220 protein-coding genes and 3 pseudogenes (2 of these 223 cut by a window edge) are annotated in these 228,656 nt (G+C 61.0%); 105 read left to right on the forward strand and 118 right to left on the reverse strand.

The window, feature by feature from the left end:
• Positions 1-588 carry the 3' portion of a FecCD family ABC transporter permease gene (locus CIT25_RS20195; protein ID WP_095486280.1) on the forward strand. It extends 480 nt beyond the left edge of the window, so 588 of the gene's 1,068 nt are visible here — the last part of the coding sequence; the start codon falls outside the window, past its left edge; the stop codon is at positions 586-588.
• On the forward strand, positions 582-1,367 hold the full coding sequence (locus CIT25_RS20200) for an ABC transporter ATP-binding protein (RefSeq protein ID WP_095486281.1): 786 nt from the start codon (positions 582-584) through the stop codon (positions 1,365-1,367). The genes CIT25_RS20195 and CIT25_RS20200 overlap by 7 nt, the downstream gene beginning before the upstream one ends.
• A 47-nt stretch (positions 1,368-1,414) precedes the next feature.
• Here the strand turns inward: CIT25_RS20200 and CIT25_RS20205 are convergent, their stop codons facing one another.
• The 10 genes from CIT25_RS20205 to CIT25_RS20250 all read right to left on the reverse strand — a co-directional run bounded on the left by CIT25_RS20205 (position 1,415) and on the right by CIT25_RS20250 (position 10,135).
• Positions 1,415-2,359 carry a lipid kinase gene (locus CIT25_RS20205; RefSeq protein ID WP_095486282.1) on the reverse strand — a complete coding sequence of 315 codons (945 nt, stop codon included), beginning with the start codon at positions 2,357-2,359 and terminating at the stop codon, positions 1,415-1,417.
• Positions 2,360-2,610: 251 nt separating this feature from the next.
• Entirely contained in the window at positions 2,611-3,534 is a 924-nt protein-coding gene (locus CIT25_RS20210; RefSeq protein WP_245329937.1) for a branched-chain amino acid ABC transporter permease, read from the reverse strand.
• 59 nt (positions 3,535-3,593) lie between these two features.
• Positions 3,594-4,481, reverse strand: coding sequence for a branched-chain amino acid ABC transporter permease (locus tag CIT25_RS20215; protein WP_095486284.1), 888 nt, complete (start codon positions 4,479-4,481; stop codon positions 3,594-3,596).
• A gap of 69 nt (positions 4,482-4,550) precedes the next feature.
• The gene (locus CIT25_RS20220; RefSeq protein WP_095486285.1) at positions 4,551-5,747 is read right to left on the reverse strand and encodes an ABC transporter substrate-binding protein; all 1,197 of its coding nucleotides are present in this window, start codon (positions 5,745-5,747) and stop codon (positions 4,551-4,553) included.
• A 47-nt stretch (positions 5,748-5,794) separates the two neighbouring features.
• Positions 5,795-6,541, reverse strand: a complete 747-nt coding sequence (locus CIT25_RS20225; RefSeq protein WP_095486286.1) for an ABC transporter ATP-binding protein — start codon at positions 6,539-6,541, stop codon at positions 5,795-5,797.
• Positions 6,534-7,289: an ABC transporter ATP-binding protein gene (locus CIT25_RS20230; RefSeq protein WP_095486287.1), complete on the reverse strand. Its 756-nt coding sequence runs from the start codon at positions 7,287-7,289 to the stop codon at positions 6,534-6,536. Before CIT25_RS20230 ends, CIT25_RS20225 begins: the two co-directional genes overlap by 8 nt.
• Positions 7,290-7,988: 699 nt before the next feature.
• Complete coding sequence (locus CIT25_RS36895) at positions 7,989-8,162, reverse strand: hypothetical protein (protein WP_164547015.1); 174 nt, start codon at positions 8,160-8,162, stop codon at positions 7,989-7,991.
• Positions 8,163-8,194: 32 nt separating this feature from the next.
• Positions 8,195-9,322 carry a WD40 repeat domain-containing protein gene (locus tag CIT25_RS20240; protein ID WP_095486289.1) on the reverse strand — a complete coding sequence of 376 codons (1,128 nt, stop codon included), beginning with the start codon at positions 9,320-9,322 and terminating at the stop codon, positions 8,195-8,197.
• A gap of 14 nt (positions 9,323-9,336) precedes the next feature.
• The gene (locus CIT25_RS20245) at positions 9,337-9,621 is read right to left on the reverse strand and encodes a hypothetical protein (RefSeq protein WP_126103117.1); all 285 of its coding nucleotides are present in this window, start codon (positions 9,619-9,621) and stop codon (positions 9,337-9,339) included.
• Between the two features lie 61 nt (positions 9,622-9,682).
• Positions 9,683-10,135: a hypothetical protein gene (locus CIT25_RS20250; protein ID WP_095486585.1), complete on the reverse strand. Its 453-nt coding sequence runs from the start codon at positions 10,133-10,135 to the stop codon at positions 9,683-9,685.
• Positions 10,136-10,700: 565 nt separating this feature from the next.
• Here CIT25_RS20250 and CIT25_RS20255 point away from each other — a divergent pair.
• From CIT25_RS20255 to CIT25_RS20295, 9 genes are all read left to right on the forward strand, one after another.
• On the forward strand, positions 10,701-12,374 hold the full coding sequence (locus CIT25_RS20255; RefSeq protein WP_206072969.1) for an aromatic/alkene/methane monooxygenase hydroxylase/oxygenase subunit alpha: 1,674 nt from the start codon (positions 10,701-10,703) through the stop codon (positions 12,372-12,374).
• A gap of 51 nt (positions 12,375-12,425) precedes the next feature.
• Complete coding sequence (locus CIT25_RS20260) at positions 12,426-13,487, forward strand: NADH:ubiquinone reductase (Na(+)-transporting) subunit F (protein WP_095486291.1); 1,062 nt, start codon at positions 12,426-12,428, stop codon at positions 13,485-13,487.
• A 49-nt stretch (positions 13,488-13,536) separates the two neighbouring features.
• On the forward strand, positions 13,537-14,595 hold the full coding sequence (locus tag CIT25_RS20265; RefSeq protein ID WP_095486292.1) for an aromatic/alkene monooxygenase hydroxylase subunit beta: 1,059 nt from the start codon (positions 13,537-13,539) through the stop codon (positions 14,593-14,595).
• 17 nt (positions 14,596-14,612) lie between these two features.
• On the forward strand, positions 14,613-14,984 hold the full coding sequence (locus tag CIT25_RS20270; protein ID WP_095486293.1) for an MmoB/DmpM family protein: 372 nt from the start codon (positions 14,613-14,615) through the stop codon (positions 14,982-14,984).
• A 76-nt stretch (positions 14,985-15,060) separates the two neighbouring features.
• Complete coding sequence (locus CIT25_RS20275) at positions 15,061-16,083, forward strand: amidohydrolase family protein (protein ID WP_095486294.1); 1,023 nt, start codon at positions 15,061-15,063, stop codon at positions 16,081-16,083.
• 5 nt (positions 16,084-16,088) lie between these two features.
• Entirely contained in the window at positions 16,089-16,886 is a 798-nt protein-coding gene (locus tag CIT25_RS20280; RefSeq protein WP_095486295.1) for an iron-sulfur cluster assembly protein, read from the forward strand.
• 76 nt (positions 16,887-16,962) lie between these two features.
• Complete coding sequence (gene groEL, locus CIT25_RS20285; RefSeq protein WP_095486296.1) at positions 16,963-18,594, forward strand: molecular chaperone GroEL; 1,632 nt, start codon at positions 16,963-16,965, stop codon at positions 18,592-18,594.
• Positions 18,595-18,632: 38 nt separating this feature from the next.
• Entirely contained in the window at positions 18,633-19,676 is a 1,044-nt protein-coding gene (locus CIT25_RS20290; protein WP_095486297.1) for an NAD(P)-dependent alcohol dehydrogenase, read from the forward strand.
• 231 nt (positions 19,677-19,907) lie between these two features.
• Entirely contained in the window at positions 19,908-20,411 is a 504-nt protein-coding gene (locus tag CIT25_RS20295; protein ID WP_095486298.1) for a DUF1097 domain-containing protein, read from the forward strand.
• An 88-nt stretch (positions 20,412-20,499) separates the two neighbouring features.
• Here the strand turns inward: CIT25_RS20295 and CIT25_RS20300 are convergent, their stop codons facing one another.
• Together CIT25_RS20300 and CIT25_RS20305 are read right to left on the reverse strand one after the other, a co-directional pair.
• Entirely contained in the window at positions 20,500-22,581 is a 2,082-nt protein-coding gene (locus CIT25_RS20300; protein WP_095486299.1) for a sigma-54-dependent Fis family transcriptional regulator, read from the reverse strand.
• Between the two features lie 83 nt (positions 22,582-22,664).
• Positions 22,665-23,138: a hypothetical protein gene (locus CIT25_RS20305; RefSeq protein WP_095486300.1), complete on the reverse strand. Its 474-nt coding sequence runs from the start codon at positions 23,136-23,138 to the stop codon at positions 22,665-22,667.
• A 329-nt stretch (positions 23,139-23,467) separates the two neighbouring features.
• Here CIT25_RS20305 and CIT25_RS20310 point away from each other — a divergent pair, with 329 nt between their 5' ends.
• A complete protein-coding gene (locus tag CIT25_RS20310) occupies positions 23,468-23,662 on the forward strand; it encodes a hypothetical protein (RefSeq protein WP_095486301.1) in 195 nt (64 codons plus the stop codon).
• Positions 23,663-23,742: 80 nt separating this feature from the next.
• Here CIT25_RS20310 and hutC read toward each other — a convergent pair whose 3' ends face one another.
• From hutC to CIT25_RS36375, 9 genes are all read right to left on the reverse strand, one after another.
• Positions 23,743-24,477 (reverse strand): histidine utilization transcriptional repressor HutC, encoded by a 735-nt coding sequence (gene hutC, locus CIT25_RS20315; protein ID WP_095486302.1) that lies wholly within the window; start codon positions 24,475-24,477, stop codon positions 23,743-23,745.
• Entirely contained in the window at positions 24,474-25,478 is a 1,005-nt protein-coding gene (locus tag CIT25_RS20320) for a zinc-dependent alcohol dehydrogenase (RefSeq protein WP_095486303.1), read from the reverse strand. The genes hutC and CIT25_RS20320 overlap by 4 nt, the downstream gene beginning before the upstream one ends.
• A 6-nt stretch (positions 25,479-25,484) precedes the next feature.
• Entirely contained in the window at positions 25,485-26,807 is a 1,323-nt protein-coding gene (gene hisD, locus CIT25_RS20325) for a histidinol dehydrogenase (RefSeq protein ID WP_095486587.1), read from the reverse strand.
• A 35-nt stretch (positions 26,808-26,842) separates the two neighbouring features.
• Entirely contained in the window at positions 26,843-27,643 is an 801-nt protein-coding gene (locus tag CIT25_RS20330; protein WP_095486304.1) for an ABC transporter permease, read from the reverse strand.
• A complete protein-coding gene (locus tag CIT25_RS20335; RefSeq protein WP_095486305.1) occupies positions 27,640-28,584 on the reverse strand; it encodes an ABC transporter permease in 945 nt (314 codons plus the stop codon). Before CIT25_RS20335 ends, CIT25_RS20330 begins: the two co-directional genes overlap by 4 nt.
• 66 nt (positions 28,585-28,650) lie before the next feature.
• Entirely contained in the window at positions 28,651-29,757 is a 1,107-nt protein-coding gene (locus CIT25_RS20340; protein ID WP_245329918.1) for an ABC transporter substrate-binding protein, read from the reverse strand.
• Positions 29,758-29,792: 35 nt separating this feature from the next.
• Positions 29,793-30,938 carry an ABC transporter ATP-binding protein gene (locus tag CIT25_RS20345; protein WP_245329919.1) on the reverse strand — a complete coding sequence of 382 codons (1,146 nt, stop codon included), beginning with the start codon at positions 30,936-30,938 and terminating at the stop codon, positions 29,793-29,795.
• Positions 30,939-31,054: 116 nt separating this feature from the next.
• Positions 31,055-31,828 carry an SDR family NAD(P)-dependent oxidoreductase gene (locus tag CIT25_RS20350; protein WP_095486308.1) on the reverse strand — a complete coding sequence of 258 codons (774 nt, stop codon included), beginning with the start codon at positions 31,826-31,828 and terminating at the stop codon, positions 31,055-31,057.
• Between the two features lie 306 nt (positions 31,829-32,134).
• A complete protein-coding gene (locus tag CIT25_RS36375; protein ID WP_126103104.1) occupies positions 32,135-32,374 on the reverse strand; it encodes a hypothetical protein in 240 nt (79 codons plus the stop codon).
• 332 nt (positions 32,375-32,706) lie between these two features.
• Between CIT25_RS36375 and CIT25_RS38125 the strand changes: the two genes are divergently transcribed.
• Positions 32,707-32,838 (forward strand): hypothetical protein, encoded by a 132-nt coding sequence (locus CIT25_RS38125; RefSeq protein WP_280953378.1) that lies wholly within the window; start codon positions 32,707-32,709, stop codon positions 32,836-32,838.
• Between the two features lie 153 nt (positions 32,839-32,991).
• A complete protein-coding gene (locus CIT25_RS20360; RefSeq protein ID WP_245329938.1) occupies positions 32,992-33,510 on the forward strand; it encodes a transglutaminase-like cysteine peptidase in 519 nt (172 codons plus the stop codon).
• A gap of 209 nt (positions 33,511-33,719) precedes the next feature.
• Here the strand turns inward: CIT25_RS20360 and CIT25_RS20365 are convergent, their stop codons facing one another.
• Positions 33,720-34,796: an AraC family transcriptional regulator gene (locus CIT25_RS20365; RefSeq protein WP_164897492.1), complete on the reverse strand. Its 1,077-nt coding sequence runs from the start codon at positions 34,794-34,796 to the stop codon at positions 33,720-33,722.
• 159 nt (positions 34,797-34,955) lie between these two features.
• Between CIT25_RS20365 and CIT25_RS20370 the strand changes: the two genes are divergently transcribed.
• The 7 genes from CIT25_RS20370 to CIT25_RS38525 all read left to right on the forward strand — a co-directional run bounded on the left by CIT25_RS20370 (position 34,956) and on the right by CIT25_RS38525 (position 44,250).
• Entirely contained in the window at positions 34,956-37,322 is a 2,367-nt protein-coding gene (locus tag CIT25_RS20370) for a beta-glucosidase family protein (protein WP_095486588.1), read from the forward strand.
• Between the two features lie 86 nt (positions 37,323-37,408).
• Positions 37,409-38,644 carry an ABC transporter substrate-binding protein gene (locus CIT25_RS20375; protein ID WP_158302611.1) on the forward strand — a complete coding sequence of 412 codons (1,236 nt, stop codon included), beginning with the start codon at positions 37,409-37,411 and terminating at the stop codon, positions 38,642-38,644.
• A gap of 98 nt (positions 38,645-38,742) precedes the next feature.
• Positions 38,743-39,618, forward strand: coding sequence for a carbohydrate ABC transporter permease (locus CIT25_RS20380; RefSeq protein WP_095486313.1), 876 nt, complete (start codon positions 38,743-38,745; stop codon positions 39,616-39,618).
• On the forward strand, positions 39,615-40,499 hold the full coding sequence (locus CIT25_RS20385) for a carbohydrate ABC transporter permease (RefSeq protein WP_095486314.1): 885 nt from the start codon (positions 39,615-39,617) through the stop codon (positions 40,497-40,499). Before CIT25_RS20380 ends, CIT25_RS20385 begins: the two co-directional genes overlap by 4 nt.
• Positions 40,500-40,501: 2 nt before the next feature.
• The gene (locus CIT25_RS20390; RefSeq protein WP_095486315.1) at positions 40,502-41,572 is read left to right on the forward strand and encodes an ABC transporter ATP-binding protein; all 1,071 of its coding nucleotides are present in this window, start codon (positions 40,502-40,504) and stop codon (positions 41,570-41,572) included.
• Positions 41,573-41,653: 81 nt separating this feature from the next.
• Complete coding sequence (locus tag CIT25_RS20395) at positions 41,654-44,011, forward strand: beta-glucosidase family protein (RefSeq protein ID WP_095486316.1); 2,358 nt, start codon at positions 41,654-41,656, stop codon at positions 44,009-44,011.
• Between the two features lie 119 nt (positions 44,012-44,130).
• Positions 44,131-44,250, forward strand: coding sequence for an FAD-linked oxidase C-terminal domain-containing protein (locus tag CIT25_RS38525; protein ID WP_127204030.1), 120 nt, complete (start codon positions 44,131-44,133; stop codon positions 44,248-44,250).
• 472 nt (positions 44,251-44,722) lie between these two features.
• Here CIT25_RS38525 and CIT25_RS20400 read toward each other — a convergent pair whose 3' ends face one another.
• The 6 genes from CIT25_RS20400 to CIT25_RS20425 form a co-directional block, all read right to left on the reverse strand.
• Entirely contained in the window at positions 44,723-46,324 is a 1,602-nt protein-coding gene (locus CIT25_RS20400) for a GMC family oxidoreductase (RefSeq protein ID WP_095486317.1), read from the reverse strand.
• A gap of 60 nt (positions 46,325-46,384) precedes the next feature.
• A complete protein-coding gene (locus CIT25_RS20405; RefSeq protein WP_095486318.1) occupies positions 46,385-47,422 on the reverse strand; it encodes an extracellular solute-binding protein in 1,038 nt (345 codons plus the stop codon).
• Between the two features lie 103 nt (positions 47,423-47,525).
• Entirely contained in the window at positions 47,526-48,314 is a 789-nt protein-coding gene (locus CIT25_RS20410) for an ABC transporter permease (protein ID WP_095486319.1), read from the reverse strand.
• The gene (locus tag CIT25_RS20415) at positions 48,311-49,210 is read right to left on the reverse strand and encodes an ABC transporter permease (protein WP_095486320.1); all 900 of its coding nucleotides are present in this window, start codon (positions 49,208-49,210) and stop codon (positions 48,311-48,313) included. The genes CIT25_RS20410 and CIT25_RS20415 overlap by 4 nt, the downstream gene beginning before the upstream one ends.
• Entirely contained in the window at positions 49,207-50,301 is a 1,095-nt protein-coding gene (locus CIT25_RS20420; RefSeq protein ID WP_095486321.1) for an ABC transporter ATP-binding protein, read from the reverse strand. Before CIT25_RS20420 ends, CIT25_RS20415 begins: the two co-directional genes overlap by 4 nt.
• Before the next feature lie 92 nt (positions 50,302-50,393).
• A complete protein-coding gene (locus CIT25_RS20425) occupies positions 50,394-51,524 on the reverse strand; it encodes a branched-chain amino acid ABC transporter substrate-binding protein (RefSeq protein WP_095486322.1) in 1,131 nt (376 codons plus the stop codon).
• 191 nt (positions 51,525-51,715) lie between these two features.
• Here CIT25_RS20425 and CIT25_RS20430 point away from each other — a divergent pair, with 191 nt between their 5' ends.
• The 9 genes from CIT25_RS20430 (at position 51,716) to CIT25_RS20470 (ending at position 60,464) form a co-directional block, all read left to right on the forward strand.
• The gene (locus CIT25_RS20430; protein ID WP_095486589.1) at positions 51,716-52,633 is read left to right on the forward strand and encodes a branched-chain amino acid ABC transporter permease; all 918 of its coding nucleotides are present in this window, start codon (positions 51,716-51,718) and stop codon (positions 52,631-52,633) included.
• A 1-nt stretch (position 52,634) separates the two neighbouring features.
• A complete protein-coding gene (locus CIT25_RS20435; RefSeq protein WP_095486323.1) occupies positions 52,635-53,810 on the forward strand; it encodes a branched-chain amino acid ABC transporter permease in 1,176 nt (391 codons plus the stop codon).
• Positions 53,807-54,592, forward strand: a complete 786-nt coding sequence (locus CIT25_RS20440) for an ABC transporter ATP-binding protein (RefSeq protein ID WP_245329921.1) — start codon at positions 53,807-53,809, stop codon at positions 54,590-54,592. The genes CIT25_RS20435 and CIT25_RS20440 overlap by 4 nt, the downstream gene beginning before the upstream one ends.
• Positions 54,585-55,286, forward strand: coding sequence for an ABC transporter ATP-binding protein (locus tag CIT25_RS20445; RefSeq protein ID WP_095486324.1), 702 nt, complete (start codon positions 54,585-54,587; stop codon positions 55,284-55,286). The genes CIT25_RS20440 and CIT25_RS20445 overlap by 8 nt, the downstream gene beginning before the upstream one ends.
• A 207-nt stretch (positions 55,287-55,493) precedes the next feature.
• Positions 55,494-56,768, forward strand: a complete 1,275-nt coding sequence (locus CIT25_RS20450; RefSeq protein WP_095486325.1) for a flavin-containing monooxygenase — start codon at positions 55,494-55,496, stop codon at positions 56,766-56,768.
• 56 nt (positions 56,769-56,824) lie between these two features.
• Positions 56,825-57,265 (forward strand): RidA family protein, encoded by a 441-nt coding sequence (locus CIT25_RS20455; RefSeq protein WP_095486326.1) that lies wholly within the window; start codon positions 56,825-56,827, stop codon positions 57,263-57,265.
• Between the two features lie 5 nt (positions 57,266-57,270).
• Complete coding sequence (locus CIT25_RS20460; RefSeq protein ID WP_095486327.1) at positions 57,271-57,945, forward strand: DUF1028 domain-containing protein; 675 nt, start codon at positions 57,271-57,273, stop codon at positions 57,943-57,945.
• A gap of 27 nt (positions 57,946-57,972) precedes the next feature.
• The gene (locus tag CIT25_RS20465) at positions 57,973-59,463 is read left to right on the forward strand and encodes an aldehyde dehydrogenase (protein WP_095486328.1); all 1,491 of its coding nucleotides are present in this window, start codon (positions 57,973-57,975) and stop codon (positions 59,461-59,463) included.
• Between the two features lie 50 nt (positions 59,464-59,513).
• Positions 59,514-60,464, forward strand: coding sequence for a LysR family transcriptional regulator (locus CIT25_RS20470; RefSeq protein ID WP_095486329.1), 951 nt, complete (start codon positions 59,514-59,516; stop codon positions 60,462-60,464).
• A 35-nt stretch (positions 60,465-60,499) separates the two neighbouring features.
• On the opposite strand, the gene argE is transcribed toward CIT25_RS20470, so the two are convergent.
• Positions 60,500-61,663 carry an acetylornithine deacetylase gene (argE, locus tag CIT25_RS20475; RefSeq protein ID WP_095486330.1) on the reverse strand — a complete coding sequence of 388 codons (1,164 nt, stop codon included), beginning with the start codon at positions 61,661-61,663 and terminating at the stop codon, positions 60,500-60,502.
• 242 nt (positions 61,664-61,905) lie between these two features.
• Here argE and CIT25_RS20480 point away from each other — a divergent pair, with 242 nt between their 5' ends.
• Positions 61,906-63,975 carry an oxidoreductase gene (locus CIT25_RS20480; protein ID WP_095486331.1) on the forward strand — a complete coding sequence of 690 codons (2,070 nt, stop codon included), beginning with the start codon at positions 61,906-61,908 and terminating at the stop codon, positions 63,973-63,975.
• 157 nt (positions 63,976-64,132) lie between these two features.
• On the opposite strand, the gene cyoD is transcribed toward CIT25_RS20480, so the two are convergent.
• From cyoD to cyoA, 4 genes are read right to left on the reverse strand one after another with little or no spacing between them, the layout of a single operon-like run.
• Positions 64,133-64,534: a cytochrome o ubiquinol oxidase subunit IV gene (gene cyoD / locus CIT25_RS20485; protein WP_095486332.1), complete on the reverse strand. Its 402-nt coding sequence runs from the start codon at positions 64,532-64,534 to the stop codon at positions 64,133-64,135.
• Positions 64,531-65,214 carry a cytochrome o ubiquinol oxidase subunit III gene (cyoC, locus tag CIT25_RS20490; protein WP_095486333.1) on the reverse strand — a complete coding sequence of 228 codons (684 nt, stop codon included), beginning with the start codon at positions 65,212-65,214 and terminating at the stop codon, positions 64,531-64,533. The genes cyoD and cyoC overlap by 4 nt, the downstream gene beginning before the upstream one ends.
• The gene (gene cyoB / locus CIT25_RS20495) at positions 65,211-67,205 is read right to left on the reverse strand and encodes a cytochrome o ubiquinol oxidase subunit I (RefSeq protein ID WP_095486334.1); all 1,995 of its coding nucleotides are present in this window, start codon (positions 67,203-67,205) and stop codon (positions 65,211-65,213) included. The genes cyoC and cyoB overlap by 4 nt, the downstream gene beginning before the upstream one ends.
• A gap of 3 nt (positions 67,206-67,208) precedes the next feature.
• Positions 67,209-68,159: a ubiquinol oxidase subunit II gene (gene cyoA / locus CIT25_RS20500; protein ID WP_095486335.1), complete on the reverse strand. Its 951-nt coding sequence runs from the start codon at positions 68,157-68,159 to the stop codon at positions 67,209-67,211.
• A gap of 385 nt (positions 68,160-68,544) precedes the next feature.
• On the opposite strand from cyoA, the gene CIT25_RS20505 reads away from it, so the two are divergent.
• From CIT25_RS20505 to CIT25_RS20520, 4 genes are read left to right on the forward strand one after another with little or no spacing between them, the layout of a single operon-like run.
• Positions 68,545-69,117 carry an aminotriazole resistance protein gene (locus tag CIT25_RS20505; protein ID WP_095486336.1) on the forward strand — a complete coding sequence of 191 codons (573 nt, stop codon included), beginning with the start codon at positions 68,545-68,547 and terminating at the stop codon, positions 69,115-69,117.
• A 20-nt stretch (positions 69,118-69,137) separates the two neighbouring features.
• Positions 69,138-70,655: an ABC transporter ATP-binding protein gene (locus CIT25_RS20510; protein ID WP_095486337.1), complete on the forward strand. Its 1,518-nt coding sequence runs from the start codon at positions 69,138-69,140 to the stop codon at positions 70,653-70,655.
• Positions 70,652-71,326 carry an energy-coupling factor transporter transmembrane component T family protein gene (locus CIT25_RS20515; RefSeq protein ID WP_095486338.1) on the forward strand — a complete coding sequence of 225 codons (675 nt, stop codon included), beginning with the start codon at positions 70,652-70,654 and terminating at the stop codon, positions 71,324-71,326. The genes CIT25_RS20510 and CIT25_RS20515 overlap by 4 nt, the downstream gene beginning before the upstream one ends.
• Positions 71,323-71,961 (forward strand): phosphoribosyltransferase family protein, encoded by a 639-nt coding sequence (locus CIT25_RS20520; RefSeq protein ID WP_095486339.1) that lies wholly within the window; start codon positions 71,323-71,325, stop codon positions 71,959-71,961. Before CIT25_RS20515 ends, CIT25_RS20520 begins: the two co-directional genes overlap by 4 nt.
• A gap of 275 nt (positions 71,962-72,236) precedes the next feature.
• Here the strand turns inward: CIT25_RS20520 and CIT25_RS20530 are convergent, their stop codons facing one another.
• A complete protein-coding gene (locus CIT25_RS20530) occupies positions 72,237-73,346 on the reverse strand; it encodes a calcium:cation antiporter (protein ID WP_095486340.1) in 1,110 nt (369 codons plus the stop codon).
• A gap of 396 nt (positions 73,347-73,742) precedes the next feature.
• Between CIT25_RS20530 and CIT25_RS20535 the strand changes: the two genes are divergently transcribed.
• Positions 73,743-74,399, forward strand: coding sequence for a TerC family protein (locus CIT25_RS20535; RefSeq protein WP_095486341.1), 657 nt, complete (start codon positions 73,743-73,745; stop codon positions 74,397-74,399).
• Between the two features lie 151 nt (positions 74,400-74,550).
• Here the strand turns inward: CIT25_RS20535 and CIT25_RS20540 are convergent, their stop codons facing one another.
• A complete protein-coding gene (locus tag CIT25_RS20540; RefSeq protein ID WP_095486342.1) occupies positions 74,551-75,681 on the reverse strand; it encodes a site-2 protease family protein in 1,131 nt (376 codons plus the stop codon).
• A 97-nt stretch (positions 75,682-75,778) separates the two neighbouring features.
• A pseudogene (locus tag CIT25_RS20545) lies at positions 75,779-76,215 on the reverse strand (CBS domain-containing protein).
• Positions 76,216-76,550: 335 nt separating this feature from the next.
• Here CIT25_RS20545 and CIT25_RS20550 point away from each other — a divergent pair.
• Positions 76,551-76,961, forward strand: a complete 411-nt coding sequence (locus CIT25_RS20550; protein ID WP_095486343.1) for a DUF427 domain-containing protein — start codon at positions 76,551-76,553, stop codon at positions 76,959-76,961.
• 58 nt (positions 76,962-77,019) lie between these two features.
• On the opposite strand, the gene CIT25_RS20555 is transcribed toward CIT25_RS20550, so the two are convergent.
• Positions 77,020-77,436, reverse strand: coding sequence for an HD domain-containing protein (locus CIT25_RS20555; protein ID WP_095486344.1), 417 nt, complete (start codon positions 77,434-77,436; stop codon positions 77,020-77,022).
• A 274-nt stretch (positions 77,437-77,710) separates the two neighbouring features.
• On the reverse strand, positions 77,711-77,950 hold the full coding sequence (locus tag CIT25_RS20560; protein WP_095486345.1) for a hypothetical protein: 240 nt from the start codon (positions 77,948-77,950) through the stop codon (positions 77,711-77,713).
• Between the two features lie 249 nt (positions 77,951-78,199).
• Between CIT25_RS20560 and CIT25_RS37175 the strand changes: the two genes are divergently transcribed.
• Positions 78,200-78,541 carry a hypothetical protein gene (locus CIT25_RS37175; RefSeq protein ID WP_206072970.1) on the forward strand — a complete coding sequence of 114 codons (342 nt, stop codon included), beginning with the start codon at positions 78,200-78,202 and terminating at the stop codon, positions 78,539-78,541.
• Positions 78,542-78,601: 60 nt separating this feature from the next.
• Here CIT25_RS37175 and CIT25_RS20570 read toward each other — a convergent pair whose 3' ends face one another.
• Entirely contained in the window at positions 78,602-80,008 is a 1,407-nt protein-coding gene (locus tag CIT25_RS20570) for a PAS domain S-box protein (RefSeq protein WP_245329922.1), read from the reverse strand.
• A gap of 172 nt (positions 80,009-80,180) precedes the next feature.
• Positions 80,181-80,345: a DUF3309 family protein gene (locus CIT25_RS20575; protein ID WP_095486346.1), complete on the reverse strand. Its 165-nt coding sequence runs from the start codon at positions 80,343-80,345 to the stop codon at positions 80,181-80,183.
• A gap of 416 nt (positions 80,346-80,761) precedes the next feature.
• On the opposite strand from CIT25_RS20575, the gene CIT25_RS20580 reads away from it, so the two are divergent.
• Positions 80,762-81,223 (forward strand): DUF2267 domain-containing protein, encoded by a 462-nt coding sequence (locus CIT25_RS20580; protein ID WP_095486592.1) that lies wholly within the window; start codon positions 80,762-80,764, stop codon positions 81,221-81,223.
• A 102-nt stretch (positions 81,224-81,325) separates the two neighbouring features.
• Here the strand turns inward: CIT25_RS20580 and CIT25_RS20585 are convergent, their stop codons facing one another.
• Positions 81,326-81,547 carry a hypothetical protein gene (locus tag CIT25_RS20585; protein WP_095486347.1) on the reverse strand — a complete coding sequence of 74 codons (222 nt, stop codon included), beginning with the start codon at positions 81,545-81,547 and terminating at the stop codon, positions 81,326-81,328.
• 9 nt (positions 81,548-81,556) lie between these two features.
• Entirely contained in the window at positions 81,557-81,739 is a 183-nt protein-coding gene (locus tag CIT25_RS37590; RefSeq protein WP_095486348.1) for a hypothetical protein, read from the reverse strand.
• Between the two features lie 166 nt (positions 81,740-81,905).
• On the opposite strand from CIT25_RS37590, the gene CIT25_RS20595 reads away from it, so the two are divergent.
• Genes CIT25_RS20595 through CIT25_RS20605 form a run of 3 tightly spaced genes read left to right on the forward strand, consistent with a single transcriptional unit; the run spans position 81,906 to position 83,132 of the window.
• Complete coding sequence (locus tag CIT25_RS20595; RefSeq protein ID WP_095486349.1) at positions 81,906-82,337, forward strand: hypothetical protein; 432 nt, start codon at positions 81,906-81,908, stop codon at positions 82,335-82,337.
• 28 nt (positions 82,338-82,365) lie between these two features.
• Positions 82,366-82,671, forward strand: coding sequence for a hypothetical protein (locus CIT25_RS20600; RefSeq protein WP_095486350.1), 306 nt, complete (start codon positions 82,366-82,368; stop codon positions 82,669-82,671).
• Complete coding sequence (locus CIT25_RS20605; protein WP_095486593.1) at positions 82,671-83,132, forward strand: YbhB/YbcL family Raf kinase inhibitor-like protein; 462 nt, start codon at positions 82,671-82,673, stop codon at positions 83,130-83,132. The genes CIT25_RS20600 and CIT25_RS20605 overlap by 1 nt, the downstream gene beginning before the upstream one ends.
• A gap of 106 nt (positions 83,133-83,238) precedes the next feature.
• Here the strand turns inward: CIT25_RS20605 and CIT25_RS20610 are convergent, their stop codons facing one another.
• A complete protein-coding gene (locus tag CIT25_RS20610) occupies positions 83,239-84,165 on the reverse strand; it encodes an NADP-dependent oxidoreductase (protein WP_245329923.1) in 927 nt (308 codons plus the stop codon).
• Between the two features lie 357 nt (positions 84,166-84,522).
• Here CIT25_RS20610 and CIT25_RS20615 point away from each other — a divergent pair, with 357 nt between their 5' ends.
• The 3 genes from CIT25_RS20615 to CIT25_RS20625 all read left to right on the forward strand — a co-directional run bounded on the left by CIT25_RS20615 (position 84,523) and on the right by CIT25_RS20625 (position 86,797).
• The gene (locus tag CIT25_RS20615; RefSeq protein WP_095486351.1) at positions 84,523-84,729 is read left to right on the forward strand and encodes a sugar phosphorylase; all 207 of its coding nucleotides are present in this window, start codon (positions 84,523-84,525) and stop codon (positions 84,727-84,729) included.
• A 63-nt stretch (positions 84,730-84,792) separates the two neighbouring features.
• Complete coding sequence (locus CIT25_RS20620; RefSeq protein ID WP_095486352.1) at positions 84,793-86,199, forward strand: Do family serine endopeptidase; 1,407 nt, start codon at positions 84,793-84,795, stop codon at positions 86,197-86,199.
• A gap of 160 nt (positions 86,200-86,359) precedes the next feature.
• A complete protein-coding gene (locus CIT25_RS20625) occupies positions 86,360-86,797 on the forward strand; it encodes a DUF2267 domain-containing protein (RefSeq protein ID WP_095486353.1) in 438 nt (145 codons plus the stop codon).
• Between the two features lie 46 nt (positions 86,798-86,843).
• On the opposite strand, the gene CIT25_RS20630 is transcribed toward CIT25_RS20625, so the two are convergent.
• Positions 86,844-88,334 carry an FAD-dependent oxidoreductase gene (locus tag CIT25_RS20630; RefSeq protein ID WP_095486595.1) on the reverse strand — a complete coding sequence of 497 codons (1,491 nt, stop codon included), beginning with the start codon at positions 88,332-88,334 and terminating at the stop codon, positions 86,844-86,846.
• Between the two features lie 83 nt (positions 88,335-88,417).
• Entirely contained in the window at positions 88,418-89,329 is a 912-nt protein-coding gene (locus tag CIT25_RS20635; RefSeq protein WP_095486354.1) for a hypothetical protein, read from the reverse strand.
• A gap of 214 nt (positions 89,330-89,543) precedes the next feature.
• Here CIT25_RS20635 and CIT25_RS20640 point away from each other — a divergent pair, with 214 nt between their 5' ends.
• Positions 89,544-90,425, forward strand: coding sequence for a hypothetical protein (locus CIT25_RS20640; protein WP_158302612.1), 882 nt, complete (start codon positions 89,544-89,546; stop codon positions 90,423-90,425).
• A gap of 222 nt (positions 90,426-90,647) precedes the next feature.
• Here the strand turns inward: CIT25_RS20640 and CIT25_RS20645 are convergent, their stop codons facing one another.
• The gene (locus CIT25_RS20645) at positions 90,648-91,706 is read right to left on the reverse strand and encodes a LacI family DNA-binding transcriptional regulator (RefSeq protein WP_095486356.1); all 1,059 of its coding nucleotides are present in this window, start codon (positions 91,704-91,706) and stop codon (positions 90,648-90,650) included.
• Between the two features lie 210 nt (positions 91,707-91,916).
• Between CIT25_RS20645 and CIT25_RS20650 the strand changes: the two genes are divergently transcribed.
• The 7 genes from CIT25_RS20650 (at position 91,917) to CIT25_RS20680 (ending at position 99,496) form a co-directional block, all read left to right on the forward strand.
• Entirely contained in the window at positions 91,917-92,906 is a 990-nt protein-coding gene (locus tag CIT25_RS20650) for an autoinducer 2 ABC transporter substrate-binding protein (protein ID WP_095486357.1), read from the forward strand.
• An 87-nt stretch (positions 92,907-92,993) separates the two neighbouring features.
• Positions 92,994-94,508, forward strand: coding sequence for a sugar ABC transporter ATP-binding protein (locus CIT25_RS20655; protein ID WP_095486358.1), 1,515 nt, complete (start codon positions 92,994-92,996; stop codon positions 94,506-94,508).
• Entirely contained in the window at positions 94,501-95,502 is a 1,002-nt protein-coding gene (locus CIT25_RS20660; RefSeq protein WP_095486359.1) for an ABC transporter permease, read from the forward strand. Before CIT25_RS20655 ends, CIT25_RS20660 begins: the two co-directional genes overlap by 8 nt.
• A complete protein-coding gene (locus CIT25_RS20665) occupies positions 95,499-96,494 on the forward strand; it encodes an ABC transporter permease (RefSeq protein WP_095486360.1) in 996 nt (331 codons plus the stop codon). The genes CIT25_RS20660 and CIT25_RS20665 overlap by 4 nt, the downstream gene beginning before the upstream one ends.
• Positions 96,495-96,499: 5 nt before the next feature.
• Complete coding sequence (locus tag CIT25_RS20670) at positions 96,500-97,348, forward strand: sugar phosphate isomerase/epimerase family protein (RefSeq protein WP_095486361.1); 849 nt, start codon at positions 96,500-96,502, stop codon at positions 97,346-97,348.
• A 4-nt stretch (positions 97,349-97,352) separates the two neighbouring features.
• Complete coding sequence (locus CIT25_RS20675; RefSeq protein WP_095486362.1) at positions 97,353-98,807, forward strand: FGGY family carbohydrate kinase; 1,455 nt, start codon at positions 97,353-97,355, stop codon at positions 98,805-98,807.
• Entirely contained in the window at positions 98,804-99,496 is a 693-nt protein-coding gene (locus CIT25_RS20680) for a class II aldolase/adducin family protein (RefSeq protein WP_095486363.1), read from the forward strand. The genes CIT25_RS20675 and CIT25_RS20680 overlap by 4 nt, the downstream gene beginning before the upstream one ends.
• 149 nt (positions 99,497-99,645) lie before the next feature.
• Here CIT25_RS20680 and CIT25_RS20685 read toward each other — a convergent pair whose 3' ends face one another.
• Positions 99,646-100,119, reverse strand: coding sequence for a phosphatidylglycerophosphatase A family protein (locus CIT25_RS20685; protein ID WP_095486364.1), 474 nt, complete (start codon positions 100,117-100,119; stop codon positions 99,646-99,648).
• Positions 100,120-100,474: 355 nt separating this feature from the next.
• On the opposite strand from CIT25_RS20685, the gene CIT25_RS20690 reads away from it, so the two are divergent.
• A complete protein-coding gene (locus tag CIT25_RS20690; protein ID WP_095486365.1) occupies positions 100,475-101,101 on the forward strand; it encodes a CDP-alcohol phosphatidyltransferase family protein in 627 nt (208 codons plus the stop codon).
• A 246-nt stretch (positions 101,102-101,347) separates the two neighbouring features.
• Here the strand turns inward: CIT25_RS20690 and CIT25_RS20695 are convergent, their stop codons facing one another.
• Positions 101,348-102,022, reverse strand: coding sequence for a protein-L-isoaspartate(D-aspartate) O-methyltransferase (locus tag CIT25_RS20695; protein WP_095486366.1), 675 nt, complete (start codon positions 102,020-102,022; stop codon positions 101,348-101,350).
• Positions 102,023-102,403: 381 nt separating this feature from the next.
• Positions 102,404-103,417 (reverse strand): alpha/beta fold hydrolase, encoded by a 1,014-nt coding sequence (locus tag CIT25_RS20700; protein WP_095486367.1) that lies wholly within the window; start codon positions 103,415-103,417, stop codon positions 102,404-102,406.
• A 216-nt stretch (positions 103,418-103,633) separates the two neighbouring features.
• Between CIT25_RS20700 and CIT25_RS20705 the strand changes: the two genes are divergently transcribed.
• The 7 genes from CIT25_RS20705 to CIT25_RS20735 all read left to right on the forward strand — a co-directional run bounded on the left by CIT25_RS20705 (position 103,634) and on the right by CIT25_RS20735 (position 113,458).
• Entirely contained in the window at positions 103,634-103,927 is a 294-nt protein-coding gene (locus CIT25_RS20705) for a hypothetical protein (RefSeq protein ID WP_095486368.1), read from the forward strand.
• Between the two features lie 265 nt (positions 103,928-104,192).
• The gene (locus CIT25_RS20710; protein WP_095486596.1) at positions 104,193-105,536 is read left to right on the forward strand and encodes an SGNH/GDSL hydrolase family protein; all 1,344 of its coding nucleotides are present in this window, start codon (positions 104,193-104,195) and stop codon (positions 105,534-105,536) included.
• Positions 105,537-105,885: 349 nt separating this feature from the next.
• Positions 105,886-107,277 carry an endo-1,3-1,4-beta-glycanase EglC gene (gene eglC, locus CIT25_RS20715; protein ID WP_095486369.1) on the forward strand — a complete coding sequence of 464 codons (1,392 nt, stop codon included), beginning with the start codon at positions 105,886-105,888 and terminating at the stop codon, positions 107,275-107,277.
• A gap of 105 nt (positions 107,278-107,382) precedes the next feature.
• Complete coding sequence (locus CIT25_RS20720) at positions 107,383-109,128, forward strand: type I secretion system permease/ATPase (protein WP_095486597.1); 1,746 nt, start codon at positions 107,383-107,385, stop codon at positions 109,126-109,128.
• Positions 109,128-110,438: an HlyD family type I secretion periplasmic adaptor subunit gene (locus CIT25_RS20725; protein ID WP_095486370.1), complete on the forward strand. Its 1,311-nt coding sequence runs from the start codon at positions 109,128-109,130 to the stop codon at positions 110,436-110,438. Before CIT25_RS20720 ends, CIT25_RS20725 begins: the two co-directional genes overlap by 1 nt.
• An 86-nt stretch (positions 110,439-110,524) precedes the next feature.
• Positions 110,525-110,821 carry a hypothetical protein gene (locus tag CIT25_RS20730; RefSeq protein WP_206072971.1) on the forward strand — a complete coding sequence of 99 codons (297 nt, stop codon included), beginning with the start codon at positions 110,525-110,527 and terminating at the stop codon, positions 110,819-110,821.
• 90 nt (positions 110,822-110,911) lie between these two features.
• Positions 110,912-113,458 (forward strand): NAD-dependent epimerase/dehydratase family protein, encoded by a 2,547-nt coding sequence (locus tag CIT25_RS20735; protein ID WP_095486371.1) that lies wholly within the window; start codon positions 110,912-110,914, stop codon positions 113,456-113,458.
• 64 nt (positions 113,459-113,522) lie between these two features.
• Here CIT25_RS20735 and CIT25_RS20740 read toward each other — a convergent pair whose 3' ends face one another.
• Entirely contained in the window at positions 113,523-113,846 is a 324-nt protein-coding gene (locus CIT25_RS20740) for a hypothetical protein (protein ID WP_095486598.1), read from the reverse strand.
• Positions 113,847-114,113: 267 nt separating this feature from the next.
• On the opposite strand from CIT25_RS20740, the gene CIT25_RS36380 reads away from it, so the two are divergent.
• Positions 114,114-114,425 carry a hypothetical protein gene (locus CIT25_RS36380; protein ID WP_158302613.1) on the forward strand — a complete coding sequence of 104 codons (312 nt, stop codon included), beginning with the start codon at positions 114,114-114,116 and terminating at the stop codon, positions 114,423-114,425.
• 10 nt (positions 114,426-114,435) lie between these two features.
• On the opposite strand, the gene CIT25_RS20750 is transcribed toward CIT25_RS36380, so the two are convergent.
• Positions 114,436-114,690, reverse strand: a complete 255-nt coding sequence (locus CIT25_RS20750; protein WP_095486599.1) for a DUF982 domain-containing protein — start codon at positions 114,688-114,690, stop codon at positions 114,436-114,438.
• Between the two features lie 764 nt (positions 114,691-115,454).
• Here CIT25_RS20750 and CIT25_RS20760 point away from each other — a divergent pair.
• A complete protein-coding gene (locus CIT25_RS20760; protein WP_095486600.1) occupies positions 115,455-115,979 on the forward strand; it encodes a metallophosphoesterase family protein in 525 nt (174 codons plus the stop codon).
• Positions 115,980-116,007: 28 nt separating this feature from the next.
• On the opposite strand, the gene CIT25_RS20765 is transcribed toward CIT25_RS20760, so the two are convergent.
• Entirely contained in the window at positions 116,008-117,036 is a 1,029-nt protein-coding gene (locus tag CIT25_RS20765; protein ID WP_206072972.1) for a ribonuclease Z, read from the reverse strand.
• A gap of 265 nt (positions 117,037-117,301) precedes the next feature.
• Here CIT25_RS20765 and CIT25_RS20770 point away from each other — a divergent pair, with 265 nt between their 5' ends.
• The 6 genes from CIT25_RS20770 to CIT25_RS20795 all read left to right on the forward strand — a co-directional run bounded on the left by CIT25_RS20770 (position 117,302) and on the right by CIT25_RS20795 (position 121,243).
• Positions 117,302-118,456 (forward strand): DUF3182 family protein, encoded by a 1,155-nt coding sequence (locus tag CIT25_RS20770; protein ID WP_095486375.1) that lies wholly within the window; start codon positions 117,302-117,304, stop codon positions 118,454-118,456.
• A gap of 99 nt (positions 118,457-118,555) precedes the next feature.
• Positions 118,556-118,927, forward strand: a complete 372-nt coding sequence (locus CIT25_RS20775; RefSeq protein WP_158302615.1) for a SpoIIAA family protein — start codon at positions 118,556-118,558, stop codon at positions 118,925-118,927.
• Between the two features lie 40 nt (positions 118,928-118,967).
• On the forward strand, positions 118,968-119,189 hold the full coding sequence (locus CIT25_RS20780; RefSeq protein ID WP_095486377.1) for a hypothetical protein: 222 nt from the start codon (positions 118,968-118,970) through the stop codon (positions 119,187-119,189).
• A gap of 315 nt (positions 119,190-119,504) precedes the next feature.
• Positions 119,505-119,723: a hypothetical protein gene (locus CIT25_RS20785; protein WP_095486378.1), complete on the forward strand. Its 219-nt coding sequence runs from the start codon at positions 119,505-119,507 to the stop codon at positions 119,721-119,723.
• A gap of 195 nt (positions 119,724-119,918) precedes the next feature.
• A complete protein-coding gene (locus CIT25_RS20790) occupies positions 119,919-120,446 on the forward strand; it encodes a YciE/YciF ferroxidase family protein (protein WP_095486379.1) in 528 nt (175 codons plus the stop codon).
• Positions 120,447-120,652: 206 nt separating this feature from the next.
• Positions 120,653-121,243, forward strand: coding sequence for a LysE family translocator (locus tag CIT25_RS20795; protein WP_095486601.1), 591 nt, complete (start codon positions 120,653-120,655; stop codon positions 121,241-121,243).
• 84 nt (positions 121,244-121,327) lie between these two features.
• On the opposite strand, the gene CIT25_RS20800 is transcribed toward CIT25_RS20795, so the two are convergent.
• The gene (locus CIT25_RS20800; RefSeq protein WP_095486380.1) at positions 121,328-121,642 is read right to left on the reverse strand and encodes a hypothetical protein; all 315 of its coding nucleotides are present in this window, start codon (positions 121,640-121,642) and stop codon (positions 121,328-121,330) included.
• Between the two features lie 327 nt (positions 121,643-121,969).
• On the opposite strand from CIT25_RS20800, the gene CIT25_RS20805 reads away from it, so the two are divergent.
• The 3 genes from CIT25_RS20805 (at position 121,970) to CIT25_RS20815 (ending at position 124,848) form a co-directional block, all read left to right on the forward strand.
• Positions 121,970-123,268 carry an Nramp family divalent metal transporter gene (locus CIT25_RS20805; protein WP_095486381.1) on the forward strand — a complete coding sequence of 433 codons (1,299 nt, stop codon included), beginning with the start codon at positions 121,970-121,972 and terminating at the stop codon, positions 123,266-123,268.
• 159 nt (positions 123,269-123,427) lie between these two features.
• Positions 123,428-124,036 (forward strand): gamma carbonic anhydrase family protein, encoded by a 609-nt coding sequence (locus CIT25_RS20810; protein ID WP_095486382.1) that lies wholly within the window; start codon positions 123,428-123,430, stop codon positions 124,034-124,036.
• 314 nt (positions 124,037-124,350) lie between these two features.
• Positions 124,351-124,848 carry a hypothetical protein gene (locus CIT25_RS20815; protein ID WP_095486383.1) on the forward strand — a complete coding sequence of 166 codons (498 nt, stop codon included), beginning with the start codon at positions 124,351-124,353 and terminating at the stop codon, positions 124,846-124,848.
• Positions 124,849-124,938: 90 nt separating this feature from the next.
• Here CIT25_RS20815 and katE read toward each other — a convergent pair whose 3' ends face one another.
• Positions 124,939-127,050 carry a catalase gene (katE, locus tag CIT25_RS20820; protein WP_095486384.1) on the reverse strand — a complete coding sequence of 704 codons (2,112 nt, stop codon included), beginning with the start codon at positions 127,048-127,050 and terminating at the stop codon, positions 124,939-124,941.
• A 352-nt stretch (positions 127,051-127,402) separates the two neighbouring features.
• On the opposite strand from katE, the gene CIT25_RS20825 reads away from it, so the two are divergent.
• Complete coding sequence (locus CIT25_RS20825) at positions 127,403-127,966, forward strand: sigma-70 family RNA polymerase sigma factor (protein WP_095486602.1); 564 nt, start codon at positions 127,403-127,405, stop codon at positions 127,964-127,966.
• A 681-nt stretch (positions 127,967-128,647) separates the two neighbouring features.
• Here CIT25_RS20825 and CIT25_RS20835 read toward each other — a convergent pair.
• The 19 genes from CIT25_RS20835 to CIT25_RS20925 form a co-directional block, all read right to left on the reverse strand.
• Complete coding sequence (locus CIT25_RS20835; RefSeq protein WP_095486604.1) at positions 128,648-129,604, reverse strand: class I SAM-dependent methyltransferase; 957 nt, start codon at positions 129,602-129,604, stop codon at positions 128,648-128,650.
• Positions 129,601-130,590, reverse strand: a complete 990-nt coding sequence (locus tag CIT25_RS20840) for a GNAT family N-acetyltransferase (protein ID WP_095486385.1) — start codon at positions 130,588-130,590, stop codon at positions 129,601-129,603. Before CIT25_RS20840 ends, CIT25_RS20835 begins: the two co-directional genes overlap by 4 nt.
• Positions 130,591-130,598: 8 nt before the next feature.
• Complete coding sequence (locus CIT25_RS20845) at positions 130,599-131,663, reverse strand: glycosyltransferase (protein WP_095486386.1); 1,065 nt, start codon at positions 131,661-131,663, stop codon at positions 130,599-130,601.
• Positions 131,660-132,511, reverse strand: a complete 852-nt coding sequence (locus CIT25_RS20850; RefSeq protein WP_158302616.1) for a PIG-L deacetylase family protein — start codon at positions 132,509-132,511, stop codon at positions 131,660-131,662. The genes CIT25_RS20845 and CIT25_RS20850 overlap by 4 nt, the downstream gene beginning before the upstream one ends.
• A gap of 7 nt (positions 132,512-132,518) precedes the next feature.
• Positions 132,519-133,451, reverse strand: a complete 933-nt coding sequence (locus CIT25_RS20855) for a glycoside hydrolase 5 family protein (RefSeq protein ID WP_095486388.1) — start codon at positions 133,449-133,451, stop codon at positions 132,519-132,521.
• A complete protein-coding gene (locus CIT25_RS20860; protein ID WP_095486389.1) occupies positions 133,444-134,205 on the reverse strand; it encodes a TIGR04290 family methyltransferase in 762 nt (253 codons plus the stop codon). The genes CIT25_RS20855 and CIT25_RS20860 overlap by 8 nt, the downstream gene beginning before the upstream one ends.
• Positions 134,206-134,207: 2 nt before the next feature.
• Complete coding sequence (locus tag CIT25_RS20865) at positions 134,208-135,014, reverse strand: sugar phosphate nucleotidyltransferase (RefSeq protein WP_095486390.1); 807 nt, start codon at positions 135,012-135,014, stop codon at positions 134,208-134,210.
• Positions 135,014-136,111, reverse strand: a complete 1,098-nt coding sequence (locus tag CIT25_RS20870; RefSeq protein ID WP_095486391.1) for a CgeB family protein — start codon at positions 136,109-136,111, stop codon at positions 135,014-135,016. The genes CIT25_RS20865 and CIT25_RS20870 overlap by 1 nt, the downstream gene beginning before the upstream one ends.
• A gap of 13 nt (positions 136,112-136,124) precedes the next feature.
• Positions 136,125-136,721 carry a histidine phosphatase family protein gene (locus CIT25_RS20875; RefSeq protein ID WP_095486392.1) on the reverse strand — a complete coding sequence of 199 codons (597 nt, stop codon included), beginning with the start codon at positions 136,719-136,721 and terminating at the stop codon, positions 136,125-136,127.
• Positions 136,718-137,821, reverse strand: coding sequence for an inositol-3-phosphate synthase (locus CIT25_RS20880; protein WP_095486605.1), 1,104 nt, complete (start codon positions 137,819-137,821; stop codon positions 136,718-136,720). Before CIT25_RS20880 ends, CIT25_RS20875 begins: the two co-directional genes overlap by 4 nt.
• A gap of 160 nt (positions 137,822-137,981) precedes the next feature.
• Positions 137,982-138,200 carry a hypothetical protein gene (locus CIT25_RS20885; protein ID WP_164759012.1) on the reverse strand — a complete coding sequence of 73 codons (219 nt, stop codon included), beginning with the start codon at positions 138,198-138,200 and terminating at the stop codon, positions 137,982-137,984.
• Positions 138,201-138,300: 100 nt separating this feature from the next.
• Complete coding sequence (locus CIT25_RS20890) at positions 138,301-139,347, reverse strand: UDP-glucuronic acid decarboxylase family protein (RefSeq protein WP_095486606.1); 1,047 nt, start codon at positions 139,345-139,347, stop codon at positions 138,301-138,303.
• A gap of 23 nt (positions 139,348-139,370) precedes the next feature.
• Positions 139,371-140,480 (reverse strand): CgeB family protein, encoded by a 1,110-nt coding sequence (locus tag CIT25_RS20895; RefSeq protein ID WP_095486393.1) that lies wholly within the window; start codon positions 140,478-140,480, stop codon positions 139,371-139,373.
• Positions 140,477-141,571, reverse strand: coding sequence for a CgeB family protein (locus tag CIT25_RS20900; protein ID WP_095486394.1), 1,095 nt, complete (start codon positions 141,569-141,571; stop codon positions 140,477-140,479). The genes CIT25_RS20895 and CIT25_RS20900 overlap by 4 nt, the downstream gene beginning before the upstream one ends.
• Positions 141,568-142,698: a CgeB family protein gene (locus CIT25_RS20905; protein ID WP_095486608.1), complete on the reverse strand. Its 1,131-nt coding sequence runs from the start codon at positions 142,696-142,698 to the stop codon at positions 141,568-141,570. Before CIT25_RS20905 ends, CIT25_RS20900 begins: the two co-directional genes overlap by 4 nt.
• Positions 142,699-142,700: 2 nt before the next feature.
• Entirely contained in the window at positions 142,701-143,762 is a 1,062-nt protein-coding gene (locus CIT25_RS20910) for a glycosyltransferase family 4 protein (RefSeq protein ID WP_164759013.1), read from the reverse strand.
• Positions 143,763-143,785: 23 nt separating this feature from the next.
• Positions 143,786-145,078 (reverse strand): TIGR04295 family B12-binding domain-containing radical SAM protein, encoded by a 1,293-nt coding sequence (locus CIT25_RS20915; protein ID WP_095486396.1) that lies wholly within the window; start codon positions 145,076-145,078, stop codon positions 143,786-143,788.
• On the reverse strand, positions 145,075-146,142 hold the full coding sequence (locus CIT25_RS20920; protein WP_095486397.1) for an NAD-dependent epimerase/dehydratase family protein: 1,068 nt from the start codon (positions 146,140-146,142) through the stop codon (positions 145,075-145,077). The genes CIT25_RS20915 and CIT25_RS20920 overlap by 4 nt, the downstream gene beginning before the upstream one ends.
• Positions 146,139-147,245, reverse strand: coding sequence for an NAD-dependent epimerase/dehydratase family protein (locus CIT25_RS20925; protein WP_095486398.1), 1,107 nt, complete (start codon positions 147,243-147,245; stop codon positions 146,139-146,141). The genes CIT25_RS20920 and CIT25_RS20925 overlap by 4 nt, the downstream gene beginning before the upstream one ends.
• A gap of 277 nt (positions 147,246-147,522) precedes the next feature.
• Between CIT25_RS20925 and CIT25_RS20930 the strand changes: the two genes are divergently transcribed.
• Entirely contained in the window at positions 147,523-147,795 is a 273-nt protein-coding gene (locus CIT25_RS20930) for a hypothetical protein (protein WP_095486399.1), read from the forward strand.
• A 190-nt stretch (positions 147,796-147,985) separates the two neighbouring features.
• Here CIT25_RS20930 and CIT25_RS20935 read toward each other — a convergent pair whose 3' ends face one another.
• Both CIT25_RS20935 and CIT25_RS36905 read right to left on the reverse strand, forming a co-directional pair.
• Positions 147,986-148,582 carry a response regulator gene (locus tag CIT25_RS20935; RefSeq protein WP_164759014.1) on the reverse strand — a complete coding sequence of 199 codons (597 nt, stop codon included), beginning with the start codon at positions 148,580-148,582 and terminating at the stop codon, positions 147,986-147,988.
• Position 148,583: 1 nt separating this feature from the next.
• A complete protein-coding gene (locus tag CIT25_RS36905) occupies positions 148,584-148,781 on the reverse strand; it encodes a hypothetical protein (RefSeq protein WP_126103023.1) in 198 nt (65 codons plus the stop codon).
• Positions 148,782-148,942: 161 nt separating this feature from the next.
• Between CIT25_RS36905 and CIT25_RS20940 the strand changes: the two genes are divergently transcribed.
• Together CIT25_RS20940 and CIT25_RS20945 are read left to right on the forward strand one after the other, a co-directional pair.
• A complete protein-coding gene (locus CIT25_RS20940) occupies positions 148,943-152,044 on the forward strand; it encodes a CheR family methyltransferase (RefSeq protein ID WP_206072973.1) in 3,102 nt (1,033 codons plus the stop codon).
• Entirely contained in the window at positions 152,041-152,400 is a 360-nt protein-coding gene (locus tag CIT25_RS20945) for a response regulator (RefSeq protein WP_095486401.1), read from the forward strand. Before CIT25_RS20940 ends, CIT25_RS20945 begins: the two co-directional genes overlap by 4 nt.
• 18 nt (positions 152,401-152,418) lie before the next feature.
• Here the strand turns inward: CIT25_RS20945 and CIT25_RS20950 are convergent, their stop codons facing one another.
• Together CIT25_RS20950 and CIT25_RS20955 are read right to left on the reverse strand one after the other, a co-directional pair.
• Complete coding sequence (locus CIT25_RS20950) at positions 152,419-152,814, reverse strand: GFA family protein (protein WP_095486402.1); 396 nt, start codon at positions 152,812-152,814, stop codon at positions 152,419-152,421.
• Between the two features lie 5 nt (positions 152,815-152,819).
• Entirely contained in the window at positions 152,820-153,053 is a 234-nt protein-coding gene (locus CIT25_RS20955) for a hypothetical protein (protein ID WP_095486403.1), read from the reverse strand.
• A gap of 450 nt (positions 153,054-153,503) precedes the next feature.
• Between CIT25_RS20955 and CIT25_RS20960 the strand changes: the two genes are divergently transcribed.
• Both CIT25_RS20960 and CIT25_RS20970 read left to right on the forward strand, forming a co-directional pair.
• Positions 153,504-153,722: a hypothetical protein gene (locus CIT25_RS20960; protein ID WP_095486404.1), complete on the forward strand. Its 219-nt coding sequence runs from the start codon at positions 153,504-153,506 to the stop codon at positions 153,720-153,722.
• 1,020 nt (positions 153,723-154,742) lie between these two features.
• Positions 154,743-157,262 (forward strand): caspase family protein, encoded by a 2,520-nt coding sequence (locus CIT25_RS20970; RefSeq protein WP_245329924.1) that lies wholly within the window; start codon positions 154,743-154,745, stop codon positions 157,260-157,262.
• A 508-nt stretch (positions 157,263-157,770) separates the two neighbouring features.
• Here the strand turns inward: CIT25_RS20970 and CIT25_RS20980 are convergent.
• Positions 157,771-158,343, reverse strand: a complete 573-nt coding sequence (locus CIT25_RS20980) for a DUF6931 family protein (RefSeq protein WP_095486610.1) — start codon at positions 158,341-158,343, stop codon at positions 157,771-157,773.
• Positions 158,344-158,536: 193 nt separating this feature from the next.
• Between CIT25_RS20980 and CIT25_RS20985 the strand changes: the two genes are divergently transcribed.
• Positions 158,537-159,067, forward strand: a complete 531-nt coding sequence (locus tag CIT25_RS20985) for an OmpA family protein (RefSeq protein WP_095486408.1) — start codon at positions 158,537-158,539, stop codon at positions 159,065-159,067.
• Between the two features lie 55 nt (positions 159,068-159,122).
• Here the strand turns inward: CIT25_RS20985 and CIT25_RS20990 are convergent, their stop codons facing one another.
• From CIT25_RS20990 to CIT25_RS38270, 10 genes and pseudogenes are all read right to left on the reverse strand, one after another.
• Positions 159,123-160,793, reverse strand: a complete 1,671-nt coding sequence (locus CIT25_RS20990) for a caspase family protein (RefSeq protein WP_245329925.1) — start codon at positions 160,791-160,793, stop codon at positions 159,123-159,125.
• Positions 160,794-160,989: 196 nt separating this feature from the next.
• Positions 160,990-163,323, reverse strand: a complete 2,334-nt coding sequence (locus CIT25_RS20995; protein WP_095486410.1) for a M23 family metallopeptidase — start codon at positions 163,321-163,323, stop codon at positions 160,990-160,992.
• Positions 163,320-163,826, reverse strand: a complete 507-nt coding sequence (locus CIT25_RS21000) for a DUF1036 domain-containing protein (protein ID WP_206072974.1) — start codon at positions 163,824-163,826, stop codon at positions 163,320-163,322. Before CIT25_RS21000 ends, CIT25_RS20995 begins: the two co-directional genes overlap by 4 nt.
• A gap of 11 nt (positions 163,827-163,837) precedes the next feature.
• Positions 163,838-166,384 (reverse strand): serine/threonine-protein kinase, encoded by a 2,547-nt coding sequence (locus CIT25_RS21005; protein ID WP_095486411.1) that lies wholly within the window; start codon positions 166,382-166,384, stop codon positions 163,838-163,840.
• Between the two features lie 5 nt (positions 166,385-166,389).
• A complete protein-coding gene (locus CIT25_RS21010) occupies positions 166,390-167,157 on the reverse strand; it encodes a PP2C family protein-serine/threonine phosphatase (protein WP_095486412.1) in 768 nt (255 codons plus the stop codon).
• On the reverse strand, positions 167,154-167,315 hold the full coding sequence (locus tag CIT25_RS36385; RefSeq protein ID WP_158302617.1) for a hypothetical protein: 162 nt from the start codon (positions 167,313-167,315) through the stop codon (positions 167,154-167,156). The genes CIT25_RS21010 and CIT25_RS36385 overlap by 4 nt, the downstream gene beginning before the upstream one ends.
• Before the next feature lies 1 nt (position 167,316).
• Positions 167,317-170,874: a type VI secretion system membrane subunit TssM gene (gene tssM, locus CIT25_RS21015; RefSeq protein WP_095486413.1), complete on the reverse strand. Its 3,558-nt coding sequence runs from the start codon at positions 170,872-170,874 to the stop codon at positions 167,317-167,319.
• Positions 170,875-170,896: 22 nt separating this feature from the next.
• Positions 170,897-172,411, reverse strand: coding sequence for a type VI secretion system protein TssL, long form (gene tssL, locus CIT25_RS21020; RefSeq protein ID WP_095486414.1), 1,515 nt, complete (start codon positions 172,409-172,411; stop codon positions 170,897-170,899).
• A gap of 412 nt (positions 172,412-172,823) precedes the next feature.
• A complete protein-coding gene (gene tagH / locus CIT25_RS21025; protein WP_342587108.1) occupies positions 172,824-173,600 on the reverse strand; it encodes a type VI secretion system-associated FHA domain protein TagH in 777 nt (258 codons plus the stop codon).
• Positions 173,601-173,870, reverse strand: a pseudogene (locus tag CIT25_RS38270) (FHA domain-containing protein); the annotation flags it as partial.
• A gap of 202 nt (positions 173,871-174,072) precedes the next feature.
• On the opposite strand from CIT25_RS38270, the gene CIT25_RS21030 reads away from it, so the two are divergent.
• From CIT25_RS21030 to CIT25_RS21040, 3 genes are read left to right on the forward strand one after another with little or no spacing between them, the layout of a single operon-like run.
• Complete coding sequence (locus CIT25_RS21030) at positions 174,073-176,400, forward strand: type VI secretion system tip protein TssI/VgrG (protein ID WP_095486416.1); 2,328 nt, start codon at positions 174,073-174,075, stop codon at positions 176,398-176,400.
• A 7-nt stretch (positions 176,401-176,407) separates the two neighbouring features.
• On the forward strand, positions 176,408-176,833 hold the full coding sequence (locus CIT25_RS21035) for a DUF6484 domain-containing protein (protein ID WP_095486612.1): 426 nt from the start codon (positions 176,408-176,410) through the stop codon (positions 176,831-176,833).
• Between the two features lie 10 nt (positions 176,834-176,843).
• On the forward strand, positions 176,844-178,007 hold the full coding sequence (locus CIT25_RS21040) for a hypothetical protein (RefSeq protein ID WP_095486417.1): 1,164 nt from the start codon (positions 176,844-176,846) through the stop codon (positions 178,005-178,007).
• Positions 178,008-178,025: 18 nt separating this feature from the next.
• Here the strand turns inward: CIT25_RS21040 and CIT25_RS21045 are convergent, their stop codons facing one another.
• Genes CIT25_RS21045 through tssA form a run of 18 tightly spaced genes read right to left on the reverse strand, consistent with a single transcriptional unit; the run spans position 178,026 to position 198,031 of the window.
• Positions 178,026-179,069, reverse strand: coding sequence for a hypothetical protein (locus tag CIT25_RS21045; protein ID WP_095486418.1), 1,044 nt, complete (start codon positions 179,067-179,069; stop codon positions 178,026-178,028).
• The gene (locus tag CIT25_RS21050; RefSeq protein ID WP_095486419.1) at positions 179,066-180,154 is read right to left on the reverse strand and encodes a DUF2169 family type VI secretion system accessory protein; all 1,089 of its coding nucleotides are present in this window, start codon (positions 180,152-180,154) and stop codon (positions 179,066-179,068) included. The genes CIT25_RS21045 and CIT25_RS21050 overlap by 4 nt, the downstream gene beginning before the upstream one ends.
• 3 nt (positions 180,155-180,157) lie before the next feature.
• Positions 180,158-180,646, reverse strand: a complete 489-nt coding sequence (locus tag CIT25_RS21055) for a hypothetical protein (RefSeq protein WP_095486420.1) — start codon at positions 180,644-180,646, stop codon at positions 180,158-180,160.
• Entirely contained in the window at positions 180,646-181,059 is a 414-nt protein-coding gene (locus CIT25_RS21060) for a hypothetical protein (RefSeq protein ID WP_095486421.1), read from the reverse strand. The genes CIT25_RS21055 and CIT25_RS21060 overlap by 1 nt, the downstream gene beginning before the upstream one ends.
• A gap of 7 nt (positions 181,060-181,066) precedes the next feature.
• A complete protein-coding gene (locus tag CIT25_RS21065) occupies positions 181,067-181,969 on the reverse strand; it encodes a DUF4150 domain-containing protein (protein ID WP_095486422.1) in 903 nt (300 codons plus the stop codon).
• A gap of 3 nt (positions 181,970-181,972) precedes the next feature.
• Positions 181,973-182,512 (reverse strand): type VI secretion system-associated protein TagF, encoded by a 540-nt coding sequence (tagF, locus tag CIT25_RS21070; protein ID WP_095486423.1) that lies wholly within the window; start codon positions 182,510-182,512, stop codon positions 181,973-181,975.
• Entirely contained in the window at positions 182,494-186,030 is a 3,537-nt protein-coding gene (gene tssM, locus CIT25_RS21075) for a type VI secretion system membrane subunit TssM (protein WP_095486424.1), read from the reverse strand. The genes tagF and tssM (CIT25_RS21075) overlap by 19 nt, the downstream gene beginning before the upstream one ends.
• A 1-nt stretch (position 186,031) precedes the next feature.
• Positions 186,032-187,354 (reverse strand): type IVB secretion system protein IcmH/DotU, encoded by a 1,323-nt coding sequence (icmH, locus tag CIT25_RS21080; protein WP_095486425.1) that lies wholly within the window; start codon positions 187,352-187,354, stop codon positions 186,032-186,034.
• A gap of 4 nt (positions 187,355-187,358) precedes the next feature.
• Positions 187,359-188,693, reverse strand: a complete 1,335-nt coding sequence (gene tssK, locus CIT25_RS21085) for a type VI secretion system baseplate subunit TssK (RefSeq protein WP_095486426.1) — start codon at positions 188,691-188,693, stop codon at positions 187,359-187,361.
• A gap of 39 nt (positions 188,694-188,732) precedes the next feature.
• Positions 188,733-189,185 (reverse strand): type VI secretion system lipoprotein TssJ, encoded by a 453-nt coding sequence (tssJ, locus tag CIT25_RS21090; RefSeq protein ID WP_095486427.1) that lies wholly within the window; start codon positions 189,183-189,185, stop codon positions 188,733-188,735.
• A gap of 3 nt (positions 189,186-189,188) precedes the next feature.
• On the reverse strand, positions 189,189-190,646 hold the full coding sequence (gene tagH / locus CIT25_RS21095) for a type VI secretion system-associated FHA domain protein TagH (RefSeq protein ID WP_095486613.1): 1,458 nt from the start codon (positions 190,644-190,646) through the stop codon (positions 189,189-189,191).
• Positions 190,643-191,710 (reverse strand): type VI secretion system baseplate subunit TssG, encoded by a 1,068-nt coding sequence (tssG, locus tag CIT25_RS21100; protein ID WP_095486428.1) that lies wholly within the window; start codon positions 191,708-191,710, stop codon positions 190,643-190,645. The genes tagH (CIT25_RS21095) and tssG overlap by 4 nt, the downstream gene beginning before the upstream one ends.
• Positions 191,674-193,548 (reverse strand): type VI secretion system baseplate subunit TssF, encoded by a 1,875-nt coding sequence (gene tssF / locus CIT25_RS21105; protein WP_095486429.1) that lies wholly within the window; start codon positions 193,546-193,548, stop codon positions 191,674-191,676. The genes tssG and tssF overlap by 37 nt, the downstream gene beginning before the upstream one ends.
• Before the next feature lies 1 nt (position 193,549).
• A complete protein-coding gene (tssE, locus tag CIT25_RS21110; protein ID WP_095486430.1) occupies positions 193,550-194,305 on the reverse strand; it encodes a type VI secretion system baseplate subunit TssE in 756 nt (251 codons plus the stop codon).
• Positions 194,292-194,753: an Hcp family type VI secretion system effector gene (locus tag CIT25_RS21115; protein ID WP_095486431.1), complete on the reverse strand. Its 462-nt coding sequence runs from the start codon at positions 194,751-194,753 to the stop codon at positions 194,292-194,294. Before CIT25_RS21115 ends, tssE begins: the two co-directional genes overlap by 14 nt.
• Before the next feature lie 47 nt (positions 194,754-194,800).
• Positions 194,801-196,306, reverse strand: a complete 1,506-nt coding sequence (tssC, locus tag CIT25_RS21120; RefSeq protein WP_095486432.1) for a type VI secretion system contractile sheath large subunit — start codon at positions 196,304-196,306, stop codon at positions 194,801-194,803.
• A gap of 3 nt (positions 196,307-196,309) precedes the next feature.
• Entirely contained in the window at positions 196,310-196,849 is a 540-nt protein-coding gene (gene tssB, locus CIT25_RS21125) for a type VI secretion system contractile sheath small subunit (RefSeq protein ID WP_095486433.1), read from the reverse strand.
• A gap of 6 nt (positions 196,850-196,855) precedes the next feature.
• Positions 196,856-198,031, reverse strand: coding sequence for a type VI secretion system protein TssA (tssA, locus tag CIT25_RS21130; RefSeq protein ID WP_095486614.1), 1,176 nt, complete (start codon positions 198,029-198,031; stop codon positions 196,856-196,858).
• A 332-nt stretch (positions 198,032-198,363) separates the two neighbouring features.
• Here tssA and tssH point away from each other — a divergent pair, with 332 nt between their 5' ends.
• Positions 198,364-201,114 (forward strand): type VI secretion system ATPase TssH, encoded by a 2,751-nt coding sequence (gene tssH / locus CIT25_RS21135; RefSeq protein WP_095486615.1) that lies wholly within the window; start codon positions 198,364-198,366, stop codon positions 201,112-201,114.
• A 125-nt stretch (positions 201,115-201,239) separates the two neighbouring features.
• Entirely contained in the window at positions 201,240-201,458 is a 219-nt protein-coding gene (locus CIT25_RS21140) for a hypothetical protein (RefSeq protein WP_095486434.1), read from the forward strand.
• 220 nt (positions 201,459-201,678) lie between these two features.
• Here CIT25_RS21140 and CIT25_RS21145 read toward each other — a convergent pair whose 3' ends face one another.
• Complete coding sequence (locus CIT25_RS21145; RefSeq protein WP_245329926.1) at positions 201,679-201,906, reverse strand: DUF2934 domain-containing protein; 228 nt, start codon at positions 201,904-201,906, stop codon at positions 201,679-201,681.
• Between the two features lie 104 nt (positions 201,907-202,010).
• Between CIT25_RS21145 and CIT25_RS21150 the strand changes: the two genes are divergently transcribed.
• The 3 genes from CIT25_RS21150 (at position 202,011) to CIT25_RS21160 (ending at position 204,784) form a co-directional block, all read left to right on the forward strand.
• Positions 202,011-203,297, forward strand: coding sequence for an SDR family oxidoreductase (locus CIT25_RS21150; RefSeq protein WP_095486436.1), 1,287 nt, complete (start codon positions 202,011-202,013; stop codon positions 203,295-203,297).
• A complete protein-coding gene (locus CIT25_RS21155; protein WP_095486437.1) occupies positions 203,297-203,770 on the forward strand; it encodes a DUF2269 family protein in 474 nt (157 codons plus the stop codon). The genes CIT25_RS21150 and CIT25_RS21155 overlap by 1 nt, the downstream gene beginning before the upstream one ends.
• A 120-nt stretch (positions 203,771-203,890) precedes the next feature.
• Positions 203,891-204,784: an NAD(P)/FAD-dependent oxidoreductase gene (locus CIT25_RS21160; protein WP_245329927.1), complete on the forward strand. Its 894-nt coding sequence runs from the start codon at positions 203,891-203,893 to the stop codon at positions 204,782-204,784.
• Between the two features lie 58 nt (positions 204,785-204,842).
• Here the strand turns inward: CIT25_RS21160 and CIT25_RS21165 are convergent, their stop codons facing one another.
• Complete coding sequence (locus CIT25_RS21165) at positions 204,843-205,454, reverse strand: TetR/AcrR family transcriptional regulator (protein ID WP_095486439.1); 612 nt, start codon at positions 205,452-205,454, stop codon at positions 204,843-204,845.
• A gap of 97 nt (positions 205,455-205,551) precedes the next feature.
• Here CIT25_RS21165 and CIT25_RS21170 point away from each other — a divergent pair, with 97 nt between their 5' ends.
• Together CIT25_RS21170 and CIT25_RS21175 are read left to right on the forward strand one after the other, a co-directional pair.
• Positions 205,552-206,979, forward strand: a complete 1,428-nt coding sequence (locus CIT25_RS21170) for a coniferyl aldehyde dehydrogenase (RefSeq protein ID WP_095486440.1) — start codon at positions 205,552-205,554, stop codon at positions 206,977-206,979.
• Positions 206,980-206,984: 5 nt separating this feature from the next.
• On the forward strand, positions 206,985-207,482 hold the full coding sequence (locus CIT25_RS21175) for a GFA family protein (protein ID WP_245329940.1): 498 nt from the start codon (positions 206,985-206,987) through the stop codon (positions 207,480-207,482).
• Positions 207,483-207,567: 85 nt separating this feature from the next.
• On the opposite strand, the gene CIT25_RS21180 is transcribed toward CIT25_RS21175, so the two are convergent.
• Entirely contained in the window at positions 207,568-207,891 is a 324-nt protein-coding gene (locus CIT25_RS21180) for a hypothetical protein (protein ID WP_095486442.1), read from the reverse strand.
• 170 nt (positions 207,892-208,061) lie between these two features.
• Here CIT25_RS21180 and CIT25_RS21185 point away from each other — a divergent pair, with 170 nt between their 5' ends.
• The 3 genes from CIT25_RS21185 to CIT25_RS21195 all read left to right on the forward strand — a co-directional run bounded on the left by CIT25_RS21185 (position 208,062) and on the right by CIT25_RS21195 (position 209,775).
• Positions 208,062-208,883 (forward strand): SIR2 family NAD-dependent protein deacylase, encoded by an 822-nt coding sequence (locus CIT25_RS21185; RefSeq protein ID WP_095486443.1) that lies wholly within the window; start codon positions 208,062-208,064, stop codon positions 208,881-208,883.
• A 162-nt stretch (positions 208,884-209,045) separates the two neighbouring features.
• Positions 209,046-209,294, forward strand: coding sequence for a hypothetical protein (locus tag CIT25_RS21190; protein WP_095486616.1), 249 nt, complete (start codon positions 209,046-209,048; stop codon positions 209,292-209,294).
• 166 nt (positions 209,295-209,460) lie between these two features.
• Complete coding sequence (locus tag CIT25_RS21195; protein WP_095486444.1) at positions 209,461-209,775, forward strand: hypothetical protein; 315 nt, start codon at positions 209,461-209,463, stop codon at positions 209,773-209,775.
• A 19-nt stretch (positions 209,776-209,794) separates the two neighbouring features.
• Here CIT25_RS21195 and CIT25_RS21200 read toward each other — a convergent pair whose 3' ends face one another.
• The gene (locus CIT25_RS21200; RefSeq protein ID WP_095486445.1) at positions 209,795-211,540 is read right to left on the reverse strand and encodes a thiamine pyrophosphate-dependent enzyme; all 1,746 of its coding nucleotides are present in this window, start codon (positions 211,538-211,540) and stop codon (positions 209,795-209,797) included.
• A gap of 523 nt (positions 211,541-212,063) precedes the next feature.
• On the opposite strand from CIT25_RS21200, the gene CIT25_RS36910 reads away from it, so the two are divergent.
• The 3 genes from CIT25_RS36910 to CIT25_RS21215 all read left to right on the forward strand — a co-directional run bounded on the left by CIT25_RS36910 (position 212,064) and on the right by CIT25_RS21215 (position 212,992).
• Positions 212,064-212,225 (forward strand): hypothetical protein, encoded by a 162-nt coding sequence (locus tag CIT25_RS36910; RefSeq protein WP_095486446.1) that lies wholly within the window; start codon positions 212,064-212,066, stop codon positions 212,223-212,225.
• Between the two features lie 242 nt (positions 212,226-212,467).
• On the forward strand, positions 212,468-212,713 hold the full coding sequence (locus tag CIT25_RS21210) for a hypothetical protein (protein WP_095486447.1): 246 nt from the start codon (positions 212,468-212,470) through the stop codon (positions 212,711-212,713).
• Positions 212,714-212,776: 63 nt separating this feature from the next.
• Positions 212,777-212,992 (forward strand): hypothetical protein, encoded by a 216-nt coding sequence (locus tag CIT25_RS21215; protein WP_095486448.1) that lies wholly within the window; start codon positions 212,777-212,779, stop codon positions 212,990-212,992.
• A gap of 72 nt (positions 212,993-213,064) precedes the next feature.
• On the opposite strand, the gene CIT25_RS21220 is transcribed toward CIT25_RS21215, so the two are convergent.
• The 4 genes and pseudogenes from CIT25_RS21220 to CIT25_RS38715 form a co-directional block, all read right to left on the reverse strand.
• On the reverse strand, positions 213,065-213,820 hold the full coding sequence (locus CIT25_RS21220; protein ID WP_095486449.1) for a hypothetical protein: 756 nt from the start codon (positions 213,818-213,820) through the stop codon (positions 213,065-213,067).
• 105 nt (positions 213,821-213,925) lie between these two features.
• Positions 213,926-214,615: a phosphoribosyltransferase gene (locus CIT25_RS21225; RefSeq protein WP_095486450.1), complete on the reverse strand. Its 690-nt coding sequence runs from the start codon at positions 214,613-214,615 to the stop codon at positions 213,926-213,928.
• A 207-nt stretch (positions 214,616-214,822) separates the two neighbouring features.
• Positions 214,823-215,677, reverse strand: coding sequence for a branched-chain amino acid ABC transporter substrate-binding protein (locus CIT25_RS37600; RefSeq protein WP_095486451.1), 855 nt, complete (start codon positions 215,675-215,677; stop codon positions 214,823-214,825).
• Positions 215,678-215,696: 19 nt separating this feature from the next.
• Positions 215,697-215,924, reverse strand: a pseudogene (locus CIT25_RS38715) (ABC transporter substrate-binding protein); the annotation flags it as partial.
• Positions 215,925-216,113: 189 nt separating this feature from the next.
• Here CIT25_RS38715 and ku (CIT25_RS21240) point away from each other — a divergent pair.
• Positions 216,114-216,911 carry a non-homologous end joining protein Ku gene (gene ku, locus CIT25_RS21240; RefSeq protein WP_095486452.1) on the forward strand — a complete coding sequence of 266 codons (798 nt, stop codon included), beginning with the start codon at positions 216,114-216,116 and terminating at the stop codon, positions 216,909-216,911.
• A gap of 42 nt (positions 216,912-216,953) precedes the next feature.
• Entirely contained in the window at positions 216,954-217,967 is a 1,014-nt protein-coding gene (locus tag CIT25_RS21245) for an ATP-dependent DNA ligase (RefSeq protein ID WP_095486453.1), read from the forward strand.
• A gap of 33 nt (positions 217,968-218,000) precedes the next feature.
• Here CIT25_RS21245 and ligD read toward each other — a convergent pair whose 3' ends face one another.
• Both ligD and ku (CIT25_RS21255) read right to left on the reverse strand, forming a co-directional pair.
• Positions 218,001-220,547, reverse strand: a complete 2,547-nt coding sequence (ligD, locus tag CIT25_RS21250) for a DNA ligase D (protein ID WP_095486454.1) — start codon at positions 220,545-220,547, stop codon at positions 218,001-218,003.
• Positions 220,548-220,550: 3 nt separating this feature from the next.
• Positions 220,551-221,420 (reverse strand): non-homologous end joining protein Ku, encoded by an 870-nt coding sequence (ku, locus tag CIT25_RS21255; protein WP_095486455.1) that lies wholly within the window; start codon positions 221,418-221,420, stop codon positions 220,551-220,553.
• Positions 221,421-221,593: 173 nt separating this feature from the next.
• Here ku (CIT25_RS21255) and CIT25_RS21260 point away from each other — a divergent pair, with 173 nt between their 5' ends.
• Positions 221,594-221,821 carry a hypothetical protein gene (locus CIT25_RS21260; RefSeq protein ID WP_095486617.1) on the forward strand — a complete coding sequence of 76 codons (228 nt, stop codon included), beginning with the start codon at positions 221,594-221,596 and terminating at the stop codon, positions 221,819-221,821.
• 74 nt (positions 221,822-221,895) lie between these two features.
• Here CIT25_RS21260 and CIT25_RS21265 read toward each other — a convergent pair whose 3' ends face one another.
• Complete coding sequence (locus tag CIT25_RS21265) at positions 221,896-222,111, reverse strand: KTSC domain-containing protein (protein WP_095486456.1); 216 nt, start codon at positions 222,109-222,111, stop codon at positions 221,896-221,898.
• A 140-nt stretch (positions 222,112-222,251) separates the two neighbouring features.
• On the opposite strand from CIT25_RS21265, the gene CIT25_RS21270 reads away from it, so the two are divergent.
• The 4 genes from CIT25_RS21270 to CIT25_RS21285 all read left to right on the forward strand — a co-directional run bounded on the left by CIT25_RS21270 (position 222,252) and on the right by CIT25_RS21285 (position 225,559).
• Positions 222,252-222,899, forward strand: coding sequence for an alpha-ketoglutarate-dependent dioxygenase AlkB (locus CIT25_RS21270; protein WP_095486457.1), 648 nt, complete (start codon positions 222,252-222,254; stop codon positions 222,897-222,899).
• The gene (locus tag CIT25_RS21275; protein WP_095486458.1) at positions 222,896-223,333 is read left to right on the forward strand and encodes a GFA family protein; all 438 of its coding nucleotides are present in this window, start codon (positions 222,896-222,898) and stop codon (positions 223,331-223,333) included. The genes CIT25_RS21270 and CIT25_RS21275 overlap by 4 nt, the downstream gene beginning before the upstream one ends.
• Positions 223,334-223,361: 28 nt before the next feature.
• Positions 223,362-224,129: an MgtC/SapB family protein gene (locus tag CIT25_RS21280; RefSeq protein ID WP_425351749.1), complete on the forward strand. Its 768-nt coding sequence runs from the start codon at positions 223,362-223,364 to the stop codon at positions 224,127-224,129.
• A 155-nt stretch (positions 224,130-224,284) separates the two neighbouring features.
• Complete coding sequence (locus CIT25_RS21285; RefSeq protein WP_095486460.1) at positions 224,285-225,559, forward strand: DUF763 domain-containing protein; 1,275 nt, start codon at positions 224,285-224,287, stop codon at positions 225,557-225,559.
• A gap of 48 nt (positions 225,560-225,607) precedes the next feature.
• Here CIT25_RS21285 and CIT25_RS21290 read toward each other — a convergent pair whose 3' ends face one another.
• The gene (locus tag CIT25_RS21290) at positions 225,608-226,051 is read right to left on the reverse strand and encodes a PPC domain-containing DNA-binding protein (RefSeq protein ID WP_095486461.1); all 444 of its coding nucleotides are present in this window, start codon (positions 226,049-226,051) and stop codon (positions 225,608-225,610) included.
• Positions 226,052-226,268: 217 nt separating this feature from the next.
• Between CIT25_RS21290 and CIT25_RS21295 the strand changes: the two genes are divergently transcribed.
• The 3 genes in view from CIT25_RS21295 to CIT25_RS21305 are tightly spaced (at most 1 nt apart) and all read left to right on the forward strand, a layout consistent with a single transcriptional unit that may run on beyond the window.
• On the forward strand, positions 226,269-226,901 hold the full coding sequence (locus tag CIT25_RS21295; RefSeq protein WP_095486462.1) for a (2Fe-2S)-binding protein: 633 nt from the start codon (positions 226,269-226,271) through the stop codon (positions 226,899-226,901).
• A 1-nt stretch (position 226,902) separates the two neighbouring features.
• Positions 226,903-227,931, forward strand: a complete 1,029-nt coding sequence (locus CIT25_RS21300) for an FAD binding domain-containing protein (RefSeq protein ID WP_095486463.1) — start codon at positions 226,903-226,905, stop codon at positions 227,929-227,931.
• On the forward strand, positions 227,928-228,656 hold the 5' end (the start) of the coding sequence (locus CIT25_RS21305) for a xanthine dehydrogenase family protein molybdopterin-binding subunit (RefSeq protein WP_095486464.1). It continues 1,551 nt past the right edge of the window; the window shows 729 of its 2,280 coding nt (coding positions 1-729); its start codon is at positions 227,928-227,930; its stop codon lies beyond the right edge, outside the window. Before CIT25_RS21300 ends, CIT25_RS21305 begins: the two co-directional genes overlap by 4 nt.

Raw genomic sequence — 228,656 nt, forward strand, 5'->3', positions numbered from 1 at the left:
CTCAAGCGCGGCGTGACGGTTGAAACCATCGTGCTTCTCGGCATCGCGCTCGTCTTCACCTTCAATGCGCTGCTGTCGCTCGTCCAGTATCTTTCCTCAGAGCAGGCGCTCGCCGCGGTCGTGTTCTGGACGATGGGAAGTCTCACCAAGGCCACCTGGCCCAAGCTCATCATCACCAGCCTCATCCTTCTCGCAACGCTTCCGATATTCGCGCGCCGCGCCTGGGCGCTGACGGCGCTGCGGCTAGGCGAAGACAAGGCCGCGAGTTTCGGGATCAAGGTCGCGCGCCTGAGGCTCGAAACCATGATGATGGTGAGCCTGCTCGCCGCCATTCCCGTCGCCTTTGTCGGCACGATCGGCTTCATCGGGTTGGTCGGCCCGCACATCGCCCGCATGCTGATTGGAGAAGATCAGCGCTTCTTCCTGCCCGCTTCCGCGCTTGCTGGCGCCCTCATCCTTTCGGCGAGCTCGGTTGCCAGCAAGTCGCTCATCCCAGGCACGATCTTTCCGATCGGCATCGTCACCTCGCTTGTCGGCATTCCCTTCTTCATCTCGCTGATCCTCTCGAATGTGAGGCGCTCATGGTAACGATCAGGCTCGATGGTCTCGGAGCGTTTCACGGCGCGCGGCTCGTCCTTTCGGACGTTTCAACTCCCACTTTTCGGGGTGGCGAGGTGGTTGCCGTCATCGGGCCCAACGCAGCGGGCAAGTCGACGCTTTTCAAGCGCATCGCAGGACTTTTGAAGGGCCCGGGCCGCGTCTGCCTCGATGGAGCGGCCAAGGGACCGGACGGCATCTGCTACATGCCTCAGGATACGGCAGCCAACGCGGTGCTGACCGTCTATGAATCGATCCTGCTCGCCCGCAAGCAGGGCTCGGCCTGGTCGGTCGGTGACGGCGACCTCGCGCTCATAGACGGTATCCTGGCCGCGCTCAGCATCTCGGATATTGCCTTTCGCAATGTCGGAGAACTGAGCGGCGGGCAAAGGCAGGTGGTAAGCATCGCACAGACCCTCGCCCGCGAACCTGAAATCCTGCTGATGGACGAGCCGACGTCCGCCCTTGACTTGCACCGGCAGGTCGAGGTGCTGAGCTTCATGCGCGGGCTTGCACGCAAGCACGGGATTGCAGTGCTGATCGCAATTCACGACCTCAATCAGGCCCTGCGCTTCGCCGACAAATGCATCGTCATCGCCGACGGCCGGATGTTCGCCTGCGGTACGCCGGAAGAGGTCGTTACGCCGGCGCTCCTTCGTGACGTTTATCGCGTCGAGGCGCGGGTCGAGCGATGCTCGCGGGGCATCGGTCATGTCATGGTGGATGGCGTTGCGGATGAAACGGCAGCGGCTGCGTCGATAGCAGCTTAGCCATCAAACTTTAGGGTTGAAGTCGAATCGCCGAAGCGGAAGACTGATCACCCGCTATTTGCGCTGACCGCATCACGAAGCATTTTGGTGCGGGGCTGCAGGCGCGCGACGGCCGGCGCGAAGACCGAAATCGCCTTCGGGTGGACCTTGAAATGCGCCGGCGTCGAGGTGACGATCTCACCGTCAGTGTTCACCGGCATCGGCCTTTTCGTCTCGATGTCGAACTCGACGCATCTGGCCGTGCGAACCTCGCTCCAGGCGCCGTGTGTGCCTGAGCGGAACGAGCGCAGCATAAGCGCCATTTTCCAGAGATTCGTCATTTCCAGGCTGTACAGGTCGAGATGGCCGTCATCGATCTCCGCCGTCTCCTCGACGACGTTGCCGCCGCCATAGTGCCGGCCGTTGCCGACCGCTATCTGGTAGGTCTCGACTTCGGTCGTTACGCCCTTTTCGGTAATCCTTGCTTCGAAGTGGCCAGCCTTGGTCAACACTTTCATGGCAGCCAAGGCATAGCCAAACCTGCCGAAACGCTTCTTCAGCGCCGGGTCGAGACCCTGGGCAAGGTCGGTGCTGATGCCGATGCTCGCAACGTTGAAGAAAGCGTGACCATTGACGGTCCCGACATCGATCAGACGCCTTCCGCCCTGTACAATCACGTCGGCAGCCTTCAGCAGATCCAACGGTATTTCGAGGGTGCGCGCCAGATCGTTCGCCGTCCCCATCGGAATGATGCCCATCGGCAGCCCGCTTTCCATGGCCGCGACCGCCGCCGAGGACACCGAGCCATCGCCGCCGCACACGATCACAAGGTCGGCCCTATGGCGAAGGCGCACGATGTCGCGTGCTATCTCGGGCAGCGCCTCAAACGTCTCGACGGTGACGCGAAGCCCACCGGCCTGCAGCCGCTCGACGACCGGTGCCATAGATTCCTGCCCGCGTCGCGCCTTTGAATTGACGAGCAGAAGCGCGCGTCTGGTCGTGATTTCGTTCATGCGGCGTAGATAGGGTGCTTGCCTGCGGATTACGACGCCAACAGGCGCGCCTGGGAAGACCCAGAGTTGAATTTTCGTAACAGCCCGAATTGCTGGTTGTCACATCCGATCAGGAATCGGCACAGTTGAGGACGCTGTGTGCACGTATCCACCGCGGCCAACTTGGCCGAACCTGACGCTCGAACATCCCTCGTAGGTCGACTTCTCAATCTCGACCGTCGATCAATCGAAATTTAGGTTTCATGACCTGTTCAGAGCGGTTTCCCGATCCATTTTGCCAGGATGCCAACGACGCCCTCCCGGAACAACAGCACTGCGACAACGAAGATGGTGCCCTGGGCGATCGTGACCCAGTCGCCAAATGTCGCGAGGTAATTCTGCATCGTGACGATAACTGCCGCGCCGACGATAGGTCCGAACACCGTGCCCATGCCACCCAAGAGCGTCATCAGCACGACCTCGCCGGACATGGTCCAGTAGACGTCGGTAAGTGACGCCAATTGGAACACGATCGCCTTGGTTGCGCCGGCAACGCCGGCGAGCGCGGCTGACAACACGAATACGGTGAGCTTGTAGCGGTTGACCCGATAGCCCAGCGATATCGCGCGGGGCTCGTTCTCGCGGATCGCCTTCAACACCTGCCCAAACGGCGAATGGATGATCCGGTAGATCAGCAATATGCCGGCGAAAAAGATGGCGAGCACGAAAAAATAGAGCAATTCGTTTGAGCGCAGGTCGATCAGTCCAAACAAATAGCCGCGCGGGACGGCCTGGATGCCGTCCTCGCCGCCGGTAAACGCTGCCTGCAGCGAGAAGAAATAGACCATCTGCGCAAAAGCCAGCGTCACCATGGCGAAATAGATGCCGTGGCGGCGAATGGCGAGGGAGCCGATGGCGAGACCGAGCACGGCTGCCACCAGTGTGCCCGCGATAATGGCAAGTTCGGGCGTCAAACCCCACACCTTTGCCGCATGGGCCGAGACGTAGCTCGCCATGCCGAAATAGGCAGCGTGGCCGAAGGATAGGAGCCCGCCATAGCCGAGCAACAGGTTGAAGGCGCAGGCAAACAGCGCGAAGCACAGCACCTTCATGACAAAGATTGGATAGAGCAGAAAAGGCGCGGCGATGAGGAAGACGAAAAGCGCGGCGAAGATCGCAAGGTGATGGCGTGGCATGCCGGCGGCGCCAACGGACGTGACGGCCGTCATGGCAATCGGGTTGGTGTCGGTTACCATCACGCGCTCCGCCCAAACAGGCCGGCGGGCTTGACCAGCAGCACCAGCGCCATGATGACAAAAATCACCACGGCCGAGCCTTCCGGATAGAACACGCGGGTCAGACCTTCGATCAGCCCAAGCCCGAAACCGGTGAGGATCGAGCCCAGGATCGAGCCCATGCCGCCGATGACGACGACGGCGAAGACGACGATGATCAGGTCTGCGCCCATGTTCGGATTGACTGCGTATATCGGTGCGGCGAGCACGCCGGCGAAACCGGCGAGCGCGACGCCGAAACCATATGTGAGCGTGACCAGCAGCGGCACGTTGATGCCGAACGCACCGACCATGGTCGGGTTCTCGGTCGCTGCCCTGAGATAGGCGCCAAGTCGGGTCTTTTCGATGATGAACCAGGTCGCGAGGCACACGATGAGTGAGGCCACAATCACCCAGGCGCGCGAATTGGGCAGGTACATGAAGCCGAGATTGTGCCCCCCCGTTAGAAGCGGCGGCGGCGGGTAGGGCAGGCCAGATACGCCGAAAAACTGGCGGAAGAAGCCGACGATGATCAGCGCCAGGCCGAAGGTGAGCAGCAGCCCGTAGAGATGGTCGAGGTGATAGAGCCGTCGGATCAACACGCGCTCGAGCACGATGCCGGTGAGGCCGACGATCGGCGGAACGATGAACACAGCCCACCAGTAACTGACGCCGAGATAGTTGAGCAGCATCCAGGCGCCGAAGGCGCCCAGCATGTACTGCGCACCATGCGTGAAATTGATGATGTTCAAGAGACCGAAGATGACCGCCAGCCCGAGGCTCAAAACCGCATAGAAGGACCCATTGATCAGCCCGAGCAGCAATTGGCCGAACAGGACCTGTGGCGGAATTCCAAGGAGTTCGAACATGGTCGCTCCAGTTGACTTGTCGACGAGAGGACGCGCCGAGCGGTTCGGCGCGTCGTTGGCGAGGCCCGCTTATTTGACGAGCGGACAGCCGCCGTCGGCGAGCGGGCGGAACGCCTTGTCGGCCGGAATGGTGGCCACGGTCTCGAAATAATCCCATGCCCCCTTCGATTGGTCCGGCTTCTTGACGCGGAACAGGTACATCTCGTGCAGCTTGCGCCCGTCCGCGCGGATCGTACCCTTGCCAAACAGCGGATCGTCCGTCGGCATTTCCTTCATCTTGGCCATCACCTTGGCCGCATCCTTGTCGCCAACGGCCTCGACGGCCTTAAGGTAATGCAGCACCGAAGCGTAGACTCCGGCCTCGATCATCGAAGGCTTCTGTCCGCTGTTCCGCTCCTGGAAGCGGGCAGAGAATTCACGCGTCTGATCGTTCTTGTCCCAGTAGAATGCGCCGGTAAGCACGAGGCCTTGCGCCACTTCGAGGCTAAGCGCATGCACGTCATTGATAAACATCAAAAGGGCGGCGAGCGACTGGCCGCCCTGCGTGATGCCGAATTCCGACGCCTGCTTGACCGCGTTGATGGTGTCGCCGCCGGCATTGGCGAGGCCGACGACCTTGGCACCCGACCCTTGCGCCTGCAGCAGGAAGGACGAGAAATCCTGGCCGGGGAAAGGATGACGCACGGCGCCGAGAACCTTGCCGCCCGATGCTTCCACGACCGCCGACGTATCGCGCTCGAGCGCATGGCCGAAGGCATAGTCGGCTGTGACGAAGAACCATGTATCGCCACCCTGCGCGACCATCGCCGAACCCGTGCCGTTGGCAAGCGCCCAGGTGTCGTAGGTCCAGTGGACGGTGTTGGGCGAACAGGCCTTGCCGGTGAGGTCGGACGAGGCCGGACCCGAGGCGAGGAAGATCTTGTTCTTCTCCTTGGTGATCTCGTTGACGGCGAGCGCCACCGACGAGGTTGGCACGTCGGCGATCACGTCGACATTTTCGGTGTCGTACCACTGGCGGGCGATGTTCGAGCCGACGTCCGGCTTGTTCTGGTGGTCCGCGGAGACGATCGATACGTTGATGCCCTTGTCGGTCGCCTTGAAGTCTTCCGCCGCCATCTGGGCCGCGATGACCGAGCCTTCGCCGGCGATGTCTGCATAGATGCCGGAACGGTCATTCAGAACGCCGATCTTGACATCCGTGGCGTAGGCTGCGCCGGCCGACAAAAGGCTCGCCAGTGAAGCCAGAATGAACCCTGTTGCTTTCATCACTACTCTCCTCCGATTGCGGCGCGACGCGCCCGTTGATGGCTGTCTCAGACACCGAGATAGGCGTGCAGCTTGTCAATGTTGGCGTCGAGTTCGCGGTTGGGAATCATGTCGATCACGCGCCCCTGCTCCACCACGTAATGACGGTCCGCGACCAATGCGGCGAAATGAAAATTCTGTTCGACGAGCACGATCGTGAATCCCTCGTCCTTGAGCCGGGCAATGGTGCGGCCGATCTGCTGCACGATGACGGGCGCAAGCCCCTCGGTCGGCTCGTCGAGCAGCAAGAGCTTCGCGCCCGTCCGCAAGATCCGGCCGATGGCCAGCATCTGCTGCTCGCCGCCCGAAAGCTTGGTGCCTTGGCTCGAAAGCCGCTCCTTCAGGTGCGGGAAGAGCTCGAAAATCTGCTCGACGGTGAGCCCGCCGGGGCGCACCTGCGGCGGCAGCATTAGATTCTCCTCGACCGAGAGGCTTGAGAAGATCGCGCGCTCCTCTGGGCAGTAGGCGATGCCCATCCGTGCGATCAACCGCGACGGCAGCTTGATCGTCTCCCGGCCGTCGTAGGTGACCGATCCCGAGCGCCTGGACAGGATGCCCATGACCGCCTTCAGCGTCGTCGTCTTGCCGGCGCCGTTGCGGCCGAGCAGCGTCACCACTTCACCTTCGCCAACCTCGAAACTCAGGCCGTGAAGCACATGGCTCTCGCCGTACCAGCCCTGCAGGCCATCGACACGCAGGAGGGGTCTCTCCGAGGGGGCAGCAGCCGGCCTGCTCGTAAGTCCAACTTCAGACATGTCCGGCCCCGATATAGGCTTCGATAACACGCGGATCTTTGGAAACCGCGGCATAGTCGCCTTCGGCGAGGACTTTGCCGCGCGCGAGCACGGTGATGCGGTTCGACAGCGAGGCTACGACCGACAGATTGTGCTCAACCATCAAAATAGTGCGGTTCTTGGAGATGCGCCGGATCAGCGCCGAGATCCGCTCGATGTCTTCTTGCGCCATGCCGGCCATAGGCTCATCGAGCAGCAGCATTTCAGGGTTCAGCGCCAGCGTCGTCGCGATCTCAAGCGCGCGCTTGCGGCCGTAGGACAGATCGCTAGCGCGGATATCGGAAAACTCGGTCAGGCCGACATCGGCGAGAAGAGCCGCGGCCTCGCTATTGAATGTGGACAGCAGTTTCTCGGAACGCCAGAAATCGAAACTGTCGCCGCGCCGGCGCTGCAGCGCGATGCGGACATTCTCCAGTGCCGTCATGTGCGGAAACACCGCCGATATCTGGAAGGAGCGCACAAGGCCCAAGCGCGCGATGTCGGCTGGTTGCATCCTGGTGATGTCCCGGCCCTGGTAGCGGATTGCGCCGCGCGTCGGCTGGAGGAATTTGGTCAGCAAGTTGAAGAGGGTCGTCTTGCCTGCGCCGTTGGGGCCGATCAGCGCGTGGATCGATCCTCGCTCGACCGTCAGGTCGACATTATTGACAGCGACGAAACCCTTAAATTCCTTAGTCAATCCCACTGCTTCGAGGATCGCTCCGGAATTCATGCGCGGGAGCCTTCGCCGTTCATCGACGTGAAACGTGGAACCGCGCTGCGAGGCTGTCCGCCCCCAGGGTGACTTCCATGGTTTCCTCCCGTGGCACTCCCACCCGCAACAAACGACCTAATGCACATCGCGTCAAGGCTGCAATTTTTCAGATGCTCGAACTTCGTGAAACGCTCAGTCACTGTCCTTGGCACAGGATCGCCTGGAGAAGCTGGCGAGCGGTTGGTATCACATCCGATCGGGAGGCAAATTGACCGCAGTCAACCTCGATATCCCGATCTCATCTGCGACGCGCTAGTGCGGGGTCAAGTCCAATGACGCCATTGAGAGCCTTCTGGTTCGGATCGTTCGCCTGCACCGCCGCAGCATCAATGTCGAAACGTAGCAAATCCAGCTCAGTCGCTGGCGATCGTGCGATGTGGGCCTTGGAAAGCACGGCTGCGGTCACGCGCCTATCAGCATCAAGACCATTACCGATCGTTGCGACATTGGCCGCAGGAAAGGCTTGACGTTATCAAATCCAAGTGCGCTACTTGATCCGTAGCTAAGGTATAAATTCCATTGATATGGAATGTAGCGCGCGGGCATGGCGTGTTGGGAGTCAGCGAGTGTCTCGCAATCAAGACGACCGCAAGCCATGGCCTCGCCTGAAGCTCCTTCGAAGCTACGGCTTACGAGCGAAACTGGTTGGTCAGGAGCCTAGTTGGTCTTCAACTGGCCGACTCGGTTTTCGGCAATCCAGCGGGCGGCAAGCACCAATGCTCCCATACTGAAATCCTTGCCATGCTTGGCCACCATTTCTTCCGACAGTTTGGCGAGCCGGTCGAAAAATTCGTCCTTGCTCTCGTCCTCGGGGGTGGGTTCGGTTTGCATTTGGTGCTCCTGTTGCATGCGGCCTGCCTTTGCTATTTGAACATCGACGCGGGAAAGGTGACGATCGCGGCGGTGCCGTCGACGGTGCCCACCGCCAGGTGCTGTCCGTCACTGGACCAGGCAAGCGCGGTCACCGCGCTGCCCAGGGGTCTGACGAGGAGTTCGTCCCGCGCGCCGATCTGGGCGATGGTGATCCGACCGTTGGCATAGCCGGCCGCAATCAGTTTTTTCTCCGGGTGCGCAGCCACTGTCTCGACCGGAACCAGCCCGGCGCGACCAGTCTCCAGCGCGCCGGAGATTTCGCCGTCAAGTGGCGGCGCGGTCATCGACCAGCCGGCGATCCGGAAGGCGCCCGATGCAAACAGCGCATTCTCCGGCAGGCTCCAGCACACCGTCCGGACCGGGGATGGAAATCCCGCGATAATGCCAGTGCGGCCATCGGCTATGCACACCAGGGCAAAGCCTCCGGCTTCGAGCCCACAGGCCAGCCAGGTGCCGTCGCCACTCCAGCGGATCGATATCGGACGCGCTGAAAAGGCGATATCGCGTATCAGGGTGGTGTCGCCATCGACCATCCAGATCGACAATCCGTCGTCCAGGCTATGGGCGAGGCGCCTTCCGCCTGGCGAAAAGGCAAGCGCATCCGTGGACGGTGTCGTACCGTGTCGCAGTCGCACCGCATCGCCTTGGCCTCGTGCCAGGAAGACATCCTGCCCGTTGCTGACGGCTGTGATGGCTGTGCGGGGGCTGTGGTCGACGGCGACGACCGGCCCGTCGATCTTGACCAGCGTCTCCATCACATTGCCGTCCGCGGCCAGATGCACCGCTTCGCCAGCCGCCGTTCCAACGAGGAAGCCGGAGGAAAGGTAGTTGGCGAGCGGAACGTCGCCATCTCCCAACACAGCAGTGGCTATCAATGGCAACGGAAATTTTTCCCTTGGGCGGATCGTCGTCTGGCCGAGATCGCCGCTCACCCTGATCCGCGACTGCGGCGGTTCCTGGTCGGCGACCGCGGCTATGGCGACCGTTCCATCGACGCAGGCGAAGGCGACAGTCGAGTCATCGGCGCTAAAGCGCAGATCGGCGATCGCCGACGGACGACGCCAGCTTCTCGCCAGCAGGTCGAACAAGGTCAGGTTCTGTATCGCGTGCTGGTTCATGGCGATTCCCTTCGTCAGTTTCCATCCGTCGCCGCGAGGCTGCGATCGACGTCCTCGACGTCACCTTCCGCGGCGACGATGCTGTCCTCACATGCCGCGCATTCGTGCATGACTGCCGCGGCTTTCTCCTGCGCTTCATGCAAGTCCCGCACCAGTTGCGCGCTGACGCCGTTCCTGCCGATTTCGAGTTCCAGGCGCAGCACTTCCATCTCGATACCGGCGCGTTTCTGATTGAGCCGCAGCGCCTCGGCAGTGAGCGCGGAGACGTTGGCGACGAGATCGAGCCGGCGGGCGAGCAACGCGTCACGCCTGGTAGTTTGGCCCATCGGGTCCTCCTGTCATTTTTCGCCCAGCCATCGGTCAGGCTGGCTTTTCGAAAGCCGACAGCAATTTGGACAATGTTCCGGCCTGCGAATGGAACTGTCTTTCAGCCGTTTCGATGTGGCTCTTGAGCTGATCCCAGATGTCGACCCGGATCATCGAAGTCGTATCGCCGGTGAGGCGCTCGATCTCGTCGACGCGGAACTGGCGTGACAGCGAAACGCCGGAAAACACGAATTCCCGCAACAGAATCGCGTGGTTCTCGATGAACAGATGGATCATCGGATGCGTTTCCGTGGTGACGCCGCCGGCGGCAAGCTCGGCCCGGATGAAGTCCTGGAAGTGGCTCTGGAGGCGATGTTGGCTCTCGCCCATGAAGCGCATCACAAAGACCAGATCGCGGGGCATCAGCCTGACAAGTTCGCCGGTGACGCCATCGGCTTGGCTGGACATTGGCTCGGGCGGTCTTCGGCTGTCTTTATCGTTCGGCACGGTCTCTCTCCAGCGCGAGGCCCGTCCATGGGCCGTCGCCTTCAAATAGTAGAGAAAGACGAAGAATTGAATAGATGATATTTGTTTTCGAACTTGCTGCATCTGCGAACTAGACGTATTGCAATTGCGAATAGATATTAGATATTACAGGCGTACGTTACAAATGTAAAAGAACGTTACATTTGGCTATCTGCCCGTATGCCGAAAGAGCAGCGATTTTGTTTTGAGCCCTTGCCATGGGTGCTATTTTCAAATTGGCACGGCGCTTGCTTTGTACATTTCCACAAGAAGCCCATCGCGCTTTGACGCGGTGCCAAAAGAACGAAGGAACGGAGGAAGCAGGGACAAGTCACGTCCGCTTCGATACGCCCATCGCACATGCGGTTGGCGCCGCGGGCCCTGCCAGCCGCCTAACACCTTTGCCGCGATCCACTTGAACGGCCGGACCATGAGTCGCGCCTGATGCGCAACCCTTTGTCGTGCCGCTCGCATTCTCACTGGCGGTGCTGTGCCGCCGCTTCATGCCGGGGTCAAGGGACCTGCGGCTCAAACCTGGTGGAGGCTTATGACCATGACGTCTCTGACGCTCAACAAGATTACCTCGCAACGCGGAATCTCCGTGGGCGAGGCAACCAAGAAGATTGCCGATCTCGGCTGGAACCCTTCCTACGTCCAGGAAGCGATGACGTTTCCGACGGACTACAAGATCAACAAGACGCCGCGCGACCCGATGAAACAGGTTCTGCGATCCTACTTCCCGATGCAGGAAGAGAAGGACAATCGTGTCTACGGTGCGCTCGACGCGGCGTTGCGCGGCGACATGTTCCGCAATGTGGAACCGCGCTGGGTCGAGTGGATGAAACTCTTCCTTGCGATCATTCCGTTCCCGGAAATTTCTGCTGCCCGCTCGATGGCGATGGTCGCCCGTATCGCGCCGGGCGAGGAGCTCAGAACCGGCTTCACCATGCAGATGATCGACGAGTTCCGCCACTCGACGATCCAGATGAACCTGAAGAAATGGTACATGGAAAACTACATCGATCCGGCCGGCTTCGACATCACCGAGGAAGCCTTCGGAAAATGCTACGCCACGACCATCGGCCGGCAGTTCGCGGAAGGCTTCATCACCGGCGACACCATGACCGCCGCCTGCATGTACCTGACCGTGGTCGCCGAGACCGCCTTCACCAACACGCTGTTTGTCGCCATGCCTTCGGAAGCCGCCCGTAACGGCGACTATGCGCTGCCGACCGTTTTTTTGTCGGTCCAGTCCGATGAGAGCCGGCATATCGGCAATGGCCATTCGCTGCTGATGGCGGCGCTCAAGGAGCCGGAAAACCACCTGCTGCTCGAGCGCGACCTGCGCTACGCCTTCTGGCAAAACCACGCGATCGTCGATGCAGCCATCGGCACCTTCATCGAATACGGCACCACCAACCGCGACAAGAACAAGGAGTCCTACGCGGAAATGTGGCACCGCTGGATCTATGAGGACTACTACCGCACCTACATGCTGCCGCTCGAGAAATACGGCATCAAGGTCCATCACGACGACGTCCAGGCGGCCTGGGAACGCATCACCAAGAAGAACTACGTCCACAAGGTCGGACAGTTCTTCGCGGTCGGCTGGCCGGTCAATTTCTGGCGTATCGAAGCCCAGACCGACAAGGACTTCGAGTGGTTCGAGCATAAGTATCCGGGCTGGTATGCCGAGTTCGGCGATTTCTGGAAATGGTACGCCAAGCTTAGCCACAAGGGCGAGAAGGTGCTGCTCTTCAACAGCGACGTGGGCTACGTCTATCCACACCGCTGCTGGTCCTGCCTTGTTCCCTGCCTGATCCGCGAAGACATGGTGGTCGGCGAGATCGACGGCCAGTTGCACACCTTCGCCCACGAACTCGACAAGTGGACCGCGACCGTGGCCTTCGCCGACGAGTATGAGGGCCGTCCGACACCCGCGATGGGCCGCTTCAGCGGCAAGCGCGAATGGGAGACGCTCTATGACGGCTGGGATTTGGCCGATGCCATCAAGGACCTGAACTTCGTCCGCTCCGATGGCAAGACGCTCGTACCGCAGCCGCATATGCGCTTCGACGACAAGGAGATGTGGACGTTGGACGACGTGCGCGGCAACACGCTGGGATCGCCGTTGAACGCGCTCCGCGGCATGACGCCGGAAGGACGCGCGCAGCACCTGGCAGACTACGCCAAGGGCTTCACCATCAATCCCTGCAACTGATCAGGCCAAGGGGGCGGGTTCGTCCCGCCCTCTCTTTCATTGGAGGTCCGTATGTCGGAAACCCACACGGTCAGGCTCAGCCCAGTCGGCGTCGAATTCGACGTCGAGCATGGCGAGACGGTGCTCAACGCCGCTTTCCGCCAGGGCATCGCCCTGCCGCACGGCTGCAAGGAAGGGCAATGCTCGGCCTGCAAGAGCGTGTTGCTCGATGGCGAAGTCGACATGCTCAAATACTCGACCTTCGCACTGAACGACATGGAGAAGGAGAGCGGCCACGTCCTTTTGTGCCGCTGCATCGCCTACTCCGATCTGGAAGTCGAGCTTCTCAACTACGACGAGGAGATTTTGGCGAAAGCGATCGCCGTGAAGACGTTCAAGGGCCGGATTGCTCTGATCGAGCACCTGACCCACGACATTCGCGGCATCGAGATCGAACTCGGCTCGCCGATAAAGTTCTGGGCGGGGCAATATGTCGACATCACGGTTACCACGGAAAAGGGGGAGACGATTACGCGCTCGTTCTCCATGGCAAATACGCCGGACCAAACCCAAAAACTCTGCTTCATCATCAAAAAATACCCCGAGGGAAAGTTCTCCGGAGAACTCGATTCCGGAGGAATCAAGCTCGGAGCCGAAGTCACCGTCGTCGGACCCTACGGAACCTGTTTCCGACGCGACGAACGGCAAGGACCCCTGATCCTGGTCGGCGCCGGATCGGGCATGTCGCCGATCTGGTCGATCCTCAACGACCATCTGAAGAGCGGCGAGAAACGCCCTGTCTATTTCTTCTACGGTGCCAGGACGCGCAACGACCTGTTCTATCTCGACAGGATCGCCGAGCTGATCGGTCAGCATTCGGATGTCACTTTCATTCCCGTGCTGTCGCACGCGACAGACGACGCCGAATGGGAAGGCGAACGCGGTTTCGTGCACCAGAGTGTCGACGCCAAGCTCAAGCAATTGGCGGTCGACGGACAGGGCGATGTCCATGCCTGTGGCCCGCCACCGATGATCGATGCGCTTCAGCCGGTTCTGTTCATGAACGGGTTCGAGACGGAGCGGATCTTCTTCGACAAGTTCACCACATCGGCAGGTGCAACACCGGCCCACTGAGGGGCGGCAACGCAACTGCAACCACAACTGCAACAAGGGAGTGAAGACTATGCCAGCTACCTCGAGTTCAGTCGGGTCCGGAGCCGCCGGCGCGGCGATCTTTGCCGACTCCGACAGCCGGAAGTACCGGTATTTCGACCCGAAGGGCCAGCGCGCCACCCACTATGAGGACATGACAGTCGACGTGCAGCCTGACCCGGAGCGTTACCTGATCCAGGACTGGATCATCTCTTTTGCCGACGGCAAGGGCGCTTATGTCAAGCAGAACACCGCCGCTCAGAGCTCCAACTGGCATGCCTTCCGCGCCCCCGATCAGGAGTGGGAACGCACGCACTACCAACGCCAGTCGAAAATCGAGACGATGGTACAGAGCGTCATCAACAACGCCCGCAAGTCGGGGGCGCCTAAGACATTCGACAAGGCCTGGATCAAGATTCTGCAGACGCAGCTCGGCGCCTGGAAGCACGCCGAATTCGGGCTCGGCACCTCGTTGATGCAGGCGCAGCGCTACGGCTACACCCAGATGATCAACAACGCCACGCTGACCAACTCGTCTTACAAGCTGCGGCTTGCCCAGGACATCACGCTCTACCTTGCCGAGATCGGCATGGACCTTCCCGGCTGGGACGACGAACTCGGCAAGACGGCCTGGCTCGAGGACAACAACTGGCAAGGCACCCGCGAAGCGGTCGAGACCATCATGGGCGCGACCGACTATCTCGAACAGTACTTCGCCATCAACATCGTCTTCGAACCGCTGGTCGGGGAAGCATTCCGCTCAGGCTTCCTGATGCAGATCGCCGCCGCAAACCACGACTTCATCACGCCTGCGGTGATCTCGGCAGCCGAGGCCGACTACGAGCGCAATCTCGCCAACACGATCGACCTCATGCACATGCTCGCCAACGACGAGAAGCATGGCGCGGCGAACAAGAAGCTCTTCCAGGGCTGGGTCAAGAAGCACGGCGCGCTCGCCGACAAGGCAGCCATCGGCCTGCAGCCGATCTGGTCGATGCCGCATTCAAAGCCGGTCGCTTTCTCGGATGTCCGTGCCAAGTCCGAGGAACGGATTGATCAGATACTCGGCGAACTTGGCCTCAAGCGCTGACACAGGGAGAAACTGTCATGTCAACTGCAGCACGCGACGCATCGCAATCCAACATTTTCAGGTCGATGAAGGACATCACCTTCGAACAGACGATTTCGCACCAGTGCGGCGTCACCATGAACGACTCGGTGGAAGCCAGGGCCATCGCTGAATTCATGGGCCTGAAGCCGAACGTAACGGTCACCTACCAACCGGCGATGATCCGCATCGATGGCACCGGCAAGCTGATCTTCAAGATGGACGAGATCAGCGAATATCTCGGCCGCGAGATGACGGCGGAAACCTTCGAGGTCAACAGCTCGACCCACTACGGACGGATGGTGCGCATCGACGACAACACCGTGATCCTGTTCGGCAACATGGATGAGATGTTCGAATACATCGAATAGACGCTCCAGAAAATCAGGCGCGCCGCCTGGCTGCGGCGCGCCGAACCGATCAATCGCACATCTTGTGGAGGTAGAAATGTTTAGAACACCAGAAGGCAAGGATATTTTCATTGTCGATGGCCATACCCATTTCTGGGACGGCAGCCCGGAGAACCAGAAAAATATCCACGGCAAGCAGTTCATCGAGTGCTTCTATGCCTATCACACCGGGCTGAGCCCCAAGGACCAGCTGTGGGAGAAGAGCAAGTTCGAGAAGTACAGCGCCGACGATCTCTATCGCGACCTGTTCATCGACGGCCCCGATGATGTGGCGATCGTCCAGTCGACCTATCTCAAGGACTTCTACAAGAACGGCTTCAACACGATCGAGCGCAACGCCGAGGTGGCCAAGCTCTATCCCGAACGGTTCATCGTCAACGGCGCCTTCGATCCGCGCGATGGTGAGAAGGCGCTTGAGTACATCCACTTCCTCAAGGAGACCTACGACGTCAAGGGCGTGAAGATGTACACGGCCGAATGGAACGGGGCTTCCAAGGGCTGGAAGCTCACGGATCCCGATGCCTACAAATGCTTCGAACTCTGCGACAAACTCGGCATCAGGAATATCCATGTCCACAAAGGGCCGACAATCCTGCCGCTCAGCAAGGATGCGTTCGACGTGCATGACGTCGACCATGCGGCGACTGACTTCCAGGGCCTCAACTGGATCATCGAGCATTGCGGCCTGCCGCGCCTCGACGATTTCTGCTGGATCGCAACGCAAGAAACCAACGTCTATGGTGGGCTTGCGGTAGCGCTGCCCTTCATCCATTCGCGCCCGCGCTATTTCGGCGAGGTCATCGCCGAACTGCTTTTCTGGATCGGCCCGGAAAAAATCCTTTTCGGTTCCGACTACGCGATCTGGACGCCGCGCTGGCTGGTCGAGAAGTTCTGGGCCTATCAGATCCCAGAGGACATCGCCGCCGAACGCGGTGTGCAACTGACCGACGAGATCAAGGAGAAGATCCTGGGCCTCAATGCGGCGCGTCTCTACAACATCGACATCGAAGCCAAGAAGACGGCGCTCGCCAGTTCGCCCTTCAGCATCGCGGCGGAGTAGGGGCCATGGCAACTGCCAGCGTTTCCGGCAACCGCGAGAAGGAACTCTGGCGGCGCCTTGGTGAGGTCAACGACCCGGAGCTCGACGAACCGATTACCGAGATGGGCTTCGTCGAGCGGGCCGAAATGACGAGCGATGGCAGTGTGGAGATCGACCTCCGCCTGCCGACCTACTGGTGCTCGCCCAACTTCGCGTTCCTCATGCTGGACGGCGTCCGCAAGGCGCTCGACCAGCTCTCCTGGGCGCCGGCCTATCGCGTCAAGCTGCACGATCACATGTTCGCGGAAGAGGTCAATCGCGGCATGGAAGCCGGCAAGACATTCGGCGATGTCTTCGCCGTACTTGCCGAGGATCAGGATCTTGGCGGCTTGCGTGAGACCTTCAGGATGAAGGCGTTCAAGCGGCGCCAGGAGGCGGTCCTGCGCGGCCTGCGGCAGCACGGCCTGACCGATCGAGAGATCCTCGGCATGGACCTGCCGGCATATGACGTCGCACGGTTCGAACCGGGCGAGGCGGCCAAACAGAAGCCGAGATACAGGGCGGCTCTGCTTGAGCGTTTTCCCGACCGCCAGGCGGATGATCCTGTCTTCGTGACTTGGGAAGGCCAGAAAATACCACCTGCGGCGCTCGGTGCCCATCTCGCCGAACTGCGCGGCGTGCGCATCAACATGGAGTTCAACGGCGCGCTGTGCCGTGGGCTCAAGCAGACCAGATACAAGGAACTGGATGTGGTCGACGGCGAACCGACGCTGGTCGATTTCATCATGGATCGCGTGCCGGCACGAACCGCGCCGACCGCCTGAAGCAGAGCTGAAACAACGGCCTCCCTCGCACGAGGCCCCTAACCAACAACCCGCCCGTAAGGCGGAAGGAGAAACCATGCCCAAAATAATGCTTCACAATTCCGAAGCGCGCCGTGCACTTGCCCGTGGTGTCTTTCGGCTGGCCGCTGCCGTCGAGCCGACACTCGGCCCCAAAGGCATGAACGCCATGATCGACCGGCCGATCGGCACGCCGATGGTGACCCGTGACGGCGTCAGCATTGCCTCCGAGATCGAATTGCACGACCGTTTCGAAAACATGGGCGCGCAGGTCGTGCGCGAAGTGTCGATGCAGACCAATGAGGTCGCCGGCGACGGCACCACGACTGCCATCGTGCTCGCCAATGCGCTCATCCAGGGCGGTGTGGAGGCGAATGAACGAGGCGCGAAACCCGTCGATCTCTGCAAGGGCATCGATCTTGCCGTGGCAGCGGTGGTGGCGGCGCTCAAGGCTTCGGCCAAGCCCGCCAAGGGCAACGGCATTCTCGCTTCGGTCGCCAACATTGCGGCGACCGATACCAAGCTTGGCGCGCTGGTGGCGGAAGCCCATCAGCGGGTAGGGGCCGAAGGCGTCATCACCACTGACTTCAGCGTGACGACCGAGACCACGCTGGATGTGGTCGAGGGCATGTCCTTCGAACGCGGCTATCTTTCGCACCACATGGTCACCGATCAAGAGAAGATGGAGGCTGTTCTCGAACGACCCTACATCCTGATGACCGATCTCAAGATCAAGGAGCCTGAGGCGCTGGATGCGGCTCGTCGCATTGCCGACGAGGCCGGTCGGCCGCTGCTGATCGTGTCCGAGGAAATGTCGCCGGAAGTTGTGGTAACTCTGCTCGGCAAGCACGGACCGGGAAAATACCTCGTGGTCCATCCGCCGGAATATGGCCATTGGCGCAAGGCGATGATGGAGGATCTGGCGATCATCACCGGCGGCAAGGTGATCGCGCGCGACCTCGGCGGCCGGCTGGAGGACATCACCGCCGACGATCTTGGAACGGCTGACCGGGTGAAGACCAGTTCATCCTATACCTCGATCATCCGCGGGGGCGGCGACCATGCGGCAGTCGCATCGCGCCGCGCCCAGGTGCAGCGGCAGTATGAAGCCTCGCCGCCGAACATCGACCAGGACAAGTTGCGCGAACGCCTGGCCAAGCTCTCTGGTGGCACCGCGATCCTTTATGCCGGCGGTGTAACGCCGGTCGAGCAGAAGCGAACCATACAGCTCATCGAGGATTCGCTGAATGCGGTGCGCGCCGCATGCGAAGAGGGCGTGGTTGCCGGTGGCGGCTCGGCGCTTGCCCAGATCGCACCGCTGCTCGACAAGGTGGCGGCCGGCGTCGACGGCGATGTCGCCGAAGGCGTGCGACTAGTGCGGTCGGTGCTGTCGCGGCCGCTGTGGCGTATCGCCGCCAATGCCGGCGCCGATCCCGAGGCAGTCGTGGCGGAAGTCACGCGCATCAACGGCGGCTACGGCTACAACGCTTCTGTCGGCAGCTACCAGAACATGTTCGAGGCAGGGATCATCGATCCGGTCCGCGTCACCTACACAGCACTCGCCAACGCAGCTTCGGTGGCGACGCTGATCCTGACCACCGAAACGCTGATTGGTCATCTCGCCGAGGACGAGGACCCGACGGCCGGACCGGCGCGCGGCGGCGGCTCTGAGAAGCTCGGCCGCGCCTGAAGCAATCCGAACAATCTCGACGTTGAAAGGACACAGGCATGAAAGCCGCCAGACTGTACGAATACGATCCGCAGATGAACGTCCAGCTCAAGATCGAGGAGGTCAAGGCACCGACCATCACTGCTCCCGACGAGGTGATCGTGCGGGTGGGTGCCGCCGGCCTGTGCCGCACCGACCTTCACATCATCGAAGGTGTGTGGAAGCCGACCATGGACCCCGAAGGCACGCTGTTGCCCTACATCATGGGCCACGAGAATGCCGGCTGGGTCGAGGAGGTCGGCAGCGGCGTCAGATCGGTCAAGCGCGGCGACGCGGTGATCTGTCACCCGTTTCGCTCGTGCGGCATCTGCCTCAATTGCCGCCATGGCGAGGACATGTACTGCGACAATGGCCAGTTTCCCGGCCTTGGCATGAATGGCGGCTTCGCCGAATATTTCATCACCAGCGAGCGTTCGCTGATCAAGCTGAACGCCAACGTCACGCCGATCGAGGTGGCGCCGCTGGCCGATGCCGGCATCACTGCCTACCGCGCCGCCAAACGCGCCGCGAAGTTGCTCAGGCCAGGGAGTTACTGCGTCCTGCTCGGCATAGGCGGGCTTGGCCATATCGCGCTGCAATCGCTGCACGCGATTTCGGGTTGCCGCATCATCGCAGTCGATCGCGAGCCGGCGGCCCAGGTGCTGGCCAAGGACCTCGGCGCCGACTTTGTCCTCGATGGCGGGCCGAATGTCGTCGAGGAGGTCAGCCAGATCACCGGCGGCGGCGCCCATGTGGTCATCGACTTCGTCGGCGAACTCGGTGTCGAGAACATCTGCTGGAAGATGGTGCGCAAGGGCGGCCAATTGTTCGTCGTCGGCTATGGCGGCACGGTCAACGTGCCGACCGCGCATCTGGTCATCGAGGAGATCAACATCGGCGGCAGCCTCGTCGGCAACTTCACCGAGCTTGTCGAACTGATGGAGTTGAACGCCGATGGCAAGGTGAAGATGCATTACACTGAATACAACCTCGCAAGCATTAACACCGCGCTCGACGATTTCAAGAACCGCCGGTTCACCGGCCGCGGCGTCATCGTGCCGTGAAGCGTCTGGGTCGGGCCTGCACGGAGCAGGCCCGGCGTTTTGGTCCGCGTGCCGACATCGCCGTTTCCGAGTCGGTGTCGCCGAAGAGGCCGGTCTGGCTGCTTGCCAGCGTCGGCACCGTTTTTCCTGAGCGCCGCGGCTGATGCCCTGGCTTTTCCGTATCGGGACGTAAGCGAAGCGTGGTCCTGAAACGAGTTCTTTCTTCGCGGTTTGAAAAAATGGGAGGACAATATGGATCTTATTACAGGATTGGCCGTCGTCATCGGCATTATGGGCGGCATTGCAACGTGGGCAGCGATCACGATAGGCAACCCCTATCTGCTGATCTGGGCGGTATTTGTGGGCTGGGGAAGTTTCTATCACTGTGGCGGCAAGGAAGCCGGGTTCAAGAATTCGGCGCTTGCAAACCTTTGGGGAGCGATCTGCGCCGCAGGCGCGTTGATAGCACTGACGTCGATAGGTGTTACGGCTCTCACGGCCGGCATTTGCGTCGTCGTCTCAATCGTAATCCTGATTCTCGCTGCCAAGCTGCCATTGCTGAGTGCCATTCCATCAGCGGTCTATGGGCTACGCAACGACCGCGGCACTTTTTCTGCTTGGCGCTGCCGCCTATGGCGAGGGTCCAAGCGGCATCAGCAAGGTCGCGGCGGCTGTGGTGATTTCGCTGATCATTGGCAACAGTCTCGGCTACGTTTCCGAGAAACTGACAGCTGCTGTCGTGAAAAGCTGATCTAACCCCCGCTACCGCTTCAGTGATTAACTTTTCCCAATCCCGTGGCGCGAATGCCGCGGGCTTCTTTCGTGCCGGTGACAGGCTCTGATCCTAGATGAAACCGCGCCGGATGCCGTATTGGTCGAGCTTGCGGTAGAGCGTTGGCCGGGAGATGCCGAGCCGCTTCGCGACCCGGCTGAGGTTGCCGCCTTCCGCCGCCAAGGCGTTCTTCATTGCCTGGCGTTCGGCCTCGACGAGCGTGCCTCCCGATTCATGCGCGGGTACACGGCTGTCCGACCCGGCTTCCGATCCAGAGCCGGACGCGGTGATCTCCTCGGGAAGGTTGTGAAGCCCGACGTCGCGGCCGCGCGTCAAGACATGCAGCCGCCCGACGAGGTTTTTCAGTTCGCGTACATTACCCGGCCAACCATAGGCGAGCAGGGCATCGAGTGCTTCGCGCGAGAATTCCAGCGGGTCGTCACCCGCTGCGGTGGCGATCTGCCGGTTGAAATGTTCGATCAGTAGCAGCACATCTTCGCCGCGCTCGCGCAGCGGTGGAACGATGATCGAGACCGCGCCAATTCGATAGTAGAGATCGCGGCGGAAGCGGCCTGCGGCAATTTCCTGCTTGAGATCGCGATTGGTTGAGGCGACCAGGCGCACATCAACCGGGCGACCCCGGCTGTCGCCAATACGGTGGACCACGCGCTCTTCCAGGACACGCAGCAGAAACGGCTGGATCTCGAGTGGCAATTCGCCGATCTCGTCGAGACTGAGGACGCCGCCATTGGCGAGCTCGAAAACGCCCGGTTTGCCTTCGCGCGAGGCGCCGGTAAAGGCGCCGGCGACATGGCCGAACAATTCGCTGCCGAACAGGTCCCTGGTGATCGCTCCGCAATTCATCGCAATGAACGGATCGTTTGCCGCGCGCCGGCTGCCGGCATGGACAAGTCGCGCAAACAGCTCTTTCCCGACGCCTGTTTCGCCTTCGACCAACAGCGATGTCACGCTGCCCGACCGGGCGACGCGGCAGGCGACGTCGATGGCGGCCTGCAGCGCTTCGCTTTCGCCGACGATCATGGCGACAGCATCCTGAAGATGCTTGTTCACTTCCTGGTGGACCACCGCGGTGCTGGAGACGGACGGCACGGAGGGGAACACAAGCGCCGCGCCGCGGAGGTCGCCATCGAGCTTGAGCGGCGTGATGTGGCAGGATCGCAGGTGGGCCGGCAGCGCCCTGGCAAGGTCGGCCTCGGAGCCGGAGGACGGAAGGTTCATCAGCCAGCGGCCACGACCTGGCTCCATCGGGCCGTCCATCATCTCGGTGGTCTCGCCGTCAGGCACATTGTTGCAGAAGATGGCACGGCCGCGATGGTCGACGATTACCAGCCCGTCCTTTCGGCGGTAGCTGGGAGCCGATGAAATGAAAGCTTCGAGCAGGCGCGTGCGCTGTTCCTGCTGCTGTTCGGCCAATGCCTTTTCGATCTGCCGGGCTGTGGCGGCGACGAGCGCGGTGTTGTGTGGCCTGAAGATCGGCGAATAGCCTGACAGGTCGACCACACCGATGATCTTGCCGTCCAGCGGGTCGCGAATCGGCGCGCCGGCGCAGGTCCAGGATTTGATGCCGGCGCAGAAATGCTCGGCCGCATGCACGAAAGTCGGCTCACCCGTCCACAACGCCGTACCAATGCCGTTCGTCCCGACGGCATCCTCGTTCCATTTGCCGCCGATGGCGAGGTGGATATCCATGCCGTCATGCAGCGTCTTCTTGTCGCCGATAGCGTCGATCAGCACGCCGTCGCTGTCGGCCAGAACCAGCATCGCGCCGGTCCCGTCCAGCAACTGGCCAAGCGAGGCGAACGACCGCCGCGCCGCCGAAAGCAGTTCTGCATTGGCTCGGGTCAGATATTCGATCTCGTCGCGATCACTGCTCAGTGGCGCTTCAATGCCTTGAGCGTTGATGCCGCCGGTGGCGCTGCGATACCAGGAATCGTGAATGAGGGAGCGGACGTGGCTTGGGTGGACCGGATCGCGGGCACATCTGGGTTCGTCAGCCAGAAAACTTTCCCAGGCGCGCATGGTGGCGCGCTCGTCATAGTCGATGTTGCCCAGAACCATTTGCCCAGTGGCCAGCGACGTACGCGCCGGAAGAGCATTGATCTTCATGTGATTGGGGCCTATCTCGCGTTTCATTCCGTCATCACAAGAACCTTTGAGGCATGCCATTGCTGTATGCTGTCATGCATTGGACGTGCACACGTCCAAGCGTCTGCCCGTCAGTTGATGCCGAGTTTCGCGCCGATGTCGAAGGCAAGCTGTTCTTCGGTATAGGCGGCGGCGAGGCGGGAGCCGTCCAGGTCGGCAAGGGCCTCCGCTACGGTTTCGTCGACCGGCGAGAAGAAGCCATTTTGCTTCGTCGCCAGGACGAAGATCTGGTCGTCACCCCGATTGCGGATGTCGCCGATATGGTGAAGCTGGCGGCCTGTGTTCTGGTCCTTTGAGATCACCCGGCCGTTCATGGTAACCTGGATGGATGGCCTGGCTTCGGCCACGGGTGCCGTGCTGCCGCCAACATGGATGATCAGGCCTTTCGTCTTCGGTTGCTGGCGTGGCTTCCTGGAAGCCGAATAGCCGCCGCCGCTGATCTGGTCGGCAAGGCGAACGATAGTCGAACGGTTCTGCTCGATCAGTCTTTTGACTTGTAGGTCCTCGCGCCGCGGGCCATCCCGCTTGGAGATGATTTCGACCATGAATCCTCCCAGATTCGCTCAGCGTTGCCGTTGATACGGCTCATTCTTCTTCTTGTTAGGCCAAGCCTACACCGCCTCAGTCAGATCCGCCATTCATATTAGATAGCGCCAAAGTTCGTGTTGTTGGTAGCAGGTGGCTGCTACAATCGTGCGCAGCAACACCATGAAAAAGCGCTCTAGTTTGCGACAAAGCCGAACGGCCGCGACCAGCGGCGCGGTGTCCTCGCAGGCACCTTTGGATCATGAGATCGCAGTGTCGAAGTACGAACTGTGCTGCTGGAAGCCAGGCAACAAGCGCTTTCGATCAGGGGCGATATGTCGAGACGCTGATGGCATTGGATGAACGGTCGCGCATTGCGCCTGAGCGCACCGGCCTGATGGTGTTGCGCGCCTATGCGTATCTGAAATTGCGGCGTTTCGGCCATGCGGAACAGGTCTTCCGCGCCGCTGCAGGGACAGGAAATCGCAATGCCCTAAAGGGGGTGAACGACGTCAAGGTGACCCGCGACGCGAAAATTCAATAACGACGCATCAGAACGTCGCCATTGGATCGAGCATATTTGATACGAGGCGTCGCCCGCCCTGCTTCGCTGCGTGTTCCTGCTCATGCAGCGGGCGAGGGCGCGTAGCGGCTGCCCAGCGAATAGCGGCTGCCGACATAAGTGAGCTTGTTGACGGTGGCGACCGCCGCGCCTGACCAGGTGCGCCGATGCAGGAGAAGACAGGGGTCGCCGGGCCGGATCATCAAGCGGCCGGCGGCCACCTCGTCGGCGGCGATCGCCGAGATCACGTGCTCCACCTCCGTCAGCGGCGTCGCCCGCTGCAGATAATCGTAGGTGGTAGTCGCAGCAAAATCTTGCCGGTGGTAGTCCGGTGCGAGAGCCGGATTGACGAAGCGCTCCTCGAGCTGGACGGGCACATCGTCCTCGAAATGCACGATGATCGAATGGGCGACCGGTCTGCGGCGCATGAACTCGAAGGCGACGATGAGCTCAAGCGCCGGGTTGCGGATCTTCTCAAGCACGACGACCTCGGCCCTGTGGCGTGCGCCGCGCGCGGCGATCTCGCCGGCGATGTTCCTGATTTCGATGAGCGCGGATTGTGGTTTCGGCGGCGCCACGAAGGTGCCTACGCCCTGGATGCGCAGGAGGTGGCCTTCCGAGGTCAGTTCTCTCAGCGCCCGATGCACGGTCATGCGCGAGACGCCGAGTGTGCTGACCAGCTCGTTTTCGGAAGGCAGCCTCCGGTCCTTCGGCCATTTGCCGCTGCCGATGTTGCCGAGCACGTAGTCCTTGACCTTTTCGTAGAGCGGCCCGGCGGTTTCGGGAAGCTTGATCATCGTCCTCTCTCCATTCGGACGATGGTCTTCAGGCCGCCGCTCGCCCCTGCGATCAGGCGCTGGTAGGCGGCGGGAATTTCGCCGATCGCGATCTCCTCGGCCACGAAACGCGACAGCGCGGGGGCGAGATCGCCAAGCATGGCGACGGCCGGCGCAAGCTCGTCGGCGAAGGCGTGGCAGCCAACCAGCGCGATCTCGCGCTCGACCAGGAGGTTGGGATCGAGGTCGAGGCGGCCATGCGAAATGCCGACCAGCGCCAGCGTGCCGCCGCCCGCCAAAAGATCGAGCAGCCGCGCCATGACCGCCACGCTTCCCGTCGCATCGACGGCATGACGCAGGTTGGGATCGTGGGGTAGGGCGTCCAAGTCGACGACGGTCGCACCGCTCACCTCCGCCACAAGTTCCGCACGCGCCGCATTGCGGTCGGCGATAAGGACCGGTCTCTCGCCGGGCCGCGACAGGAGCAGCGCTGCCAGCCCGCCGATCGGGCCGCAACCGGCGATAAGCACCGGCGTCCCGGCCGGCGCCGACAGACGCCGCACTGCGTGCAGGGCGACCGCCAGCGGCTCCGCCATGGCGGCAATTGCGGGATCGAGCGCGGGGTCGTGGCGCAGGAGCAGCCGCGCCGGCAGCTCCGTCTCTTCCGCGAAGCCGCCATCGCAGACCTCGCCTACAAAGCCCAGTCTGGCACAGACATTATGCAGGCCGGCCCGACAAGCAGCACACTCGCCGCACCAGAAACGCGAATCGGCGACGACTCGGTCTCCGCGGGCCAACTCGGACACGCCGGCGCCCACGGCGGTCACTTCGCCGGCGAACTCATGCCCGGCGACGCTCGGCGCGCGGCTGATCCACTGACCGGTGCGGAAATTGTGGAGATCGGAGCCGCAAATGCCGGCGGCCGTCACCCTGAGCCGCACCCAGCCAGGCGCTGGTTCGCCGGGAGGCAGCACATCCTCAACCCGCAAATCGCCTGCCGCATGGAGTCTGGCCGCCTTCATCGTCCGTTACCGCACCAGATATCGATCGCGCACGTCGGAGACGGCGTGCTCATGCGAGGAGAAGCCTTCATAGCGAGCAAGTGTGCGGGCATGACGTGCGAATTCGGGATAGGCCGCGGCCGTCACGTAGCCGATGGAAGAGCGCTTGACGAAATCCGTGACCGAGAGCGGTCCGCAGGTACGCGCCCAGCGGCTGGTCGGCAGGACGGCGTTGGGGCCCAGCCCGAAATTGCCGATCGAGACCGGCGTGTGCGGCCCCATAAGGATCTCGGCAGCTTCGGTGATGTGGCCAAGGTGCGCGAAGGGGTCGGTGGAGAGGATCTCCAGATGCTCCGGCGCGTAGTCGTTGATGAAGCGGTAGCTCTCCTCGATCGACCCTGTCAGCACGATGCCGCCACAGGCGCCGGTCAGCACCGCGGTGGAGAACGCTACCCGCTGCTCGGTCATGCGCGCCCAGTGCTCGGGCAGCGCGGCCAATGCCTCCTCCGCCACGCGGCGGCTGTGGGTCACCAGATAGGCCGATGAGTCCGGTCCGTGCTCAGCCTCGATGAGGAGGTCGAGCGCGGCCAGTCCGCCATGCACGCTGTCGTCGGCGAGGATGATCGCTTCCGACGGACCGGCGGGAAGACCTGGATCGATCACTCCGGCAAGCAGCCGCTTGGCCGCAACGACCCAGGGGCTGCCTGGACCGACGATCTTGAGCGCGGGCCTGATCGTCTCAGTGCCATAGGCAACCGCGGCAACCGCCTGCGCGCCACCGCATTTGTAGATCGTTTCGACGCCGGCGAGGCGCGCCGCAACCAGCGTTGCTGCGTCCACCGAACCATCGGGCGCTGGCGGCGTGACGATGGCAAGCTCCGGGACGCCCGCCACCACGGCGGGCACTGCGGTCATCATTGTGACCGAAGGGAACGCCCCCTTGCCGCGCGGGACATAGAGTGCCACCGAGCGGATCGGCGTGAAGCGGTCCCCGGCATAGGCGCCGGGCCGCATTTCCTTAAGCCACATCGCTTCCGGCTTCTGCTCTTCGTGGAAATGCCGGATATTGTCGATGCCGAAGCGAATGGCGGCGACCACGTCCTCGTCCACCATGCCGAAGGCGGCGTCGAACTCGGCGGGGCTGACCTTCAGCCGCGCGGCATCGAGATCCGCCTTGTCAAAGTCGCGGGCGAAGCGGACGAGCGCGGCGTCGCCCTCTGTTCGCACCGCCTCGATGATCGGTGCGGCCTTTTCCATAAAGCTGGAGAGATCGGTCTCGGAGCGCCGCATTAGTGCCGCACGACTAGCGGCGTCGAGTTGGCTCAAGTCGTGGAATGATACGTTTGGCATCGGATTTCCCTTTGCGGCCGGCGGGCCGGCATTCCTCATTTCGATTTCAGGAAGATGTCGAGCCCGACCAGCCTGTCGAGCAGGAAGATGGCGACAGCCGAGCAGGCGATGAAGACCACGGAGATCGCGGCAAGGTCCGGCGTGATGATCGAGCGAATGGAGTTGTAGATCAGCACCGGCAGCGTCACGATACGCGCATCGACGAGCAGCAGGCTGACCAGGAACTCATTGAGCGCCAGGATGAACATCAGCAGCGAACCGGTAATCACCCCCGGCATCACCGCCGGCAAGGTGACGGAGAAGAACACCTGAAGCGGCGGCGCGCCGCAATTGGCGGCGGCCAGTTCCAGGTCCGGGTCAAGCCCGGTGGCACTCGCCGTGACCGCCCAGATCATGAAGGGAAGATTGATGACGCAGCACGCGATGCCGACAGGCCAGAGCTGGCCAAGAAAGCCGGCCTTGCCGAAGACCAGCATGAGGCCGATGCCCGATCCGATCAGCGGGATGGTGAAGGGCAGCAGCAGATAGATCTGGATCGACTTCTCGAAACGCACCGCATATTTCGCCAGCGCGATCCCGGCCAGCGTGCCCACGGGAATGGCAACGAGCGTGCAGACCGTCGCGACTTGGAGCGTGCGCAGGAAAGCGTTGCGCAGGTCGGAGGCCTGCGAGATGCGCGCGTACCACCGCAGCGACAGCCCGTCCGGCGGAAATGTGATGATGTTGCCGCCGGTGAAGGAAGCGCCAAGCACCACGACCGTCGGCGCCGAAAGCGTGATCAAGGCGATCGTCACCAGGGTCCACAGGACAATCGATTTGCTGCGCGAGCCGCTCACGCCCGGGACCTCCCCATGGCGAGCGTTCCCGCTCCAAACAGCGCGAACACGAGGCCGACAAGGATTGACCCGAGCGCGACCAGCATAAGCGCCAGCGTCGCGCCGAGGCCTTGGTCGGACGTTCGGAAGAACTGGTCGTAGATGGCGTTGGCGATGAAGTCCTGCGAGCCGCCGCCAAGGATCGCGGGGACTGCAAAATCGGTAAGAGAAAGCGTCAGCACCACCACGCCGGCGCCGATGAAGCCCGGGCGAGCGAGTGGCAAAACGACATGGATGAATGTGCGAACCCAGTTGGCGCCGAGCGACCCGGCGGCCGCCTCCAGCTCTTCGGGAATGGCTGTGAGCGCCGGCGCGAGCATCAGCACGGCAAACGGCAGCATGTATTGGACGAGGCCGAACAGCACGGCGGGATAGTTGTAGATGAGCCGCATCGGGGCGATCCCGACAACGCCGAGCGCCTCGTTTACCATGCCCTGGTTGCCGAGGATGATCAGCCAGCCATAGGCACGCACCACCTGGCCGATGAAGAAAGGCAGGAACAGCGCAATCAGCAGGAACTTGCGCAATCTTGGCGACCGCGTGCGCACCATCAGATAGGCGTAGGGAAAGGCAAAGACGAGCGTCACCGCAGTGACGATCAGGGCGGCGATGAGGCTGCGCTGCGCGACAACCAGGAACAGCGGCTCCGTCAGCGCCCGCCGGAAATTGGCGATGGAATAGTCGTCCGAGAACTGGAAGGTGGTGGTGTCGAGCGTGCGCAGGCTTGCATCCGCGATCTGAATGAGACCGAGCACGAGCAGTCCGACGAGCAGCACCGCCGGAAGCAGCATCAGATAGGGCGTGGCGCGCCTGAACCGCGCCGGCCAGATGGCGGCGGCAACGCCTTCCAGCGCATCCATGATGCGCCATTTCAGGGGATAGGCTGTCCTGGCTGCCCGCATGAAAAAATCCGTATCCGACGTCGTGAAGGAGCCGGTGCCGCGAGGGCGGCACCGGCCGACCCGGTGTCAACCCTGCATGATTGCCTTGAACTTGGAAAACCACTCGCTCTCATTCTCGACCTGGATCTTCGACGAGACGCGGATGAGGCGCTTGAAATCCGCTTCGGTGGTCGGATAGGACGGATCGCCCACCAGATCCTTCGGCGGTGTGAGGCCCGGCACCACGCCCGGCAAGCCGAGGCCATCCAGCCAGACCTGCTGCGCTTCCTTGGTCAGCGCATGGTTGATGTACTGCTTGGCCCAGTAGAGTTCGTTTTCCGGCAGGCCCTTGGGAATCCACAAACCGTCCGTGTCGAATTTCGCACCCTCCTCCGGCACGACCCATTCGATTTTCACTCCATTCTTGCGGGCCTCCCGGGCATTGGTCGAAATGGTGCAGGCAGCGTCGATCTCGCCGTTCTGGAACCAGGTGGTGAAGTCGGGATCCTCGCCGAGCAGCGGTTGCTGCGCCTTCATCTTGGTGATGAAATCCCAAGCCGGCTGCATATTGCCGGGGATGTCCTCCAGCTTGCCACCACCGGCGACCTGGGCGGGGAAATGGAAGCCGATGCCGTCATTGTAGAAGGCAAGCCGGCCCTTGAACTTCGGGTCGAGCAGATCTTTCCAGGATTTCGGCGGTCCGTCCGGGAACGCCTCCGGCCGATAGGCAAGCACATAGACATAGCCGTAGGTATTGACGATCGGGAAGCCTTCCAGGCCGGCCGGCTTGGCAAGGTCCGTCACATTGGCGAGGTTCGGCAGGTCTGAGAGGTCTTCCGTCACACCGCGCAATGCCGACTTCGTGGCATTGGTGGTGGTGTCCCAGTTGATATGGATCGGCGGGACTCGGTTCTGCGCCACGGCGGCCCAGACCTTGGGCTGAATCTCGTTGTCTTCGGTCAGGTCGTGACGGACGGCAATGCCCGTCATTTTGGTGAAGCTGTCGGACACGCCGGCCTTCAGGCTGTCCACCCAACTGCCGCCCCAGGCGCGCACGATGATCTCCGCCGGCTTTTCCGGCTCCTGCGCATAAGCACCGCGCAGGCCGAGCGCTGAGGCGCCGCCAAGCGCGGCGGTGACCTGAAGGAAGGTTCTGCGGGAAAGATGGGATAATGTCGGCTTGAAGCGCTTCATCTGCATTCTCCTCTGGGTTTGACCGGTTTCCGGTTCTATCGAAAAACAAGCATATCCCTGGCATTCCACCCCAGGAACACGCTTTCGCCTATTTCGAACTGCATGTGCGCGGCGGGATCATGGTCGAAAACGCGCATGACCTCGTCGCCGATCGCGGCGCAGGCTATCTCGTAGACCATGCGCTCGCCTTCGAAGATCGTGTCGGTGACAGTCCCGGCCAGCACGCAATCGAGCTTCGACAGCTGGGCAGCATCGCTGGCGAGACGGATCTGTTCGGCGCGGATCGCTCCCGACGCCTTGTCGCCCTCCGCGGGTGGATTGGCCGGATCGCCGATCTTTCCGGCAAGCGTCAGATCACCCCGAAGGATGGAGACGTCGCCGCCTTCCGAGACGGCCCGTACCGTACCGGCAATGAAGTTGGTGACGCCGATGAAATTGGCGACGAAGGCGTTGCGGGGCTGGCGGTAGGTGTGGATCGGCTGCGCTTTCTGCTGGATCTCGCCCTGATCCATGACGACAATGTCGTCGGAAACGACCAGCGCCTCGCGCTGGTCGTGGGTGACGTTGATCGTGGTGACGCCGAGCTCGCGCTGGATGCGGCGGAATTCGAGCTGCATTTCCTCGCGCAGCTTGCGGTCGAGCGCAGCCAACGGCTCGTCGAGAAGCAGCAGGTCGGGCTCGAACACCAGCGCGCGCGCGATCGCGACGCGCTGCTGCTGCCCGCCGGAAAGCTCGTGAATGCGCCTGCCGCCATAGCCCCCGAGCCGGACCAGCGCGAGATATCGCTCGACGCGTTCGGGAATGGTGCGTGCGTCGCGCCGACGCATCTTCAGCGGGAAGGCGACATTCTCGGCCGCCGTCATATGTGGAAACAACGCAAGTCTCTGAAAGACCATGCCGATCGACCGCTTGTGCGGTGGCACTGCGCTTACTGCTTCGCCATTGATGAAGATCTCGCCGCTGCTCGGGGTCTGGAACCCGGCGATCATTCGCAGGAGGGTTGTCTTGCCGGACCCCGAAGGTCCCAGAATGGTGAGGAACCGGCCCTTCGGCAGATCGAAGGACGCATTCTTGACGGCATGAACTCCATCGAAGTCCATCCCGACGTTGCGGACCGCAACTGCGATTTCCCTGCCGCCTTCTGCTTCGCGTGAAGCTACGGTTCGGAAAGCCTCCTGCATTGTGGTTCCCCTTTTTGTCGCCGGTCGCATGCAAGAACGATCAGCGTATTAGGTGGTATATACAACCATATACAAGTCGGGTCTACACGGTCCTTGTTGCACCGCACTTATATCGTTCAGATGGATGCGAGATAGCCTCCGTCGACGGGAATGCAATGCCCGGTGACATAGGCGGATGCCCCGCTCGCCAGGAACACAACGGCTCCGGCCAGATCCTGCATCGTGCCGAAGCGCCGCTGCGGGATCTTGGCCAGCATTGCCGTCTGCCAATCGGGATCCTCATAGAAGACATCAGTCATCGCCGTATGGAAATAACCCGGAGCGATGGCATTGACGCGAATACCGAGCGATGCCCATTCCGTGGCAAGCGCGCGCGTCATGCCTAGAAGGCCAGATTTGGATGAGCCGTAAGGCACCGCGGTCGGAATACCGACATAGGAGGTCAGCGAGCAAAGATTGATGATCGCGCCGCCGCTCTTGCCGGCAGCCATCCGTCGCGCCGCAGCCTGCGCGCAGAAGAAGGCGCCCTTCAGGTTGGTCGATACGATGCGATCCCACACCGCCTCGTCTACGTCGAGCGAGGGCTGGACTTGCTCATAGCCGGCGTTGTTGACCAGAATGTCGAGCCCGCCAAAGACTTCCGCGACCTCGTCGACCGCCACGCGGATGCGATCTGTGTCGAGCACGTCGAGAGACCGGCAAAGCGACCGTCGCCCGAGTGCGCCAATTCGGTCCGCCGTCTCACGAAGGGATGTTTCGTCGCGGGCGGTCACCGCGACGTCGGCACCAGCCGCACAGAGCGCCTCCGCAATAGCCTGGCCGATGCCGCGGCTGGCGCCCGTCACCAGTGCCTTTTTTCCCGTCAGGTCGAATAAGCGAGCGGCGTCCATGGCGTCACGGTTCCTGCATTCTCGAAAATTGCATGCGGGAAACGAACACCAGTTGCGGCCGGTTGTCTATACATCTTGCGCTATTGCCCGGGGGCGGTCGCCACCAAAATGGCGCGGCGCTGGATCTTCCCTTGCCAGGACCTACGGAGCGTGGAGGGAATCTACGGGTCGGCAGCAATCAACCGACCGTCCTGCAGGGGAGAAGCCAGTCTTCCTTGGCGGTACGATTTTCTAGCGCCGCCTGTCCAACCACCCTCGTTGCATGGAGGGTGATTGGACAATTTTGCATCGGGCAAGTTCAGTATGTTAGCGGCCCGCCCATGGTGCACGCTTCCCATGGACCTTGCCGAGTTGCGTTTGTCCTTCTTTCGGGGGTGCTTCGGATACGGGCAAGGAAGCGGCATGATTGGTATCCAAGGTCATTTCGCTTTTGTCGGCATCAGTGGCGAACCCGCGGGTCGGGTCGCGGTCTGGGTTTTGATTGGCAGCGAGAGAGACCCCTGTCGACAAGGCGAGGAGGGCCAAGACTGTTACAAGCTTGTTCATCGTATTTTTCCTTTCTTAGAATGAGCAGACTTGCCAATCGGCGCCTCGCGCGCGGTGCCGTATTGACTCCTGCTTGCGAAACCGCGGTCGGCTTTCTGTCTCGTCACCATGACGAGACTTCCTGCTCACGATTGAATTTACGCTACGCCTGTCGCAGAGGTTTGCCCGAGCTCCATCGAAATGTAACCGAATGTATGCGAGAGCCTCGTGGCTCCCCGGATTTCCGTCGCTTCGACAAATTTGGCTACAATTTTTATTCGGTCGCTTGTCCGCGTTTGGGCCGCCTATGACCGAACTTCGCCGATGCGGCCATGCGACAACAGGCGAAGGTCATGACCTTCCAGTGGCTGTGGAAGTTCTCCAGCGACGGCCGCGCGGTGCCCAGCGTCAGGCCGCTGGTGGCTCGCGATCGCGGCTTTAAGCCGCGCGTCGGCTGCGTTGATGTGCTCATGAAAAGATGGTAACGCAATATTAAATAGTGTTTCGGGTCGTTACTTTGGGCGGGGCGAATGGGATTAGTGTTACCGCGGGCATGGCTGTGTGCCGGCCTACTGATAGGCTTGATGATGTCCGCGACGCCGATCGAGCAAGCTTCGGCCGATGCGGTGCATGGTGCCATGGCCATCGGGCAACGGACTTCCGTCCCGGTCGGCTATATCGAATTCTGCCGAAGGCAGGCCGCAGAATGCAGAATACGATCAGGCAAGGCTCCGCCAATCCTTATGAGCAGAGGAATGGAAGACAAGCTCGCGTCCGTCACCAAGCTTGTGAACAGATCGATCAGGCCCGTGAGTGATCTTGCCGTTCACGGAACGATGGAATTCTGGTCCTATCCTGACAGCGCGGTCGGCGACTGCGAGGACTACGTCCTGCTTAAGCGCCAGATGCTCAATTTGGCGGGCGTATCGCTCTCGAACCTTCTGATCACTGTCGTCAAAAAGAAGGACGGCGAGGGGCACGCAGTGCTGACGGTCAAGACCGACAAAGGCGACTATGTGCTCGACAACCTCAACGACGAGGTGAAGCTTTGGTCGGAAACTGGATATAGATTTCTAAAAAGGCAATCGTCCACAGACACAGGGCGCTGGGTTGCGATACTTGAACACCCCGATGTTCTGGTCGGGGCAGTCGACTAAGCCTCGAGAATCGCGCCTGGACTACACTTTGGCACCTCCCATGCCATGTCCGAGAATAGCAGAGTTGGACAGAGGTCGTGTGAAACGCGATTTGCGTGACAGGCCTAGACGGCCTCCGCTCGCTAGCATGGCTCGGGTTTCAGGCGATGGGCGCTGCAGTCGACCGGCGCAGACCTCATGCCACAACTCGTACAAGCGGAGATGGGAATTCAATCCAAACTTGCACTATGTGGCGCACGAAGCGCGATTTGTTTGCGTCCCGCTACATTGATGCCAACCGCAATTTCGGCGGCCTTGCCAAGATCGGCTGCATAGCGGAGGAGAATCCTTTGTGCCTCCACGGTATCTTCTTCCGTGAGTACGCTTTGTACCCCCGGCAGATGGCGCGCGCGTCGAAACTCTGCGGGGCTGCACCCGAAACGGCCCCTGAACTTATTGTAGAACACAGCAGGATTGCCGAAACCGTTTCGCTCCATGATCACACCAACAGTATGATCTGTCCGGTGGAGTTCGTCCGCTGCGGTGTCCAAGCGCAGGCTTTGGCAATAGTCGCGGTAACCAATGCCCAAATGGCGCTTGAACAGGCGGGAAAGGTGGCTCAGCGTCAGTCCCTCAGCCGCGGCAATCGCACTCAGTCGCTGATTGTCTAATTGCCCTTCGACTGCACCCATAATCCTCAGGATTCGGTCTCGACTGTCGGACCGCAGGGGCGCTGCATCGCTATCTGCTTTCAGATGCGGGATCTGCCGATAGATGAAACAGGCAAGAAGATTGGCAACAGTCTGCCGAACTATGACCTCCTCGGGGCGACTCGTCTGATCAAGGATCAGCCGGGCCATGAAAGCCTTTATCGGAGCGATCCGATTCATGAACGGACGGCTATGGAGGAAGGAGCGGCAAAGGTAATGCCGGGATGCAAAACCGGGCAGGCCCATGCGCTCGAAATATCCAACATCGAGATGCGCGCCGCAGATCAGAGCATCGCGCGAAATCGAAGTCGAATTGTGCGGGACGTCGCTATTTATGATGATCACATCATCCTGCTTCATCTCGCAAGCCTGCTCGTCAACGACTAGGCGGAAGCTGCCTCGCAGCACGAAAAGTATCTCCATTTCACGATGCCAATGATAGGGCACATTGGCACGGCCATGCATGAAGGCACGGCAGTGAAAATCCTCCGCAGGCGCATGATCCTCGAAGCTACTGTCGCGGATTTGCAGTTCGCCGTCGGTTTTGAGATAAGCGATATTCATCATGGTTCCCAGGCCAACCTGCTTACTAGACATCAAAAACTGTCGTAGTTCCAGCGCAAGTTTCGCGGCTAGAAGAGAGCCGTGGCCTCGTGTCATCAATAGATCATCTCTTGGCGCAGCGGCGATGCCGCAATGGTGAGGCGAACCACCAGGGATGACCGGCGCGCGTCCGCAACAGCATATGGAATGACGATGACCTGGAATATTTCCGACAAGGAGCTGGCCGGTCTGCTGACGCAGATGAGCATCGAGGAAAAGGTCGCGATGGTCAGCGGCCACGGCCTCTGGCGGACGGTCGCCAACTACCGTCTTAACATTCCCGAACTGCTGATGACGGATGGCACATACGGTGTTCGCTATTCGATCGAACAGATCGACGGAGCGCATGACGCAGACAACCAGCTCGCCTCATTCCTGAGTGTCGTCAACACCGATCTCTCGACAGGGGTCGACAGTGCATTCGGCTCCACCCGTCCAGCAACATGCTTTCCGAATGGTTCGTCGTTGGCCTGTTCGTGGGATCTCGATCTCGCATATGAACTTGGCGAAGCGCTCGCTGCCGAATGCCAGGCGTTCGGCGTCAACATATTGCTCGGCCCAGGTGTCAATATCCGGCGTACGCCGCTGGCAGGGCGAAGCTATGAATATTACGCAGAGGATCCTCTGCTGACGGGTGATATTGCCGCCGCGGTCATCAGCGGCCTTCAGCGCAACGGGGTGGGGGCCTCGCTCAAGCATTTCGCGTGCAACAATTCCGAGGTCCAGCGCACGACGATGAGCTCGGTCGTCGAGGAACGCGCCCTGCGGGAGATCTATCTCGCCGGCTTCGAACGGGCGATCCGCAAGAGCGATCCCTGGACCGTCATGAGCTCCTATAACCGGCTCAACGATGTTCAAACCGCCGAAGATCACTGGCTGCTGACCGAAGTGCTGCGCGACGAGTGGGGATATGATGGCGTCGTGGTGTCCGACTGGCACGGCATCAAGGACCGGCCTGCTTCGATGAATGCGGGCAACGACCTCGACATGCCCGAAAGCGGCTCCCGCAAGCAGGAACTTCTGACAGCGGTCGAAGACGGCCAGGTGTCAATGGAGACGCTTGATCGCTCGTGCCTGCGCATCTTGAAGCTTGTGCGTCTGGCCCGAAACGGTGTGAAGCCGAATGCCGAGGCCGACTTCCAAAAGCATCATGCCTTGTCCCGGCGCATGGCGGCCGAGTCGATCGTGCTCCTGAAAAACGAGAACGCCAGCCTTCCCTTGCTCCCCGAGAAGCTCAAAAGGATCACGGTCGTTGGAGCCGCCGCCGTGGAACCGGTCATCCAGGGTTCTGGTTGCGCCACGACGAGGCCGACCGAGGTCGACATCCCGCTGGAGGAAATCCGCAAACGCGCACCCGGCGTGGACATCGACTATCACACGGTCGCGGATTTCGAGGCCGGTGGCAGCTCCGAGGCGGTGGCGCTTGCGGCGGTCGACGCCGCCGACGCTGTCCTGTTTTTCGCCAACACCGAGGTCGGTTATGACGGCGAGGGCTCTGACCGCAAGCATCTCAATCTGCATGACGGCCAGGACGCCCTGATCGAGCGACTATCCGCACGTAAAAGTAAAGTCGTGGTCATTCTCGCGACGCCGGACGCCGTGGTCATGCCCTGGGCCGATCATGTTGCAGCCGTGCTTGTGGCTTTCTTCGGCGGGCAAGGTGCTGGCAGCGCGATCGCCGATGTTCTGTTCGGCAGCCAGAATCCGAGCGGCAAGCTGACCGTGACATTCCCCGTCCAGGTCGAGGACATACCGGGCTACCTCACCTATCCCGGCGAGGGCAATCGCCACATTTATTCGGAGGGCATCCACGTCGGCTATCGCTTCTACGACAAGCGCAAGCTCACGCCGCTGTTTCCTTTCGGTTTCGGGCTGAGCTACACCAGCTTCGAATATTCCAACCTGTCGGTCGATGCCGATCGGATCGATGCGTCGAGCACGATCACGCTGGCGTTCGATATCACCAATACCGGCAGTGTGGCCGGCAAGGAAATCGCGCAGGTTTATGCGCGCCCGCACCAACCGCGGCTGATCCGCCCGATCCGTGAACTCAAGGGCTTCGCGAAAGTCTCTCTCGAGCCGGGCGAAACCAAGCGCGTCGAGATCAAGATCGAGAGCCGCGATTTGCGGTATTATGACCCGCAGTATCGCCGGTGGCTGCTCGATGCCGGCAGCCTGACCTTCGAGGTCGGCGCGTCCTCTCGCGACATCCGTCTGGAGCGGACGGTCGAGGTCGAAGCCGCGGCACTGGCCTCCACCGTCCTCAATGTCGAAAGCCAGCCCTTCCTGGTCTTCGAGCACGAATTCGCCCGCCAGCGCTTCCGTGCCTTCCTCAAGCAGCGGCTCGATCTCAGCGATCAGGAAGCCGACAAGATGCTCGAATACTGCGCCGGCTCCTTCCTCGGAATCCACAAGACCGTCGCCTGGGTCGCGGGCGAGACAATCTCCAAGGCCGAAATGGCCGCATTCCTCGACAGCCTCAACAAGGAGATGGGGATGACGCTCATCAAGGCTGCATAGACACCCGGGCGCCGCCTTGCGCGATGCCGGACCGAGCGTCTCGGGAACAGAGACCGTGCAATCAATGCCAACCAAGGGGAACTGCCATGAAATTTCGCTACCTGTTGTCCACAATGACCATCCTCGGCACGTTCGCGGCCTTAAGTCCCGCGCTCGCTCAGACCGTCGACGTGCAGCACTACTGGACGAGCTCGAGTGAATCCAAGGCGATGAACACGATCGCCGACAGCTTCAAGGAGCGCGGCGGAAAATGGATCGATAGCCCGTCGGCCGATTTCGACGCAGCGCTTGCGGCGGCAACCAGCCGGATTGCCGGCGGCCAGCCGCCATCGGCGATCCTGATGACGCCAAGCTCGGCGCTGCGCGACCTGGCCAGCTCCGGTCAGCTTCGAGATTTCGACGACCTCGCCGCCAAGGGCGGCTGGCAAAAGGTGATGGCGCCGATTGTGTGGGACAAGCTCAATGTCGACGGCCACCTCGTTGCCTTGCCCGTCGGGGTGCATGCGCAGAACTGGGTCTGGTATTCCAAGCCCGTTCTGGAGAAACTCAAAATCAGCGAACCGAAGACCTTCGACGAGCTTTTTGCGGCCGCCGACAAGATCAAGGCGTCGGGCGGCATTGGCATCGCCACCGGCGGCGAACCCTGGCAGCAAGTCGGCATCCTCTACAGCGTGTTTCTCGCTCTCGGCGGTCCCGAGTACTGGAATGAATTGATCGTCAAGCGATCCCCCGAGGCGCTCAAATCGCCTGTCCTGACCCAGGCTTTCGATATCTTTCGCAAGGTATCGACCTATGCGGATCCGGCGAGCCCCGGCCGCTCCTGGAACGACACGACGAACCTCGTCGTGACGGACAAGGCCGGTTTCCAGTTCATGGGCGACTGGGCACGGGGCGAGTTCCTCGCTGCCGGCAAAGTCGCGGGTAAGGACTTCGGGTGCTTCCTGACGCCGGCTGAAAAGCCAGGATACGCGATCCTGATCGATGTCTTTGCATTCCCGGTGAACACCGACGACGACCGAATCAAGGGCCAGACGCTGCTCGCGGACTCGATCATGGAGCCCGCTGTCCAGGAAACGATCGCCGAGGTCAAAGGCTCTGTCCCGTCGCGGACGGATGTGGATACGTCCAAGCTCGACACCTGCGCGCAAATCGGATCCAAGGCGCTTGCCACGCCGGGCGCCGCGGTCCAGGCAGCCTATGATGCGCTCGCAGGCGACCTTAACGGCCAGGTGACGGATCTGGCCGGGCAGTTTTGGACCGACAAGTCCATGACCACGCAAGCGGCCGTCGAGAGCTTTAGCAACATTCTGCAGAGCGAGTAAGAATCACGCAACCGGCTGGCGGCATCGCTGGCTGGTTGCCAACCCTTGCACTCGCGGGTCGCTCGGCATGACGCACCTATGATCCTGAAAGCGGTTTCATGAGAACCTGGTTGCATCGGCAGACGTTCAGGCCGGACATGACGGTCGTCTTCTTCTTCGGCATCGTGGCGGTGTTTTTCTACGGATCGATCGTCTGGACCGGCTACATGTCCCTGACGCGGTCGACGCTGATGCCCAATTACAATTTCGTGGGCTTCGACCAATATATCAAGCTCTTCACGAACCACCGCTGGCTGGTGTCTTGCCTGAACATGGTGATTTTCGGCGTGCTCTACATCGTTGGCACGCTCGCCTTCGGCACGCTGCTTGCCGTTTTCGCCGACCGCCGCATCAGGGCCGAGTCGCTGTTTCGAACCATATTCCTCTATCCGCTCGCCGTATCGCTGATCGTCACCGGTCTTTCCTGGCGTTGGGTGCTCGACCCTGTGAACGGCTTGCAGGGGCTTGTGCGCGGCATGGGTTGGGAGAATTTCACCTTCGACTGGCTCACCGATCCCGACCGGGCGATCTACACGCTGGTGATTGCCGGCATCTGGCATTCGGCCGGGTTGATCATGGTCATCATTCTCGCCGGCTTGCGCGGTGTGGACGAAGACCTCTGGAAGGCGATCCGCATGGAGGGCATTCCCCTCTGGCGCGCCTATCTGCAAGTCATTTTTCCCGGTATGCGGCCGGTCGTGGCTTCCTGCGTCGTGCTTTTGATGTCGGACGTTATTCGCGGCTACGACCTTGTCATCGCCATGACCAAGGGAGGGCCCGGCATTGCCACGGAAATGCCGGCGAAGTTCGCTGTCGACTATTATTTCGCACGGGTCAATCTCGGCCTGGCTTCCGCCGCCTCGATCGCGATGCTGGTCCTCTCGCTCTTGCTGTTGGCACCTTATTTCTACAGTGAGTTCAGGAGGCGCACGTGACGCGAAGCCTTCCTGGCGAACGCTCCGTGTTCGGCCCACGCGCGGCGCGTCTCGGTCTCTATGCGTTTCTCTTCGCTTCGGCCGCCTTCTTTCTCCTGCCGCTGCTGCTGGTGATCAGCAACTCGCTGAAGCCGATGGAGGAAATCCGCCAGGGCAATCTTCTCGCTCTCCCCGTCAAGCCGACTTTCGATGCGTGGCTGACGGCATGGAAAAGTGCTTGCACCGGGCTCGAATGCGGCGGGGTGCGCCCAGGCCTGTGGAACTCGATCAAGATCACCGTTCCAGCCGTCGTGATCTCGACGCTGGCAGGCGCGCTCAACGGCTATGCGCTGGCGCAGTGGAAGTCACGCCACGCCAACCTGATCATGCTTCTCGTCATGGTCGGCCTATTCATCCCCTATCAGGCGATGCTCTATCCGACGGTGAAGATCCTGAGCAGCCTCAGTCTGTTCCGCACCTATAGCGGTATCATTCTTGTCCATGTCGTCTACGGCTTGCCTTATACGACGCTGCTGTTCCGAAATTTCTACGTTGGCGTGCCGGAGGAGATCAGCCGGGCCGCGCGCATGGAAGGCGCCAGTTTTCTCAGGACGTTCCGGTCCGTCATTCTTCCGCTGTCGACCAACATCCTGGTCGTCGTGGCGATCCTGCAATTCACCGGCATATGGAACGACTATCTGCTCGGGCTGATCTTCGCCGGCAACGACAATTTGCCGATGACGGTTCAGCTCACCAACATCGTCAACAATGCTCGGGGTTCGGCCTCGCCCAATGTCAACATGGCCGCCGCGGTCATCACCGCCATTCCGACGCTCATCGTCTATTTCCTCTCCGGCCGCTATTTCGTGCGCGGCATCGCCGCCGGTGCTGTGAAGGGTTAGCCATGTCCAGTGTATCCATCCGGAAAATCAGGAAATCCTTCGCCGGTCTGACCGTCCTGGATTCGGTCGACATGGAGATCGCTCCCGGCGAATTCATTGTCATTTTAGGTCCCTCGGGGTGCGGAAAGTCGACCCTGCTCAACGTGATCGCCGGACTTGACGATTGCGAGTCCGGCCAGATCGTGATCGACGCAGTCGATGTCAGCGGCCTGGAGCCAAGCCAGCGGGGACTGGCGATGGTGTTTCAATCCTATGCGCTTTTCCCTGCCATGACCGTGCGGCGCAATCTCTCCTTCGGCATGGAAGTCGCTGGCACGCCCAAGCCGACGATCGTGCAAAAGGTAGACTGGGTGGCGAAGCTCCTGCAAATCGAGGCGCTGCTCGACCGCAAGCCGGGCCAGTTGTCAGGCGGTCAGCGCCAGCGGGTCGCGATCGGCCGAGCGCTCGTGCGCTCATCCAGCATCTGCCTTTTCGATGAGCCGCTGTCGAACCTCGATGCCAAGCTGCGCGCCGAGACGCGCGTCGAGCTCAAGCAACTGCACGAGACGCTGAAGTCCACCATGATCTATGTGACGCATGACCAGATCGAAGCCATGACAATGGCCGATCGCGTGGCCGTGATGCACAAGGGCAGGGTCGAGCAGTTCGCTCCTCCGCAGTCGATCTACGAGAAGCCGGCAAGCCTCTTCGTCGCCGGCTTCGTGGGATCGCCTGCCATGAATCTTCTTGAGGGCAGCCTGGACGGCGCGGGGCGCTTTCTGGTCGGCCAGCGCAGCATCGGCTCTTCCGCCTATCCTTTCGAAGATCCGTCAACCGCGGGCGAGGCGGTGCTCGGCATTCGGTGCGAGGACATCGACGTCGTCGAGCCGGGTTCGCCTGACAGCATTCCCGCCAAGCTCGCCTTCACCGAACTTCTGGGCGCCGATGCCCTCGGCTGGTTCGACTGCCTGGGCAAACGCATGAGCGTCAGGCTCGGCGTCGATGCCGCCCGCTCGATGCGCAAGGAGGTCGGCCTTCGGTTCGACATGGCGAAGGCTTCCTTCTTTTCAGCGTCGACCGAACGGCGGCTGTGAGGAACACGAGAACTCAATCAACCGGCGGCACAAACGCCGCCGAGGCATCCATGGAGACTTCGGTTGTCGTATGAAAAGCTGATGGATGGCGCGTTCGATGCGCTGATCGAAGAGATGACGGATGCGGAGAAGGTGTCGCTTGTTTCGGGCCACCGCATGTGGAAGACGGCGGCGATCGAGCGTCTGGGCATCCCGCAGATCGTCATGACCGACGGCACCTACGGAGTGCGTTACTCCATCCCGCAGATCGATCAGGATGAAGCCGGGGGCCAGGATTTCGCGGCGTTTCTCTCCGTCGTCGACCAGAAGGCCGATGACGTGCAGATTGCCTGGGGACAGGTCAGACCCGCGACCTGCTTTCCAAACGGATGCAGCATCGCCTGTTCGTGGGACACAGACCTTGCGCGTGGGTTGGGCGAGGCTCTCGCACGCGAATGCCAGGAATTTGGCGTTCATCTGCTGCTCGGACCGGGGATCAATATCCGTCGCACCCCGCTCGGCGGCCGTTCCTACGAATATTATTCCGAAGACCCGATCCTTACAGGGGATTTCGCGGCGGGCGTCATCGGCGGTCTGCAGGAGAACGGCGTCGGCGCGTCGTTAAAGCATTTCGCCTGCAACAATTCCGAAGTCGAGCGAACGACCATGGATTCCGTGGTCGAGGAACGCGCGCTGCGGGAAATATATTTCGGCGGCTTCGAGCGCGCGATCGCCAAAAGCAATCCCTGGACTGTCATGAGTTCCTACAATCGCTTGAACGGCGTCCAAGCTGCCGAGAACCCTTGGCTCCTCGACGAGGTGTTGCGAGGGGAGTGGGGTTATGACGGCGTGGTTGTCTCCGATTGGCACGGCATCAAGGATCGACCCGCCTCGCTGGCGGCCGGCAACGACCTCGACATGCCGGAAAGCGAAACGCGCAAGGCCGACCTGCAGGAGGCGATCAAGGCGGGCAGGATAGACCGCGCCGTGCTCGACAAGGCCTGTGCACGCATGCTCGGTCTGATCCGGCGCGCCAAGCGCGGGGAAGCCCGGGGGCGGGTTTTCGATCGTGCCGAGCATCATTCGCTGGCCCGCCGGATGGCGGCCGAATCCATCGTTCTGCTGAAAAACGAGGGCGCACTCCTGCCGATCTCGCCAGCGAAGGTGAAGCGTATTGCGATCGTGGGCGAGGGAGCCCGCACCCCCGTTATCCAGGGCTCCGGCTGCGCCACGACGCCACCGACCTCGGTGGACGTGCCGTTGGACGAAATCCGCAAACTCGCCGGCGCCGATATCCAGATCGAAATCTTCCGGGGCACGAGCGGGATCGCCGAGGACCGCGAGACGCTGATTGTTGAAGCCGAGACGGGTGCCGCCGGGGCCGACGTCGTGATCGTGTTCGTCAATGTCGAGAGCGGCTATGACGGCGAGGGCTCCGACCGCCGCACGCTCGATCTCGCCCACGGCCATGACGAATTGATCGAACGGCTTGCCGCCGCCAATCCAAATCTGGTTGTCGTCATTGCCAGCCCCGACGCCGTTGTCATGCCGTGGATCGACAAGGTGCAGGCCGTGGTCGAAACCTTCTTTTCCGGTCAGGCCATGGGCGGCGGCCTCGCCGATATCCTGTTCGGCCGGGTTAACCCGTGCGGCAAGCTTACCACGACCTTCCCGAAACGAATGGAGGACATGCCGGCCTATCTCACCTATCCGGGCGAGAATGGGCGCCACCTTTACAGCGAAGGCATCCATGTCGGCTATCGGTGGTACGATGCCCGCGACATCGAGCCGCTTTTTTCGTTCGGCTTCGGATTGAGTTTTACCGAGTTCGCCTACTCCGATCTCTCGCTGGACCGGTCGGAAATCCGGCGTGGTGAACGCGTTTCCGCGAGCTTTACCGTTACCAACACCGGAGCGGTGGAAGGCAAGGAAATCTGCCAACTCTACGCCCGTTACGGCAAGCCCCGCCTCAAACGGCCAATCCGCGAACTGAAGGGCTTCTGCAAGGTTGCTCTGCGCTCCGGCGAAAGCCGCAGGGTCAGCATCGAGTTGACAGCGCAGGATCTCTGCGCCTTCGACCCGGCGCGCGGAGACTGGACGCTCGATGGCGATACGATCGGGATCGAGGTCGGTTCGTCATCGAGGGATATCCGGCTGGTGGCGCCTCTGCGAACCATTTCTTCCATCTCGGAACATCGGCCCATCGAATGGGACACACAGCCGGTCTTCGTGCTTCGAAATCCGATCGCACGTCGAAAATTCGTCGCCTTTCTGCAAGGCCAGCTCGGCATCTCAGCGCAGGAGGCGGATACGATGCTGGAGCACTGCGCCAATTCCTTTTTCGGCATATTCACGACCTTCGACCGCCGGCTTCGCCGCAGTTTTCCGAAAGCCGACATCGAAAGACTGCTCTGCGAGATCAATGGCGAGACAGATGAGCGGGACTATCAAGCCGCGTAAGCTCTGCACGGGTGCTCCCCTGCCGCAACGACCCAATCGTCTTTGATCTCTATTGGTCAGTGCGCCGCTGAAAAGGTGGATCGTCGGAGTCGGGCGGACGTGCGGTCTACTGGGAATGGCTGGCGCCGGAAGAGCGGAAGGCTGTTGCGGCGATCAAGGCCGCCTTCGATCCGCTGGGCATCATGAATCCTGGCTGCCTAATGCATGTCGCGCAAAAGTGCGCAGCGGTTTTGCGATAACGACATGCATAAAAACAAGAACTTAAAGCGCGTCGCATGAATCCGTTCAAACGCGACGCGCTTTAGTGTCCGGCTGATATTTGTGCCGATTCCGCTCGACGGCACGATTCCCGGCAGCGTTGCAACGGGACCCTCTGCCGCGTCTGGTGGGCCGCGCTCACCCGTAGCGGGAGCAAATCGCGTACACAGCCGCCAGATAGGTGAGTGCAATCGTGACGTAGGAGACCGCGAGTTCGACTGCGATAGAGGTGATTTGAAACAGCATCACCGAGAAAGCCTTTGTTAACCCTAACTTATTAATACGCGCTAATTCTGACTCTTACCACCCCCCAGAACAAGATACGCAACTACTGTCGGCAGCTTTGCCGTTCAGCATGGGGACCACGCATTGTGCGCACGCTAGCACCTGCGCGGCGCGGCAGGCGCCAAGTCCGATGCGTGTATTTTCTAACGCCGAGACCAAAAGCGGCGTTTACTGGCCCAAGATCATGTCTGAAGCTCTCTGTCCGATCATCATACTGGGCGCATTGGTGTTGCCGCCGATCAACTTCGGCATGACAGACGCATCCGCGACCCGCAAGCCTGCGATGCCGCGCACCTTGAGCGTTGCCGGATCGACGACAGCCATCGCATCCGTCCCCATCTTGCAGGTTCCCACTGGGTGATAAACGGTCAGCGCTTCGGCGCGCAGATAGGCCAGGATTTCGTCGTCGCTACGCACATCCTTGCCCGGCAGCATCTCCCTGCCTCTGATCTCGTCGAACTCGGGTGCGGCAAAGATTTGACGCGCAATCTTGATGCCTTCGACCAGCACCTTGGCGTCCTCCTCGTCGGAGAAGAACCGGTGATCGATCAAGACATCCCGGCTCGATGCATGGCCGGACAATTTGAGTTCGCCAACGCTTTTGGGCCTAAGGACGCAGGTGTGAATTGCGTACCCATGCCCATACTCCAGCAGTCTGCCGCGATGGCTGCGATAGCCGGGCACAAAGTGGAACTGAATGTCGGGAATGCCATCTGCGTACTTCGTCTTGGCAAAGCCGCCGGCCTCGACATAGTTCGTGCTGAGCATGCCCTTTCGGCCGACGAAATACTGAAAAGGCGCTGCTAACATGCGGGGGAGATTCAGCAGCGACAGGCCCAGCGTCTTGGTGCTTGAGGAGCGGACTGTGATCATGCCGTCCACATGGTCCTGCAGGTTCTTGCCCACTCCCGCCAGATTAAGGATCGGATCTATGCCGATCTCTCGGAGCTCGGCCGCCGGGCCGATCCCGGAAGCTAGCAAAATCTTCGGTGAGTTGATCGCGCCGGCCGAGAGCACGATCTCGCGGTTAGCAGATAGCGTCTTCTGCTCGCCCTGGTGCCGCACCCTTACGCCCGCTGCACGCGCCTCCGTTATTTTGAGGTCGATAACCTCGCATTCGCTCAGAACGGTGAGATTTTTGCGATCGAGCACCGGGCGCACGAAAGCGGTGAAACTGCTGAAGCGCTGACCGCGATCTTGCGTGACATTGTATATCCCGAGGCCGAACTGGCTTTCGGCATTGAAATCGTTGTTGACAGGGAGGCCTGAATTGTTCCCGGCTTTGACGAACATCTTTGAAAGCACGTTCGGATCGCGTGGGCTGTCGACCAGCAGCTCTCCGCTTGTGCCGTGGTACTGGGGGTTTTGGCCAAGCAGATTGCGCTCGAGCTTCTTGAAGACGGGAAGCACGTCGCTATACGCCCAACCTGTGCAGCCGAGCCGCGACCACTCGTCATAATCTTGGGCGGCGCCCCTGATATAGACCATCGAGTTGATCGAGCTCGAACCGCCCAGCGCCTTGCCACGATTGACCGGAATCCTGCGGTTATCGAGGTGCGGCTGAGGCACGCCGACAAAGCAATAGTCATAATTCGGATTGCCGTAGAGCGAGAGGATTCCCGCCGGCACTCTCACCCGCACGCTGTTGTCGCTTCCGCCGCCCTCGACGAGGCAGACCCGCACGGATGGGTTCGCGCTCAGGCGATTGGCGAGGACGCAGCCTGCCGAACCTGCGCCAACCACGACATAATCATAAGTATCGGCCGACATTCACCGCGCCTTCAAAGAAAATGGAACGGGCCGGAAATCTTGGTAACCGGCCCGCCGACCTTACTGGAGGAGTTGCGTCCAGACTTTCGTGACAAGTTCCTGGGCTGCAGGCGAACACGCTTCGCCCATTTTCACCGGAACGGTTGGGAAAAGCTCGGGAGCGTTTTCCTTGGAGTAGAGCGCTTTCGTCTCGTCGATCTTCACCGGGGAGGAATGGCCGTAATAATTATACTCGTCCGTCGCGTTGTCGATCTCAGCCATAAAGTCGATGAACTTCTTGGCATTGTCGATATTGGCCGCACCCTTCGGCACGACATAGGAATCCAGCCAGCCGACCAGGCCTTCCTTAGGCATCGCGTACTCAACGTTGGCCTTGTCGTTGCGGCGAACGCGCATGGTATTGCCGTCCCACCAGAAGTGGGCGCCAACCTCGCCGCCACCGATCCGGTTCTCAATATTGTCGCTGGAGTAGGCAGCGACGTAAGGCTTCTGCGCTTGCAAGAGATCCAGAACGCGCTTCATTTCCTGAGGATCTTCGCTGCAATATTTGATGCCGAGATAGTTCTGCGCAGCCGAAACGACTTCGTCAGGTTGCGCAAGGCTGGCGATTTTACCTCGCAGTTCGACCGGCGGCTCAAAATAGGTCTTCCAACTATCGACCGGACCCTTGTAGACGTCGCGGTTGACGGTGTAGCCGGCGTTGCCGAAGGCAAGCGGGATCGAATGATTGCCGGTCGGATCCCACCATGGCTTCTGCCATTCCGGCAGGATTTGCTGGTAGGCAGCCATGGAGCTGGCGCCAATGTCCTCGAGCAGTCCGCTGTCGATCATGATCTTCACGAAATGCTGCGAGGGCGTCACGATGTCGTAGCCGGAGGAGCCTGCCTGGAGCTTCGTCAGCAGATCCTCATTAGACGAGAATGCATCGACGGTGACGTCGATACCCGTTTCCTTTTCGAATTTTGCGACGACGTCCGGAGCGATGGAGTCGGCCCAAGCGTAGATCGAAAGCTTGCCTTCAGCATGAGCCGAGACGCTGAAGGCCAGTCCTAGCGCGCTGGCGACGACGAGTGATGTGACACGCGGATTTTTGAACATGTCGTTCCCCTTAATTTCTTGTTCTCCAAGGCAACGATAGCCCACATGCGCCAGCAATAAATTTGAATTCGCCGATGTGGTGGTTAGGTAAAAACTTGCTTCGCTATCTCTGCCGCTGCAGCAGAAAAGCGACCGTCGCCAGCGCGATAGAGGCCAGCATTATCAATGTCGATATTGCGTTGAGCTGCGGCGACACGCCTTGCTTGATCAGCGAGAAGACGTAAACGGGCAGAGTGGTCGCGCCGCCGGAATTCAAGAGATTGCTGGTGATGAAATCGTCCATCGAGATGACGAACGCAAGCATCGCGCCGCTGAGCACTCCCGGTAGAATGAGCGGCAGAGTTACGCGTCGGAAAGCGATCCATGCCGACGCGTAAAGATCGCGCGCGGCTTCTTCCAGATCAGCATCCATGCCCTGCAGGCGGGCACGTATGGGCAGGAATGCGAACGGGATGCAGAAAGTCGTATGCGCGATGATCAGCTTTACGATGCCATTCGCGAGGCCGATCTGGGAAAACAGGATCAGCGTGGCAACGGCAACGACAATTTCCGGCAGCAGCAGAGGCAGATTGACGACTGTCTCGGAAAGGCCGCGGAAACGAACGTCCCTTCCGCGCACGATTACCAATGCGGCCATTAGAGCCACGATTGTCGAGATCGTGGTAGCGATGACGGCGACGATGAGTGACACCTTCACGGCGGAAACCAGCGCTGAGTTGGATAGCGCCGCCGTATACCAATGAAGCGAAAAACCGCCCCAATTGGAAACGATGCGATTGGCGTTGAACGAGTAGAATACCACCACCGATATGGGCAGATAGAGATAGACGAAGAAAAGCAGGCTGAAGAGCCCGAAACCGGGGTAGCGCCTGACATCGGAACCGTTTGTCATAGTGCGAGCTCCGTCGTTTCCCTCCGTACGGCCCGCAATCCTCTGGCAACAAGGAATATCAGAACTGCCGTCATCAGAACGATGGATATGGCAGCGCCCAACGGCCAATTGCGCGCCGCGCCGAATTGCAGTTGGATCAGATTTCCCATCATCATCGACTTGCCGCCGCCGAGCAGCGTCGGCTCCAGCACTGCGCCGAGGCACGGAACGAAGACCAGAATAGCGCCAGCCAGCATTCCCGGCTGACAGAGAGGCAGGATGACACGGTGTAGCGTGATGAGGCGGCTTCCGTAAAGATCGTGCGATGCCTCGATAAGCGCCGGGTCGAGTTTCTCGATGGAGGCGAAAATCGGCAAAATCATCAGCGGGATGTAGCTGTAAACGAGGCCGATCAGCATGGCGGTGTCACCGAACAGCAAACTGTCCATATCATCGATCAACCCGAGCGCGCGCAACGTCTTTTCGATCACGCCTTCATTGCCGAGAATGATGATCCAGGAGTAGACGCGCACGATCATCGAGACCCAGAACGGCAAGGTTACGAGATAGATCAGAGCGACCTTGAGCGACGGCTTTTGCAACGAGATGAAATGGGCGACCGGGAAGCTGAGGACCAAGCAGATCAGCGTCGTCCCGGCCGAAAGCAGGAGAGTTCTCGCAACGACGATCAGATATTGTGGATTAAATTCGAGCTCGCCCGCCCAGCCTTCATTGAACAGTATCTGCTTGTAGGGTGCGGTGGTGAAAACATATTCGAAACCACCATACGGTCCACGGGTAGAGAACGAGACGAGAACGATGATGCCGACCGGTATGATCAATGTGAGGAACATGATCAGATGCGTCGGCAAAAGCCCCAGCACGTTCCAGCCCGGGCTCTTGATATGCCGCGTCATGCACCGAGGATCCGCACGGATTCGGCGGCAAAGCCGACTTTCACCGACTGCCCGATCTCGAACATCTGGCCGCGGCTGACACTGTTGCGCTTGGAAATGCGCAGCCTGATGCCGCCCGTTTCAACGAGATAGTATGTGTAGCCGCCGAGATAATTGGTGCCCATGATCGTGCCATCGACAGCTATCGGGTTGTCCTGGGCAGGCAGGCTGATTTTCTCCGGGCGTATCGACATGAAGGCCTTCTGGCCGGCGACTGCTTTCTTGTGAGAAGCCGTCAAGGTCATGCCGAGCTGCGTTGTCACGGTCGCCTGCTCGCCGTCGACGGCAATCACCTCGGCGTCGAGGAAATTGGTCTCGCCGATGAAGTCGGCGACGAAGCGGTTTGACGGCTCCTCGTAGATCGCGGCAGGCGTGCCAAGCTGCTGGATTTCGCCATCGCCGAGAACGCAGATGCGATCCGACAGGTCGAGAGCTTCTTCCTGGTCATGGGTGACGAAGACGAAGGTGATACCGGTCTTGCGCTGCAGGATGCGCAGCTCGTCGCGCATAGCCTGGCGTAGCTTCAGGTCGAGTGCCGAGAGGGGTTCGTCGAGCAAAAGGACTTCCGGTTCGGGCGCCAATGCGCGGGCGAGCGCGACGCGCTGGCGCTGGCCGCCCGACAATTGCTGCGGCTTGCGCCCGGCAAATGCCTCCATATGGACCAGACGAAGCATGTCAGCGACGCGCGCATCGCGGCGGTCCTTTGACCAACCCAGGTTTTCAAGCCCGAAGCCGATGTTCTGTTCAACGCTCATGTGCGGAAACAGGGCGTAGCTCTGGAACACGGTGTTGACCCGCCGCTTATGCGGCGGCAGTCCCTGTATATTTGATCCGTGCAGGAAAATTTTCCCCGTCGTTGGCTGCTCGAAGCCGGCGATCATGCGCAACAGCGTGGTCTTGCCGCAGCCGCTCGGGCCAAGCAGCGTAAAGAACTCATTGTCGTAGATGTCGAAGGAAACGGGCTTCAACGCCTGATAGGTGCCGAATACCTTGGACACGCCCTTGATCTCGACAGCCTTTCGAGGTGCGCGCAGGCAGGCCTCGTCATTCATGGTCTGGGCGCTCCGGTAAGTCTTTGCGAACTCGGGCGATGAAGGATTTTCAACGCCGCGCCACCAAGGGTGGGCGCGGCGTCGATCAGAGGCTACATCTTCTCCCATTTGCCGTTGCGGACGACGAACATGTCGACGTCGATGGCCATGTTTGTTTGTCCGTTCGCGTCGAACGAGACTTCTCCCAGAATGCCGTTGTGATGGATGTCACGAATGGCTTTGCTCAGGGCCTCCTTGTCGTCGATGCCCTTTTCCTTGATGACATCGAGCAGCATCTGCGTGGCCTCATAGGCATATTTGGCGTAGGAACCGGCAGGATCGGTGTAGCCCTTGGTTTCATAGGCCTTACTGAATTCGTCGAGCTTCGGGTTCGACTGTACGGCCGGGGTTCCCGCAATCGTGCCCTCGGCGGCTGCGGCTGCGATCTCGATGAACTTCGGATCGTATATGCCCGAAATTCCGTACATGGGCAGACTGCCTATTCCAAGGTCGGCCATCTGGCTGCGCACAAGCGCTGCTTCGGTGACAACGCCACCGAAGTAGACAGCATCAGGCGCCGCCGCCTTCGCCGTGGTCAGCATGGCACGGAAATCGGTGGTGCCGACCGCGGCTGCGTCCGACGAGACGATCTCTCCGCCAGCAGCCTTGAAGAAATCGCCGAACCACTTGGTGTTGGCCGCGCCGTAGTCGGTCGTGTCGGAGATGATCGCGATCTTCTTGACCTTGCCTTGTTTGGCAATGGCTTCGGCCAGCGGCTTGTTTTCGTTGACCAGCGTTGGCGTCACGCGGGTCACGTTCGCGAAATTCTGCTCGGTGATCTTCGGGCTGACCGCGCCCCAAATGATGAACGGCATCTGCGCGCGATTGAAGACCGGGATCGTCGCCAGCGCGACCGAGCTGTTCCAATGTCCGGTCGCGGCAATCACCGACGGATCGTTGACCAGCTTTTGGGCCGCTGAAACGCCGACGGCCGGATCGGAGGCATCATCGAGGACGATGCCTTCCACCTGGTGCGGATAACCGCTGGCATTGGCTTGCTCGATCGCGAGCAGGAAACCGTTGCGGGCGCCCAGACCCTGCTGGGCGTTTCCGCCGGAGAGCGGTCCAATGAAGCCGAGTTTGATCTGGTCGGCCTGAGCCTGGGCGGCGCCCAGTGCAATGGCGAACAGAGACCCAGCCAGAATTGACGATACGCGGATAAGCGCGCTGCGCCTGTTTTGCATGGTTCCACCTCAATAGAATTATCTGCCGCCGTCGTAGCGACCCGGCCGATCGTGATCGTCGGCTGATCATCAGTGTATTGGCGCGTATTCGGTGATGAAATTCGGAAATTGTGACTCGTGAGTTCGGAGATTCGTTCTGTCCGCACGGCATGGCGGTTGATACCCGTCTGCTCCCGATGGAGGCGAGCACGATGACGGAACTGCTTGTCCAGCAGCTGGTGAACTGGATAACCCTTGGCTGCATCTATGCCTTGCTGGCTATAGGATTCAGCCTGATCTTCGGTGTCCTCAACGTCATTCATTTCTCTCACGGCGACGTCGCAACGACGGCGCCGTTCATCTCGCTGGCGCTCGCCCAGGCGTTAGCGACGGCAGTTGGGGCCTCGAGCCCCGCTTGGCTGGTGATTTCGGTTCCGGCAGCCATGTTCGCCGTCGGATTGATAGGCGTCTTGCTGGACAAGCTGGTTATCAGGCGCTTTCGCGACGCCCCTGCCATGATGGCGCTGGTGGCGACGGTGGCACTGGGTATCGTCATCCGCGAACTGATCCGTCATCTCTATCCACAGGGATCAAACCCGCATGCCTTCCCGCGCCTGGTGTCGGGCATGGCTTTCGAAGTCTCCGGCGTTGCCATCAGCTGGTTCGCGCTGCTCGTGGTTGTGCTGACCGTCGCGTTGGTGGTCATGCTGTTCGTCTTCCTGCGCTTGACCCCGCTCGGCCTGCGCATCCGGGCGGCCTCGGAGGACCGGATCGTGGCGCGGATGATGGGCATCCGTGATGCACGCGTCTTTCGTGCAACTTTCTTCATCGCCTCAGCGATCGGCGCCACTGCCGGCCTTTTGTTCGCGAGCTATGCCGGCGTGACACGGTTCGACTTCGGTGTCATGGCCGGCCTGCTCGGCTTTTCCGCTGCGGTAATCGGCGGCCTCGGCTCGATGCCGGGCGCCATACTGGGCGGACTGATCATCGCTGGCATCGAGGTGCTTGCGCAGACATTTGTGCCCGATGGTGCTTCCTATCGATTGGTGTTCGTCTTCCTGCTCGTCATCGCCGTGCTCATCTTCCGCCCGGCCGGCCTGCTTGGGCGCACCGTCATGGAGAAAGTCTAGCATGCAGGGTAGCGCTTCACTTGCTGCGCCGGGCAAGGCGGCGGCCGCAGTCTTCGCCATCGCCTCGCAACTTTGCGGGGCAGCGTTTCTCTACCTCATTTTGAAGGTTGACGGCGGCTGGCAGGTGGTCGGCCTGCTGGCTTTGCTCGGCTTCGGCTTCTACCTGTTGGAGAGGCTGCCGTGGATCGGCGACTACGCGTTGGCCAGCTTTGCCCGTGCTCCCCTTGTGGCGATGGCTACCGCGGCGGTCATCGTTGTGGCTTTTCCATTCGTCGTCGGCTCGAATACCTATATGCTGCATCTGCTGATTGTCGCCCAGCTCTATGCCGTGCTCGCGCTGGCGCTCAATTTCCAGCTCGGCAGTGCCAACATTCCGAACTTCGCCACCGGCGCTTCCTACGGCATCGGGGCCTATGTGTCGGCGTTGCTGGCGATCAACTTCGGTATCAGTTTCTGGCTGACACTGCCGGTCGCGGCGCTGGCTGCAACACTGTTCGGTTTCATCATCGGCATTCCTTCGATGCGCACGCGTGACACCTATCTGGCGCTGGTCACCATCGCCTTTGGCGTCGTGGTCCAGCAGTTGCTGAACAACTTCAGCTGGACCGGCGGGCCCAACGGACTGGTCGGCATTCCTGCGCCCAGCCTGTTCGGGCATTCCTTCGCCGACCCGCTGGTGATCTTCGGTTGGAAGCTGCCGAGCCAGGCGAACTTCTATTATCTGGCGGCGGCGCTGGTCGTCGTCGCCATCGTCACGGCGCATCGGTTGCATGGCTCGCGCATCGGGCTGGCCTGGAACGCACTGCGCGCCGACGAGATCGCCGCCAAGGCGCAAGGCATCAATGTGGCGTGGTTCAAGGTGTTGGCGTTCGCGGTCGATGCCTTCCTGGCCGCCTTTGCCGGCACGATCTACGCCTTCTACGTGTCCTACATTTCCCCCGACAATTTCACCTTCCTCGTCTCCGTCACCATCATGACCATGGTCATCGTCGGCGGCATGGACAACATTTTCGGCGTCATCGTCGGTGCGTTCATGCTGACCATCCTGCCCGAGAAACTGCGCGCCTTCGCCGACTACCGCCTGCTGTTCTTCGGCGTCGTCATCATCGGCTTCCTGATGATCCGGCCGCAGGGGTTGTTCCCGCAACGCATGCGGCGATACGGGGGCGATCTGTGAGCGCGCTTCTCAAAGTCGAGAATTTGACGATGCGCTTCGGCGGGTTGGTCGCGCTCAACGATGTCAGCCTTTCGATCGACAAGGGCGCGGTGCTCGCCGTCATCGGCCCGAATGGCGCCGGCAAGTCGACGCTGTTCAACGTCGTGACTGGCGTCTACCGGCCGACCTCCGGCCGGGTGACGTTCAACGGCGCCGAGATCACCAGCCGCCCGTCCTATGAAGTCGTCGATCGTGGCATCGCCCGCACATTTCAGTCGTCGCGGCTGTTCTCGGACCTCAGCGTCCTCGACAACGTCATCATCGGGATGCACACCCGCACGAAGACCGGCGTGCTGGATGCGCTGTTCCGGCCGGGCGCGTCGCGCCGCGAGATGGCGGCCTGCGTGGAAAAGGCCGAAATCCTGCTCAAGCTCGGATCCGGCGGTCTGTTCGAACAGCGTTATCGGCCAGCGGGAACGCTAGCGCAGGCCGACCGGCGCCGGCTGGAGATCGCCCGCGCGCTGGCCTCGCAGCCCAAGCTTTTGCTGCTCGACGAGCCGTCGGTCGGCATGGACGATACGGAAACCGACGCATTGGTGGCCGACATCGTGCGGTTGCGCGCGGAAAACCCCGAGCTGTCGGTGATCCTGATCGAGCACGACATGCGGGTGGTCGAGGCTTTCCCGCAGCACGTCACCTGTATCGACTATGGCAGCAAGATCGCCGAAGGCGACTTTGCGGCGGTGCGCGCCGATCCGCGCGTCCAGGAGGCCTATCTCGGGAAGGCGGTCGCCGATGCTTGAGCTGAAGGGTGTCGATACCAGCTACGGGGCGGTGCCGATGCTGCGCGGCGTGGCGATGAGCGTGCATCCCGGCGAACTGGTCTGCCTGCTCGGGCCGAACGGCGCCGGCAAGACGACAACCTTCATGACCGTGTGCGGCGTTGTGCGCGCCCAGCGCGGCAAGGTCGAGGTGATGGGCAGGGACATGGCGACGCTTGGGACGGAAAACCTGGCGTCGCTCGGTGTCGGCCTTGTTCCGGAAGGGCGCCGGCTGTTTCCCAGCCTGAGCGTGATCGAGAACCTGCGTCTGGGCTACGACGCGGTGTCCGGCCGGGGGTCCAATTTCGAGGCGCAACTGGACAAAATGGGTAACCTGTTTCCGCGCATCCAGGAGCGTTTGCGCCAGGTGGCCGGCACTCTGTCCGGCGGCGAACAGGCGATGGTCGCGCTGGCGCGCGCGCTGATCGGCGAACCCAGGCTGGTGATCATGGACGAACCGTCGCTCGGCTTGTCGCCCAAGCTCATCGGCGAGTATTTCGAGATCACCCGGGAGATCCATCGCCGCGGCACGACCATCCTGTTGATCGAACAGAACGCGGAAATGGGGCTGGGCATCGCCGATCGCGGCTATGTCCTGGTCAAGGGCAAAGTCGCCCAGGAAGGACCGGCAAAGGAGCTGCTCTCGTCCAAGGCGGCCAGAAGCCTTTATCTCTGAATCCCGCCGTCCTTTCGTCCGTCTCAATGGCGATGATCCGTGCCCTGCGGTCCACATCTTCGGCCATGCTTCCCGGCATTTAGGGACAAGCTAACCAGTGCCACATGAAATCGTAATTTTCGCTGCCCGGTCCCTCCAGTAAACCAACGATCAGACCTCCGTCGCATCCGCAGAAATTCTCGGGGAGAGCCAGAAAGGGCCGCTGAAATGTCAGTTGAAAAAGTAGACACGCTCGTTGTTGGCGGCGGCCAGGCGGGATTGGCTATGAGCGAGCATCTGAGCAAGTGCGGCGTGCCTCATCTCGTCCTCGAGCGCCGCCGCATCGCCGAACGCTGGCGCTCCGAAAGATGGGACTCCTTGGTTGCCAATGGTCCCGCTTGGCACGATCGTTTTCCGGGCATGGAGTTTCCTGATACCCATCCCGATGCCTTTGTCCCGAAGGAGAAGGTTGCGGACTATTTTGCCGCTTACGCGGAAATGATCGCAGCCCCTATCCGCTGCGGCGTGGAGGTAAAAAAAGTCCGCAGGCTCGTCGGCCGCCCCGGTTTCCAGGTCGAAACCTCGGATGGCGTGATCGAGGCCAGCAATTTGGTTGCCGCCACCGGCGCTTTCCAACATCCCGTTGTCCCGGCCATCGTTCCCGCAGATGCCGGGCTCATGCAGATCCATTCCAGCGCCTATCGTAATCCCGGCCAACTGCCCGACGGTGCGGTGCTGGTGGTCGGTTCGGGATCCTCGGGGGTGCAGATCGCGGACGAACTCTTGTGTGCGGGAAGGCGCGTCTACCTCTCGGTCGGGCCGCATGATCGCCCGCCGCGGGCCTATCGCGAGCGTGACTTCTGCTGGTGGCTGGGGGTTTTGGGCAAGTGGGACGCCCAGGCGCCGGCGCCCGGCACGGAACATGTCACCATCGCGGTGAGCGGTGCGCGTGGGGGCCAAACGATCGACTTCCGGCGCCTTGCCGCGCAAGGGATGACGCTGGTTGGCCGGACGGAATTGTACAGGGACGGTATCATGACCTTCGCGCCCGATCTGGCCAGGAATATCGCTCGCGGCGATGCGAACTATATGTCGGTGCTGGACGAGGCCGACGCCTATGTTGCCCGAAACGGCCTTGACCTTCCCGAAGAGCCCGAGGCCCGCAAGATCGGGTCGGACCCGCAATGCGTGACCGATCCGATTCTCGATCTCAACTTGGCAGAAGCAGGAATAGGTTCGATCATCTGGGCAACGGGATTCACCGTCGATTACAACTGGCTGAAAGTCGATGTGTTCGACGAAAAGGGCAAGCCGAGGCATCAGCGCGGTGTGTCGACCGAGCCCGGAATCTATTTCCTGGGCCTGCCGTGGCAATCGCGCAGGGGATCCAGCTTCATCTGGGGCGTCTGGCATGACGCCCAGCATGTGGCGGACCATATTTCCACGCAGCGCAAATACCTAGCCTACCATGCGTCCGCGAAGCGCGACACCAAGGTGGCGTAGCCAACGGCAACTGAAACGGATGTCCTGACCTCGAGCCTGATCTGACGGAGACCAAGATGGCGCATACCCGAATTCGCAAGTTCAACACGAAAGACACCTATCCCGAGCAAAAACTCGACAACGATCTGTGTCAGGCGGTTGTTACGCGGGGCGGCAGAACCGTCTATCTGCGTGGCCAGTGTCCGCAGGACCTCGACACGGCCAAGAACATCGATAGCCACGATCCCGTCGAGCAGACGCACAAGGTCATGCAGAACATTCGCCAACTGATCGAGGAGTGCGGCGGCACCATGGAACACCTGGTCAAGGTGGTGGTCTACATCACCGACGTGCGCCATCGCGAGGCGGTCTACCGCACCATGGGCGAATACATCAAAGGCGTGCATCCCGTCTCAACCGGCCTTGTCGTGCAGGCCCTGGCGCGGCCGGACTGGCTGGTCGAGATCGACGGCACCGCCGTCATTCCGGATGATCGCACTTCGATCATCCCGGATTAACGGCGATGACATTCTCCATTGTCGCGCGGTGCAGCCGCACCGGCATGTTCGGGGTCGCGGTGTCATCCTCGTCGCCGGCGGTAGCAGCGCGCTGCGCCTACGCGCAGGCAGGTGTCGGCGCCATTGCAAGCCAGAACGTCACCGATCCGACGCTTGGTCTGCGAGGCCTCGAACTGCTGGCGCGCGGCGCTTCGGCGGCCGAGGCGGTCGCCATATTGAAGCGCACCGGCGCCTATAGCGAATACCGGCAGGTGCTGGCTGTCGATGCCACTGGGACGACCGCAATTCATTCAGGCCCCAGGGCGCTTGGCATCTGGGCGGAAGCGCGCGCGGAAAATGTTGCTTGCGGCGGAAACATGCTGGCCCATGACGGAGTGCCGCAAGCCATGGTCGAGGCCTTTCTGGTGTCGGAAGGGCATCTGGGCGACCGCCTCATCGCGACCATGCGCGCCGCGCTGAAAGCAGGTGGCGAGGCAGGCCCGATCCATTCCGCCGGAATGAAGCTGGTGCGCGAGGTTGCGTGGCCGGTCGCCGACCTGCGCTGCGACTGGACCGACGACTGCCCGATCGAGCAACTGGCGACGCTGTGGGAACTCTACAAGCCACAGCTCGATGCCTATGTGACCCGCGCGATAAATCCATCCGATGCGCCGAGCTACGGCGTGCCCGGCGATGAATAGTCAAGAGACAGCCACGGAACATCTGCGATGAGCGAACTCAGCCACAAGGACTGGATCGGCAAAGCATCCGCGATCCGTTTTTGCGACAAGGCGTTCATCGACGGCAAGGCGGTTGTGGCGCGTTCTGGCCGAACCTTCGCCAGCGTCAATCCGGCAACCGGCGAAGTCTTGGCCGAAGTGGCGTCCTGTGGCGAAGAAGACATCGATCTGGCTGTTGCCGCGGCCCGGCGCAGCTTCAACGCCGGCGTCTGGTCACGGACCAGTCCGGCGCACCGCAAGGAGGTGTTGTTGCGGCTGGCGCAATTGCTGCGCGAAAACCTGCATGAACTGGCCCTGCTTGAATCGCTCGACATGGGCAAACTCGTCAAGGATGCGGCCTCGGTCGACGTTCCCGGCTCGGCAGCGATCTTCCAATGGTATGGCGAGGCCATAGACAAGATCTATGACGAAGTGGCGCCGACCGGTGAAGGCGATCTGGTGTTGGTGCGGCGCGAGCCGCTTGGCGTGATCGGCGCAGTGGTGCCGTGGAATTTTCCACTCGACATGGCGACCTGGAAGTGCGCGCCGGCGCTGGCGGCGGGCAATTCGGTCGTGCTGAAACCGGCCGAGCAGTCGCCCTTGTCGGCCCTGCGGCTGGCGGAACTGGCTGTTGAAGCGGGCCTGCCGGCTGGCGTGCTCAACGTGGTGCCCGGCCTTGGCGAAACCGCCGGCCAGGCGCTTGGCCGCCACATGGATGTGGATTGCCTTGCCTTCACCGGCTCGACTGCCGTGGGCAAGATGTTCCTGCAGTACTCCGGTCAGTCGAACATGAAGCAGGTCTGGCTGGAAACCGGCGGCAAGAGCCCCAACCTCGTCTTTGCCGATTGCAGCGACCTCGACGCAGCGGCCGATATGGCGGCCTTTGGTATCTTCTTCAACCAGGGCGAAGTCTGCTCCGCCAATTCACGGTTGCTCGTGCAGCGCGGCATCAAGGACGCTCTTGTGGAAAGGCTCGTGCAGCGCGCGGCGGCCACGCAGCCCGGCGATCCACTCGATCCGGCTTCGAAAATGGGCGCAATGGTCGATGCCCGTCACGCGGCCAATGTCATGCGGTTTGTCGAGGCCGGCAAGAAAACCGCGCGCTTGGTTGCGGGCGGCGATCTGGTCACGGTCAACGGGCGCGGCAGCTTTATCCAGCCCACCATCTTCGACGATGTCGCGCATACCGATCCGATTGCGCGGGACGAGATATTCGGGCCGGTGCTTTCTGTCATCGCCTTCGACGACGAGGCGGAGGCGATCCGTATGGCCAATGACAGTCCATACGGGCTGGCCGCATCGCTGTGGACCGACAGCATGTCGCGTGCACACCGCATCGCCGGCCGGCTCCATGCCGGCACGGTTTCCGTCAACACGGTCGATGCGCTGAGCCCGATGACGCCGTTCGGTGGCTTCAAGCAATCCGGCTTCGGCCGCGACCTGTCGCTGCATGCGCTCGACAAGTACACCGCGCTCAAGACGACGTGGATCAAATACTGATGGATGGCAAAGGCTTGATCGAAGCACCTAAACCGGCAACATAGCCAGCCATGCCGCTACGCTTTACGCTCAGACAGTTGGAATATTTCGTCGCCGTTGGCGAGGCTGGCTCCATTGCAAAGGCGGCCGAACAGGTCAACGTGTCACCGCCATCGATTTCGGCCTCCATCGCGCAGCTGGAAACTGAGTTCGGCGTCCAGCTTTTTGTCCGCAAGCATTCGCACGGCCTCTCGCTCACCGCCGGCGGTCGCGTCTTCCTTAAGGAAGCCGCCCGCTTGCTCAACGACGCCGACGCCTTGCATGACGTCGCTGGCGACATTGCAGAAAAGGTGCGCGGCCCGCTGGCAGTAGGATGCTTGCTGACGTTCGCGCAGATCGTCCTGCCGGCTCTGCGCATGAAGTTCGAGCGCGCCTATCCTGATGTGCGCGTACGGCAGTTCGAGCGCAATCAAGGGCAGTTGCTCGAGATGCTGCAGCGCGGCGAAATCGACCTTGCCCTGACATACGATCTCGAACTGTCGCAGGACATGACCTTTGAGCCGCTGATCCTGGTGCCAGCCTATGTCATGCTGCCAGCGGGGCACCGCTTTGCGGGAAAGGCGTCGATCACGACGGAAGAATTGGCCGACGAGCCGATGGTGTTGCTCGACCTGCCTTTCAGTCGCGAATATTTCCTGTCGGCGTTCCACCAGCGGGGAATCCGACCGAACATCGCCGAGCGCACAGGCGACATTGCGGTTATGCGCACTATGGTGGCCAATGGCTTCGGCTACGGCATCGCCAATATGCGGCCGCTCAACACCCTGGCGCCGGACGGCAAGCCACTTGTCTTTGTGCCGCTGGATGGTGACTTGCGACCTCTGACCATGGGCGTCGCCTTGCCCAACTCTGAACATCGCACGCAAACCGTCCAGGCGTTCATCGATCACTGCCGGCATTTTGTGGTTGAGCAAGGCGTATTCGGCGCCGGGCGGGCGGTGGAACACCAGTCGATTGGCTAGATCAGCCACCCAATCAAATCGGAACCGCTCTGTTGCTAAGCTCGAAGTTGGTCGTCGGCAAGCCGCCGCAGCAATTCGTCCAGCATGTTGTCGCAGCGGCGCATCTGCTCGACGCTGACGAATTCGTCCGGCTTGTGCCCTTGCGCCATCGACCCCGGTCCGCATACGACCGTCGGCGTGCCGAGATCGCTGCTGAAAAGGCCACCTTCCGTGCCGAAGGCAACCTTGATGGTGTCGTTGGCGCCGGTCAGCGATTTGACGAAAGCGACGGCTTGCGAACTGAGCGGCGTATCCAGGCCGGGATAGGTGTTGGTGATGTCGATGTCGATCGCCGCCTCGGGCGCGATGGCCGAAGCTTCGACGGCAATGCGCGCTGCCTCCGCGCGCAGACCGTCGAGGATCTCCTGAGGGTTGTCGGCTGCAATATTGCGGATCTCGAAGTCGATCTGACAGAGGTTCGGCACGATGTTCAGCGCCACGCCGGCGTTCATCTTGCCGACGTGGACGGTTGTGTAGGGAATGTCGTAGTCGCCATCGCGGGCGCCATCACGCGCCAGCCGGTCCTGTTCCCGGCGCAAGGCGGCGACGAAGTCGCAGCCGAGATGGATGGCGTTGAGCGCCAGTGGAGCCAGCGCCGAATGGCCTTCGCGTCCCTTGCAGATGGCGCGTGCGGCAAGCTTGCCCTTGTGACCCGTCGCCACCTTCATGCCGGTCGGCTCGCCGATGATGCATAGCAACGGCCGTTGCGGGGCTCCTCGCAGCATGTCGATCAGGCTGCGCACGCCGATGCAGCCGATCTCCTCGTCGTAGGAGAGTGCCAGGTGCAACGGGGTCTGCAGTGTCATTTTCGAGGCCGTGACACATGCAGCGAGCGCGCTGGCGACGAAGCCCTTCATGTCGGCCGCCCCGCGTCCGTAAAGCTTGCCGTCGCGCTCGCTCATCTCGAAGGGCGGCAGCGTCCAGTTCTGGCCGTCGATGGGAACGACGTCGGTGTGGCCGGACAGCATGATGCCGGAAGTGCCGGCCGGTCCGATAGTGGCAAAGAGGTTGGCCTTATGGCCATCCTCGCTTTGAATGATCTGGCAGGCAATGCCATGCGCGTCCAGCAGGTCCGCTACGTAGCCGATAAGGTCGAGATTCGAGTCACGGCTCACCGTCGGGAATGCGATCAGCTTTTCAAGGATCCGGATGCTGTCCATGCGTCTAAATCTCGTTGCCCGTGCGAGCTATCTAGCATCGCGTGGCCACGGCCTTGAAGTCGCATTTGGCTCAGCCGGGATTCACCGGATGCTAATCCAGGCCGTGCCGATTAGGCGGGTCCTAATCGGCACGGAAGAAATCTGTAGTTTTCCGGCGCCTGCCTCAACTTATGAGTAGTCTCTCGGCATCAACCTAATGGCGCTCGCCAGACTGGCTTGCGCCGCGGCTCGAGGAAAGCTCCATGCGCGATCCACGCTACGACATTCTGTTCGAGCCCATGAAGATCGGTCCGGTGACCGCCAAGAACCGCTTCTATCAGGTTCCGCATTGCAATGGCGGCGGCTACCGCGATCCATCTGCTGCGGCCGAGATGCGCCGCATCAAGTCGGAAGGCGGCTGGGGCGTCATTTTCACCGAGCAGACCGAAATGCACCATACCTCGGAGATCACGCCCTTCATCGAGCTCAGGCTGTGGGACGACGCCGATATCCCAGCACTGGCCAAGATGGCCAGCGCCATGCACCAGCATGGCGCGCTGGCCGGCATCCAGCTGGCCTATTCAGGCATCAACGGCCCGAATCTCTACACCAAGGAAGTGCCACGCGGACCGTCGGCCCTGCCCATCCGGACCTTCACCAACGATCCGGTTCAGGCGCGCGCCATGGATAAGCAAGATATCCGCGACCTGCGCCGCTGGCACCGCAATGCCTTCAAGCGTGCCAGGCGGGCGGGCTTCGACCTGGTTTGTCTCTACGGCGCGCATGGCTTCGGCATCATCCAGCACTTCCTGTCTACCGCCACCAACCAGCGCAGCGACGAATATGGCGGCTCGCTGGAAAACCGCTCGCGGCTGATGCGTGAGCTGATCGAAGAGGGCCGGGATGCCATCGGCGACACCTGCGGCCTGACGCTGCGGCTGTCGCTGGACGAGATGATCGGCGAGCTTGGCTTCGCCAATTCCGAAGTGCGTGACATGATCGAGATGCACGCCGACCTGCCCGATCTCTGGGATCTGGCTCATGGCGCCTGGGAGGACTGCTCCGGGCCGTCGCGGTTCAAGGAGGAGGCCGCGCAGGAGAGCCTCGTGTCCGGCATCAAGAAGCTGACCTCGAAGCCGGTCGTCGGTGTCGGTCGCTTCACGTCGCCCGATGTGATGGTGAAGATGATCAGGTCCGGCACGCTTGATTTCATCGGCTGTGCGCGGCCATCGATTGCCGATCCCTTCCTGCCGAAGAAGGTGGAGGAGGGGCGGATCGAGGATATTCGCGAATGCATCGGCTGCAACATCTGCATTACCGGCGACATGACGATGTCCATCTCGCGCTGCACGCAGAATCCAACGTTCATGGAGGAGTGGCGCAAAGGCTGGCATCCGGAACACATGCAGGCCAAGGGCGACAGCGAGAGCGTGCTGATCGTCGGCGCCGGCCCTGCCGGGCTGGAGGCCGCTCGCGCACTCGGCCTGCGTGGCTATAAGGTGGCCGTTGCCGAAGCCGGCACCGAACTCGGCGGCCGCGTGGCGCGCGAATGCCGCTTGCCTGGCCTCTCCGCATGGGGCCGCGTGCGCGACTATCGCCAGTATCAGCTCAGCCAAATGTCGAATGTCGACGTCTACTTCGAAAGCCGGTTGTCTGCCGAGGACATATTGGCCTTCGGCTTTCAAAACGTTGCCATCGCCACCGGCTCGACATGGCGCAGCGACGGCGTGGCGCGCGCGCATGTCGTGCCGATGCCGATCGATCCGGTCATGCCGGTCTACACGCCGGACGATCTGATGGGCGGCAATGTGCCGACCGGCAATGTCGTGCTGTTCGACGACGACCACTACTACATGGGTGGCGTTCTGGCGGAGCTTATGGCGCGCCAGGGCGCGAAGGTGACGCTGGTGACGCCATCCGCCTATGTATCCGACTGGACCCGCAACACGCTGGAGCAGGGCGCCATCCATCGCCGGCTGGCTGACCTCGGCGTTGAGATCGTGTTGAACCGGATCGTGACGCGCATTGTGCCGGGAGGTGTTGCCACCGCCTGTGCATATACTGGCAACCGACGTGACATCGCCGCAGACGCTGTGGTGCTGGTGACGTCGCGCCAACAGGACGATGGCGTCTGGCAGGGCTTGAAGGCGCGGAGGGACGAATGGGCCGATAACGGCATTCGCTCGATCAAGGTCATCGGCGATGCCGAGGCGCCGGGGCCGATCGCGTGGGCAACTTATGCGGGGCACCGCTTTGCTCGCGAGCTGGATGAAGCCGATATTGGCGACGCACTGCCCTTCCGTCGCGAGATCACGGCATTGGCCGCGGAATAGTTTGAGAAGAAATAGATAGATTTGAAGCCGTTCATGCTTCTGTTGCTCAGCATTCGACGAGCCACAAATTCGCGAGGATGTATCGGCGCCCCGAACCTTTGGAGATAGCCAGGCGCCCAGACGGAGAAGGCAGATAGCCCAGTTCTCGTTTGCTGCACTACTGCATTTGGATTCCGTTCATCGGCATCATGTTGTGATTGAGGTGCGTCATGATCCAGACGGAACCGAGCACGACAAGCACGACAATGAATACGCCGAAGGCCAGCGCCAGGACGTTGTTCGTGTTGTCCGGGCCTGTGGTGAGATGAATGAAAAAGACGAGGTGCACGCCCATCTGCGCAATGGCGAGCACAACGAGCGCGGAGATGATCGCCGGCTGGTAGATGAGACCGCTCTGCGCCGCGACGAAAGAGGCGATGGTCAGCAGGATGGCCAGGCCAAACCCTGTCACGTAGCCCAGCAGGCCGCCGGCCACCTCCTGCTCGTTGATGCGCTCTTCGCCAGGCGCGGAATCGTCAAGGTCGGCGAATTCTTCGGGGCGGTGGTCACGATCGCTCATGCGCTGGCTCCCAGAAGATACACGAGAGTGAAGATCGCGATCCAGATGATGTCCAGCGCATGCCAGAACAGGTTGAAACACTGAAGGCGACGCAAGATGTCGGCGCGAAAACCCTTCACCCAAAGCTGCGCGATCATCGTGCCCAGCCAGAGCAGGCCCATTCCCACGTGCAGGCCATGGCATCCAACCAGCGCAAAGAAGGCAGAAAGGAAGGCGCTGCGCGAAGGACCGGCACCTTCCTCGATCATTCCGGCGAATTCCTGCACCTCGAGGACAAGAAATGCGGCGCCCAGGATCCCTGTCACAAGCAGCCAGATCTGTGTCCAGACCATATCGCGCCGGTGGCTGGCAAGACTTCCCAGACCGCAAGTGAAGCTGGAGGTGAGAAGCAGCCCGGTCTGGATCGCGACCCTGGGGAGCTCGAACAGATCGACGCCGGACGGGCCCCCGGCGATCTCCTTCGCCAGCACGGCGTAGGCCGCGAAGAAGGCCGAGAACATGATGATGTCGGACAGCAGGAAAATCCAGAAGCCGTAGGCGACGGTCACGAATTTCGAAGCCGGTCCACCTTCGCCGTGCCCCGTCGCACCATGACTATGGCCGGAGCCGTGGCCGAGCCGATGTGGATCTGGCCTGCCAGGCGAAATGGCGCCTGGCAGCGCTCCCGAAACCGCGCTCATGCGAGTTCCTCCCCGTGCTTAGACCAAGCAGGCTGACCGGCGCGTTCAATGCGCTCGAGCTCTTCGGCGGACACCTCATATTCGGCGACGTCACGCCAGGCAAAGACCACGAAGGTGGCGTAGGCGCCGATAAGACCGATGATGGCTAGCCACCAGATGTGCCATATGAGCGCGAATCCAACGAGGGTCGCGAAGAAGGCGGCCACGAATCCGGTAGGACTGTTCTTCGGCATCTCGATCGGTTCATAGGCCGGCTCCTCGCCCGAATCCTGCATTTCGATCCTGCGCTGCTTCATGGTCCAGTAGGCTTCCTCGCCTCCCACATGCGGAAGTCTGGCAAAATTGAAGCTTGGCGGCGGAGACGATGTAGACCATTCCAGCGAGCGGCCGTCCCATGGGTCGCCGGTTTCGTCGCGCAACTCATCACGGTGCCTGATTGATACGACAAGCTGCGTGATCTGACAGGCCGCACCAACGATCATCACAAGAATACCGCAGGCCGCAACGATCAGCCAAGGCACCCAAGGGTCGATTTCGATGTGCTGAAGGCGGCGCGTCATCCCCTGCAGCCCGACGATATACAGTGGCAGGAAGACGAGAATGAACCCGAGCAGCGTGAACCAGAACGCCGCCTTGCCCCAGCCTTCATGCAGCCGGAAGCCGAACGCCTTCGGGAACCAATAGGTGAAGCCTGCGAAAGCCCCAAACAGCACGCCTGCGATGATGACATTGTGGAAATGCGCAACAAGGAACATCGAGTTGTGCAGCATGAAATCGGCAGGCGGAACGGCCAGCAGCACGCCGGTCATGCCGCCGACGGTGAAGGTGGTGATGAAGCCGATGGCCCACAGCATCGGCGTGTCGAAGCGAATGCGTCCGCCATACATGGTGAAGAGCCAGTTGTAGATCTTCACGCCGGTACCGACTGCAATGATCGAGGTGGCGATGCCGAAGGCGGCATTCACATCTGCGCCGGCGCCCATGGTGAAGAAGTGATGCAGCCACACCATGAAAGAAACGATGCAGATGAAGAGCGTAGCGGCCACCATCGAACGGTAACCGAACAGCGGCTTTGACGAGAAGGTGGAGAACACTTCCGAAAAGATGCCGAAGGCGGGCAGCACGAGGATATAGACCTCCGGATGGCCCCAGGCCCAGATGAGGTTCACGAACATCATAGGGTTGCCGCCAGCCTCGTTCGTGAAGAAGTGGAACCCTAGATAGCGATCGAGCGTGAGCATCGCCAATGTCGCCGTCAGGATGGGAAACGCCGCGACGATGAGGAGGTTGGCGGCGAGCGAGGTCCAGCAGAACATGGGCATGCGCAGATAGCCCATCCCCAGAGCGCGCATCTTCAGAATCGTGGCAACCAGATTGACGCCGGTCATCAGCGTGCCGACGCCCGAGATCTGGATCGCCCAGAGATAGTAATCGACGCCGACGCCCGGGGAGTAGTCGAGCTCCGATAGCGGCGCGTAGGGGAGCCACCCGGTGCGGGCGAATTCGCCAATCACCAGTGAAATATTGACAAGCAGTGCACCCGACGCAGTCAGCCAGAAGCTGACGGAATTGAGCGTCGGAAAGGCCACATCGCGCACGCCGAGTTGCAGCGGCACCACGAGATTCATGAGGCCGATCATGAACGGCATTGCGCCGAAGAAGATCATGATGGTGCCGTGCGCGGAAAATATCTGGTCATAGTGGTCGGGCGGCAGATAGCCTGGCCCATGTATGGCGGCGATCTGCTGGGTGCGCATCATGATCGCGTCGATGAAACCGCGCAGCAGCATAAGCACCGCCAAAAGTACGTACATGACGCCGATCCGCTTGTGGTCCACCGAGGTGATCCACTCGCGCCACAGGTAGGGCCAGAAGCCTTTGACGGTGATCCAGGCCAACACGCCGATAGCCGCAAGGAAGACGACGAGAGCGGCGATGAGGGGGATCGGCTCATCGAAGGGAATCGCGGACCAGTCGAGCTTTCCCAGCATGGTTCAACCGCCTCCGTGTCGTTCATGTCTGGCATTCGGGTCCGCCGGCGTGGCTGGACCCAAAGGATCGGGGTGGACCCGTGGATTGCCGCCGCGGCCTTCGTTTGGCCCGGGTGCTGGCGGCAGGTATTGACGCACCACCGCATCAAACAGCCCTGGCTGAACATGCGAGAACGCAAACGGAGCGACGTCCTGGCTTTGTCGAGCGAGTTCGCGGTACGCCCCCGCGTTCAGGGTCTGGCCGCCGCCGCGGAGGCCCGCCGTCCACTGGGCGAACGCTTCGGGCGGCACGATCCGCACCCGAAAATTCATGTCCGAGAAACCGTCGCCGCTGTAGTGGGCCGACTGGCCATACAGGACGCCAGGCTTGTCGGCCAGGAGGTTGAGCTCGCTTTCCATACCGTTCATCGCGTAAATCATGCTCCCGAGCTGCGGAACGAAAAATGTGTTCATTACGCTCGCCGAGGTCAGACGGAACCGCACCGGCGTGCCTGCAGGCATGACCAGTTCGTTGACGCTCGCGATTTGCTGGTCGGGGTAGATGAACAGCCATTTCCAATCGAGCGCGACGACTTGCACCTCGAGCGGCGAATTGGTCGACGATAGAGGCTTGCGAGGGTCGAGCTGATGGGATCCGTAATAAATTAGACCCCCGAGAAAGAGGATCGTCAGCGTGGGAATTGACCAAACGATGAGCTCTATCCGGCCTGAATAGGTGAATCCTGGATCATATTTGGCGCGGGTGTTGGAAGCGCGAAACCACCATGCAAACCATAGCGCGGCGACGATGGTCGGGACGACGATCACCAACATGACGGCCAGCGAGTTGAGCAGGATTGTCCGATTGCCGGCGCCGACCGGCCCTTGTGGGTCGAGCACGCCGCCTGCGCAGCCGGCGAGCTCGACCGTGCCCAGCAAGAGAATGGTAAGGCCTGACGAGCCAGCCCGCTTCATGTTCGTCCCTATGGTAGGTGATCACATAGTCACCCGGCTCCGGTTCGTTCGTGGCCACCGGCCACGGGCCGAAACTATGCGCATCGACGCGAAATCAGCTCCCTCAGCAACGGCTTCAACTTGCAGTGAGAAAGACCGTATACGTCGAAGAATTTCCTGTCTCTCTGGTTTTAGGTGCGAAACAGATAAGCCGCCGGTCCGCGGAAAGCCGAACATTCAGGGGCCGAATTTGTTCCCGGGCATTTACGCGAGGCAAAGTTAACGTTTGGCGGAGTTGGTGTGCAGTCCGTGAGAAGCGGCAACCGCGGCCCAGTCCGATGTGCCCGCCAAGGTCGGCACATAACTTGCTTATCAAATACGGGAGACACATCAGGGGAATTTCGTCATGCAAGAAGCAACTGCAACTCATCCTGAGGGCAATACCCTCTTCCCGATCGTGCTTTCGATCGTCGCTGCAGCGGCGACCGGAGTGCTCTGGGCCTATGCGAACCCGATCCAACTCGTTCCCGGCGTCATCCAGTGGCGCATCTTCGCCTTTCTGCCCCCGCTGGTGGGCATCCTGCTCGGCTGGAAGAGCGGTTTCATCTGCGGCTATCTCGGCACCATAGTCTGGTCGCTGCTGGCCGGTACCTTCATCCCCGCTCATTCGCTCATCGTCGACGGCATCATGGTAGGCCTCACTGGCCTCTTGCCCGGGCTGATATTCGACCCAGCGAGGACGAAATTCGATCGCAACACGCTGATCAAAATTGCGGCAGTGTGCCTCATCGTTGGCCTTGTGATGGTCGTCGCGGTCTCGGCCAGTCTCGCTTATCTCGGCATTTTCCCCTTCTGGTGGGCGGTGATGTATCTGGGCCTGTCGGACATCGTGCCGATGATCATAGGCACGCCGCTTCTTGTTGTCCCAGCGCTGAAGATACTCAAGAGCGCGCATCCGGCCGGTTTCACGCGCTTTTGAGCGCAGGTAAGATTTGAAAAGTGCTTGAACTGAACGATGTGACGGTGGGCTTCGGCGATGCGCCGATGGCAGTCACCGAAGCCACGATGACCATTGCACGTGGCGAGCGCCTGCTCGTGTGCGGGGCGGCAGGCGGGGCCAAGACCACGTTGCTCAACGTGGCGGGAGGGATCATCCCCCGCCTCGTTGCCCCTCGCCACTTCTCCGGCTCGGTTTCATTCGATGGCCAGCCGCTGTCGACCTTGTCGAAGGATGCCCTTTTTACCAAGATCGGCATCGTCACTCAGAATGTCGAGGACCAGCTTTGGGACCTCGGTGTCGAGGACCTGATCGCGTTCCCGCTGGAAAACCGGGGCGTGGAAAAGAAACTTATCCGCCGCAGGCTGCAGATTCTGCTCGATGAGCTTGAACTCAATCCGCTGCGGGGGAGGCGAGTACTCACTCTCTCCGGCGGCGAACGGCGGATGGTGGCAATCGCAGCTGCCCTTGCGGCTACGCCTGTGCTGCTTGTGCTCGACGAGCCCACGACAGGGCTCGATCCAGCTGCCCGTGCACGGCTGGTTCGAATTCTCGCGAAGCTTGCCGACGAGGTGCCCTCGTTGCTTGTCGCCGAGCAGGATCCGGGTGCATTCAAATCTGTCGCTGAAAATGTGCGCCTGCTCGTGTCGGGCAGGCTTTCGGAGGCCGTCGCCGCGCGCACGATAATGACACAGCAAGAGCCATGGCTGGAGGCGGGCATCCTGCCGCCCAATCATCGGACGACCTGCACTCCGTCCTTTCCTGCCGGCGACGTGCTGCTTTCGGTTTCCGGCATCCGCACCCGGCTTGCGCGCCCCGACGGCGTCCCGGTATTGCGTGATGTCTCGCTCCAGATTCGCGCCGGGGAGCACGTGGCGCTGATAGGGCGCAACGGCGCAGGCAAGACGACGCTGTTCCAGTCGATCCTCGGCTTGGCGAAGCTCGCCGCAGGATCGATCCGTATTGGCGGCGAACCGGCCGACGGCTGGACCGTTGCGCGCCGCGCCCGCGCGATCGCGTATCTTCCGCAGAACATGCGCCGCATCCTGTTCAACATGACTGTGCTCGAGGAAGTCATTTTCTCCATGACCGCAGGCGCGGCAGCCGACGATTTAGTAAGGAGGGAGGCGCATGCCGCGCTAGAGAAATACGAAATTAAAGGGTTGGCCGAAGCCAACCCCTTCGCGCTTTCGACGAGGCAGCAGGCATTGCTGGGGCTTGCCTGCGCCGATGCGGCGCAGGCATCGATAGCGATCCTGGACGAGCCGCTGCTTGCGCGCGACCTGCAGGGCAGACGCATGCTGGACCTGTTCATCGGGTCCATGCTGTCGTCGGGGCGCGCGATCATGCTCATCTCGCATGATCTCGACCTCGTCCAAGATGTCGCCTCGCGCACGCTGATACTGGACGAAGGGCAGATCGTCTTCGACGGCGCGCCGCAGCAAGCCTGGGCGTCGAGCGCGTTCTCCCAGCTCGGTTGGCCCGCACCGACGGCTCTATCGACCGGAGCAGCGGCATGAAACGGATCTATGAGCTCAACTTTTTCGTGAAATTGACGGGTGCATTCACGATCATGCTGGTGGCTTGGCTTGCGCCGGACTGGCGCTTTGGCGTGCCCCTGGCCCTGCTTTCTCTCGTTTTCCTGAGCGTGATGCAGGTGCCCGGCTTGCGCGGCTATCTCAAGGGTGCGGCGCTTCTCGTGCTTCTGGTCATGGCGAGTTGGATCGGCAATCTCCTGCTGCAGGGGCTTTCGCCTGCCGATGCCCTGCCGATCGCCGCCGGGATGGCTGCACGCCTCATCACGACGACCGCGGCATTCTATTTCGTCATGGAGACAAGCACTCCAGGCTCTATCCTGGCAGTGGCCAGTGCAGCTCGTCTCCCGCCCATTGTCACTCTGATCCTGTCGCTCACCTTCGGCATCATCCCGATGCTGCGCGAGGATTTCGAGCGCATCGCCGACGCGCAGCGCGCACGCGGCATGGAGATCGACAACGTCTCGCTACCCACTCGATTGCGCTTTGCGCTCGCACGCGGTGTGCCGCTTCTAGTGCAGGCCATCCGCTTGGCGCACGCCATCTCGCTTTCGCTTTCCATCTACGGGTTCGACATGAACCGAAAGCGCACAACGTGGCGCAATGTGGGCCTGCTGATCGAACCCCGACTCGCTCATCAAGGACAAACAAAATGACCCAGGAAACCGCCTTTTCGCCGATAACCGGGCAAAACTGGCCGGTCGACGTCGCCGGCTTGCAGGTCGACTTGCCGATCGTCGCGATCAGGCCGGATTTCGCCATCTCGCTGATGATGGTCATCGATCTCGGAGTAAGGTTCGGCGAGCATGTCGGCCGCAAGTTGGCCGAGAAACTGCGACCGCTCAAACCCGACGTGATCGTGGGCGCGGCCACGCTTGGCATTCCCGTCGCCATCGAAGTGAGCCGCGCCTTGAGCCTCGATAACTACGTGATCTTGCAGAAATCGCCAAAGATCCATCTGGGCGACGCGCTCGTCCAGCACATCTCCTCCATCACCTCGAAGGGCGAGCAGCGCCTGCTTCTCGACCGCCGCGCGATACCGTTCCTAGCAGGCAAACGCGTCGTGGTGGTTGACGATGTCGTGGCGTCCGGCTCAAGCCTAAAGGGCTCGGTCGAGTTGGCGCGCAGCGCGGGCGCGGAAGTGGTCGGCATCGGTGTGATCCTCACCGAGGCGCGGGATTGGCAAGAAACGCTTGGGCCGGACCAGGCACTGATCCACAGCCTTGCGCATATCCCGCAATTCGCATTAGGCAAGGACGGCTGGAGCCCCATTCCAGAAACCTTTCTCTAGCGAACCGGTCCCGTACACTAGCCGGTTGCCGGTAGCGCCATACGTGCGGAAAACATCAGTCACCGACTGACACACATCGTATCTCTGCTCGAAGTCGGGAAAGAGATGAGCGGGAAAGACCGCTCGATCTTCTCCAATACAAGAACGCCTCGACCATCATTCTCGTGATCTTCGTCGTCGTGGTGTTGATGGAGTTCGCGACGGATCGCTTGCGCTCGAAGATCCAGTAGCTGCGGCCATGTGCGTGCAAAATCGACACGACACGGTTCCGCATCCTAGGGCACGAAGATAAGGAACAGATAGGCGACAAACACGACGAGATGAACGAGCCCCGTCAGCATCGTTGTTCGGCCCGTCCCAAAGCTCACGATGCTAATGGCAAGCGCGAGGAGGAGAAGCACAGTATCCCCCGGACCCAGACCAAGCATCAGGCTTCGTCCTGTGAGCAGGCTCGCCACCCCGATTGCCGGGATTGTCAGGCCGATCGTCGCGCAAGCGGAGCCGAGGGCGACATTCAGTCCTCGCTGAAGTTCGTTATTAAGCGCTGCCCGAACGGCCGATACCGCTTCCGGCATAAGCACAAGCGCAGCGACGAAGAAGCCCACGATTGCGTCCGCCTGGGTAATTTGAAGAAATGCGAGCCCATCCTCGATGCTGCCGGCCACCTGCTCGGTCAGAAGAACGATCCCTGCCAGCCCGACAAATAAAAGGAGCACGTTGGTAGTCACTTTCCCACCCTCAGATACATGCTCCTCATGTTCGGCTCTGGACGTCAGATCCTCGATAAAATCGCCCCGTTGGCGCACCATCTGTGCAAAGACGAACGCACCATAGAGGAGAACTGAAAGGACGCTCACGAATGCGAGTTGCGATGCGGAGAACACACCGGGGCTTGTTGCAAGGGTGTAGTTTGGAAGGATCAGCGTAAGAACCGTCAGCGCCATAATGACGGCAAGGGAAGCGTTGGTGCCCTGACGTTTGATGTCCTGATATCGATGCTTCAGCCCACCCAGGGTGAGGCAGACCCCGACCACACCAGTGCACACGATCATGACCGTCGAGAACACGGACTCGCGTGCCAGCGTCGGATTGTTCGCGCCGTGCAGCATCATCGAAACGATGACCGATGCTTCGATGGCAGTGACCGAAAACGTCAACAGCAGCGTGCCGTAAGGTTCACCGAGCCGCCGTGCGACGGCTTCTGCATGATGCAAAACCACAAACACGGTCGCGAAGATGAGGATGGCGACCACGATCAAAGCCAGGATCTTGATCGAAAGCAGCGAATGCTCGATCGACGCGCCGCCGAAATGAATTAGTGCGGCCAGGCCCAAGGAACCGATTGGGAACAGATATTGGGCGATCGGTCGTCGATGAACAGCCAAGACGGATTTCCTTCATCCCATCGACGGTCGCAGATTGGGTATTACAGAGACTGACCGAAGCCCATGGTGTCAGTCTACTTGCGGCTGCCGGCCCGTTCAATGGCCGCGTGCACGACCGACTTGGCGTAACGAAATTGGCCGAGCTCGATGCCGCATAGGCCGGATCACAATTAAGCCTTGAGTTTTCACGCTTCCGGCAATAGCTAGGTGCTACCAGGCCGGGCCCCTCTGGCAGTCCATCAGGACTGTGATGTCGGACTGGAATTCCAATCCGGGTGGCCTGGCTTTGAGTTTCTTCAGCTGTAGCGGCATTTCTCTCATCATACGCGGTGTCCGCGTTGCTCTACGGTTATGCTCGCAAGCCTCGTCACCCCTAGCTGAACGCAAGGGTGCCGTATGACAGAATTTTTCAGTCCTGAAGCAATGACCGCTCTCTTGCAGGTCATCATGATCGACCTGGTGCTGGCCGGCGACAATGCCATCGTTATCGGCCTTGCCGCGGCCGGGCTACCCAAAGAGCAGCGCAGAAACGCCATCGTCATTGGTATCGTCGCAGCGGCCGTTCTGCGCATCGGCTTTGCGGCCGCCACAACCCAGCTCCTGCAGATCGTCGGCTTGCTGTTTGCCGGCGGGATATTGCTGTTGTGGGTCTGCTGGAAGATGTGGCGCGAACTTCGGCAAAACCATGCACAGGAAACACAGGCGATCGAAGCGCTTTCGGAAAGCGACGTTGACTACGATGGCGTCGTAGCTGGCAAAGCCTCACGCAAGACGCTGGCGCAGGCAACCTGGCAGATCATCATCGCCGATGTCTCTATGTCGCTCGACAATGTTCTGGCGGTAGCGGGTGCTGCGCGCGAACATCCGAACGTATTGATCTTCGGCCTTGTCCTCTCCGTCGCGCTGATGGGCATTGCCGCAAACTTCATTGCCAATCTGCTTCAGAAGCATCGCTGGATTGCCTATGTCGGCCTGGTGGTCATCCTCTACGTAGCTGGCGACATGATCTATCGCGGTACTCTTGAACTTATGCCTCACGTCGCGGGCTCTTAAGACGCAAAAAGTGGATCGGCCGGAACCGCATCGTTCCGGCCGGTCTGTTCCTAAGCAAGCTTGATCGAAAGTTATTCCTCCCTCGACCCGCTCCCTTACGATTTAGAGCGGACCCGCTCGATCCGGCGATAGAGAAAGAATATCCTGGTGCTCAGATTTGCGTAAGTCGCGGCTTGCCCCCACGCAAACGACCAAATCGGAAGCCATCTGAAACGGCTGAGCGGACCATAAGCATCTCGCCTATGGTTTCGTGTGTCATGAGCCCGACCAGTCGATCGGAATTGTCCACGACCGCAACGGCAGGCACATCTGCCCGCTGCATGAGGCGCAGGCTTTCCTCGAGACTTTTGCGGTAATGTATTTTCGGGATATCGTTGCGCATTGCGCTCGCGACCGGTTCAGCGGGGCCCTTTTCCTTCAATGTCCGGATCATGTCGTTGCGTGTCACCAGTCCTTCAAGATGGCCAGCGGAATCGATGACCGGGAATTCATGCTGCGTGGTCGCGAGCAGCATCTCGATTGCCTCGTCGAGCGTCGCCGACCGGTCCAGCCGGGCGATCTCGGTGATCATCACGTCCCCGACAAGCACGCTTGTGGCGACCTCGCGGATCTGTGCGTTCTGGGCTTCCGCTGCCGCGGCGAGATAGACGAAGATGCCGATGAAGATCAGCAGAGGGTTGTAGAACAGCCCAAGGAAACCGAAGACGAAGGCCAATCCTTGCCCGATCGTGGCGGCGATCTGGGTCGCGCGCGACCAGGAGAGGCGGGCGGCGAGGGCGGCGCGCAGGATACGGCCGCCATCCATCGGGAAGGCCGGGATCATGTTGAAAAGGACCAAGAAGACATTGACCCCTGCAAGCCTGGCGAGAAAATTCGTGCGCGGGTCCTCGATCCCGGCCATCTGTTCGACACCCGCCGACCCGCCGAGCAAGGCGAAGATCAGCGCGGCGATCGCGACATTGACCAGCGGCCCCGCGACCGCGATCACGAACTCCTGCCCCGGCTCGTCGGGCATGCGTTCCAGCCTGGCCACGCCGCCGATCGGGAAAAGCGTGATGTCCGGCGTGCTGATGCCGAAATATCGTGCGGCAGCGATGTGGCCAAACTCATGCAGGACCACGCAGGCAAAGACGGCAATGATGAACGCAACACCTTCCCAGGCCGCCGGCGTGCCGCCGATCCGATAGTGCGTCAACCAAATCCAGACGAGCAGAAGCAGGAAGGTAAAGTGAACGCGCACGGTGGTGCCTGCGATCGTCCCGAGGTTCAGCGACCAACCCAAATCTATCCACTCCGAGAGGCCCCACCTTCACCATAGGCTTTGGCAGGGCGCTTGCAATCGTTCGAGAATATCAGGCGCCGACGTGTCGCGGCGTCGGTCAGTGAGTGGTTTGCGAGTGCTCGCCGCCCGGCTTCGAGATGCCGCTTAAAGCCTCTCCCGCTTCTGCCGCTTCGCCATTCGTCGCGAGATCGCCAAGAGAGATGATCCCGACGAGCCTCTTGTCGCGGTTCAGAACCGGAGCCGACGCACCTGCAGGTCGCCCATATTCTCAAGCACATGCTCGACGTCTTCGTCATCGAAGCAATATTTGACCTCCGGGCTCATGACATCACGCACCTTGGCGTCAGGTCCCTTGCCCAACGCTACGCCGCGGATCGCGATATCACGATCGGTGATCATCCCGACCAGCCGGTCGTGGTCGCCCACAGGCATCACGCCGGCGTCGAGCCTTTCCATAGTCTGCGCTACTTCGCGAATGGACTGTTCGGGGTTCGCGACCTGGACATTCCTCGTCATGCAGTTGCCGACTTTCATGGCAATCTCCCTTCTACTTGCGAAGCCCTGCCGCCGGTTTTGGTGTCGACCTAGGAAACGAACTCTTCGGCAGTAACGTTCCCTCGAATCTGAACGGCCCGCAGCAGGTCTCTCACCTGCAGCCGGAAGGGCTGGGAAAGCCCACATCGCCAGGATCTTGCGGTATGTCTTTGACGCGAAGTCGAACCACCCACGGTCGTGCGCTCCAATGCGCGCCCATCGCCGTAGCTGCCGCCGCAGCGACAAACGCCAACGACTGGCCAAACTGGAACCCTGATGGACAATACGACGTTTCAGGGAGACAGCGCAGCCAACGCAGCCAACGGAGAAGTCGAATGCAGCCCTTAGCCGCAAATTCCGCCCGCCACCCCAGCGCGCTTACTATTACCCCGTTCAATGGGACGGTGACGGTCAGGTTCTCCGACGCGATTATTGCCTCAACCGAGCGGGCAAAAGTGCTTCACGAAGAAGGACATGATCCTGTCTTCTATATCCCTTTCGAGGACATCTATTTCGACCTTCTGGAGAAGACGAACACCACAACGCGCAGCCCGTTGAAGGGCACGGCGAGCTACTGGCGGGTTCACGCGGTCGGCGGAGCGGCTGATGATTTCATGTGGGCCTACGAGACGCCCGACGCGCCAGCATTGGCCATCGCCCGCCATGGCGCCTTCGATCCCGACAAGGCGCGGATCGATGCCGATCCTGCCGAGGATAAGCGACATACGCCTCACATCCCCGAGTAGCGCGGCGCTTGAATTTTCCACATCGGGGCGGTCACGCCGCAGACGGCGATCTTTTCCGTCAATCGGTGAATTCTTCGTCGAGGATCCGCAGGCCGGCTTCATATTTCGATGTCGAGGTGCCGACCTGCCGTGCCTGCCACAGATTGTCGGCGAGATCCGCGCGCTTCACCGGCAGCGCCAATGGGTTGGCTGCTGCTCTGCGCACGAAAGCGGGGTCGTCCTCGTCGGGCCTGCGTGTCATGGCATCGACTGCCGACACGATGGAGGTTCCGAAACCAGCCGCCTCGAGCCGATCGCGATCCCAATCGTCGCTTTTCTCTAGAACGTCGTGAAGATAGGCAACGGCCTTCTGGTCGAGCGTTTCGACGGCGTCAACGACCCGGCGGCAATGTTCGATATAGGGGCGCCCGGTCTTGTCTGTCTGCCCGGCATGAGCCTGTTCGGCTATTTTTGCGGCGCGGTAAAGCACGCTCATTGCTTCGATCCTTGCTGGCCTGTGTGTGGTGATGCAACCGGAACGTGCCTCAAAAAAAGCGTGTGGCACCGTAGCCCGTGTCACCGAACGCGCGACGATTGCCTGAGGTTCCAGAGCGCAGGCAGGGCTCCGACACACTGTTGCCGAATGTTGCCGAAGGGTCTCCAGCTTCGCGTCACCGAACCTGCCGTATAGCGTGCCGTCGCCGATCTTTGGGAACACCGGGATAGGTTGCTAGCCTTGAGCGACAGGCCAGATGCGCGGTGTGAGGCGGCTAGCCGCCGTCGGACGGTCCATCGACAATCCCGGAATTGGGCAGAATTCCAAAATCCTGTGACTTGGCACCCTGTGCTGCCGTCAGAAACCCGTCTGCATGGAGACCGCGCCGCAGCAACTCTCTCACGGCCGCCGACCGGCTTGGCATGCGCCTTTCGAAGCGCCAGTTTTCCAACGCAGCCAATTCGTCAGCAGTTAGCATGATCTGCAGTCGTTCGGGTCGTTCGAGTTCGGCCACTTTTGCCTCCAGCCGCTCAAAGTTAGTATTTACCTAAGAATTAGGAAAAGGCTCGCCGAACGTCAAGATCGGTTTATGGGCCGTCGGCGTGAAAGGCTTGCAGTTACTGTGAGAAGTCGATTGTGCAGCCTGCGTTCTATGCTAACTTATTGAATTCACGAATTATTTTATGGATTTCGCTTGTTATTGGAGCCGATGTGGCAGATGCTAATCTCAAGGGACAAACCGCTCCTGAAAGGAGGGTTCTCCATGAGAGACGGTTATTCGGCTCGTTTGTGTCACGATGTTAACCGCCAAGTTTGGGCAGCCGCCCGGTGCAAGGGGATCGTCAATGTCACCGCGGTGGCTGAGGCCGCGCGGCTGCGAAACCTCGCAGAAAACGTCGCACTTGAAGACATCGAATGCCTGGTGCTGCAAGCGGCCCAGTTCTACGGGGCAGCCATGGAATTCGACAGCCTGAGCGTCTTTGAATTAGATAACGTCCATCGGCTTTCAGTTAATCGCGATGCTTTGCCCGAGAGGGGCAACCTCGATGTTCTGGAGGGCAGAACTGTTTCGCTCCATCATCGCGAGCCGGATCGAATGCAATAGGTCCGGCCGAGCGTCAGCACAGTCGAGTCGGAGGGGAAGGGTTTAGCTTCACGGGCGCTTTCAAACGGCCGCGTTATCCGCCACTGACGCCTGGACGAAGTGCAGCGGTGCCTCGAGTGTCCAGGTGACGCCTTGCTCATGGAACTCCAGCCGGCCGCTGCCGCTGAAAGCCTGCGGCGCCACCCGCTCAAGGACGACGGATCCGAAACCGCGACCCCTGACAGCGTCCAGGATCGGCCCGCCCAACTCACGCCAGACTAGTCGAAAGGTTTCGGCACCGTCGCCGGCAGGGATCAGATTCCAATCGATTTCGACACGTCCGTCGCTGCAGGACAGCGCTCCATGTTTTGCCGAATTGGTGGCGAGTTCGTGAAAGGCGATGCCGAGATACTGCACTGCGTTCGGCTGCAGCATCACCAGTGGCCCGGCCGTCGACACGCGAGGCTGCGCTGCGAAGGCCTTGAGTTGTGCCTGGATGAGCTCGCCGACCGTCGCGCCGCGCCACTCGGCATTGACCAGGAGATCATGGGATTCAGAAAGTGCCGTGATGCGCTCCCGAACCTGCCCGAGAAAAGCCTCAGGTGTGCTCGTCAGCTTGCTGGTCTCGCGGATCATCGAGATGATGACCGAGAACTGGTTCTTCACCCGATGGTTGACCTCGCGCATGAGCAGACGGATGCGCCGTTCGTTCTCCTTGTGGGAGCTGATGTCGCGCGCGATCTTGGAGGCGCCGACGACCCGCCCGATGGCGTCGCGGATCGGCGAGACGGTGAGCGAGACCGAAACCAGCGTGCCGTCCTTGCGCAGGCGCATCGTCTCATAGGAGGGGACGCGTTCGCCGACGCGGATCCGGCTGATGATTGAGACTTCCTCGTCGAGACGGTCGGGTGGAATGAGGATCGTCACCGGCCGGCCGATCGCCTCGGCAGATTTGTAGCCGAACAAGCGTTCTGCAGCATCGTTCCAACTGGTGATGATGCCGTTCATGTCCTTCGAGACGATGGCGTCCATTGACGATTCGACAATGGCGGCAAGACGCATGCGGGCTTCATCGCCCAGCGTCTGCGTGCGCAGGTCGAGCAGCGTGTTGATGGCACCGACAACGTTGCCCGCTTCGTCGCGAAGCAGGCGTGGGTGAGCCTTGAACGGGACGAATTCACCGTCCGGCCGCTCCGCAATCGCTTGGTCCCATGAGACGTCCCGTCCTTCGCGCAGCGCCACGGCCATCGGACACTCGCCATGTGCCATATCCCGACCGTCTAGATGACGAAGTTTCCACGAGCCGCACCATAGGTCCCGGCCGATAACCGGACGATGGCCCCAGAGCTCAGCTGCGGCTTCGTTGAAGAAGGTGATGCGTCCCTGCTCGTCGACGGTATAGACGGCAACGGGCAGTGCCTGCAGCAGATCGGCAGAGGGAACGCCCGGAACTCCGAGGCCGACATCGGCTTGTTGAACGAAGTTCACGTACGGCGCCATTCCAGTGGATTTCTGCAGAAGGCTATAATGCGCTTGAGCAATTTCGGTTCCCCGTCGTGACAATCCCCCCTTTGCCCCGCCGGCTGCGGCGACATTCCTGGACGAGGTGCCAGGCCGACACAGGATCACCAGTGAAGTTATCGGCTAAATCGTGCGGGCCCTAAATGCGTCCGAGAAGGACCAGGATAATCACGATCAACAGCACGAGACCGAGGCCGCCTCCGCCATAGTAGCCAGTGCCATAAAACGGTCCACCACCCAGACCGCTGAACCCGCCCAGCAAGGCAAGGATCAAAATGATGATGAGTATGGTTCCGAGGCTCATGGTGGTCCTCCCATTCTTGCGCCGGCGCGCCACTCACAGGGGCACGTCCATGCGCCTGTTGATGAAGCATGAACTCCCAGAAGGGCTTCCTGTTCCACCGGAAGTAGCATTTGCTATGGCTTGTCTAGCGGCAAAGCCGGTAGGCCCACGAGAAAGCCCGCCGGCCGGGAGCCAGCGGGCAACAGGCTTTTTCAGCCCCGGACCGCCTGGAGGGACGGGCGATCTAAAGTAAGAATGCATAACGTGGGCCGAAGTTGCGACGGTAAGCCAAAAAAGCCCACAGCCACTGCCGAGACGGTGTCCGCATCTTGCAACGAGACAGTAGTCGCGGAATTTGAAGACCTGAGGGAACTCATGCGGATGTAATCCGTTCACGAATAACTGTGCGCGGCGGACGTGACCGGGAGGACGGTATAGTGAGCGCGACAGGCCTCGACGTCTTCGACAAGACGCTTCAGACAACCAACGTCTGGCTCAATGACTTGATGGAAGAGCTCGGCCCAGACAGGCAGCTCTGCTGGAAGGTGTTGTCGACAGTCCTGCAGATGCTGCGTGACCGGCTGCCTTTGGGGCTAGCGGCGCATCTCGGCGCAGAACTGCCAGTTTTGGTGCGTGGCGCCTATTATGATCAGTTCGAGCCGGCAAGGCAGCCGAGCGATTGGGACTGGGACGAGTTTGTCATCGAAGTCACCGATCGTTTGTCCGATTCACGGCTCATGGATGCCGATGATGCGGTGCGTTCTGTCTTTGCCACGTTATCGCGGCATGTCTCGCGTGGTCAGGTCGCCAAGGTCCAAGCCACTTTACCGGAAAAGCTGCGCACCATGTGGCGCTTGGCCGAAGAACGGGTCGTCCCCCCGGACCAAAGCGCTGCCTAGACCACCGCGCCGTCAGGCGGTGCTCACAATCAGACGGCCTATTCGCGCCCCGCATTTTCAGCAAAGAATGCGAGGCGCGACGCCGCAGGCTTCAGCGACCATTCACCTTCCTTCTCGCGCCGGTCGGGTGCCGCCGCCCTTCTTTTCAGGATCATGAGTATGGTGGCTGTCGCGTTCACCTCCGCCGCCTGAGATCTTGCTGCGACTGCGCAGATCGGAATCGGCTGGCGGCTTTTCTATCACCAGCGGCTCCTTGGCATTCTCGTGCGATGCGCCAGGACCGCCGTGGCGGATGCTGGCGCGGGTCTTCTTCGACGTGGACATGAAAATCACCTAACGGTCCTGCTGGTAGCCTTGGTGGGTCGTATTGACCCTCGTGTTGCCCTGCTGGCCCTGTTTGTCGGGATTTGGGGCGGAATGGCTGTGCTGCGTTTGGTCGACAGGAACCGACTTCTTATCGCCCGGACCCTTAGGGCTCTGGTTCTCTGCCGGAACGGGTGGTGGTTTTGTGCTCATGACGGTCTCCTTTCACCAGCCAAAACAAGCAGGCCCCTGAGAAGGTTCCGGATACGAGCCGTGAGGGGGTGAACTCCTCAGATTGCCAATTCCCGGCCTTGTCGGCGCGTCGCAGCGCAATAATTTTTTGTTAGGGCGTGGGTGCACCTATCAAAAGGAGCCGACCATGAGACACCAAACACTCGACCAACTGCAGACAATTGCAAAAGTTGAGCCCTCGGCGACATACCCTGTCATGACTCGGACGCAGCGGATCGAGCGTTGGGCAGATCTTCTCGAACAAAATCCACGGCGCTGCCTCGGAGCGCTTTCAGGCACCGAATATCTCAGTCCTGAAGCCCGTGCTGTAGCGCGTGGTGCGGGATCGCCGATCACCGTTGCCTATGAGGATCCGGTGCTGCGCGCCATGGGTCTGAAAGATGACACCTACGGTGAGGCAAAGCGCTTCTTCGAGCTAAGTGACTGGCAGTTGCACAACATCGTCTGTCACTGCCAGGTTGGTGCCACGATGCAAGCGCGATGGGCTGCCGCCAGAGTCCGCCGGACAATTGTCGGGAACAGACTTCTGGCTTGGCTGAGGACGAAGTTTGTGCATTGAGGCCCTCGCAGGACGGTGACGAAAAGTCTTGCTCGTTCTCGTTAGCGATTGGCCGCCAACTGCCGGCGGCATCGCCGGCAACGCCATGGATGGTGGAGCCACCGCACTGCTTCAAAGCAGCCGGGTGAAGACCTCATGCTCGCCCGGGCGCGGTTCTTTTTTCGGCGAGCACATTGAGGAGCAATCGGGGCGCCAATTTCAAGTGAGCACGGCCCGCGCCGGTACGATCCATAGCCGGTTGTGGTTGTTGGGGTCGTCTGATGGAGAGAAGGCCGCGACGGGCGCGCCCGAAGCGTCTATTTCGACGAGTTTAGCCGAGCAAGGAGGAGAATGATGGCGTTCACTTTGACCAGTCCCGCCTTTCAGAACGGCCAGCCTATTCCAGATCGTCACGCCCGGCGCGGCGACAATCTCTCCCCGTTTCTGGAATGGAGCGATCCGCCGCCGGGCACTCGGAGCTACGTGCTCGTCATGGAAGATACGGATGCACCGTCACAGGCGTCCCGGCATTGGGTCGTCTACGACATCGGCGGCGACCGGCGTCATTTGGCCGAAGGGCGCAGTTCCAAAGCGCGAACCGAGGACCTGCCTCATGGCTTCAATGATTTCGGCAATCTTCACTATGATGGACCCGACCTGCATCCGGGTGATAAACCACACACCTACCGCTTCAGGCTCGCCGCCCTTGGCATTGCCAACCTTCCCATCGGCCCGGAACCCGATGCCCTGGTCGTGTGGCAGGCTGCCCGTGAAAACATGCTGGGTGAGGCGGAATTAATCGGCACTTACGGATGAATCAGCGCCAAGTCCTGCAGGCGGGCTGCCTGTCGGCCACGCACCGATCACCTCCCGAATGGCTTGCCAGCAGAACTGGTTCACTTTGAACTTGAGCATTCCGGGCTCAGGCGGCCACCTCAACCACGATCTTGCCGCGCGTATGTTCCCTCTCCAGCCGTTCCTCGGCCTTGGCGATCTCCTCCAAAGGATAAGTTGCCTGCACGAACGGAGTTACCTTGCCGGCGTCGATGAGGCGGCTGATCCTCGCAAGCTGCGCCGCGTTTGGCTCAGCCAGATAGGAAACGCCACGCGCCTGATGCAGGCGTGCCTGTTCGGCCGTGGGCTCAGAAACGGTGGAAACAAGTATCCCACCGGGCTTCAGCACGTTCCAGGAGCGATCCTGTGTGTCGCCCGCGACCAGATCGAAAACCATATCGATGTCTTCGACCTCGTCCTCGAAGCGCTGGTTCTTGTAGTCGACGGCCTGGTCGGCGCCAAGCTTGCGGACGAAATCGAAATCCTCGGCAGCGACCGTCGTCGCGACAAACGCGCCCGCAGCCTTGGCAAACTGGATCGCCAGATGCCCGACACCGCCGGCGCCGCCATGGATGAGAACCCGCTGCCCGGATTTGAGGTCGCCATGGTCGAAAAGGCCCTGCCACGCTGTAACGCCGGCAAGTGGCACGGCGGCGGCTTCCACGTGGCTAAGACGTTCCGGTTTTGCTGCCGCCTCCGTCGCCTTGACGACGACGTATTCGGCATTGCCGCCCCGGCCATGACCAAGCATGGCAAACATCGGATCGCCCTTCTTCAACGTATGAGCCCGCGTGCCGCACAGTTCCACCACGCCGGACACGTCGCGGCCGAGCGTAACGGGCAGATCCCCGCCCGCCGATCCTTCGCGGGTCTTGGAGTCGATCGGATTGACGCTTGCTGCGCAGACCTTGAGCGTGACCTCGTCGTCACGGGGCTGAGGCAAGGGAACCTCGTCCAGCGAAAGGACCTCCGGCCCGCCAAAAGTGTGAATACGAACTGCTTTCATGGTCGCCATGGGTTTCCTCCTCGTTTCGGGGCCCAGCGCAGGTCCGGAAACAGTACGAGCATTGGGTGAATGGGAAACCTGCGATCCCGGCAGTCGAGCGCGGATTTTCACCAATCACTGAGGACATCACCTTCCACTCAATCCGCTTCAAATCCTTGCCCACCTAACCGGATTGCGGGCTGGAAGTTCCAATGAAGTTCCGAGGTCGGTCGTGGCATTCAAAGACCGTTCTCTCGAGTTCTACGAGAGAGCTTGCGCGGAGATCATCCTGCAACATCGCCGCAATCTCGTCTTGGAACTTTTCTGGAGGGACATGGTTGGAATGTGCGGCCGAAAGAATCCGGGCCTGTGCCAAGGAGATTCGCCATGAAGCTTCGCGAATTGATGGACCAAGTGAAGGATCTGCCACCGGATACCCTGGTCTGTACTGCCGAGATTGACGAGGCCTTTGCGGCCAACATTGCTGGCATAGAAACAGTAGAAAGCGCCCGGATCGAAAGCCGCAAGCCGGACGGCACCGAAGCTGTCGAACTCACCAATGGGAACGACAAGGTCGTCGTAATCCGCTGGTGAGCGGCTTGCGCCTGCTGGAGCGGCCATATGCTTGATCACTGAACGCTGAAGGAGTCTCAGACCATGTTTCCGGTGTTGAACAAAAGACTCTGCGCCGGCCTGATTGCCGCAATTCTGATATTCCCGGCCGGCGGCCTTGCTCCGCTCGCAGCTCAGGAAATCCCGAACGACTTCACGGCGATCGTGCTGGAGAAAATTCCGGCCGTGGTCGCCATAACGACCAAACAGATTATCCAGGGCCAGACGACGCTGGACGATTTTTTTAGTCCTTTCCGTAGTCCCGGCCTCGAGCCGGCGCAACCACAGGTGCGAGAGGCCCTTGGTTCCGGCTTTGTGATCAGTCCTGAGGGGTACATCGTCACGAACAACCATGTCGTTGCCGATGCAAACGAAATCCATGTCGTATTCTCCGACAAGCAGATTTCGCCTGCACGGCTCGTCGGCCGGGATCCGGCGACCGACATCGCGGTGCTGAAGGTCGATCCGCGGCCCAATATGACAACGACCGCCTGGGGTGACTCCGATGCAGTACAGCCCGGCGCCTGGACGATCGCGATCGGCAGTCCGTTCGGGCTTGGTGGGACCGTTACCGTCGGCGTGCTTTCAGCCCGTTCGCGCGACATTCAGGCTGGACCCTATGACGACTTTCTCCAGACGGATGCCTCCGTCAATCAGGGCAATTCCGGCGGTCCCCTGTTCAATGCACGCGGCGAAGTGATCGGAGTCAATACAGCCATCGTCTCGCCTTCGGGCGGTAGCATAGGCATTGGTTTCGCCGTGCCATCCCGGACCGCGCAGAGGATCGTCGACCAGTTGATCCGCACTGGTCGGATCGAGCGCGGTTTCATCGGAGTGCGTCTCCAGGAGATCACGCCCTCGATTGCCGAGGCGCTTGGAATACCGGGCAGCAAGGGAGCGCTCGTCGCCTCGGTCGAGCCCGGCAGTCCGGCGGAGAAGGCAGGCATACAGGCGGGAGACGTGATAACGCGCTTTAACGGCAAGGACATCCAGAGCGTTCACGACCTGACGCTCGCGGCTGCGAGCCAAAAGCCGGGGACAAGGACGACGCTCACAAGAAACCGCGGGGGCAGCCAGCAGGAAATAGCTCTGACCATCGGTCAGCGTGACGATGAAGAGCAACCGACCGGCGCCATTCCCGGACCGGAAGCGGCGGACCAACGTCTCGGGTTGTCGCTCAGTCCCATCCCCGATGAGGCGCGCCAGCAGCTCGGACTCCCGCCGGGCACCACCGGGCTGTTCGTGCAAGAAGTGGCGCCGAACAGCCTCGCCGACCAAAACGGCCTGCGCGCGGGCGACGTGATCGTTTCGGCCAACAATCAGAACGTAAGCCAGCCGTCCGACATCGAAGCGGAGTGGACGAAATCCCGTCAACAGAACAAGCCCATCTTGTTCCGCATCAACAGGCAAGGGCAAACGCTTTTCGTTGCCGTGGCTATGGCCAAATCTTGACGGGCAAATCTTGATAGGAACGCATGGAGCGTAAGCTTGGCCGGACGGATCACACGCTTTGCGGGCGAGGGTCTTTACGCTTGGCAACGGGAACAACAGCCGACCAAGGTCGTTTCGTCCAATGAGTTGTTCGAACAGTTGGCAGAAAAAGGAGGCTTCGATGAGCGCCACTGGACTCGACGTATTCGACAAGACGCTGCAGACCACAAACATCTGGCTTGACGAGATCATGGCCGAGATCGGACCGGATCGGCAGATCGCATGGCACGTTCTTGGGGCGGTGCTCCACGCCCTGCGGGATCGCATGCAGCCGGATCTTGCTGCCCATCTCGGTTCGCAGCTGCCGATCCTCGTGCGCGGTGCCTATTATGACCAATATCAGCCCTCCAAGACGCCCGAGAAGTTGCGATCGCTCGATGAGTTTCTAGCCAAAATCAAGGCGGAGCTGGAGTTCACCCGACCGGTCGATTCCAAGGATGCATTCAAGGTCGTATCCAAGGTTCTCGCTCACCACGTGGGAGAGGGGCAGATGATCAAGGTTTGGGAATCCTTGCCAGCAGAAATCAGGCGCGTCGCGGAAGCGCAGCAAGCGGCGTGAGATGACTCGGGAATCTCGACGATCCCGGCCGTGACGCCGGGCCGTGTCAGTCGTCGCCTTTCCACAGCGCGGCCGGGGATAGCGGTTTTCGAGCCGGGCCGTGGATGACCGAACCGTCGGCAGCGAAGATCGAGCCATGGCAAGGACAGTCCCAGGTGTTGTCAGCGTTGTTCCAGGTCACGGTGCAGCCCTTGTGGGTGCATGCCGCGGAAACGGGATGGAGCACCCCTTCAGCGTCTCTCCACGCCGCGATCTTTTCGTCACTCCTGACGATCACACCGCCCATGCCCGGCGCTATGTCGTCGACGCTTGAGACAATGGATTGGCTGCGGCCATTCTTGTGAAAGTCCTCAGGATAAGACCGCGCCGGATCGTAGAGCTTTTGCCATGGGCTGGGCCGAGCGCAGATCAAATCCGCAATCATCGTGCCTGCGGCCGTTCCGTTGGTGATGCCCCAGGCGTTGAATCCCGTGGCGATATGAAAACCGGAGGCTTTGTCCGGATCGGGCTCGCCGGCATACGGAACTCTGTCGGCCGTGTCATAGTCCTCGTTGCACCAGCGCCACGCAATGTCTCCAACAGGAAGACTAATTCTTGCCCATTGCTCCAGCTCGACAAACCGTTTCGCCACGTCGCCGTCCTGGTCTGTATCGAACTTGGGGCCGAGCGTGACCAGCAGCGGGCCTTCGGCATCGCGGCCCGTGCGGATGGAGTGCGTCGGATCGTCGATGCCGATGAACATGCCGTCGACAGCAAGAGGGTCATCGACCCGAAACGCCATGGCAGTGTGGCAGCGCGGCTGGGTCCGGTTCGCCATGCCGATGGGGCTCTTCACTGTCATGTTGGTGGCGACGACCACATATTCGGCGTGAACGGTGCCGCCGTCGGTGACGACGCGCCAGCGGCTTGCCTCGCCAATCGAGATCGCGCGGCTGTTTTCGAAAATCCGTCCGCCACGGGCCGTCACCGCCTGAGCCAGGCCAACCAGATACGCCGCCGGATTGAACTGCGCCTGGTCGGAAAAACGCAAAGCGGCGGCCGTTTCGAAAGGCAGCGGCGCGCGCTCGAGAACATCGGCGTCCAGCCCAACCTGGCGCGCGGCCTCTGCCTCGGCTGCGATCTCCGCGCCCCGGCTTGTGTCGCAGGTGTAGGTATAGGCGTCCTTGGTCTCGAGATCGCAGGCGATGGCATAGTTGCGAACCCATTCCCGGATCTGGACGGCGCCGGCGGAATTCGCATCGGCATAGGCTTGCGCCATGTCCCGGCCGAATGTGTCGATGAGATGGCGATAGATCAGCGCGTGCTGCGTCGTGATCTTGGCCGTCGAGCGGCCGGTCACCTGGCCGCCTGTCCGCAAGCCTTCGACGACGATTACCGACCGACCGGCCTCGCAAAGGCGAAGCGCCGTCGTCAGCCCGACAATCCCAGCGCCCACGATAACCACCTCCGCATGGATCGAGCCATCGAGCGGGGGATAGTTTGTAGCGGTGGCGGCAGCCACCCAACAGCTTCCCGGTTTTCCCGAAAGAATGGCCATTTCACCTGCATCCTTTGCGTTTTCGATGCACTTGTCATCGACAACCCGCGCCGGCGCGAGAACGTTCCCGGGATTTACCGTCTTCAATCGGTCCTTGGCCGTCCGGAAGCTACAAACGCACCGGGAAGATGCGAGGTGCAAGCCATCACCCAGGTGATCGCCTCGCGATCGTATTCGTCGCCGGAGCGCCAGTTCTCGAAGAAAGCGTTCAGCCTCTCGACACGCTCCGGCCAGACGCCGGCGGCTTGAAGGCCCAGCGACACGCCGTAATTGGTGAAGGCGAACTTCGTATCGCGCAGCCACGGCGCGCGGCTGAAACAACCCGGCGGGTCGACCCACATCGTTTCCAACGTTGCCAGCGAACGTTTCGTCTGCGCCTCAGCCCATGGCTCGGTAGGAAAGAAGTGCGCGAGCCACAGCATCATGCCGAGGCCGAGATCCTGTTCGATGTCGAGGGTGCGCCAGTCGCGCTCCATCAGGTCACGCATCTGCGCGATCTCGGGCGCAAGTGCGTCTTCGTCGAGCATCCGGTAGGAGACGTAGCCATCATAGGCGTCCATGCTGCCGAGGCCGTAGCCGGGATAAGGTCTGCTCAAATCCTCCTGCATCTTCCAGATAACGCCGCGGCCGGGGATCACGAAGGCCGGATGAATGTCCCGCGCCAGCGCGATGCCGCGCGTGCGGTATCGCGGCTTCAGATCACCGAGACGCGCCAAGGCAAACAGCCACATCGCCAGGTAATGGAAATACTGTCCGTCGCGATCTGCCGCTTCGCCGATCCTCACTCCGCGCAGACGACCGAGCACACGCTCGACCTCCGCCACCAGTCGCTCGGCCTCACCCAGCCAACGTTCCTCGCCGAGCTCCTTGTAAAGCGAGACATAGAGTACGACCCCGAAAGCATCGGTCCAAAGGTAGCGCAGACCGTTGGGCCAGATGCCTTCGGCGCGCATCCAGTCGAGCTTTCGCAAGACATAGTCAACGTCGCGCAGCATAGCCGCGATCTAAAGCTCTAACGTATAAGTACGGGTGCTCCGGTCTTGGCATGTTCCGGCCCGAGCGAAGTCCCGCCGGGTTATATGCGCGTCGACGCTGCGATTGCGAGCATGCGGCATGTCGAGCATGTTTGCCTCCGGTTAGTCTGCGTCAGATATCGCGAAACGAACTGGTCGGCGGCGGGTTCCTTGGCCGTCGCGATAAGAACAGAAGATGGACGGCATTTCGAGTTCGCTCCGCTCTTCTCAAGAAAGCCCGTTCTGCCGGAACGGCCGTCTGACTGAGGCCATTGTCGTTACGCACCGGCTGGCAAAGCCTAAACAAGCGTTTGAGCTACCAGAACGTACCCGCATTCAGCATTCTGGCGACAAACCAATTCGCACCTTGTTCTTTCCCGTGAAATTCACGAAGCATGGATGGTCGACTGAGGGATCGATTCGGAGCTTGTCTATGCGCGGACTGCAAGCGGCCTTGGCTGCGGTGATCTTGAGCACTTCAGTCAGTTCTGGACGCGCCGATGACAACTCCCCCTTTATCTATTTTGCGACCCAAGACCCTTTCACAGACGGTCTGCCGACGAAGAATGATGTTTATGTCTTTGGTGGCGTCTTTGCGCGCGGGTCCTTCGGGGATACAATCGACCTTTTTGATGCCAACTATACAGACAACTACATAATCGGGGCCGCATATGGTCGCGATCTCGTCGATATAGGCGCTGGTTTCGTTCTTGGTGGCGTCACCGGCGCGGCCATAAGATTTGGCGAGGACGATGATACGTCTGGCGAACTTTGGGCCGGAGCGCGACTTCGCCATCAGGGCCTTGTCATTGGTGATTTGGCGATTGCGCCCGCAGTGACGGCTGGATTTAGTGCCGTTACGGGCCCCACCGAGATCGAGCGCAATCGCGAAATCCGCGACGATGGCGATGCATCATTCCTCGGCTTCGTTGGTGCGGAGCTTTCTTTCAGAGCTAGGCAAGCACCCAATGTCGAACTTGTCTACCAACTCCACCATAGATCCGGCGCCGACGGTACATTTGGAAATATGAAAGAGGGTTCTAATGCGAACACTCTTGGAATCCGGTATCGCTTCTAACGCTCGGTGCTGTTGGCCTTTTGCAGGCGGCAACGTGCCGTATTGGGCTGTCAGTGGAGACGGCGACATCTGCACGGGATATGCTGACCATGGCTCCAATATGGGATCATGTGAGCGAAGCCGCCAGGAGTGTGGTTCCGCATGGGGGTCTCAATACCGAGCGGCAGGATAAGGGTTGAAGTCTCAGGGCGGGCGGGGTCACCCTGTAGCGTCGATTCACACTCAGGCTATATCCTTCAGAGTGTCCAGCGGCCCTTTCAGCGCAGATCTGGGCTGGATCAACTCTGGCGCAATCAGGAAGGTCTGCGGTACCATCGGCGGTTCATCGATCAGCTCGAATGCCTTCGTGATCATCGCCTCAACATTTTGCCGCACCATGATCACAGGGAAGGGCAGGAATGAGCCGAATGGGTCATAGTCGTAGCAACCGACGACGAGCTCGCTAAACATTTCCGCTGGCCGGCCCGCCATGAAACGCAGCAGACCTTCCATATTAATCGACGAATTGATGAATAGCGCGCGCGGCAGCTTGCCATGGCGTTGGTAAAACGTCTCGAAGGCGCGCAAAGTTATATCAGGCGAATACCCGGAGGACTGCACACCGTCTTCAGGGTCGGCGCCCAGCAGTGCCTTCTTGGTCGCATGGAATGCGGCGATGCGTTCGCGGCTGGCGTGGTCGTTGCGGCCGCCAAACAGAAACAGCTCGTCCGGCCGTAGGGGAGCGTCATTGCCGAAGTGGCGGATGATTGCTTCCGTCAGCATCCGCGCGCCCTCATAATTGTCGCTGATCACCGAGTGCGCCTTCGCTCCCGGCAGGTCGATGTTGATATGCTTCAGCCCCGCCGGTTCGCAGACCTCATGCACGCCGTCCGGATCGGTGGCGCCGACGATGAAGAGTTGGTCGATTGAATAAGAGATCAGCGTCTCCGCGGTCCGCCGTTCCTCTTCCGGGTCGCGACTGGCGCTGACCACCACCGGGCATTGACCGCGGCTACGCACATGCCCCTCAAACGTCTGCGCCATGGAGGAGAAGTAGCGATTGTCGTGGACGGGCAGCATAAGGCCGACCAGGCCCGATCGCGAGCGTCGCAAACCCCGCGCCTGCAGATTGGTGGTGTACTGGTGGCGTTCGGCGAGGCCGAGAATTGTTTCCGCCGTACTTTCCTTGATACGGCGCTTGCGCCAAGTGCCGTTCAGCACGGCACTCACGGTCGACGGCGAACTACCCGATAGCACGGACAGATCATAGATCGTCGCCTTCTTCTTGACCCGCTGATCCATCTGGCGCCTCCGGCGCGTCTTTTTAGAGCAACATCCCGCTTGACGAGAGCTTCTCGATGCACAATAGTTTCTGCACCATCGATTGTGCAAGCGAAAACCGCTGCATGATCGATGGGGGAGTGTCCCGTCTTTTCGGGGAGGTTTCTAACGGCCGCCGTCGTTCGACGGCTCGAGTGTGTTTCCACTAGGAACGTTATGGGAGGAGTACAGATGAAAAAGCTCATGATCGCGGCGCTTGCCGCGACCCTTATGCTTGGCGGTTCATTCGCTGCGATGGCACAGCAGGCCGGCAAGGTCGGCGTCGTCGTCAAGATCGGCGGCATTCCGTGGTTCAACGCAATGGAGGCGGGTATCAAGGAACGCGGCCAGAAGCTCGGGATCGACGCATTCATGGTCGGCCCGACCAGCGCTGATCCGGCACTGCAAGTTCGCGCAATCGAGGATCTGATCGCTCAGGGCGTCAAAGTCATCGGCGTCGTGCCGAATGATGCAAAAGTGCTTGAACCAGTGCTGCAGAAGGCCAAGGACGCCGGCATCATCGTCATCACGCATGAATCGCCTGGCCAGAAGGGCGCCGACTGGGACTTCGAACTCGCGTCTGCCACCGGCTTCGGCGAAGCTCATGCCAAGCTCCTGGCGGAGAAGATGGGCGGCAAGGGTGAGTATGCAGTGTTCGTCGGCTCGCTGACGGTGCCGCTGCACAATGCCTGGGCCGATGCGGCAATCGAGTATCTGAAGAAGAACAATCCCGACATGAAACTTGTCGGCGAACGTTATGGCGTCGCCGAGGATGTGGACAAGAGCCGCAGCACTGCACTTGACTTGATCTCCGCCAATCCCGGCTTGAAGGGCTTTCTCGCCTTCGGCAGCCAAGGACCGATAGGCGCTGGCCGCGCAATCGAAGAGCGCCGGAAGGTGGGCGAAATATTCGTGCTCGGCCCCTTCTCGCCAGGCCAGGGCCAGAAGCTCATCAAAAGCGACGCGATCTCCGGCGGCTTCATGTGGAATCCGAAGCAGGCGGGCGAGGTTTTCGTCACGCTGGCCGACCATCTCATGAAGGGCAACGAGATCAAGGATGGTGATACGATCGAAGGGCTAGGGACAGTTAAGCCCGACTTCGAAAACCGTAACATCATCGTTGATCAGCTGGTCCCCATCAACAAGGATACTGTCGACGATCTCGCGGCGATGGGCCTGTAAAGCCTCCCGAGGCTATGGCAGCCGGGCTGGCCTCGAGCCGCCCGGCTGCAGGATTGCAAATGCGATTGGATCCAGGGTTTCAACTCGATGGCTGATCAGGCACTCGATGGCGCCGCATCACGGCCGCTGCTGTCGCTCCGCAACGTCAACATGACGTTCGGCGGCGTGAAGGCGCTGAAGAATGTCAGCTTTGAGGTGCTGCCGGGCGAGGTGCATTGCCTGGCCGGCGAGAACGGCTCCGGCAAGAGCACGCTGATCAAGGTCATTACAGGCGTGTACAGGCCCGAGGCGGGCGCCGTGATCGACTATGACGGCCAGAGCTACTCCCACATGTCGCCGGTAACGGCGCAGGCGGGCGGGATTCAGGTCATCTGGCAGGACCTCGCCCTGTTTCCCGAGATGACTGTCGCCGAGAACATCGCGTTCCAGACGGTCATCGCCCGCTGGCCGCGGCTGGTGAATTATGCCGAGATGCGCCGTGTCGCGACCAATGCCTTGCAACGTCTTGGTGTTACCCTCGATGTCGATCTCGCACTTCACCATTTTCCCATCGCACAGCGGCAGATCGTAGCAATCGCACGCGCCCTCGTCGGCCAGGCGAAGCTCGTCTTCATGGACGAGCCGACGGCGTCGCTCACTCAATCCGAAACCGACTATCTGCTGGATATCGTGCGCAATCTGTCGGCGTCGGGCGTCGCCGTTGTGTTCGTCAGCCATCGCTTGGCGGAGGTTCTTGAAATCTCCAGCCGCGTGACCGTGCTGCGCGACGGCGCGCTCGTTGGCGTCTATCCAACCAAAGGCCTGACCCAATCGCGCATCACCGAGCTGATGACAGGCAAGACCTTCGGCTATTCCGCCCTGCATCGGGATTTGGGCACGAGCCCGGTCATGCTTGAGGTTAAGGGGCTGTCGCGGCCCGGTGAATTCCAGGATGTATCCTTGACGGTTCGGCGCGGCGAGACACTCGGCATCACCGGGCTTCTCGGGGCAGGGCGCACCGAGCTCGCGCTGACGCTGTTTGGCATGCGCAAGCCGAAGTCGGGCTCTGTCGTCCTGGATGGCAACCCCGTTCGCTTCGGTTCCAACCGTGACGCGATCGCCGCCGGCGTCGCCTATCTTTCGGAAGACCGGCTGTCGCTCGGTCTCATTCAGCCCCAGGCAATCGCCGATAACATGGTGGTCGCGTCGCTAGACAAGATCCTTTCGCGCGGTTTCATTTCGAGCGATCGCAAGCGATCTCTGGTCAATCGCTGGATAAGGGATCTCGGCGTCAAGATCGGAAAGCAGGACGACGCGATCTCGACCCTGTCTGGGGGAAATCAGCAACGTGTCGCCATCGCAAAATGGCTGGCGACCGATCCGAAACTGCTTATCCTCGACGCACCGACAGTCGGCGTCGATGTCGGCGCGCGCGCCGGCATTTTCGACATCGTTTCCAAGCTGGCGGACAGCGGCCTGGCTATTATCCTGATCTCGGATGAGGTCCCTGAAGTCTATTTCAACGCGGACCGTGTGCTGCACATGGCTCAGGGGCGCATTGTCGGCGAATATGCACCGTGCGCTACGACCCTCCAGGCGATCGAGGAGGCGGTCTATGCGTAGGTTTGTCCGCTCCCACGCAACGGAACTGGCTCTGCTCGCCGTGATCGCAGTCATCTGCGTCTTCCTCTCGTTTGCGACAGACCGGTTCTTCACCCTCGGCAACGCGTTTGACCTTCTCAACACCAGCTCGGTTAACATCATCTTCGCTGTCGGCCTGCTCGTTGTGCTGATTGCCGGCGGCATTGACATCTCCTTCGCGGTTGCTGCCTCCGTTGTGCAATATCTGACGGCGACTGTCCTCGGTTGGGTCGGCGGCGGGAATTGGATTGTCGGCCTCATCATCGCTGGCGCTTTGGGCGTCGCGTTGGGCTGCATCAATGCCTTCTTGATCCACGGGTTCAGGATCATCTCGATCGTCGCCACGATTTCGACCTTCAACATTTTCTTCGGCTTGCTGATGTTCTTCACAGGTGGCGTGTCGATCTACAATCTGCCGGACTGGCTCACCACCCGCGTCGTGCTGTTCGAGCGAGAGATGGCTGACGGGACCTGGGCGGAGATCACCCTACCTGTGCTCATTATGGCCATATGCGTGTTCGCTACCTGGGCGTTGATCACGCGCACCACCACTGGTCGCCAGCTCTACGCATTTGGCGACAATCCGGAGGGCGCGCGCCGCTTCGGCATCAATATCGGTGCCATGCAATTTATCGCCTTCGGCTGGCTTGGCATGATGGCGGGCATCGCCGGTCTCGTCCAAGGGCATTACGCGCAGGAAGTCGTGCCGAACGCCCTTTATGGGCGCGAACTCGACGTCCTGGCAGCGGCAGTCCTTGGCGGTGCGCGGCTCGGCGGCGGCAAAGGCAGCGTGCTTGGCTGCATTCTGGGCGTTCTGTTGGTCTCGATCACCCAGAACGGACTCAATTTGATGGGTGTGTCGCCTTTCGCGTTCAAGATGATCGTCGGCGCCATCATTCTTGCCGCCATCACCCTGTCGAACACCAGCATCGAACGCCTGCTGCCGTTCCTGAAAAGCCGACGGGTGCCTTCATGACGGTTTTGATTGACCGCGCCCGCAATGCGCTTGGCCCCGAACTGGCAGGTCCGCTTGCCGCGTTCGCGGTGGTCATGGTCGTGTTCGGCATTGCCGCGCCGAACTTCCTTTCCCGCGCCACCTTTGGATCCGTCGCCTTCCAGCTGCCGGAGCTCGGCCTCCTCACACTCGCTATGCTGCTGCCGATCCTGACCGGCGGCCTGAACCTGGCCATCACCTTCACGGCCAACATGGCCGGCCTGACGCTGGCTTGGGTACTGCAAAGCCAGGGAGGCGTCGACGCGGGCATCGGCGCCTTTGTCCTTGGCTCGGTCCTTGCCGTCGCGGTCGGAGCACTGAGTGGGCTGATCATGGGGCTCGTCATCGCCTACACCAAGGCTCACCCGATCCTGGTCTCGCTGTCGATGATGATCTTCCTGCGCGGTCTCGGCGAATTCCTGACGCGGGGCGGCGACGTGTCCGGCATTCCCGGGTTCCTGGCGCGGATCGGCTATAGTTCGATTTTTGGCATTCCGGTGCCGTTGCTCATCTTCATCGCTAGCGTGCTGATCTGGCACATCCTGCTGACACGCATGAAGCTAGGCTTCAACACCTACATGATCGGCTCCAACATCGAAGCCACGCGCTATTCCGGTATCAATACGCGCAAGGTACAGGTTCTCGTCTACACACTGTCCGGCGCGATGTGCGCGGTCGCCGGTATCATCATGCTGGCGCGCTTCAATTCGGTGCGTGTCGGCCACGGCGAGTCTTACTTGCTGATCACCGTGCTTGCCTGCTTTCTTGGCGGGGTCAATCCGTTCGGCGGCTTCGGTCGGGTGATCCCGGTCTTCGTTGCGCTGGTCGTGCTCCAGCTTCTGTCCTCGGGGCTCAATCTGATGGGCGCAAACCAGCATCTTGCGACGGCGGTCTGGGGCATTTTGATGATCACGGTTATGATCCTGCGCTGGCTTGCCGGGCGTCTCAAATTCCTAAACACAAACAGAGGGTGAGTTAGATGCATGGTTTTGGGGTCCACACCTCGATGTGGACGATGAACTGGGACCGGGCCGGCGCGGAGAAGGCGATCGCGGCTTCCGTCAAATACGGGATGGACTTTATCGAGATCGCGCTTCTGAACGCGCCGGCGGTCGATGCCGCGCATACGCGCGCCTTGCTCGAACAGCACAATCTTCCTGCCGTTTGCTCGCTTGGCCTGCCGGAGCACGCCTGGGCCTCGGTGCGGCCAGATGCTGCCATCGAACATCTCGAAGTGGCGATCGACAAGACCGCCGAGATGGGCGCGCTGGCGCTTTCCGGCGTGATTTTCGGCGGTATCGGCGAACGCACCGGCCTGCCACCGACCGAGAAGGAATACGACAATATTGCGCATGTGCTGACCGTCGCCGCCAAGCACGCCAAGAAGCGCGGCATAGAGCTCGGAATCGAGGCGGTGAACCGCTATGAGAACCATTTGATCAACACCGGCGCGCAGGCCGTCTGGATGGTAGAGAAGGTCGGGGCCGACAACATCTTTGTTCATCTCGACACCTACCACATGAACATCGAGGAGAAGGGGGCCGCCAATGGCATTCTGGCCGCACGCGACTATCTGAAGTACATCCACTTGTCTGAGAGCGATCGCGGCACACCAGGTACCGGCAACTGCTCCTGGGACGAGATCTACGCGACGCTGGCGGCGATCGGCTTCAAGGGCGGACTTGCCATGGAAAGCTTCATCAACATGCCGCCGGAAGTCTCCTACGGTCTCTCAGTCTGGCGGCCAGTCGCGAAGGACGAGGCCGAAGTGATGGGCAATGGCTTGCCGTTCCTGCGCAACAAGGCTCGCCAATACGGTCTGATCTGAAACCATGGGTGACAGGCAGAAGGTGGACGGCGCAAGGATCGCCGTCCTCGATGTCGGCAAGACCAATATAAAGCTCTCCGCGATGACGTTCGACGGCATGCTCGCGGAGAGCCTCTGCGTCCGCAACGAAGTGCGGCCCGGTCCACCTTGGCGGCACCACGATCTCAATGGCATTAGCGACTGGCTGTTCGGCTCGCTCGCCACTTTGTGCCGTCGTCATCCGTTGGAAAAAATGGTCGGCACCGGACATGGCTCCGCGGGGGTTCTGGTGAACGCAGATCCCGACGACACTTCCGCCCTGCCGATGATTAACTACGAGCAGGACCTGCCGCCTGCAATTCGCGATGGCTACGCGCCCCTTTCGGGCGATTTCTTCGATCGCAGCAGCTCGATCATGCTGAAGGCCGCCCACCAGGCGCGCCAGCTGTACTGGATGCAGCAGGTTGATCCGGAGCGCGTCGCTCAAGCTCGTTGGTACTTGGGCTTGCCCCAATATTGGGCCTGGCGGCTGTCAGGCGTGCCATCGGCCGAAACGACGGTTCTTTCGGCGCAATCACATCTATGGAACAACGTGCGCAAGGAGTGGTCGCCCATTGTGGCGGGGCAGGGCTGGAAGCGCCTCATGCCACCATTCCATCCGGCCTGGGAGACGTTGGGGCCAATCCGGCAGGATCTAGCGCGCCGGCACGGCATATCGGAAAAGCTGTCTGTTCTGACCGGCGGCCACGACAGCAGCCTGAACCTCTACCGCTATCAGGCGGCAGGCATGCGCGACGCCTGCGTGATCTCTACCGGAACCTGGATTGTCGGAATGTGCGCCGCGACACCTCTCGACCAACTCGATGAAAATCGCGGAATGGTGCTGAACAGCGACGTGACAGGACGCCCGGTTGGCGGTGTTTTGACCATGGGCGGACGAGAGTTCAGTCATGTGGCAGGGCAGGGGCAAGAAGGAAATGCGGCCGACGCCGCGCTGGTCAGTTCGTTGATTGGGCGAGGCACCTTCGCATTGCCGTCGTTCGGCGACGATGACGGACTGTTTCCCGGCAGCGCTGGGCGCGGCCGGTTTGAAGGGCCGCCTGCAGAAACCCCTGAGGAGCGCAAGGCGCTCGCGGTGCTCTATGCCGCGCTGCTGACAGCGGAATGTATCGATGCGCTGAAGGAAAACGGGTTGGTTGCATTGGATGGCACCTTCCTGCGGGACCCGCTCTACGCCACGCTAGTTGCCGCGCTGCGGCCAAACGCCGAAACGGTTTACAACCTTGACTCCTACGGCACCGCTTCGGGTGCGGCATTACTTGGCGAACATGAAGCCCGTGACACGCCGGCTCCGATCGCGCTCAGCCTGCCGGCCGCCTTTGCCGGCGATCGTGCGGCGCTCGCGGCCTATGCGCAGCGGTGGCGCGAACTGGCAAACAGACACATTCTTCCGAGACAAGACAGAAGGACTGACCGATGACTGATGACAGCGCTCTGCGCCGCGAGATGGTGGATGTTTGCCGCCGGATGAACTCCAGCGGTATCAACCAGGGCAATGCCGGCAACCTGTCGGTGCGCTCCAGCGACGGTTTCCTGATCACGCCCTCATCGCTACCCTACGAAACGATGACGCCCGAAGACATCGTCGAGATGGGCTTTGACGGCACCTATGTCGGCCGACGACCCTCCTCGGAGTGGCGCTTCCACCGTGACATCTTGAGGGAGCGGCAGGAGATCAACGTCGTGCTGCATTGCCACTCGCTCTATGCCACGACGCTGGCCTGCCATCATAAGACGATCCCGAGCTTCCACTATATGACAGGAGTGGCGGGCGGTACGACCATCCGCTGCGCGGGCTACGCAACCTTTGGCACGCAGGCCTTGTCCGACAATGCCTTGGTTGCTCTCAAGGATCGCCTCGCTTGCCTGCTCGGCCAGCACGGTCAGATTTCGCTCGGCAAGACCATGGAAGCCGCGTTGTGGCTGGCGAACGAGGTCGAAACCCTGTCGCGCATGTATGTCCAGGCGCTTACCCTTGGCGAGCCGCCGGTCCTTTCCGACGAAGAGATGGCGCGGGTGATCGAGCAGATGAAGAAGATGAGCTATGGCCAAGCGCCGGATCCGGAAGGAACGAACGATTTGGCGCGGCCGCGCGGTGCTGCGGCCTAGCACGGCTTTGGCAGATTTTTAGTGAGGCCGCGTGGGCAGCGGACTGGCGGCGGCTGTGCGAGGCTGAGGGATCGCCTGCCAATCGTTCTCGCTTTATCCCAATCGCCGCCTTGAGCTCGACTGTGGCAGGTGAAGACTGAATGTCGCCCTTATGACAAACGTTGAATCAAATCGTTCAGCAAGAGCAGCGACGCCCCGGCGAACACAGCCGCAGCCGCGTCGTCCAGCATGATGCCGAGACCACCCCTTACCTTGTCATGCATGACGCGGATGGGCCAGGGTTTGACGACATCGAAAAACCGGAATGCAAGGAAACCTGCTGCCCACCAGACCGGGTCGAGCGGCAGCATGGAAAGTGTTGCGGCGGTACCGAAGGTCTCGTCAATGACGACGATCTGCGGATCCTCCGTTCCGGTACGGGAGACGACATGCGACGACGCCCATACTCCCACGGCGAATACGGCCATGTAGGCAACCACGACCAGCCAAGGCGATGCAGGTATCAGGATCGCGGCAAGAACCACTCCAACAGCCGCGCCGCCCGTGCCCGGCCATAACGGGGATAATCCTGCGCCGGCCGAGGTCGCGAGCAGGTAAGCGAACTTAGGCAGAAATTTACGCATCGAGTTTCGGGCGGCTTCCCCGTGAATTGTAAATAGGCATTATATTCACATCTTTCCGATTACTGCCGCTAAACCGCCGGTCGATTTGCGACGGCGGACACAAGGGGCATTGCAGAAACTTCGAAACAACATCGGATGTTATCGCAGCGACCGGAGCTTTTGTGTTTCGCCGTCGGCTTGACAGTTCTCTGACTGCCTCAATCCATGGGCGCATTCGCCAAGACTTGAGCCGGGGAAGAGCCTGATCCGGTCTCGACCGCGCTGACCACCTCGATCTGCGCCGACGGGCTGGAACGAACCCACAATTTGCCGGTTAAACTTCGCAAAGCGACATCATCAGAGGAGCCAAGTCATCATGATCGCCGGCCTCATGAAACGTCGTATCGACCCGCTATGGGAGCACGCCGCTTCCCCGCTGATCGGGATCGGCATGACCCCGAACCAGGTTACATCAGGCGGGCTGGTGCTCGTCGCCCTGTCGTGCGCCGCTTATGTGTACCACCAGTCAACCCTTGCCTTTGGCCTTTGCCTCGCGTTGGCGTTTACCTTCGACGCGCTGGACGGCGCGGTTGCCCGTCGGAGACATATGAGCACCAAGGCCGGTGGTTATTTCGACGCGATGGCCGACCGGTATCAGGAACTTGCCGTGTTTGCGGCAATAGGCTGGGTCGCCGATCTGTGGGCGATCGCAATGATCGCGTTCGCCGGCGGAATCCTCACCAGCTACGCCAAGGCGCGGACGGCGATCGAAATCCCCATAGAAAATCAGGCGTGGCCGGACTTCTTCGAACGGATGGAGCGCCTGGTGTTCATTTGCGTGCTATTGGTCGCCGACGGAATCGCGATCGCCACGGGCGCCACTTCGCCCTGGATTCTCACGGGCGGGTTCGCGCTTTACGCACTGCTGGCAAACGCCACAGCGCTGCAACGGACCAATCGCGCATTTGCGATGCTCAAACGAGCGGACGCGAAGCAGCCATGAGACGGTGAAATCCATAACGCAAGCATCGATGACGGCAGCCTCACCTGGGAGACCCGTCTGGTCGATCTGCTCCCACGTTTCCAAAGCGCGCCCTGGCCCAGAAAAGGCGGTCATGACAACGGTCTGGCCGGTGGAAAACGTGAGGCGCTGGCACGGGCGCAGTCGGGTTAAAAACGATCCACGCGCGACCTGCGTCCTCTGGCATAGCGAAGTTGCTGACCCTGTGGGCCGATGTCCGCACCCTCGTTAGACCGTTTCGAGCCGGCTGAACCGAACCGGGATGAGTTTGCGGGTCTTCAGTTGCCCTACCGAATCCTTGTCGATGACCGTCAGCAACTGCCCTTGTTCGGGCCCCACAGGCATAACCAGGCGGCCCCCCGGCTTGAGTTGCTCAAGCAAAGCCGACGGCGCCCGCCCAGCCGCCACGGTGACTAGGATCTTGTCGAACGGGGCGTGCTCGGGCCAGCCGCGAGACCCGTCTCCGACACGAATGCTGATATTGGATAGACCGAGGCCCTGCAGGAGAGCCTCGGCATGGCTCGCGAACTCCTCAATGATTTCGACGCTCCAAACGTGCCCGGCGAGTTCCGCGAGGATTGCGGTTTGGTAGCCCAGGCCAGTGCCGATCTCGAGCACCGCCTCGTGCGGTTGAAGAGCAAGGAGATCGGTCATGAGAGCGACGATGAACGGCTGCGAGACGGTTTTGTCGAAGCCGATCGGCAGTGGCATGTCCTGATAAGCATAAGCAGCGACTGAGCTTGGCACGAAGAGATGGCGCGGCACACGCTGCATCGCTGCCATCACCCGTTCATCGAGCGCCGCCTTGCCGAGTTCGTCGCTTGCAAGGTCGGTATGGATCGCAATCATCTCAACCATGTGTCGGCGTAAAACTGCGAGATGTTGTTCGTTCATTGGCTTCATGACGGTGGGGCTTTCCTCAACCAGCTTGCTGCCAAATAGGCTTATATCCTGTTCGTCACAGCAATGCCCGTCATGGTTTCCAGTTGCGGGTGGCCACCGCGACCGGAGGCAATTTTAGCGTTGCGTCTGGTATATACCGGCGGCAGCCCTGGAGATCCGGTGCCATGTCACCATAACGGTATGTCCTAGCTCGCGGTGATCGAACGACGAACGGCTGAATTGCCGCATGCGTGGGCAGCCGGCGATCTCGATCGGGACGTCGTCGTTGTAGTAGTGGACGCCGGTTTCACCGAGCGATGCTGCGACTGCTGCATGGCTTCGGGCAGCGGAATGCCACGACGGGCGTTCCCACAACGTCGAGCCAAAGCCCCGGGGATGCCGCTACTTTATCGCTTCCACGAGTGCTGAGTGGAACTCGCCGGGTGCCTCTATCTGTGGTGAATGTCCAAGCTCTGGGAACTCGACGAGCGTCGCGTTTGGAATGGCCGCGGCTGCAGCGCGTCCGAGTTTTGGATATTGGCCGAGCGTCTTCGCGACCTCCGCGCTGGCGCGATTGCTGCCCGGGGCGGTGCGATCCTTGCCTCCGATGATCAGCGTTGTCGGTACGGAGATATTGCCAAACTCATGGATGACAGGTTGGGTGAAGATCATGTCCGAGGTTTGGGCCTGATTCCACGCCACTATCTCCTTGCCCTCGCCAGCGTACATGCCAGCCAGCATGCTCACCCAACGGTCGTATTCCGGCTTCCAGTCGCCATTGTAATAGACGCGCTGCTGGTAGGCCTTGATGCTGGCGAAGCTGGTTTTCAGTTCGCTGGCGTATGCCGTGTCGAGGGTGGCATAGGGAACACCTTTCGCCTGCCAGTCCTCGAGACCGATCGGATTCACCAGCACCAGGCGCTCCACGGTTTGAGGAAACTGCAGAGCGTAGCGTGCTGCCAGCATGCCGCCCATGGAATGGCCGACAAGGATGACGTCGGATACATCGAGGGATTCGATGAGCTCAGCGGTGTTATTGGTCAGTTGCTGAAACGAGAATTGATATTTCGGCGGCTTGGTCGACTTGCAGAAGCCGACCTGATCCGGCGCAATGACGCGGTAACCCGCTGTCGTCAGCACGTCGATGGTCACTTCCCAGGTTCCGGCGCAGAAATTCTTGCCGTGCAATAGCACGACGGTCTTGCCGTTCGCCTTCCCGCGCGCCGGAACATCGAGATAAGCCATTTCGATGGGCTGGCGCTGCGACGTGAAGCTGTGGATCTTGACCGGATGGGCATAGCTGAAGCCCTCCAGTCGAGGGCCATAGACGGCACCGGAGGCGGTCGCGCCGGGGTCCTGGGCGAGAGCCGATGTCGTTATGGTGATGAAGATGGCGGCGCTGGCTGGAATGCGCATGAAAGTCCTCTCTGTAATTCTCGGCGAGAATTATGGCCATCAATACGAGCGGCTTGTGACAGGCCTCGTCACCATCTCGGCACGGAGATAACGATCAGTTGATCGTGGCACGCACAAAGAGGACCGCCTCTCTGCTGTGCACCGTGCGACTTCACTGTTGGAGAATCCGGGGCTACACTATCGGCGCCGCCCATACACATCACGTCGGTAGCAAAAATGGATCTGCAAGCCTTCAGAGATTCGATTGCGCAATCACAGCCGCCCGCCGGCTTGAGCCCCGCCCTGCAGGCGCTGTGGTGGGATGCAAAGGGCGATTGGGATAAGGCGCACGAGCGCGCGCAGGCGCGCGACGATACGGCGGGTATGCGCGTTCATGCCTACCTCCATCGCAAGGAAGGCGATCAATCGAATGCGGAATATTGGTATCGTCGCTGCGGCGCCGCGCCGTCGACCTTGACGCTTGGTGAGGAATGGCAAGAGTTAGCGCGTGCACTTTTGGGGCAAAGCTGATGCCTTCCGCACGCCAAGTCTGGTTCTGGGGGCCTTCACTCGAACCGCAGCGATGACTTTGATATAGTACCGCGGTCACGATCGAGAGCCTGCTCAGTCCGCCGCTCGCCGGAAATAGGCAGGCGGCATCTCTCTGCCACGGTTGGACATCTTGCTCCTGGCGCTGGTCCAAGATCGCAACGGAAGTTCAATTTCATTTCCTCTGATGCCCGTCATAATTAGGCCGGCGGCGGCATTACCAGCATGTCTCGAGGAGGAGATGAAAATGCGGCTCAATAGGTGTTTCAATTTTGCAGGTAAGGTTTCATCGGTGCTTTCTCCCGCAGCAGGGAGGAAACGGCGTCTGCGTCAGACTATCCTGATATGTGCAGCTGTGGCCGCCGGTTCCGCGACGGTTGGTTTCGGGGCACAAAGCGCCGAAACGGGAGCCTGGATCACCACTTGGGCTGCCACACCTGCTCCGCGCTGGTTGGATGATCTTCCTGCGCCTTTTGGAGTGCCGGAGGTATTGGAGAATCAGACCGTCCGCCAAGTTGCCCGCATCAGCGTTGGCGGCAATACCGTCCGGGTCGTCCTATCGAATGCTTTCGGCGCTAGGCCGCTGACTATCGGGGCCGGCAGCGTCGGAATAGCAGGCAAGAACGGCGACGTCGATCAGGCGACCCTGAAGCCCCTGACCTGGGGCGGCAAGAGTTCTGTGGTCGTTCCGCCGGGAGCCCCGATCCTCAGCGACCCCGTCGACCTGCCGGCAGAAGCGCTTTCCGAAATCTCGGTCAGCATCTTCCTGCCGAAGAAGACGGCGCTCTCGTCGGTGCATTGGGATGGTGTGCAAACCGCCTACATCTCCGGCCCGGGAAATTTCACAAACGACGCGGCGTTCAAGGCTGACAGCACACTCAAATCACGTCTTTTTCTGAGCGATATATGGGTTGACGCCGCGCCGGAATCCCAGGCGATCGTGTTTTTCGGGGATTCCATCACGGATGGGAATTGCTCGACCCCCGACGCCAATAACCGCTGGCCAGACCATATCGCCAAGCGATTGCAGGAGACCGCCCACAAGGTTGCGGTGATTAACGAAGCTTTTTCGGGCAATCGCGTGTTGACCGACGGTATGGGTGTCAATGCGCTGGCGCGTTTCGATTCTGATATCCTGAGCCATCCGAAAGTCTCGACCGTCGTCGTAATGATGGGCATCAACGATATCGGCTGGCCCGGCAAAAATGCAATCACGCCGGACGACAAGGAACCGACCGCCGAAGACATCATCACCGGATACAAACAGCTCACCGACCGCGCGCATGCCCATGGCATACGCATTGTAGGCGCGACGTTGACCCCCTTCGCCGACACCTTCAAAGGGCTTCCCACCGAGGGTTACTACACACCCGAGAAGGAAAAGATACGCGTCGCTGTGAACGAATGGATACGCACCGGTGGCGGCTTCGATGGCGTGATCGACTTCGACAAGGTGATGGAAGACCCGGCCAAACCGGGGTATCTGCGCGACGACTACGACTGCGGCGATAATCTTCATCCCAACGACGCGGGATACAAGGCGATGGCAGACGCGGTCGATCTCGACGTCCTATTGGGTTCAGCTAAATAGGTCACTGCTGACCTTGCCGCGGCGCTCAGGTATCGCGCGGCAAGGTCGGATCCTCCGGGTGTCGAGACGGAGAATTGCAACCCNGTCCTATTGGGTTCAGCTAAATAGGTCACTGCTGACCTTGCCGCGGCGCTCAGGTATCGCGCGGCAAGGTCGGATCCTCCGGGTGTCGAGACGGAGAATTGCAACCCGGTGCTTGGGACTGGGATCCGGATTTCCGACACCGGTCCCACGACGTGTTAAGCTTTTGGTAACCCTCCTAAGTCGAAAGCCAAAAGGTATTGGCTCCTTTTGCCCGCGATAGGTGTTAGGGCTGACATCGGGGCGAGACAAAGGAGAAAAGACCGGGATGGCCACGGTACTGAACGCCAAGGGCGTTCCACTTCCCTACAGCGGGTCCTCCGTAAAGTGGTATTCGGCGACGAGTTCCGGCCCAACACTTTATGGCAGCACGTCCAACGACTCGATGTATGGGGACGGCAGCGTCACCGTCACGATGTATGGCGGCAAGGGCGATGACATTTATTATCTGTATTCCTCGAAAAACAAGGCGGTCGAGCGGCCCGGCGAGGGTGTCGACACCATCTCGACCTGGATGAGCTATAAGCTCCCAGCGAATTTCGAGAACCTGACGGTCACGGGCGACAAACGCTATGCTTTCGGAAACGAGCTGAACAACATCATTGCCGGCGGCTCCGGCCAACAGACGCTCGACGGCTTACAGGGCGATGACGTGCTCAAGGGCGGATCCGGGGGGGACATTTTCATCGTGACCCCCGGCAACGGCAGTGATCTGATCCTGGACTTTGGCGCTCAGGATACCGTCCGTGTCGGGAGCTACGGCTTCACCTCCTTCGAGGAGGTGCGCGCCAACATGGTCCAGTCGGGAGCGAACGTCCGACTCAATCTGTCCGACAACGAGTTTCTCGTCTTCGCCAACAAGACCATCGGCGAGTTTACCGCCAGTCAGTTCAAGATGGCCGTGGACCGGTCGGCTCTGGAACTCACCTTTTCGGACGAGTTCGACACGCTGGACCTGTGGAATGGCTCGAGCGGCACCTGGGACTCGAATTTCTGGTGGGGAGCCGCAAACGGCAGCTCGCTCACGAGCAACAAAGAGCTTCAATGGTATATCGATACCAACTACGCCCCGACGCGTTCCGTCAACCCGTTCAGCGTTGATGACGGTATTCTTACGATTACCGCCGCCAAGGCTCCTGCGGCGATCCGGCCCGAGATAAACAACTACCAATACACGTCAGGTTTGCTGACGACCTACGAATCCTTCGCGCAGACCTACGGCTATTTCGAAATTCGGGCCGACATGCCCGAAAAACAGGGTGTATGGCCGGCCTTCTGGCTTCTCCCGGCGGACGGCTCCTGGCCACCGGAACTGGACGTCGTGGAGATGGTCGGTCAGGATCCAAACAAGCTCATTCTGACAAGCCACTCGAACGAGACGGGGACTCAGACGACAGTGACCTCGACGGCGTATGCCGCGGATACCGAAGGGTTCCACACATATGGCGTGCTGTGGACAGAAGACGAACTCGTTTGGTATTTCGATGACGTCGAAGTTGCTCGTGCCGCAACGCCTGCCGATATGCACGAGCCGATGTATATGCTGGTCGATCTGGCGGTTGGTGGCATCGCGGGAGCGCCTGCCGACGGGCTTGCGACGCCCGCGGAAATGCAGATCGACTACATCCATGCCTATGCGTTGAACGATTGGATTATCTAGGCGTAACTCCTGACGGTGGGCTCTGCACGGACACGTTCGTCATCAGGCCTGATTTCGGGCGCGGTCATTGCCGCCTGAGACTGAACCGGGACTGATGTGAAGGCGATGTCGCATCCCCATCCATCCGAGCCGCCGCGAACGACCCTCGCAGCGGTTCTGGCTTCCTTCCGGCGGGCGTTGGCGGGAATTGCCTTGATGAGCGGCGTCGTCAATGTCTTGGCGCTGACCGGCTCGTTTTTCATGCTGCAGGTCTATGATCGCGTCATACCCGGCCGCAGCGTGCCGACGCTCGTCGGGCTTGCCGTGTTTGCCGGCACACTTTTCGTCTTTCAGGGCGTTCTCGAACTCATCCGGTCGCGTTTGCTGGTGCGCATCGGAATGGCGCTGGATGCGCGCTTGAGCGGACAGGTCTATGCCGCTCTCATGCGTTTGCCGTTGCGCACCAAGCTCGCAGGCGACGGCCTCCAATCGTTGCGTGATCTTGACCAAGTGCGATCGTTTATGTCGAGCGCCGGTCCGACCGCGCTTTTCGACCTGCCCTGGATGCCGCTCTACCTCGCAATTTGCTTCCTGTTCCATTTCTGGATCGGCATGACGGCGCTGGCCGGCGTGGTGATTCTCTTCAGCCTGACATTGCTTGCCGAAATTCGCACGAGAGAGCCCGCCAGAAAGGCAAACAGTCAAGCGGCAGCGCGCAATACGCTTGCCGAAGCGACACGTCGCAATGTCGAGGTTCTGCAGGCCATGGGCTTTGGATCACGCATCGCCGAGCGCTGGTCAGGGATCAATGCTGACTATCTCGACACCAATGCAACGGCGAGTGACCTTGCCGGGACACTCGGAACGATCTCGAAGATCCTGCGCATGATGTTGCAATCGGGTATCTTGGCGATAGGCGCTTATCTGGTCATCCATCAGGAAGCGACCGGAGGCATCATGATCGCCAGTTCGATCATGATGAGCCGGGCGCTCGCACCAATCGAACTGGCTATCGCGCACTGGAGGGGTTTCGTCACCGCCCGCCAGGCCTGGACCCGGTTGACCCAGCTTTTGGTCCTGCTTCCCGAAACTGCGATAAGTGTCTCCCTGCCTGCACCGAGATCTGCTCTTTCGGTCGAAAATATCAGTGTCACACCGCCGGGAGAGCGCCGTTTGGTCGTGCAGGACGCCACCTTTGCATTGGAAAGGGGCGTCGGCCTCGGCATCGTCGGGCCGAGCGCTTCTGGCAAGTCATCGCTCGTGCGCGCTATTGCCGGTATATGGCTCCCGGTTCGTGGGACCGTCAGGCTGGATGGCGCAACGCTCGACCAGTGGTCGCCGGAAGAGCTGGGCAACCATGTCGGCTATCTGCCGCAGGATGTGCAATTGTTCGACGGCACCATTGCCGAGAATATCGCGCGCTTCGAACCACAAGCACCCTCGGACAAGATACTGGCGGCTGCGCGCGCGGCCGGCGTCCATGATCTCGTCATCCACCTGCCGGAAGGTTATGAGACGCGGATCGGCGAGGCCGGGTCGGCACTTTCGGCTGGCCAGAGACAGCGGGTTGCGCTTGCACGGGCTCTCTACGGTGATCCGTTTCTTGTTATTCTCGACGAGCCTAACTCCAACCTCGATGCGGAAGGCGAGGCCGCGTTGACGGAAGCAATTCAAAGGGTCCGCGCTCGAGGCGGCGTTGCCATCGTGGTCGCACACCGGCCGAGCGCGCTGGCAAGCCTGGATCAGGTTCTTGTGATGGCGAACGGCCGCATCCAGGCCTTTGGCCCGAAGAATGAGATCTTGAACAAGATAACTCGCCCACCAGGCGTTCCCTTGAAGGTCGTTTCCGGGCTTGAAGAGACGGCATCCTGATGGCGCAACCCACGATATTCGCGGCGGATCGCACTATTCGACGCTATCTGCTTGGCGGTGTCGCAACCTGCATCCTGCTGGTCGGCGGGGCGGGGAGTTTGGCTGCCGTCACCACGCTCTCCGGAGCCGTTATCGCTTCGGGAAAATTGGTCGTCGATTCCAGCGTCAAGAAAGTCCAGCATCCAACTGGTGGCGTGGTCGGTCAAATCTTCGTCCGGGAAGGCGATGCCGTGCAATCGGGCAAGGTTTTGATCCGCCTCGATGAGACGATCACTCGGGCCAATTTGGCAATCGTTACCAAGAGCTTGGACGAATTCGAAGCGCGACTGGCTCGCCTTGAGGCCGAACGCGACGGCAAAGGAATCATCACCTTTCCAGCTTCGCTTGTGTCACGGCAGGATGCCCCTGAGGTTGGTCGGGCGATGGCCGGCGAGCAATCTCTATTCGAATTTCGCCGACAGGCACGCGCCGGTCAGAAGGCTCAGTTGGAAGAGCGCATTGCGCAGCTTGCCGAAGAAGTTTCCGGCCTGACCGAGCAAAGAGATGCCAAGAGCCAGGAAATCAAGTTGATCGGGTTTGAGCTCGAAGGCATGCGCGGACTTTGGCAACGCAAGCTGGTTTCAATTGATCGCATAACTGCGCTTGAACGCGATGCCGTGCGGCTTAAAGGTGAGCACGGGCAACTGACTGCGGCCATAGCGCAATCGAAGGGTCGTACGTCGGAGATCCGTTTGCAGATCATTCAGATCGACCAGGATTTGCGCAGCGAGGTGGCGACCGAACTGCGTGACGTCCAGGCAAGGATCTCTGAATTCGTCGAGCGCAAGGTCTCGGCTGAAGATCAGCTCAAGCGTATCGATGTTCGCAGTCCGCAGACCGGCGTCGTTCATCAGCTCGGCGTGCACACGGTCGGTGGTGTGATTTCTCCCGGAGAACTCATCATGCTGATAGTCCCGGTGAGCGACGACCTGACTGTCGAGGCGCACGTGGCACCCCAAGATATCGATCAATTGACGCCAGGGCAAAGCGCGACCTTGCGGCTGTCGGCATTCAATCAGCAAACAACACCGGAGCTGAACGGTGCCGTGGGCAAGATTTCCGCCGACCTGAATTTCGATGAGAAAACAGGCGCCGGCTTTTACACCGTGCATGTTGTTTTGCCGCGCACCGAGCTTACCAGGCTCAACGGCCTGACTTTGGCGCCTGGAATGCCCGTCGAGGTGTTCTTTTCCACCGGCAGCCGCACCATGCTGTCCTATCTCGTGAAACCTTTGGCGGACCAAGTCCAACGGGCATTCAGGGAAGAGTAGGCTGCGTCTCTGGGCGAGCCGACGAGCTAAATTCCGGAACAAGGGCGCGATTTTGCCGTTTGGCCTGAAACTGGAAGCGATCCCACATGTCCGAGTTGACGAATGAAGAGATCGAGGGGCGGCTGAATGCCCAGCGGGAGACTTTGTCGCTAGTCGTCGCGCTGCTTGCCGGCCCCGACGCCACTTCCGAGCGAATATGGGCAGAACTGGAGGCCCGTTTTCAATTCCAGAATAATCAGGAAGACCCCGGCGCCTTGCCAAGCAGTGCATTCGCCATTGAGAGCGCGATGATGCGGGAGTTCAAGCTGATCGCCGAAGAAGCGCGGGCACGCAAGGCGGAATGGAACGACACGGACGAGCCACCCATAAGAGGGGCTAGCTGAAATCGCGAGCCCAGCGAGTGCGATGCTGCACCATGGCCAAAGCGCATCGGGCCATCGGGTCTTGTTTAAAACACGAAACGGGCCTGACCTATGGCAAATGACGGCACGACCCTTCCGACGGTTCTTATCACCGGTAGCAGCGGCTTCCTCGGGCAGGCGATTGCGCGAGGCTTGATTGACCGCTACCGCATCATCGGCCTCGACGTAGCAATGCCGAAACATCCCCCCGCCAACATGGAAACGATCGAGATCGATCTCACCTCCGATGAGGGCGTGAGCAGGGCTGTGGAGGCGGCACGAGAGCGCAGCGGCGGTCGCATCGCGTCAGTCATTCATCTTGCTGCCTATTACGACACGACCGGCAAGGACAATCCGAAATATGATGCCGTCACCGTGCAGGGCACGCGCCGGCTCCTGAATGCGCTGACGGCGATCAAGACCGAGCAGTTCGTGTTTTCCAGCACGCTTCTCGTTCATGCGCCAAGTCCGGGGAAGGGCACGAAAATAAATGAAGACTCGCCGCTTGACCCGGCCTGGGCCTACCCCCAATCGAAAGCCGAAACCGAGGCGCTGATCTCGAGGGAGCGCGGCGAAATCAAGACGGTGATCCTGCGGCTCGCCGGCGTCTATGACGAAGACTGCCGGGCGGCCTTCATTGCCCAGCAGATCGCTCGCATATTCGAGCGCTTGCCGACCGCGTATTTGTTCGCCGGCGATATCACCGCCGGCCAGCCCTATCTGCATAAGGACGATCTCGTCGATGCGGTGGTGCGCACCGTCGACCGGCGCGCCGAACTTCCAGTCGAGACCGTGCTTCTGATCGGCGAAGAAGACACACCCTCATACGAGGAGATGCAGAAGCGCATCGGCCGGCTCATCCATGGCGAGGACTGGCGAACCTTGGCGCTGCCGAAGGAGCTGACGAAGCTGGGCGCCTGGTTGCAGACGGAGGTGCTCGATCAGGACACCGACATCAAGCCGTGGATGATCGAGAACTCGGACGATCACTACGAGATCGATATCTCGCGGGCCGAGGCTCTGCTGGGTTGGGCACCACGACACAGCCTGCTGGACACACTGCCGGAGATGATCCGGCGGCTGAAACAGGACCCAACGGATTGGTACGCGGCCAACAAGCTCAATCCGCCCGTTGTCGCGGCTTCGGATCCCGAGATCGAGCAGGCCGAAAGGCGCCTCAAGGGACCGCTCGAACGAAGCAAGGAAGACGTCGAAGTGGCCACAAAACGGCATCGGTTCAGAACGCTCTGGGCGCCGATGACCAACGCTGCGCTCGGACTGTGGCTGGTCACGTCGCCGATGACGGTTGGCCTGTTCGATCCCGTCGCAGCCGCAATACCTCCCGCTCTGGGACATGCTATTGCGGAGCCCGAATTCCGCAACGCCGGTCTCGGTGTTAGCGAAATCGTTTCCGGCCTGCTCGTGACGGTCTTTGCGTTGCTGGGCATGCTCCAACGCTGGCGCTGGGTGCAGTGGATCACGGCGTCGCTCGGTCTTTGGGTGATGCTTGCGCCGTTGCTGTTCTGGACGACCAGCCCTGCCGCCTATGCTATCGACACGCTTGTCGGCATGCTGATCGTCGCCTTTGCGGTGATGATCCCGCCGACCCCAGGCATCAGCCGCCGCGCGCTGGCGGCCGACGACGACCGCCCGCTGGGCTGGACCTATTCGCCATCCACCTTCACGCAGCGGATTCCCATCGTGGCGCTGGCCTTCGTCGGCCTATTCGTTTCGCGTTATCTCGCCGCCTACCAGATGGGCCACATAGATGGGCTATGGGATCCGTTCTTCGGCCCCGGCGGCGCACCGGTGCGCAACGGCAGCGAAGCGGTGGTGACGTCATGGGTCTCGCAAGGTTTTCCAATAGCCGATGCCGGGCTCGGCGCCTTCGCCTATAGCCTCGATATTCTCGCTGGCGCGATCGGCGACCGCCGGCGCTGGCGCACCATGCCGTGGATGGTGCTCCTCTTCGGCTTGCTGATCGTTCCGCTCGGCGTGGTCAGCGTCTCCTTCATCATCATCCAGCCACCGCTGATTGGTGCGCTGTGCACGCTCTGCATCCTCCAGGCCGCCGTCACGGTGGTGCTGATCCCCTACTCGATCGATGAGGTGCTGGCTACCATCCAGTATCTCTGGGGCGCCACGAGGGCGGGCGAGCCGTTCTGGCGTACCTTCTGGATGGGCGGACCAGCGCTGTCGGAGAACCAGACGCCTGACACCGACCTAGACCGTCCAGCTTCCGCGTTGCTGAAGGAATTTGTCACCGGCGGCGTGAACTTCCCGTGGACGCTGGTCGCGAGCACACTGCTCGGCGCCTTGCTGATGACGACGCCGTTGATCTTTGGCACGCAACCGCCGCTCTATTTCAGCGATCACGTCGTCGGCTGTCTCATTGTCATGGTCGCAGTCACGGCCATGGCCGAAATTGTCCGGCCGCTGCGCTTCCTCAATGTAGTGCTTGGTGCATGGATCGCGGTGTCACCCTTCGTGTTTGCCGGCGGTGGAACCATCGCGATCGCGGCGGACGTTGTGATCGGTCTGGCGCTGATCGTGCTCAGCTTGCCGCGCGGCACGCGCAGCGACCAACATTATGGCGGTTGGGATCGAGCGATTGTGTGAGCAATTCGACTTCAGCACCTGGCGATCTGAGCCGATATCGTCACGGGTGCAGTGACCAGGTCCGTCACGACGAGGCTTTGACCCCGAGCTTGCGAGCCTTATCTTCGAAGTCATCTTTGATGTCCTCGATTGTCGGCAGATGCAGGCGCCGCAGCTGAGAGTGCACCTTCTTGGCGGCGTCGGAGCTCAGGTCGCGTTTGAAATTGACGACGACCTGCTGAGCGGAGTCGTAATTGCGATAGCGCTCGATCTCGGCCTTGGTCGCCTGCTGCACGTGCTCCAAGGTTTTGCGATCGGCATCGGATTTTCCACCCGGTTTCGCTCGCATGACCGGATTGAAGGCCTTGCTGATGACGAATTCGGCCAGTTCCTGCTGGGCGTTAGCCATGATCATTTCTCCCTCGAAATTGGCTGTTTGGCCTTAACCCACGCGGAAATTGAAAGTTCCCTCAGGGACGGTTTTGTCGCGGCCGGGCGCTACATTAATCGCAGGCTTGGAAGCGCTTGGTTCAGCCGATATCTGGTGGCTGTTAGTCCGCAGCAGGTTGGATGGAACCAAGCTGCAAATCTGCCGTTGGCCTCATCAACGAAACACGTGCAGAAGGCGAGACGCACTACGCAAGGTTTCGCGCAACCAAAATCGGGGAGCCGGAGTATGACCAACATGCCAGACGAAACAATTGGCGGAGATCGGATAGGCTCAAGCACAGACAATACCGAGCACGCCGATGAGCGCAGTCCCGATGGTCATCAGGGCAGAAAGGACAAGCGACAAGATCAAGCCGCCGAGCGGGACAAAAACCCTCCGCAAGAGGATCCGGCAGAAGGTTCGCGCGACACGGTGGAGCACGAACTGGACAGACAGAAACAATCGGAGGCACCTCGCGGCGAGGTGAAGCGCGCGCGTGACGATCTGCAGCAGCAGGTCGAGGAAGAGATCGAGCTGCCTCAACGAGGCTCTGCCTGACGGCGCCCATCTAGATTTGTTCGCCGAGCAGGATTCTCGCATCCTTGGCCGCGACGATGAACGCCTGGCGCGCGACCCTCGGCGGCTTTTCGCCGCGAATAACGGCAAGGCAGGCTTCGATTGCAGCGAGTCGCGTCTTGGAGGCCGGCGCCGGCCAGTCCCTCAGCAGCACTTCAGCCGCGTCGGAGACCGACAAAACAACCCTGTCGCGATCGATCCGGCCAGGTTGAACAACAATCGGCTTTCTGAAACGTCTCGTACGCACGACACTCTCCAAAGTGGCAATATGTTAGCCGCGTCTGATCTTCTTGGCCACCTCAAATGTTGATTGCTGTCGGACTTGCTGCTGCCCTGTCCATGCGAGGCTTTGCGACCTCACCACGCCGCGCAGTTTGGCGTAATACAAGGTCACCCCGCGAAGGTGATCTCCCAGCCATATTGTCGGCTGGATTTGGCTATCAGTTGCCAGCTTAGGAGCAGACCCGACGCTGTGCTTCAAGGGGGCCAGGCAGTGTTATGAAATCATTGACTGCAATTGGGGGCTGCTTGGCTCTGTTCGTGTCGGCATGTACCTCATCCGATGAACAACAACTGGGTATCTCGAGCCCGCCGGTGAAATTGGCGGAGCCGCGGGTCGTGATCGAGGCCGACCCTGCGCCTCCGTTCACATATTGGGCACCGGAAGGCTCCACGATACGCAACCATCCGCGAAATCCCGCGATTTGGGTCGCGCAAGTCGCCGGCCAGCCGCAGCGATACTATTACGGAGATCAGTGTCAGGCGTCCCGTTACCAGCATCTTCTGGGTCGACCGCTCACTGAAATGCCGGATCCGCCGAAGGAAGCTGTCTGGAGCACCCACTGCTCGACATGCGCCCGCACCTCCGATCTCGGCTGGGCCCGGATGAACATCAGCTACGATGAGGACACTCGGATAATTGTCGAGATTGCCTGCGGGTGACCGACGATCTTTAGCTTGCCCATCGTCGCGTCGCGTTGGGGAAGACAGGCTTAAGCCATGAGCTGCTGGATGATCTATTTCACGGCCGACACACATTTCAGCGATCCCCGCATATTGCGTATCGATCGTCGCCCGTTCGGCTCGCTGGCAGAACACGATCGAACGCTGATCTCGCTCTGGAACGAAACCGTCAGCCCGGACGACGAGATCTGGCATCTCGGCGATTTCGCGAAGGGATCGGCCGAATTCGTTTCATCGCTCCTGTCGTCTCTTCATGGCCGGAAGCACTTGATCATAGGCAACAACGATGGCGCAGCGACTATCGGCGCCGCAGGTTGGGCCAGCACACAACATTATAAGGAGCTGACGATAGACGGCAGGTTGCTGATCCTTTGCCACTATCCTTTTCGCACCTGGAATCAGATCGGCAAGAAATCGATCGATCTGCATGGCCATTCCCACGGCAAATTGACCCCGGTTACACGCCAGTACGACGCCGGCGTCGACAGCTGGGATTTTCGACCGGTCACCCTTTCCGTCATCCTTGCCCGCAGGCGTCGGCGAACGGCCCGCCGCGATATTCAACGCAAGTGATCAAAAACGCGGATCATCCGGCTGTTGCTTACATGTTGGTATTCATTGTCCCCGAGTGAGGAATGCTTCCGGCGGCTAGATTTGCTGCGAACTCCGCATGCAGTTCATCTTCGTGTCCGAGATAACGAGGAGAAAAGTGCATCGGCACAGCATGTTCAACACCCGCAAGCCGGGCGATAGTGCCGGCTTCGGCCGCCGTGAGGTGCCGCTTCGCGGCGGCCAGCCGCCGATCTTCCTGCAGGAAGCCCGCTTCGATAAACAGTTGGTTCGCGCCGTGCGCAAGCGCAACGACAGGCGCGAGATTTGCCTCGTTGAATGCGAGATCGGTCGCATAGACAATCCTCTGTCCGGGACCGGTTCTCAGGGCTCCGGCACCGAGGAGTTCGCCGACCGAGATATGCCGATCCGCGGTCGGGGCGAGTATCGTTTCGGGATCAGCTCCGCGCCGGACCGCACGCTTGGCTTCGTTCAACCAAGCTCCGACAGGCAAACCCAACGCTTCCAGTTGTGGTTTTTGCACATTGACCTGGATCTTTTCCTGAAACGCGAATGCAAGGCACGGAACGCCGTGGTCGAGCATTGCTGCTTCGACACGGAAATCGGGATCATCGAGCAGGATATTTCCCTCAGCTGGGGTTGAGGCCGTATCCTGCCGTGCGAAGCCCGATCGCGCCCGAAAGAGGCGGGAATGACGAAATCCGGCCGGCGTCCAGTCGCAGGCCGCTATCATGAAGTCGTGGGACTGTTCGTCGAGGAGATTCCACGTGTATGCGTTGAGCTTGGCTTGCACGGCCTCGGTCAACCCAGGCGGGCCGAAGAAATGCACTGTTCTATTCCTGTATAGAAATAACCGCAGGAGCCGATCGAAGCCGGCGAAGTGATCCATGTGCATGTGTGATACGAATACGTGGCTGACGCGCAGGATTTCGCGCGGCGAAAGTGGCGACAGATCACCAATGTCGAAGAGCATCGCCCGGTTGCCGAATCGGAAGTCCAGAAGAAGCCCCGCATCCGAGAAGGGATCGTTGACCAGGCGCGGCTGAACCAGCAACGTCACGGAATTCACCCGATACCGTTTTCGAATTTCGCCACTAGGCGCTCACCTTCAGACACGACCTGAACCTGAGGTCTATCCTCTCTAATCGTGCGCTCTGGGTAGCGGTTCCCATGGATATCGTTCGAAATGATGCAGAAGGCGGCGAGCCGGCCAAATCAGACTGAACGTTTTTGCCACCTTCTGCGTTGTCTCGGTTCGGAGCGAGGAGCAGACCGCAACGCGGGCAACCCGCGGTCACAACGAGGTAGCACCAAGAACGAGCGACATGACCGAGCACAAAGGCACTCAGCCGAGCGAGGCAAAGGGGACGGTGATCGCATTCTCAGCGCCGGGCTGCGAGCCCCTCTACGCTCACGAACGGGAAGCCGTGGCTGCCGTTGCCCGCACGATTGCGACCCTCAAGGGATTTGCCTTCCGGCGGGGCCTAGGCAACAGCATCGGCAATGGCGGCGGCTTGTATTTCGTGCCCGACGACAGCTTGCTTGTCACCGATGCGGCACGGCTGGGTATCGGCGGACCGCAAGACCTCTTCGGCGGCGTGGTGCCTTGGCGTTTCGCAATGACCAAGGCCATAACCCATGAACTGGTGGACGGCTTGGCCGAACGACCGAAAGCATGGTCAACCGGCTTCGGCAGAACTGTCAGCGCAGCAGTATTGCCTGGCTACACGGTGTTTTCGCGGCACGATGCGCTGCGGGCGGCCGAACGTCTGCTGAGGCTCGGGGTTGCCCGGCTTAAGCCGCCGCTTTCCTCGCGAGGCCAAGACCAACACATTGTTCTGACGGTTGCTGACGTCGAGAGGCTGCTTGAGCGGTACCGCTCCTCCGACTTGGACGAGTGCGGTCTGGTGCTCGAAGCGGACCTCCGCGACATCGTCACGCTGAGCGTCGGCAGAACGGAAATCGATGAGATCATTGTCGCCTATTACGGCACTCAAAGGACGACCACCGATAATGCGGGACAATCCGTTTATGGCGGATCCGATCTCATTGTAGTGCGCGGCGGATGGGAAGCGCTCGAAGACCTTCAGCTTCCTCGCGCACTGGCTTTGGCAACGGTGCAGGCGAGGGCCTATGACACGGCGATGGCTGACTATCCTGGATTTTTCGCCTCGCGGCGCAACTACGATATCGGCCAGGGCGTCGATTCGTCGGGCATCTGGCGATCCGGTGTGCTCGAAGCCAGCTGGCGCATTGGCGGCGGCAGTACTGCCGAGCTTGCAGCAATAAAGATCATGAAGCAGGACCCGGACATCCAACTCGTCCGTGCGTCCGCAGTTAAGGAGTTCGGCAACAACAGCCGGCCACCGGTGAACGCGGACGTTCACTTTCACGGAGAAGATCCCGATGAGGGCCCCATCACGCGCTATACTGTCATCACGCAAGCGATCCGGGAGCCGGCCAATTGCGCCGGCTCATGAGTGTCAAATTAGATCGCAAAACGCTTAAATCAGGGAACATCCATGGGCGGCTTGAGTTGTTCGGGATAACCCGTGAAGCCAATTCGAAAGGAGGAAAAAGTGATCGAGGTTATTTCTGCTCCTGAGAACGTCGCCGCATTTCGCGTTGCCGGTACCGTGACCGCGCAGGACTACGACAAAGTCATCCCGGCCATCGAGGAGAAGCTGAGCGAACATGAGGAGATCGGCGTCCTGGCGGACCTTACGGATTTGGAGGACATGACGGGCGACGCTTTGCGCCGCGATCTGCAGTACGGCTTGAGCAAACTTGGCGAATTCCACCGCTTCCAGCGTGCCGCAGTGGTGTCCGAAAAACAGTGGATCAAGGCAGCTACGGAGATGACGGGCGCGCTTTTCCCGCAGATCGAGGCGAGGGTGTTCCCGAAGGACGAAAAGGCCCAGGCTCTGGAGTGGGTAGCAGGTGTCCAATAGCAGCATCTAGCTGATCTTCAGACCGCCTTAGGGAGTCGCCATGCCAACCACCTACAACAAGCGGCAGGATTCGGAAGGCCTGTGGGAAGTCTATGACGGCGAGAGCGAGGAAGCCGTCATAGTTGACGGCATGCCGCTTTCCGGGCTGGATGAAGTTGAAGCCAACGAAGCCATTAGAAGGCTCAAGCGGGGCGAACTGACGTCCGACAATATTCCCCCGACGGCTCAGTCCGGGTGGCCTCCGGCTAAAGACGGCATATAATGGGTTCAGGTGTCTTGATCCCTCCGTCGTCTTCGAACAGAGAGCGGACCGATTCAGTGTTGCAAAATCGCGAACCGCGTAAGCCGTTGTCCAGAACCGCACTGGCAGCAATCGCACTTATCTGCGCGCTAATTCTTGCTGCGTTTTTCATAGGCTTTGAATATTCGGCTCCTAATGCAGGCGCGCTCGTTATTCCCGGAGGATCGCAACAATCGCCGTAATGCCCCCATCGCTGTACGTTGCTTGCCGAGTTCGTCGGGCCAGCACGAGCGAGGTTGCAGGGACCACATTTCCAGTGCATTCTCGCCATCGTCCATGACCAAGCAGTATCTCAACCATCAGTTGGAGTGCCCTTATTGCCTGACAATAAGGCTGAGGATTCCGGCCGACGCCGGTCCTGACGACCGGATCTTTTGCGACGACTGTGGCGAGTTCCTGGGAACCTGGGACGATCTGCTTACCGATTTTGAGAGGCAGGGCGGGCAGGATGGGGTATTCCGTCTCGACAAGGGCCGCATCAGGCGGATCGATTGAGCCGCAAGCGAGGCAACCATCGCCTCGGCGGCCTCTGCTCACCAGCGTAACGCTTGCAGCGCCTGACCATGCGACGCGAGTCGCCGGAAAATTTCTGGCGATGCTGAATTGATGTGGAACTTGTTGCTGGCCGGTGGGGTTATCGGACGCCTTCACGTTTAGGAAGGCTAGCTCCAACCCCAGCGGGAGAAGACCATGGCCACTGCGAAGAAATCCACGAAAGCGACAACCAAGGGTCTTGAGGACCTGTTCCTCGACGGGCTCAAAGATCTTTACTATGCCGAAAAGAAGATACTAAGGGCCCTGCCGAAAATGGCGAAAGGTGCTGAGTCGGAAAAGGTGACTGCCGCCTTCGAAAAACATCGCATGGAAACGGAAGGTCACGTCGACCGCCTCGAGGAAGTGTTCGAGAAATTCGGCAAGGCAGCACGCGGCAAGACCTGCCCGGCGATCGACGGCATCATTGAAGAGGGCTCCGAGATCCTCGAAGACTATGAAGGTGCTCCTGCGCTCGACGCCGGACTGGTCGCAGCGGCGCAAGCCGTCGAGCATTACGAGATCGCCCGGTACGGCACTCTGATCGCCTGGGCAGAACAGATGGGAAAGGCCGACGTTGCCGCCCTTCTCAAAGCGACGCTCAAGGAAGAGGTCGCAACGGACGAAGCGCTGACGGGTCTAGGCGAGGGGGGTGTCAACCAACGCGCTCTTCAAGCGGCCGCATAATTGCTTGTGCCACCGGGTTGCGGAGCCCCGGCAGGGATCGCCAGGGCTCCGCTCCGAAGAGGCGGGTATCGGGCTTGCCATCCGGAATTCTTGAACCGGCCTGACTGACCGTCAGTTGCAGGAAAGGCACTGCGCAGTTGTCAGGCGGAGAGAGCAGGATCATGGATCCCGTGTTGTGGATAGCTTTCCTGGGGACTGTAATCTCGATGCAGGCCCCGCCCGGCCCCGACAGCATGCTTGTGACAGCACGCGGAATTGCTCACGGACGAAGTACGGCGTTTTTCACGGTGCTGGGCATGACCGTCGGAGCGGGGCTTGTTCAATTGCCTCTCCTCGCGTTAGGCGTGTCTTCATTGGTTGGGGCGTCGCCCCTCGCATTCAGTCTGCTCCTATGGTCCGGCGCCGCTTACCTGTGTTGGCTCGGAATAAGCCTATTGCTCTCGTCAGCCACGGAAGTTGCCATCGAAGAGCATAGAAATCTTGGTCCGCTAGCGGCTGCACGAGAAGGAATGATCGCCAACCTCATAAATCCCTGGCCAATGATGTTCATGGTTGCGTTCCTGCCGCAATTCGTTGACCCGGCTCGAGGATCGGTGACGCTGCAATTGCTGTTGCTGGGTGGGACACAGAAAATCACAGGTGTATTGGTGCTGGGCGCGTACGCGCTCGCGTCCGGTGCGGTTGGCGAGTGGATCCTGAAGCAGCCAAAGATACGGCTCTGGCAGCAGCGCATCGCCGGCTGTTTTATCATTGGCCTGGGCATTCGCATGGCCGTGAGTGGCGGAGCGACCCGTTAAACTAGCCGACCCCTCGGCTATCGTATCCCTCTTGCCTTCACAGTCGCTAACCAAAAGGCGGGCGATTGCCCGCCTTCCCATGGTTCAGTTCTTCGACTCGCCGCCGAGCTTTTTGACATTGCTGCAGAATTCAGGGTGGGTGTTGGCGGCGTTGGGGTTTGCCATCTCCTCATCGCAGACTTTTGTCATTGCCATGCGGTCCTCGTCCGTCAGCGCTTTCCACGCCGTCGTGAACGCGTCGTCCGACCGCAGAGTCTTCATGCTGGAGTCCGTGTAGAACGGCTCCATCTTTGCAGGGTCATCCAAGGCAGACGTGCCTGTGTCGGCGCCTGCCGCGAGAGAAACGCCGCTTACCAAAGAAAGCGCCATCGCGCCTAAACAGATCATCTTGTAGTTCATGGCAAGACCCTTTCCGTTGTTTAAAGGTCGCTAATGCAACCGCCTGCTGGCAAACGGCGTGTTTCAGAAAAGGTTCCTATCCCACCTGCTGGCAGGCCGCCCGATCGGCGCTTTCTACAATCAGCGAGGCGTCCTGTGCATCCGGCTCTGCCCGCCACCATTAATGCGGCATGCCTGCCAACGGAACAAAGCGCCTGCTTGACTGTTCGATTCCAAACACGAGAGCCGTCCGATGATCGCCTGCTGCAGCTTGTTGCCATAGAGGATGATTAATCCGATGGATGTCTCCATTGGCCTCCACGTCACGCCAGCGGCAGTGCGTGCCCAATGAGCGAACTGGCTCGCAAGGACCCCGGCCGAAAAAAGCCGCGACGGGAGGGTAGCGGCATCGGCCGGGCCCTTGGGCTCGGGCTGATCACCGGCGCGGCCGACGACGACTGCTCGGCCATCGGAACCTACGCCAGCGCCGGGGCCAGGTTCGGTCCCGACCTGCTCTGGACCGCGCCACTTACCCTGCCGATGATGTACACTGTCGTGTATCTCTCATCGAAGCTGGGCCAGGTCTCCGGACGCGGGCTCTTCCAGGTCATTTCCGACTTTTACCCGCGATGGCTCTTGTGGTCGGTGTTGGTGGGCGTGCTGATCGGCAACACCATCGAGGCTGCCGCGGATCTCGGGGCGATGTCTGCGGCTCTCAATCTGTTCGTCCCGCTGCCGGTTCCGTTGATCGTGGTTGGCGTCGCCGCCATTATTTTCGCTCTGCAGGTTTTCGGCTCCTACAAACTGATCCGAAACGCCTTCCGGTGGCTGGCGCTGACGCTGCTTGCCTATGTGGTTTCCGCCGTCCTCGCGAAACCGGACGCATTGTCTGTTCTGTACGGCACTCTGATCCCAAAAATCGAGTTCAGCCGTGAGTACCTGTCCATCCTCGTTGCCATCATCGGCACGACGCTCTCGGCATATCTCTATACCTGGCAGTCCAACCAGGAGGTCGAGGAAGAGATTGCAGAGGGCAGGACGACTCTCAAAGAGCGGAAGGGAGCGACGGAAGGCGAACTTCGCCGGTCTCGCCGCGACATCTTGATCGGTATGACGTTTTCCAATTTGATCATGTATTTCATCATTCTTTCGACGGGATCAACCCTCTATGAGGCAGGTCAGACCCAGATTGAGACAGCCGCCCAGGCAGCCGAAGCGCTGCGGCCGCTTGCCGGTGATGCGGCAGGAATTGTCTTCGCAGCCGGCGTGATCGGCGTCGGCTTTCTGGCCGTTCCAGTCATGACGACCGGCGCCGCCTTTGATCTTGCGCAGGCGATGGGTTGGAAGCACGGCATGAACGACAAACCTCGCCAGGCTCCCAAATTCTACATCGCGACCGGAGTGATCACACTGTTGGCGGTGGGGCTCAATTTCATCGGCTTCAACCCGATGAAAGCCCTGGTCTGGTCCGGTATTGTGCAGGGTTTTTCTACTCCGCCTCTGCTGCTGCTGATCCTCATCATGACCAACAACCGCAAGATCATGGGCGACAAGGTGAACAGCCCCAGCACAAACGTCCTTGGCGGCGTGACGACATTGGCGACCTTTGCTGCGTCAGTCGGGCTAGTGGCGACCTGGTTCATCTAGCGATACGCCGGCATCGCGCGATCTGTTGAAGAAGCGCTCGACCAAGTTTCGCAATCAGCAAACCCAACGGCTGAAGCAGATCGGCTGGGCGCAGCGGAACTCGCGCTGCTCTCGCCCGTTAGCTTTTTTCGGTCGACATCCTTCGCACAGGAGCCCGCCATGCTTATCGAGCACCAGAGCAAGCGGCCGAACATCGATCCAACCGCCTATGTGGCTCCGACAGCGGTGATCTGCGGAGACGTGGCGATCGGTCCACACACGCACGTCTTGTTCGGGGCGGTGATCGAGGCGCATGGCGCGCCGGTACGGATCGGCGCCCAGTGCGTCGTCCGCGAGAACCTCAACATCCGCAGCACGAGTCGGAACGCCGTCGAGATCGGCGATAATGTCCTGATCGGGCCGCTCTGTTCACTCAAGGGCTGTATCGTCGCGGACGAGTGCTTCCTGGCAACGGGCGTCAAAATCTATCAGGGCGCGGTCATTGGGCGACGCACAGAGGTTCGCATCGACGGCGTGGTCCACGTGCGCAGCGTCCTGCCGCCGAACTCGCTCGTCCCGATCAAATGGGTGGCGGTCGGCGATCCCGCTGAGATGTTCCCGCCCGACAAGCACGAGAAGATCGACGCCGTCCTCGCCAAGATGAACTTTGCCGAAGAGGTCTACGGGCTGCAGCGACAGTCCGGCATCGGCGTCGACATGGACATGAAGAAGGTCACCCAGCGCGAGGCGAGCGGGCTCGCCGATCATCGCGACGACCGGGAGCTATAGCCAGGAGCAAGGATCACGACGGAGCTTCCGCCGTTCCTTCACCTCGGCTCCGCCGCCCTGCCAGCAACGGCAACAGCCCGGCCAGCGCCGACCCAGACGATCGGAAGAAGGAGTCCGAGTATGCGCCGGGCTTGGATCGCAATAGGCCCCGGCGATAGCCTTCTGGTCGCATCCAACCCGGAAAAACGAGGCGGCTGCGGTCGCTTACCCCCAGCAGCCCTGGTTTTCTGAACGAGAGCGATGCATCCGGCCGGATGAATGGAACATCTGCCGACAATTGCCGTTGATATGCTCATCAGGCGAAAGGGGCGCACATGTCAAAACTTCAGGCGGCAACTCCAGAGGATTTGCAACGGCTCAAGCTCGAAGCGTCGGCTTACTTTGGCCCGAAAATGCTCAAAGAATCACTATTGCGACTTTGCCAGGTGTGCGGAAGCGATAGCCTTGAGCGGTTCGAGAAAAACATGGTCGATCAGATCGAGGCAATGCAAGATGATGATAGGGCCAACTTCGAAACACTGAAGGAATTTGCCATCGAACAGCTTTACGCCTGCGTTCGAGAGGTCAAGTCTTCACCTGACATGAAACAGCCGCTGGAGGAGACAGAAACCCGAAGGACACCTGGTCGGTCGCAAAAGCCGGAAACCTTGGAAGACCAGTTGCAGGCCGGCCTTGAGGATTCCTTCCCCGCGAGCGACCCGCCTGCCGTGGTGTCCACAGCGATTCCCGGCGGGTCGAAAAAGCTGGTCGGGACCGACGAAGTCCTGAAAAAGCAGCGAGAGGAGGCGGCTAAGAATAGCGACCGGTCATAGACGGCCCGGTCAGAGCGAAGGGATGCTTCCGCCCGCTTGATTCTACGGCTCCAGTCAACCATGCGAACAGACGGCCAGCATGCACCGGCGTCAGAGCTTGACGGCCGCCTCCCGCGCCCACAGCCGCAACTTCCGGCAGGCTTGGACGAACTTCTCAGCCGTCTTGTTTGATTCCAGCCTTATCAGCCCTTCATCCGCATCCGCATCGACGCCTGCCTTGGCCAGCAGCGCCTCGGCTCCCGACGTGAAACCGATGAATTTGCAATGAGCGAACGCATCGGAAACGAAGTCCTTTGCGGCGGCTTCCTTGGCCAGCAGTTCGGCGCCCGGCTCCGAGAGCATAAGCACGACCGCGTCGAACAGGACCGACGGACCGCCGTCGATCATGTGTCTCGCTTCGATCTGCGTGCCATCGGCCGCATCTACGCCGCCGACCTTTGCGGCGACGACCTCCATCACCGCGCCTTCCTTTTCGACCGCGGTTCGGAGTTGCTCGAACAGCGCAGCATCCACGCCGTCGCTGACCAGCACCCCGACCTTACGGCCTCCGAAGCTCTCCGGCCCGTTATTGATGATGCTGAGCGCCGGCGAGGGCTCCAGGTCGTCTCGCGGCGGCACCGCAGCGTCCGCCGGACTTGGCATCTTTCGAATGCCAAGCTTGTCGGCAACGGTGGCCGCCAGCGCCTCGTCGATGTTCAGCAGATGGGAAACCATTCGCTCGCGGATTGCCGGTGTCTGGACCTTGCTCAATTCGAATGTCAAAGCCATGACGATGTGGCGTTGTTCCGGAGGCGTCTGGCTGTTGAAGAACAGCCGCGCCTGGCTGTAGTGGTCGGCGAAGCTTTCCGCCCGCAGCCGCACTTTCTGGCCCTGCTCGGCATCGGCAAAGGAACGGTAGCCGCGCTGGGGATCCTCGCGCGGACCCATGCCCCACGAATTTGGCTCATAATTTGCACGGCCTACCGGATTGCGCATAGCCATGTGTCCGTCCTGCTGAAAATGAGCAAACGGGCACTTCGGTGCGTTGATTGGAAGGTGGGTAAAATTCGGGCTGCCGAGCCGCTTCAGCTGGGTGTCGAGATAGGAAAAGTTGCGTCCCTGCAGCAGCGGGTCATTGGAAAAATCAATGCCGGGCGGCACGTTTTGCGTCATGAACGCCACTTGTTCGGTCTCGGCGAAGAAATTGTCGGGCATACGATCCAGGACCAATCGTCCCACCGGGATCGGCTTGAGGATTTCTTCGGGAATGATCTTCGTGGCGTCGAGGACATCGAAATCGAAGCTGTCCGCAAAGTCCTGATCGAAGAGCTGCACGGTAAGTTCCCATTCCGGGAAGTTGCCGGACTGGATCGCCTCCCACAGGTCGCGGCGATGAAAATCCGGATCGGCACCATTGATCTTGACTGCCTCGTTCCATACCACCGACTGCATGCCGAGCTTTGGTTTCCAGATGAATTTGACGAAGGTGGATTCGTCGTCGGCGCTGACGAAGCGGAAGGTGTGGACGCCGAAGCCCTGCATGAAGCGGAAGGAGCGCGGGATCGCACGATCCGACATGATCCACATGATCATGTGCATCGATTCCGGCATCAGGCTGATGAAATCCCAGAAATTGTCATGCGCGGTCTGGGCCTGCGGGAAGTCGCGGTCCGGTTCCTGCTTGGCGGCATGGATCAGATCGGGAAACTTGATCGCGTCCTGGATGAAGAAAACCGGGATGTTGTTGCCGACCAGATCCCAATTGCCTTCCTTGGTGTAAAGCTTGACGGCGAAACCGCGCACGTCGCGGGCCAGGTCGAACGAGCCCTTGTTGCCGGCGACTGTCGAGAAGCGCACGAAAACCGGCGTCTTTTCGCCAGCACGCTGGAAAATGTCGGCGCGCGTGTATTTGGCTAGCGATTCATAGGTTTCGAAATAGCCGTGTGCGCCGTAGCCGCGAGCATGAACGACCCGTTCGGGAATCCGCTCGTGATCGAAATGGAAAATCTTGTCACGAAAGTGGGAATCCTCGATCAGCGACGGGCCACGCTCGCCGATCTTCAGAGTGTTCTGATCGTCAGAGACAGGCGTACCGAGCGCAGTGGTGAGGACAGGCGTCTCGCCTTCCGCCAGTTGGTGAAGCTCACCGCCGTTTCCCCGCTCGACATTCTGGTTGCGACCGCTTGCGGGCCGTCTTTCTGAACGCTGCCGGGACTGCGCCATGATATTGCTCCTCGATGAATGAAGGCCGGAACCACCGGCTCAGGGCGTCGAACTTCCGGCACGCCGCTTTGTTCCAGCAAAAGGACTGGCGCCTTTGCTTGCGGAACAATGGCGAATTGACGTCGCTGTCTGTCAATGGAGCGAACCCCTGGCCGTGTTCCGGGCGGGCGGCACTCACCCGCAACAGGAGTTCAGCCGCGCAGTTTCGCGATGTGCGTCCGCGCAATCCGAGATTTTCTAGCGACTTATTTCGATGTCCGGAACGATCCAAACCTTCATGCATTTAGCTAGGTCTGCGTTCATCAACTCGTTCTTGCTGGGAGCTGGACCATTGTCCTCCAGGGGCTATGCCTTGGCCAACCAGGAAACGGATGAAGTTTCCATCGTTGACCTGATACCTGCCTTGCGAGCCTTCGCCCGCACCTTCTGCCGTGTTCCTGACGATGCCGATGACCTGGTCCAGGAGACGTTGACCAAAGGGCTCGCCAACATCGACAAGTTCGAGCCTGGGACACGCATGAAGTCATGGCTCTTCACCATCATGCGCAACACCCACTACACGCGCGTCAAGGCCGCCGACAGGGAAAAACCCGGCCTGCTCGACTGTGCCTCTCTGATCCCGATTTCGGAAGCTACACAGGAGTGGTCCGTTCAGAGCAAGGAAGTCTATGGCGCGGTCCAGAAACTGCCGGAACATCAGCGCGAGGTCCTGATGCTGATCGGGGTTCTTGGCGTCAGCTATGAAGAAACTGCCGAAATATGCGGTTGCGCGGTGGGGACGGTAAAGAGCCGCCTTAACCGAGCGCGCGCCAGCGCGCTGGAATATCTCGGCGAAAGTTCGTTGCAGACATTGGTAGAAAGACGCAATCACCTGTCCGAGGTACAAGGAAACTTGGCAGTCGACAGGCGTCGATAGCTAGTCCTCTTTCTTTGCTTTGCATCGACGCTTCTCGACAAGCGCGTTCTGCAATTGAACCGCAAGGTTGGTCAACCGCTCGGGGACCTTCTCCTGCTCGATGGCAATCAGCAGAGATGCGATCTTCCGGTCTATTGCCAGCCGGAGTCGCGGGCTGATCGTATCGTCGCTCGAGCGAGACATCATGTTCTCTTAACGAATTGATCCCTTCACCAGTGTGGTGTCAGCAATCAGAGTTTGCAAGGATTCACGCGCCGTTCTCACAGTCAGCGCTGACCCTTGCACAGCATTGTTTCGAAGCCGCTGGTATCGTCGGGAAAGCCTGTGCGTTCCCTTCGATCCTCCCCGGCAATAAGCCCAGGCGCGCTCGACAAATTCGACTCTCGCGACCTCAGCTGGTCGCTGGTCATAATCGCGTCTGCGATTGCAACATTCGGCCTTACGCGAGCCGATCCGCGGCATGATACTGATCGGAGTTGATCCGATTGCCATCGAGCCTGCGTTGCTCGGTGTGCTGCTTCTAGGCTCTGGTGGATGCAACCGCTTTCCTCGGCCTAGTCTTGAGCAAACCGGTCATCGCGCCGTCGCCGGAGCCTTTGTTCTGACGGCCGAGGTGATGTCCCTTGCCGCCGTATGCCACCTAGTCCTCCTTAGGATTGTGGGCACTTACAGGCGCCTTTTCTATGTGACGCCCGAACAGTTATTGAGCCGTAATGTTCCCTCGGATGCAGCAAGAAGAAAGGCATTGCCATCCCACAGCCGGAACGGCTTCTCGCTGTCAACGACGACCTGCATGCCGTGGGCTCCGGCGAGGCGGTGAACATCGGCACGATCCAGCGCCGGCGATCCGCGATAGGAGTAATTCAGAAGTGCTGCCATGCCCGACGTCTTCAGAACACGCGCGATTTCCTTGAAATACCGCTCCGCCAAGCCTGCTAGCGCCAGGTAGGGGAAGCTGTCGACAGCCAGCACGCAATCGAAGCTTGCATTGCCGAAGTCCGCAAGATCGAGACCGGAGGTCGGCCGCACTTCCACATTGCGCAGGCTGGCACATCGCTGACGAGCGATCGAAATCATCTTTGAGGATATGTCGATGCCGACGATCCGGTGCGCCGCGCTGGAAAGCGCGCTTTCGAAACGCCCGATGCCACAACCAATGTCCAATATGTCCCGGTCGGCGCCAGTGAAGCCTTGTGTTTCCAGCCATGCGACGATCTCGTCGGTAGTGGCGGTGAGCTTCTCCTCGTCACCCAACGAAGACAGCTGAACGCTCGCCGCCAGGGAAATCGCCGCCGCGGCATCGAAGCCGGCGGCCAGCCGCCTGACGACAGCGGCATCCGTTTCCCATTCACCGCGTTCGTGGCGAACGGCCGCGCCTGTTTCGCGCAGCATGGCAAAGATGTCAGGCCTGCGACGAAGCAGCTCGGCGATCCGCTCCAGTCTGTCCCCGTTCCGCAGGTCGGCTGAACACATATCCAGCGCCACATCAGCGAGTTCCGCAGCATCGAGCCCGGTTTCAAAGCGAAGCGCCAGTCTGGCAACGACGGCTTCGACGCAGGCGCCGTCGGCCATGCACTCTTCGAACACCATTCTTGCCGTCGACGCCTGTAACGACGGTTTTCGTCCAGTCGTGCTCATTGAGCCATGCTCCGCGTCCAGACCTTTCGCATCGTCCATTGGTCGACGGCACCCCAGCCATATTTGTAGGTCTCCTGGCCGCGCAGGAAATCGAACTCCCGCGCCCCTTCGCGGGCCGCCTCGGAAATCGCGTGACCGATCAGGATTGCGCCGGGACTTTCCTCGGCATAGGCCGGATCAAAACCGCCAAGGTAGGCGTAGGCGCGGTGGCGATGGTGAAATCCATAGTAGGCGCCGACGACCGCGTCATCGATAGCAACAAGCCAGCATCGCACAAGACCCTGTGCGGCAAGCAGGGCAAGCGCCTGCCGATGGAATTCTTCCGCAGCCGGATCGGCCAGCACGCCGTCACCATGCCCGGCCCAACGTGCGCCATGAAGGCGGATCAGGTGCTCGAAGAATGCTTTGGGACTATCTTGCACCGGCATGACGGAGACGCAGCCGCGCCTGCCTGCGGCTCTATGCGCGCGGCGCAGCTGGCGCCTTCGCCGCGCCGGAACGCAGACCGCAAGCGCATCGGCTCCAATGATCGAGAGCACGGGACAAGCGGCGTGATCGACGAGTTGACCCGCCTCCAGCGCAGGGTGCGTAATAGTGAGACCCGCAGCACCCGCCGGCAAATCCGGCAAAATCCATTGCGACCAATTGATCGCGAGAGCCTGGTCGGCGATTTCGGCGGCGACAGTCGCTTCGATGCCGGGGAAACACAGGACATCCAGATAATCGCTCAACGAAATCCCGACCGGAAGCAGTCTCGGCCCGGAAGGTGTGTGTTCCAGATAAAACGGCGCCAATCCCACCAGATCGTCGCCACGCCAGACGGCGATCGTAGCCAGCTCTCCGGGCGCAAACGTGCGCCACCACGGCACGAGCCAGGCGGGGCATTGGAACGGCGTCGCCGTCCGGCTATGCGCCCAGAGTTCCCACCAGCGCGGCGCCAGGGCCTCAAGGGCGGCCGCATCGTCGATGATCTCCGAGCGGAGCATGGATGCACTCACTGCGCCGCCGCGAGGCGCCTGCGGCCGCCACCAAGCCCCGCCAGCGCATGGTAGGCGTCCATGTAAGACGAAATCATGCGGTCGAGCGAAAAGCGCCGCCGCGCCTCGGCCCGGCATGTCTCGGCATCCAGGCCGGATGCTGCGATAATGGCCTCCGCCATCTCGTCGACGTCATTCACCAGAAAGCCCGTCTTGCCGTGCTCGACCACGTCCGGCAGCGCGCCGTTTGGAAAGGCGACAACCGGTGTGCCGCAGGCGAGGGCCTCCATCGCGACAAGCGAGCTGGTCTCCGCGGCAAGGCTGGGAATGACCAGGCAACGGGCGGCGTTGAGAAAGCGCCGTTTGGCGGTGAAGCCGAGCGGACCGAGGAAGCGGCGGTGCTTGTCAAGGCGAGGCTGGACTTCGTGACGAAGGTACAGCGTATGCGTTTCATAGGGGTAGACCTTGCCGCCGATGACCAGCGGCACGCCAGCCTGCTTGGCGGCGTCCAGCGCCAGATGGATGCCCTTTTCCGGGCAGATGCGGCTGAGAACCAATGCAAAGTTGCGCTTGGACTGCGGGCCGCTCAGCGCATCGATATCGACGCCGTTTGGAATGGGTGCAACGAGCTTGGTGCCCGGCGGTGCTGTCTTCTGCTGCGCCACTGAGACGGCGTGGAGCCATAGATCGTTGCGCACCGGGCGCAGAGCATCGGCCGGATACCAATCCAGCGGCAGGTGCAGGCTTACCAGTGTCGGGCCATGGTCAGGCAGATAGGCATGAAAATCGATGCCGTGCAGATGAATCACGTCGATCGACCAACGGGAGCGTGCCGCGTCTATCGCGGCGCGGTGGGAGCGCTGTGCCCGTGTTTTCGCCGCATCGTCGAGCACACCTGGTTCAGCAGGTGTCTCGATGAGGACGCCCGACGCTCTGGAGCCCTGGCAGCCGATCACGATGGAAATGTGCCCCGCGCGCACCAGTGCCTGGTCGAGCATCGATAGCACCTGCTCGGCACCGCCAACCGCATCCAGGCCGACTGGCGCGAGAGGGTAGGCGACGTTCAGGACGGTGAGGGTCATGGCCGGTCGAGCCGAAGCTCCTCATACGCAGCCGCCGCGGCGTGAAGCCAAACCGCCGGCTCGAAGCCGAGCGGCAGCGCCTCGTAATAGAGCTTGCCGTTGTTCGGCAGGGCCAGGAAATCATAGGCGGGCGCCACCCGGAAACGTTCGGCGCGCGCCGTAAACGGCGCCAGCGTCCGTTGCTGTGTCCGGTGGCAGGCCAGCATGCACTGCTTTCGTTCGAAAGCCGCTTCCGTAAGGTGCAGTTCGATGCACTCACTGCCGGGTCGGCTGTTGAAATCCTGAAGGACCACGCCCTCAGGTCCGGCGCAATAGAACGCCATTTCGACGATGGCCGGCGCCTGGCGTCCGTCGCGGCGCAGCAAATGGCAGGCCGCATGGACGGCAAAGGCGGTCGCGTCGTGATCGGGGTGACCGCCTTCATAAGGATGCGTGCAGACGAAGCTGATGTCGCAATCGGCCAGCAGGCAGGTCAGTTCCCGTGCGAGCGAGCTAAGGTTTCCGGCGGCTTGCTTGTCGGGATAACCGAGGCTGATCAATCCGGTCGGCGGAAAACCCGCCGCCGAGAGCGCCGTCTCCAACTCCCTGTGGCGAGCTGCGGCGTAGTCCTGCCAAGTCTCGAAGCCGTACGCCCGCGCGTCGTCAAGATCTCGCGGCGCCCCGTCGGTGACATGAACGATGCGAGACCCGCGCAATCCGGCAAGATGCCCGCCGATGCCGATGCTCTCGTCGTCAGGATGCGCGACGACGATCATGATTTCAGCACCGTCCGATGAGTATGGTGCGGTACCTAGCAACAGGGCCGCGAATTCGGCAAGCGTTCCGGACCCGTCAGGTTGGTGTTGCATGACACACTCATGCTGCCGAAGCTCGCACGGACCTGACCGGCGAGACGGCCATGCCGGGAGCATAGCGACGGATCATCGTCGCACAAAACTCCGCGAACTCCTCCGGCACCAGCGGCGGACTGGTGTGATGCGGCATAACTCCGCGATGCTCTGGAGTGAAGCAGAAGGTGACGGTCACGTCGAAATCGGCCAGTGCTTCCATCTGCCGGTCGTACCAATCCAGCGCATTCGGCCTGAAACTGTCGGCCCAGGAAAGCCCGGTGCGCAGACTGGTGACGCGCAGCCGCTTCATCCAGGCGACGGCGTCGTCCAGCCGGGGATCTTCAAAATGGAACCACTGCGCCAGTCCCATGGCCGGGGCATAACGCAGGAATTCCTCGAGCGCTGGTTTGGGCGTACCGTCTTCGCGCAGCAGGCCCATGTAGAAATGGCGATAGTAGGAGGAGCCTTCCGCTTCGCGGTGACGCGTCGTTGCCCCCCATTCGCGCGGAAGGTCGTAGAGGCTGTACCATTGTATGCGCGGCGCATTGCCGAGCAGCAGTTCGGCGGTCCGGCGCAAGCCCCAGCGCTGCACCTCCTCGGCACCGAAGCTCGACACACCGACTTCGCTGACCCATACGGGCAGATCGGTGACGGTCGAAATCTCGCCGATCTTCTGCGGCCATTCCTGAATCTGCCAAAGGTTCCAGTCGAGCGGGAAACCATGCACGCCGACGGCATCGACGTGATCGAGCACACCATACTGCTTCATGAGCGCCATGAAATCGGCATCGATCGGCGAAATGCCGCCGAGGATCTTGGTCACGGCGGGGTTTTCAGCTGCGATCGCATCGGCGGCCAGTATTGCCATATTGGCGAAGCGGCTCCAGTCGGGGTCGAGTTCGGGATCCCAATGGGACTTGTTGTTTGGCTCGTTCCAGATCATTGCAGCTTCAATCATGAAGTTGTCCTCTCGACGGGTAAACGGCGCCGCCGCCGGCCGGCTCACCGGCGGTGCGGCAGAAATAGACCTCCTGCTCCGGGTGCAGCACGATCTCGAAGCCGGCGCTGCGCAGCATCGCTTCGGTGCAGGCGCGATTGGGAATCCACCAGTTGGTCGGGTCGTCGGCATAGCGATGCTCGACGAAATGCAGCTTCGGAAACTCCGGTCGGTCGAACAGATCGTGGGTCCAGAAAGGATAATTCTCATCGAGTGCAGGCAGGTCGGCGCTGCCGCGCTGCATGGACTGGAAGATCATCAGGTCGCCGGCAACGTGCTCACGGATCAGATCGAGAGCGAGCAGGGGGTGGCGCAGGTGATACAGCACGCCCATGAACAGGACGATGTCGAATTTCTCCCGCAGGACGCCCACCTCGTAGACCGACAGCTGCTGGAATTCGATGTCGCAGTCCGCGATTTCGGCGGCGAAGCGCGCCTGCGCCAGATAGGCTTCATCGAAATCGATGCCGAGGACACGGCGGGCGCCGCGGCGCTTCATCTCGATCGAGTAGAAGCCGGCGTTGCAGCCTATGTCGAGCACGGCCTTGCCGGACAGATCGGCAGGAATGGCGTCGGCGAACTTGCGCCATTTGATCAGCGGGTAGTTGCCGAGGAAATGGTCTGGGGCGGTTTCGACCCCCGCCAACTCCATATTGTGGAACCACGGGCCTAGGGCATCGATGCGGCGGCGGATTTCGGCGTTGGAATGCAGCATGGCTAGCCTCCTTCGCCTGGATGGCTTGGTATTTGCGACTCCCCTGGCAGCACGAATATGAGGTTTTTCGGGTCCTCCGACGTAGCGTCGTTGTTCTCAAGCAGCCGAAGTGCCGTGCGGTAGCCGTTGAACGTGCCGACATCGACATAGGCTGTGCCTGCCTTGACGCCGTAAGCCTCGCCGCCGGCCGCCAGGTAGGCGTTGATTAGCGTGCCGACGTATTCGTCATGGCGATTCCGCTCGCGCCAGAGCGTCGCAAGCTGATGAAAGATGCGGCCGGGCATCTTGAATGCACCCCAAATCCAATTCGATCCGGCGTCTTGTTGCTTGACCTGGATTTCCTTCACCCGGCTGTCGTTGTCGAGAATGACGGCATCGAAAAATTCCGGACGGTCGACGGGGAACAGCAGGAAAGACAGGCAATCGTTCCGCAGGGCGCAGAAACCGTCTTCGGGAAGCCAGATCGTATCGGGCAGGCCGATCAGGACTGTCTCGTCCGGCGCGACGAGCGGCGCAGCGCGGAAGATCGCATCGCAAAGACCGACAGGGGTGGGCTGCACGACAAACAGTGCTGCGGCATCGCCATAGCCGGCGGCATAATATTCGAGGATGTCCGATTTTCCCGATCCGATGACGAAGCAGATCTTGTCGACGCCGTTGCGCACCATGCGACGCACCAGATATTCGCTCACCGCGCAGGGACGCTCGGTTTGGCCGTCGATGCGGCTGCCGACCGGCAGGAGTTCCTTCGAGAAGCCGAGTGGCTGAATGCGGCTGCCGCGGCCGGCAGCAGGCACGATGCCCAACATCAGATTGCTTCCTTCAACGGCTCGCCCGCCGTCTGCAATGAATCTGACAGGAGGCGGTCCAGCTCCCTGGCGCGTTGCGCAGAGGTATGCTCGTCCAACACCCGCTCGCGCGCACGGCGCCGAATTGCGTCAATTTCGCTGTCCGACAAGCAGACTGCGGCAACCACGTCGTCGGTGGTGTCCGCCAGGAGGATCTCGCTGCCAGGTTGGAAAAAACTGCTCAGCCCGGGCCAGGTGTCGCTCACGATAGCTGCGCCGCAGGCTGCCGCCTCGAACAGCCTGCCCGAAGGACACCAGCCCCTCTTGGCCATTGCCTCGCGGGTCACGTTCAGCGTCAGACGCGAGGAGGAGAAGAAAGCCGGATGATCCGCAGGCGGAAGGTGCCTGACAAAAAAGATGTTCTCGCCCCACGGAAATTCGTGCGGGTATTGGGCGCCGCCGATGACGAAGCGATGGTCCGGCAGGCGCGCTGCCGTGCGCACCAGCAGCTTTTCGACGCCGGCCTGGCGATCTGCGGCATAAGTTCCGAGATAGGACAGGTCCCCGGCAAATTCGGCCCGGGGCTGTGCCGGTCGGTGTCGCTCGGGATCGACATGGCCGTAGAGAGGCAGGACACGCCGGGCACCCAACAACGTTTTGAGCGCGTCGATTGCGGTTCCCCCGGTATAGCTCAGGACAAGATCGAAATCGCGAAGGCCTTCGGGCCCGTAATATGCCGGCCGTTGACCTTGCTCGATCCGGGCGAGTGTGACCGGCGTGTCCAGATCGTAGAAAACCCTCAGTCCGCGAGAGGCCTGCTGCGCCAGGCGCGATGCCTCCACGGCGTCGGGGCAATAAGATGTGACGATGACGACGTCCGTTTGCCCGATCGCCTGTTCCGCGACATGGCGGATGTCTTCCCAGTCCGGATAGAGAACGACATTGCCGCCATCGAGATGGTCAAGGTCGCGCGCCCCGGCATAATAGGGAGTGTTGCGTTCGAAGAAGGTGACGGACCAGCCCAGCCCGCCGAGCGCCCGGATAAGCCCACGCCACAGAGTCGCGTGTCCGTTTCCCCACGAGGAGGTGACGGTGAGACCGAAAATGACCATTCGCATCCGGCAGTCCTCGTCAGGCGGCTTCGTTTAATCGGATCAGCTTGGAGCCCCAGTCACCGGATACGATCGTGGTGATCGAAGCGGGGTCGATGTCGAAGCGAAAACAATCTCCCAGCGGCAAGCCGAGCACCTTGCAGACGGCGGCCTTGATCACGTCGGCATGGCTGACCAGCGCCACGGACTGGTTCTGATAGCGTTTGCGAAGCTGCTGCATCAGCGAGATGACACGTTGCTGGACGTCCAGCATGGTCTCGCCGCCCGGCGTCCTCGCCTGCTGACGTTGACTGTTCCACACCCGCCAGTCGGCGTCCTGGTTCAACTCTTCGAAGGTCTTTCCCGACCACGCGCCGAAGTCGATCTCATCGAGCTCTTGGCAGATTGTGATCTTGTCGGGACTGCAGGCGATTGCGATCGGTTTTGCGGTTTCCAGTGTTCGTTCGCGCGGGCTGCAACAGATGGCTGCGAGTGGCTCTGACGCCATATGGCTGGCCAGGCGCGAGGCTTGTGCCTTGCCGGTTTCGCCAAGGCAAATTCCGGCCATACGTCCGGCAAGATAGTCGCCGACATTGTCGTGCGCCGCATGGCGGATCAAGAAGAACGTCGTCGTCATTCCGCGGCATCGAGCATCGGCTCGTCCCTTCCGGCGATGAAAGAGAGCGTGCGCAGGCGTGCCTCGGCATCGGTGAATTGCTCGGGCGGCGACTTCATGAAATAGCTGCAGGGGCCGGTCAGCGCTCCCGCGATGCCGCGGTCAAGCGCCAGCTTGGCGCAGCGCACAGCGTCGATCACGACTCCGGCCGAGTTGGGCGAATCCCACACTTCCAGCTTGAGCTCTGCATTCAGCGGCACGCCGCCGAACGTCGTGCCTTCGACGCGGATGTAGGCCCATTTTCGATCGGTGAGCCAAGGCACATGGTCGCTGGGGCCGACATGGATGTTGCCGGCCTCCAGGGGAACGTCGAGCTGGCTGGTTACGGATTGTGTCTTCGAGATCTTCTTCGATTCCAGCCGCTCGCGTTCCAGCATGTTGAGGAAGTCGGTGTTGCCGCCGAAATTCAGCTGATAGGTGCGGTCGATGCGGACGCCGCGCTCGCGGAACAGATTGGCGAGCAACCGGTGCACGATTGTCGCGCCGACCTGGCTTTTGATGTCGTCGCCGATCAATGGCAGGCCACGCTGTTCGAAGAGTTGGCGCCATTCCGGCCGCGACGCAATAAAAACCGGTATGCAGTTGACGAAGGCGCAGCCGGCCTCGAGCGCGCACTCGGCATAAAAACGCGTAGCCTCTTCCGAGCCGACCGGCAGATATGAGACCAATACGTCAGCGCCGCTTTCCCGAAGCAGCGCGCTGATATTCGCGACCGGCTCTTCTGCCTCCTCGATCTCATCGCGCAGATACTTGCCGATGCCGTCGAGCGTTGGTCCGCGCTCGACGCGAACGCCGGTTGCTGCGACATCGGCAAAGCGGAAGGTATTATTGGGTGGATTGTATATGGCTTCCGCCACATCTCGCCCAACTTTGCCCTTAGCGACGTCGAAAGCACAGACCACTTCGATGTCATCGACGTGATAGCCGCCGAGATCGGCATGCATAAGGCCGGGTATCCGCTCATTACCTCTGGCGTCCCGATAATATGAGAGGCCCTGGACAAGGGAAGACGCGCAATTGCCGACGCCGGCTATTCCAATCCGTACCTTTTTCGATCCCACGAAACTGCCGCCATCGCTGTTGAAGGTAAGTTCCTCGCGCCGAACTGCCAGTTGCCAGGAATGTTCCTTGCGACCTGGAAAAATCACGAACGTTACGGCGAGATGACAACTGCGCGCTGTGTTTGAGGCTGAGCCGATCGATGCCTGGGCGCCGCAAGCCTCAGTCGAGCCTTCGCAGCATATCCGCTTCTTTTTCCAGGATGGTGACCACCTCCTCGCGTTCAAGATGCGTCATCATCAGGCTCACACAGCATTCAAGGTAGGTGATTGAGGCACGTCTCAGAAAGGCAGCCGTTTCCCTTGCGGCCATTTGCTCGATGTCCTTGGCGGATCGTTTTCGATGCACGGGTCCGTTCTCCATGCCGGTATCATCGCCCAACGGCGAGCTCGGCTGGATGTTCCCCCAATGAGAAAAAATGAAGCCCGTGTTGGTCGCGGTATCACCACGACCATACCCGAGCGCACAGCCCTTCCTGACTTCAGGCGGGCAGGTTTTGCAGTCGGCCCGAAGCGGACCTCACGCTTGTTGCAATCGGGGAAATTCGATCCTCGCTCCGGCTGGCTTCAAGCTCCGTAAAGTAGCTGATCGTCTGCATCAGGCCTTGCCTGAGCGGCACCTTTGGCGACCAATTGAGAAGGGTTTCTGCTCGGGAAATGTCCGGTTGCCGCCGGCGAGGGTCGTCTTGCGGCAGTGGCAGGAATTTGAAGGCCGACTTGCTATGGGTCATATCTCTCACCAATCCGGCCAGTTGAAGGACGGTGAATTCCCCGGGATTGCCCAAATTGACCGGTTGGCGCGGATTCGAATCGATATTCATAAGGCGGACCAGACCGTCAACCAGATCGGAGACGTAGCAGAACGATCTGGTCTGCAGCCCGTCGCCGAATATCGTCAGTGGTCTCCTCTCGAGGGCCTGCATCACCAGGTTCGAGACGATCCGGCCGTCGGCAGGATCCATCCGCGGACCATAGGTGTTGAAGATGCGGGCGACCCGGATGTCGGCCATTTCGGTTCTCAAATAGTCGAAGCACAAGGTTTCTGCGGTTCGTTTGCCCTCATCATAACAGGCGCGCGGACCGGTGCAGTTCACGTGACCGACATAGTCTTCCCTTTGCGGGTGCTGTTCGGGATCGCCATACACTTCGCTTGTCGATGCCTGCAGAAAGCGCGCACTGTTTTGGGCGGCGAGCTCAAGCAGATTTAGCGTTCCGATCACGCAGGTTCGCGTGGTGTGAACCGGATCGGCTTGGTAGCGCGGCGGTGACGCGGCGCACGCAAGGTTGAAAATGCGGTCCACAGGCTCAGTAAGATCCAATGGTCGGCAGATATCCTGCTCGATCAAGCGGAAACGAGGACGGTCCACGATCGAGATGATGTTTTCCATCCGACCGGTAAGGAAATTGTCCACACAGATCACACGATACCCGGCCTGAAGCAGTGTTTCGCAAAGATGCGAACCGAGGAAACCCGCGCCGCCGGCGACAAGCGCCGTCCTGGTCCGTTGCGTCCTTCTTGATTGCCGCATCTCTATTTTCTCCTGTCTGCCAGTCATGCTGCACTTTCAATGTCCAGATCGAGGGCCGGACGTGCCGATCTTGGCCGCGCCAGCAGCGAAACGAATTCACGGGCTCTCGCGGCGCCGGTATGTGCTGCCAGGATCGTTTTGCGTGCCCGCTTGGCCATAGCCAGCCTGGCGCGGTCGGACTGCCTGGATAGGATGTCGATCACGTCTTCGGCTTGGCTGGCCGTGTTGATCGTGGCTGTCGGAAAGAAGCTATCCAGACCTGTCCAGCGATCGCTGATGATGGCCGTGCCACAGGCAGCCGCCTCGAAGAGACGTACGCTGGGAGACCATCCAGCCGCTATCATGGAGCTGCGCGTGACGTTCAACGTGTAGCGCTGGCGGCTGTAGAAGGCGGCGTGGTCCGCCGGCGGCAAGTGCTCGATGCGATCGACATTGCTCGGCCAGACGGTCTCGGACGGGAATTGCGAGCCGGCCACGACGAAGTGGCGGTCCGGCATGCGTCTTGCCGGTTCAAGCAGGAGTGCATCCAGGGTCGCCTGCCGGTCCGAGCTGTAGGTGCCGAGATAACCAAGGTCCCAGCAGATCGGATCGGCCGTTCGGCGATGCCGCTCCGGGTCGACGGAGCAGTAGAGCGGCTCGGCGCGCCGTGCACCGAAGTCCGCCGCCAAACGGGCGAGCGTTGGCCCGCCGGCGAATGAGAAATAGACGTCGAAATACGGAATCTGCCGTCGGCATATGTAGTCGCAATCATCCGCGGCGAGCTTTGCCAACGTGACTGGCGTGTCGATGTCGTAAAAGCAGAACTGGCCCGTGCACAGGGACGCAACGATGTCGACGACTGCGCGCCCCTCCGGGACGAAGGACCCAACCACCACGATATCGGCCTGCTGCAGGCAGCGAGCATAGGTGCGACGAAGATCGTTCGTCGTTTCGTAGTAGCGCAACGTGCAGAAGTCCGGGTCGCGCAGATCGCGATGGCTTGCGTACCACGGTACGTCGCGCTCGAGGAAGGTGACGCGATGGCCGAGCTCGTGCAGGCCCTTCAGCAACCCGCGAAAGGTCGTGGCGTGGCCGTTTCCCCATGAAGAGGACAAAGACAGGCCAAGAAAGACGATATCGAGCCGCTTGGTCATTCCGCTGCCTCCACGGTGGGGCGCTCGAAATGGCGCCTGAAGACAGCGTCGGCCACAGCTGCCCTTAACGCGTAGGTATGCTCGGCGAGAACACGCCGAAGCGCAGCTGCGCCGATCGCCTTTGCCCGCCGGGGTGTGAGGGTCCGCATGATTTCGGCGACATCGTCGCCGTCGCGCGCCACCAGGATCTCTTCGCCAGGGACCAGGAACAATTCGACGCCGAGCCAGGCGTCGGTGATGAGGCATGCGCCGGCACCCGCAGCCTCGAAGACGCGTGTGGCAGGTGAAAAACCATTGGCGGCCATGCTGTCGCGGCTGATGTTCAGCACCGCCTTGGATGTGACGTTGAACGCATTGTGATCGCGCGTGCCGACGTGGCCGAGCCATGCAACATTTGCCGGAAGCTGCTTGTCACCCCAACCCGATCCGCCGAGCAGGAAACGCTGATCGCGCGAACGGCTGGCCGGATCGAGGAAGAAGGCTTCGACGCGCGCTTCACGGTCCGGCAGGCGGTTGCCGAGAAAGGCGAGGTCGCAAGCGAACCGCGCATCCTTCGCGACAGGATGATGCGTTTCGGGATCGAGCGCATTGTAGATCGGCACGCACTCGGCCGCCCCCAGCGCACGATAGGCCCATACGACCGGATCTCCGCCGCCATAGGTGAGGACAAGGTCGATCTCCCGCAACGCGCGGTGCAGGGGATGGTCCGGCTCGTCGCGCAACTGGCCCAGAGTGGCCGGTGCGTCGACATCCCAGAACACTGTCAGCGCATCGGAGCGGGCATGGTCGAGCACCGCGCGCAGCAGCGCCTCGTCCTCGAAGCCTACCCCGCTTGCCTTGACGACGATGTCGGCTTCGCCGGCGCTTGCTGCCACCTGCATCAGCGCATGCGGGGTCGCCTCGTAGATGACGACATGGCACCAGTCCGGTGCCTCGATATCGCGGTTCTTCTGCCTGTCGTAGACGTCCGGTTCATAGAAGGTGATCTCGTAACCGAGCTGGGAAAGAGCCTTGAGCAATCCGCGATAATAGGTCGCCGCGCCGTTCCAATAGGACGACAGCAGGCTCGATCCATAAAATGCAATCTTCATACGACTGTCTCCTCTACGGCGATGGAATCGATGGCTTGGCGGCTGCCGCATTCGGCGAGTACGTCGAACAACTCGTCCGCCCGGTGCCGGCACGTGTGTCGCGTCCGGATGGTTTCGAGGCCGGATTTCACGAGGGAGGCGGCCAGGTCAGCATCGTCCAGCACGTCGCGAAGATGACGGCCCATCTCGGCTCCGTCGCGCGCGAAAAGGAAGTCGATACCTGGCCTGAAGAGTTGTTCGACGTCGGCCCAAGGCGCCGAAACGAGCGGGATGCCGCAGGCGAGCGCTTCGAACATGCGGATCGTCGGGATTCCGGGCAGGCTCTCCCGATAGGGACGCCGCGGAATATGGACGGTAACGCGATGCGCCGCGAATGCCTTGGGCACGTCGGCATTGGCAATCCAGCCTTCGTAACCCAGGCCGGCGGCGGCAAGATCGGCGAGCGCTTCGCGTGGATAGCGCACGCCATGGACAGTGCCGCTCAGGCCAAGTTGTTCCACCGGATCGATCAGGAATTCCTTGATTTCGGCACTGCGCTCGTCGTCGCCCCAGTTGCCGATCCAGATCACGTCGGATGTAGGGTCGATCTCCGGGTGCGGTTTGAACAGGCATGCATCCGCCGCTTCGTGCCAGGTGAAGGCACGTTTGCCCCAGCCGGCGCGAAGATAGCTTTCCCGCAACGCTTCGCCGAAGGCGAGCACGCCGTCATAATGCTCCAGCCGCAGAGCCGAGATCGCCTGCGTCGCCGAGACGGCGCGATGGTGGGTGTCATGGAACAGAAGCGTGAAGCCGCCTCCGTTGGCCTTGGCCCTGCCGATGCGCGCGACGAGCGCCGGGTCCGTCCATTCGTGCACGATCACCACATCGGCGTCGGCAATCCAGGTTTCATGATCGAAGGAGGCGTCGTAGGTTACCGGCATCAGCTCCGGAAAATCCTTCCTGAAGCGCTCGATCGCGAAGGGCCCTTTCTCTGCCAGCAGGTTCGAACGGCTCCAGCCGTCCGCCGGCTCCAGCGCGATCGCCTGGTGCCCGCGTGCAACGAGCTCCCGCATGATGCCGCGCAGGAAATGTGCGTTGCCGTGGTTCCAGTCGGAAACGACGGAATGGGTATAGAACACAAACCGCATCATCAGCGTTCCGCAACGGCCAGGGCGGCCCGATCGTAGATGTCGTGCATGGCGGCCGCTTGTCTTGCCGGTGAAAACTTGCGCGCCCGGCGTGCGGCGGCTTCGCCGAGCCGGCGCCTATACTGGGCGTCGTATGAGAGATAATCGATGCATCTGGCGAGATCGCGTGGATCGTGGGCGTCGTAGAACATGGCCACGCCGTCCCACAATTCGCGATAGGTTGGGATGTCGGCAAGCACCAGAGGTGTAGCCGATGTGGATGCCTCCAGCGCGGCAAGGCCGAAGGGTTCGTAGACGGACGGCGACACGAAGATGCCGGCCCGCGCCATCAACAGACGCACCTCATCGTGGCAGACAGAGCCCAGAGGGATGACGCTGCTGAAATTGGCGCGTTGCCCATCGGCGCTCTGCAGCGGCCCGGCAGCGAAGACCGGCCATTTCGTCAGCGATGCCGCTTGGTCCAGCGTAGCTGCGTTCTTTCCTTCATCCCACCAGCGCGCGGCGGCGAGAACCACCGCTTCCCGCCTCTCTGCTTTTGGACCCTGCCGCGTGCCATTGCTGACAACGCTCAGGCCGGCGATCGGCCCGTAGCAGGCTTCGAGCATGTTGGCATGGCTGCGGCTGGGGGCGATTACCGCATTTGCCCAATCGAAACCGCGTCTGTTGCGATCCTTCTGCCAGCCCCATGCGCCGTCCACAGTCTGTCCCCTGACGGCGTGGAGCCACGTCACAACGCATGAATGCGAGACCGCTACGACCGGGCACGGCACATCAAGTCCCACGGCCTGCGTCGGCGCATTGACATGGACGAGGTCGATTGCGTAATCACGAACAAGTGCGCGCAGTTCCTGCGGCAACATTTCCAGATCGTGCTCATTCCGGGTCATCCAGTCCGGCGGTGTCTTGAGCCACGCCAGGGCCGCGAAAGCCTGCGCCTCCTTCGCCTGCTCCTCGGACGGCTCCGGGCCTAATCCGGCGAGCACGATGCTGTCGCCGCCGTGGGCCAGCTCCCGCGCCAGATCAAGCGCGTAGCGCCAGACACCGCCGACAGCGTCGACGGTCATCAGGATTCGCCGCGAGCGCCGGATCAGTGACTGCAACATGTAGCCTCCAACTCGGCCAGTGCACGAGGACGCTTCTCCTGGATGTCGCTGAATGTCCGGAACGAGGCCAGGTAATGCTCATGGGCGCGCTCCCAGGCGAGATCGTCGGGCTCGCCCCAGATCTCGCGATAGCTGGGCGAACTGGGGTAGGGATAGAGCGGCACCGGTTCATTGGCCCACACACCGCGGTCGATGAGGTGCTTGCGCCAGTGATCGACCAGAGCGGGATCATCCTCGACCACGCCGATCAGATTGGCCTGGACGAACGGAACGTGACGTCGTGCGTTGACCAGCAGCGCAGCCAGTTCCTCGGTGCCCAGCCGGCAACGCTTCGCCAGCATGGCCCGGCCCTCCACGGTCAGGCTTTCGAGGCCGGCCTCGATCGAAACACAGCCGGCGGCACCCAGCAATTCGAGGAGCTCCGGCTTCCAAAGATCGATGCGGGTCTGCACGCCGAACTTGACGTTGCGGTCGACCAATGCCTCCAGCAGTGCCTTCTGCGGCAGGAAGATCTCGTCGATGAAGTAGATGTAGCCGACGCCCTGTCCGATCAGGCGGTCGATCTCCGCCATGACCGCATCGTGGTTCCTGCGGCGGTAGGCGTCGCGGAAATCGATCTTGGCGCAGAAGCTGCAATTGTAGGGGCAGCCGCGCGAGGCCTCGACCTCCGCTCCGAAACCCACCTGGTTGTCGTCGAACCGGTGATGGTGGTGCGAATGGGCGGCAATCCAGTCGGACGGCCATTTGAGAGCCGGATGACCGACAAAGGAACTGGCGTGGACGCCGCCATTGCCGACGAGTTTTCCCTCGTGGAGATGAGCGGTGTGGGGCACCGCGCTCCAATCGTCACGGCGGGCGAGTTCCGCGACGATTTCTTCGCATTCGCCGCGCACGACGACGTCGACACCGAGCTTGCGCAGCGTCGGCGCCGGCGTCGCCGAGCCGTGCGGTCCGACAGCGACGGTGCGGCCGCCGCGCCCCGCGAGGCAGTTGAGGAATTCGGCAGGCACGCGCAGCTCGGGCGGCGCGCAACGCCAGAACAGATAGGTCGGCGCCGTGCTGACGACGGTCATGGCCGGTGCGAAGGCGGCGACGCGATCGGCAAGTGCCGCGTTGTCCAGCTTCTGGATTTGCCCGTCCAGCATCAGCACCTTATGGCCGTCGGCCTCCAGCAGGGCTTTCGAGTAGCCCAGTTCCAGCGGCAGATGCGGCTGGCGGCAGCCGAAATAGATACTGTCCTCATATGTCCAGAACGGATTGACCAGGGCGACTTTCATGCCACGTACCTCGCTGCTTCAGGTTCGAGGCGATGATGCTGCAGCCAATCGGCGAGGTCACGGATACCGTCGCGCCACGAGACATGCGCTTTCCAGCCGAGCGTCGCTTCTATCTTGCGGGTATCGGCGACAAAGAAGGGCTGGTCGCCGGTACGTTCCCGGTCGTAGAGGATCGAAAGCTTGCGACCGGTCAGTTCGCCGATCTCCTTGAGCAGCATGCGCAGGCTGACGGCGTTGTTCGGTCCGCCGCCGAGATTGAATGCTTTGCCCCTGATGTCCTCGATCCGGGCAAGTGCCCCGCGATAGGCCGCAACCGCATCGGAGACATGAAGGATGTCGCGCACTTGCTTGCCGTTGCCGTAGATCGTGATCGGCTGGCCGGAAAGCGCGCTGAGCAGAAAATGCGCGACCCAGCCCTGGTCTTCCGTGCCGAACTGGCGCGGTCCATAGATGCAGCTCATGCGCAGGACCGCCGTAGGCAGGTCGTACGACCTGGCATAGTCGAGCACATATTGATCCGCCGCGCCTTTGGAGCAACCATAGGGCGTGCAGAAATCGAGGCCGCAGGTCTCGTCTATGCCGTTGGCTCGGATGCCGGCATCGCAGGGCACGCACCGGTCGTCTTCTTCGCGCACGGCGACGTCGGGCAGGCCGCCATAGACCTTGTTGGTGCTGGCGAAGATCACAGGGATGCGCTTGCCGCTCCGGCGGGCCGCTTCCAGGATGTTGAATGTCCCGCGAAGATTGATGTCGAAATCTTCGCTTGGCTGGACGAGGCTCGTGGTGACGGCGGTCTGGGCGGCTAGATGGAATATCGCCCTGGAATGCGCCACAAGCGGCGCCAGAACGTCCGCATTCCGGACATCGGCGGTTTCCACGGCAAGTTGATTCCCGTGCTTCTGGGCCAGCCAAGCCAGATTCTGCTCAACGCCTGGACGGCTGAGATTGTCGATGACCAGTACCGGCATTCCATCCGACAACAGGCTGTCGGCGAGGTTCGAACCGATGAAGCCACTGCCGCCGACGATGGTAACCGGCGCTTCGCGAAAACCATCGGGTCTCATGACACCAGTCCCCGCTCTTCGAGTTCCCGTCTCATGTCGGCGCCGCGGTCGATGGCGACCGTATTGCGCACCCACGCGACGAACTCATCGAGTGAATGCTCCAACAGCTGCCGCGGCTCAAATCCAAGCAATTCACGCGCCTTGGAGATGTCGGCGAAGCAGTTGCGGATATCGCCGGCACGCGCTTTGCCTAGGATTTCAGGCTGACGGTCCGGCACACCCATTGCGTCGGCGAGCAGCCGCGCGACCTCGCTGATGGCATAGGCACGCCCGCTGCCGATGTTGATGACGTGGCCGCGCGCCTGGCGTTGTTCCAATGCCAGGCGGAAGGCGTGGGCAATGTCGCGCACATGGACGAAATCCCGTTTCTGCTCGCCATCTTCGAAGATCATCGGCCTCTGGCCGTTGGCGAGCCGTGAGGCGAAGTTCGCCAAAACGCCGGTATACGGGTTTGAAAGCGCCTGTCCGGCGCCGAAGACGTTGAACAGGCGCAGCGCCACTGCGTCGACGCCATAGGCCTCGCCGAAGATCAGCACGGCGCGCTCCTGGGCATATTTCGTCAGCGCATAGATCGAGGCGAGATCGACCGGCTTTTCCTCGTCCGTCGGCAGCGGCGACAGGCTTTCATTCGCCGCCGACAGCGGGTTCCATTGGCCGCTCTTGATGTCGCTCGGCTGGCGCCGTGCATTGTCGACGCGCCGACCGTCCGGCGTGCCGTAGAGGCCCTCGCCATAGACGCTCATCGATGAGGCGACAACGATCCGCTCAACCGGATGTTTGATCAGTGCTTCAAGCAGTGTGGCGGTGCCGAGGTCGTTTGCGCCGACATAGCGGGCGATCTCGTACATGGACTGGCCGACGCCGACCTCGGCCGCCAGATGGATGACGGCGTCGACGCCCTGGAGCGCCTCGGCGACAGCGTCGCGATCGCGAACATCGCCCTTGATCAGTTCGGCTCCCGCCGGCAGGCTGATCGCCTCGCCGCCGTGCACCTGTTCCAGCAGCGCATCGAGAATGCAGACGGCATAACCATGTTCGACGAGTTCCTGGACGACGTGGCGGCCGATGAAACCGCAGCCCCCGGTAACCAGTATGCGTTCCACGACAACTCCTTGTGCAGATGGCCTTGGCGCCCCGAACTGTTTGACAAAAGGTTTGTTCCCTCTCCTTCAACAAAGATGGTTTGGGGTCCCTCACACCGAGGTGAACGCATCGCGAACAGGCCTTGGGCCTGCGCTGGAACATTGCAGCTCGTTTGGGGTTAGGCGCTCATCTGGCCGTAATCGGAAGCAGCAGACAGGTAGTTAGTTGTCATCGAGCGAGACGCGCACACCAAGCTAGGCCTGGCCGGGACGCCCACAGGATCGAAAGGAGATTTCAATGTCTGAATCGAAGACAACCACCAATCACGACGAGATCCGCCAGTGGGCCCAAGATCGGGGTGGCCGACCTGCGGTTGTACGAACCAGAGGCGAGGGCGGCATCCTGCGGATCGATTTTGGCGAGCCCGAGGAGGAGTTCGAAGCCATCGAATGGGACGAGTTCTTCCGGATTTTCGACCAGAACGATCTGGCCTTCCTCTACCAGGACGAAACCGGCGGCGGAAAAACAAGCCGGTTCAACAAATTCATCGAGCGTAACCAGAGCGGCTGATAGGGCTTCTACGTCAATGGTCCCTCGGTAGCTCTTAGGTCACCTTGCGTTTTGATGGAGAGGTTCACTCCAGATCATTGTGTTTGCATGCTTTTTCGGAGCCGTTTGTCAAATATGGAGCGGTCTTATTCGGACTCAACAGTACAAATCAGAGAGATCAGGGCCTCGGTCGTTGCCGATCGGTCGCGCTTCAGTGCAACAGGCTCGTTCCGCTCGATCTTGCGACACTTCGCATAATACCGTTCAGCCAATCTTCGGTCGACACGCCGACCCGCCTTCTGTCGATCTCGCCGATGGCGCTCTCCAGCGTTCGCTCGACCAGCCGGTCGGAAGCGCCCACGTCGCCAAGAAGCAGACGCGCCGCGAGCCTGAGCTTCGGCAGAAGTGAAAATACATTGTCGGACAAGTTCACGGGAGGGCGACCCGCCAAGGCGGATCGTTCCGGAGGAAACAAGGCGTCAAAGATTGCGTAGCTATCCGACGATTTTCGAAGATTGCTGGCGTGACGCAGACGTTCCGGAATGACGATGTCCTCGTCACCGCTGAAAAAGACGAAAGGCACGCCGCGGCGCATCAGTTCGTCGGCGATCGGAAACACCCGCCGGCCGTTGAGATTGACGTCAAGGATCGCGGCCTCAGCCGTATCGGTATGCGTAGACGCCTGCTCGACTGTCGCCGCAGGGCCGAGGACGACCGCGCCCATATTGCCGAAGTATCTCGCAAGATCGCCGGCCAATAGCCAATCGTCTTCGACGATCAGGATGTGCAAACCTTGCAGGTCGCGCACCTCATCGACCTTTCTTCGAGCGAGATTTCCGATTGTCAGTGGGGGCTTGTTCAGAATGTTGCTGCAAGGCTGCCTGCAATCGTTTGGCCAAAACCAGCATGCGCGGCGGAATGGATTCATTTCCCGGCAAACCCAGCAAATCCGAAGAGTGCAACAGCGTTTGTTTTGTCAGCTTTAGGTCAGGTGTGCGTTTTGACATTGAAGTTTCCACAAAAGTCCCGACGTTAACGCCGTCTGCACGGACTTGTTCCGGCCCTCTTGCACGTTGTATGCTGGCGTTCAGCCCGGTTGCGGGTTTTGGGTCGATTGGCGGCTTTGTCGTCTAGGCTGTTCAACCGAGGGCTTGCGGTGACATCCCAGATGAAGAGATTTCCCATTGTGGGCGTCGGCGCGTCAGCCGGCGGCATTCCCGCAATGGAGGGTCTGTTCAAAGGCATCAGCGGCCAGCCCGGCATGGCGTTCGTCATCGTGACCCATCTCAGTCCCGGGCGCGAAAGCCTGCTTCACGAAGTGGTCGGGCGTTATACGCGGCTGCCGGTTGTCGTCGTAGAGGATGGCACCACCGTCCTATCCGACCACATTTACGTGATGCCGCAAAACGTCGTTCTCACGATCGAGAAGGGGGTGCTGCATCTGCGGCCGTCGAACGTGTTCAACCGCGAGCGCAAGCCGATCGACATCTTCTTCAGCGCGCTTGCCGAGGACCAGGGCGAATATGCGGTCGGGGTCATTTTGTCGGGCGGCGATTCGGACGGCACGCTGGGCGCAAAGGCGATCAAGGAACGCGGCGGACTGACGGTCGCCCAGGCCCCCAACGGCTACGGTCCGCGCAACCCCGACATGCCGAAAAGTGCGATTTCCAGCGGACTGATCGATATAGCGGCGCCCGCGGAGCGCATCGGTGCGAAGCTGGAGGGATTCGCCCGCAGCTTCGATCTGCTGAACGGGATTGCCGACGACGGCGGCGAGCACGGCACGGGAGACATCGGTCGGCTGCGCGAGGAAATCTACGGCATTCTGCGCGGTCATTCCGGCCACGACTTCTCCGGGTACAAGTCCAAGACATTCCTGCGTCGCGTAAAACGGCGCATGCAGATCGCACAGCTTCAGTCAATTGCTGACTATGTCGAATGGCTGAAGAAAGACCCTCGCGAGGTGACGGACCTCTTCCGCGATCTTTTGATCAACGTCACCGATTTTTTCCGTGACCCCGACGCTTTCAAGCTGCTTGAGGAGAAGATCGTACCGCAGCTTTTCGAGGGCAAGACTGCCAGCGATGCGGTCAGGATCTGGGTGCCTGGCTGCGCCACCGGCGAGGAGGTGTTCTCCATCGGCATGCTGATGCGCGAACACATGGAGACACTTTCGGTTGTGCCGCGCGTCCAGATATTTGCGACTGATATCGATGAGCCGGCGCTCGCGGTGGCGCGCGCAGCGCGTTACCCGGCGGCATTGCTGCAGGGGCTCTCGCCCGAACGCAAGCAGCGTTTTTTCAGCAGCGACGGCGACAGTTATGTGCTTACCAACGAGGTACGGGAGCTGTGCGTCTTTTCGCCTCACAGCGTCGTCCGCGACCCGCCCTTTTCGCGCATGGACATGGTTTCATGCCGCAACCTCCTGATCTATTTCGGCTCGAACATCCAGAACCGGGTCATTCCGATCTTTCACTACGCGCTGAAGCCGGGCGGTTACCTTTTCCTCGGCACGTCCGAAAGCGTGGGTCAGCACGACAACCTCTTCGCCACGGTCGACAAGAAGCAGCGCATTTTTCAGGCGCGGGAACATGCCTCGCCCCATATAACGCTGCCGACGCTGATCGGCGACGCCCGTTCGGGCGCCTTCCTGGCCGAAGGCACGGGGTCCAAGAAGGGAACCGCCGGCTACCCGCTTCGGCAGGCGGTCGAGGCACAGGTGCTGGAGCGTTTCGCGCCGCCGCACGTCCTGGTCAATGGCGATGGCGACGTCGTCTACTATTCGGCCCGGACAGGCAGATATCTCGAAGCGCCGCAGGGCATTCCGAGCCGGCAAGTGCTGACTTTGGCTCGCCGCGGGCTGAGGCTCGACCTGCGTGCGGCCTTGCGGGAAGCGGCCGCGACTCGCCGCACCGTGGTGCGTGAGAATGTCGTCGTCGATGAGGACGACGAACCGGTCCAGTCGATCAAACTCACTGTCGAGCCCCTGGCGGAACTCGGCAAGCGTGAACAGCTTTATCTTGTCCTGTTCGAACCGTTCGGGCCAGCACAGGCGCGGTCGGATGTGGGGCGCGAAGACCGTGATATCGAAGGTGCTGCCGATCTCGAGCGGGAGCTGCGCGAGACGCGCGAGCGACTGCAATCGACGATCGAGGAGTACGAAACCGCGCTGGAAGAGGTGAAATCGTCGAACGAGGAACTCGTCTCCGTCAATGAGGAGGCGCAGTCGACCAACGAGGAGCTTGAGGCTTCGAAGGAGGAGATGCAGTCGCTCAACGAGGAGCTCAACACCATCAATTCAGAGCTGACCAGCAAGATAGAGGAACTCGATCGCGCCAACAGCGATTTGCGGAATCTGTTCGAGAGCACGCAGATCGCAACCATTTTCCTCGACCGCAATCTGGTGGTGCGGACCTTTACTCCGGCGGCCTCACCTTTCTTCAGCCTACGTCCCTCCGACGTCGGCCGGCCACTGACCGAGCTTTCGAGCCAGCTCGACTATCCCGAGCTAAAACAGCACATCGATGCCGTGTTCGAAACCGGAGAGACCCTGAAACATCATCTGGCGCGTGACGACCAGGGCCGGTTTCACATGGTTCGTATCAATCCGTATCGCGACAAGGACAATAGAATCCAGGGCGTCGTGGTCACATTGGTCGACGTCACCACCTTGGCCGAGGCGGAAACGCAAAACCAGGTGCTCATTTCGGAGCTGAATCACCGCGTCAAGAACATGCTGGCGGTCGTCGCCAGCATCGCCAACCGCACCCGCGAAAATTCGGAATCGAAGGAAGAGTTCGCCGAAGCGCTGATCGGTCGCTTGCACGCCATGTCGCGGGCTTACGGTCTGCTGTCGAAGGAGCGCTGGAAAGAAGCCTCGATCAGCGAACTGCTGCGGCAGGAACTCGAACCTTTCGGCAGTGACCGGTTCGAGCTTGACGGCGCTGAAGAGAAACTTAGCCCGCAACAGGGCCTTTCCCTCAGCATGGCCATTCATGAGCTGGCAACCAACGCCGCCAAATATGGCGCGCTGTCGAAGCAGCAGGGCAGGGTGGCGCTGAAGTGGTCGGCAGACGGCGACGTTTTCAGGCTTGCCTGGCGCGAGAAGAACGGGCCGCCCGTCAGAAAGCCAGAAGTAAACGGCTTCGGGCTTTCCCTGTTGCAGGGCGAGATCGGCTACAGGCTAGGCGGAAACGTCGAGACCGCCTTCAATCGTGACGGCCTTGAGGTCCAGATCACATTTCCGATGATGGGCAAAGAGACGCCGTGAGCGATCCGCTGCGCGTTCTGGTGGTCGAGGATGAATGGCTCATCGCCGAGGACATCGCTGCGTGTCTGCGCGCTTCGGGACATCAGGTGATCGGCCCGGCCCCTTCGGTGGCGGCGGCCCTGCGTCTTATCGGCGAAAATCATGTCGACGTGGCGCTGCTGGATGTTCAGCTGCATGGCGAAACAAGCCTGGCGATCGCAGAAGAACTGCAAACCCGCCACATCCCGTTCGCGTGTCTGACCGGATTTGGGCCGCGCGATGTTCCATCAGCCTTCGCCAACTTCAAATTTGTTCGCAAGCCGGCAGATCAGGCTGCCATTCTGGGCGCCTTGGCTGAATTGGTCAGGGTGGCCTAGCTTATTTCAGCAGACTCGTCATGGATCGAAGGGCGGAAAGCGATCACCGGCAAATTGCTCCGCCCAAGGCAATGCCATGAGCCAGTTCTCACGGCGCGGTACCCACAGTTCGTAGTCGGGAATGAGGTCGCTGGGAGCCATATCGAGCGAGCCGAGCATGATCTCGGCCTCGTTGTCCCGCAGCCAGGCGATGTGCGAACCGCATTGCGGGCAGAAACTGCGTCTGGCGAACGTGTTCATTTGTCCGCTGCCTTCATAGGCTGACATGGGCCAGACGCCAAACGGCGTGAAAAAGCTGCCGCTGGCGCGGCGGCAATCCTGGCAGTGGCAAATTCCGACCCGCAACGGTGGGCCGCTCACCTTGAAGCGAACGGCGCCGCACAGACAACCGCCGTCCCGTTCGACCCCTGCCATCGCCTTCAGTCCAGCGGTTTGTCTGTCGGCCGCGGCGTGGTGCCCGACTGGCGCGGCCCGCCGGCATTGCGGTTCACCACCGGATTATCCAGCGGAGCGGTCGATGGCTTCGATGTTCCCGCGGTTTTTGGCGTCGGCGGTTTCGCTCCCGCGTCCGTTTCGTTGGCATCGCGTCTTGGATGCCGCAAGCCGTCGGCATTCACTTGCCGGATTGCCGGCTTCGATGTGGTGTTTGCCATGGGATCTCCTTCCTGCTGCGGCGGAAAGAACGGATGGTTTCGTTCTTAGCCCACAGCTCGTACATCTCAACCGCCGGCAAGGTGCGAAGTTCCACGGCCTGGAGCTTCAGGTGTCCTCTTCGGTGCCAACGTATGCTGCAGGGTAAGCGGTGTACCGCCCGCACGTTTACAGTAAATCTTAAATTGGATGCTGGCGAGGAATCGCAGCCCTGATGGCACGGCAACTATGCGCCAGACGTGGCGGCCCAAAGCGGCGGCTGACGATCTGCCGGCCTCTCGCCGCCATCAGTCATTTGCTGTGGTGATCTCATAATCGCCCCCGGCAATCCCGCCATCCCCGCGCAGGATTAAGCCTTGTGCACGGCAATGAGTCCAGCACCGCCGATTTCCACCTGACTGGCCGGAACCATTTTCGCTACTGGCTGTTCGGCTCGCAGGAAGGAGCCGGACATGGAGCGACGTAACGCTATACTTTCGCTGGTGATAGCAGCGGTCATTATCGTCGGCTTTCTCATTGGCTTTCTGTACGCTGATATGGGCTGGCGCACCTCGCCACTCAAAAGAGCGCCTGAGCAAAACCAAGGTGGAAACGCACCAGCCGATACCTCGCCTGCAGCGGGCATCAAGAAGAATCCTCAAGAGAATACCGAGATGCCGGATCAGAAATAACGGGGATCCTTTGGGCGCAGGCAGCGCCGGTTCGATGCGGACTTGAGGTCACTCTCGAACAATCGATCTCAGAACCTGCAGTGTCGGCTCCTTGTCCGCGCGTCCGATCCATACTTTCCGCACCGCACCTGCAAGGTCACCGAAATAGGATGGCAGATCTCGACGAGCGAACGCTCGGCTGACGCCTGATTTTCCCTTTGGAGAAGGAGCCCGCCAACCGGCGACGCTTTTGCCTGTCAGCCATCCGCCTTCAGCGCTTCATCTTGCGGATAGTGCGACCTCAGCGTATCCCTCAAGGAACTGTCAACTGGCCTTGGGAGCGGTGCTCGGGACCAGGAATCCACTCTTTAGCAACTCCAGGGCGTCGAGCGCGTCCTCATCCAGCAAATTTGTCAGAGCCACCCCATCTGAGAAGACAACGTTGTGGTCGTCTATGTCGTAGACTTCCCAAAGCCCATCCTTGATTCTTCGAATGGCGTGCCGGTGCTCCATAAGCGCACGCTAATTGAGTCTCGGAAATGGTAGGTAGAAAAAATCAGCGGTAGGCCAACATTAGTAGTGGAAAACTCAGGCGCGCTCTGCCGCGTGGTGTGTGGACTGAAGGGTGCAGGGCCGCCGTCGGGCCTGGCAGGCGGCAGTAGACATTCGTCGCTAGGGCAAAATGTAGGTGTCCCAGCACGAGCTATTTTGTCGGGGCATCGCCGACCAGAACTCAGCCCAACCTGCTAAGATCAGAATGCCGGCCGCGCCCGGTCCGGGGAGGCCAAAGCGACCACGGCCGAATAGCCAGGTTGAGAAAGCGTCTGACAATCATTGCGGACACTCGGCCTCTGATGTAATTTAGAACTTGATCACGTGAGGAATATGCCCGCTGTCGCGACGGCTTTTCTCTCTTTTCTGTCTCGGCAGATAGCATGCTCTCTAACGGACCTGACACTGCAAGCTGGTTGTTGTGGTCGCCGGGTAACAGCGGTTAAGGGATTTGCCATGCTTCGACGTTGCGGATTCGTTGCGGCCTTGATGCTCGCAAGCTTCGTGATCTTCGAGGCTTCTGCCGTCGAACGAAGGGTCGCCTTTGTAATCGGCAACTCCGATTACCAAGAAATCTCGGCCCTCAAGAACCCGGCCAAAGATGTGGTGGACGTATCCAACACGTTTCGGGCGGCTGGTTTTGATGTTTTCGTCGCGAGCAATCTTACAAAGCTGCAGTTTGAAGATCAGTTCCGTAACTATCTTGCCGCCGTGGATGGCGCCGATATCGCTGTCGTCTACTATTCCGGCCACGGCTTTCAGATCGGCGGCGAAAATTTCCTGATCCCTGTCGATGCCTCGTTGAAAGATGCGGCGGACGTCGAGGTCCAGGCAATCAAGCTGAACGATGTGCTGCAGCAGATGCGTTCGAAATCGAAGATCCAGGTGATCATCCTCGATGCCTGCCGCAACAATCCATTCCCTCGCAAGGACTATTGGCTCAGGGACCAGCTTCTTACCGCAAGCGGCACCGGCCTTGCGCAAGTAAGAAGCTCATTGAACACGCTGATCGCTTTTGCCACCGAACCCGGTGCGGTTGCCTATGACGGCGCCGGCGACCTCAGTCCTTTTTCATTGGCGTTTTCTCGTCGCGCGCTCGCCCCCAACCAGGAGATCCGCACGGTCATGGCGGCCGTCCGCCGGGATGTGGTTGAGGCTACCCAAGGCCTGCAGGTTCCCTGGGAGAACTCTTCGCTGATCGACGAAGTCGTTCTGATGCGCCGCAGCAGCCGCCCATCACTGCCGCCGGTATTGGAGAAGGTCGTGCTGTCCGGGGCCGGCCCCATCGATCTGGACCTTCCGGAACCGGTCCAGGTCGACGGCGGGACAATAACCGTCAGCATCGAAAGACCACCCGCCTTGGGACGCCTGATGCTGGACGGCAAGGTCATCGAGGCGGGAGAACTGATCCAGGGCAAGGATCTGCCGCGTTTGCAGTTTGATGTTCCCAAGGGAGCTGGCGAGCCGGAAGAGATGGATATGCTGGCCTACGCCGCACGCGACAGTTGGGGCGGCGAAGCCAAGGGCATGCTGGTGTTCCGGGTCAAGAGCGGCGAAGGAGCCGAGGGCGAACAGGTGATGGCCTCGCTCGAAGCCGAGCAGAAGCAGCAGGTGCTGCAGCGCGGCATTCATGTCACCGGTGCGGCCGAGGCGATCGAGAACCGGGAGGTCGACGTTCCGGTCGGCGTGGGCGCCGTTGCTCTGAACCTGGATGTCCCGACAGACGATGCGGCGGTCAGCCTGAAAGTCACAAACTATCCGGCAACGGGAACGCTCTCCCTGCCGGATCGGACCCTGTCGCCCGAATCGAGCTTGACGGTCGGCGAAGTCGAGGGGCTGCGCTATGAACCCCAGATCGGAGCCAGTGCACCGGTCGAGATCGCCTTCGAAATTCGGGCGGACAGCGCAATATCCAAACCCGCCAAAATGAAACTGTCGCCGAGCGTGGATCCGTGCGACCTGGCTGCCGGCGAACCTCTCGACCTTCAAGGCGTGGTCCCCGGCCTGCTGCCAAATGAAATCGGCGCCGACGCGGTGGAGCTGTGCGAGGCTGCGGTGAAGGCGTATCCCGATGTCGCCCGCTTCCGTTATGAACTGGGACGCGCGCTGCTTGCAGCCGGCAAGGTCGACCAGGCCAGGAAAGCCATCCAGCAGGCCGCCGACAGGGGGCACGTGCGCGCGGTGTTCGAGCTCGGCTACCTCCATGCGACGGGAACGGGCCAGGCTGTCGACCGCAAGCAGGCCAACACCTTCTACGCGGTGGCATCCGACAAGGGTGACCCCTACGGCATGACGGCATGGGGTCGTGCCCTGTTCCATGGAAACGGCGTCGAGCGCGACACCGGCAAGGGGCTGGATCTGCTGCTCAAGGCGGCATCGATGGGGCACACCTATGCCATAAACGATCTCGGCGCGATCTTCACCGAAGGCCGCAACGGCGTGCCCGCCGATCAGGCCCGTGCCGTTGCCTTCCTCAAGGCCGGTGTCCAGCGCCAGGACATGTATTCGATGAACTTGCTCGGTCGCAATTACCTCAGCGGTCGAGGCGTCGAGAAGGATCCGAAGGCTGCGCTGGCGCTTTTTCAGAAGGCCATCGACCTCGGCCAGCCCTATGCGCCGGCCAGTCTTGCGCGCATGTACCGTGATGGCGTTGGCGTCGAGCAGAACCTTGATGAAGCCCAACGCCTGTTTGAACTGGCAACCTCGCGCGGCGACCAGTCCGGCGCCTATGATCGCGCGGCTCTCGAGATGCAAAAGGGCGACCAGGCCGACCAGGCCGTCGCCGTGCGTTTCCTGGCATTCACAGTAGCGCTCGATTTTCGCAATGAGTTGCCTGACGCCCGCGCGACGTTGGCGAAATTCGGGGCCAAGCCGAAAGCGGCGGCGTTGAAGCAACTGCGTGGGGAACTCAAGTCGAAGATTCCGTTGAGCGGTTCTGTCGACAAGCAACTGGTCAAAGTGGCGAGGGCGGTCTGGGAACAAGCCAATCCGCGTCGGGATTTGTTCTGATCAACAAGGAGGCAATGGTGGGCAGAAATCGGAAGCAGGCAACAATCGGGATAACTCTGTCCATCGCCTTGGCGGGGGTCATGGGCTGCACATCCTGGCCACCCCTTCAACCGACGCCGCTGGTGGCGACGCCAGCACCGGCGCCGAAGGTCGTTCGCAGAGCCCCGGCGCCGCGGAAGGTCGTCAACCCGGCTCCCAAACCGGTAGCCGCCAGGAAAGCGGTTAAACCGGTCGCGGACGAGCCGGCTGCTCCCGTAATCATTCCGACTTCGGGAGGTGGTGGCGGGACTGGCGGGAGTGGGGGGAGTGGCGGGAGTGGCGGGAGCAGCGGAGGAGGAGGCGGCTGGGGAGGAGGATAGCGTTGAATGGCTGCTGCAAGTAAGCCAATTAGAGCATTTACGGCCAAGTGGAGTCACTTGGCGTCGCAGAAATGCGGCTAAATCAAACAGATAGATCCGGATGCTCAGCTCAATTTGAACGTATCCCGCTCGCGGATCCGGGCGACGGTCTAACTCGCATCCGCTGACTGGCGCAGCGCCTCTGTCTCCGCCATCTGAATGCCCATTTCGACAAACGCGGAAAGAACTGAAAAGCGATCCTCCAGTGCAACGCGTGCCAGTCCGGCCAGAACCCCCGCACTCACAGCGCGGGCGGCTGTCGGCAAGGCCGATAGCGCTGGCGCCTCCATAGCTGAACCGTTGCCATGCCGTCCTGCAGCCAGGGCAATCCAGGCAGCCGGCGTTGTTGGCGGCATCGCCGCAGCCTTGCTCACTTCCGGGCGATGGTGAGGGCTATCCGGTTCGCTGACCCAGTCACGAACAAGCGCGAGCAACTCCTGATCCCTGTGGTCGAGCAGAACGGTGAGATGGCTCAGGCACTCATGGGCCCACCACACCGCAGCCCGCTCGGGAAGGAGATAGGCACAGAACGTAATCGCCTCCTCGGGCACGCGCCCGGCAAGGAGGGCGCGGCAAAATTCGATTGAAGGCTGTTCGGTCGGACGTGCCACCATGTCCCTGGCAACAGCGGGGTAGGCCATGAAAAGGTCCCGTGCCGTTTTGAATCGAAGCTCATTGGCCATGGCCGCCACGCTTTTATCGGGGAATAATCGACACTGAAGCCCTGGACAGGGTGCGGGTCAAGTCTCAGTCCGTAGCAAGATGCAAATGCCGTCCACTCCCCGTATGCTTGACGTTTATTGACAGACAATCGCTTCGGAATTTGGTATACTCCACAGCCGAAAAAATCGGATGTTCAAGACAGGAGTAACCGTTATGCAGTTGGGCAGTTTAGCCTTCGTGTTGACGGTCGCGCTTTTTTCGACCCACGCTTCCGCTGATCCACTTCAGAAGTCAGAAGACATCGTGAAGTTTTTTTCCGGGGCGAGCGAGTTCGGCCCGGCGCGTGGAATCTGCGTCGGCACCGAAGACGAGTGCAAGGGCAAGAAGAAAGAAGCGCCGGCCGAAAAAACCAGCCTCGATATGCTGATCAATTTCGGCCTGGATTCTGCCGAACTCGACGCGACTGCGCGTGCTGAACTCGACGAGTTCGCCAAGGCGCTAAAGGACAGCCGACTGAGCGCCCTCGACTTCGTTGTTGAAGGTTACACCGATGCGTCCGGCTCGGCTCACTACAACGAGGGACTGTCGGAACGAAGAGCCCGATCGGTAACAACCTTCCTGACCTCTAACGGCATCGACGCTGCCCGCATCAAAGCGACAGGCTTGGGCGAAACGAACCCGCGCAATCCCAACCCATACGATCCGGTAAACCGCCGGGTGGAGATGCGGATAAGGACTGAGTAGGGGGCCGGTACGCCAAGGCACCGCTCACGTGGGACAGGCTTGAAACGGTGGCTTGTCAGTTGTTGTTGTTGAGCACACCGCCCACGGCCACACCTGTGCCGAAAATCAGCGCCTTGGTCAGGAAGTCGTTGTTGTCCGGCGGCGGTGGATTGTCCTGTCGAACCACCTCGCGGTTGCGCCTCTTCTGAACGACCTGCTGCCTGCGCGGCTTCTGTGCCACTACCGACTTTTTTGTCCGGGCCTTCTGTGCCACCGGCTTTTGTGTGCGGACCTGCTGCACCTGTTTTTTCGGCTGTGCTGCACGAGCCTGATCGGCAGCGTATCTGGCGCGCACCGACTCCATCATTGGATCCGTCTGGATCACCAGGAACGCGAGTTGCTTGCGTGTCAAAAAATTGGTCTGCGGCAGACCATTTTTCGCTTGCCAGATGCCGATCGCCTGGCGGGTCTTTGGACCTATGTTTCCATCGATGCGGCCAAGTTCGTTGCCCAAGGCTTCGATGCGCAACTGCAGATCGATACGGCCCTGGCGATCGAGACCGATCGCACTTTCCGTCAACTCGGTGCCCGGGGCCAGCTTCACCTCATCCGAAACGCCAACCGAGGTGCGAACGGCTGAGCCGGAATTTGCGTTCGCTTCGTCCTCATCGACTGCCGCCACCTGCCGATCTTCGGCTTTCGGTTCGTTCAACTGGTCGATGTTCAGCCGTGCCACCGTGGCGAAGCGGCCATTTGGAAACTGTTCGAGATAGGCTTCGTAGAACGGAATGGTATTGCGCTTGGAAGCTTCATCCCACAGACGCTGCTCCACCTCCCAGGAAGGAGGCTCACTGGTCACCGGGGCAGGAGCCGGTGTCGCTGCGGTGCCGGATGCGCCAGCGACAGGTTTTGTGGCAGGCGCCGCTTCCGCTACGGACTGTCCCAGGAAGACCTCGCGTCCCAGTGATGCGTTGTGCCAAGGTCTCTGGCGACCTTGTGTCGTTTCGGTTACCTGGCCGCGCACACGCGTCAGCGCGCTCTGGATTTCAACGCCGGGTTCAGTCAGGTGCCTGGCGAGTGCAGTGGAGTAAGGACTGTTGACACCGTTGCCGTCGAAAGCGATGGCGCCTGGATCGGTTGCATACGCAATCAGGATTCCGCCGGTTCCAACGCCGTCCGATTTTGCGTCGATTGGCGCCAGACCGGAGCCAAACGAGGCGGAACGGCTCTTCGGCATAGAGGCGGCCAGCGTCCTTGCCAGTGGATTGTCGCGGCAGGCATCGAGGATAATGACGCCGATCGCCGGCTCGGGCGGTAACGCCGCCATGAAGTCATCGATCTGGATTGTGCGGGTCTTGAGATAAGCGGGCGATGTCAGCTCGGCGTCTACCGGAATCAGAAAATTCCTGCCGTCGACCTGCATGCCGTGCCCGGCATAAAAAATGACGGCGAGGTCGGCGTCGTAGGATTGCTCAGTAAACCGGCTGATAAGGCTGTGCATGCCTGCATTGTCTTGATCGACCCCCTCGATCACTTGGAAGCCGGCATTGCGCAGCGTGGAAGCGATGAGATGCGCATCGTTGGCGGGATTGGGCAATGCAACGGCATGCACGTATTTGCTGTTGCCGATGACCAGCGCCACGCGTTTGGCATCAGGCGCAGCAGCCTCGGCGCCAAGCGACGCGATGATAAGTAGGATAAACCCGCTCAGAAAGACGGCAAATGCTTTCATCGTCCAGCCCTCCACCCCGCATGGGCGCACTATTGATGTCTGCGCATGCTAAATTCATCAGCGACATAATATGCCAAATGGCTCTTGGGCGTATGTGATCTCGACCACAGTTTTGGTTCACAAAGGGCCCTAAAAAAGTTGGCCATAGTAACACTTGGCAACAGGAACACCAATGGTCTAACGGCGAACTCGCACGCCGCGAGAAGCAGGTTCAAAGGGTATTCTGCGTCGGGCTTAGGAGGGCTGTGATCGCCTGCTTGTACTTTTCGAACTCCGGCGATGTCTGCCGGACTTCTGTCGTTGTCGTTGTCTGTTGACTCACCTCGGTCGTCGCCGGGCTCAGCTTCCTGCCCATTTTCCTTTCGGCCCAGCCCACGACATAGCTGGCAGTCTTGCCAGTGAGGAACCGATTGGCTTGAATGACGGCCGACCCGAGCACCGCGCTCAATTGCGCCGAACCCGGCGACGACAACACTTGATGGGCGCCTTCCATTCCCAGGAAATGACAGAGATAGAGCCGGCCGGCTGTGATCTGGTGGCCGCGCGCGCGAAGATAGGCTTCGCCCTCGCGCGCAAGATTGCTGACCATCTCGCGCGAGATGGTGGCGTCGAAACGCAGAGCGAGCAGGTCGGCGGTTGACAGTGTCCGCGCAAGTTCGGGGCGATAGGTGTTCATCATCCTGATCCAGGTCTTCGTTATGAACTGACCGGCGCCGGTTGCCGAAGAATTTGGATTCTTGGCGCGGGCACTGCCGCCACTTTCGACTTGAACGATACGGTCGGTCAGTGTTTCGACAGCAGAAGCGTCCGTCGCGATTGCCGTAACCGTACCCAAGGGATTGATCGCCTCGCCATTGCGATAGAGTTCGAAATGCAGGTGCGGCCCAGTCGAAAGACCAGTCGTGCCGATGTAACCAATGATATCGCCTGCCTTCACCTTCGCGCCGACACCGCCCTTGACCGCGAATTTCTGCATATGCGCATAGCGCGTCTCGCGCGCGCTTCCGTGCGAAATCTTCACCAGATTGCCGTAACCTCCGCCATCGCCCTGAAAGACGATTTCGCCGTCGAAGGCGGCTGCAATAGGCGTACCCAGAGGCGCCGCCCAATCCACACCCTTGTGGATGCGAACGGTGCCGAGGATCGGGTGCTTGCGTGGGCCGAAGGTGGACGTCATGACCCCGTTGACCGGGGTGACCATGCCGTTGGTGACTGTCAGCGAGCGAACCTGATCGTCGCCGCTAACGCATGCAAACTGGCCGTCGGTCTGCTGGAACACGAAACAGTCGAGGCTTTTTTCGCTGCCTTGGACGCCAACATATAGCACCCGTCCGGCCGTCTCTTCCTTGCCACGCGGCCTTTGCGAATAGATCAGGACCAGACGCTGGTCTTCGCTGGCGAAGGCATCCAGATCCTGTCCTCTCGAGAGGTACATGATCGCTTCTCCGATCACGCCGGTGGGGACTTTATTGCGTGCTGCTGTCGAGTAGATTGCGTCGAGTAGTCGGTATTGCCTTTTGTGGGTGCCTTGTGCCTGTGCGCCCGAGTAGTTGAACAGATCTTCGCGGACCCAGGGGTCGACACCAGACACAAACGCACCAGCGTCATTGCGCGTCAGCGTACCGACAAATACGTTCTTGGCGTAGATCGAAACCTGCATGAGGGACATGGTTGTCGTCTCGCGCGTCGGCCTGAAACCGCGCATCGCGACGACATGACCTGGCTCAAGGCTTTCCCGATTGAAAAGCGCCTTCAAGGCTTCGCCTGCCAGCTTGGCGTCCTCGGCGGAGAAATGTGCATCCAGGGCAACGCTGTCCAAGCTGCGGTCGTTGAGAATCTTTACGAACGTGTCCTCGGTAGCCTCATATCGCTGATATTCGCTGGTGACATTTGCAACGCTTGTGTTGTTTTCGATCTGGGTTTTCTGGAACGCGGGAAGGGCTGCCTCGCCTGCATCGATTGTTTCGCCCCAACCTGCTTCGGGGTCATCGGCGTCCACCTGCGGGTCCGAAGCAACCGGAGCCTCGTTTAGAACGGGCGGTGGCTGAAGGTCGTTTTGCAGATCGTTGGATGGCGCCGCCGCAGTCTGTCGCTGTGCCTGGAAGAATGCGAAATCTTCTTGCGTGGAGGGTATCGTTGTCATGAATTTTTCGCTGGCGCTAAGCATCACGTCGGACAGAATTTCAATCTGGGGAGAAACTCCAGCCTGATCGAGTTCTGCGGGGCGCGGGATCACTTGGCTTTTTGTGGCGGCGCCGGTGTCGGGCGCAAGGGTGATCCACATCGGATCGCCTGCGAGATCGATGATGGCAGGCACATAGACCGATGCATCGGCTGGCACATCGTCGGTTCCCTCGACCGCGTGCAACTCCTCGTCTTCATCGCCGAACGACCAATGGTCCGCGGTGAGATAGAAGCCGGCAGCGATCGACAACAGGACAATCACAGCAAGACCGGCAAGGAGTCTGCGCCAGAGCCTGCGTCTGCGCAGGGCGGCGCGCGCCTGCCTTTTCAACCTGAAACTTGTGTCGATACTGTGCGTCACGGATTGCTTCCGGTCAGGAAAAAGGTCCACCGCACCTGTTCGAGCGTATCGACTTCGAGAAATCGTGCGGCGATATGGCCGCGCTGCCAGCATTCATCGATGCCGCGTATCGAGAAGCGCCGCCGGTCGATGCACATTTCGGTCGACCCGGTCAGGGTCGCATGACCAAAGACGTCCGTCGCATAGATGTAAATGTAGCGGTTCGTGAGCTCCTCGCGGATGACGTTCACGCACTGATTTGCACCGATGGTCCACCAGCCGTCGGTCTGGTCCGCATTGTCGACCTTTTGGCCGACGGCGAGATTGACGACGTCGAGCGTCTGATTGCAGACGGTGAATTCGGCGCGCGCTTCGTGGGACGACAGGACAGCAAGCAATATCGCCCCCGACACGACCGTGAGTTTGGTACGGCTTCTCAGGGCAAGCAGGCCGCGAAGCCAGTCACGCTGATTGTTGGGCGGGACAGCGGTCAGGAAGGAAAAACGCGAGCGGCGGAGGTCCATCGGCGTCCATGCTACCCGCCGAGCCGGAAGTACTTTGCAGTCGCGGAGAACTCAGATCGGTTAGTCTCGATCTCTTCGAGAATCTTGGGCAACAGCAGCGTGGCTGGTGTTGGCGCGGAGAACGCCGCAGCCTGGATATCCTGTGGACCGGTGATGACCATTATGATCTGCGGCACGACCTTGCCGGCCGCCTTGTCGGCTGCGCCGAGATCGATCGGAATGTTGAAGGTGGCCTTGTCCGCTTGCGCCAAGATACGATCGTCGAGGCTGAATGCCATGCCCCTGTGGTCGATCAGCAGCACGCTGGAAATGAGGCCGCCATGCGTCATCAGCGTGCCGCCGATCGGCGACCCGCTCGGCACCGTCGTTCGATCGAGAACAAGCTGCGGCTTGTCAGCCGGCATCTGGTCCAGAAAGTGCAGAAAGTTGGTGACTTCGCATTGGGCCGGTTCAATGAGGCGGACGCTGATGTCCGGTTCGACATGGAATCTTGCTTGGAAATCGGACAACATTCGTTCGAATGGCTGGACCCCTGTGCCAAACCCTTCGATCGCGGCGGTGGTCTCGGTTGCCGATGTCAACGTCGCATAGAAACAGTCGCCGCCGTTGAAGTTACGCACCCAGGAGACCCGTTGCGCCATCGCATCGACGGGAGGGACCGGCGGAGCTTCCGGTTTGGGCAAATTCAAGGCGACGGCGGCGTCGCCCGGCGGCTTGCCTGCCCGCGGTTCGGCCTGCTGCGCCGGTGCATTCGCGGCTTCCGTCTCGCTTCCAGTGGGTTCTGGCCGTTGCGCGGCCTTGGACTCTGCCGGCGGGCTGGCCGGTTGCTCGGGCTTCCGGCTCTCCATCACCTCGGGCTGGACCGCTGGGGGCGGCGAGGCTTTCTCGGCCGGCGGCACTGGCACGACCTCGGCGAGCGGCGGGGCCACTTGCTGGCTGTCGCTGATCGCGGTATCCGGCCGAATTGCCGGCGGTGGCTTTTCGAGTGTCGTTTGTGCATCGTCTATCGACGGCTCCGGGGTTTCCTCGGTTGGCGAGAGGACTTCGGCAGGCCGTGCCGGCTCCAACTTTTGCGTCGCGGCATCTGCCTGGTTTTCAGCTGGCGACAGTGCCTCGGCTGCCGCCGCTTCCTCGGATGCCGACGGCTCCGGGGGTTCCTCGGTTGGTGAGAGGACTTCGGCGGGCCGTGTCGGCTCCAACTTTTGATCCGCCGCGGCGCCTGCCTGACTTTCAGCTGGCGGAGCAGTGGCTTCCGTTTGTGACTGCTCAGACGGAACTGCCTTTGCCGGCTCATCGCCCAGCGAATTTGCAGCACTGTCCGTCGGGGCCGGTTTTGATACTTTTGGAGACAAAAGCGATGTATCGTCGGCGGTCGGCGTGGAAGGCGTCATCAAGCCGGTCAGATAGATGCCTGCACCGGACGCGACAGCTAGTGACGCCAAGGCAGCGATCGCGATCGATCGGGTCTTGGCGGACTTTGCAGGGACCTTTGGCAAAACCGCCCGAGGAGGACCGGCAACTGCCGAAGGCCTCGGTTCGGACAGATGCGCCGGTCGGACATGTGGAACGAAGACCCGCTCGCCGGGAGCCGCTGGAGGCTGACTGTGGACGTTGGGGCCAGGCGCGGCGGTCCCCCCCGTTCGCGGCAAACCCGTCCGGTCGCGCGGTGTGATCGACGTTGGCGGTGTTGTCTCCTCGTCCGTATCGTCACGTGTGACCCTGGCGATGTCCGCCATGCTGATCGGCCGGTCTTGTGGATCCGGCTGCAGCATGGCTTCAACAATTCCACGAAAATCCCCGTCGATGTCGGATAGGTCCGGAACGGTTCGGCGTTTTTCCACGATCTCGAACTGGGAGCCGCCCATGTCGATCGGTTTGCCGCGCAGAGCAGCGGCCAGCACCAACCCCAGGCTGTAGATGTCGGATTGCTCGCTGACGTCGCCGCTGTACAACCCGAGTTGTTCGGGAGAAACGTAGTTGTACTTTCCCGCGAACTTTCCGCCGATCAGGGTCTCTCCGCCGACGGTCGCCGACCGCGCGATGCCAAAATCGATGATCTTTGCGCGTTCGACCCGGCCTCCTGGCAGGATGATGTTATCCGGGGAGAGGTCGCGGTGTATTGCTCCCGCCTGGTGCACGGCGCTCAGGCCGGAAGCGAGGCGATGGCAGAGCTTGCGCACGTCTTCCGTCGGCATCGGGCCATGTCGCATGATATCGAACAGCGACTGGCCGTCGACGAATTCCATGGCAAGATAGGGGCGACCAATACCGGGGTCGATGGTGAAGACGTGATATCGCACGACCGCGTCGTGCGACAGGTGATTGAGGATCGACGCTTCCTTACGGAACAGCGACAGGATCGTCTGATCACGGGCGAACTCGGGCAAGACGATCTTGATCGCGACGTGGTCCCCGGTCTGGATGTTATGGCCACGGTAGACTTCGCCCATGCCACCGAATGCGATCCGCTCGTCTAGTTCATAGATCCCGCTGAGTTGCGTGCCTACGGCGGTGTTGGCCACGTTAGGCGATATCCGCGTCTTGTCGTCGGCGCTCATCTGCCTCAACCTACCGCTCTGGAAGGATCGGGACGAGCCTCATGGCGCCCGTCTCCGATCTTCACGAGTACGATGGTGACATTGTCGGTTCCCCCGCGCGCCAGCACCGTTTGTAGCAGGTTTTCGCATGCCGCCTGCGGTGTCGCGGACACCGCAGCCGCCTCGATCTCGGCGTCTGTGACATGCGCTGTCAGCCCGTCGGTGCTCAACACAAATATGTCCCCCGGCATGATTTCGCCTTGCTGGAAATCGATGACGATCTCGTCGCTGACACCGACTGCATGCGTGATCACATTGCGGCGCGGCCAGGTGAGCGCTTCGGCTGCGCTGATCATGCCTCTGTCGAGAAGTTCCTGAACCTCGGTGTGGTCCTTCGAAATCTGGGAGATCGAGGCGTTGCGGATCAGATAGACGCGGCTGTCGCCCGCCCACAGGCAGGCAAACCGCCCATCCATCGCCAGCAGGGCGGCGACAGTGGAGCCAATGGTTATTCCGCGGGATTCCGATATCCTGCGGATTTCCGCGTTGGCGCGGCTCAGCCTATCCTCGAAGCGCGCGCGAAGATCCGGTGCAGAGCTTGCAATGCCGATCGTTGCCAGATGATCGACGATGCTGGCCGAGGCGACTTCCCCGGCATCATGTCCACCCATTCCATCGGCCACCACCCAAAGGCCAGTTTCCGGCTCGACCAGATAGCTGTCTTCATTGAGCTCACGGACACAGCCTCTGTGGCTAACGCCGAAGCTTTCAAAGGGAAGGGCGACATTGTTCAATTTGCCACCAAGCGCTTCTCAAGCGTCCTCTGCGGCGCACTGTCAGGCGCTCGCTCGCGCCAGTTTGCCACAGGCTCGAACATTAAAATATCGAAATCAACGTCCGCGCGTCTGTTGCCGATGGGCAGCCTAACCGTATTGGAAAGCTCAAAGGTCATCTCAAAACGCCTTTGGACAGCTGAACCCAGAAAGCGCGGCAAGGAAGAGAGGGTTGGGGTCCGAATTGGTCTGGATCGTATAGGCGACATCACGTCCGCCGATCACGAAGCGGGCTTCCACGTTGCCGCCTGTGCTGGTGATATCAGCCTTGTCCAGCAGACGCTTCAGCGCCCACGGACCATCGAACTTGATCGCGGACTCACGGCCCGGCATTTCCGGCATGAGGCTCAGGCTCGCGGACGCGGAAGCCATGCCGCTCGGCCAGGTCACCGTGCTTGGCGCGTTGCCCGCCTGGTTGCTTTGGACAATCTGGCCATCGACGTCGAGGACCGCCGTATCGGCATCGCCATGCAGTGAAAACGGCGTAAAGGTGACGCTGACCGAGGGCACCGAGCCACCTGAAGGAAAGAAGGCGTTGCGGATTTCCGCGGCCAGCTGGAAGTTTTTCAAGGTCGACTTCGACAGGTCGCGCCCAAAGCGCGCATCCTGTTTCCAGCTCCAGTCCTGGCCGGTCATGTCGATTAGCGATGCGAGATTCTGTGCAAAGAACCGGTCCATCAGCCCGCCTGGAGCGAACAGTTTCGCGAAATCCGCCATCGCAATATCCTCCGGGCCATTGCCGGCGAAAGGATAACGGCCCGCAACCACCTCCTCGCAAGTGCGCGTGACCGTCTGGTCGAGCATCTGGTTCAAATTCGCTAAGGAGGTCTCTGCGACATTGCCGTCAAACTCGTCGGCGGTCGCGGTGACCATTCGGGCGAGTTGCTTGGGCAGACGCGAGACGTTGGCGCGAAGGGTTGATATCTGCAGCTGTAGATTCATGTTGACGCGTTCCGTTTGCGAAGGGACGTCGGCCGCCAGTTGCAGGCTCTGATAGATATCGCGGAAATTCTGGGTCAACGCATCGATTGGGCGGCGTCCAGCCGGACCGTTCACCAAAGCCTGGAATGATCTGAATTGCGCTTCGATATTCGCCCCAGGGTTTTGCGCGCTAGCAGACCCTGTACCGGCCCGGCTTTGCGATTTGCCGATGGCGATTTGAATGCCGATGCGGGCTAATCCCCTGGCGACATCTGCAGCGTTCTGCGTCTGGTTTTGAAACGCGTCGGCTTCGGCCTCGGAGCCAAGGCCTTCGCTGGAACCAGCTTCTCGCGTCAGAGCTGTTTCGTCGGCGATCGCTGTAAAAAGCTGGTCGATTGGCGAGGTCGGTGACGCGGCGGCGGAGAGCGCGATATAGTGCGGCTTGTCCTTCAGCATCGCCTTGAACTTCAACTTATCGAGAACGCCGTTCCATGCCGCGGCGAACTCCCTTCCATAGCGCTCGAGAAGTTCGGGACCGAGCTTGAGCAACTCCTGATCGATGCCGCCTTGCTCGCCGCCGCCGCCGAGAACCCACTGGTCGTCGACCAGCATCTGAGCAATGCGCGAGAGTTGTCCGAGATAGAAGTTGTTGAAACCGCCATAGGTGTAGATACCGGGAACGCGAAGGCCTGACAGATCGCCACCATCGACACGCTCGAACAGCAGCTGCGCTTCCGGGCCGCCTTTCACGGAGACGGAAAAATCGTCCAGCGCTGCCGCGTATACCGCCGACTTGACCAAGGCTGAGGCACGATCGGCAAGGCTCATGCGTCCGAGCGAGCGTTGAGCGGATTCGACAAGTGGCTGGTTGAGTTCGAAAACCGGATCATAGGCGTCATCCAACGCAAGCATGGCGCGCAGATGCTTTTCGAGTTGCGCCCGTCCCGCGCGGTTGTTTTCGCCCGGATACCGGTTCTGCTCCCAATCCTGCCTCATCCAGGACACGATCAACTCGTCGTCGATCTTCGGCGCCTTGCCGCCAAGCATCAGGTAGATCTTCAGCGGTTCGTAGAGTGCGGCGGGATCAGCCATCTTGGCCTGGATCGTCCGTTCGGCCTGAAGCAGCAGGCGCGAGCGGAACATGCGCTCCAGCGCTTGCCGGTAAGCTGTTTTTGATGCCGAAAGAACTCTTTCCCGCTGACTGAGGCCGAACGTTTCCTCGATCGGTGTCGGCAATTCACTGGTGCCGAACCCAGCCGGCAGATCGCGCAACTGGTCGAGCGGGCCAATGACGTTTTCGAGGTCGACATCGGCGACCGTCGTGCTTTTGAGTAGCGGGTCTGCCGTCTCGCGATACTGGCTTATAGCTTGTGCGGTAGAGGCGATCAGCGATCTGTTGACCGTAAAGCTCAAGGCTAAGGTGCCCAGAGCCGCTGCCGCGATCAATGTTATTGCGCCTAGGCCGCCATATCTGGCGATCGCTGCACGCCTTTCGGCCGACTTGTCGTATGAAACCCACCCGGATTCCGCGAAAATGACGCCGGTCAGAAGATCATGCAAAAAGAAGCTTTTGCCCGTGCCGGAAAGATGGGCGCGAGAAGCGCTGCCGAAACTGCGACCGATTGCGCCCAGCACCTGGTCGATCGGCGTACCCTCCTGCGTGCCTGACGAAAAATAGAGTCCACGCAGGCTGACGTTCACCTGGCTGCGGGCCGGATCGAATATGGTTGCAATGAAACTGGCAATACGGCCCTTCAGCGCGCCAAACTGGGCTGGAAAGCCAAAGATGGATATGCGTGCGACCGGATCGGCCTCTTCCTGCAGGCGGTCGGCCATTTCCTCCGCCAGGCGTTTTGCCAATGCGTCGAATTCGGCCGGTGCCTCACCGACCATGTTCTTGCTGCGATCGGCAGTCTGGAATGTCGCGCCCCATACTTTGCGGCGGCGCTGCTCGTCGAAACCGCCAAAATAATCCATGAAACCGGAGACAAGGTCGGCCTTGGTGAAGAGCAGGTACACCGGGAACTGGATTTTCAGTGTTTCGTGAATTTCGCGCAGACGGCTGCGTATCTCAACGACATGGACACCAAGCTGCTGATCATCGAGGCTCATGAGATCGGCAAGGCTGATGGCCAGAACAACGCCGTTTATCGGTTGCCTGGCGCGGTATCTCTTGAGCACCGACAAGAAGGCGAGCCAGCTCTTCTTGTCGCACTGCGCGTTGGAATCCTGCGTCGTGTAGCGTCCGGCGGTGTCGATCAGCACCGCCTGGTCGGTGAACCACCAGTCGCAGGATCGCGTGCCGCCAACGCCGGCGACCGGCTGGGCGTCCCCCGAACCGGCAAGCGGAAAATTCAGACCCGAATTGACCAACGCCGTTGTTTTGCCGGCACCAGGCGGGCCGATGACGACGTACCAGGGGACCTCATAGAGGAAATTGCGCTTGCCGCTCGACCGCTTGAGCGCAGCGATGGCCTCATTCATACGAGCCTCGAGCACCTGTGAATCGTCATCCTTGTCGTCGTTGCGGGCAACTATAGTCTCGATCGCTTTTTGCGCCTTTCGCATTTGCCAGAAACGAAATCCATAGAAGAGCGTCACGGTCGCAACGATCACGCCGATGATCGTCACGCGCAGCCAGACGGGTGCCAGCGGGCGGGTATCGGCAAAGCGGATCAAGGGGCCGGCAAACCAGACGGCTGCCGCGAAACCGGCCGACGCGATGACGCTGAATATCCGCAGCAGCCAACGCGTCATGGGCGCTTCCAAATGGCCGTGCTCACAATGTCTCCTCCTTGGGGATCATCACATCGACGCGGAGATTCTGGGCGCGGCCTTCCGGCGTCGCATTGTCGGCGATCGGCTCGTCCTCACCCTTGCCCTCGACCGTGATCCGCGAAGGCTTGCTGAACCTCGGCGCCATCATCGCTTCGACAGCCTTCGCCCGGGCGACCGAAAGGTCGAAGTTGGATTTGAATGCGCTCGATTTTCGCGGCTTCACATTGTCCGTATGGCCGACGATCCTGATCGGTCCGGGCTCGGGTTCCAGCGCGGCGGCGATGTCTGCGGCAATCGGCTGAAACTCCGGGTTTATCTCGGCCCTGCCGGACTGGAACAACAGGACGTTGTTGATCTCCACCACAATGAACATACCCTGCGTGCCGACGGCCAGCCCACCGCGTGCGATATCCTTGGCCAGTGCGGCACGGATGCGATCGATCTGGTTGGTGGCGGCGGGCTGGGTAACTTTCATCGGCTCAGCCAACGGCACCACGCTGGCGCGTTCGATGGCGATCGGCGTCGATGGATTGAGCGCCAGCAACCCGCCGGCAAGGGCGTCGCCCTCGTTGGTGATGAGGACCCGCAAAGCGAAGAATGTCGCTGTCAGCAGCGCCGACGCTGCGGCCGCAATGACCCAGAGCGGCAACCGGGCCGACGACTGTACGCTTGACACCGCCAAGCTCTGCCAGTGGGGCGAGATGTCTTCGTCGGCGCGCGCCCTGAAATAGCGAAGCGTTTCGTATACGTCGCGTCGAACGCGCTCGAGATTAGTGTCCTCGCGTGCGAGGCCCCGATACTGGCCTTCGAACCCAAGCGACAGGCAGGCATGCATCAATTCAAGCAGGTCGTAGTGTGCCTCCGGCGCGGCCAATATCTTGTTCAGTGCTTCGTAGAAGCCCGCGCCGGTGGGCTCGACGTGAAAGAACTGCGACAGCATGCTGTGCTGCGCCCAGGCGTCTCGCTTGGGCCAAGGCAGGTTGCCGATGAGATCGTCAGCGGTTTCGCAAAGGGCAAATTTTGCGATCCTGGCGTCTTCTTCGGGAACACCAGCTTTCTGCATTGTCCGGTCGAATTTTTCGATCGCCTCAGCGACATGTTCCGCTAGTTGTTCCGCCTGTCTTTCGACGGGCATGAGCCTGAGCTGGCCGAACAGCATCAGCAAAGGCGCCGCCGCGGCGAGGATCGGGTTCGGTGCTGAATATCTGACGCCATCCGTGGCATTCAGCAGGATTTCCTGCTGGATGGCTGGCTTCGGCGTCGCCGCAAAGGAACCGCTTCCGGTCGCTGCGCCGGGATCTGCACCCTGATAAATCACGGTTCCGGATGTCCAGCCCGGCGGCGTGTGCTGACCGACACCCGGATCGAAAACCGTTGAATCCTTAGCCCGCGAAGGACCGGGCTGCCTGCTATCAGGAACAGGCCCTTGAGGAGTTGGCGCTGATTTTTCAGCGGGGCGCGGTGCGCGAATGACGGTCTTGCCCGCTGGGCCGAACGGATCGTCCTTCGAGCTCATCGCCAAACGTCCGTCCACACCTGGTTGCTGCGTGTGCGCCAGAACCGGGTAAAACGGTCCCTGGTCAGGCACAGGAAATGCAGGCGCTGCTGATGAGGGCAGTGTCTGGAGGAAGGTCGGCTACAAAATTCTATCCCGCCGTAACATGACATTTGCCGCAGACCCCCGGGTCAATCAGCCTTACCCGCTGGCGAACTGTCGTATGTGATCGTAATCTCAGAAGCTGTCGATTGGAACAGGATGCAGTGCTGCGAAAGGATTTTTCTTCCGCCAGCGGCAGCGCCGTGTCCTTTGAAACCGCAAAGGACGCTCTAATATTTTCCAGTTGGCATGTGGTCCGTTCCGCAACTGAAGATCAGCACAGCAAAACCGATCCGGCTTCCGGGAATGCGCCAGGTTCAGTCTTCTCAGCCTATTTTTGCTTGGCGGCTTTGGCATAGGCTTCGCTGAAATAAGCCAGGAATATGTCCAGCATTCCGTTTTCGTGTGTTTCTTCCATGGTCCGCCATTTGGCGACAAAGGCGTCCCAAGCCAAGCTCTTCTTCGAAGTGAATGACGCTGGCGGAAGTTTCTTGCCGATCGCCTCGGGCGACAGGTCGTCAAGCAGCCGGGAGAGCGCAGCTTGCATGGCTGCGTAGGTAGCAAATTCATGCGTCTTGAGATCGCGGAATGCGTCTTCGATACTGTGCCTGGCATCAAGATAGCCGGCTCTGCGTCGTGCAAACATGATTTCAAGGATGTCGTCGGTTCCCGGGACGAACTTCAAGGGATTGTTATCGGCAGCGCTGATCATCGTCCGATGTGTGCTCTTGGCCAGTATTTTCGCAGCCGCACGTGCCTTCAGCAACAAGGCCAGTTCCTCGACAACCGTCCGCAGCACCGCGCCGATTTCGGCAGCGACTTCATGCGGATCACGCGATTGGAGCAATTCCGCAGAGATGCCAGCTCCGATCGCGATTTCCCGCAGCACCTCGTCCCTCGTCGAAGGGAGAGGCGCGGGCGGCGAAGACGTCGACACCGGTGCTCGGTGCTCTACCGGATTGAAGAAGGGCTCGCCTCCGAAGTCCAGCGGCCGACCTGACGTGATCGGCATTTCTCGTTGCGTCGAACCGTGCCTGCTTTGAGGATGACCCTCCGTGGTGCGCTCGTCGTCAATCGATACCAAGATGACGTAGCGGCCGATCAGCAACCGGTCTCCATGGTCAAGCCGATGCGGGCCGGCCATGCGATGGGTCGACCCGTTTATGAAGGTTCCATTGCGCGAGACATCGTGCAGCCGAAACGCGCCTGCCTCGTATCGAACGTCGCAGTGTCGGCCGGAGATGAACTTGTCGGGATCGGGCAAGGTCCAGTCGCAGGCCTCGCGCCCGATTTCGAAGCTGCGATCACGAGCTGAGTAGCCGGTCGAAATACCGGCCGGCAGGGAATCGGCATTGTTGATCTGCAGCCTGATGAACATTCAAAAATCGCCGTCGATCGCCTGTCGGGACACTCACCCAGGACTTCCATTATACCAGCAAAATCACGAGCGCGGCGTTACGAAGCTTTCAAGTCGATGATTCGAGAGGTGACACGCCGCAGCCACCGGTCCGGTCCCCTTTGGTCGCTGGAAGACATGTGCTAGGCTCAAGCAGAAACGAGCGGCGGGAGGGGCAAGACCCATGCCGGACGAACGCGCCACGGTTGTGCAGACGCCGCTTGGCGCTGACCTGTTGACCTTCACGCATCTTGTCGGGCGCGATGAGATCAGTCGTTGTTTGGCCTATACGGTCGGGTTCGTGAGCAGCAGCCCCGATATCGATCCGCTGAAGATGCTGGGCGGTGCCGTATCGATCGAAGGTGAATCCGATCCGAAACGCTGGTTCAGCGGGCTTGTGTCCGAGTTTCGGCTCACCCGGATCGAGGACCGCCTAGCGTACTACGAAGCAGCCATCAGGCCCTGGCTCTGGTTTCTCGGCAATACGACCGACTGCCGCATTTTTCAGAACATGAGCGTCATCGAAATCGTCGAAGAGGTTTTCTCGAAATACAGCACGGCGAAATTCGAGAAACGCCTGCAGGGTTCTTATCCGCCGCGCGAGTACTGCGTGCAGTACGACGAGACCGATCTCGATTTCGTGCAGCGGCTGCTGGAGCACGAAGGCATCCTGTATTTTTTCGAGCATGACGAGGGCAAGCACACGCTTGTGCTGGCCGATGCCGTGACCAAGCTGAAGCCGGCGCCGGGCTATGAGAAGGTGCCATATCACTTCGAAGGGCAGGGCTCCCGGCGCGATGTCGAATACATCACCGAATGGATTCCAGGCAGTTCGGTGCGGCCGGGCGCCTATGTCCACACCGACTATGATTTCAAGAAGCCGGGCGCCGACCTCATGGCCAAGTCGGCCCAGCCGTTCGGCCACAAGCTGGCCGCGGGCGAGAACTACCGCCAGCCGGGGGCGCATCTTGAAGTCGGTCGCGGCGACAGCCTCGCCGCGATCCGGCGCGAGGAGATCCAGGCCGTGCACCAGCGCATTGCCGCTGTCGGCACCGTGCGCGGGTTGTATTCGGGCTGCACATTCAAGCTGGACGGCTTCCCAAGAGAAGACCAGAACCAGGAATATCTGGTGGTCAGCGCCGAATACAGGCTGTTCGATCCCGGCTACAGAGCTCTTGCCGACGTCGAAAGCGAGAACTTCAAGGTGATCCTCGGCGTGGCGCCGACCGCCTTGGCCTATCGCCCGCCACGGATCACGCCACGACCGATCATGCGCGGCCCACAGACGGCGACGGTGGTCGGTCCATCAGGCGAGGAGATATTCACCGACAAATATGCCCGGGTGAAGGTCCAGTTCCACTGGGACCGTCTGGGCAAGAAGGATCAGAACAGCTCCTGTTTCGTGCGGGTCTCGCAGACCTGGGCCGGCAGCGGCTGGGGTTTCATCCAGATACCGCGCATCGGCCAGGAGGTCATTGTCGATTTCATTGAAGGCGATCCGGATCTGCCGATCATCACCGGCCGGGTCTACAATGCCTCGCAGATGCCGCCCTACGGACTGCCGGGCAGCGCTACGCAATCCGGCTGGAAATCCGACTCTTCGAAAGGCGGCGGCGGTTACAACGAGCTGATGTTCGAGGATAAGGCCGGCTCCGAACTGGTCAATTTCCAGGCACAGAAGGACCACAACCTTCTGATCAAGAACGACCGCACCAAGCTGGTGCAACACGACCAGTCCGACCGCATCGACCACGACGCCAAGCACTCAGTCGGCCACAACCTCGACGAGGACGTCGGCAACAACAAGACGGTCAAGGTCGGCGTCGACCAGACCACGGATATCGGCAACAACGACACCGAGACGGTAGGCGTGAACCGTTCGCTGACCGTCGGATCGAACGAGACGATCGGTATCGGGTCGAACTCGACTGAGACGATCGGGTCCAATCACACACAGACTGTCGGGTTAGTCCAGACGATCACAGTAGGCGCGGCGCGTGTCGATTCAGTGGGTGCAGCGGAAACCCGAAGCGTTGGAGCCGTCCAGACCAATCAGATCGGCGCATCGCGGTCGATGACGGTGGGGGCCGGACAGACTCACACGATCGGAGCGGCGGACAACTGGACAATCGCCGCCGCCCAGAGTGTTCAGATCGGCACGGACCAGAGTTTCGCCATCGGCGGAGCGCAGTCGTCGCAGATCGGCAAAGCCAGGTCAGCAAAGATCGGCGCTGACGACGCAACCGATGTCGGAGGCGGGCATGCGCTCAAGATCGGCAAGGGCAGCGGAATCCAAATCGCCGAAGACAGTTCGATCAAGGTCGGCAAGAATCTGGTGATCGAGGCGGGCGACTCGATCACGCTCAAATGCGGCGACGCGTCGATCACTATGAAAAAGGATGGCACCATTGTTGCCGACGGCAAGGACATTACCATCAAGGGCAGCGGCAAGATTAATATCAAGGCCGGTGGCGACGTGGTCGTCAAGGGAAGCAACATCCACAACAATTGAGGGCGTCATCATGGAAGTGCTGGATCGTATCGACGGCGTCGTGATCGGCCTGCTGATCGGTTTCGAAGACGGCGCGCCGCTGGTTGTCTTCGTCGGTAATCCGCGCGAGACCGCGATTGCGGCGCGCAGTCTGGCGGAGCTGGACGTCTCGGCGGTCGGTTCGGAACTGGCTCTCCTGTTCGAGGATGGTGATCCGACGCGGCCGCTGGTCGTCGGACGCATCGTCGATCCGCCTCACAAGGAGAGGAAATTGTCAGTTGTCCGCGAAGGCGATCGCGTCGTCATCACCGGAGAAGAACGTATAGAACTGCGCTGCGGCCTGGCATCGATCATCCTGGAGAAGGATGGGCGCATCACAATTCGCGGCAACCAGCTAACGAGCCACGCCAGCGGCACCAACCGCATCCGTGGCGGAGCCATCCATCTCAACTGAGGCGTTCACGATGCAGCGGATCGCGTCTATCGCTGCCATGGTGGACCAGCACGCCAGCGACGCGGCCTTCCTCTGGTTTCGTCGCCGCCGTGAAATCGATGGTCCGATCCTGGGCGAAACCGATATCGGCCGCATCGACCAGCGCCTGAATGCAAATCTCGAAGGGCTGATGGCTTCCGGAAAGGCCGGCTGGGAGGCGGCCCAGGCGCATTTCGCCGATTATGCCGAGCCCGGCGAGCTTTTCGTGCTCGGCGTGCTGGCGTTGCGCTGGGGCGAGGCCGAAGCCGTTGCCTCGGCGGTCGACGCCGCGGCGACGCTGGGCGAGGTTGGCGTGTCGGGCCTGTCCGGCGCGATAGCGCGCACGCCGCGCGAAAATCTGAGTCCGTTGGTGGCGGAATGGCTGGACGCGCGCGATGCGCGGCTGCGCGGCCTCGGCCTCGCGGCACTCTGGCATCATCGCGTCGATCCCGGTGCCCGCCTCGGCGATTTGCTGAGCAATCCGGACCCGGATGTTCGCAGGCGTGCGTTTCGGCTTGCCGGCGGGCTCAAACGGCGCGACCTCCTTCCGGCGGTGCTGGACGGACTTGACGGCGACACGTCGAGGGAACGCCTGACGGCGGCCCTTGCTGCTTGCCTTCTTGGCGAAACGCGCTCGGCCAACCCGGTGCTCGACCGGATCGTGCTAGCCGAGCCCGATCTGGCCGCCGCGGCGATCGAGTTGCGCCTGCTGACGACGCCCTTGAAGACCGGCAAGGCGTGGCTGCAGGAACGTCTGAAGCAGCCTGCCTTGCGCGCCACCGCGACAGCGGCAATCGGCCTCTTTGGCGACCGGTCGGTCATGCCCTGGCTGATCGCCAAGATGCGGGAACCCGACCTCGTATTCGCTGCCGGACTTGCGCTTCGCGATCTGTTCGAGGTGGATTTCAACGACTTCGACCTGTTCACGACGGACCCGTCCTTGCTGGGTAAGGACTTCGAATCCCTCAACGAAACACCGCTTCCGGTCGCGGATCGCGTAGCGGAATGGTGGGACGAGGGGCGCGGCGGGCGCAATCATGCACTCTTCCACTCGATGCGCAGACTTCGGCTGGATGCGTTGCGCGCAGCACTCGCCGAGCCGGACGCGCCGCTGACCGATTGGCGCAGGACGCGCCGGTTCCCGGCCTGGATGTGAACGAACAACGTTTTGAGTTCAGCGGCGGGTCATGCCGGCCATCACCGCGGCGGCGCGCAGGCCGCCTTCGGAAGCCACCTCGCAGATGGCGGTCGGCCCCGGCGCATAGTCGTTCACAAAACTGTCAGCCGCCAGCATCAGGGCCATCGCCCCTCCGGCAGCGCCGATATCGCCGATCGTCATCGCCGGATAGGCGGTGGGCAGGATTTCACGGCGGGTGCGGTAGAAGCGGGGACGGGCGATCAGCAGTTCCCAGCCGCTGTACCGCTCGCCGTTGCCGTTGCTGACGACGAAATTGATGTTTGGTTCCGATGGTCCCGATCCCCTCACCGCATCGCGCAAGGCGCCGAGCATGGCGCGGCCCTGGCTATAGCGGTCCGAAAGCACGCTGTCAGTCTCCTGGGCTGTCCCGACGCTATGAATGGCAGCCACCACCGCAGCCTTTCCTTCCGGCTCCCGCGTCAGCCGAACGAAAGCGGCGGCCTCGCCAGGCACGAGACCTTGCGCGTTTTCCGCACCTTTGAGGCGACCGGCTTTGCCAAGTCGGGAAAGATCGGTTTCGTTGACGAGGCTGTCTACTCCGCCAAGCAGGACCTGTCCGACGTCTGGCTGCTCCAGCAGTTCCACCGCTCGATCGAGAAGGCCGACGCTTGCCGCCGCGCCACCATCGATCGCACGCGAGGCGGCGTGGAAGCGATTGCCGGTCGCCTTGATCACGGCCGCAAGAAAGCCGGATGGCGGGATATCGTTGTATGCCGGATGATTGCGGAAGCTTTCGGGTGGGGCAAGCAGGATCGCCGTAGCCGCCGGGCCGGCCATACTTGTTCGCAACGCCTCGACAATGGCGCGCGACGCCATATTGACGAGCCATGCGCCGTCGGTGGCGCGCAATTGCCAATGGACAGGGATGCGCGCAACGATCTGGATGGCGCCCATGGGATCGATGAGGTCAATTTCCTCGAAAGCCGACAAGCTTGCCCGGATCGCCGCCAAGGTCTGGCTCGCGTCAAGCCCGGCTGCGGTCACCGCACCTGCGCCTGTTATGTAGAGCGGACGCTTCATGGCAGGAATACCGGCTGGTCATGTAACGTGCCGTCGGTGCCGAGTGGGTTAAGATATTGCTTGCGCTTAAAGTGGGCGCTCAACAGGACGGGCGACACATGGCCGAAGACTATTTCGCGCAACTGCGGAGCATTGCGCCGGGTCACGAAAGAAAGGCGGGCCTTCAGGGTGAGACGTCTCAAGTCCGGCTCGATGATGAGCGTATCGGGCTGGAGAATGGCTTCTTCAACGCGATCTGCAAAAATGAGACGCAGCGGCGCAACAATGCGTGGCAGCCGGAAGTCCCAACGGCCGGACGGCGTCATGCCGATCACCGTCACCTGCTCGCCACCGACAAGGCGCGGCACCTGCTGGTCGGCTGGCGCACACATGTTGAAACGCGGGTCGAAATCCTTCGGCGGCAACGGCCACTGCGTTTCGATCCAGGCCTGATCGTAGGTGCCTGCATAGCCGATTCGCGGCTGCCAGCCGCGACCAAGCGCGCCAAAGCCAGCCGGCTTCGGCCGGTCGGAAGGGTTGAGAAAGGGCTCGCCTGGATAAGTGATGTTGGGCGCCTGAGTGCGCACCTGCGTATCGGCCGACGGCGCATGGTGGAAACCGACGCCGACCGGGTTGCGCGGATCGGCGTTGCCATCCGCCGTGGTGCCGCCATAGGCGCGCTCATAGACGATCGGCATGGTGAGGAACGGGTTCGGCGCGCTGTAGCTACCCATGTCATACGTGCGATCGCCGACGACGTTGAGCGCCTTGCGCATACCGCCCACACGAAGGCCAACCTGCATTTCACGAATCGGCTTGCCATTTGGAGCGTAAGCCGTGCCGTTGACGATGATCTCCGAAGCCGGCTTGAGCGGCACGATATCGGATTCATAACGGGTCGAAGACAGAGCTGGATTGCCGAAGGGGGTGTCGCCAAAGATGACTGGCAACTGCTCGCCGGATGGCTCGAGGTCGCTGCCTTCCTTCGGTGCATGAAAACTGGCGGAAAACATCGCCACCAGCACCTCCTGCCCGTCGGAGTTGACCTGCACATGGGTCGCTGCGGAAAATGGCGTGCGGTTCTCCAGCCATACAGCAAAGGCCATGGCTCAGGACCAATCGCCGTTTTCGTCGAGACCGACCGGCCAGTAGGGCATGCAGGCGATCAGCTGGACCAGTTCCTTCTCACCAGCGTCGACGAGCCACTTCAGCAGAAACGTCTCAGGATAGACCGGTTTGCCGGGCACGAAATCGGTGTTGATCTTGTCGCAGGCCAACCAATACAACCTTACGATCCACACCACTTTGGGATGGGCGGCGGGCCCGGCCCAACGCCGGTTGAACGAGACGGCGATCGCGTCGTCGCGGTCCATGCCTTTCTTGACCTGCGCGTTGACGGTGTCCTCCCACCATTTTTCGGCGATGCCGCAAGCAGTGGTGAGGTCAGCAACATAGTCGCCGAAAACCTCCTGGTGTTCGGCCGACGCCTCTTCCAGAGTGCTGCGGCGGATATCGTCGCGCCGCGGCTTGATGTCGCCTGGCTGTGCCAGCAGTCGGGCAATGCCGTCTTCGGTGCTGCGGAGTGTAATCAGGGTCATCAGCAGCTCTCGTCGTTCTGGTCGAGGCCAATGGGAACAAAAACCAGACCGAAGACCAGCAACTCAAGGTCCGGCGCCTTCTCAGTCATATCATAGATCAGGCGATCGATCTCGCGTTCCACGCGCGGCGCCTCGTCGTCGTCCTCGGCACCCCACATCTCTTCCCACGGTTTCGGCGGCCGTTCCTCGAATTCGTCCTCGGCCTCCAGGTTCAATTCCTCGATCTCGAAATAATAGCTGCGAAAAACCTCTATGACGCTCGGATGTCCGGAAGGGCCTGTCGGCCAGCGTCTGGTGGCTTCATCAAGGCCGAGCTTTTCGACCAGACCGCTCCACCAGTGCTGCACCACCGGCTGCACTACCCGCATGTCTCGAATGTAGTTCTTTTGAAGCTTGTCGATCTTATTCGCCATGCCGCACCTATGCCGCTGCCTTGAATTGCGCACGCAGTTTCTTTGCGTACTCGTCTACCTGTGACCCCTGGCTCTTGTAATGCGCTTTACAATGCGACTTCACCACATCGTCCTTCTCGAAACGCTTGCGAAACTTCTCGGCACCCATGTGGCAACCACCCATCTCCCAAGCAACGGCCAAAGGTGGCTGATGGTCGTGGGTCATATGACCCTTGCCCCTCGAATGCTTGGTGCCGTGCTTCCTGACCTTCTTCAGCTTGACGAAAAGCTTGCCCCTCAGCCAGCCGCCAGCGCCCTTCGATTCATCGCTCTGGGTGCGCCATGCCGCTTCGGTCTCGCCGTGATCCCGCTCGCATTCCCAACACGGTTTGTCCTTGACCTCCTTGACTTGCGCCGGCGAAGGATCCCGTTTTGGCCGATGGACGCTCGCCTTATATTTGCTTTTGCAGGGCTTGCCGTAGTTCTCGCCCAACTCAGCCTCGAAATCGACCATGGCCTGCCCATCGATGCAGTTGGGCAGATCGCTCGCCGTGTTCTGAGCCATCATGTCGCCGTGACGGTCGACCCCCTTGCCTTCTGCCTTGACCGTGAACGACCACAGTTTGAAGACACCCTTGCCCTTGATGCGATGGGTGACCACGCCGGCGCCCAGTCCCGGCGTGGCCGCTTCGTTGCCCGTACTCAGCGCCACTTCGGAAGAGTTCTCCAGCGCCGTCGGTGTTCCCTGCACCTTGACGCTCTTGCTGCCTTTGATGAGATCGCTGGCAGAAAGCATGTTGACATATGGAACCGGCACCGGTCCCGCCGGCGGCGGCGGCGGGCTGAGGCAGACGTCGCCCGGCGCGACGCCCTTGCCGCCGCTTGCCTGGTGGAAGAAGCCCATCTTTTCGGCGTAGACCGTGTTACCCATGGCTCAGGACTCCGCCGTCTCCGGCCGTGCCGCGCGCATCGCGGGCAGGGCATTTTGAGCAAGGTCGTGGATGTCGGCGAAGCCGAACTCCCTGACCTCCCAGTCGTCGCTCCAGAATGCGATCTTGTCGGTCGCGGCGGCGGCGCCCGGAGGTGGCAAAATCTGAAGGCTTTCGGCCAGCCGGGTCTGCGCCCAGTAGTTGTCGACGCAATTCTGAAGAAGCGAGGCCACGGCATCGTACCACGGGTCGCCCGGCTCCGGCGGGGGCCCAAGCCGGACGATGGCGAACGGATAACGGCGGCCGACGCGGTCCTCGCTCATGCGCCAGACACCGGCGCAGGGCTGGTCACCGAAAATCCCGGCCTGGACAATAAAGCGCCAAGCGCGCGGGTCGAGGTCGCCTTCATCGGGTCGCACGCGCAATTCCATCGACATCCACCGATCCCAGCGGTCGATGAAGGTCCGCGGCAGGTTCCAAGCGACGAAATCTCCAGTCGCCGGAATCTTGCCGAAAAATCCGGTGATCATATCTGTGGCGGACATGAGAACTTCTTGAACATCTCCAGATTGTAAGGATTTTCGACGCTGGCGGCCTTGAGCTCGAAATCCGCGTACATGCCTTGCGTGCCCAATCGCAGGCTGTAGACATCGGACAGTGAGGTGCCGGTGAAACGGCCGCTGCGCAGCATCCTCAGCCAAGCCCAGCTGCCGGTCTCGTTGAGCATGATTTCGGGTGAGCCGTCGATCGGCTGGAAGGCGAGGGAAATGACGCCGGTGCCGTCCTTGCCGGGCCAGGTCATCGGCTGCGGTCGCGTCGCGTTGTTGTAATAGACGAGGTTCTGGCCATCGAGATTGAGCGTCACGCGCGTGACGTTGGGAGACAGGTCCTTGGGTTCGAGCGTGAAGCTCATCACCGGGCCCGTACCGCCCGGAAAGAGATCGTCGCGGATACGCCTGGCCTGTTCGAATGCCGCCAGAGCCGCCGGGTCCAGGCCGAAGTCGGCGCGCCATTTCCATGGCTGGCTGGCGGTGTCGACATAGCTGATCAAATGGTCGTTGATGAAGGTGTCGATCATCCCGGCCGGCCCGAACAGGCGGGCGAAATCGCGGACATTGACGTCGACCGCGCTTTCGGGGCTGAACGGATAGCGGTCGTTCAGCGCCGCCTGGCAGAACGGCAGGATGTCGGCGCGCCAGATGGCGTTAAGCTCCGAGGTGACCGCCTTCTGTGTCAGGCCGCTGGTGTCGCCGGCGATGCCGCCGAGCCAGTCGTCGACTGGATCGGGCAGGATCTGCGCTTGCCTGGCGACCGCTCCCGTCAGCTCGGCGAGGCCGCCCTGTTTCTTGATGGCGTCCTGAGGGTCGGGATTGGCCGTGACCGTCTGCAGCACGTTCGAAAGTGCGGTCAGCGCCACCACCGCGGCGTCGAGTGCCGGCGGCTGGCCGTCGACCTCGGCGATCGCGCCCTTGAGCGGCTTGAAGTGTTCGGCCACGAGATTGCCGGTAAGATCCACCTCGTCTGCGGAGCCTGCGCGTGGCAGCAGTTTTGCGCCTGTCTTGGCCAGTTTGCCAAGCTTGCCGAGTTTGCTGAGCAGTTTCGAGCCGCCCTTTGCTGCTGCCTTGTTATCGGCCGGCGCTTCATCGGATCGGGTAAGCTCGGTCTCCTGAACGACCGCCGTAAGCAGGCGCTTCAGCGCAGAGTCAGCACTCGAAAGGTCCTTGAGGTTCTCGCTGGCGACATTCAGGTCGGCCAATGGCGCGAGCCTGATATCGCGCAGGATGCTGTCCCATTGTGCGATGTAGTCTTCGTAGTAGAGTTTTAGAATATCCTCGGACAGCGCCGAGACCGAGGTTTCGGAATTTTCCGAACAGCCGCCGGCAAAGACCGCCCGATCGAGTGCGGCCTGGGCGGCGACATCCTCGATCCGGTCGAGAATGGCATCGTGGAAGCCGGAATAGGTGAACGCGCCTGAAATGCCGACGCGCAGCGTCTTGTCGGAACGCCGTGCAAAGACCTTGGCGCCGTTGGGACCGGCGAAATTCGCCGGGATCCATTCCTTGAGGCCGGCCACCGCCGGATCGGCCAGCAACTGTCTGTAGCCACGCGCCGGCAGCGAAATCGTGCAGACGGTTTTCAGCGCCTCGGCAACCAGCGCCTGATCCGCGGCGATGTAGCTGTCATCGACCGCCATGCGGCGGATCGCGGCAAGCTGGTGCTCTTCCGCGTCGGCGGTCGGAAAGGGCGCTGCCGGTGCGAATTCCGGCAAATCACTGACCCACCAGTTCTGGACGAAATCGGCATCCATCTGCGACAGGCCCGTCATCATGCGATAGGTTTTCAGCGCCCCCAGCATGAAATCCGGATCGCGGATCTGCCGCCACATAGTCGCCTCGAGCAAAGCGACCATGTGCGGCTCGAGAACATTGCGCAGTGCGTGGTCGTAAGTGTCGGTCTGCGCCCGCAGCAGCTCCGCCGATGCCGATGGTCCCAGTAGATCCTGGGCACTGCTCGGCGGTGCCGTTCGGGCATTTGCGACCTCGGCCATCGCGTTGAGCGCGCCATCGATAGCGGGCTGCTCCACCGATGCCGGGCTCGCGGCTGCTGCGGTCAATGGCGCCTGCAGCGCTTCGAACTGGCTCGCCTGTGCTGTGATCGCATTGCGGTTGTCATAGTAGGACCAGGTGAACATCGCACCGGCCAACAAGGCGGCGGCGGCACAGGCTGCCGCGGCGCCGCGCCAGATCCAGGCGCGGCGGCGCTGCGCCAGCGGATCGAACGTCCCCAGGCCGGCCTCCCTGAAGATGACCTCGGTCAGCAGGTTCTTCAGGAAAAAACTGCGTTTTTCAACGCGCGGCGCCGGCATGGCACGCCGCGGCGGAAGACCGAAGGATGAAGACAGTGCCGCGGTCAGCCGGTCGATGGGCGCCCCTTCCTGGGTCGCCGACGTCAGATAGAGGCCGCGCAGCCAGGCGGCTTCTTCGTACCGGCTTTCGCCGAACATCGCCTCGATCAGCACCTGGATAGGCTCGGACAGGCTTGTGAGCTGGGCGGGAAATCTGAAAATCTCGGCGCGGGCAGCGAGTTTGTCCTCATCCTCCAGGCGTGGCACCAGCCGCCGCTCGAGTTCCGTGGCAAGGGTGGCGATTTCCCGCTCTATGGTCTTTGCGTCGACACGCGCATCCAGTGCGAAGGTCGTCCCCCACACCTGCTCGCGCGAGGCCGTCGACAGGCCGCCGAAGAAGGCCTCGAAACCCTTGATCAGATCGGCCTTGGTCAGCATCAGATAGACCGGGAGGCGGATTTCGAGCCGGTCGTTGAGCTCTGCCAAGCGCCGACGGATCTTGCGGCCATGTGCCTTGATGGCTTCGTCGCCCTCTGAAAGCGCGTCGATCGACAGCGCGACGATCACGCCGTTCAGCGCCCGGCGGCCGCGATGCTTTTTCAAGAGGTCGAGGAAGCCTAGCCATTCCGCCGCATCGACGTCCGGCCGGCTCTCCTGCTGCACGTAGCGGCCCGCCGTGTCGATCAGAACTGCGTTCTCAGAGAAAAACCAGTCGCAGTTGCGCGTGCCGCCAACCCCCTGCAGGTCGTCGGTGAGATCGATCGGAAAGTTCAGACCGGACTGGCGCAAAGCCGTGGTCTTGCCGGTGGCCGGTGGCCCAACGATCACGTACCAAGGCATCTCGCGCAGGAACTTGCGTCCGCCCAGCCTGCGACGCTTCAATTCGGCCATCACCTCGGCGAACTTGGCGCCGACTGCGGCGACGTTCTCTTCGCCGGGGCTCAGCGGTTTTTCCACCACGGGCGCAGCGATTTCGGCGACGAACATGCGGTTGGCTCGGATCGCCCGGCGCTGCGCGACGATCAGCCAGATCAGCCAGAAGATGACCAGCAGCGCAATGATGACGATGCGCACATTTTCCGAGGCGAAGGGTCCGTAAGCACCAACCTTCACGATCGGGCCGAACACCCAGATAACCAGGGAAAGCAGCGTGATGCCGATCAGCGTCCACAGCCAGCGCGATGTCAGAACCGCCCAGAGGAAGCGCAGGATGAACATCTCATAGCCTCTTTTCGACCAGCACCTCGACGCGGCGGTTCAAGGCCCGTCCCGCGCGCGTGCTGTCGTCGGCCACTGGATCGGTAGCTGCACGTCCTTCGAAGCGAATGCGGTCCTGCGGCACACCGTTCTGGACCAGCATCTCGGTAATGGTTGCTGCGCGCGCTTCCGACAGCCGCTGGTTGGTGGAAAGCGGATTGGACCGTTGCAAAGGAATACTGTCGGTATGGCCGACCACGGTGATTTTTCCGATCAGTTCCTGATTGGCCAAGATCACTTTGGCGATCGAACCAATCAGCGGCTCGAAGCCTTCCGTCAGTGTCGGCCGCGACGACTGGAACAGTTCGGGGTTGGAGGCCTGAATGATCAGCCTGGCCAGCGAAACGCTCTCGGTGCCGCTTAGCGCGGCCCTGAGATTCGCCGGCGCTCCGGCCTGAAACTCCGGCACCAGCGCGAAATCCACGGCCTCCGGCGGCGGCGCTTCGACCTGAGGCGATGTGCGGCTGATATCGCCGCGCGTGGGTGGCGGCAGAGCACGAACGAGCGTAGAAAGCTCGACTGCCTGACTGCTCAGTCCCATCGACAGCCCGAGATAGATTGCCGTGGCGATAACCGCCGCACCGAGCGCCATTACCCAGATCGGAACGATGAAGCGCTGCGGCTCGTCGGATGCGATCACGCCTTTCCAGTTCGGCGACAGTGGCGCGCCGTCGGCGTCGGCATCGCGCAGGAAGCGCGCCGCAGCAACGCGAACGGCATTGAGCGAGCGGTCGCCCGACCGGCCGGGCACACGATATTTGCCGCGGAAGCCGAGCGCCAGGCAATGATATTGCAATTCCAGCAGTTCACGATCCCGGTTCGGGTGGCGCTCCAGTTCGTCGAGACGCGTGAAGAACTGCGTGCCGGCATCGACATCGCCTCGAAGCATCACCACAAGCGGCTGGCGCGGCCATGCGCTGGCACCGCCCCATGGCGTGTTCAAGGCCAGATCATCGAGCAACGCCGCCACCACCCAGGCTGCCTGGTCGGCGCGCTCCAGCGAGGATCCCGCCGACATTGCCGCGTCGCGTGCCCGAACCAGCTCTTCGAGCAACCGGGTGCGCATCGCCTCCGGGTTTTCCGGTGGCAGCGCGCTTTCAAGCTCCGGCGCGAACTCGAGCAAGGGCGCGAATGCGTTGACAAGGGTGTTGGGATGCGTACGCGACCGTTTCATTGGCGCGCCCGACAGGAGTGGCGTCATCGGTCGCGGCATCGGCGCGCCGGTCAGCCGTATGCGAGTGCGTTCGCGATCCTCCGACAGTCCGAAAGGATCATCCCGGCTCATGATCTCACCTGTTTACCGAATAGCAGTCCACCTGCGGCTCGCTCGGCAGCACACCCGACACGCCAATAACGAAGCCGGGGGCATCGAGCAGCGAGGCCCAGTGCTCGCTTTTCTGATCCAGTTCAAGGCACAGCCGATCGCCATCGTAGGGGATTTCGCGGGGCTGGGAATGAAGCGGTTTCAGTGGAATGCCGGGTAGACGGGATTTCCATAGACCCTCGAACTGATCGGCCGAACCGACAGTCGCCTGGTTGACGAAAATCTTACGCAAGGCATCTTCCGACAGCTCGGAACCGACCCGGATAACGATCCGGCTGGCCACCAGCAGCTTCGGGTTGTCGATGCGGATTTTCCAGACGTTGGTCGAATGCCGCATGACCGGCAGTGCGCGGGATTTAGGCTCGATGTAACGCAGGCTCAGGATGAGTGAGCGCAAGGCGTCCGCCAGCGCCAAATATGCGGGGCCGGGCGCCATGTGATCGTAGGCGGGCAACTCGCTCAGCCGTCGCGCGCTCGAGCCATAGGTCGCCATCGAACCGGCAAGACCGGCAAGCTCCAGGTAAAGCTCGGCCGGATGGAAAACATCCTGCGCCAGCATGTGCGCCAGTCGTGGACGCGCCGCATTGGCGAGATTGAGCATCAAGAGGTCTTCGACGCTACGCCCTGGCCCACCCATGACCATTTTGCCATGCGCCTCGGCGATTTGGTCGAGGCCGGTGACGACTTCCAAAAGCAACTGCCGGTACCAGGCCACTGCTCCGGTAACCAGTGTCGGCGGCAGGAACGTCTCATCCAGGGAGACGCCGCCATCGGCTCGAACGCCTTTGATGTCGGCTATGGGCAAGGCGGTGTAGCCGCCAACCGATTTTCCCGGTGCAAGCAGCAGCGCCTGCGGTCGGGCGATTTCGATTTCTTCAGGATCCGAACCGCCCTGGACGGCGTCGCGCACCGAAACGATGCGCCCATGATAGCGTGCTCCTGTCGAGGCCGCGTGCGCCGGATCGAAGCCGACACCGCCAGCAGGCTCGATCGGCAGGGCGACCAGCACCGGTCCGGCACCCGTATCGGCGGTGACCGGCAGCGGTCGTGGCGCGTCCATCAGGTCAGGGATGGAGAAGGGGGTTCCATCCGGAAAGATGCCCTGTGCCGACAGGATCGAGACCTGGCCGGCATCGAGCATTGCCTGGTCCAGCGTCAGCTGCTGAAAGCCGAACGTATGCAACTGCCCGGCCTGCAACGCGCCGCGCACCGTCGCCTCGAAAAAGCGATCCTGCTGCTGAAAATGCTGGGTCCGCAGAAACAGGCCTTCGGACCACAGCACCCTGTTTGCATCGCTCATGCCGCTACTTCCTGCATCGAGCACCCCTTGCCCTGGCCGCTAGGCGGAAATGCCGCCGCTGCCAAGCGTGACGTTGACGGTAACTGTTGATCCCGACGACACCGACTTGGTTGTGCGCCAGCTCCGGCCGCCGGGCTCGCGAACGAGGGCAACGAAGCCCAGCGCAGCCGCGTCCGGCTCTACGGTGATGGTTTTGGATGCGGTCTTTCCCGGCCCGACGGAGATCTGGTCGGATCCAATGAGATCGCCTGCGAGTGCGGAGCCGGCATCCCCCTGCAGCGCGAAATAATCGGCCGAGTTGAATTTACCGGTGCTGCGCAGCCGCATCACGAGGACCGTCACGGGCCGGTCGCCGCCACCTGGTCCCGGGTTCATGCCGGCCGCGCCGGTCAGGTTGACGGTGACCGCGGATGGTTTTGGCGGACCGCTCTGACAAGCCGCAAGCAGCCCGGTTGCGCCCAGGGCAACGATAAATTCGCGTCGATCGATCATTTTTCACTCCTCCTCATATGCATCCCGAAAATCAGCGCCGATTTCGCCGAGGAAGCTCGATTCCGCACTCTGGGCGATTTCACGATGGCGTTTCTGGTATAGCTCCCACAGCTTGGCGCTGCGCCCGCCAGAAAGCAGGGTGCCGATCGCTGAACTTGATTTCAACTCTTCCTCGATCGCTGCCGGGTCAAAACGGTCAATCATCCGCCGCAAGGCCGACTGCACGCCTCGCCAGGCGCGCACGTGATGTTGCGCGAGATCGCGGACCGCATCCGCGATTGCCGCTTCGCCGGCCAGAAATCCGGGGCTGCGCTCCGCTATGATGGTCACGATGGCGTCGTCGACCGTCGGCAGAAACTTGAGCGGATTGACTTCAGAGGCTCCCACCACCGTCTGGGCGACGCGAGCGTTTCCCTTTTCCTCGGCCCGCTTGCGCAGCAGCTGCATCAGGCCTTCCATCATGAGCCGATACTCGCGACCGAACTTCTCCATTTCCGCGACGCTGTCGCGTCCGGGAAAATCGGCTTCCTCAATGCCCATGCCGCGCAAGAACGCAGTGCGAAGGGCCGTATTCGCCTGTTGTGCCGCTGCCAGGGAGGGGGCGGGTTTGGGAGCAACGCCAGCACGTGGCGGAGAAGGGATATCTGCCGCCTGGCCACGCAAATCCCAGGGATCGGCCGATTGCGGTCTTCCGGCGAGATGTTTGCGTTGACCGGTCGAGCTGGCGCCGTTTCTCGAATCGGGCGACGCGGCCGGCCCGAAACCGAAATCGTCATCAAATTCGGATGACCTTTTTGAAGCGGCCTCGGTTGCGCCGGACGGCACCGAATCGAGGCTGAATGGGTCTGCGGGGCCTGGCGCACCACTTGGTTCAGAATAGACGGCGCCATTCGGCGCGGGCGTTGATACCGGGTCGAGGCTGAACGGGTCGTCGAAGGCCTGCGAACTGCGCTGGTTGGCGCGCTCAAACGCTCCTGGAATCGGCTGCTCGAACGGGTTCGGCAGATCGGCGGGACGCGGTCGTCGCGGCTCTTCTTCGACCGTGGCTGAAAAGAAATCATCGCGGCCGATGCTTACCGGCGCTCGTGATGCTGGCGGCGACCGTTCCGGGACCGATTGGCTGGTTGCTGGTGCTTGAGCGACCGGCGTCTGCAGATCGACGCATACGATGTAATCGCCCAGTCTCAGCCGCATGCCGTTTTGAAGACGGACCGACGTGCCAGCGCCGAGCGGACTGTCAGAGTCGTTTATGAACAACCCGCTGCTTGATGTGTCGGTGACGAAATATCCATCCCGCCCGCCGGTGATCTTGCAATGGGCGCGTGAAACGAACATGTCGGGATCGTCGATCTGCCAGCCTGCGTCCGCGCTGCGGCCGATCACCAACTCACCCTCGTCCAGTCGGGTCTGCCGTACCGCCTGGGTCCGTGGTCCTTGCTCCAGAGTCAGCAGCAGACTCATGCCGCGACCCCCGCCATTTCCGGCCGCCATCCGACAATTGTCCGCAGCCGCATATCGTCAGCATCGCCCCTTTCAGCAGGCCGCACAAGCCAGGTGGTTCGGCCGAGCTGTACCGCTCCGATGCGGGGCTGCGGCACGGCTTCACGCGCGAGCACGATCCGCAGATCGACGTCGAGCGATTCCCCAACCATGTCGCGAACGGCCTGTTTGAACATTTTCAGACGTTGACCGCCCGGCAGGAACGTTTTGAACTCCTCATACCCGAGCGGGCCGACGCGGAGTTCGATCCTGCTTTGGCGGCTGAAAACGCGCGGGCCGATCGTCGCCCCGCGACCCAGCACTGCATAAGCTTGTGCAAGGCGGGTCTGGAGCGATGCTGGGATGGTCATCCAGGTGGCAACGAACTCCTTGATCTGCACCGGCACCTTGAACGCTTCCGCCAGGAACAGCGTCAGCCGCTCCGGGCCGTCGACCTGGCCGGCGAGCGATGCTGCCTGGCGAAGCTTCACGGCGTCGAGATCGGGATTGTGGGTGCCGGGCAGTCCGATTCCCGCCATGGCTTCAAGCATGGCCCTTACCCGGCCGCCGACCGCACGTTCGACCTGTACCGCCGGATGCGCATCCGCCCAGGCCCGATAGTACAGGGCGATCATGCGGTGCTGGAGAATATTGACGAAGTCCACGAACGTCGTGTCGCTGGTCTGCCGTGCGTCAGCGCCGGTGAACCAGCGCTGCGACAGACGATCGAGTACCCAGCGTGTCAAATGAAGCGGCATGGGGCCTTCCGGTCCCATCAGCCCGAGATTCGCGATCGTGACCCGGGCCGGCGTCTTGTCCTTCGCTTCGCGGAATTCAACCACGTCCTTGGCGGAAAAGCTCAGACGCACGTGCTGCCCGAGCCTTGCCGGCTCGCGATCCGCGTGGCCGGAATAGCCGAACAGCCCACCCCTGCGTTCGAGCCGGCGCAAAAGCTCGAAAAAGTCGAACGTATCAGACAGCCCCTCGACCCGGTTCAGGTCGAGTTCGCCTAGATCAGGTGGCGATTGCCGGGCGTCATCGGCCATGGCACATCCTCCTGCTTCTGCAGCAGCCGCGTGCGGGTCCGCACAAAGCCGTTTATTCCTGCGTGGCGGGCAAACAGCCGCGCAAGCAAGGCTGAAAGCAGCAATGTGCTTTGCCCTGCCAGGACCGACTGGTCCACATGCAATGTCACTTCCGTGCCCCTTCCGAAGCACATCGGCCCATCGATCTGCAGCCGTTCGATGACGGACCGCGAGTCAATACGAACGATCGAGTGCACATTGCGTGCGAGGCTCGGATCTCCCCGGTCGGCATAAAGATCGAGCAGCGCATGCAGCGGATCGACACCACGACCTTCCTTGGCAAGGCTGAGAAAGTTGAGCGCCAGCTGCGCCACGAGCCGCCAGGCGAGATTGTCGGCTCGGGATTCGCCTTCGGCGCCCGCGGGCAGGGCGGCCGGGATAGCCGGCTGGGGCGGACGCAGCGCACCGAGAAGCCGGACCGTTTCGACCGGATCGCCTGTCTCCAGCGTCAAGGTAGGGTTGTCGTCGAGGATCGGCAGATCGCGGTTGGTGCAAAGCGCCATGATGTCGACACGCTTCAGCGGTCGGTTCGCCGGGCTTCCGACCGGCCGTGAAATCGATAGAAAAACGTCGTCTCCAGTGTATGAGGTGCGGGTCAACCCGTCGCGCCGTTCATCTTCGGTGGCCCGGCGAGGGCGCCGTTCGGTGGAAAAGACCCAGCCATTGTTGCGATTTTGCCCCAGGCTGAAGAGCTCCGGAATTTCGGCGTCGGTGCCCTCGGAATCGGCGTCCTCGACGCGGGTCACCCGATAGATTTCGAAGTCCCGCGCCCGCGTGCGGTCGGCATGCAGCACTTGCCGCGTTCTGCGGGGATCAAGCTCGATGACGTTGCAGTCACGCTCGAAGAGGTTGATGATCGGCGTCGCAAAAAGTTCGAAATCCGCCGGCGTCACATCGGCAAGTTCGGGTGCTGGACGCCGGAACATGAAGATGATTTCGATCCCGGCGTCGCATCTGCGCACGACCGGTTGCAGTCCTGAAACCCGCACGTAGTGAAAGCGCTCGGGCATCATGAAATATTCACGCAGCAGACGGTACCCTTCGAATGTCGGCCGGGTACGAGGCATCAACGCCTCGTCGTCGCTGATGCCGACCATTTCGGGTGCCGGCAACGGCGATAGGGGGTTGGCCTTGCCTTCGGCTCGTGCACCAACGGCCGAGCAGACGCCGAAAACTGCGTCAAACAGCAATGGCGCTTTGGTGCGCCCAGCAAAATAGAAATCGAGCCGGTCAAGCGCCAGTTCGTCGAGCTTGCCTTTTCCGGCCCGACCAAGCGTGATACGCAGCGCCGCCTCGCCGCCTACGCCGCCGATCGGTGTTATGCCGGCCGCTGCCAACCCGCTGCGATCCTGGAAATAACTAACCGACTTGATGGTTATCGGCCACAGCGTCATTTCCTGCGCTGTGGTGAAGGTGCAGCGCGTCGACAGGCCGGGTTGCAGACCGGACACCAGCCGCGTGTTCCGCCTGACGACATGGCCGGCAACCATCGACTGGACCTGCTGTCCGGGTTTCAGCACTGCCATCGCCGTTGCCGGCGCCGGCGTAACCAGATCGGGATAAAGGACATCCAGGACGCTGCGTGAAAACCTCGAGCGCTCGGCATCGACTTTCAACCGGGTGCGCGCAGCGAGAAAGGCGACGCCGTCAAGCAGCCGCTCCACATACGGATCCGGGCAGGGGACCGTATCGAGCGAGAGATTGCGCGCCACCGCCGGATGCATGTCGGCAAATTCTGCCGCGAGTCCGCGAATATGGGACAGTTCCTCCTCGTAATATTCTACGAAGACGCGATCCATCTCAGCTTTCCCTAAATTCGGTCCGGGCCAAGCCGTTATCGAGATTGATTGTGGTGCGCAGGCGCATGCGTTCCGGCGTCGGCGTCATGATCAGCACAGCGTCTATCTCGATCTTCAGGCCCACACTTTTGTCACCAAGGGTCACCGTTACCTTTGTTGCGCTTTCCTTGAGACGTGGCTCGAACGTGGCAAGGATGGAACGGATCTCGCGCGCCAGGGTTTCGCGATCAAAGTCGCGGGACGAACGGCCCGAGAAGGAGGGCACGCCGTAATTGACCACACTTCGACGCACTTCCGGAAAATCGGCAAGCGACGGCGGATTGTCCGCGGACTGTTCGTTTTCAAGATCTGAAAGAAGCGGAACGGCTTCGAAGCGCTCGGTATTGAAGAGAGCTTCGATGTCACGTCGCACGGCCTCCCTGAGGACGCGGGCCGATACGACCACGCCGCGGCTTTCGATCTCCGCGCGGTGTTGGGTTTGAAAGATCAGGCGGTGCAGACGCCGCTTCTGATCGGATGTGAGCTCGGCGTCGGCGTCGATGATCCGCGTGGTACTTGCGATGAGGATGTCCAGCCGGTCCGCGCCAAGCTCGTCGAGCAAGACCTGGCGCAGCCCGTCTATTTCCGAGGCCACGCCCGGCAGGTCATTGACGAGGCGGTCCCAAAGAGAGGGCTGGACCGCTTCGCGTTTCGCTCGCGAACTGCCGGTAACCTGCAGCTTGTCCGCGCCGGGCCGCCGAGCCTCACTTGCCGACATAGACATCCATTTCGATTTCGTCATCCTTGTCATAGACGAACTTGATCTTCTTGTAGGCGAAGCTGACCTCCTCCTGGATCAGGTCTTCCTCGTCCTCGGCCTGCGTCATGTCGTACTCCATGATCGAGGCGTCAGTCAGGGTAACGACTAGGTAGTCGCTGGTTTCCCCATCGATGGTCCGGCGTGCGGAGAACACAACTTCGTCCAGCGCCTTGTTGTCGAATAGCGCCTTCTTCAGATAGGGCGACGACTTGTCATAGTGCTTGGTGAACTTGATCATGCCGAGGGACACACGACCGCGGCGTGAGAGCGAATTCGGATCGTATGGCGCGACAATCTTGTAATCGACCCCATGGACTTCGATTTCATCTTCGTGGCCGTCTCGAACGCTTGGCCCTTTGATGTCCGGAACCTTTAGAAAGCCGTCGATTTTCACTGATGTTGGCATTGTCTTTCTCCAGCGCTTTCAAACAAAACAGATGATGTTGCTGCAAATTAAGACTTTACGGACGGTAGTTCCGACACCAGCCGGAGCGACGCGTTGATGCCCTCCAGTTGGTAATGCGGGCGCAGATAGAAGCGAGCATTGTAGTAGCCCGGCCGCCCCTCCACGCTGTCCACCTGGACCTCAGCGGCAGCGAGCGGGCGCTTGGCGCGCGCCTTGTCGTCGGCAAAGGCCGGGTTGGCCAGCACGTATCGGTTGATCCACTCGGTCAACCAGATCTGCATGTCCGACCGCTCCTTGAACGACCCTATCTTGTCGCGCGCAATGGCCTTGAGGTAATGCGCAAAGCGCGAAACCGGGAACAGATAGGGCAGGTTGGCGCTTAGCCGCTCGTTTGACTGTGCGTCTGGATCGACCAGCCGCCCGGCACGTGTCTCGTCGTCCTGCAACGAATGCGCGCCGATGAACGCCGCGAGATCCGTATTTTTCCGGTGCAGGATGGGCATCAGGCCGAGCTTGGCGAGCTCCGCCTCGCGCCGGTCGTCGATGGCGACCTCCGTCGGGCATTTCATCGCGATCGATCCGTCATCGGTCGGGAAGCTGTGCACCGGCAGGTTGAGCACCGTGCCGCCGTTCTCGACGCCGCGGATCTGCGTGCCCCAGCCGTAGAGCTTATGGCTGCGGTTGATGTTGACGCCCATCGGGAAGGCGGCATTCATCCAGACATATTTGTTGTGATCGCCCTCCACCTCCTCCTCGAAGGTGAAGCCCTTCACCGGAACGGTGTCGGTGCCGTAGGGCAGCCGGGCCAGCACGCGCGGCATGGTGAGGCCGATATAGCGCGCGTCCTCGCTCTCGCGCAGCGATTGCCACGAGGCATAGGCCGGGTTCGATACGATCATCTGCAGGTCCTGCGGGTTCGGCAGTTCCTGCCAGCTGTCCATGCGGAACAGGCGCGGCGAAGCGGCGGCAATGAACGGCGTATGCGCGGAGGCGCAGACACCCGACATATTGCGCAGCAGGCCGACGTCGCGCGGATGGTTCGAGAATTCGTAGGCGCCGACCAGGCAGCCGATCGGCTCGCCGCCCAGCATCGAATACTCGTCCGTATAGACCTTCTTGAAGATCGGGCTTTGATCCCACATCTGGCCTTCATAGTCTTCAAGCGTGTCGGCGAGCTGCTCCTTGGAAATGTTCATCACCCGGATCTTCAGCTTCTGATCCGTTTCGGTGTTGTTGACGAGATACCAGAGGCCGCGCCACGTACCTTCCATTTCGCGCACTTCCGGCGCGTGCAGGATCTCGTTGACCTGCGTCGTCAGCATCTTGTCGATGCCTGCGATCAGCGACTTGATCGACTTGATCGCGTTGGACGAGATGGTCGTGGTGTCGGAACGGGACTGCGCCGCCAGCGCGAGATTGCGGACGAGTTGCTGCAGCTTCTCGCTGTCGTCCTTCTTGACCTTGAAATCCTTCTCGAGGAGCCCGCTGAATTCTCCGAGGTCGATGGCTTCCGCCTCGGCGGTGACGGCTGCGGTCTTTTGCTGTTCGGCCATGACTTACTCCTCAACCTTATCGTCGTCGGATAATGCCTGGTTGGCGATCTTGCCGAGCAGCGGCTCGTTGTTCAGAAGTTGCGCGATGCGCTTTTCGGCGTCGACACGGCCATCCATGAAGCCAAGCAGTTCCTCGAGCTGACGACGCATCTTGAGGATTTCGGCCAATTGCGGAACCTGCTCGGCAATCTTGTCCGGGGCGAAATCGCCCATCTTGGTGAAGGTGAGATCAAGGGCAAGTTCCTCGTCGCGCTCGGCACCCTCGGCCTGAGGCAGCGTATTCTTCACGCGGGCTTTGACGCGCGGTCCGAGCGCCTCCATGAAACGGGGAAAGCGGTTCGCGTCGGTCTCGACAAAGGAGCGATCCAGTACCGACTTCATCGCTTCCCTGGTCTGTGAAGCGCCGGAAAGGTCGGCCATCACGCCCATGACGAACGGCAATTCGATCGTCGTCGGGCTGCCGTAGGTTTCCACGTCATAGGCGATCTGCACGCGCGGTGCGCGATTCCGTTCGATGACCTTCGCTTTACTTTCGGCTGCCATGGCTCGTTACCTTTCATCCTTCTGGGCCGTCTTCTTGGCATCGGGAACGCCGGCAAGAAGCCGAAATTCCTTCAGCCCCGACGGGGCGAGATCTTCCATCAGTTCAACAAAATCCATATGCACCATGCGGCGCACGCGGCGGGCGAGGTGCGGGATCGGGCTCGACGGTTCGGTGCGGTCGTAGAAGGCGACGACGAGGTCGAGGCATTTGACGACGTCGTCGCGCGAGGAAATCCGATCAGGGAGCCCGGTGCTCGGTTCCGCGTAACTTGTCGTGCCTGCCATAGCCTCGGCTGCATGACCGTTTCGGGCAGGCATTTCTGGATCGGCAGTCGTGGGGGCGGGGTTCGCCGCGCCGTTCGTCGCAGCCTCGATTACCGAATTCCGTTCGAGGGTCGACAGCAAACGCTGCAGAAACCGTTTCAATTCCGGGACAGCGGTGCCGCCGCCCTCTAGACGAACGTTGAGAGCCGTCTCGACCGCATCAAGAGCCGAGATCGCCGCTTGGGCATCGGCGATGAGCGCCATCATCTCCGCATTGGCCTGATCGGCCTGCGCCTTGCATCCACTATGCACCCGGTTCAGAAGTTGACCGTGGGCGCTGACCAGCGCTGCCTTTTCGGCTGCATTCAATCCTGAAGCCGCTTCCAGAAGCATGACACGTTCGTCGAGCGCGCCTTGTTCCAGATCGCGCCCGCTGATCGCTCCGATCGTGCGCGGTGCGAAGAACGTCAGTTGCCGCAAATTGGCTAACAGCCCGTCTTGGCCATTCTGGAGGTCGAGCAGGGCGTTGATACGACGCAAGGCGGCGTCGCGTGGTGCAGCATTGGGCCGCAGGGCCGGATGCAAGGTCTCCCAATGCTGATCGAAGGTCCGCGCAATAAGGGTCAGACCATGCGCGAGCCCGGCGAGCCCCTGCTCATTGGCCAGCGCACGTGTGACAATGACAAGCAGGCGCAGATCCCGGCCGTGTGCACGCAACTCCTCCGCCTTGTCGAGGACGGCAGGCCAGTCGACCGGAATGGTGCTTTGCGACGAGGGCTTGTTATGCCCGTCATGGATGACCTTGACCTGGGGTTCCGTGAGACGTTCCAGCTCATGAAAGGCTGGATCGTTGCGCAAATCCTCCCCTGACGGATTTTCACCGTCCAGCGGATTCAGCCAGAGTGCGAGATCAATCACACCAACCCCCAGCGAGCGGCTCTTTCGGCCGTGCGTGCCCACGTTATCACACTGCGACACTTTACCACAATTTAGTTGCTGCTCAATCATAATGGGAGCTCGCAAGCCGGGTCCTGAGCTCGAAATCGGTGGCGCAGTTATCGAACCGTTTATCTGGATGCATCGCAAAGAAGTGGGCATTCCAGGGCTGTTTGTAGCCGATGGCGTGGGCTGTTGCTGGGACGGAAGAAGTCCACTGAATCGAACACCCACTCGCCCCGTCGATAACGCGCTTTGTCAAGTTGCTGCTTATGTGGCAGGTTATTGACTGGCAGATCGCAGGAGCAAGTTCGATGGAACAGCGCCGGTCGTCGCAGAGCTTCAAACGCAAGGAACTGGTCGGCAAGCTAAACCACGTCTGTTTGCGCGCCTTCAAGGCTGCGGCCGACACCGCCAAACTGCGCGGCAATCCTTACGTCGAGCTCGTTCATTTCGTCGAGCAACTGGTGCTTTCCGAGCGCTCCGATGTGCAACTGATACTGGCAGACGCAGGGGTGGATGCGAGCCGGGTCACGGCCGATATGACCCGCGCCGTCGACAAGCTGCCTTATGGCGCCACTTCAATCGAGGAATTTTCCGATCATATCTTTCACGCCATCCAGGAAGCCTGGAGCCTGGCGGGGCTGGAATTCAGCGTCGAGGAAGTCCGCAGTGCGCATATTCTGCTCGCCTGCCTGAAGACGCCGGCGCTGGAGGGCCTGCTGTCAAAGATCAGCGGCGAATTCGACAAGATCGATGCGCAGGCCATCATCGCGCGGTTCGCAGATGTCGTGGAGGGTTCACTCGAAGCCGGCGCCTCGACTGCGGTTCCCGCCGCCGACACACCGCGGCGGGCTCCGGGCGGAGATTCGGCGCTGGCGAAGTATGCGACCGACCTGACCCAGCGCGCCCGCGACGGCAAGATCGATCCGGTCGTCGGGCGCGATCCCGAGATTAGGCAGATCGTCGATATCCTGATGCGACGCCGGCAAAACAACCCGATCCTGACCGGCGAGGCCGGGGTCGGCAAGACCGCGGTCGTCGAGGGCTTTGCCTTGCGCCTCGCCGAGGGCGACGTGCCGCCGACGCTGCAGGGCGTCAGCGTGCGCATGCTCGATGTCGGCCTGATGCAGGCGGGCGCGAGCGTAAAGGGTGAATTCGAAAAAAGGCTGAAGGCGGTCATTGATGAGGTTCAATCCTCCGAAACGCCAGTCATCCTCTTCATTGACGAAGCTCACACCTTGATCGGCGCCGGCGGCGCGGCTGGAACCGGTGACGCGGCCAATCTGCTGAAACCGGCGCTGGCGCGCGGTGAGCTTCGCACGATCGCCGCAACGACCTGGGCCGAATACAAGCAGCACATCGAGAAAGATCCTGCGCTGACTCGCCGTTTCCAGGTGGTCAAGATAGATGAGCCGTCGGAAGCGGTGGCTGTTCTCATGTTGCGTGGTGTGGCCGGTGTCCTCGAGCAGCACCACAAGGTGCAGATACTCGATGAGGCGATCGAGGCGGCGGTCAGCCTGTCCCACCGCTACATCCCGGCGCGGCAACTGCCCGACAAGGCCGTGAGCCTTCTCGACACCGCCTGCGCCCGTGTCGCCATTTCGCAGCATGCCACCCCTGCCGAGGTCGAGGACATTCTGCGCCGCCGCCAAGCGCTGGAAGTCGAGCGCGCCATCATCGGCCGCGAAGCAGCGATCGGCATCGGCGTGACCGACCGGAAGGCTCGGGTCGAGGCGGGGCTCGCCGAGACCGAACTCACGCTTACTGCCGCGCAGGAACGCTGGGATCGGGAAAAGGCGCTGGTTGGCGAGATACTGGAATTGCGCGCCAGGCTGCGCGGCGAGGGTGTGCCGCTCGATGCGGTGGAGACTCCGCAGGCGGTCGCCAAACCCGCAGGCGCCGATGTGCCCGAGATCGAAACGCATGAAACCGATGCGGATGCAACCGCCACTGCCGATCCTCCTCCACTCGATCCGGCTGCGGATCTCGCTCGGCTGCGGGAACTGATGGCCGAACTGGCCGAAGCGCAGGGCGAGACGCCGCTGATCCTGCCGTCAGTCGACCGCAACGCCGTGGCCGCCGTGGTACAGGACTGGACCGGCATTCCCACTGGCCGGATGCTGTCGAGCCAGACCGAAAAAGCGCTGCGGCTCGCTGCCACTCTGTCCGAACGGGTAGTCGGTCAGGATCACGCCATGGAAATGATTGCCAAGCGCGTGCAGACCAGCCGGGCCGGGCTCGGCGCGCCCGAAAAACCAGTGGGCGTCTTTCTGCTCTGCGGTCCCTCCGGGGTAGGCAAGACCGAAACCGCGCTGGCCTTGGCCGAGACGCTCTACGGTGGCGAGCAGAACCTCATTTCGATCAATATGTCCGAGTTCCAGGAGGCGCATACGGTTTCTACCTTGAAGGGCGCGCCACCCGGATATGTCGGCTACGGCAAGGGCGGCATCCTGACCGAGGCGGTCCGGCGCAAGCCCTATTCGGTGATCCTGCTCGACGAGGTCGAAAAGGCGCATCCGGACGTGCACGAGATTTTCTTCCAGGTTTTCGACAAGGGGATGATGGACGACAGCGAGGGCCGACGGATCGATTTCAAAAACACACTGATCCTGCTTACTTCGAATGTCGGCTCCGAAGTCATCATGGACCGGACCAAAAGCGGCACCGTACGGGCGGGGCTCGACGATCTGGACACAGCGTTACGCTCCCCGCTGTTGAAGGTTTTCCCCGCGGCTTTCCTTGGCCGGGTGGTAACCATCCCCTACTACCCGCTCTCGGACACGATGATCGAAGCGATCACCCGCCATCAGTTCGCCAAGATCGCCCGCCGGCTGCGTTCAAGCAACGATGCCGAGTTGGTGATAGGTGACGGTGTCATGGATCTCGTCAAGGCCCGCTGCACCGAGATCGAATCCGGCGGGCGAATGATTGACGCCATTTTGGCAAACACGCTTCTGCCGGAATTGAGCCGCGGGGTGCTGAACCGGTCGCTCGAGGGCGAAAAGATGACGAAGGTGACTGTCGGAGCCTCCGAAGGAGGTTTCACCTATTCCTTCGAATAGCTCAGGAGCAATTCTGTCGCTCTAAACCCAGCGTTTCGGTCGGAGAAACAGCTTTGTTACCGGCCACCCCGGGAACAAATCGTCAGCCTATCAATTGACGCAGAGAAGCTGCTTGGAGCAGATGAATGGGCATTTTTTCCGATCTCGACAAAAAGCTGACGGACAATCTTTACGCGCACGGTAACGACCTCATCGATCCTGCTGCGGATCTTCCCGAGAAGATCGAGGAGCGGGTCGAACTCTTGATGCCGTTCGTTCAGCCCGAGGCTCGTGAGTTGGTCCGGTCGCAAATCCTTGGCCTCATTCACGAGTACAGGAATGAGGATCCAGCGCCCTCGAACTAGGCGAGGATCGCGTTAATTGCGAACCTAGCAGGTCCTGTTCGGAATGGAGTACCGTCGTCATCCGTCTTGGTCTATTGCATGGGGCGCAGGCTGTGTTCCGTCGCTGGTCCGGCCGGTCTGGTCGACCCATAGCCAAACGATGAAGAGTACCGCCACTACGATCACGCCCAAGGCGATAAGACGAGGCATGGGCATTTTCCTTTCCGTACCGAGCAGCCGGTCAAGATTTCGGCTTGCCGTTAGCTCCGGGAATTGGCGTCGCCCGTGCAGGATCGGAGCCGGCTCCAACGGTCGGGTCGGGAACGACCGGACCACGTTCTGCTTCGGAACCCTCTGCCTCGATCTCTTGCACGGCCTGATCCCAATGCTCGCGCTCCCGCCCTTGCGGCCGGCCTTCACGCTCCCAGATTTCATGGGCTCGCCGCCTGATACGCTCTTCCCTGTCCACGATAGACCTCCTGGTGCTGTCCTAATCCCGCTATCGATGGTTTGTTCCGCGCTCTCGGACAGTAGAATGAACAATATGCCTCCAGCACCCGAGATCGGAATCCCATGAGAGTCCTTGTTGTTGGCGCCACCGGCCTGATCGGCGCTTCGGTCTGCGCCCGCATCGTTTCCGAAGGACATGAGGTGGTCGGCGTCGTCCGTACCCCTCGGGCAAATGAGGCCCGCAATTGCCAGACATTGGTGCTGGACGTGGCGACCGCGCTCCGCCCTGAAGATTGGTTGCCGCATCTGGCCGGCATCGATGCCATCGTGAACTGTGCCGGCGTTTTGCAGGACAGCCCTCGCGAAAAAACGGGGCAAGTTCATCGCGATGCGGCGGCGGCTCTTTTTCTCGCCTGCGCGCGGGCCGGCGTTGCCAAGGTGATCCACTTCTCGGCAATGGGTGTGGATCGGGCACAGCCGTCGTCATTCTCGGCGACGAAATATGCCGGCGATCAGGCCCTGATGGCACTTGATCTGGACTGGATAATCCTTCGCCCTTCCGTGGTGCTTGGCCAGCCTGTGTTTGGGGCCAGTGCGTTGTTTCGCGGTCTGGCCTCGCTGCCGGTTCTGCCGTCAATGCCCGATACCGGCCGGCTACAGGTCGTGCAGCTCGAGGATGTGGTCTCGACGGTCCTCTTCTTTCTCAATCCCAGCAGTCGGTCTCGTATGGCGCTGGAACTTGCAGGTCCCCAACAGCTGACCATGGACGAGATTGTCGGCACTTTCCGCCGCTGGCTCGGCTGGGCTCCTGCAGCCAGATTTGTCTTGCCGGGATGGGTTGCGCGGCTTCTATACCGCCTCGGCGATCTTGCCGCGATGCTCGGCTGGCGACCTCCAATGCGCACCAATGCCGCCAGGGAGATCACACGAGGGGCGCTCGGAGATCCCTCGGACTGGATTTCCTTGACCGGCATACAGCCACAGAGCTTGGCGCAATTCCTCGCGCTCAATCCGGCAACAGTGCAGGAAAAATGGTTTGCCGGGCTTTATTTTACCAAGCCTGCGATCTTTGTCGTCCTGCCCTTCTTCTGGATCATGACGGGGATTGTGTCGCTGACCACTGGCTTCGGCAACGGCATCAGCCTCATGCAAAGCACAGGGGCTGGTATGTTGTCGGTGCCAACCGTGGTCGCCGGCGCTCTCGCCGACATCGTCGTCGGCGCACTCATAGCCTGGCGGCCAACGGCGCGAAAAGGCATCTACGCTGGTATTGCGCTCTCGCTGTTCTATCTGATCGTGGGCACTTTCCTGCGCCCGGACCTGTGGAACGAACCGCTTGGGCCATTCCTGAAGGTCTTGCCGATCATCGTCCTTCATTTTGTTGCCCTGGCGATCCTGGAGGAGCGCTGATGCTCTATTTCGTGCTGAAGTACCTGCATGTCATCGGAGCCAGCGTGCTGCTTGGCACCGGCGCCGGCATCGCCTTCTTCATGCTTCTCGCCCACAGGACCGGCAACACCGCAACAATAGCGGCAGTGGCGCGCATTGTGGTGATCGCCGATTTTCTCTTCACGGCGACCGCCGTCGTGGCGCAGCCGATCACCGGCGTCGCGCTCGCCTGGCTGGCGGGTTACTCGCTCTCCGAAGGCTGGATCGTGCTTTCCATCGCGCTCTACATCCTCACCGGTGTGTTCTGGCTGCCGGTGGTATGGATGCAGATGGAGATGGGCAATCTGGCGTCCGAAGCCGCCAAAGCAGGGGACCCGCTGCCGGCCCGGTATATCAGGCTTTTCTGGCTGTGGTTCGCCTTTGGCTTTCCCGCCTTTGCTGCCGTTCTCGGGATTTTCTGGCTGATGATCGCGCGACCGACGATCGAGTGGTAACGCCTTGCCGCGGCACATGTCGCGCAGCTTTCGATTTTCGGCGCTGGAACTTCTTTCCCATGAGTCCGTTCGGCGCGGATGGATCAATCCGTGCGAAAACGCCGACATTCAGCCTCATCCGTGACTGACGCGGATGTTCTCATCGTTGGCGGCGGACCTGCCGGACTGGCGGCCGCGATCTATCTCGGCAGGTTCCGCCATCGGGTCGTCGTGGTGGACGCGAATGAGGCGCGCGCCATGCTGATTGCGGAAAGCCGCAACTGTCCGGGATTTCCGGAAGGCATCAGCGGCGCCGATCTTCTGCACCGGCTTCGTGCGCAGGCCGACAAATACGGAGCGACACTGGTGCAGGGTCAGGTGTCGTCGATCGAGCCGACCGTAGGCGGGTTTGGCGCCGAGACAAACACAGGGCGGATCGTCGCCCGCAAGATATTCCTGGCGACGGGTATCGTCGACCTTGTGCCTGCAATTCCGGGTCTGCGCGAGGCCATCGCCGGAGGCAGCGTACGCCTATGCCCGGTTTGCGACGGCTACGAGGTGATCGATCACCGGATCGCTGTCATCGGAGAGGAGGCGAAGGCACTGCGAGAGGCCATGTTCCTCAAGCAGTATACGCAGCACGTCACAATGCTCGCTCGCTACCTTCCCGATTTTTCCGTCAGCACACGGCGCGTGGCGATGGAAGAACACATTGCCATTTGCGATGCGTTCGAAAGGTTTGTTCCTGCCGACAGCGGCTACGACGCCCTCCTCGAGGATGGCGAGGTGCGCCATTTTGACGTCATCTATCCGGCGATGGGATGCCAAGTGCGTTCCGAACTCGCGCTGGCAATGGGCGTCAAATGCTGCGACGACGGCTACGTCGTCGTCGACAAGCATCAGCGGACCTCGGTCGAGGGGGTGTATGCCATCGGCGACCTCGTCAAGGCCCTGAACCAGATCGCAGTGGCTTTCGGCCAGGCTGCGATAGCCGCGACCGATGCTCACAATGATTTTGCCCTCGGGTACGAATAAAGGGGCACAGATGTATGGTAGGCGGATTATAGGTCGAACGGGATGGCGCCAGCTAGTGTCATGTTGCTGGGTTCCCTAGCCCTTCCACCAGCGTGCTCAATGCCGCATCCAACGGGGCCGATCCCACCTTCTCGGGCACCAGGAGCCCATCGATCGCAAGCATGGTCATGCCGTGGATGAGCCCCCAGCCGGCTGCCGCCTGACCTTCTATAGGCCGCTTGCGAATGCTCCCCGCGGCCTGGCCGCGTCGGAGGATTTCGAGGAGAATATCGAATACCGCCAGCGCCCGCTCATTGAGATGCATTCCCACCGCTTTCCCCTCGTCCGCGCTAAACATCAGGCGGTAGAGAGCGGGGTTGTCCGTTCCGAACGCGACGTAGGCACGAGCTATCGGAGCAATTTCGTCGCGCAGGGTTTTGGCCGCCTTTGGCGTCGCAGCCGCTAGGGACGCGCGCAACCGGTCGAACCCAATCATGGCGATCTCCGCAAGCAGCGCCGCCTTATCGGGGAAGTGCTTGTAGGGTGCCGCGTGGCTTACGCCAGCCCGGCGGGCGACTTCCCGCAGCGTGAACTGCCAGCCTTTCTCCTCCCGAAGCATATCCAACGCCGTCTCGATAACCGCACGACGGAGATCACCGTGGTGATAGGGGCGGTTGGGTGCATCCTGCATGGTACCTCAAAGTTTCTTGTGAATACATTGTTGACAGTGGCTACTTAAGGGGCTATGTCGAGGGCGTAAGTTTCTCCTGTCTACATCGGAGTGGACCATGAACGCAATCGCAAAAATTGCCGACGCTGATCGGCTGGGCAGTCTCCTCGCGGCCCAGCGCGCTGCCTTCCTGCATGACGGAGCGCCTTCGCTGGCGCAGCGACGCGCTGATCTGGCCAAGTTCAGGGCCTCGATAATCGGGCACCGCAAAGCGATCGAAGATGCCATCAATACCGATTTCGGGCATCGCTCGAGGCACGAAACGGCGATCATGGAGGTTGCAGCGGTCGCCGAGGGCACGAAGTATCTGATCCGCAATCTCCGCAAATTCATGGCGCCGACCCGCCGCCACGTTGCTCTGCACATGCGGATCGGCAACGCCCGCATCGAATATCAGCCGCTTGGCGTCGTCGGCGTGATGTCGCCGTGGAACTATCCGGTGAACCTCGCGCTGATGCCGGTCGTAACGGCCATCGCCGCCGGAAACCGCGTGATGCTGAAACCTTCGGAGTTTACACCGGTCACCAATTCGCTGCTCGCGAAGATGCTGGCCGAGGTCTTCCCCGAGGACCAGTTCGCGATCGTGACCGGTGATGCGGCCGCGGGGGCGGCATTCTCTGCCTTGCCGTTCGACCATCTCGTCTTCACGGGCAGCACCGCGGTGGGGCGGTCGGTGATGAAGGCCGCTAGCGAGAACCTTGTACCGGTCACCCTTGAACTGGGCGGCAAATCACCGGTCATCGTCGCCAAAGGTCACTCCCTTGACCAGGCGGCGGCGTCCATTGCTTTCGGTAAGCTGCTCAACGCCGGTCAAACGTGCATCGCCCCCGATTACGCACTCGTCCACGAAAACGACGTCGACTCGTTTGTCGGGGCGTATGATCGGAAAGTGGCGTCCTTCTATGCGGACGGGCCGAGGAGTGAACACTATACTTCCATCATCAACGAGCGGCATTATGCCCGGCTCCAGGGCCTGATCGACGATGCCCGTTCCAAAGGAGCGCGGATCATCGAGGTCGGCAATCGGCCCGGTGAGGCGTCTATGCGCGCCAACACACTGCCGCCAACCGTCGTCCTCGGCGTCACAGAAGACATGCGCATCGCTCATGAGGAGATCTTCGGCCCGATCCTGCCGATTTTTCCCTACCGCGAGGTTGAAGAAGCGATCGCCTATGTGAACGCCCGGCCCCGGCCGCTCGCGCTCTACTACTTCGGCGCCGATGACGAAGACCGACGCAAGGTGCTGAGCCGAACGATCTCCGGCAACGTCACTATCAACGGGACGATCATGCACATCGCCCAGGATGACTTGCCCTTCGGCGGCGTCGGGGCCAGCGGCATGGGCGCTTACCACGGCGTCGAGGGTTTCCGTACCCTCAGCCATGCCAAGGGGATCTATGAGCAGGGTCGCTGGAACCTCTCCAACCTGCTCCACGCCCCGTTCAGACAGCCGATCGATACCATCCTCAACGTGATGCTCCGGTGATCGGCATGCCGTCATCAAATCCAGCTCAGGAGCATCAGCACATGACCACTGACACGTCGTTGCCGCTACGCGGCTCCTGCGAATGCGGCGCCTGCTCGTTCGAGGTGCATACTGCGCCAAAGGGCAGATTCCGGTGCCACTGTCTGATCTGCCAGGCGTTCAACGGCAAACCGTTCGCGGATGTGGTCGCCGTTCGTGGCAAGGATGTCGTGCTGAAAAACGCCGGCAACATCTCATTCAAGAAATACCGCCCGCCGCCGAACTTCAATCGCGGGGTCTGCCGGACCTGCGGCAAGCGGGTTGTGGAGGTTGCCGGCTTCGGGCCGTTCAAAGTGATGTTCATCCCGGCCAGCAATTTCGAGCCCGAGGCCCGGCTGCCGCCGGTTCGGATCGACATATTCTATCATCGTCGCGTGCTGGACATGCCCGATAGCGTGCCCAAATACAGCGGCTATCTCGCCAGCGAGTTGGCGGTCGGGAAAATGATTATGAGTGGCGTGTGAAGCGCCGAGTCGATTTATTTGAGTGCCATCCATGTGATGGCCTCGGCGCTGTTCGAGGGCCGATAAGCTCTGGAAACGTGCCTCGTTAGCGCAGCATGGCCGCTATCACAAAGACCGCGGCCGCTACGAGAACGACTGCGGCAATCACCAACAGTGGCCAGCTCCTGCGAGGCTGAAGATCAGGCTTGCTTTCTACCGGCCGCATTGCGTCGGCGAAGCTGGCTTCATTCGTGAACTCTGGCTGTCGACGAGAACGAGCCTCGGCGCCAGGATTTGGCACATCTGCCGCTTCGGCGTCGGTCTCTTCAGGTGCGGCGGCAGGGTCGAACCCCGGGGTTTTATCCTGCGTCGCCCCGGCCTGGATATCGCCTCTCGCCTTAGCAGGCGTCTGATCTGGTTGTGCGGCCATCACGGGTCTCCCTGGCAACCAAACTTCGATCTGCCTCAGCGGTTCCAGTCTGCGCCCGATTTGTTGAACTCACACCTGATTTGCTGAACACATTTGGCGGTGATCCTGGCCTCTCCGGAACGGAGGACGCTTTTGACAGTTGTGTTGGATCATTGCCTGGTGAGTTGGCCATGCCGTCTGCCCTCGAGCAACTGGCTCAATCCGTGAAAGAGCGACGAGCGATCTTGTTCGTTGGGGCGGGAGTATCGATGAGCGTCGGCCTGCCATCCTGGGAGAAGCTCATCGAACATATGGTGGATGAACTCGGCCTCGACCGCGACACGGTCGACACGCCTGAATCCAGCTACCAGGCGCTTGCCGAATATTACCGGCTAAAGCATGGCAGTCTCGGCCGCTTGCGCAGCTGGATGGATCGCGAATGGAGCGTCTCGCGGGACAAAGTGAAGGGTTCGGCGATCCACAAGCTGATCGTGGCGCTCGATTTCCCGATCATCTACACCACCAATTATGATCGGAATCTTGAGGTGGCGTTCGAAATCCACGACCGCCCGTTCGTAAAAGTGGCCAATGCCAAGGACGTCGCCAAGGCGAGCGACGAGGTGACCCAGATCATCAAATACCACGGCGATTTCGACGACGACGCATCGCTGGTTCTGGCGGAGTCCGAGTATTTCGAGCGGCTGTCGTTCGATTCCCCGCTGGATGTAAAATTTCGCGCTGACGCGCTGGGGCGCACTATCCTGTTCATCGGTTACAGCATGTCGGATATGAACATCCGTCTGTTGCTGTATCGGCTCTGGGAAACCTGGCGCCGGTCTGGTTATGAGAAGAGCCGTCCGAAATCGTTCGTCTTCATGCCGCAACCGAGCGTCGTCCAGGAAGCGGTCCTCGGACGCTGGGGCATCGACATGCTGACCGAGGAGGCCGATCGGCCGGAGGATGCCCTGGTGGCATTCCTGAGCAAGCTCAAGGACGGGATAGACCAGATTTAGCGTATGCGCGGGCAATTCTGAGAGGCGATGTGATGCACCGCGCTTGAAGCCGAATGGTTGACGGCAAGTTCGGAATGCTCACTCTATTCGGCCCGGCCGGGAACATTGTCGATCGCTGCGGCGTTCATAGCCGGGAAGGGACGCTGTTTGCGGAGGCCTATGATGGGCCACTTCGATATGATCGATCTCGTTTCCGTCATCGACGCCTGCATGACCGGCCGCGCCGCAGGGCGACTGGTGTCGATGGCCAAAGCCGTGGAAGAGTTGCGGGTGCTGACCGGTGATTTCATCTCGCCGGACGAAACCGTGGCCAATGCCCTGTCGCCGGTGGCGCTGGAGCGCGGCTGCGCGGTCCTGTTCGACGAGCAGCCGGGCGCCGACATCCTGCACACGCCATGGCAAGAGGCCTGACTGGCGAGACGCCTGAGCGTTGCCGCGCCAGCGGGCGCGGCATCCGTTTGACGGCACGGTGCCGCGCGCGTCGCATATGGCGTCCGTCTGGAGCGCTAGCGGCGGTTGGAACCGGACCGTCGCAGGAATGTTTAACCGCCATGCATGAGGCAATCGGAGAGACGCTATGACTGAAAACGAGACCCGTTATGAACATGGCGCAACCAAGTACCCGGCCAAGAAAGATGCGGACGCGTCGGATCAATTCTCCCAGGAGGCGGCCGGCAACAAGAAACCTGCCGGCGGGATGGGCCTGACACGGTCAAGGGACGAGGTGGAGGACAAAACCCATCAGTCCGAAGGGAAAAATCCGCCCGGACAGTCCACCCCCAGTGCCTCGACAGAAAAGACGTCCGGCGCCGGGCCATCGATCGCCGAGCGTTCCAAGGATGCCAAGGCTCCGAAGAGCGGCCGCCAGCCAGGCGCCTACGTCAAGGACTGACCGGCCAGGGAACCTGCAGTCAGCCCATCATCGTCTTCAGCGGCTCCTGAGCGAGGTTCGCCTCGATCTCCTTGCGGCCCGGCGTTTGCCGCAGCGCTGTGCGCATGTTCTTGCGATATTCGTCCGGCATGCGCGGCGGTAGCATAGGTTCATACGCGTCGACGACCGCCTCTATGATCACCGGACCTTCCGCGGCAAAGGCGGCGTCAAGAACCCCATCGACGTCCTCAGGCCGGGTGACGCTGTAGCCGATGCCTCCCATAGCTTCGGCGGCCATGGCGAAGTCGATTGGCTGGAGCTCGCAGGCAAATTGCGGGTTGCCGAGGAACATCATTTGCTCCCAGGCGATCTGGTTGAGCATGTTGTTCTTGATCACCAGAAGCTTGAGCGGAATCTTGTAACGCACGGCGGTGGAAAATTCGCCAAGCTGCATCGCCAGTCCGCCATCGCCCACCACCGCGAAAACCGGCCGGCCCGGGAAGGCAATCCCGCCGGCAATCGCATATGGCAGCCCGCAGGCCATCGATGCCAGCGAGCCGGAGACGGCGAAATCCTGTCCAGCCTTGATATCGATATGACGGGCGGCAAGTTCTGTATTCTGACCGGAATCGGTAGCGAGGATGGCGTTGGCCGGCATTCGGTCGCCGAATGCCCTGACGACGCGCTGCGGCTTGAGCGGCACGTCGTCCCTGCTTTCCGCCTCGGCCATCATCTTGCGCCAGCGCTGTAAGTTCTGCTGCGCGCTTTCGAGAAAGGATCTGTCCTGCTTTGGCTTCAGCCTTTCGTTGAGCAATTGCAGCGTGATGGCCGCATCACCGACGAGACCGGCCTCGACGGGATGGCGAAGGCCGATGCGCTGCGCATTGCGGTCGATCTGCACGCCACGTGCCTTGCCAGGCTTGGGGTAGTATTCGATGTAGGGGAAGGTCGAGCCGACTATCAGCAGCGCCTCGCATTGCTCCATGATCTCCTGCGAGGTCAGCGAGCCCAATATTCCTATTCCGCCCATGACGTGCGGGTGATCGTCCGGCAGGACGGCTTTGCCGAGCAAAGCCTTGGCAACGGGTGCGGCAAGGAGTTCCGCCGTCCTCTCGAGCTCGGCCTTTGCATTGAGCGCGCCGCGCCCGGCGAGTATCGCCACCTTTGAGGCCGTGTTGAGGATGTCCGCTGCAAGAGCGAGCTGGGCTTCGTCGGGTCGCTTGTCCCCTTCGAACCACCGTTCGGGCGTATGTTTTGGAAGGTTGCGGAGCGAGCGCTTTGCCGACGTCTGCTCCTGCACGTCGCTGGCTATCGAAAGATGGGAAACGCCGCGTCCCGCAAGCGCGGAACGACAGGCGAGGCCGGCAACGTTTTCCATATGCGCTGCGTCGGTCACCTGAGTGTTGAAGATGGCGACGTCGTTGAAAACGCGGGTGAGATCGACATCCTGCTGCGTGAACGTCTCGATCAGGTCGTGGAATTGCATGCCGGTTATGGCAAGGACGGGCGCCTGGTCGAGCTTTGCATCGTAGAGACCGGTGAGCAGGTGCGTGCCTCCTGGCCCAGAGGTGGCGAGGCAGACACCGAGCTTGCCGGTCCACTTGGCATAGGCTGTCGCCATGAAAGCCGCGGATTCCTCGTGCCGCACCTGTACGAAGCGGATCTTGTCCTGCCTTGTGCGCAGCGCCTCCATAATGCCGTTTATGCCGTCCCCCGGCAGGCCGAAGATCACGCGCACGTCCCAGGCGATCAATGTGTCGACAAGGATCTCGGCAGTGTTGGGCATGGTTGCCTCCTGTGTTTGGTATGCTTTTGTCCTGGGCCTGCGGCTTTACGCTCTCGCTGCGGCGTCGGGCGTCAGACGTGGATATTGGCGATCAGTGCCGAACGACGGAGATGTCTTGTTGTTCCACCGGAACGACAGCCGTTGCGAGCCGGGCAGCTGAAGCGGATCGGAAGTTGCCCGGCGAGACCAAGTCGCGCCGTCAACGGCTACTCGCAGACTGTGAGGGATGGCGCCGAAACAAAAAACCCGCCTCGGCGGCGGGTCGCTGGCGCAAATCAGCACCATGGCCAAATTACTAGCATAACTGCCGTCACAAAGCAACGAACCGCGAGCTCGCAACGCAGGCAATCGCTTCGGTTTTGGCCCGTTCCTCATCTTATCCTTGGCCGAATCTTATCCTTGGCCGAGTGCACGTTCTCTGCTTGCGCCTGTCGAGCGTCGTCCGCAGCGAACATCGTGCCATTTCACAGAACCCAGGAACGGTTATGGCGCCTTCTCGGTTGTGAGGGAAAGGAGATGGTCCATGTTTGAGAACAGCATGTGGTTGCTCGTCGTTGCAGGCGGGCCCCTGATACTGGCAATCCTGCTCGCCTACGCACTCGTCACGCGACGCCGCCGCGGTCCCGCAGAACGTAGGGAGAGCAAGCAGGCGACCGAGCGCTTGTACCGCGAGGAGGAAGACTGACGGACCATGGCAGGTGCGGATAAGCAACTGGAGCCGATATGCAATGGACAGTTTTATTTGACCGCCATTTCGGAACGATCCCGCCACCCTGCCATTATCGCCATAAGGACAGGCTCGGATTATGGCGGCCTCCGATTGGTCCGCTTCGGCAAAGACCGTGGCGCCTGTAATCACCAGGAAAGCGACGATTGCCGCCAGCGATCTGGGCATCAAAACGAACGCAAGGCACTTTGGAGGAACCAATGGCTGGACGCAGAACCCATGAGCAGCAATTGCGCATCATCGAAAAGCGGGAGAACACGAAGGGCGCCGACAAGGATTTCGACGCAGAGGCGGATCTGAAGCGATCGCCAGAAGAACGTGAAGCGTTGCGCAAGGGATCGGAAATCAGGCCCGACACACCCGATCTTGTCGATCCTGACGACCGCAACATCCTTCGCGGAAGAAATCAGGAGAGCGTTCATCACAAGAACCGCCCCGACGACTGAGTCCCGAGGACTGACCCCCGACGGCTGGCCACTGCGTCGTCTCACACGAATTGGAGAAAGCCCATGGCAAAAGGTAGCAAGAAGCACATCGGAGTGGGTTCGCAGGGGAAGGGTTCTGGTACAGGTGCCATGACCACGACCCCCAAGGATAAGATCGAGGAAAACCAAGTCCTGTCCAACCGGGACAAGGCCCAGCACACAAAGGAACGCGGTCTGGATTCCAAGCAGGTCGCGACTGAGCAGCGCCAGGATCACGCTGCCAATCGTTTGCGGGACTGACGGCTGATCCGCCGTGTGGCGCGGTCGTCTGCCCTCCAGGGGAGGGCACGGTAACCGTGCGGTTCAGGCCCATTAGCCACTGAAAAGCGGCTCTAGCGGATGGCGAGATTTGGCCATTTTGAGTTCGCGCAGCATCTCTGAATGGCGCTCGTCCTCCTTCTCGACGTCGAGCTCGACATTGTATGCCTTTTCCGGATCGGTTCGCGCGCCGACAAGTATGAATTCGGCGCCCTGCACGTCGAGCAGCGTTATGTCCTCGCGAGCGAATCTGCGGCCGCGGAATTCCCGCTGAAGCCTGTCTGGATAGTCCGGCTCCTGAGCCTGTCCCAATCCAAAACCGGGAGGGCTGGGCTTTTCGGGATTCTTCACCGAAAGCGCGAAGCTTGCCTGCGGTGCGATCTTGAAGGCGCGTTGCACCTCGGATGGTCGCTCTGGAAGCTCGAGTGCGTAGCTGAGATGCAATTGTCCATTGAGCAGCGCGACAAGATAACGGCCTTCGCCCGCCGGGCGTGCTGCGGGCAGGCGCTGGCGGCCGCGCGTCTTGGTGTCATACCTCTCTTCGCGAAGGTCTTTTTCCAACGCGGCGGCGGAACCTGCAATCGCGCCGACGAAACCCCAGTTACGCTCGTGCTCATGCGCATCCGGCAGCCGCTTGCGCCCGACAACGAGAAGCCGCGCCTTCGTCGCGTGCTCCGGCCGCAGCACGACGAAGAAGCGCTGCACGTCGGAAAGACTTTCTGGATCGGTTTGGCCCACCCTGGGCCGGTAGAGAAAGAAAATATCGCCGCGCTCGACGATCTCCATCTGTTGTCGGTCCTTGCTGGCCATGGCGTGCTCCTTCGGCTGGTGGCGATGAGCTAGGGCTGGCGTCGCAGAAATGCGGCTAAACAAACGGTTAGAGCGGGATGCCCGGTCCAGCTAAGGCATCCCGCTCTAACCGGCTGATCGCATCGACGATTTCCTCTCGAACTGCTCTGCCTGCTGCAGCAGCCGGACCACCTCCACGTCCGTGGTCTGCGCGAAATCCTCATAGTACTGGCTCACGGCGCCGAACGGCTCGGGCGTGGCGAGACAGACCACTTCGTCGACATCGGCATTTATCAGATCCAGCGTGTCCTGGGGTGCTACCGGAACGGCCAAGACAACATGCGCGGCGCGATCCTTCCTTAGCGCCTTGAGCGCCACTCGGACCGTTCCTCCGGTCGCTATGCCGTCATCGACAACGATGACTGTCCGGCCCAGCACCGAAGCCGCGGGCCTGCTGCCGAGATAGAGCTTTCTGCGGCGCTCGATTTCAAGCAGTTGCCGTTGTTTCTCCGCCTCGACGTATTCGTCTGACGGCTGGATCAGAGCCATCGCCTCCTCGTTGAGGACGAGCTGCGGATTCTCCCCGTCGACGACCGCGCCGATGCCATATTCGGAATGGCCCGGCGCGCCGATCTTGCGCACAAGCAGCACGTCGAGCCGGGCACGGAGTGCCTTCGCCACTTCGAAGCCAACCGGCACTCCGCCGCGCGGCAGCGCCAGCACCAGCGGATCGCTTGCCGCAAACCCGGTCAAAGCGGCGGCAAGCTGGCGCCCCGCATCCGTTCGATCCCTGAATTTTGGCGCGTCGAAGATCATTGTCTTCACCTTTCCAAGGACGGGACCTGGGATCAGTGCAGAGCTCGTGTCTAGATGTTCGCGGTCTGCTGCGTCTTGTCGAAAACATCCGGGCCGGTTGCACTCATCATCCTCGCCCAAAATTCACCTTGCTGGCGAAACGGCGATCGGAGGCAATTGTTTCGTCTCACCTTGGTAAAAATTGCCGCGGCCGTCGTGAAGCCGCGTCTATCGGGCCCTTTGCATCTGCGGGATTTCGGCAACTTGTCGAAATCGGCCATTCTCCACCACATGGAGCGCCGTGACGGCGGCCAGGTTGTCGCCTTTTTTGTCCCACTGCACGGGATCGCCATACGCAATGCCTTTGAAGCGTAGCTTTCGCATCGCAGTCAGAACGTCGCGCCGGCTCGGATTTCCTTTGGATTCAGCGATCGCGTTTTTGATTGCGGCGATCAGCACGCGGGCTGAATCGTAGGAATTCACGGCATAGTTGCCGATCGGTCCAAACCGCGCCGCATAGCGCGCGGCGAAATCGCTTGAACCAGCGACCCTACCCACTTCGGGCGTGGCGGACAGCACGAGAACGCCTTCACCCAATGTCGCCGTTTCGCCCGCAGGCTCAAGGAAATTCACCGCGTCCCAACAGCCGTCACCGCTCGCAAAAAGCTGATGGAGACCCGCGCGCCGCATCGCTCGCAGAATGAAAGCACCCTCGAAACTCCCGCCGTAGAACAACAGATCGAAATCGGCCCGCAGGGATGCGACCAGCGGGTCAAAATCGCGACTGCCTTCGCGAACCGTTCGCCGCTCGGCGATGCGGCCTCCGAGCGACAGAAATGCCCGCGAAAAAGCGATGCCCATGCTGTGGCCGTACATGGTTTCGGTTTCGGCCAGGACGGCGCGGCGCTTGCCCAAGACGTCGTAGAGATGACGGGCAATGGCTGCTCCGGTCTGGTCGTCCCGGTTGGTGAAGCGAAAGACATTCGGAAGAGAGCGCTCGGTGAGCGCCGTGTCGGAAGCGATCGGCGTGATCATCGGGAGGGTCGTGGGCGGCATAGATCTCCGCCGCAGCGATAGTGACATTGCTGTTGTAGTGGCCAACGACGCCAAGCAGATCCGACCGGTTGCAAAAGTCGTCCGCGACTTGCCGTCCGGTCTCGACCTTTCCCTGATCGTCCGCACCCTCAACCATGATGGGAAAGCCTGCAATGCCACCGTCCGCGTTCTGCTCCTCGACCGCGAGCTCGATCGCCTGCTTCATCTCGGCGCCAAGCGCTGCGGCATTTCCCGACAATGGAGCGCCGATTGCGATCCGGATCGCTTCCGACATTGAAATGGTCCTTGCTGAGGCCGAGCTGTTTGTCTGTTCCGAACTGCGCTTGCGCTCATCGGTTCCGTCTCGAGCCGGAAAAATGATGGATTCTTGCTGGCGAGTCTTGGGCGCGCGAAAAAAACGCTGCTGGAACAATCGATCGCCCTGGCGCGTTCGACTGTTTTACACCTGCCCCGGGGGTCCTTGATGGCGCCACGTCCTTTTTGGAAAGGCTATCTGAAGCTTTCGCTGGTGACCTGTCCGGTCGCGATGACGCCCGCAACCACCGAGAGCGAAAAGGTCCGGTTCCACACGCTCAATCGCAAGAGCGGGCATCGGGTCGTCAGCCAATATGTCGACGCCGTTAGCGGCAAGCCCGTTGCTGAAGACGACGAGGTGAAGGGGTATCAGCGCGGTGAGGACGAATACGTGCTGCTCGAGGACGATGAGATCGACGCGGTCGGGCTGGAGAGCACGCGCACCATCGACATCGATATGTTCGTCAATGCCGACAGCATCGGCTGGATTTGGTACGACAAGCCCCATTATCTCACTCCTGACGACCCGGTCGGAGAGGAGGCATTCTCGGTCATTCGCGACGCCATGCAGTCGACAGGGACAGTCGGAATATCGCGACTGGTCATGTATCGCCGCGAGCGCGCCGTCATGCTTGAACCACGAGGCAAGGGCATCGTGCTGTGGACACTGCGCTATGGCGACGAGGTTCGCGATCCCGAGGACTATTTTGGCAAGATCAGCGAAGCCAAACCCGACTCGAAAATGATGGATTTGGTCTCGACCCTGATCGATGAGCGAACCAAGCAGTGGGATCCCGCCATGACCGGAGATCCCGTCCAGGCGCGGCTGCTGGAGATCATTGCCTCGAAGAAGAAGGGCAAGAAGCGTCCGGCCAAGGCCAAGGCCGAGCAACCGCCCAGCAACGTGATCAACATCATGGATGCGCTGCGCAAGAGCATCGGCTCGGAGGGCGGAAAGCGAAAATAGTGCCTGGGAGCAGGCTTGGTCGGGGGGGACAAAGGCAGCACAATGAAGGTCATCCCCCGCGACGGCGGCTTCCCCCTGCCGCTCGACACGCCTCCGATGGAAGCCAAGGCGGCTGATGCGATTCCCGAAGGAGACGGATGGCAATACGAGCGCAAATGGGACGGTTTTCGCTGCCTGGCGTTCCGGCAGGATGATGCGGTGGAGTTGCGCGCAAAGTCAGGCAAGCCGCTCGGACGCTATTTTCCCGAACTAGTCGCGACATTGAAGGAACTGCCGTCGCGCCGTTTTGTCGTCGACGGTGAAATCGTCATCTCGGTCGACGGCAAGCCATCGTTCGACGCCCTCCAGATGCGGCTTCATCCCGCCGAGAGCAGGATCCGCAAGCTGTCTGCGGAAACCCCGGCGCACATCGTCCTGTTCGATATGCTCTGCGACGAGCACGGAACCGTCTGGTTGGCGCGGACCCTGAAAAAACGGCGAGCGATCCTTGAGGCTTTCGTCGCTTCGGCAAACCGCAGGAACATCGTGCTTTCGCACTGTACGCGCGATGTGAAAGAAGCCCGCTCCTGGCTAGGGGCTGCCGGACATGGGGCGACAGACGGCGTGGTCGCCAAGCGGCTGGACGGTCCGTACCAACCGGGGGTGCGCGCGATGGTGAAGGTAAAGCGGTTGCGGTCGGCCGATTGCGTGGTCGGCGGCTTTCGTTATCTCAGCAACAGCCGGCAGGTCGGCTCTCTGCTGCTGGGTCTGTACAACGAGGCCGGCAAGCTCGATCACGTCGGCTTCACCTCGACCATCGCCAAGGACGACAGGGCCGAACTTACCCGCAAACTCGAAGCCATGCGCGAGCCACCCGGCTTCACCGGAAAGGCGCCGGGCGGGCCGAGCCGCTGGAGCACCGAGCGCAGCGGCGAATGGGAGCCGGTCCGGCCCGAATTGGTGGTCGAAGTACGCTTCGATCATGTCACCGGCGACCGTTTCCGGCACGGCACCAAGTTCCTGCGCTGGCGGCCGGACAAGGCTCCGGAGCAATGCACGTTTGAGCAGATCGCCTGAGTCCCTGCGGCGCGTGCTCTCCGTATACGGTTTTCAAGCCGCTTTCTTGCGCCGGCTTCCCGGTTCTTCGATCGGCGCTGCTGCTGCTCGAAAATCCTGCCAGGGATCCGACGACAGCGAGGCAAGCCGGGTTGGTGTGTTCTCGACCGTAAAATAGGCCGGTCCGATGCCGGGGCCGAGTTCGTCCCAGGCAAGCGGCATCGACACCGACGCACCCGGTCGTGCTCTTGTCGAATAGGGGGCGACTGCGGTCGCACCGCGCTGGTTGCGCAGATAGTCGACGAGAATTTTTCCGCGTCGTTTGGACTTGGTGATGGTCGAGACGTAACGGCCTGGGCTGTCGGACGCCATGGAGTCGGCAATCGCCTTGGTGAAGGCCTTTACGACAGGCCATTGCGCTTTCGGCTTCACTGGCGCCACGACGTGAAGGCCCTTGCCGCCGGAGGTCTTGATGAAGGGGACAAGCCCTGCATCCTTCAGCCGGTCGCGCGTCTCGACGGCGGCTTCGATCACCGCCTCCCAGCTCACGCCCTCGCCAGGATCGAGGTCCATGATGATCGTGTCTGGACGCTCCCAATCGCTCACCAACGAGCCCCAGGGGTGGATCTCCAGCGCCGCCGACTGGACAAGGCCGATCAGCCCATCGAGATCATTGATGCTGATCAGCCGCTCGTCGGGCGGGTCCTTGGGATCGTGGACCAGCACGATGTTGGGATTGAGACCCTTCCAGGCATGCTTCTGGAAGAACTGCTCGCCCGAAATGCCGCTTGGGCATCGCACCAGCGCTAACGCCCGGCCGACGATGTAGGGCGATGCATGGCGCCAGACTTCGGCATAATAGTCGGCGAGACCTTCCTTGGTCACGCCCTGGTCAGGCCAATAGAGGCGGTCGGGATGGGTGAGCTTGACGGTCCGGCGCTGAGGTTTGGGTGCTGCCTTGTTCGTCTTCGGCGTTTCGCGGATGATCTCCTTCGCCGGTTTGTCTTCTCGCAATCCGCGGAACGAGGCGTGGCGCAGATTGCCGTCGGCGGTCCAGGCCCGGAACTCGACTTCGGCGACGAGTTCAGGCCTGACATAGCGGGCTTGCCGAGCCTCCTCGGCGCTCAGCCGCTCATCGAACGGGCTTGACGGAATGCGTATCCGCTCGAGCTTCTTGAACAGGTCCTGTGCGACTGCTGCCGTGTAGCCGGTGCCGACGCGTCCGACATGATGAAGCTTACCATCGTCATAGACACCCAGGACGAGCGAGCCGATCGCATTGCGCGAGGTTGTCGAGGGGACGTAGCCGGCCACGACAAATTCCTGTCGCGCCGAGCATTTCGATTTCACCCAGTTCTTGCTGCGGCCCGCGCGGTAAGGCGCATCGCGAAGCTTGGAGACAACACCTTCCAGGCTCAGCCGGCAGGCGTGTCGCAGGACCAGCGTGCCATCCTCCTCAAAATGTCCGCTGTAGCTGATGATGCCGTTATCACTACCAATGACCTTTTCCAGCAATTGCTTGCGCGTGATCAACGCAACGTCGCGCAGATCGTACCCGTCGAGATGAAGCAGGTCGAAGACGTAGAAGCGAAAGCGATCGCTGCGGCCCTCGCTGAGGTCGGCTTGCAACGCGGAAAAATCCGACGCGCCGGCGGATGTCTCGACCACGAGTTCACCATCGATCAGCGCCGTCCCGACAGGTATATCGGCCAGCGCCGAAATGACCGCCTTTCCGAACTTCTTCGTCCAGTCGAGACCGCTGCGCGTCAACAGTTTGACGCGCCCGGCTTCGATCCGTGCCTGCAGCCGGTAGCCGTCGAATTTGATTTCGTGCAGCCAGCGTTCTCCGGACGGCGCGGACGAAACGAGGGTCGCCAGCGTCGGCTCGACGAAATCGGGAAGCGCTGCCTTCTTGGCACCCTTGATCTTTGACGGCTCCGGAACGCCAACGGTGGCGGGCTGCTCTTCCGGGGGAGCGGCCCTCGTGCGGCCGCGGTGCTTGCCAATGCGCCCCGTCTTCGACGACCAGCCGGGCGCTTCTCCGGCGACATCCTCGATCTTGCGGCCGGTGGCGACGGATTCCGGCCGCTCGTCCAGAATGTCAGGATCGCCTTCCGTGCGCGCGGCGTCATCGTCGCCCTTGATCAGCAGCCAGTTCTCGCGCTTCTCCCGCGGCTTTCCGGCCATCCGCACAAGATGCCAGCGGCCGCCAAGCTTCTCCCCGTGAAGTTCGAAATCGAGATGGCCTTTTGCATAGCCGCGATGCGCGTCGCCGATCGTCGTCCAGGTGCCTCTGTCCCACAGGATGACGGTGCCGCCGCCATATTCGCCCTTCGGGATGGTGCCTTCGAAACCGCCATACTCCAAGGGATGATCCTCGACATGAACGGCAAGGCGCTTCTCGCCGGGGATCAGGCTCGGCCCTTTGGTGACGGCCCAGCTCTTCAGGACGCCGTCCATTTCCAAACGGAAATCATAGTGGAGCCGCGTCGCATCATGCTTCTGTATGACGAAGCTGTTCCCCGTCCTCGGCGCCTTGCGGCCCTGGGGCTCCGGGGTGACGGAAAAATCGCGCTTCTTGCGGTAGGTCTCGAGCGCCATCGGTCAGCCGGCCTTCCGACGCGGCGCTGTCTGCTTCGGCTTCGCGTGACGAGCCGGCTTTGATTTTGCCGCGGGTTTTCTGGTCGAGGGCGGCTTGCCGCCACCGCCGGCACTCTGGCGCAGCGCGTCCATAAGATCGACGACCTTTTCCCGCTTGGGCTGCTTCGGAACTGCGATCTTCTTGCCTTCGAGCTTTGCCTTCACAAGCTCGGCCAGCGCTGCCTCATAACGGTCGTCGAATTTGGTCGGATCGAATTTGCCCTTCTTGGTCTTGATAATGTGTTCGGCCAGTTCGAGCATCTCACCCGTGATCTTCATGTCGGGCACGTTGTCGAAGGCCTCCTCTGCCGAGCGCACCTCGTAGTCGAAATTCAGCGTCGTTGCGACCAGCCCTTCGTCATAGGCCCGGATGAGCAAGGTCCGGACGCGCCGGAACAGGACGGTCTGGGCGATCGCGGCGACTTTCTTCCTGCGCATGCCTTCGCGGATCAGCCCAAATGCTTCTTCCGCGTGTTTGTCCGGCGGGGCCAGATAATACGGCTTGTCGAAATACACGTCGTCGACATCGGAACAGCCGATGAAGGCCGAGACGGACAACGTTTTGTCGCTCTCGGGGACGGCGGCTGCGACCTCATCGGGTTCGAGCACGACGTAGTCACCCGCGCTGATCTCATAGCCTTTGACCTGATCGTCCTTCTCGACGGATTTGCCGCTATCGCTGTCGACGAACGCGCGATGCACCCTATGTCCCGTGGCGCGGTTTACCGTGTGGAAGGCGATCCGTTCTGAAGTCGAGGCAGCCGTATAGAGCGCCACCGGACAGCTAAGTTCTCCAATTTTCAGGAAGCCCTTCCAATTTGCTCTCGGCGCCAAGACAACAGCCTCACTGTCACAAGCGTTTGCACTGGAAATGCAACGTGGCGGCGCGCAGATTTGTTCCTTGGTGCCTACACGGCGATGATCGGATGCCTGGCCTACAGACAAACCGTTCCGCTGCAACCAAATTCATGACCCGCCGTTGTCGAGCAGGAAGGGAGCGGTTGGCCATGACGAGACTATCATTGACGAGACTGTCGTTTTTGTCGGCTCTGGTTGCGGCTCTGGCTTTAGCGGGCTGCAGCAACGAGGCCGAACCGACACAGGGCAGCACCAGCAGCACTGAACCGACTCAGAGCAACACCAACACCGTCGAGCAAAGTCCCGAGGTCGACAAAGATCCTACGCCCAAGTCGTCGACGGGCGGCGATCAACCCGGTACGCCGCCGGCGCAATGAAACCGGTCAACCGACCGGTTCTACGAGGAAGCCGTCTCTTCCCGGATGCATTCTCGACGCAAGGGCGCCGGGTTTCAACCCGACCGGCTCTGCTCGACCAAATGGTAGCTATACCGATCTCGAATGAACGCGTTGAAGAAGCGGCCTTTTGACGGGGCTTTGCGGAATTCAGTGTAAGTCTGCGGCGGCACGTCGTCGTAATCGTAGCGATTCCCACTTGGAACAAACCATACGGAGAGGGTCCTCGTCGCCGGATCGTAATTGATGCTTTGGATAGCAGTTGAAGGCATTTCCCAACACTCGACGCGTCTGGGCAATAACCCGCCCCGGCGATCCAGGTTCCGCCTCGTAAAGATAGGAGGCGATGATCCGGCCGGCTCGGCGCCTCCAAGACCTTGCCGCCACCGGGCGGCTTCACCAATTAGGATTGATGCCACCGCTCAAAACCAAGCAACCGGAAATCGCCGGCCAAGGCGACCTGTTTGGCGCGCCCGATTTTCGTGCGCTCGACGATCTGCCGGAGGGATTTCACTACCAGCCGGAGTTGATCACGGCGGAGGAAGAGGCTGAGCTGGTGCGGCAGCTCGAAAGTCTCGCCTTCCAGCCTTTCGACTTTCATGGCCACCTCGCAAACCGGCGCGTCGCCGGTTTTGGCCTGCGCTACGATTTCGACCAACGCAAAGTCGTCGCGGCGCCGCCGATCCCGGCTTTTCTGATGCCGCTTAGGGAGAAGGCGGCAGCATTTGCGCGGCTGCCCGTCGACGCTTTCGTGCAGGTCTTGATCAACGAGTACCGACCCGGCGCCGGTATCGGATGGCATCGCGACAAGCCGCATTTCGATGCCGTGGCCGGCGTTTCCCTTCTTGCGCCATGCAGCTTTCGGCTGCGCCGGAAGAACGGCACGAGATGGGATCGCGAGACCATCATCGTCGAGCCAAGGTCTGCTTACCTGATGACGGGCCCGGCGCGCACCGAATGGGAGCACAGCATCCCTCCGGTTGCCGCGCACCGCTATTCGATCACCTTGCGGAGCCTGCGGCCGCAACGTTCGCTTCCGTCGAAAGGGGTGGTTCGATGACAAGGATCGAGACCGGCTCCTGTTTTTGCGGTTCGATAACGGCTGAGATGCATGGCGACCCGTTCTGGATTTGCTCCGATCACGACGACGATTGCCGCAAGGCCATAGGGAGCCCGCTGACCGTCTGGGTCGGCTATCGACCGGCGCAATTCAGATTGCTGACCGGCGCGCCGAAGACGTTCTCAAGGACTGAAGGCGTGCTCCGCACCTTCTGCGCCGATTGCGGCACATCCATAGCCTATCTCGACCAGGGGCTTCCCGAAGAACTCTATCTGACGATCGGCTTCTTCGACCACCCCGAACGCTTTGCGCCGCAGGCTCATGCCTATTGGGACATGAAGCTGCCGTGGGTGGAATTTCCCGACGATCTGCCGCGCGTGGGAAGATATTCAAGACGGCGCGATCCGGCGGTCGGAAATCCAGCCGATCGGTAACCGGCAAAACGCCGCCGATGGAACCCGAATGGCCCTAGCCGAATTGAATTGCGATCAAGTTCGTAATCCAAACACCAGCGGCGATCAGGGTTTACCGATGTCTCTTATCCCAGTTTGGCAAGACATCGCCGCGCGCTTGCTTCTGACCGTGCTCGCCGGTTCATTGATCGGCCTCGACCGGGAGGCGCGCGGACAGGCGGCCGGCCTCAGGACAACGATCCTGGTCGGGCTGGCGGCTGCGATCGCAATGACACAGGCCACTATTCTGCTGGGGGTCGGCGGCAAAGATCCGGATTCCTTTGCCCGGATGGACGTGCTGCGCTTTCCCTTGGGCGTGTTGACAGGCGTCGGCTTCATCGGCGGCGGCGCCATTCTTCGCCGGGGCAGTCTTGTCAGCGGCGTCACCACGGCAGCGACGTTGTGGATGATGACAATGATCGGATTGGCTTTCGGGGGTGGCCAATACGCCTTGGGCGCGGCCGGGACGGCGCTGACGCTGATCATTCTGCTCGTGTTGAAATGGGTCGATCTGGTGATACCGCGCGAACATCATGCTACCCTGGCGCTCACCTGGAAGGCGGCGGATCATGAAGAGCTTGACGCAATCGTCGGCCCTTCCGGTTATCGGCCACGCCTGGTTGGAATGGAGCGGCGCCCGGATCGCGACAACCCCGTGATGTCGTTCGAAATCAGTTGGAGGCGGCCTGACAGGGCACCGCCGCCGACGGATTTGTTGGCATTGGTCGGTGAGCATTGCGAGATCGAGAAGTTTGATCTCCTCAGCGAAGCGCGATAACCGCTGCATTGATTGCTAAGTGAGCCGGGATTGCCAGGTGGGCCGGGCACCAAGGCCGGCAGCATCGGCTGCACGAAACGGGCATGATCGCTTCTTCACGCTGCTTTCGATACCTATCTGTCGAGTGCAAGGCGTATATCGGGAATAGGCAAGATTTGGCACAACGATCGGGAAGCGCAGACCTTCCACTTCATGGCGGACGCGTGCCGAAATGGCTCGGCGACCGCATGACGCGCCTTGGCGCAGTCATGTGCGAGGCGATCATTCACCACTACGGCCGCGAGGAGCTGCTGCGCCGGTTGGCGCATCCCTTCTGGTTCCAGTCGTTTGGCGCCGTGATGGGAATGGACTGGCATTCCTCCGGCATCACGACCAGCGTCATCGGCGCCTTGAAACGCGGGTTGGCGCCGCTCTCCGGCGAACTCGGCATTCACGTGTGCGGCGGCCGCGGCTCGCATTCGCGCAAGACCCCGCACGAGCTTGCGGTCATCGGCGAGCGCGTCGGCTTCGACGGAGCAGGCCTGGCAACGGCCAGCCGGCTCGTCGCCAAGGTTGACAGTGCCGCCGTTCAGGACGGCTTCGATCTCTATCTGCATGGCTTCATCGTGACCGATGACGGCGACTGGGTCGTGGTCCAGCAGGGGATGAATGGCGACAGCAAGGTGGCGCGCCGCTATCATTGGCTGTCCGAAGGCCTGAAGAGCTTCGTCGACCAGCCGCATGCCGCCATCGAGGGCGCCAACCAGGGCGAGATCGTCAACCTGACCGACCGCCGGGCCCACGCATCGCGCAAGGGGCAGCTGGAGCTCCTGCAGGACCTCGGACCGGATCGCATTCTGAGGGAATTCGCCGCGCTCGAGCGTGACGTGGCTACGGCGCCGGAACCGGACCAGCCAATGCTGCCGCACCTCGTCATGCCGGCACACCACGACGTTCGCGAAAGCGATATCGTCATGCACCGTCTTCATGGGAACATGGCGGCGGCTGCGGAGCGTGGCCCCGCTGATTTCTCCGAGCTTCTCCTAGTCCCCGGCGTCGGCGCGCGCACGGTGCGGGCGCTGGCGCTGGTGGCCGAGGTTCTGCATGGCGCGCCATGCCGGTTTTCCGATCCCGGCCGCTTCTCGCTGGCGCATGGCGGCAAGGACAGGCATCCGTTTCCTGTGCCGCTGAAGGTCTATGACGAGACGATCGGCGTGCTGAAGTCCGCCGTCCACAAGGCCAGGCTCGGCCGCGACGAAGAAATAGGTGCCTTGAAGCGGCTGGACGACCAATCGCGGCAGGTTGAGCGCTATGTCACGGGCCCCAGCCTGAAGGAAATTATTGCCGGAGAGTTCGACCAATCGCATCTGCTCGGCGGTCGCAGCGTGTTCGGCTGGGAGCCCGCACCCGAGGCGCCCGCGGACGTCAGGCAAGTCAAACAAAAGGGATAATCGGGCCGAATCGCAATTCAGCGGACCTGGCCTGATCCGCATTCGGCTTCAGGCGTCCAGGTCAATCAAGGCGATACCGAGTTCCGGGCGTTTCCTGCGGTGCAGATGCCCAGGCGCTTCCACCAAAGTGACTTCGAGTGTCGGCTGAACGATGCCTTCGAGCAGATGTCCGCCCTTCGTGCTGCCGTCGCGCAACCCGAGCACCGCGTGAACGTGAAGGCTGGGCTTGCCGTCGTCGCCGATCGCAATATCGCCGATCGCGCTGAGCACCTCGCACTGTTCCAGCACCGGGATTTTCCGATAGGTCTTTTCCCTGGGGTCGAACCAGCCGACAGTCGCCCTTTCGAAGGCGCCGAGCGCGGTCAGCGAGGCGCCGCCGATGTCCTGATCGACCGCGAAAGAGGTAAGCGCTGCGAACGCTTCCTCGCCAGGATCAAGCACCACCACGAATGTCCTTTGTCCGGCGCTTTCGGCGACGAGCTGCGATTTCATGGTTTCACTCCAGACGCCATGTCGGCTTTTGCGTTGTCGTCTTTTCAGTCGACTGAGTTTGAACGAAATGACGGCTGGAGAGTTCCGAATGCCAATTCGAAGCTGGCGATTGGACCGCGCGTCTGGAGGAGACGCGATCACAGGCGCGTGAGGGAGGGAACCTTGGCTTCAGCGGATGGTTTGGCCGGCTTGAGACGCAGCCAGCCTGGAGCCAGCCATGTCCGATGCCAAATCCCCCAGCAAACCCACATTGCCCGTCCTCAGCCGACGCGGCTTCATGACCGGATCCGTTTCGGCGGCCGCGGCTGCGCCGCTGCTGGCGAAGTCGGTGAAAGCGGCTGAACAATCAACCGCAAGTTTGGCCGGGCCGCGCGATCTGTCGACGATTTCGATTCGCATCAACAGGCAAGCCTACAATCTCGCCCTCGACAATCGCACGAGCCTGCTTGACGCGCTGCGCGATCATGTCGGCCTGACGGGCACAAAGAAGGGTTGTGACCACGGCCAGTGCGGGGCTTGCACTGTGCTTGTCGATGGCAAGCGTGTGCTTTCCTGCCTGAGCTTCGCCATCATGAATGAAGGTCGTGAAATCACGACCGTGGAGGGGATCGCTTCCGTCGACGGGAGTCTGCACCCGATGCAGCAGGCTTTCATCGACAACGATGCTTTCCAGTGCGGCTACTGCACGCCGGGCCAGATCATGTCAGCCATCGGCTGCGTCAACGAGGGCCACGCCGGTTCGGAAGACGACATCCGCGAATATATGAGCGGTAATCTATGCCGGTGCGCCGCCTATCCGAACATTGTCGCCGCCATTGTCCAGGCGCGAGACGAGACCAGGAGGGCCTGAGATGCGCCCCTTCGCTTACGAAAGACCGACCAACGTTTCCGCGGCCGTCGCCGCCGCCTCGCATTTTACTGATGCGCGCGTTCCCCCGACACAGGCCAACGCCCAATTCATCGCCGGCGGCACCAATATGGCCGATTACATGAAGCTTGGCGTGGCGCAGCCCGAGCGCCTGCTCGATCTCAACGGTCTGGCCGAACCGGCCTTGCGGCAGATCAGGATCAGCGACGACACCATCCGTTTCGGCGCGCTGGTTCGCATGGGCGAGGCGGCAGACAGGGCCGAGATCAAGCGCCGTTGCCCGCTGCTTGCCGAAAGCCTGAAATTGGCGGCCAGCGGCCAGATCCGCAACATGGCCAGCCTGGCCGGCAATGTGCTGCAGCGGACGCGGTGCGAGTATTTTCGCGAGACATCCTGGCCGTGCAACAAGCGCGAGCCGGGATCCGGTTGCGCTGCGCTGGAAGGCTTGAACCGGCAGCATGCGGTCCTCGGCACCAGCGACACCTGTATAGCTACCTATCACGGCGATTTCGCCCAGGCCCTGATCGCGCTCGACGCCGTCATCGAAGCCGAGGGGAGGAAGGGCTTGCGCAGGATACCTTTCGCCAAGCTGCACCACCTGCCCGGCGATACGCCCAACATAGAGACAGATCTGGCAGCCGACGAAGTCATCGTAGCCATCGATGTTCCAATCAGGGCCTGGAGCCACCGCTCGCGCTTCCTGAAGATCCGCGATCGCGAATCCTATGCGTTTGCGCTGGCCTCGGCGGCCGTCGCTCTCGATATGGACGGTGACAAGGTCAGGCAAGCACGCATAGCGCTTGGCGGCGTGGCGACCGTGCCTTGGCGCGCAAGGGCGGCTGAAGAGGCATTGCACGGCAAGGTGCTCGATCGCGATGCAGCCGAGGCCGCCGCCGAGATCGCATTCGCCGAGGCGAAGCCAAGGGAACACAATGCATTCAAGGTGCCACTCGGCAAACGCACTCTGGTGCGAGCCTTGCTCGAAACACGCGACATGAAGGTCCCATCATGAACCAAGCTGCCCCCGCGCCGAAAGAGAATATGGGAAATCCCGTTCCCCGGATCGATGCCCGCCTGAAGGTTACCGGCCAGGCTGGTTACCCAGCCGACCTTGCGACCGCGAATGTCGCCTATGGCGTGCTTGCCACCAGCACCATCGCCAAGGGCAGCATTTCCGCCCTCCGGCTCGAGAGGGCCCGTGCGGTGCCCGGCGTCCTCGATATCGTCAGCGTCGGTGATATGGATGAGGTCGACAAGCCAGAATTCGGCAATACCGGCGCAAGCTCGATCGCTCCGCTGCACGACAAGACCATCTTCCATGACGGCCAGATCATCGCTCTGGTGGTTGCCGAGACATTCGAGGCGGCGGCGGAGGCAGCTATGCTGATCCGCGCCGACTATGCGCAAGAAACACCCAGCGCCAGCTTCGATTCCCGGGGAACCAGGATCGAGCCTGCCGCCGGCAAAAGTCCGATGTACAAGGAGAACCTTAAAGCCGGCGATTTCGACGCGGCCTATGCTGCGGCTGCGGTGAAGATCGACCAGAAATACTCGACGCCGACCCAGCACCACAATCCGATCGAGCTGTTTTCCACGACGGCGTGGTGGCAGGGCGACCAACTCACCGTGCACGAGCCAAGTCAGAACGTCACCGGCTGGAAGACCGAACTGGCACGGCAACTGAAGATCGACCCGGCCAATGTACGGATCGTCAGTCCCTATATCGGCGGTGCTTTC

It is taken from the genome of Mesorhizobium mediterraneum (genome assembly GCF_002284565.1).
Classification (GTDB): domain Bacteria; phylum Pseudomonadota; class Alphaproteobacteria; order Rhizobiales; family Rhizobiaceae; genus Mesorhizobium; species Mesorhizobium mediterraneum.

Coding starts and splice junctions, on each gene's coding strand:
- CIT25_RS20200 (WP_095486281.1), top strand. CDS start 582: ATGGTAACGATCAGGCTCGATGGTCTCGGAGCGTTTCACGGCGCGCGG.
- CIT25_RS20205 (WP_095486282.1), bottom strand. CDS start 2,359: ATGAACGAAATCACGACCAGACGCGCGCTTCTGCTCGTCAATTCAAAG.
- CIT25_RS20210 (WP_245329937.1), bottom strand. CDS start 3,534: ATGCCACGCCATCACCTTGCGATCTTCGCCGCGCTTTTCGTCTTCCTC.
- CIT25_RS20215 (WP_095486284.1), bottom strand. CDS start 4,481: ATGTTCGAACTCCTTGGAATTCCGCCACAGGTCCTGTTCGGCCAATTG.
- CIT25_RS20220 (WP_095486285.1), bottom strand. CDS start 5,747: ATGAAAGCAACAGGGTTCATTCTGGCTTCACTGGCGAGCCTTTTGTCG.
- CIT25_RS20225 (WP_095486286.1), bottom strand. CDS start 6,541: ATGTCTGAAGTTGGACTTACGAGCAGGCCGGCTGCTGCCCCCTCGGAG.
- CIT25_RS20230 (WP_095486287.1), bottom strand. CDS start 7,289: ATGAATTCCGGAGCGATCCTCGAAGCAGTGGGATTGACTAAGGAATTT.
- CIT25_RS36895 (WP_164547015.1), bottom strand. CDS start 8,162: ATGCAAACCGAACCCACCCCCGAGGACGAGAGCAAGGACGAATTTTTC.
- CIT25_RS20240 (WP_095486289.1), bottom strand. CDS start 9,322: ATGAACCAGCACGCGATACAGAACCTGACCTTGTTCGACCTGCTGGCG.
- CIT25_RS20255 (WP_206072969.1), top strand. CDS start 10,701: ATGACCATGACGTCTCTGACGCTCAACAAGATTACCTCGCAACGCGGA.
- CIT25_RS20260 (WP_095486291.1), top strand. CDS start 12,426: ATGTCGGAAACCCACACGGTCAGGCTCAGCCCAGTCGGCGTCGAATTC.
- CIT25_RS20265 (WP_095486292.1), top strand. CDS start 13,537: ATGCCAGCTACCTCGAGTTCAGTCGGGTCCGGAGCCGCCGGCGCGGCG.
- CIT25_RS20270 (WP_095486293.1), top strand. CDS start 14,613: ATGTCAACTGCAGCACGCGACGCATCGCAATCCAACATTTTCAGGTCG.
- CIT25_RS20275 (WP_095486294.1), top strand. CDS start 15,061: ATGTTTAGAACACCAGAAGGCAAGGATATTTTCATTGTCGATGGCCAT.
- CIT25_RS20280 (WP_095486295.1), top strand. CDS start 16,089: ATGGCAACTGCCAGCGTTTCCGGCAACCGCGAGAAGGAACTCTGGCGG.
- groEL (WP_095486296.1), top strand. CDS start 16,963: ATGCCCAAAATAATGCTTCACAATTCCGAAGCGCGCCGTGCACTTGCC.
- CIT25_RS20290 (WP_095486297.1), top strand. CDS start 18,633: ATGAAAGCCGCCAGACTGTACGAATACGATCCGCAGATGAACGTCCAG.
- CIT25_RS20295 (WP_095486298.1), top strand. CDS start 19,908: ATGGATCTTATTACAGGATTGGCCGTCGTCATCGGCATTATGGGCGGC.
- CIT25_RS20300 (WP_095486299.1), bottom strand. CDS start 22,581: ATGAAACGCGAGATAGGCCCCAATCACATGAAGATCAATGCTCTTCCG.
- CIT25_RS20305 (WP_095486300.1), bottom strand. CDS start 23,138: ATGGTCGAAATCATCTCCAAGCGGGATGGCCCGCGGCGCGAGGACCTA.
- CIT25_RS20310 (WP_095486301.1), top strand. CDS start 23,468: ATGGCATTGGATGAACGGTCGCGCATTGCGCCTGAGCGCACCGGCCTG.
- hutC (WP_095486302.1), bottom strand. CDS start 24,477: ATGATCAAGCTTCCCGAAACCGCCGGGCCGCTCTACGAAAAGGTCAAG.
- CIT25_RS20320 (WP_095486303.1), bottom strand. CDS start 25,478: ATGAAGGCGGCCAGACTCCATGCGGCAGGCGATTTGCGGGTTGAGGAT.
- hisD (WP_095486587.1), bottom strand. CDS start 26,807: ATGCCAAACGTATCATTCCACGACTTGAGCCAACTCGACGCCGCTAGT.
- CIT25_RS20335 (WP_095486305.1), bottom strand. CDS start 28,584: ATGCGGGCAGCCAGGACAGCCTATCCCCTGAAATGGCGCATCATGGAT.
- CIT25_RS20340 (WP_245329918.1), bottom strand. CDS start 29,757: ATGAAGCGCTTCAAGCCGACATTATCCCATCTTTCCCGCAGAACCTTC.
- CIT25_RS20345 (WP_245329919.1), bottom strand. CDS start 30,938: ATGCAGGAGGCTTTCCGAACCGTAGCTTCACGCGAAGCAGAAGGCGGC.
- CIT25_RS20350 (WP_095486308.1), bottom strand. CDS start 31,828: ATGGACGCCGCTCGCTTATTCGACCTGACGGGAAAAAAGGCACTGGTG.
- CIT25_RS36375 (WP_126103104.1), bottom strand. CDS start 32,374: ATGAACAAGCTTGTAACAGTCTTGGCCCTCCTCGCCTTGTCGACAGGG.
- CIT25_RS38125 (WP_280953378.1), top strand. CDS start 32,707: ATGACCTTCCAGTGGCTGTGGAAGTTCTCCAGCGACGGCCGCGCGGTG.
- CIT25_RS20360 (WP_245329938.1), top strand. CDS start 32,992: ATGGCCATCGGGCAACGGACTTCCGTCCCGGTCGGCTATATCGAATTC.
- CIT25_RS20365 (WP_164897492.1), bottom strand. CDS start 34,796: ATGTCTAGTAAGCAGGTTGGCCTGGGAACCATGATGAATATCGCTTAT.
- CIT25_RS20370 (WP_095486588.1), top strand. CDS start 34,956: ATGACCTGGAATATTTCCGACAAGGAGCTGGCCGGTCTGCTGACGCAG.
- CIT25_RS20375 (WP_158302611.1), top strand. CDS start 37,409: ATGAAATTTCGCTACCTGTTGTCCACAATGACCATCCTCGGCACGTTC.
- CIT25_RS20380 (WP_095486313.1), top strand. CDS start 38,743: ATGAGAACCTGGTTGCATCGGCAGACGTTCAGGCCGGACATGACGGTC.
- CIT25_RS20390 (WP_095486315.1), top strand. CDS start 40,502: ATGTCCAGTGTATCCATCCGGAAAATCAGGAAATCCTTCGCCGGTCTG.
- CIT25_RS20395 (WP_095486316.1), top strand. CDS start 41,654: ATGGATGGCGCGTTCGATGCGCTGATCGAAGAGATGACGGATGCGGAG.
- CIT25_RS20400 (WP_095486317.1), bottom strand. CDS start 46,324: ATGTCGGCCGATACTTATGATTATGTCGTGGTTGGCGCAGGTTCGGCA.
- CIT25_RS20405 (WP_095486318.1), bottom strand. CDS start 47,422: ATGTTCAAAAATCCGCGTGTCACATCACTCGTCGTCGCCAGCGCGCTA.
- CIT25_RS20410 (WP_095486319.1), bottom strand. CDS start 48,314: ATGACAAACGGTTCCGATGTCAGGCGCTACCCCGGTTTCGGGCTCTTC.
- CIT25_RS20415 (WP_095486320.1), bottom strand. CDS start 49,210: ATGACGCGGCATATCAAGAGCCCGGGCTGGAACGTGCTGGGGCTTTTG.
- CIT25_RS20420 (WP_095486321.1), bottom strand. CDS start 50,301: ATGAATGACGAGGCCTGCCTGCGCGCACCTCGAAAGGCTGTCGAGATC.
- CIT25_RS20425 (WP_095486322.1), bottom strand. CDS start 51,524: ATGCAAAACAGGCGCAGCGCGCTTATCCGCGTATCGTCAATTCTGGCT.
- CIT25_RS20430 (WP_095486589.1), top strand. CDS start 51,716: ATGACGGAACTGCTTGTCCAGCAGCTGGTGAACTGGATAACCCTTGGC.
- CIT25_RS20435 (WP_095486323.1), top strand. CDS start 52,635: ATGCAGGGTAGCGCTTCACTTGCTGCGCCGGGCAAGGCGGCGGCCGCA.
- CIT25_RS20445 (WP_095486324.1), top strand. CDS start 54,585: ATGCTTGAGCTGAAGGGTGTCGATACCAGCTACGGGGCGGTGCCGATG.
- CIT25_RS20450 (WP_095486325.1), top strand. CDS start 55,494: ATGTCAGTTGAAAAAGTAGACACGCTCGTTGTTGGCGGCGGCCAGGCG.
- CIT25_RS20455 (WP_095486326.1), top strand. CDS start 56,825: ATGGCGCATACCCGAATTCGCAAGTTCAACACGAAAGACACCTATCCC.
- CIT25_RS20460 (WP_095486327.1), top strand. CDS start 57,271: ATGACATTCTCCATTGTCGCGCGGTGCAGCCGCACCGGCATGTTCGGG.
- CIT25_RS20465 (WP_095486328.1), top strand. CDS start 57,973: ATGAGCGAACTCAGCCACAAGGACTGGATCGGCAAAGCATCCGCGATC.
- CIT25_RS20470 (WP_095486329.1), top strand. CDS start 59,514: ATGCCGCTACGCTTTACGCTCAGACAGTTGGAATATTTCGTCGCCGTT.
- argE (WP_095486330.1), bottom strand. CDS start 61,663: ATGGACAGCATCCGGATCCTTGAAAAGCTGATCGCATTCCCGACGGTG.
- CIT25_RS20480 (WP_095486331.1), top strand. CDS start 61,906: ATGCGCGATCCACGCTACGACATTCTGTTCGAGCCCATGAAGATCGGT.
- cyoD (WP_095486332.1), bottom strand. CDS start 64,534: ATGAGCGATCGTGACCACCGCCCCGAAGAATTCGCCGACCTTGACGAT.
- cyoC (WP_095486333.1), bottom strand. CDS start 65,214: ATGAGCGCGGTTTCGGGAGCGCTGCCAGGCGCCATTTCGCCTGGCAGG.
- cyoB (WP_095486334.1), bottom strand. CDS start 67,205: ATGCTGGGAAAGCTCGACTGGTCCGCGATTCCCTTCGATGAGCCGATC.
- cyoA (WP_095486335.1), bottom strand. CDS start 68,159: ATGAAGCGGGCTGGCTCGTCAGGCCTTACCATTCTCTTGCTGGGCACG.
- CIT25_RS20505 (WP_095486336.1), top strand. CDS start 68,545: ATGCAAGAAGCAACTGCAACTCATCCTGAGGGCAATACCCTCTTCCCG.
- CIT25_RS20515 (WP_095486338.1), top strand. CDS start 70,652: ATGAAACGGATCTATGAGCTCAACTTTTTCGTGAAATTGACGGGTGCA.
- CIT25_RS20520 (WP_095486339.1), top strand. CDS start 71,323: ATGACCCAGGAAACCGCCTTTTCGCCGATAACCGGGCAAAACTGGCCG.
- CIT25_RS20535 (WP_095486341.1), top strand. CDS start 73,743: ATGACAGAATTTTTCAGTCCTGAAGCAATGACCGCTCTCTTGCAGGTC.
- CIT25_RS20550 (WP_095486343.1), top strand. CDS start 76,551: ATGCAGCCCTTAGCCGCAAATTCCGCCCGCCACCCCAGCGCGCTTACT.
- CIT25_RS20555 (WP_095486344.1), bottom strand. CDS start 77,436: ATGAGCGTGCTTTACCGCGCCGCAAAAATAGCCGAACAGGCTCATGCC.
- CIT25_RS37175 (WP_206072970.1), top strand. CDS start 78,200: ATGAGAGACGGTTATTCGGCTCGTTTGTGTCACGATGTTAACCGCCAA.
- CIT25_RS20575 (WP_095486346.1), bottom strand. CDS start 80,345: ATGAGCCTCGGAACCATACTCATCATCATTTTGATCCTTGCCTTGCTG.
- CIT25_RS20585 (WP_095486347.1), bottom strand. CDS start 81,547: ATGTCCACGTCGAAGAAGACCCGCGCCAGCATCCGCCACGGCGGTCCT.
- CIT25_RS37590 (WP_095486348.1), bottom strand. CDS start 81,739: ATGAGCACAAAACCACCACCCGTTCCGGCAGAGAACCAGAGCCCTAAG.
- CIT25_RS20595 (WP_095486349.1), top strand. CDS start 81,906: ATGAGACACCAAACACTCGACCAACTGCAGACAATTGCAAAAGTTGAG.
- CIT25_RS20605 (WP_095486593.1), top strand. CDS start 82,671: ATGGCGTTCACTTTGACCAGTCCCGCCTTTCAGAACGGCCAGCCTATT.
- CIT25_RS20610 (WP_245329923.1), bottom strand. CDS start 84,165: ATGGCGACCATGAAAGCAGTTCGTATTCACACTTTTGGCGGGCCGGAG.
- CIT25_RS20615 (WP_095486351.1), top strand. CDS start 84,523: ATGAAGCTTCGCGAATTGATGGACCAAGTGAAGGATCTGCCACCGGAT.
- CIT25_RS20620 (WP_095486352.1), top strand. CDS start 84,793: ATGTTTCCGGTGTTGAACAAAAGACTCTGCGCCGGCCTGATTGCCGCA.
- CIT25_RS20625 (WP_095486353.1), top strand. CDS start 86,360: ATGAGCGCCACTGGACTCGACGTATTCGACAAGACGCTGCAGACCACA.
- CIT25_RS20630 (WP_095486595.1), bottom strand. CDS start 88,334: ATGGCCATTCTTTCGGGAAAACCGGGAAGCTGTTGGGTGGCTGCCGCC.
- CIT25_RS20635 (WP_095486354.1), bottom strand. CDS start 89,329: ATGCTGCGCGACGTTGACTATGTCTTGCGAAAGCTCGACTGGATGCGC.
- CIT25_RS20640 (WP_158302612.1), top strand. CDS start 89,544: ATGGACGGCATTTCGAGTTCGCTCCGCTCTTCTCAAGAAAGCCCGTTC.
- CIT25_RS20645 (WP_095486356.1), bottom strand. CDS start 91,706: ATGGATCAGCGGGTCAAGAAGAAGGCGACGATCTATGATCTGTCCGTG.
- CIT25_RS20650 (WP_095486357.1), top strand. CDS start 91,917: ATGAAAAAGCTCATGATCGCGGCGCTTGCCGCGACCCTTATGCTTGGC.
- CIT25_RS20655 (WP_095486358.1), top strand. CDS start 92,994: ATGGCTGATCAGGCACTCGATGGCGCCGCATCACGGCCGCTGCTGTCG.
- CIT25_RS20660 (WP_095486359.1), top strand. CDS start 94,501: ATGCGTAGGTTTGTCCGCTCCCACGCAACGGAACTGGCTCTGCTCGCC.
- CIT25_RS20665 (WP_095486360.1), top strand. CDS start 95,499: ATGACGGTTTTGATTGACCGCGCCCGCAATGCGCTTGGCCCCGAACTG.
- CIT25_RS20670 (WP_095486361.1), top strand. CDS start 96,500: ATGCATGGTTTTGGGGTCCACACCTCGATGTGGACGATGAACTGGGAC.
- CIT25_RS20675 (WP_095486362.1), top strand. CDS start 97,353: ATGGGTGACAGGCAGAAGGTGGACGGCGCAAGGATCGCCGTCCTCGAT.
- CIT25_RS20680 (WP_095486363.1), top strand. CDS start 98,804: ATGACTGATGACAGCGCTCTGCGCCGCGAGATGGTGGATGTTTGCCGC.
- CIT25_RS20685 (WP_095486364.1), bottom strand. CDS start 100,119: ATGCGTAAATTTCTGCCTAAGTTCGCTTACCTGCTCGCGACCTCGGCC.
- CIT25_RS20690 (WP_095486365.1), top strand. CDS start 100,475: ATGATCGCCGGCCTCATGAAACGTCGTATCGACCCGCTATGGGAGCAC.
- CIT25_RS20695 (WP_095486366.1), bottom strand. CDS start 102,022: ATGAAGCCAATGAACGAACAACATCTCGCAGTTTTACGCCGACACATG.
- CIT25_RS20700 (WP_095486367.1), bottom strand. CDS start 103,417: ATGCGCATTCCAGCCAGCGCCGCCATCTTCATCACCATAACGACATCG.
- CIT25_RS20705 (WP_095486368.1), top strand. CDS start 103,634: ATGGATCTGCAAGCCTTCAGAGATTCGATTGCGCAATCACAGCCGCCC.
- CIT25_RS20710 (WP_095486596.1), top strand. CDS start 104,193: ATGCGGCTCAATAGGTGTTTCAATTTTGCAGGTAAGGTTTCATCGGTG.
- eglC (WP_095486369.1), top strand. CDS start 105,886: ATGGCCACGGTACTGAACGCCAAGGGCGTTCCACTTCCCTACAGCGGG.
- CIT25_RS20720 (WP_095486597.1), top strand. CDS start 107,383: ATGTCGCATCCCCATCCATCCGAGCCGCCGCGAACGACCCTCGCAGCG.
- CIT25_RS20725 (WP_095486370.1), top strand. CDS start 109,128: ATGGCGCAACCCACGATATTCGCGGCGGATCGCACTATTCGACGCTAT.
- CIT25_RS20730 (WP_206072971.1), top strand. CDS start 110,525: ATGTCCGAGTTGACGAATGAAGAGATCGAGGGGCGGCTGAATGCCCAG.
- CIT25_RS20735 (WP_095486371.1), top strand. CDS start 110,912: ATGGCAAATGACGGCACGACCCTTCCGACGGTTCTTATCACCGGTAGC.
- CIT25_RS20740 (WP_095486598.1), bottom strand. CDS start 113,846: ATGGCTAACGCCCAGCAGGAACTGGCCGAATTCGTCATCAGCAAGGCC.
- CIT25_RS36380 (WP_158302613.1), top strand. CDS start 114,114: ATGACCAACATGCCAGACGAAACAATTGGCGGAGATCGGATAGGCTCA.
- CIT25_RS20760 (WP_095486600.1), top strand. CDS start 115,455: ATGATCTATTTCACGGCCGACACACATTTCAGCGATCCCCGCATATTG.
- CIT25_RS20770 (WP_095486375.1), top strand. CDS start 117,302: ATGACCGAGCACAAAGGCACTCAGCCGAGCGAGGCAAAGGGGACGGTG.
- CIT25_RS20780 (WP_095486377.1), top strand. CDS start 118,968: ATGCCAACCACCTACAACAAGCGGCAGGATTCGGAAGGCCTGTGGGAA.
- CIT25_RS20785 (WP_095486378.1), top strand. CDS start 119,505: ATGACCAAGCAGTATCTCAACCATCAGTTGGAGTGCCCTTATTGCCTG.
- CIT25_RS20790 (WP_095486379.1), top strand. CDS start 119,919: ATGGCCACTGCGAAGAAATCCACGAAAGCGACAACCAAGGGTCTTGAG.
- CIT25_RS20795 (WP_095486601.1), top strand. CDS start 120,653: ATGCAGGCCCCGCCCGGCCCCGACAGCATGCTTGTGACAGCACGCGGA.
- CIT25_RS20800 (WP_095486380.1), bottom strand. CDS start 121,642: ATGAACTACAAGATGATCTGTTTAGGCGCGATGGCGCTTTCTTTGGTA.
- CIT25_RS20805 (WP_095486381.1), top strand. CDS start 121,970: ATGAGCGAACTGGCTCGCAAGGACCCCGGCCGAAAAAAGCCGCGACGG.
- CIT25_RS20810 (WP_095486382.1), top strand. CDS start 123,428: ATGCTTATCGAGCACCAGAGCAAGCGGCCGAACATCGATCCAACCGCC.
- CIT25_RS20815 (WP_095486383.1), top strand. CDS start 124,351: ATGTCAAAACTTCAGGCGGCAACTCCAGAGGATTTGCAACGGCTCAAG.
- katE (WP_095486384.1), bottom strand. CDS start 127,050: ATGGCGCAGTCCCGGCAGCGTTCAGAAAGACGGCCCGCAAGCGGTCGC.
- CIT25_RS20835 (WP_095486604.1), bottom strand. CDS start 129,604: ATGAGCACGACTGGACGAAAACCGTCGTTACAGGCGTCGACGGCAAGA.
- CIT25_RS20840 (WP_095486385.1), bottom strand. CDS start 130,590: ATGCTCCGCTCGGAGATCATCGACGATGCGGCCGCCCTTGAGGCCCTG.
- CIT25_RS20845 (WP_095486386.1), bottom strand. CDS start 131,663: ATGACCCTCACCGTCCTGAACGTCGCCTACCCTCTCGCGCCAGTCGGC.
- CIT25_RS20850 (WP_158302616.1), bottom strand. CDS start 132,511: ATGCAACACCAACCTGACGGGTCCGGAACGCTTGCCGAATTCGCGGCC.
- CIT25_RS20855 (WP_095486388.1), bottom strand. CDS start 133,451: ATGATTGAAGCTGCAATGATCTGGAACGAGCCAAACAACAAGTCCCAT.
- CIT25_RS20860 (WP_095486389.1), bottom strand. CDS start 134,205: ATGCTGCATTCCAACGCCGAAATCCGCCGCCGCATCGATGCCCTAGGC.
- CIT25_RS20865 (WP_095486390.1), bottom strand. CDS start 135,014: ATGTTGGGCATCGTGCCTGCTGCCGGCCGCGGCAGCCGCATTCAGCCA.
- CIT25_RS20870 (WP_095486391.1), bottom strand. CDS start 136,111: ATGCGAATGGTCATTTTCGGTCTCACCGTCACCTCCTCGTGGGGAAAC.
- CIT25_RS20875 (WP_095486392.1), bottom strand. CDS start 136,721: ATGACGACGACGTTCTTCTTGATCCGCCATGCGGCGCACGACAATGTC.
- CIT25_RS20890 (WP_095486606.1), bottom strand. CDS start 139,347: ATGCGGCAATCAAGAAGGACGCAACGGACCAGGACGGCGCTTGTCGCC.
- CIT25_RS20895 (WP_095486393.1), bottom strand. CDS start 140,480: ATGACCAAGCGGCTCGATATCGTCTTTCTTGGCCTGTCTTTGTCCTCT.
- CIT25_RS20900 (WP_095486394.1), bottom strand. CDS start 141,571: ATGAAGATTGCATTTTATGGATCGAGCCTGCTGTCGTCCTATTGGAAC.
- CIT25_RS20905 (WP_095486608.1), bottom strand. CDS start 142,698: ATGCGGTTTGTGTTCTATACCCATTCCGTCGTTTCCGACTGGAACCAC.
- CIT25_RS20910 (WP_164759013.1), bottom strand. CDS start 143,762: ATGACCGTCGACGCTGTCGGCGGTGTCTGGCGCTACGCGCTTGATCTG.
- CIT25_RS20915 (WP_095486396.1), bottom strand. CDS start 145,078: ATGAAAGTCGCCCTGGTCAATCCGTTCTGGACATATGAGGACAGTATC.
- CIT25_RS20920 (WP_095486397.1), bottom strand. CDS start 146,142: ATGAGACCCGATGGTTTTCGCGAAGCGCCGGTTACCATCGTCGGCGGC.
- CIT25_RS20930 (WP_095486399.1), top strand. CDS start 147,523: ATGTCTGAATCGAAGACAACCACCAATCACGACGAGATCCGCCAGTGG.
- CIT25_RS36905 (WP_126103023.1), bottom strand. CDS start 148,781: ATGTCAAAACGCACACCTGACCTAAAGCTGACAAAACAAACGCTGTTG.
- CIT25_RS20940 (WP_206072973.1), top strand. CDS start 148,943: ATGAAGAGATTTCCCATTGTGGGCGTCGGCGCGTCAGCCGGCGGCATT.
- CIT25_RS20950 (WP_095486402.1), bottom strand. CDS start 152,814: ATGGCAGGGGTCGAACGGGACGGCGGTTGTCTGTGCGGCGCCGTTCGC.
- CIT25_RS20955 (WP_095486403.1), bottom strand. CDS start 153,053: ATGGCAAACACCACATCGAAGCCGGCAATCCGGCAAGTGAATGCCGAC.
- CIT25_RS20960 (WP_095486404.1), top strand. CDS start 153,504: ATGGAGCGACGTAACGCTATACTTTCGCTGGTGATAGCAGCGGTCATT.
- CIT25_RS20970 (WP_245329924.1), top strand. CDS start 154,743: ATGCTCGCAAGCTTCGTGATCTTCGAGGCTTCTGCCGTCGAACGAAGG.
- CIT25_RS20980 (WP_095486610.1), bottom strand. CDS start 158,343: ATGGCCAATGAGCTTCGATTCAAAACGGCACGGGACCTTTTCATGGCC.
- CIT25_RS20985 (WP_095486408.1), top strand. CDS start 158,537: ATGCAGTTGGGCAGTTTAGCCTTCGTGTTGACGGTCGCGCTTTTTTCG.
- CIT25_RS21000 (WP_206072974.1), bottom strand. CDS start 163,826: ATGGACCTCCGCCGCTCGCGTTTTTCCTTCCTGACCGCTGTCCCGCCC.
- CIT25_RS21005 (WP_095486411.1), bottom strand. CDS start 166,384: ATGAGCGCCGACGACAAGACGCGGATATCGCCTAACGTGGCCAACACC.
- CIT25_RS36385 (WP_158302617.1), bottom strand. CDS start 167,315: ATGACCTTTGAGCTTTCCAATACGGTTAGGCTGCCCATCGGCAACAGA.
- tssM (WP_095486413.1), bottom strand. CDS start 170,874: ATGACGCGTTGGCTGCTGCGGATATTCAGCGTCATCGCGTCGGCCGGT.
- tssL (WP_095486414.1), bottom strand. CDS start 172,411: ATGAGCTCGAAGGACGATCCGTTCGGCCCAGCGGGCAAGACCGTCATT.
- CIT25_RS21030 (WP_095486416.1), top strand. CDS start 174,073: ATGCCGGACGAACGCGCCACGGTTGTGCAGACGCCGCTTGGCGCTGAC.
- CIT25_RS21040 (WP_095486417.1), top strand. CDS start 176,844: ATGCAGCGGATCGCGTCTATCGCTGCCATGGTGGACCAGCACGCCAGC.
- CIT25_RS21045 (WP_095486418.1), bottom strand. CDS start 179,069: ATGAAGCGTCCGCTCTACATAACAGGCGCAGGTGCGGTGACCGCAGCC.
- CIT25_RS21050 (WP_095486419.1), bottom strand. CDS start 180,154: ATGGCCTTTGCTGTATGGCTGGAGAACCGCACGCCATTTTCCGCAGCG.
- CIT25_RS21055 (WP_095486420.1), bottom strand. CDS start 180,646: ATGACCCTGATTACACTCCGCAGCACCGAAGACGGCATTGCCCGACTG.
- CIT25_RS21060 (WP_095486421.1), bottom strand. CDS start 181,059: ATGGCGAATAAGATCGACAAGCTTCAAAAGAACTACATTCGAGACATG.
- CIT25_RS21065 (WP_095486422.1), bottom strand. CDS start 181,969: ATGGGTAACACGGTCTACGCCGAAAAGATGGGCTTCTTCCACCAGGCA.
- tagF (WP_095486423.1), bottom strand. CDS start 182,512: ATGTCCGCCACAGATATGATCACCGGATTTTTCGGCAAGATTCCGGCG.
- tssM (WP_095486424.1), bottom strand. CDS start 186,030: ATGTTCATCCTGCGCTTCCTCTGGGCGGTTCTGACATCGCGCTGGCTG.
- icmH (WP_095486425.1), bottom strand. CDS start 187,354: ATGAGCCGGGATGATCCTTTCGGACTGTCGGAGGATCGCGAACGCACT.
- tssK (WP_095486426.1), bottom strand. CDS start 188,693: ATGAGCGATGCAAACAGGGTGCTGTGGTCCGAAGGCCTGTTTCTGCGG.
- tssJ (WP_095486427.1), bottom strand. CDS start 189,185: ATGATCGATCGACGCGAATTTATCGTTGCCCTGGGCGCAACCGGGCTG.
- tagH (WP_095486613.1), bottom strand. CDS start 190,646: ATGAGTCTGCTGCTGACTCTGGAGCAAGGACCACGGACCCAGGCGGTA.
- tssG (WP_095486428.1), bottom strand. CDS start 191,710: ATGGCCGATGACGCCCGGCAATCGCCACCTGATCTAGGCGAACTCGAC.
- tssF (WP_095486429.1), bottom strand. CDS start 193,548: ATGGATCGCGTCTTCGTAGAATATTACGAGGAGGAACTGTCCCATATT.
- tssE (WP_095486430.1), bottom strand. CDS start 194,305: ATGTCGGCAAGTGAGGCTCGGCGGCCCGGCGCGGACAAGCTGCAGGTT.
- CIT25_RS21115 (WP_095486431.1), bottom strand. CDS start 194,753: ATGCCAACATCAGTGAAAATCGACGGCTTTCTAAAGGTTCCGGACATC.
- tssC (WP_095486432.1), bottom strand. CDS start 196,306: ATGGCCGAACAGCAAAAGACCGCAGCCGTCACCGCCGAGGCGGAAGCC.
- tssB (WP_095486433.1), bottom strand. CDS start 196,849: ATGGCAGCCGAAAGTAAAGCGAAGGTCATCGAACGGAATCGCGCACCG.
- tssH (WP_095486615.1), top strand. CDS start 198,364: ATGGAACAGCGCCGGTCGTCGCAGAGCTTCAAACGCAAGGAACTGGTC.
- CIT25_RS21140 (WP_095486434.1), top strand. CDS start 201,240: ATGGGCATTTTTTCCGATCTCGACAAAAAGCTGACGGACAATCTTTAC.
- CIT25_RS21150 (WP_095486436.1), top strand. CDS start 202,011: ATGAGAGTCCTTGTTGTTGGCGCCACCGGCCTGATCGGCGCTTCGGTC.
- CIT25_RS21155 (WP_095486437.1), top strand. CDS start 203,297: ATGCTCTATTTCGTGCTGAAGTACCTGCATGTCATCGGAGCCAGCGTG.
- CIT25_RS21165 (WP_095486439.1), bottom strand. CDS start 205,454: ATGCAGGATGCACCCAACCGCCCCTATCACCACGGTGATCTCCGTCGT.
- CIT25_RS21170 (WP_095486440.1), top strand. CDS start 205,552: ATGAACGCAATCGCAAAAATTGCCGACGCTGATCGGCTGGGCAGTCTC.
- CIT25_RS21175 (WP_245329940.1), top strand. CDS start 206,985: ATGCCGTCATCAAATCCAGCTCAGGAGCATCAGCACATGACCACTGAC.
- CIT25_RS21180 (WP_095486442.1), bottom strand. CDS start 207,891: ATGGCCGCACAACCAGATCAGACGCCTGCTAAGGCGAGAGGCGATATC.
- CIT25_RS21185 (WP_095486443.1), top strand. CDS start 208,062: ATGCCGTCTGCCCTCGAGCAACTGGCTCAATCCGTGAAAGAGCGACGA.
- CIT25_RS21190 (WP_095486616.1), top strand. CDS start 209,046: ATGGGCCACTTCGATATGATCGATCTCGTTTCCGTCATCGACGCCTGC.
- CIT25_RS21195 (WP_095486444.1), top strand. CDS start 209,461: ATGACTGAAAACGAGACCCGTTATGAACATGGCGCAACCAAGTACCCG.
- CIT25_RS21200 (WP_095486445.1), bottom strand. CDS start 211,540: ATGCCCAACACTGCCGAGATCCTTGTCGACACATTGATCGCCTGGGAC.
- CIT25_RS36910 (WP_095486446.1), top strand. CDS start 212,064: ATGTTTGAGAACAGCATGTGGTTGCTCGTCGTTGCAGGCGGGCCCCTG.
- CIT25_RS21210 (WP_095486447.1), top strand. CDS start 212,468: ATGGCTGGACGCAGAACCCATGAGCAGCAATTGCGCATCATCGAAAAG.
- CIT25_RS21215 (WP_095486448.1), top strand. CDS start 212,777: ATGGCAAAAGGTAGCAAGAAGCACATCGGAGTGGGTTCGCAGGGGAAG.
- CIT25_RS21220 (WP_095486449.1), bottom strand. CDS start 213,820: ATGGCCAGCAAGGACCGACAACAGATGGAGATCGTCGAGCGCGGCGAT.
- CIT25_RS21225 (WP_095486450.1), bottom strand. CDS start 214,615: ATGATCTTCGACGCGCCAAAATTCAGGGATCGAACGGATGCGGGGCGC.
- CIT25_RS37600 (WP_095486451.1), bottom strand. CDS start 215,677: ATGTCACTATCGCTGCGGCGGAGATCTATGCCGCCCACGACCCTCCCG.
- ku (WP_095486452.1), top strand. CDS start 216,114: ATGGCGCCACGTCCTTTTTGGAAAGGCTATCTGAAGCTTTCGCTGGTG.
- CIT25_RS21245 (WP_095486453.1), top strand. CDS start 216,954: ATGAAGGTCATCCCCCGCGACGGCGGCTTCCCCCTGCCGCTCGACACG.
- ligD (WP_095486454.1), bottom strand. CDS start 220,547: ATGGCGCTCGAGACCTACCGCAAGAAGCGCGATTTTTCCGTCACCCCG.
- CIT25_RS21260 (WP_095486617.1), top strand. CDS start 221,594: ATGACGAGACTATCATTGACGAGACTGTCGTTTTTGTCGGCTCTGGTT.
- CIT25_RS21265 (WP_095486456.1), bottom strand. CDS start 222,111: ATGCCTTCAACTGCTATCCAAAGCATCAATTACGATCCGGCGACGAGG.
- CIT25_RS21270 (WP_095486457.1), top strand. CDS start 222,252: ATGCCACCGCTCAAAACCAAGCAACCGGAAATCGCCGGCCAAGGCGAC.
- CIT25_RS21275 (WP_095486458.1), top strand. CDS start 222,896: ATGACAAGGATCGAGACCGGCTCCTGTTTTTGCGGTTCGATAACGGCT.
- CIT25_RS21280 (WP_425351749.1), top strand. CDS start 223,362: ATGGCCCTAGCCGAATTGAATTGCGATCAAGTTCGTAATCCAAACACC.
- CIT25_RS21290 (WP_095486461.1), bottom strand. CDS start 226,051: ATGAAATCGCAGCTCGTCGCCGAAAGCGCCGGACAAAGGACATTCGTG.
- CIT25_RS21295 (WP_095486462.1), top strand. CDS start 226,269: ATGTCCGATGCCAAATCCCCCAGCAAACCCACATTGCCCGTCCTCAGC.
- CIT25_RS21300 (WP_095486463.1), top strand. CDS start 226,903: ATGCGCCCCTTCGCTTACGAAAGACCGACCAACGTTTCCGCGGCCGTC.